The sequence below is a fragment of the Streptomyces stoeckheimensis genome, assembly GCF_045822005.1.
GTDB classification, from domain to species: domain Bacteria; phylum Actinomycetota; class Actinomycetes; order Streptomycetales; family Streptomycetaceae; genus Streptomyces; species Streptomyces stoeckheimensis.
In genome coordinates, this window is sequence record NZ_CP169550.1 from 2,552,247 (window position 1) to 2,782,932 (window position 230,686).

Sequence of the window (230,686 nt, forward strand, 5' to 3'; positions counted from 1 at the left end):
CTGGACCCCGCGCGGCAGGACGCGTACCCGCCGGTCCCCGGCCGCGCGCCGGACGAGCACCTGTACCCGTACGACTTCGCCCGCCGCCCGGAGTCCCTCGCCCGCGGCTGGTTCACGGACGCGGAGCTGTACGGCTCGCTGCGCTTCCTGGCCGGCCTGCAGCAGCCGGACGGCGGCTGGCCGGTGCACCGCGGCGCGTGGGCGCCGGGCAGCTCGCTGGAGCGGCGCCCGATCGCCACGCTGGAGGCGCTGCTGACCCTGCGCGCGTACGGCCGGCTCCCCGGCCCTAGCCTCCCAGGGCCCGCAGCCCCGCGGTGACGGCGACGGCCGCCGCGACCACGACGAGGAACGGGGCCCGCAACACCAGCGCGACCGCGGCGGCCGCGAGCCCGGCCGCGCGTGCGTCGAGCACGAGTTCCTGGCCGGTGGCGAAGGTCTGCTGCGCGGTGAGCGCGGCGAGCAGCGCGACCGGCAGGAGCGCGGCGAGCTTGCGCACCGCGGGCCGCTCCAGGGCTCCGGCGGGGACGAGCAGTCCGGCGAGCTTCACGCCGTAGCAGCCGACGACGGTGATCCCGATGGCGATCCAGACGTTCACGGCCGGCGTCCCTTCATCCACAGCACGATCGGCGCGGCCAGCGCCGCGATCAGCACGGGCACCCCGGCGGGCAGTACGGGCAGCAGGCCCAGCCCGAGGACGAGGGCGAGCCCGGCGACGGCCCGCTCGGTGCCGGTCTTCAGCATCGGCGCGAGCAGCGCGAGGAACACGGCGGGCCCGGCGGCGTCCAGCCCCCACGCCCTGGTGTCCCCGATGGCCTCGGCGCCGAGCGCGCCGAGCAGGGTGGTGAGGTTCCACAGGGCGTAGAGGCTCAGCCCGGTCACGGTGAACCCGAGCCGCGCGGACTTCCGGTCGGGCTGGGCCAGGGCCACGGCGGTGGTCTCGTCGATCACCCAGTGCGCGGCGAACGGGCGCACGCCCTTGGGCAGCGCGAGCAGCTGGGACAGCCGCAGCCCGTAGAAGGCGTTGCGGGTCCCGAGGAAGAAGGCCCCGGCGGCGGCCGTGAACGGATTCCCGCCGGCGGCCAGGGCTCCGACCAGCGCGAACTGCGAGGCCCCGGTGAACACCAGCAGGCTCAGCACGCACGCCTGGAGGGTGCTGACCCCGGACCCGGCGGCGGTCACCCCGAAGGCGAACCCCGACAGACCGACCGCCACTCCGACACCGAGCGCGTCCCGGACCACGGCGGCGCGCGGCTTGTCCACCGCGGGCGCCCCGCCGGGTACCTCCCGATCGGGTCCTTCTCGTATGACCATCCTCTGTTCTCCCACGCCCCGAAAATTACGTGGCCCCGCCATCCCGGTCTTGTACGTTCTTGCACCCGCGCCGGGCACGCCGGCCGGCCGGCAGCTCACCCGTGTCCATGATCCGGACCCTAACCGGCCGCCCGCCCCCGCCGGTACGCCCCCGGGGGCACCCCCACGATGCGGGTGAAGTGCCGGTTCAGGTGCGGCTGGTCGGTGAAGCCGACGGTGGCGGCCGCCTCCGCCGGGGGGATCCCCGCGTCGAGCAGCCGGCGTGCCCGCCGGACCCGGGCGTCGGTCAGCCAGGTGTGCGGGGGCATGCCGTACCGGTCCCGGAAGGCGCGCAGCAGGGCGAAGGGGCTGGTCCCCAGCTCCGCCGCGAGCTGCTCCAGGGACGGGGGCTCCCCCATCCGGTCCTCCAGTACGGCCCGGGCCCGCTCCGCGTCGGCGGCGCCCGCGCGGCCCGCCGTACGGACGGGCAGCGGCCCGGCGTGCCGGGTCAGCATCCGGGCCACCACCCCGCGCAGCAGGGTGTCGGCGGCCAGCGCGTTCCCGGCCTCGGCGGCGCGGTGGACCTCGGCGATGGCCCGCGAGGCCTGCGGGTCGGCGACCATGGCGGCGGTGAAGCCGGGGGTCCCGCGCAGGGTCCCGATCTCGGTGGCGACCTCGGTGATCAGCGCACGGGAGGGGTAGAGGGTGGCGTAGGCCCAGCCCTCGGGGACCCCGGCGCGGGCGGTGTGCGGGACCTCGGGGTTGATCAGGACCACGCTGCCGGGCCCGGCGCGCAGCGTGTCTCCGGGCAGGCCGATCTCCTCGATGCCGCCGGTGACGGCCGCGATGACGTACCCGTCGTGGGCGTGGCGCGGGAAGGTGTGGCGCACGTAGTGGGCACGCAGCAGGTCCAGCCCGGGCAGTTCCGCGTACTGCCAGTGCCGCGCCCACTCCCGGCGGCCCTCGTCCGCTCCGGTCCCGGTCCCCATCCCCCCATTCTGCGCCCGGCCCGTCCAGGGTGTTTCCACAGGTCCGGCCGGTTGTCAGTGGGCGGGTGCACGATGGGGGCATGTCCGGTACTGCGCTCGACTCGTTCTCCCCCGCGACCCGTTCCTGGTTCACGGGGGCCTTCGTCTCGCCCACCGCCGCCCAGGAGGGCGCCTGGCGGGCCATCGGTGCGGGCTCGGACGTGCTGGTGGTGGCCCCCACCGGCTCCGGCAAGACGCTGGCCGCCTTCCTCGCCGCCCTCGACCAGCTCGCCTCGACCCCGCCCCCGGCGGATCCGAAGAAGCGCTGCCGGGTGCTGTACATCTCGCCCCTGAAGGCCCTGGCGGTGGACGTGGAGCGCAACCTCCGCAGCCCGCTGACCGGTATCCGGCAGGAATCGGTGCGCCTCGGCCTGCCCGAGCCCGAGATCCGGGTCGGGATCCGCTCCGGCGACACCCCGCCGGCCGAGCGGCGCGCGTTGGTGACCCGGCCGCCGGACATCCTGATCACCACGCCCGAGTCGCTGTTCCTGATGCTGACCTCGGCCGCCCGCGAGGCCCTGTCCGGGATCGAGACGGTGATCCTGGACGAGGTGCACGCGGTCGCCGGCACCAAGCGCGGCGCCCATCTCGCGCTGTCCCTGGAGCGGTTGGACGAGCTGCTGCCCCGCCCCGCGCGCCGGATCGGCCTGTCGGCGACGGTCCGCCCGGTGGAGGAGGTGGCCCGCTACCTCGCTCCGCGCGGCAAGGTGGAGATCGTCCAGCCGCCCTCGACCAAGGAGTTCGACCTGTCGGTGGTCGTCCCGGTCGAGGACATGGGCGAGTTGGGCGGCTCCCCCGCCACCGAGGGCAAGGAGGGCGGCGACAAGCCCTCCATCTGGCCGCACGTGGAGGAGCGGATCGCCGATCTGGTCCAGGCCCACCGGTCCACCATCGTGTTCGCCAACTCCCGCCGCCTCGCCGAGCGCCTGTGCAACCGGCTCAACGAGATCGCGTACGAGCGTGCCGTGGGCGGCCCGCTGCCCGAGGGCCCGCCCCCGGCCGAGATCATGGCCCAGTCGGGCGCCGCCCAGGGTGCCCCGCCGCTGATGGCCCGCGCCCACCACGGCTCGGTGTCCAAGGAGCAGCGGGCACTGGTGGAGGAGGACTTGAAGGCGGGGCGGCTGCCCGCCGTGGTCGCCACCTCCAGCCTGGAGCTCGGCATCGACATGGGCGCCGTGGACCTCGTCATCCAGGTGGAGTCCCCGCCGTCGGTGGCCTCCGGGCTGCAGCGGGTGGGCCGGGCCGGGCACCAGGTGGGCGCGGTCTCCACCGGGGTCGTCTTCCCCAAGTACCGGGGCGACCTCGTCCAGGCGGCCGTGGTCACCGAGCGGATGCGCACGGGCTCGATCGAGTCCCTGCGGATCCCCTCCAACCCGCTGGACGTCCTGGCCCAGCAGCTCGTCGCGATGACCGCGATGGACACCTGGCAGCTCGACGACCTGCTCGCCCTGGTGCGCCGGGCGGCCCCCTTCGCGGCGCTGCCCGACTCGGCCTTCACGGCGGTGCTGGACATGCTGGCCGGCCGCTATCCCTCGGACGCGTTCGCCGAGCTCAGGCCCCGGGTGGTGTGGGACCGCGTCGCCGGTACGATCACCGGCCGGCCCGGCGCCCAGCGGCTCGCGGTCACCTCCGGCGGGACCATCCCGGACCGCGGGCTCTTCGGCGTGTTCCTGGCCGGGTCGGACCCGAAGAAGGGCGGCGGCCGGGTCGGCGAGCTCGACGAGGAGATGGTCTACGAGTCCCGCGTCGGCGACGTCTTCACCCTCGGCACCACCTCGTGGCGGATCGTGGACATCACCCGCGACCGCGTCCTGGTCACGCCCGCCCCCGGGGTCCCGGGCCGCCTCCCGTTCTGGAAGGGCGACCAGCTGGGCCGTCCGCTGGAACTGGGCCGCGCGGTCGGCGCGTTCCTGCGCGAGCTCGGCGGCCTGACCGCCGAGGACGCCCGACTGCGCCTGCTGGCGGCGGGCCTGGACGCCTGGGCCGCCGAGAACGTCCTGTCCTACCTCGCCGAACAGCGCGAGGCCTGCGGCCACGTACCGGACGACCGGACCATCGTCGTCGAGCGGTTCCGCGACGAGCTCGGCGACTGGCGGGTCGTCGTCCACTCCCCGTTCGGCGCCCAGGTACACGCCCCCTGGGCGCTGGCGCTCGGCGCCCGCCTCTCCGAGCGGTACGGGATGGACGCGCAGGTCATGCACGCCGACGACGGCATCGTGCTCCGCCTCCCGGACGCGGACCTGCTGAACATGGACCTGGACCTACTGGACCACGACCCGGCAGGGAACAACTCCTCCTTCGACTTCGACGACGACAAACCCCCGCTGGGCGCGGCGGACGTCGCCTTCGACCACGGGGACGTCCAGCAGATCGTCACCGACCAGGTGGGCGGCTCCGCCCTGTTCGCCTCCCGCTTCCGCGAGTGCGCGGCCCGCGCCCTGCTCCTCCCGCGCCGCAATCCCGGCAAGCGCACCCCCCTGTGGCAGCAGCGCCAGCGCGCCTCGCAACTGCTCCAGGTGGCCTCCGAGTTCGGTTCGTTCCCGATCGTGCTGGAAGCCGTCCGGGAATGCCTGCAGGACGTCTTCGACGTGCCGGGCCTGACCGAGCTGATGGGAGACATCGAGGCACGCCGGGTCCGCCTCGTCGAGGTCACGACGCCCGAGCCCTCCCCCTTCGCCCGCTCCCTCCTCTTCGGGTACGTCGCCCAGTTCCTCTACGAGGGCGACTCGCCCCTCGCCGAGCGCAGGGCGGCCGCGCTGTCGCTGGACTCCCGGCTGCTGGCCGAGCTGCTCGGCCAGGCCGAGCTCCGCGAACTGCTCGACGCGGAGGTGCTGACGGAGCTGGAGCGGGAGCTCCAGTGGCTGACCCAGGACCGGCGGGCCAAGGACGCCGAGTCGGTGGCCGACCTGCTGCGCCTGCTGGGCCCGCTCACCCCGGCGGACCTGGCCGCCCGCGGGGCGGAGGCGGAGTGGGCGCCGTCCCTCGCCGCCTCCCGCCGGGCGATCCGGGTCCGGATCGCCGGCGAGGACCACTGGGCTGCCATCGAGGACGCCGGCCGGCTGCGCGACGCGCTGGGCACGGCGCTCCCGGTGGGCGTCCCGGAGGCGTTCACCGAGCCGGTGCAGGACCCCCTCGGCGACCTCCTGGCCCGGTACGCCCGCACCCACGGCCCCTTCACCACGGTCACCGCCGCCGCCCGCTTCGGGCTGGGCACGGCCGTGACGGACGGTGCGCTGCACCGGCTCGCGGCGGCCGGGCGGGTGGTGCAGGGCGAGTTCCACCCGGCGGGCATCGGCCAGGAATGGTGCGACGCCACGGTTCTGCGACGGCTGCGGCGCCGCTCCCTCGCCGCCCTGCGCCAGGAACTGGAACCGGTCCCGCCCGCCTCCCTGGCCACCTTCCTCCCCCAGTGGCAGCACGTCGGCAAAGCCCTGCGCGGCATCGACGGCCTGGCCCGCGCGATCGAACAGCTCCAGGGCGCCGCGGTTCCCGCCTCCGCCCTCGAACGCCTGATCCTCCCTTCCCGCGTGGCGGACTACTCCCCGACCCTGCTGGACGAGCTCACCACCACCGGCGAGGTCGTCTGGGCCGGCGCGGGCGCCCTGCCGGGCAAGGACGGCTGGATCTCCCTCTACCTCGCGGAGGCGGCCCCCCTCCTCGTCCCCCAGCCCCACCCCCTGGAGCTCACCCCGCTCCACGAAGCGGTCCTCTCCGCCCTCTCCGGCGGCTACGGCCTGTTCTTCCGCCAGCTCGCGGACCGGGCCCGCTCCCTGCACCCGGATGCCTCGGACGCGGACCTCTCCTCCGCCGTCTGGGACCTGGCCTGGTCGGGCCGCCTGACCAACGACACCCTGGCCCCCCTGCGCTCCCTCCTCGGCTCGGGCCGCACGGCGGGCGCCACCGCCCACCGTGCCCGCCGTACGATCCCCCGCGGCCGCTACGGCACCCTCACCGGCCCCGCCTCCCGTACGGGCCCGCCCACGGTGTCGGGCCGCTGGTCCCTGCTCCCGGTCCACGCCCCCGACCCGACGCACCGCGCACACGCCCTGGCCCGCACCCTGCTGGACCGCCACGGGGTGGTGACCCGGGGCGCGGTGGCCGCCGAAGGCGTGGAAGGCGGCTTCAGCGCGGTCTACCGCGTCCTCTCGGCCTTCGAGGACAGCGGCCAGGCCCGCAGGGGCTACGTGGTCGAAGGTCTGGGCGCGGCCCAGTTCGCCATGGACGGCGCGGTCGACCGCCTCCGCGCGGCCGAGCGCACCCCGCCCCCACTCGCCGCAGTGGTCCTGGCAGCCGCCGACCCGGCGAACGCCTACGGCGCGGCCCTCCCCTGGCCGGAGCCCCCGACCGGAGCCACCCACAAGCCGGGCCGCAAGGCGGGTTCCCTGGTCGTCCTGGTCGACGGCGAACTCACCCTCTACCTGGAGCGCGGCGGCAAAACCCTCCTCGCCTGGCCCGACCCGGAAGACCCCCGCCTCACAGCAGCCCTGACGGCCCTCACCACGGCCTCCCGCAACGGCACCCTCCCCACCCTCACGGTGGAACGCATCAACGCCGCCCCGTCCCTCACCTCCCCCTACGCCCCACCCACAGAAGCCACCGGCTTCCACGCCACCCCCCAAGGCCTCCGCCTCCGCCACTAACCCCCAACCAACCCGCCCCACGGCCCGAGCCCCCTTCCCCGCCCCAGAAGCAAGGCCCCACGACACACCCCCGAAGCCCCACCTCCCGCCCAGCCCGAGACGCCCCCGCAAGCAGATCCAAGGACGGACGCGGGAACGGGGGCCCCGGGAGAGATCCAGTACAGGCCCAGGGCGGCTCTGAGCGCAGGCCCGGGGCGGGTCTGGACGCAGGCCCAGGGCCGGACCGGCCGCAGGCCCAGGAACGGACCGGCCGCAGGCCCAGGAACGGGCCCGGACACGGACCAGAGGCGGGTCCAGGGCAGGCCCGGAAACGGGCCCGGCCGCAGCCCCGGCAAGTGGTCCGCACGCAGACCCGGGCGGGCCTCGGGACAGGCCCGCAGGGAGGCGGGGGGCGGGGGGCGGGGGCAGATCCGGCAACTGGTCCGGGCGCAGCCCCGGCAACGGGCCCCGGGGGCAGATCCGGCAACGCATCAGACCGCAGGCCCAGAACCGCTCCGGGCACAGCCCAGAGCGGACCCGGGGGCAGGCCCGGGAACGGGGCCCAGCCCCAGGGCGAGTCCAGAGGCAGGCCCGGGTCCGGGGCACAGCCGCAGGGCGGTCCAGGGCGCAGCCCCAAGGCACGGGCCCGGGGCACAACTCCAAGGCAGCCCCAAGGCGGATCCGGGGCACAGCCCCAAGGCGGGTCCGAGGCGCAGCCCCAGGGCGGGTCCGGGGCGCAGCCCCAGGGCGGGTCCGGGGCACAGCCCCAGGGCGGGTCCGGGGCACAGCCCCAGGGCGGGTCCGGGGCGCAGCCCCAGGGCGGGTCCGGGGCACAGCCCCAGGGCGGGTCCGGGGCACAGCCCCAGGGCGGGTCCGGGGCGCAGCCCCGGGGAACGGAGGAAGGGCGGGGCGGGGAGCAAGCACCGCGCAGCGGAGCCCCGGCCGCACGCCGCGAGCCCGACTCCGCAGGAGAATGAACGCATGCCCGAAGGCGACACCGTCTACCGCACCGCGGCCCGGCTCCGCGAAGCCCTAGCGGGCAAGCAACTCACCCGCTCCGACCTCCGCGTCCCCCGCTTCGCCACCGCAGACCTCACGGGCTTCACCACCCTGGAAGTCGTCCCCCGCGGCAAGCACCTCCTCATCCGCTTCGGCCCCTCGGCGGCACCCGCCACGGAGGCAGGACCCGGCACCGCCCCAGGAGCCACCCCCCACCCCCGCCTCACCCTGCACACCCACCTCCGCATGGACGGCACCTGGCGCATCCTCCCCACCAGGGGCACCACCGCCACCACGGGCACCACCGGCACCGGCACCACCACCGCCGCCACCACCCCACCCCGCCCACCCGGCCCCGCCCACGAAATCCGCGTCATCCTCGCCACCGCCGACCACACCGCCGTCGGCTACCGCCTCCCCGTCGTCGAACTGCTCCGCACCGCCGACGAGCGCCGCGCCGTCGGCCACCTCGGCCCCGACCTCCTCGGTCCCGACTGGGACGAGGCCACCGCCGCCGCGAACCTCCTCACCGCCCCCGCCCGCCCTCTGGGCGAAGCCCTCCTCGACCAGCGCAACCTGGCCGGCATCGGCAACGTCTACAAGGCCGAGCTCTGCTTCCTCGCCCAGGTCACCCCCTGGACCCCGGTGGGCGATCTGCCACCCAGCACGCTCCCCCGCCTCGCCGCCGCCGCGCACCGGCTCCTGGACGCGAACAAGGCCCGCCGCCGCAACACCACCGGCAGCCTCCGCCCCGGCCAGGACCTGTTCGTCTACGGCCGCGCCCACCGCCCCTGCCTGCGCTGCGGCACCCCCGTCCGCGAGGCTCCGCAGGACGACCGCCCCACGTACTGGTGTCCCCGTTGCCAATCCGGCCCGACGCCTTAGTTGACGCCCCGTCAGATCCGGTCGTACCGTCCCCGCATGCCTACACCCAGCGCGTACGAACTCACCGGCCGCACCGCTCTGATCACCGGCGCCGCCAGCGGCATCGGCCGGGCCACCGCCGTACTCCTCGCCGAGGCCGGAGCCGCCGTGCACTGCGCGGACCGCGATGCCCACGGCCTCCAGGAGACGGTCGAACTGATCACCAAGGCCGGCGGCCGGGCCACAGCCCACCCCCTGGACGTGACCGACCGCGCCGCGATCAAGGCGGCGATCGCACAGGCCGGCCCGCTCGACATCACCGCCGCGATCGCCGGGGTCATGCACAGCAGCAGCGTCCTGGAGACGTCCGACGAGGACCTCGACCGGGTCCTGGACATCAACTTCAAGGGGGTGCTGCACACCTGCCAGGAGGCGGCCCGCGCCATGATCGCGGCCGGCCGGCCCGGTTCGATCATCACCATGGCCTCCGGCGCCGTGGACGCCGCCCAGCCCGGTCTGCTCTGCTACAGCGCCGCCAAGGCCGCCGTCGTCCAGCTGACCAAGACCCTCGCCACCGAGGCCGGCCCGCACGGCATCCGCGTCAACGCGGTCGCGCCCGGCTGGATCCGCACCCCGATGACCGGCCGGCACAGCCCCGAGGTCCAGGAGCAGACGGAAGCGATGATGACGCGGATGTCCCCGCTACGCCGCGTGGGCGAGCCCGAGGACATAGCCCAGGCAGTGCTCTACCTCGCCTCGGACGCCTCTTCCTTCATGACGGGCCAGATCCTTCGCCCGAACGGAGGAGTCTCCATGCCTTGGTAATGAACCACCCGCCGCCCGTCACCCGACGGTCAGGCCCAAGATCACCAAGCCCCGGACGACCCGCCACCCGGCTCCCCACCCCCGGACGGCACCGCCCCCGGCTCCCCGACCGCCACCGATCCGGCACCGGCCCGCTCCCCGCCGTTGCCCGCGGCTCCGCCGCCGCCCCCGGCTCCCCCGTCGCGAAGACCACCTGCCGCACCACGACCACCTGCCGCACCACGACCATCCGCCGACCCACGACCACCCGCCGCCCCACGGCGACGACGTCCGCCCACCGGCCCCGGCACACAGTGCACCGGCAGCAGCCCCAGCCCCCACCCCCCGACGGCGACCGCACCCTCCACCGGCCCGACCTCGCCCGGCGCCAGCACGAGCCGCAGCACGGCCCACCACCACAGGACGCCCACCGACAGCGCGAGGGCCAGACCCACGGGTATACCCAGCAACCGCCGCACGGCCACCTCCAGGGGCCGGAGACCCGAACGGGCCCATCCTCCCGCACCCCGCCCCCACCCGCACCCCCTCGCGCCGCCACGGGAACGGCACCCTGCACCCACCGGAACGGCACCCGCGCCCGCGCCCGTGCCCGCACCGGAACCACCCGCACCCGGAACGGCAAGAAGCCCCGCCCGGCACCCAAGGGCACCGGCCGGGGCTCCGGCCACACTCATACGCTCAGCACGCACGCACACGCACACGCACACTCACGGACACGCACGCAGGCATTCGCTCACGCACGCATCACGCGGCTACGACATTCACCGCTTCCACGGGTGCCTTGATGGTCACCCGTTCCGGGCCACCCGTGACCGAGGCCACGGATACCGAATTGAGCATCGGGCGGACCGGTGCGGACACTGGTTCGCTCGCCGCGGCGGACTGAGCCAGCTCGGCGAGCGAAAGCTCGTCGCTGACTTCCCGCATCAGCTCTGACATCCGTACGTCAAGCGCGTCGCAGATCGCGGAGAGCAGCTCGGAAGATGCCTCCTTCTGCCCCCGCTCCACCTCGGAGAGATAGCCGAGCGAAACTCGGGCGGACGAGGAGACTTCGCGCAGAGTACGGCCCTGGCGCTGGCGCTGCCGACGCAGCACGTCACCCAGCAGGCGACGGAGCAGAATCATCGGTGGCTCCCTCCTCTGACCGTGTAGCCGTAACCTTCACGCCCCACCGTACCGCCTCGCGCGGCGGCCGTGCGGGGAGCGATGTCGTGTTCACTCAGGGCTGCAAACATCAAATCCCCCCGTCCTGTTCCGTATCCTGCCCCCGCAGATTCTCGCGGAGTTCGCTCGCGAGCAGCTCGAGCACTGTCCGTGCACTCTCCCTACGGATTTCCGCGCGGGAGCCTTTCAACCTCAGCCGGGCCGTTTTCCTGCCCCCGGGACCCGCGACGGCGATGAAAACGGTGCCCACCGGCTGCCCGTCCTGCGGTTCCGGACCGGCCACCCCGGTGGTCGCGATGCCCCAGGAGGCGCCGAGCACACGACGCACTCCGGCCGCCATCTCCTCCGCGACCTGCGGGTTCACCGCACCTTCGGCCTCGAGCAGCCCGGCGTCCACGCCCAGCACCCGGTGCTTCAGCTCGGTCGCGTACGCCGTGACCGACCCGCGGAAAGACTTGGAGGCGCCGGGGACGGCCGTGAGCTCCGCGGCGACCATGCCGCCGGTCAGTGACTCCGCGACCGCAACCGTATCGTTACTCTCCGCAAGGAGTCTCAGTACCTCGGCCGCAACCACCCCACCGGCCCCGGCGGACCCGGCCGCATTCCGCAGCGCTTCACCGGTCACCGAAGATCCACCCGTCTCTTGCGGCCCCGCGCCATCCCCCGGCAGGTTCACCGCGCGGCACGCTCCGCGGCGAGCCCCTTGCGCCGGAGCACGACGGCCTGCCGGATGTAGTCCAATCCGGTGACGACGGTCAGGACGACGGCGACCGCCATCACCCAGAACCGCAGGGTCGCCAGCGGCCCGGTCAGCGCGAGCACGTACATGCCCACGGCCGTGCCCTGGGCCAGGGTCTTCAGCTTCCCGCCCCGGCTCGCCGGAATCACTCCGTACCTGATGACCCAGAAACGCATGAGCGTGATCCCGAGTTCCCGGCCCAGGATCACCCCGGTGACCCACCAGGGCAGATCGCCGAGCCAGGACAGACACACCAATGCCGACCCCATGATCGCCTTGTCGGCGATGGGGTCGGCGATCTTGCCGAAGTCGGTGACCAGGTTGTACGTACGGGCCAGATGCCCGTCGAAGATGTCGGTGATCATGGCGACGGCGAACGCCGCCCACGCCAGCGCCCGCCAGACGGGGTCGTAGCCCCCGTCGGCGAGCAGCAGCATCACGAATCCCGGCACCAGGACCAGCCGGATCATCGTCAGGATGTTGGCGATGTTCCACAGGCTGGCCTGATTGACCGCCGCGGCGCCCAGCTTCGCGCCGGGCGCGGGCCGGCGGCCGGTCCCGCCCGCCGCAGATGCCGGGGCTCCGGTCATCCGGCCGCCTCCTCAAGATCCACGCCCAGGGGCTCCGCCACGAGGTCCACACCCAGGGTGCCGACCACCTTCGCGGTGACGATACGCCCCGGGACCAGGCCCGCGCCGTCGGTGAAGACGACCTGGCCGTCGGTCTCGGGCGCCTGGTGGGCCGCTCGCCCGTAGGCGCCCTCGCCGTCCTCCGCCTCGTCGATCGGGACGACCGTCTCGACGAGTACCTCCAGCGTCTCTCCGATCCGCTCCTCCGCGCGCTGCGAGGTGAGCTCCTCGGCGAGGCGCTGCATGTGGGCGAGGCGCTCGGCGATGGTGTCGGCGTCCAGCTTGTTCTCGTAGGTGACGGCCTCGGTGCCGTCCTCGTCGGAGTAGCCGAAGACGCCGATGGCGTCGAGCCGCGCGCTGGTGAGGAAGCGCTCCAGCTCGGCGAAGTCGGACTCCTTCTCGCCGGGGAAGCCGACGATGAAGTTGGACCGGACGCCGGCCGTCGGGGCCTTGCTGCGGATGGTGTCCAGCAGCTCCAGGAAGCGGTCGGTGTCACCGAAGCGGCGCATGGCGCGCAGCACGTCGGGGGCCGAGTGCTGGAAGGAGAGGTCGAAGTACGGGACGACCTTGGGGGTCGAGGTGAGTACGTCGATCAGGCCGGGCCGCATCTCGGCGGGCTGGAGGTAGCTGACGCGGACGCGCTCGATGCCGTCCACCTCGGCCAGCTCGGGCAGCAGGGTCTCCAGCAGGCGGATGTCGCCCAGGTCCTTGCCGTACGAGGTGTTGTTCTCGGAGACCAGCATGATCTCCTTGACGCCCTGCTCCGCGAGCCAGCGCGTCTCGCCCAGCACGTCGCTGGGGCGGCGGGAGATGAAGGAGCCGCGGAAGGACGGGATGGCGCAGAAGGAGCAGCGCCGGTCGCAGCCGGAGGCGAGCTTGACCGAGGCGACCGGGCTCTTGTCCAGGCGGCGGCGCAGCGGCGCACGCGGACCGGAGGCGGGCGCGACGCCCTCAGGCAGGTCCGCGGGGGCGGCTGCCGGCTCCTCGACGGGCGTCGACTGGGCGTGGCCGGGGAGCGCCACGTCGGCGTCCTGGCGCTGGGCCGGGCTGATCGGCAGCAGCTTGCGCCGGTCGCGCGGGGTGTGGGAGGCGTGGATGCCGCCGTTGAGGATGGTCTGGAGGCGGTCGGAGATGTCGGCGTAGTCGTCGAAGCCGAGTACTCCGTCGGCCTCGGGGAGCGCTTCGGCGAGTTCCTTGCCGTAGCGCTCGGCCATACAGCCGACGGCTACGACGGCCTGCGTGCGGCCGTGATCCTTGAGATCGTTGGCCTCCAGCAGGGCGTCTACGGAGTCCTTTTTGGCGGCTTCGACAAAGCCGCAGGTGTTGACGACGGCTACGTCCGCATCGGCGGCGTCCTCGACGAGCTCCCAGCCATCCGCCGCCAAGCGGCCTGCGAGCTCCTCCGAGTCCACCTCGTTACGGGCGCAGCCAAGAGTGACAAGGGCGACGGTACGGCGTTCGGGCATGGACTCAAGACTACTTCGTCCCGGCACCGGCCCCCGCCTCCCGTCCCGGACGACAAGATCCCCGGGGTGCGGCGCGCCACCCCGAGGATCCGGAACGTTCTATTCCCTGCTGGTCAGCCCTGCTGGTCAGCCCGCCTGGGCCTGGCCCTGACGGGGGTCGTCCTTGGTGTATGTGAGACGTTCCACCTGTCCGGGCTGGAACTCGTCCTTGATCTCCTTGCCGTTCACGAAGAGCTTCACGACCCCGGCATCGCCGAGCACCAGGTCGATGGACTCCTTGTCCGTGAACGTCTTCGACTGACCCTGTTCGAGGGTGCCGTCGAAGAGGAGCCGGCCGCTGTGGTCCTTGGCCGAGATCCAGCTCTCGCCGTCGTTGGCCGTCAGGACGACCGTGACGAGGTCCTTGGGCGCGGCGGCGATGGCGCTGTCCGAGGGCTCCGGCTTGGGAGCCGTGGGCGCCGGCGGCGCCTGGACCGACGGCTTGGACGCGTTGGGGGTGGGTGCGGGCTTCGGGGCGGCGGAACCTTCCGCCACCGGCCGCTTGGTCTTCTCGTCGGCGCCGCCGAAGGCCGTGAAGCCGACGAAGCCGATCACGGCGACGATGGCGGCGACCATGGCGGCGGTCCAATTGGGCCGCTGCCGTTCGGGGCGGATCCGCTCGGCTTCGAACATCGGCGCGGCGGGGGTGGGTGCCGGCCGGCCGCCGTGGGCCGCGTCGTAGCTGTCGATCAGGGGTTCCGGATCGAGTCGTACGGCACGGGCGAGCGTACGGATGTGGCCGCGGGCATAGACGTCGCCGCCGCAGCGCGTGAAATCGTCGGATTCGATCGCGTGCACGATCGGAATGCGCACGCGGGTGGTGGAACTGACCTCGTCGACAGTCAGCCCGGCGGCGATCCGGGCCTTCTTGAGGGCCGTCCCGATGGACGGCTCTTCGACGGAACGTTCGACGAGGCGGTCCTCGGACCGGTCGTCGGTCGAAGGCCGCTCTTCTTCGGGGGAGTTGGCGTTGCCGATGGACACGAGGGCGCCTTTCGAGCGTGTAGCCACCTGCTGGAAGTCCAGTCTAGGGGGGTGACGAAAGGGTGGAGCAACCGGAGGGGCACCTCCCTACGCCATACGAATGGCCAAGGGGCTCCCGCCCGGTGCGGCGGCCCGGAACGGACCGCCACTCCCTCAACTAGACACACGACCGGGGGAAACGGTTGCCCCCGATCCTTTGCCCGTTACTCGGAAGTCTCCCCGCGGATCACGGCGAGCACGCCGTCGAGCTCGTCGGCCTTCAGCAGCACGTCGCGCGCCTTCGACCCCTCGCTCGGTCCGACGATCCCCCGGGACTCCATCAGGTCCATCAGTCGCCCGGCCTTCGCGAACCCGACCCGCAGCTTGCGCTGGAGCATCGAGGTGGACCCGAACTGCGTGGAGACCACCAGCTCGGCCGCCTGGCACAGCAGGTCGAGGTCGTCGCCGATCTCCTCGTCGATCTCCTTCTTCTGCTTCTGCCCGACGGTGACGTCGTTGCGGAAGACCGGGGCCATCTGGTCCTTGCAGTGCTGCACGATCCCGGCGATCTCGTCCTCGGTGACGAAGGCGCCCTGGAGCCGCACCGGCTTGTTCGCACCCATGGGCAGGAACAGCCCGTCGCCTTTGCCGATGAGCTTCTCCGCACCCGGCTGGTCGAGGATGACCCGGCTGTCGGCGAGCGAGGAGGTCGCGAAGGCGAGCCGCGAGGGCACGTTCGCCTTGATCAGACCGGTCACCACGTCCACCGAGGGCCGCTGGGTCGCGAGCACCAGGTGGATGCCGGCCGCGCGGGCCAGCTGGGTGATGCGGACGATCGAGTCCTCCACGTCGCGCGGGGCCACCATCATCAGGTCGGCGAGCTCGTCGACGATCACCAGCAGGTACGGGTACGGGCTGAGCTCCCGCTCGCTGCCCGGCGGCAGTTTGATCTTGCCGTCGCGGATCGCCTGGTTGAAGTCGTCGATGTGCCGGTAGCCGAAGGCGGCCAGGTCGTCGTAGCGCAGGTCCATCTCGCGCACGACCCACTGCAGCGCCTCGGCGGCCCGCTTGGGGTTGGTGATGATCGGCGTGATCAGGTGCGGGATGCCCTCGTACGCCGTCAGCTCCACCCGCTTGGGGTCCACGAGCACCATCCGGACGTCCTCCGGCGTGGCCCGCACCATCACCGAGGTGATCAGGCAGTTGATGCAGGAGGACTTTCCGGAACCGGTGGCTCCGGCGACCAGGACGTGCGGCATCTTCGCCAGGTTGGCCATGACGTAGCCGCCCTCGACGTCCTTGCCGAGCGCCACCAGCATCGGGTGGTCGTCCTCGGCGGCGTCCGCCAGCCGCAGGACGTCCCCCAGGTTGACCATCTCGCGGTCGGTGTTCGGGATCTCGATGCCGACCGCCGACTTGCCCGGAATCGGACTGATGATGCGCACGTCGGGCGAGGCCACGGCGTAGGCGATGTTCTTCGCCAGCGCCGTGATCCGCTCGACCTTCACGGCCGGGCCGAGCTCCACCTCGTAGCGGGTCACCGTCGGGCCCCGGGTGAAACCGGTGACCTTCGCGTCGACCTTGAACTCCATGAACACGTTCGTCAGCGAGGCCACGACCGCGTCGTTCGCGGCGCTGCGGGTCTTGCCCGGGCCGCCCTTCTCCAGCAGGTCCAGCGAGGGCAGGGAGTACGTGATGTCCCCGCGCAGCTGGAGCTGCTCCGCGCGGGGCGGCAGCGCCTGGGTCGGGGGCGGGGTCTTGGTCAGGTCGGGAACGGACAGCGTCCCGGAGGCCGCCGCCGTGGTGTCGTGCGGCGGGGCCGCGGCATCGACGGGCTTCTCCTCGCGGGCGGCCTTCTCCTCGCGGGACGGCCCCTCCTCCCGGGCCGCCGGAACCGGAGCGGTGATCTCCGAACCTTCGCGACCTTCGCGCTCCACCGAGATGCCCTGGGTGAGGTCGGCGACCAGCGGGGAGGGCGGCATCCCGCCGTACACCACCCCGTCCAGCGCGGCGGCCGCCGCCGCGGCCACGTCGACGGCGTCCATCCCGCGGTCCATGGGCCGGCCCGCGGCCCGCCGGGGGCGCCGCCGCCGGGCGAGCGCCTCCTCCTCGGCGGCCTCCGCCGGGTCTCCCGGCCCGCCGGCGCCGGAGCGGGCCCGCCACTGCTCGGCATCGTGCCGGTCCGCGGCGGCCGAGGCCGCGCTCGCGGAGTCCCCGTACTCGGCGTACTCGGCGTCGTGTTCGTTCGGAGCGATGACCCCGAGGCGGATCCCCGCGCTCCGCAGCCGCTGCGGGATCGCGTTGACGGGGGTCGCGGTCACCACCAGCAGCCCGAACACGGTGAGCAGCACCAGCATCGGCACGGCCAGCGGCGCACCCATGGTGAAGATCAGCGGCTTCGAGGCGCCCCAGCCGATCAGCCCTCCGGCGTTCTGCATGGCGGTGGTGCCCTCGTCCCGCCCGGGGGCTCCGCAGGCGATGTGCACGAGCCCCAGGACTCCGACGACCAGCGCCGACAGCCCGATGCCGATGCGGCCGTTGGCGTCGGCCTGTTCGGGATGGCGGATGAAACGTACCGCCATGACGCCGAGCAGGACCGGCACGAGCAGGTCGAGCCGCCCGAAGGCGCCGGTGACCAGCATGGTCACCAGGTCCCCGACGGGCCCGCTCAGGTTCGACCAGGTCCCGGCGGCGACGATCAGCGCGAGCGCGAGCAGCAGCAGGGCGAGGCCGTCCTTGCGGTGGGCCGGGTCGAGGTTCTTCGCCCCCTGCCCGATGCCGCGGAAGATCGCGCCGACCGCGTGCGCGATGCCGAGCCAGAAGGCCCGCACCAGCCGCAGGACTCCCCCGGTGGGGGACGGCGCGGGCTTCGGCGCGACCTTCTTGACGGGGCCGCGCTTGGCGGCGGGCGCCGCCTTCTTGGCGGGCGGCTTGCGGGCTGGGGCAGCCTTCTTCGCCGGCGCCGTCGTACGGCCGGTGCGGCCCTTCGCGGTGCCCGCCGTGCTCTGGGAACCCTTACCGGACGTACTTGAGGCCATGCGACCGAGGTTACCGGTGCGCGCGCCGGTGGACACGCGTGCCCACCCCTTCACCCGTTCGTGTCGTTCCGGGTCTCGGGTGGGAGACGCCCGCGGGCTCGGCCCGTACCGACGGCCCGCCCTGACGTTCCGCCAGACCTGACGGCCCGCCAAACGGGCCCGCACGCGTCCCTCCCGGGTCACGAGCGGGCTCGGCAGCCTCACCCAGCCGCGAACCTCAGCCGTGAGCGGGCAGCACGGGAGCCCCGCCGCCCGTCCCCGGCTCCAGCGCGTCGAGCGCCCGCCGCAGCCCGGTGAGCTTGCGCTCCAGGTGCGCCGCGGTGGCCACCACTGAGGGATCGGCCGCTTCTTCGCCGAGCTGCTTGGTCAGCGCCTCCGCCTGCTCCTCCACCGCGGCGAGCCGCGCGGAGAGCTCGGCCAGCAGGCCGGCCGTCTCCTTGGAGCCGTCCACCGCGCCGGTGGAGCCGCCGCCCTCCAGCTGGAGCCTCAGCAGCGCCGCCTGCTCGCGCAGTTGGCAGTTCTTCGTATACAGCTCGACGAACACCGAGACCTTGGCCCGCAGCACCCACGGGTCGAAGGGCTTGGAGATGTAGTCCACCGCGCCCGCCGCGTACCCGCGGAAGGTGTGGTGCGGACCGTGGTTGATCGCCGTGAGGAAGATGATCGGGATGTCCCGGGTCCGCTCCCGCCGCTTGATGTGCGCGGCCGTCTCGAACCCGTCCATGCCCGGCATCTGCACGTCGAGCAGGATGACCGCGAAGTCGTCCGTCAGCAGCGCCTTGAGCGCTTCCTCCCCTGACGACGCCCGGACCAGTGTCTGATCGAGCGCGGAGAGGATGGCCTCCAGCGCCAGCAGATTCTCCGGCCGGTCGTCGACCAGGAGGATCTTGGCCTTCTGCACCATGCCCTGTCCTCCTCGCCCCGGCATGGGGCCTCCCCGGCTCCTGGCTCCGGCCTGTGCGCCGGGCCCCGCCCCAGAGGACGGCATCCTTGCGCCGTCCGTCCTTGTGCCGGTCATCGTAGCCCCAGTCCCGAGATCGCCACACCCTGTCACCAAGATGTCACAGCGCACGAAGCGGAAACGTGGTGGAAGGGCAGAAGGTTCCCTCGGGAGTCCCCCTCCGCCCGACCGATCACGCCCCGGCCCCGCGCATGTGCCCTTCCATGACCGACAGTAGATAGTCGGGCTCCACCGGCTTGGTCACGTAGTCCGAGGCACCGGACTCGATCGCCTTCTCCCGGTCGCCCTTCATGGCCTTCGCCGTCAGCGCGATGATCGGCAGCCCCTCGAACTGGGGCATCCGCCGGATCGCCGAGGTCGTCGCGTACCCGTCCATCTCCGGCATCATGATGTCCATCAGCACGAGCGCCACGTCGTCGTGCTGTTCCAGGACCTCGATGCCCTCCCGGCCGTTCTCCGCGTACAGCACCGCCAGACCGTGCTGTTCCAGCACGCTGGTCAGCGCGAAGACGTTGCGCACGTCGTCGTCCACGATCAGCACCCGCTCGCCGTGGAAGTCGTACGTCCGCGGCGCCGTGGGCAGCGGCTCCTCGACGGACCACGCCTCCGCGTCGCCCTGCCCGGGCACTTCCGCCCGCAGTGGCGGCTCGGCCATCGCCTTGCGGCGCCGCCGGAACAGCGCCGAAGACCCCTGCCCGACCGGTTCCCCGGCCCGCGGCAGTGCCATCGGCCCCATGGACGCTACGGGGCCCTGCGCCACCGGCGCCGCCGGCAGTTCGGGCCGCGCCTCCTCGGCGGCAGGGCGGCGGTACAGCTCCCCGCGCGCCCCGCCGGGCGTCGGCGGCGCGTACCCCTGCGGGGGCAGCTCGCTCGGGTGCAGCGGCAGGTACAGCGTGAAGGTCGACCCGCGCCCGGGCTCGCTCGCCGCGTGGATCTCCCCGCCCAACAGCCGGGCGATCTCCCGGCTGATGGACAGTCCGAGGCCGGTGCCGCCGTACTTGCGGCTGGTGGTCCCGTCGGCCTGCTTGAACGCCTCGAAGATCACCAGCATCTTGCTCGCGGCGATCCCGATCCCGGTGTCGGTCACCGAGAAGGCGATCAGGTCGGCGTCGGCCTCCCGCAGCGAACCGGCCTCGAGGAGCTGCTCGCGGATCGCGATGGGCACATCGGCCCCGGCGGGCCGGATCACCAGCTCCACCGCCCCGGTGTCGGTGAACTTCACCGCGTTCGACAGCAGGTTGCGCAGCACCTGGAGCAGCCGCTGCTCGTCGGTGTGCAGGGTGGCGGGGAGCTCCGGGGAGACCCGTACCGAGAAGTCGAGCCCCTTCTCCGCGGTCAGCGGCCGGAAGGTGGCCTCCACGTAGTCGACGAGCTGGACCAGCGCGATCCGCGTCGGGGAGACGTCCATCTTCCCGGCCTCGACCTTCGACAGGTCGAGGATGTCGTTGATCAGCTGGAGCAGGTCGGAGCCGGCCCCGTGGATGGTCTCGGCGAACTCCACCTGCTTCGGCGAGAGGTTCTCGTCCGCGTTGTCGGCGAGCAGCTTGGCCAGGATCAGCAGGGAGTTGAGCGGGGTCCGCAGCTCGTGGGACATGTTCGCCAGGAACTCGCTCTTGTACCGCATCGAGACCGCGAGCTGCTCGGCGCGCTCCTCCAGGACCTGCCGGGCCTCCTCGATCTCGGTGTTCTTCACCTCGATGTCCCGGTTCTGCTGGGCCAGCAGCTCGGCCTTCTCCTCCAGCTCGGCGTTGGCCGCCTGCAGGGCCTTCTGCCGGTTCTCCAGCTCGTCGGAGCGCTCGCGCAGCTGCTCGGTCATCTCCTGCGACTGCTTGAGCAGCATCTCCGTCTTGGAGTTGACGGAGATGGTGTTGACGCTCGTACCGATCATCTCGGCGATCTGGCTGAGGAAATCCTTCTGGATCTGCGTGAAGGGCTGGAAGGAGGCCAGCTCGATGACGCCGAGCACCTTCCCCTCGAAGAGCACCGGCAGCACGATCACGTGCGCGGGCGGTGCCTCGCCGAGCCCTGAGGAGATCTTCAGGTAGCCGGGCGGGGTGTTCTCGATGAGCACCATCCGCTTCTCCTCGGCGACCATCCCGATCAGCCCCTCGCCCGGCCGGAAGGAGATGGGCATCTGCCCGCCGGCGTACGCGTAACTCCCTCGCATCCGCAGCTCGTACGAGCCGTCCGCGCCCCCGTCGGTCCCGATCTCGGTGGTCCCCCCGGTCGGCAGCGCCAGGAAGAACGCCCCGTGCTGCGCGGAGACCACCGGCGTCAGCTCGCTCATGATCAGCGAGGCCACGTCGTCCAGCTCGCGGCGGCCCTGCATCAGGGCGGAGATGCGGGCGAGGTTGCCCTTGAGCCAGTCCTGCTCCTTGTTGGCCAAGGTGGTGTCGCGCAGGTTGGCGATCATCGTGTTGAGGTTGTCCTGGAGGACCTGGATCTCGCCGGCGGCGTCCACGTCGATCTTCAGGTTGAGGTCGCCCCGGGTCACCGCGGTGGCCACGGCCGCGATGGCGCGCACCTGCCGGGTGAGGTTCCCGGCCATCTCGTTCACGGACTCGGTCAGGTCCCGCCAGGTGCCGTCCACGTCCCGGACCCGCGCCTGGCCGCCGAGGATGCCCTCCGTACCCACCTCGCGGGCCACACGGGTCACCTGGTCGGCGAAGGAGGACAGCTGGTCGACCATCGTGTTGATCGTGGTCTTGAGCTCCAGGATCTCCCCGCGCGCATCGATGTCGATCTTCTTGGTCATGTCGCCCTTGGCGATGGCGGTCGTGACCATGGCGATCTGCCGCACCTGGCCGGTGAGGTTGGAGGCCATGAAGTTCACCGAGTCGGTGAGGTCCTTCCAGGTCCCGGAGACCCCGGGCACGTGCGCCTGGCCGCCGAGCCGGCCTTCCGTGCCCACCTCGCGGGCCACGCGCGTGACCTCGTCGGCGAAGGAGGACAGGGTCTTGACCATCGTGTTGACGGTGTCGGCGAGCTGCGCGACCTCGCCGCGCGCCTCGACGGTGACCGTCTTGGTCAGGTCGCCGTTGGCCACCGCGGTCGACACCTGCGCGATCCCGCGCACCTGGGCCGTCAGATTGCCGGCCATCGTGTTGACGTTGTCGCTGAGGTCCTTCCAGATGCCGGTGACCCCGCGCACCCGGGCCTGGCCGCCGAGGATGCCCTCGGTACCCACCTCGCGGGCCACCCGCGTCACCTGCTCGGCGAAGGAGGACAGCTGGTCCACCATCGTGTTCACCGTGGTGACGAGCTCCAGGATCTCGCCCTTGGCATCGACGGTGATCTTCTTGGAGAGGTCGCCCATGGCGACCGCCGTGGTCACCTCGGCGATGTTGCGCACCTGCGAGGTCAGGTTGTTCGCCATGAAATTGACGGACTGCGTGAGGTCCTTCCAGGTACCGGAGACCCCCTTCACCTCCGCCTGGCCGCCCAGGATGCCCTCGGTGCCCACCTCCCGGGCCACCCGGGTTACCTGCTCCGCGAAGTTCGAGAGCTGGTCCACCATCGTGTTGAGGGTGTTCTTCAGCTCCAGGATCTCGCCCCGGGCATCGACCTCGATCTTCTGCGACAGGTCGCCGCGCGCCACCGCGGTGGCCACCTGCGCGATGTTGCGGACCTGCGAGGTCAGGTTCCCGGCCATGCCGTTCACGGAGTCCGTCAGGTCGCGCCACACACCGGCCACACCGGGCACCTGCGCCTGACCGCCGAGCCGGCCCTCCGTACCCACGTCCCGGGCCACCCGGGTCACCTGCTCGGCGAAGGCCGAGAGCTGGTCGACCATCGTGTTGATGGTGTTCTTCAGCTCCAGGATCTCGCCTCGGGCGTCCACGTCGATCTTCTGGGAGAGGTCGCCGCGGGCCACCGCCGTGGTCACCTGGGCGATCTGGCGCACCTGGGAGGTCAGGTTCCCGGCCATGAAGTTGACGGAGTCGGTGAGCTCCTTCCAGGTGCCGGACACCCCCTCGACCCGCGCCTGGCCGCCGAGCCGGCCCTCCGTGCCCACGTCCCGCGCCATCCGCGTGACCTGGTCGGCGAAGGAGGACAGCTGGTCCACCATCGTGTTCACGGTGTTCTTCAGCTGCAGCATCTCGCCGGAGACGTCGACCGTGACCTTCTGCGACAGGTCGCCGTTGGCCACCGCCGTGGTCACCTGGGCGATGTTGCGGACCTGCCCGGTGAGGTTGCGGAAGGCGGTGTTCACCGAGTCGGTGAGGTCCTTCCACGTCCCGGCCGCGCCCGGCACCTGCGCCTGCCCGCCCAGCTCGCCCTCGACGCCGACCTCACGGGCCACCCGCGTCACTTCGGCACCAAAGGACTGGAGCTGGTCCACCATCGTGTTGACGGTGTTCTTCAACTCCAGCATTTCGCCGGCCACGTTCACGGTGACCTTCTGCGACAGATCGCCGTTGGCCACCGCCGTCGTCACGGTCGCGATGTCCCGCACCTGCGTGGTGAGGTTGCGGAAGACCGTGTTCACCGAGTCGGTGAGGTCCTTCCACGTACCCGCCGCGCCCGGCACCTGCGCCTGGCCACCGAGCGTTCCCTTGGCCCCGACCTCGCTGGCCACGCGCGTGACCTCGTCCGCGAAGGTCCGTAGCGTCTCGGTCATCTGGTTGATCGTTTCGGCCAGTTGCGCGACCTCGCCGCGCGCGCTGACCCGGACCTTCTGCGACAGGTCGCCGTTGGCCACCGCCGTGGTCACCTGCGCGATGCCGCGCACCTGGGCCGTCAGGTTGCCGGCCATGGTGTTGACGGAGTCGGTCAGGTCCTTCCACACGCCCGCGACCCCGGGCACCTTCGCCTGGCCGCCGAGCTCACCCTCCGTACCCACCTCGCGGGCCACGCGGGTCACCTCGGAGGAGAACGAGGACAGCTGGTCCACCATCGTGTTCACGGTGTTCTTCAGCTGGAGCATCTCGCCGGCCACGTGCACCGTGACCTTGCGCGACAGATCGCCCTTGGCCACCGCCGTCGTCACGAGAGCAATGTCACGCACCTGGGCGGTGAGCCGGTACGCCATCGTGTTGACGGAGTCGGTCAGATCCTTCCAGGATCCGGACATTCCGCGCACCTGCGCCTGGCCGCCGAGCTTGCCCTCGGTACCGACCTCCAGCGCCACCCGCGTCACCTCGTCGGTGAACGCGGAGAGCTGGTCGACCAGGTTGTTGACCGTCCGCCCGACCTTCAGGAACTCCCCGCGCAGCGGGTGCCCGGCACCCTCCGCGGCCTGGGTCCGCAGGTCCATGCGCTGGTCGAGATCGCCCTCGGCGACCGCCGACAGCACCCGGCCCACCTCGGACACCGGCCGGGCCAGGTCGTCCACCAGCTGGTTCGAGGCGTCGATCGCGGCCGCCCAGGAGCCCTCGCAGGCGCCTGTTTCCAGCCGTTCGCTGAGCTTGCCCTCGCGACCGACCATGCGCCGCACGCGGGACAGCTCCCCGGTCAGGTGGAGATTGCGGTCGGCGACCTCGTTGTATACGGCGGCGATCTCCGCCATCACCCCGTCGCCGGACACCGTCAGCCGCTTGCGGAAGTTACCGTCCCGCATCGACACCAAGGCCGTGAGCAGCCTGTTCAGGGCCGCGGTATCGACTTCCGTCGTCACGCCCCGCCGGGAGCGTCCTCCCTTCGGGCGCGTTCCCGTACGCCGCACCGCCGCGCCAGCCTCCACCGTGTCCCTCCCGAAGGGGTCGACCACTGTTCCACCGGGCATCTTGTTCATCAGACTGCGTCCACTTACGCCGTGCCCATCAACTGCGTGACTCCAAGCCTGCCCAGTGTTTCACCCCGGCCGAACCCGGCCATAACACTCCGGCACCATCGCACACCGGCCGCACCCTGCGGGTGGATTCCCAGACGACGGCACCATGGCGACCGTGAAGGTAAGTAACCTGGCATCCGTTGTCCACCGCGTCGAAGGAGACTTGTGATCACGGCACGGGCGGCTGCCAGTTTCGATCCACAGGGGCGTTCAGTCGCTGCTGCCCGCGCATTCGTCCGCGACACCCTCCAGGGCTGGGGTTTCTCGGACATCGTCGACGACGCGGTGGTCCTCACCAGCGAGCTCGTCACCAACGCCGTGGTCCACGCCGGCACCCGCGCCGAGGTCCTGTGCCTGCGCACCGAGGACGGCGTACGGGTCGAGGTCGCCGACCGCTACCCGGAGCGCGAGCTCCCGCTCCAGCACCCCGGCGAGCGCCCGTACGCCGATCCCGACCGCGAGAACGGCCGCGGGCTCATGCTCTGCGCCGCCCTCGCCACCCGCTGGGGCGTCGAGTACACGGCCACGCACAAGCACGTGTGGTTTCGGCTCGACATGCCGGACCGTCCGGTCGGTACCCGCTCCGCGGGGCCCGTCGTCCCCGACCAGCTCCTCCCCCTGGCCGACAGCCGGGTCCGCGTAGCCGTCCTCCAGATCGACTCCGCCGGCACCGTCTCCGCCTGGAACGAGGACGCCGAGATCATCTTCGGCCACCTCGCCTCGAAGGCGGTCGGCCGCCCGCTCGCCGAGCTCGCCGCCTGGCCGCAGACCCCCGGCACCGGTACCGGCATCGCCGAGGCCCTGCGCCTGTCCCGCTGGGAGGGCAGCTACGGCATCCGCGGCGCCGACGGCCGCGTCATCCCCATCTACGCCTCCCACCTGCGGGTCCGCGATGCCCACGGCGAGCCCTCCATCGTCTGCCTGCTCGTGCACGACGACGAGCGGGCCCTGCTGCAGAGCCCCGTACGGGTCCCCATGGACGGTGGCCAGCTCACCGAGTCCCGCCCCACGGACCCCTTCGAGATCTTCATCGGCTCCCCCGCCCCCGACGACCTCGACGGCCTCCTCCAGCGCACCGTGGAACGCGCCCGCGACCTCCTCGACGCCGACTCCGCCTTCCTCCTCCTCGCCACCGACGACGAGACCGAGCTCGAAGTCCGCGCCACCACCGGCCTGCCCTCCACCCGCCAGCGCTTCGCCCGCGTCCCCGTCGAAGCCGGCACCAACCGGTACGGCAGCGCCCGCATGCCCGCCGTCCACGAGGACCTCGTCGTCGTCCCCGGTGCGGTACCCCTGCTGGAAGCCACCGGCATGCGCTCCGCCATCACCGTCCCCCTCAAGGTCGAAGGCCGCCTGACCGGCTCCCTCGGGGTCGCCGCCGAAGTCCCCGGCCGCTACTCCAACGACGACGCCCTGCGCTTGCAATTCGCCGCGGACCGGATCGCCCTCGCCGTGGAATCGGCCCGCCTCGGCGAGCTCGAACGACTGCGCCGCGGCTCCCTGTCCTTCCTCGTCGAGGCCTCCGACCTCCTCGCCGGCACCCTCGACCGGGACCAGACCCTGGCCCTCATGGCCCAGATGACCGTCCCCACCCTCGCCACCTGGTGCGCCGTCTACACCATCGCCGACCCGGCCTCCGACCCGTTCCTCTCCTACGTCCTGCACGAGGACGAGGAACGCATCGACGGCCTCAAGGCCCTGCTCGCCCAGGTCAGCCCGCCCGAACCGGTCCGCGAGTCCGGCGCCCGTCCCTGGCCCGAGACCTCCCTCGCGGTCGGCGGCGAGACGGTGGTCCTCCCGCTCCTCGCCCGCAACCGCGTCATCGGCATGCTGACCCTCGGCAAGCCCTCCGAGGAGCACTTCCGGCAGGAGATCCTCGAACTCGCCGAGGACCTCTCCCGCCGCGCCGCCCTCGCCCTGGACAACGCCCGCCTGTACTCCGAGCGCACCGCCATCAGCCGCTCGCTCCAGCGCAGCCTGCTGCCGCCCGGCTCCCCGACCATCCCCGGCATCGAGGTCGAGGTCATCTACCGCGCGGCCGGCGAGGGCAACGAGGTGGGCGGCGACTTCTACGACGTCTTCCCGATCCGCCCCGGCGTCTACGGGTTCGCCATCGGCGACGTCTGCGGTACCGGCCCGGAGGCGGCCGCCGTCACGGGCCTGGCCCGCCACGCCCTGCGCCTCCTGGCCCGCGAGGGCCTCGGCGGCCCGGCCGTCCTGGAACGCCTCAACGCGGCGATCCTCGACGAGGGCGACCGCAGCCGCTTCCTCACCCTCCTGTACGGCGAGCTGCACCCGCAGCCCGACGGCGGCGCCCACATGAAGGTCGTCTGCGCGGGTCACCCGCTGCCGCTGCGCCTGCGCCCGAACGGCGAGGTGACCTCCGCCGCCGACCCGCAGCCCCTCCTCGGCGTCCTCGACGACCTGGACCTCTACGAGCAGACCCTCACCCTGGATCCCGGCGACGTGCTCCTCTGCGTCACCGACGGCGTCACCGAACGCCGCGAGGGCACGCGCATGCTCGGCGACGACGGCCTCGCAGAGGTCCTCACCACCTGTACGGGCCTCACCGCCGGCGCCGTCGCCTCCCGCGTCCTGCGCGCGGTGGAACGCTTCGCCGCCGAACCGGCCTCCGACGACATGGCCATCCTCGCCTTCCGCATGCCCCGGCAGCGCGACGGCGACTGAGCACCGTCGCGCCCTTCGCCTCAGCGGCGGGGCCCCGGCACCAGGATCATGAACGACGGGGCCGCCATTTCCCCGGTCCAGGGGGCACTGCCCGTCTCGACGAAGGAATCACGGCCGGCGGCGGACCGGGAAGGGGACACGGACGGGGGCGTGGACGGGGAGGCGCCCTCGGCGGCCAGGGCCGTCCTGAACGTGTGGGCGAGGTGTCGGATCCGGTCGGTGTTCATGAGCGTTCCTCCCGTGGATCGAGGGCCTGGGAACTCCTGCTGATCCCATTGCGCCCCGAGCCCCGCCCCTGGTCACGGCCCGAAGATTCGGGGCTTGACGGGAAGCCCCGGACCCCCCTCACGCACAAAAGGGCCCCCGCCACCAGGCAGAGGCCCTTCCACGCCGTCCCTCAGACGTCGTCCCGACGCGTCAGCGCGATCCCGAGCACGTCCTGAACGTAGCGCTCGACGAACTCGGGCAGCCAAGGGTCACCGGCCATCCGGTCGAAGACCTCCACCAGCCGGTCATCCGGCTGATCGGTCAGCAGCACGATCCGCCAGGTGTTGAGCGGCTGCTCGTCCGTACCCGCGACCCCGTGCTGTACGTGGAACAGCGGCTGGCGGTCGTCCGCGTGCAGGGGCACGCCCTGCACGTCGGAGAAGGTCTCCCGGCCGAGGAAGGTGACCACCTGCTTCTCGTGGTTCAGGTACGTCTCTTCGAGCACGAGTCCGTACACGTCCGGCTCGAGCCACAGCCTCTGCTGCGACTGCCTGACGAACTCTGCTCCCAGCTCCGCACCGGCCCGGCCCGGCACCCAGGCGGAGGCAGAACCCTCCTTGATGACGTACGGAATGAAGGCACCCGGATTGCCGGCCTTCCGGACCTCCATGTCCCAGATCCCCGCCCGGTCCAGGGCCACCGGCTCGGCGACGACGTACCGCTCCCCCAGGATCCGGTTCACGTCCACGTCCGGCAGAACCGCCCGGGTATACCTCTCGTCGGCCCAGGCCTGCTCGAACTCGGCCTCGGCCGGAGTCTGATCCGACATCACGCATTCCTCCCCATGAACAACATCCTCAAGATCAAACCGAAGGATATGCAGGGAGGACTCGGGGAACGCAAAAAGGCCCCCGCCAATGGCGGGGGCCTTCTCGTTTTGGAGCCCTTTAACGGAATCGAACCGTTGACCTTCTCCTTACCATGGAGACGCTCTACCGACTGAGCTAAAAGGGCGGGTTGTTCGGCGGCGTCCTACTCTCCCACAGGGTCCCCCCTGCAGTACCATCGGCGCTGAAAGGCTTAGCTTCCGGGTTCGGAATGTAAACCGGGCGTTTCCCTAACGCTATGACCACCGAAACACTATGAAGTTAACCAACCGGATATGAACACAGTTCGTTACTTCAGAACTAACACAGTGGACGCGAGCAACTGAGGACAAGCCCTCGGCCTATTAGTACCAGTCAGCTCCACCCGTTACCGGGCTTCCACATCTGGCCTATCAACCCAGTCGTCTACTGGGAGCCTTACCCTCTCAAGGAGGTGGGAATACTCATCTTGAAGCAGGCTTCCCGCTTAGATGCTTTCAGCGGTTATCCCTCCCGAACGTAGCCAACCAGCCATGCCCTTGGCAGGACAACTGGCACACCAGAGGTTCGTCCGTCCCGGTCCTCTCGTACTAGGGACAGCCCTTCTCAATATTCCTACGCGCACAGCGGATAGGGACCGAACTGTCTCACGACGTTCTAAACCCAGCTCGCGTACCGCTTTAATGGGCGAACAGCCCAACCCTTGGGACCGACTCCAGCCCCAGGATGCGACGAGCCGACATCGAGGTGCCAAACCATCCCGTCGATATGGACTCTTGGGGAAGATCAGCCTGTTATCCCCGGGGTACCTTTTATCCGTTGAGCGACGGCGCTTCCACAAGCCACCGCCGGATCACTAGTCCCGACTTTCGTCCCTGCTCGACCCGTCGGTCTCACAGTCAAGCTCCCTTGTGCACTTACACTCAACACCTGATTGCCAACCAGGCTGAGGGAACCTTTGGGCGCCTCCGTTACTTTTTGGGAGGCAACCGCCCCAGTTAAACTACCCATCAGACACTGTCCCTGATCCGGATCACGGACCGAGGTTAGACATCCAGCACGACCAGAGTGGTATTTCAACGACGACTCCACAACCACTGGCGTGGCCGCTTCAAAGTCTCCCACCTATCCTACACAAGCCGAACCGAACACCAATATCAAACTATAGTAAAGGTCCCGGGGTCTTTCCGTCCTGCTGCGCGAAACGAGCATCTTTACTCGTAGTGCAATTTCACCGGGCCTATGGTTGAGACAGTCGAGAAGTCGTTACGCCATTCGTGCAGGTCGGAACTTACCCGACAAGGAATTTCGCTACCTTAGGATGGTTATAGTTACCACCGCCGTTTACTGGCGCTTAAGTTCTCAGCTTCGCCACACCGAAATGTGACTAACCGGTCCCCTTAACGTTCCAGCACCGGGCAGGCGTCAGTCCGTATACATCGCCTTACGGCTTCGCACGGACCTGTGTTTTTAGTAAACAGTCGCTTCTCGCTGGTCTCTGCGGCCACCCCCAGCTCACGGAGTAAATCCGATCACCAGGACTGGCCCCCCTTCTCCCGAAGTTACGGGGGCATTTTGCCGAGTTCCTTAACCATAGTTCACCCGAACGCCTCGGTATTCTCTACCTGACCACCTGAGTCGGTTTAGGGTACGGGCCGCCATGAAACTCGCTAGAGGCTTTTCTCGACAGCATAGGATCATCCACTTCACCACAATCGGCTCGGCATCAGGTCTCAGCCTTATATGAGGGACGGATTTGCCTACCCCTCGGCCTACACCCTTACCCCGGGACTACCACCGCCCGGGCTGGACTACCTTCCTGCGTCACCCCATCGCTTACCTACTACAAGTCTGGTTCGCCGGCTCCACCACTTTCCTTTCCCCGAAGGGTCCGGAACGGCTTCACGGGCTTAGCATCGCCTGATTCGATATTGGGCGTTTCAAAGCGGGTACCGGAATATCAACCGGTTGTCCATCGACTACGCCTGTCGGCCTCGCCTTAGGTCCCGACTTACCCTGGGCAGATCAGCTTGACCCAGGAACCCTTAGTCAATCGGCGCACACGTTTCTCACGTGTGTATCGCTACTCATGCCTGCATTCTCACTCGTGAACCGTCCACAACTAGCTTCCGCTGCTGCTTCACCCGGCACACGACGCTCCCCTACCCATCACAGCAGGCGTTGGCCCTATTGCTGCAATGACACGACTTCGGCGGTACGCTTGAGCCCCGCTACATTGTCGGCGCGGAATCACTTGACCAGTGAGCTATTACGCACTCTTTCAAGGGTGGCTGCTTCTAAGCCAACCTCCTGGTTGTCTCTGCGACTCCACATCCTTTCCCACTTAGCGTACGCTTAGGGGCCTTAGTCGATGCTCTGGGCTGTTTCCCTCTCGACCATGGAGCTTATCCCCCACAGTCTCACTGCCACGCTCTCACTTACCGGCATTCGGAGTTTGGCTAAGGTCAGTAACCCGGTAGGGCCCATCGCCTATCCAGTGCTCTACCTCCGGCAAGAAACACGTGACGCTGCACCTAAATGCATTTCGGGGAGAACCAGCTATCACGGAGTTTGATTGGCCTTTCACCCCTAACCACAGGTCATCCCCCAGGTTTTCAACCCTGGTGGGTTCGGTCCTCCACGAAGTCTTACCTCCGCTTCAACCTGCCCATGGCTAGATCACTCCGCTTCGGGTCTAGAGCGTGCAACTCAATCGCCCTATTCGGACTCGCTTTCGCTACGGCTTCCCCACACGGGTTAACCTCGCTACACACCGCTAACTCGCAGGCTCATTCTTCAAAAGGCACGCAGTCACGACCGTTATTCCGAAGAATAACGGCGACGCTCCCACGGCTTGTAGGCACACGGTTTCAGGTACTATTTCACTCCGCTCCCGCGGTACTTTTCACCATTCCCTCACGGTACTATCCGCTATCGGTCACCAGGGAATATTTAGGCTTAGCGGGTGGTCCCGCCAGATTCACACGGGATTTCTCGGGCCCCGTGCTACTTGGGAGATTCTTAAGCAAGCCGCTGATGTTTCGTCTACGGGGGTCTTACCCTCTACGCCGGACCTTTCGCATGTCCTTCGACTACATCAACGGTTTCTGACTCGCCGACCGGCCGGCAGACCGATCAAAAGAATTCCCACAACCCCGCATGCGCAACCCCTGCCGGGTATCACACGCATACGGTTTGGCCTCATCCGGTTTCGCTCGCCACTACTCCCGGAATCACGGTTGTTTTCTCTTCCTGCGGGTACTGAGATGTTTCACTTCCCCGCGTTCCCTCCACACTGCCTATGTGTTCAGCAGTGGGTGACAGCCCATGACGACTGCCGGGTTTCCCCATTCGGACACCCCCGGATCAAAGCTCAGTTGGCAGCTCCCCGGGGCCTATCGCGGCCTCTCACGTCCTTCATCGGTTCCTGGTGCCAAGGCATCCACCGTGCGCCCTTAAAAACTTGGCCTACAGATGCTCGCGTCCACTGTGTAGTTCTCAAGCAACGACCAGCCACCCATCACCCCACCAGACAAGCTGGCGAGTTCACTGGGGCCGGCATCGCGAAGATAAAGCCTTACGGCCGTACCCTCAGATACCCAACAACGTGCCAAGCACGATCCCCCGTCAGTGAGTCACTTTCCACGCCGAAGCAGTACTTGTGATCCATCCAGGAAACCGTGCCAACTAATCAACGTTCCACCCTGAGCTGACCGTGCAGAACGTTTGTCTGCAATCGGTACTGTGCTCCTTAGAAAGGAGGTGATCCAGCCGCACCTTCCGGTACGGCTACCTTGTTACGACTTCGTCCCAATCGCCAGTCCCACCTTCGACAGCTCCCTCCCTTACGGGTTGGGCCACCGGCTTCGGGTGTTACCGACTTTCGTGACGTGACGGGCGGTGTGTACAAGGCCCGGGAACGTATTCACCGCAGCAATGCTGATCTGCGATTACTAGCAACTCCGACTTCATGGGGTCGAGTTGCAGACCCCAATCCGAACTGAGACCGGCTTTTTGAGATTCGCTCCACCTCACGGTATCGCAGCTCATTGTACCGGCCATTGTAGCACGTGTGCAGCCCAAGACATAAGGGGCATGATGACTTGACGTCGTCCCCACCTTCCTCCGAGTTGACCCCGGCGGTCTCCTGTGAGTCCCCATCACCCCGAAGGGCATGCTGGCAACACAGGACAAGGGTTGCGCTCGTTGCGGGACTTAACCCAACATCTCACGACACGAGCTGACGACAGCCATGCACCACCTGTATACCGACCACAAGGGGGGCACTATCTCTAATGCTTTCCGGTATATGTCAAGCCTTGGTAAGGTTCTTCGCGTTGCGTCGAATTAAGCCACATGCTCCGCTGCTTGTGCGGGCCCCCGTCAATTCCTTTGAGTTTTAGCCTTGCGGCCGTACTCCCCAGGCGGGGAACTTAATGCGTTAGCTGCGGCACCGACGACGTGGAATGTCGCCAACACCTAGTTCCCAACGTTTACGGCGTGGACTACCAGGGTATCTAATCCTGTTCGCTCCCCACGCTTTCGCTCCTCAGCGTCAGTAATGGCCCAGAGATCCGCCTTCGCCACCGGTGTTCCTCCTGATATCTGCGCATTTCACCGCTACACCAGGAATTCCGATCTCCCCTACCACACTCTAGCTAGCCCGTATCGAATGCAGACCCGAGGTTAAGCCTCGGGCTTTCACATCCGACGTGACAAGCCGCCTACGAGCTCTTTACGCCCAATAATTCCGGACAACGCTTGCGCCCTACGTATTACCGCGGCTGCTGGCACGTAGTTAGCCGGCGCTTCTTCTGCAGGTACCGTCACTTTCGCTTCTTCCCTGCTGAAAGAGGTTTACAACCCGAAGGCCGTCATCCCTCACGCGGCGTCGCTGCATCAGGCTTTCGCCCATTGTGCAATATTCCCCACTGCTGCCTCCCGTAGGAGTCTGGGCCGTGTCTCAGTCCCAGTGTGGCCGGTCGCCCTCTCAGGCCGGCTACCCGTCGTCGCCTTGGTGGGCCATTACCCCACCAACAAGCTGATAGGCCGCGGGCTCATCCTTCACCGCCGGAGCTTTTAACCCCCGCCCATGCAGGCAGGAGTGTTATCCGGTATTAGACCCCGTTTCCAGGGCTTGTCCCAGAGTGAAGGGCAGATTGCCCACGTGTTACTCACCCGTTCGCCACTAATCCACCCCGAAGGGCTTCATCGTTCGACTTGCATGTGTTAAGCACGCCGCCAGCGTTCGTCCTGAGCCAGGATCAAACTCTCCATGAATGTTTACCCGTAATCGGGTGCACACGCACTTAGAGCGGGACAGTCATGTCGGAATAAGACCGACCGTCCACTGCGTCCTCGCTGTGTAATTGCCTGCAAGCACCACAGCCGAAGCTGCGACCTCACAGGTCTTTTTCAAAGGAACCTCATCCACCGAAATGGACGGGGTATCAACTTTTTGGCGTTGATTTTTGGCACGCTGTTGAGTTCTCAAGGAACGGACGCTTCCTTTGTACTCACCCTCTCGGGCTTTCCTCCGGGCTTTCGTTCTGTTCTGTTCTTGCGTTTCAGACTCTATCAGAGTCTGTCTCGCTTGTTTTCCGCCTTCCAGTTCTTCGCTTTCGCGTTTCCCTTTCCGGCGATTCCAACTCTACCAGATCATTTCCGTGCCCTGCTTCTCGAAAGTCGCAGTCGGCTTGGATTTGAATTGGACGGCCATTGGAGAGCCATTCCCTTTCGGGCGAGCCAGACTTTATCAGGTTTCCCTGCTCTGGAATCCCACCCGCCCGCATCGACACGGCCGGGCACACGTGTGTGCCGGGGGGTCGTGCGAGGTGGAGACGTAAACGTACTGGAGCGGGGCCCCCGGATGCAAATCCGGTTGCCCCGCTCCGGTGTGGTCGCTACGGCGAGGGTCAGACCTCGACGACGACCGGGAGGATCATCGGGCGGCGGCGGTAGCCGTCCGAGACCCACTTGCCCATCGTGCGACGGATGAGCTGCTGGATCTGGTGCGGCTCGGCGACGCCGTCGGCCGCGGCGCGGGCGATGGCTTCCTCGATCTTCGGCAGGACGGACGCGAACGCCGAGTCCTCGATGCCGGAGCCGCGGGCCTGGATGTTCGGGCCGCTGACGATCTTGCCCGTGGTGCTGTCCACCACGACGTAGACCGAGATGATGCCCTCGTCACCGAGGATCTTGCGGTCCTTGAGGTGGGCTTCGGTGACGTCGCCGACCGAGAGGCCGTCCACGTAGACGTAGCCGGCCTGGACCTTGCCCGAGATGCGGGCCTTGCCGTCGATGAGGTCGACGACGACGCCGTCCTCGGCGATGACGATGCGGTCCTTCGGTACGCCCGTCAGGGCTCCGAGCTCTGCGTTGGCGCGCAGGTGGCGCCATTCGCCGTGGACCGGCATCAGGTTCCGCGGCTTGCAGATGTTGTAGAAGTACAGCAGCTCGCCCGCGGAGGCGTGGCCGGAGACGTGCACCTTGGCGTTGCCCTTGTGCACGACGTTGGCGCCCCAGCGGGTCAGGCCGTTGATCACGCGGTAGACCGCGTTCTCGTTGCCCGGGATGAGCGACGAGGCCAGGATGACCGTGTCGCCCGGGACGATCCGGATCTGGTGGTCGCGGTTCGCCATGCGGGACAGGGCCGCCATCGGCTCGCCCTGCGAACCCGTGCAGACCAGGACGACCTCGTGGGGCGGCAGGTCGTCGAGGGTCTTGACGTCCACGACCAGGCCGGCCGGAACCTTCAGGTAGCCCAGGTCGCGCGCGATGCCCATGTTGCGGACCATCGAGCGGCCGACGAAGGCGACCCTGCGGCCGTACTCGTGAGCGGCGTCGAGGATCTGCTGGATGCGGTGCACGTGGCTCGCGAAGCTCGCCACGATGATCCGGTTGTTGGCGTTGGCGAACACCGTGCGCAGGACGTTGGAGATCTCGCGCTCGGGCGGGACGAAGCCCGGCACCTCGGCGTTCGTCGAGTCCGAGAGGAGAAGGTCGATGCCCTCTTCGCTCAGACGCGCGAAGGCGTGCAGGTCGGTGAGGCGGTTGTCCAGCGGGAGCTGGTCCATCTTGAAGTCGCCGGTGCACACGACCATGCCGGCGCCGGTGCGGATGGCCACGGCCAGGGCGTCCGGGATGGAGTGGTTGACCGCGACGAACTCGCAGTCGAAGGGGCCGAGGTTCTCGCGCTCGCCTTCCTTCACCTCGAGGGTGTAGGGGCGGATGCGGTGCTCCTGGAGCTTGGCCTCGATGAGCGCCAGCGTCAGCTTGGAGCCGATCAGCGGGATGTCCGGCTTCTCCCGGAGGAGGTAGGGGACGGCGCCGATGTGGTCTTCGTGGCCGTGCGTGAGGACGATGCCCTCGATGTCGTCGAGGCGATCCCGGATGGACGAGAAGTCCGGCAGGATCAGGTCGATGCCCGGCTGCTCCTCTTCGGGGAAGAGGACACCGCAGTCGACGATGAGCAGGCGGCCGTCGAACTCGAAGACGGTCATGTTGCGGCCGATCTCACCGAGCCCGCCCAGGGGGGTGACCCGAAGGCCGCCCTTGGGGAGCTTCGGCGGCGGACCGAGTTCAGGATGCGGATGGCTCAAAAGGTTCTCCTTCACCACGCGCGGCCACGTACCCGTCGAGGCACGTGGCGCGCATGTCATTCGTGCACTTGCTGTTGTCTTGTGTGGTTCTGCTTATTCAGTTGTGAAGTCTGATGTCAGAGCTGTACCCCGCCGGCGGCAAGATCGATCTTGAGCTGCGCCGTCTCTTCGGCGGTCAGCTCGACCAGCGGGAGCCGCAGCGGGCCCGCGGGCAGGCCCTGCAGGTTCAGCGCGCCCTTGGTGGTGATCACACCCTGGGTGCGGAACATGCCGGTGAAGACGGGGAGCAGCTTCTGGTGGATCTCGGTGGCCTTCTGGACGTCGCCGCCCAGGTGGGCCTCGAGCATCTCGCGGAGCTCGGGGGTGACCACGTGACCGACCACGGAGACGAAGCCGCACGCGCCGACCGACAGGAGCGGCAGGTTCAGCATGTCGTCACCGGAGTACCAGGCCAGGCCGCTCTGTGCGATGGCCCAGCTGGCGCGTCCGAGGTCGCCCTTGGCGTCCTTGTTGGCAACGATACGGGGGTGCTCGGCCAGCCGGACGAGTGTTTCCGTATTGATCGGGACACCGCTGCGGCCCGGGATGTCGTAGAGCATGACCGGGAGCTCGGTGGCGTCGGCGATCGCCGTGAAGTGCCGGAAGAGGCCCTCCTGCGGCGGCTTGCTGTAGTACGGGGTGACCGCGAGCAGGCCGTGAGCGCCGGTGCGCTCGGCCTGGCGGGCCAGCTCGAGGGTGTGACGGGTGTCATTGGTGCCGATGCCGGCGACCACGTGGGCCCGGTCTCCGACCGCTTCGAGTACGGCTCGTACGAGGTCGTTTTTCTCCGCGTCAGTGGTGGTCGGCGACTCACCGGTGGTTCCGTTGATGATCAGGCCGTCGTTGCCTGCGTCCACCAAGTGGACGGCGAGCTGCTGCGCGCCGTCGAGGTCAAGTGCGCCATCCGCCGTAAACGGCGTGATCATGGCGGTGAGGACCCGCCCGAAGGGGGTCTGCGGAGTCGAGATCGGAGCCATGGGTAACACGCTACTCGCTGCCATGCTCGCGGTGTCCCCTCGGGGGACGTGATGAGGGTGTTGGAGCCCGGCACTGCCTGCTCGGGGGTTCAAGCAGTGCCGGGTCCGTTTGATCAGCCTAGATGAACTTTACGAAACGTGGCAATACGGACACTTCAGACTTGTTCCGTACATCCGTGCGGACCCGGAAGATCCACACATACGGGGCACTGCGGGCGGCGGGGCCGAACGGGCGGTCGGGGGTCCACCGCGCTCCCGGGCTGCCGAGCCGCTGCATGAGCTGACGCAGCGCCATAAAATTTGGTTAATGTCCCGAAAATCGGCACCGATCGGGCCTTTCGCACGTCCTACTTCGTAGAACGTCCGCCCGTCCCGCCACTCACGCCCCAAGGGCCCTGACCCCGAGGAGAGTCGTTCCCCATGTTCCGCCGGCGCGAACCCGTCCCGTTCGCCTTCGTCGCCGAGGCCGACCGATTCCGCAGCAACGTCACTCCTCCGCCGCGCGAGAGTTTGAGCAAGACCCAGATCGCCGCCCGTAGTCTGGTCGGACTGACCGTCGTCGCGGGGCTCGTCGGGTCCCTGCTCTTCGGCATCCCCGCACTGCAGCCGAGCCACGCACCGGCGAAGTCGCAGCAGTCGGAGGCCTCCGAGGGGCGGTAGCCTCACGGGCACAGCCCAACCGAACGTGCATGTGAGTGAGGTCCTGCCGTGCCCCTGCCCTTCCTGACGGCCGACGGCGCATTCGACGCGCACGACACCGGGGAGACGCTCCCCTACGAAGACCCCGACCGCTGGCGTCGCCCCTACCGTCCGGGGCCCTGGCGGGTGGCCATCGCCGCCGTGCTGCTCCTGCTCGGCTCGTTCATGCTGTTCGCCACCGTGATCATCGTGGCGGCCGGCACCTGGACCGGCGCCCTGGGCGGTCTGCTCGCCTCGCTCGCCGTGGTCGGCTCCGCCCTGCGGCTGCTGCGCACGGGCGTCTGGGTGAGCCCCAAGGGGCTGCGCGTGGCGGGGTTCTTCACGACCCGCTCGATCCCCTGGAGCCAGGTCGGCGAGGTCCGCACCGTGCAGCAGCCCGTGCGCTGGCTCGGACTGCCGAGGACCGTGCAGGGCCAGGCCCTGACGGTCGCCGCGCGCGGCGGAGCCGAGCTGCCGGTGCTGCTGACCGACCACAACGCCGATTTCCTGTCGCGGACCGAGGCCTTCGACCGGGCCGCCGGCTCGGTCGAGGCCTGGGCCGACGAGTACCGGGCCGTACCGGTCTGAGGCAGTCCGCCCCAGCGCCCCCGAGAGGGCGTCACACCCGCACGGGAAGCCCGTACAGGCTCAGGCTTGTACGGGCTTTCCGTCGTGCAGGGAGATGGCCCGCTGCATGGCCTTGCGGGCCCGCGGGGTGTCGCGGGCGTCGTGGTAGGCGATGGCGAGGCGGAACCAGCTGCGCCAGTCCCCCGGCGCGTCCTCCGTCTCGGCCCTGCGGCGCGCGAAGACCTCGTCGGCCGAGTCCCGCAGGATCCGGCCGTACTTGTCCCGCTCCAGCTCGTCCACGGGCAGTCCGCCCTCGGCCTCCAGCTCGGCTCCGAGCTGGTTGGCCTTGGTGACGAACTGGGTGTTCTTCCAGAGGAACCAGACGCCGATGACCGGCAGGATCAGAACCGCCACCCCGAAGGTGACGGTGAGCCAGGTCCCGTGCCGGATCAGCATCAGGCCCCGGCTGCCGACCAGGACGAAGTACACGACCAGGACCGCGGCCGTGATGAAGTAGAGGATCTTCGCGCGCATGGGTGCAGCCGCCTGCTCGTCAGCCGAGTTCGAGGAAGTTTTCCAGGCCGAAGGTGAGGCCCGGGGTCTGCGTCACGCGGCGTGCGCCGAGCAGGATGCCCGGCATGAAGCTGCTGTGGTGCAGGGAGTCGTGACGGATGGTCAGGGTCTCGCCCTCGCCGCCGAGGAGCACCTCCTGGTGGGCCAGCAGCCCGCGGAGGCGGATCGCGTGCACCGGGACCCCGTCGACGTCCGCGCCGCGCGCGCCGTCGAGGGCGGTGGCGGTGGCGTCGGGCTGCGCGCCGAGGCCGGCCTCGGCGCGGGCGGCCGCGATGAGCTGCGCCGTACGGGTCGCTGTGCCGGAGGGGGCGTCGACCTTGTTCGGGTGGTGCAGCTCGACGACCTCGACGGACTCGAAGTACCGGGCCGCCTGAGCGGCGAACTTCATCGTGAGGACGGCGCCGATGGAGAAGTTCGGCGCGATGAGCACACCGGTCGCCGGGGAAGCGGCGAGCCAGGTGTTCAGCCGGGCGAGGCGGTCCTCGGTCCAGCCGGTGGTGCCGACCACTCCGTGGATGCCGTGGCGGACGAGGAACTCCAGGTTCTCCATCACCGAGGCGGGGGTGGTCAGCTCGACCGCGACCTGGGCGCCGGCCTCGGCCAGCGTCTCCAGCTTGTCTCCGCGGCCGAGGGCGGCCACCAGTTCCATGTCCTCGGCGGCCTCGACGGCCTTGACCGCCTCGGAGCCGATGCGGCCCTGGGCGCCGAGAACTGCCACGCGCAGCTTGCTCATGTCATTCCTTAAAGTGCGTACGGACCCGGGCCCTGTCCCGGGGCCCGGGCAACGTGCTCCTGAGGGTTCGCCCGGCTAGGCGACGGCCTCGTCCAGACGGGCCGCCTGCTTCTCCTTCAGCGGGCCGATCACCGCGAGCGAGGGCCGCTGGGCCAGGACGTCCTGCGCGACCGAGCGCACTTCGTCCGGGGTGACGGCCGCGATCCGGGCCAGCAGGTCGTCGACCGACATCTGGTCGCCCCAGCACAGCTCGCTCTTGCCGATGCGGTTCATGATCGCGCCGGTGTCCTCCAGGCCGAGGACGGTGGAGCCGGACAGCTGGCCGACGGCCCGCCGGATCTCCTCGTCGGTGAGCCCGTCGGCGGCGACCTTGTCCAGCTCGTCCCGGCAGATCCGCAGTACGTCGTGGACCTGGTTGGGGCGGCAGCCGGCGTAGACGCCGAAGAGGCCGGTGTCGGCGAAGCCCGAGGTGTACGAGTACACGCTGTAGGCGAGGCCGCGCTTCTCCCGGACCTCCTGGAAGAGGCGGGAGGACATGCCGCCGCCGAGCGCGGTGTTCAGTACGCCCAGCGCCCAGCGGCGCTCGTCGGTGCGGGCCAGGGCCGGCATGCCGAGGACCACGTGGGCCTGCTCGGTCTTGCGGTTGACCAGCTCGACGCGGCCGGAGGTGCGGATCCGCTTGGTGCCCGAGCGGGGACCGACCGGTTCGGCGTCGGTGCGGGTCAGGGCACCGGCCTTCTCGAAGGCCGCGCGGACCTGGCGTACGACCTTGTTGTGGTCGACGTTGCCCGCGGCCGCCACGACCAGGTGGGTGGGGTCGTAGTGCTTCTTGTAGAAGCGGCGGATCCGGTCGGCGGTGAGCGCGTTGATCGTGTCGACGGTGCCGAGGACGGGGCGCCCGAGCGGGGTGTCCCCGTACATCGTCTGGGCGAACAGGTCGTGGACCATGTCGCCCGGGTCGTCCTCGGTCATCGCGATCTCTTCGAGGATGACTCCGCGCTCGGCGTCGACATCGGATTCGAGGATCAGCGAGCCGGTGAGCATGTCGCACACGACGTCGATGGCCAGCGGCAGGTCGGTGTCGAGCACCCGCGCGTAGTAGCAGGTGTACTCCTTCGCCGTGAAGGCGTTCATCTCGCCGCCGACCGCGTCGATCGCGGAGGAGATGTCGAGGGCACTGCGCTTCTCGGTGCCCTTGAAGAGGAGGTGCTCCAGGTAGTGCGTGGCGCCGTTGAGCGTGGGCGTCTCGTCCCGGGAGCCGACGTGCGCCCAGATCCCGAAGGTGGCGGAGCGGACGGACGGCAGGGTCTCGGTGACGACGCGCAGGCCGCCGGGGAGGACCGTGCGGCGGACGGTGCCGATGCCGCCTGCGCCCTTGAGCAGTGTTTGGGTACGGGCGACGGCCCGCCCCTCCGAAGAGGGGCGGGCCGTCACACGGGAACTACGCGACGTCACTTGTCGGAGTCGTCCTTGCCTGCGTCATCGGAGGCATCACCGGCTGCCTCGCCGTCGATGACGGGGACCAGCGAGAGCTTGCCGCGGGAGTCGATCTCCGCGATCTCGACCTGGACCTTGGTGCCGACCGCGAGCACGTCCTCGACGTTCTCCACGCGCTTGCCACCGGCGAGCTTGCGGATCTGCGAGATGTGCAGCAGGCCGTCCTTGCCGGGCATGAGGGAGACGAAGGCACCGAAGGTGGTGGTCTTGACGACCGTACCCAGGTAACGCTCGCCGACCTCCGGCATGGTCGGGTTGGCGATCTGGTTGATCGTGGCGCGCGCGGCCTCGGCGGCCGGGCCGTCGGCGGCACCGATGTAGATGGTGCCGTCGTCCTCGATCGTGATCTCGGCGCCGGTGTCCTCCTGGATCTGGTTGATCATCTTGCCCTTGGGGCCGATGACCTCACCGATCTTGTCCACCGGGATCTTGACGGTGATGATCCGGGGGGCGAACGGGGACATGGCGTCCGGCGTGTCGATCGCTTCCATCATCACGTCGAGGATGTGGAGGCGGGCGTCGCGGGCCTGCTTGAGGGCGGCGGCCAGAACCGAGGCCGGGATGCCGTCGAGCTTGGTGTCCAGCTGGAGCGCGGTGACGAACTCCTTGGTGCCGGCGACCTTGAAGTCCATGTCGCCGAAGGCGTCCTCCGCACCGAGGATGTCGGTGAGGGCGACGTAGTGGGTCTTGCCGTCGATCTCCTGCGAGATCAGGCCCATGGCGATACCGGCGACGGGGGCCTTGAGGGGCACACCGGCGTTCAGCAGCGACATGGTGGAGGCGCAGACCGAGCCCATGGACGTCGAGCCGTTGGAGCCGAGAGCCTCGGACACCTGGCGGATCGCGTAGGGGAACTCCTCGCGCGTCGGCAGGACCGGCACGATCGCGCGCTCGGCGAGCGCGCCGTGGCCGATCTCACGGCGCTTCGGCGAACCGACACGGCCGGTCTCGCCGACCGAGTACGGCGGGAAGTTGTAGTTGTGCATGTAGCGCTTGCGGGTCACCGGGGAGAGGGTGTCCAGCTGCTGCTCCATGCGGAGCATGTTGAGGGTGGTGACGCCCAGGATCTGGGTCTCGCCACGCTCGAACAGCGCCGAGCCGTGCACGCGCGGGATGGCCTCGACCTCGGCGGCGAGGGTACGGATGTCCGTGATCCCGCGGCCGTCGATGCGGACCTTGTCCTTGATGACGCGCTCGCGGACCAGAGCCTTGGTGAGGCTGCGGTACGCGGCGGAGATCTCCTTCTCGCGGCCTTCGAAGGCCGGGAGGAGCTTCTCGGCGGCGATCTCCTTGACGCGGTCCAGCTCGGTCTCGCGGTCCTGCTTGCCCGCGATGGTCAGCGCCTGGGAGAGCTCGCCCTTCACCGCGGCCGAGAGGGCCTCGTAGACGTCGTCCTGGTAGTCCAGGAAGACCGGGAACTCGCCCTCGGGCTTGGCGGCCTTGGCGGCCAGGTCGGCCTGGGCCTTGCAGAGGACCTTGATGAAGGGCTTCGAGGCGTCGAGGCCGGCGGCCACGACCTCCTCGGTCGGCGCCTCGGCGCCGCCCTTGACCAGGGCGATGGTCTTCTCGGTGGCCTCGGCCTCGACCATCATGATCGCGACGTCGCCGTCCTCGAGCACGCGGCCCGCGACGACCATGTCGAAGACGGCGTCCTCGAGCTCGGTGTGCGTCGGGAAGGCGACCCACTGACCGCGGATCAGCGCGACGCGGACGCCGCCGATCGGGCCGGAGAAGGGCAGGCCGGCCAGCTGGGTGGACGCGGAGGCGGCGTTGATCGCCACGACGTCGTACAGGTGGTCGGGGTTGAGCGCCATGATCGTCGCGACGACCTGGATCTCGTTGCGCAGGCCCTTCTTGAAGGACGGGCGCAGCGGGCGGTCGATCAGGCGACAGGTGAGGATCGCGTCCTCGGAGGGGCGACCCTCGCGGCGGAAGAAGGAGCCGGGGATCTTGCCGGCCGCGTACTGCCGCTCCTCGACGTCCACCGTCAGGGGGAAGAAGTCGAGCTGGTCCTTGGGCTTCTTCGACGCGGTGGTGGCGGAAAGCACCATCGTGTCGTCGTCCAGGTAGGCAACGGCGGAGCCGGCGGCCTGGCGGGCCAGACGGCCCGTCTCGAAGCGGATGGTGCGGGTGCCGAAGGAACCGTTGTCAATGACGGCCTCGGCGTAGTGGGTCTCGTTCTCCACTAGCGTTTTCTCCATTTTCGTCGTCTCCGTCCGCCACCCGTGTGGTGGTGGACGGTTGCGGAGAAGCGCGCCTTGGGTGCGGGCCGGTCTTCGATCGAAGCAGCCGGGCGAAGCCGCGTGCGGGCTTTCCGGATGCCACTACCGAGGACCGGCGGCGTAGGGAGGGCGCTCCTCCTCTTCGGTTGTGCGCGTCTTACGACGTGGACGCCTCCAGACTACAAAGCGTCCGGTACGTCGCGCACGTACAGCAAAGGGAGCGGCCCACTCAATGTGGGAACCGCTCCCTTCACAGCGTCTTTACTTGGCGCCGGCCGCACCGCGGCGGATGCCGAGGCGCTCGACCAGCGTACGGAAGCGCTGGATGTCCTTCTTGGCCAGGTACTGCAGCAGGCGGCGACGCTGGCCGACCAGGATCAGCAGACCACGACGGGAGTGGTGGTCGTGCTTGTGCGACTTCAGGTGCTCGGTCAGGTCCGAGATGCGGCGGGACAGCATCGCGACCTGGACCTCGGGGGAGCCGGTGTCGCCCTCCTTGGCACCAAACTCTGCGATGATCTGCTTCTTGACTGCGGCGTCGAGCGGCACGCGTACTCCTCGTAATAGGTCTTCGTAGCCACCGAGTGCCCCAGGTCGAATTCTCTGGGGATCTTCCGTAACTCGGGAGGCGGGGTCCGCTGAGCGCAGCCTCCAGATGATTCCGGGGGCGCGTACACAAACGGCCGTCACACAGCGTACCAGGCTGCCGCAGCCCCTCGTCTCAGCTGGTGAGAGCGCGGGCCCGGGCGTAGACGTCGAGCACGGCCAGGGCCAGCGGGACCAGGCTGAGGAGGACCGCCGCCTCGGTGAGGTCGAGCAGCCGCCCCCAGAAGGGTGACAGACCCTTGCGGGGAATGACCAATGCAATTCCGGCGAAGAGGGCCGCACCGGCGGCGACGGCGGCGGAGAGCCAGAGCGTACGGATCTCCAGGCCGCTGTGGTCCCCGTACAGGGCGAGCTCCCGGAGCAGGGCGGCCGGCGGGTGCATGGCGAGGCCCAGGACGAGCAGGCCCAGGGCGGCGAAGCCGGCCACGAGGGTGCAGGCGACCTGCGAGGTGTAGCGGAAGAGGCGCGCGCGCAGCAGCATGGCGAGGCCCGTCGCCAGGGCCAGGAGCCGGGCCCAGGTGTTGTCCGAGAAGCCGAGGACGGCGGCCGAGCCGACGGCGACGGCGGCGCAGCCGCCGACGAGGCCGAGGAGCATCTCGTGGCCGCGGCGGGCCTGGGCGGCGATGGCCTCGGCGTCGAGGGGGGCTCCGGAGTCGTGCCCGTCGGCGGCGGAGCGCTCACCGTACGGCTCGCTCTCGTAGCGGTCCGGAGCCTCGTACTCGGCGGTCGCGCTCTGCGGGGCGGCGTAGCCGATGGGGAGGCGGGCGAAGCGGGCGGAGAAGCCGGGGAGGAAGGCGACGAGGCCGATGGCCGCGGGGGCGCAGACGGCCGCGGCGGAGGTCGCGCCGGCGTCGGCGGCGATGGCGGCGAACGTGGCCAGGGTCCCGGTGGCGGCGAGGAAGGTCGTCGCGACGAAGGGGGCGTCGCCGTCGGGGGTGAGCGCGACGAGGGCGACGGAGGCGACGAGCACGCAGACGCAGCCGAGGAGGAACTGGAGCCGGCCGGGGCCCTGGCCCGCGGCGGGGGCGATGATGCCGGCGCCGGCGAGCAGCAGGTGCGGTACGGCGGCGAGCCCGAGGGCGACGGCGGAGCCGCGGTCGCGGTAGACCCGGGCGCGGACGCCCGCGGCGGCGGTGAGGAGCACGCCGACGGAGCCGGCGATGATGCCGGGCAGTCCGTGCATGTCGTGCAGGACGGGGTCGGCGTACCAGAGGACGAAGCCGAGGAGGACGAAGAGGACGGCCGCGCCGGTCAGGCCCGCGCCGCGCAGCATGTCGTCGCTCCAGCGGTGGCGGTCGCGCACCACGGCGGCGGCGACGGCGTCGGAGACGTCGTCGAAGACGGCGGGGGGCAGGGATTCCGCGAAGGGGCGCAGGCTCAGCACTTCGCCGTCGAGGACCTGCTGGGCCGCGAGGGTGCGGGCGCCGTCGAGGACGGTGCCGGAGCGCAGGACCAGGTGGAAGCCGGTGGGTGCGCCGACGGGCTGGGTCTGGCCGGTGAGGCGCAGCAGCTCGGGGTAGATGTCGGCGACGGCGATGTCCTCGGGGAGGGCGACGTCTATGCGGCTGTCGGGAGCCACGACGGTGACCCTGCGGAAGCCGGTCGCCTCGGCGGTGTTCACCTGATGCCCCCCGGTGGGTGTGTGCGTTGGTGTGCGTGCGGGTGCGCCGGTGACGGTGGTCCGCCCGCCGGTGCGCAGCCGATTCGCGGATGCGCATGCCGCGCGCGCCACCCTACCGGGAGGCCGGGTGACTGTCGGCAAGTAGGATCACCTCTCTGCGGAGGAGACCCCCTTCGCGCCCGGGACTTGAGGGCGCCGGTTGCGACGTCCCGTCTGTTTTCGAGGGATTGATGCTCCGGTGAGCCAGATCGTCGTCAAACGTCCGCCCCGGTCGCTGCCGCCCGAAGTGCCTTCGGACGAACTGAGGCTCGAGGCACCGCCGGAACTTCCCCGGGGGCAGCAGGAGGGCGTGCTGATGCAGCTCCTCCCGATGCTCGGGATGGGCTCGTCCGCCGTGTTCTTCTTCATGCCGGGTGCCGCGCCGTTCATGCGCATCATGGGCGTGCTGATGATGGTGTCGACGGTGGGCATGCTCGTGGCCCAGCTGGTGCGCCACCGGCGCGGTACGCAAGGGCAAATGGCGGATATCCGGCGGGACTACCTCAAGTACCTGGCGCAAACCCGCCGTCAGGTACGGAGGACCGCGCGGGCCCAGCGTGACGCGCAGCTGTATCTGCACCCTGCTCCGGAGCAGTTGTGGTCGGTGGTGGCCGAGGGCTCGCGCTTGTGGGAGCGGCGGGTCGGCGACGCGGACTTCGGGCAGGCCCGGCTGGGGCTGGGCGCGCAGCGCCTGGCGACCCCGCTGGTGGCTCCGGAGACGGCGCCGGTGGACGAACTGGAGCCGCTGACGGCGGGTGCCATGCAGCAGTTCCTGAGGGTGCACTCCTCGCTGGACGGGCTGCCGATGGCGGTGTCGCTGCGGGCGTTCTACCACGTGACGGTGTCCGGGGAGCCGGAGTCGGCGCGGGGCACCGCGCGGGCGCTGGTGGCGCAACTGGCGACGCTGCACTCCCCCGAGGACCTGATGGTGGCCGTGGTGGCCGCACCCGGCGCGGTGGCGGAGTGGGACTGGGTGAAGTGGCTGCCGCACACCCAGCTCCCGGGTCAGATCGACGGGGCGGGCACGAAGCGGCTGTTCGGCGACGACCTCGCCGAGCTGGAGGGGCTGCTCGGTTCCCGGCTGGAGGGGCGGCCCCGGTTCAGCCGGGAGGGCTCCCCGGTGCTGGACCAGCCGCACGTGGTCCTCGTACTGGACTCGGGTTCCCGCGGGGGTCTGGTGCCGCAGGACTCGGTGTTCGCGGCGGCCGAGGGTCTGCAGGGGGTCACCGTCGTCGAGGTGGTGGCGGGCGAGCTGGACGAGGCGCGCGGCGGGCTGTCGGTCGTGGTGCGGCCGGGACGGCTGCGGCTGGAGTCCGGTGCGGGCTTCGCCTACGAGGGTCTGCCGGACACCCTGTCGCTGACGGCGGCCGAGGCGCTGGCCCGGCAGCTGGCGCCGCTGCGGACGGGCGGCGGGGACGAGGACGAGCCGCTGCTGGCCAATCTCGACTTCACCGACCTGCTGAACCTGGGCGACGCGGCCGCGGTGGACGTGGCCCGGACCTGGCGGCCGCGCTCGGCCGGCGAGCGGCTGCGGGTGCCGATCGGGGTGGGCGAGGACGGCTCCCCCGTGATGCTGGACCTGAAGGAGGCCGCGCAGGAGGGCATGGGCCCGCACGGGCTGTGCGTGGGCGCGACCGGTTCGGGCAAGTCGGAGCTGCTGCGCACGCTGGTGCTGGGGCTGGCGGTCACGCACACCTCGGAGACGCTGAACTTCGTGCTCGCCGACTTCAAGGGCGGTGCGACCTTCACCGGGATGGGGCAGATGCCGCACGTCGCGGCGGTCATCACCAACCTGGCGGACGACCTCACGCTCGTGGACCGCATGGGCGACTCGATCCGGGGCGAACTGCAGCGCCGCCAGGAGCTGCTGCGCTCGGCGGGCAATTACGCGAACGTCCACGACTACGAGAAGGCCCGCGCGGCGGGTGCTCCGCTGGAGCCGCTGGCCTCGCTGGTGCTGGTCATCGACGAGTTCTCCGAGCTGCTGACCGCGAAGCCGGACTTCATCGACATGTTCATCCAGATCGGCCGCATCGGCCGGTCGCTGGGCGTACACCTGCTGCTGGCCTCGCAGCGGCTGGAGGAGGGCAAGCTGCGCGGGCTGGACACGTACCTGTCGTACCGGATCGGTCTGCGGACCTTCTCGGCGGCGGAGTCGCGGACCGCGATCGGCGTGCCGGACGCCTACCACCTGCCGTCGGTGCCCGGTTCGGGCTACCTGAAGTTCGGTACGGACGAGATGACGCGCTTCAAGGCCGCGTACGTCTCGGGCACCTACCGCTCGGGCGGGCCCGACCTCTCGGTGGGGCTGTTCCCGGTGGAGCGGCGGCCCGTGCTGTTCACGGCGGCGCCGGTGCCCGTGGTGTACGCGGCTCCGGACCCGGCGTACCTGTCGGCGCGGGCGGCGGAGGCCGAGCGGGCCGGGCAGGGCGACGACGCGCTGGCGGACACGGTGCTGGACGTGATCGTGGGACGGCTGGAGGGGCAGGGGGTGCCGGCGCACCAGGTGTGGCTGCCGCCGCTGGACCAGGCTCCGCCGCTGGACCAGTTGCTGCCGGCGCTGGCGCCGTCGGCGGAGCGCGGGCTGCACGCGGAGGGGTACACGCGGCCGGGCGGTCTGGTCGTACCGCTCGGGCTCATCGACAAGCCGTTCGAGCAGCGGCGCGAGGTGCTGTACCGGGACTTCTCGGGTGCGGCGGGCCACATGATGGTGGTCGGCGGTCCGCAGTCGGGCAAATCCACGCTGATGCGGACGCTGATCTCCTCGTTCGCGCTGACGCACACCCCGCGCGAGGTGCAGTTCTACGGGCTGGACTTCGGCGGCGGCGGTCTGTCCTCGCTGGCCGAACTGCCGCACGTGGGCGGGATCGCGTCCCGGCTGGACCCGGAGCGGGTGCGGCGTACGGTCGCGGAGGTGGCCGGGGTGCTGCGCCGGCGCGAGGAGTTCTTCCGCGCGAACGGCATCGACTCGATCGGCACCTACCGGCGCCGGCGGGCCGTGGGCGAGCTGCCCGGGGAGGCCTGGGGCGACGTGTTCCTGGTCATCGACGGCTGGGGCGGCTTCCGGGGCGAGTACGAGGCCCTGGAGCAGGTCGTCACGGACATCGCGTCCCGCGGCCTGGGATACGGCATCCACGTGGTGATCACGGTCGCCCGGTACATGGAGGTCCGGGCCGCGCTGAAGGACCAGATCCTCAGCCGGCTGGAGCTGCGCCTCGGCGATGTCATGGACTCCGAGTTCGACCGCAAGGTGGCGGCGAACGTCCCGACGGGGATGCCGGGCCGCGGCCAGGTCGCGGAGAAGCTGCACTTCCTGGGCGCGCTGCCGCGGGTCGACGGCTCGCACGCTGCGGATGACCTGTCGGAGGCGACGGCCGCCTTCGTGGACGCCGTGAAGCAGAACTGGACGGGCCAGGCGGCCCCCGGCGTACGGCTGCTGCCGCGGCTGCTCCACGCGGACCAGCTCCCCAAGGGCGGGGAGTACCCGGAGCGCGGGATCGCGATCGGCATCGACGAGACCGAGCTGGAGCCGGTGTTCGTCGACTTCGAGACCGACCCCTTCCTCCTCGTGTTCGGCGAGAGCGAGTCGGGCAAGACGAACCTGCTGCGGCTCATCGCGCAGCGGATCTCGGAGCGCTACGGCCCGGACCGGGCGCGGCTGGTGGTCGGCGACTACCGGCGCAGCCTGCTCGGTGCGCTGCCGGAGGAGCACCTGCTGGAGTACGCGCCGATGGCGAGCTCCCTGCAGATGCACATGGAGGCGCTGGCCGGGGTGTTCGCCCGCCGGCAGCCCCCGCAGGACGTCACTCCGCAGCAGTTGCGCGACCGCAGCTGGTGGACGGGCCCCGACGTGTTCATCATCATCGACGATTTCGACCTGGTGGCCACGAGCCAGGGCAATCCGCTGGCGCAGCTGGTGGAGTTCCTGCCGTTCGCGCGCGACACGGGGGTCCGCTTCATCATCGCGCGCAGTTCGGCGGGTGCCTCGCGGGCGCTGTACGAGCCGTTCATGCAGCGGATCAAGGAGCTGGGCGCGCAGGGCGTGGTGCTGTCCGGCGATCCGTCCGAGGGGGATCTGGTCGGCAACGTGCGGCCGCGTCCCATGCCTGCGGGCCGGGCCTCCTTCGCCTCGCGCAAGCGCGGGACCTCGCTGATCCAGATCGGGCGGATGCCGGGGATGTAGGGCGGTGCGCGGGGGCCAGGGGCCCGGGAGGGTTCTGCAAAGCTCCCCCGCGCGCGGCTGGTCAGCGTCGATAATCGGCAGGATCGCACCACCGAAGGAGAGGCCGCGCATGGGCACTCAGCAGGAGAAGGACGAGCTGTACGGGCTCGACATCAGCGGCGTCGAGTGGGAGGGCCCGCCCGGTACCTCTCCCGACGAGGAGCGGGTCGAGATCGCCCGGCTGCCCGAGGGCGCGGTGGCGATGCGGTCCTCGCTGGACCGGGACACGGTGCTGCGCTACACCGCGGCCGAGTGGGAGGCGTTCGTACTCGGGGCCAGGGACGGGGAGTTCGATCTCGACCGGGAGCCGCCCCGGGAGCCGTAGGGCGCCCCGAGACGGAGGAAGGGGCGCGCCCGGTGCGGGCGCGCCCCTTCTCCTCGTGCTCCTCCGGGTCACCGCGGCGGCGCTGGGCCGTTCCCGGCGGCGCTCCGCGGTGCCGAGGGCCTAGTAGGCCTCGGTGAACAGGCGCGAGGCCTTCACGTCGGTGGCGCGGTAGTCGTTCTTGCCGCGCTCGATCAGGTCCGCGACCAGGCGCAGCTGGGCGCGCATGTGGTCGGCCTTGGCGTTGTACTTGCGCTGCAGCTCGACGTACTGGGCGTGCGCCTCGCCGTCCCAGGTGTCGGTGACGACCGTCAGGGCCGCACCCATCTCGTCGAGGTCCTTCTTGATGTTGTCCGAGACGATGCGGATGCGGTCCGCCATCACCTGGACGCTCTCGTACTGGACCTTGGTGTGCCCGTCGTTCGCGGTCATGCTCTTCTCCTTCGCACGGGGCGGGGCAGGTGGGTGAGGAAGTGGGTCAGATCCCGTTCAGCGCGGAGGTGTTGCCGCCGCCGCTGGACGCCTTGACCGTCTGGAACGCCGAGACCACGTCGTCGTCCTGCGCGTTGCTCAGGTTCTTGGTCTGCCCGACCGCGTTGTGCAGGACGCCGAGCAGCCGGCGGATCTCGTCGTGGTCCTCGTTGACGACGGTCTGCGCGGAGGTGAACCCCGACGCACCCACACCGGTCCAGCCCGCACTGACGGTGGCGAGGATGTCCGCCAGCTCCCGGGACTGCCGGGTGACGCTGTCGGCGGTCTCCGAAATCTTGTTCAGTGCCTGCTTTACCGGGTCATCAGCGAGTCCGAAATTGTTGGTCATCCGAAGCTCCTCATCTCTCAATTCGCCAGACAGAACCGGCGGATCGCGCGGCGGAGCGGTGCTTCGAGGAGGCGGTTTTCAGCCACGCGCCCCCGGATCCCCTCCGCTTCACACACCATCCCCGATCACAGTCGTGAAGCCTCCGATCACTGTAGTCAGTTGATCGGCCTTACCCAACACAGCCCTTTGGGATCTGTTGATGAACCGTGACACCGTTCACAGCAAACGGCGCCGTCGGTTCCGGGCGTCCCGGACCACCGTGGCGGTACCGGCGATCACGGCGATGAGCACGCCGCCGATCCCCAGCGCGTACGTGCCGAGCCGCTCGTCGCGTTCGCGCGCCGTCTCGCTCGTGGGCATCGCGGCCGGTTCCGGGGCCGCCGCGCGGGGCGGTCCGGGGTCCGGTACGGGCGCCTTGGGGGGCTCCGCCCCCGCGGCGGACTGGGTGAGCGCGCGGACCGGGTCGACCACGCCCCAGCCCACGTAGTCGTCGTGGCCGTTGACGGAGCGCTCCGCGGTGTTCTGGAGCTGCCAGACCACTTCCTGCGCCGTCCACTGCGGGTGCTTGGCGCGCAGCAGGGCGGCGACCCCTGCCACGTAGGGAGCGGAGAAGCTGGTGCCGTTGTCCACGCACTGGCCGAAACCGGGGACGGTGGAGACCATGTCGACCCCGGGCGCCGCGATGCCGACGAAGGAGCCGGGCTGGGAGAAGGCGGCGCGCTCGTTGTTGCGGTCCGAGGAGCCCACGGCCAGGACTCCCGGGAAGGCCGCCGGGTAGGTGGGGCGCTTCTTCCCGGTCAGGCCGTCGTTGCCCGCCGAGGCGACGACGACCACGTTGGCCTCCACGGCCTTCTTGATGGCCTGGCCGAGCTTGGAGTCCTGGGTCATCGGCACCTCGGTGTCCTGCGAGATGTTGATGACCTGCGCACCCTTGGCCACCGCGTGCGTGATGGCCTCGCTCAGGGTCTCGGCGTTGCCGTTGCCCTGCCCGTCGTTCTGCCGGATCGGGATGATCGTGGCCTCGGGAGCGAGCCCGACGAAGCCGGTACCGGGCTTCGGGCGGGCCGCGATCAGCCCGGCGACCTTGGTGCCGTGCCCGACGGTGTCCTCGGTGCCGTCCCCCTTGGCGTCGAGGAAGTCCCGGCCGGCCCCGATGTCGAGGGCATCGCTGAGCTGCGGGTTGACCCGGTCGACGCCGGTGTCGATGACGGCCACGCGGACGCTCTTGCCGTCCTTGGAGCGGCCCTTGGTCTCCGCCCAGAGCTCGTCGAGCAGCAGGCGCTGGAGCGCCCAGGGCCGGTCCTCTATCTGCTTCCTCATCGGGAAGGTGCACTCGCCGGCGCCCGCGAGGCGCAGGGGGTACGGGGTCTCGCGGGCGCTCCCGTACGAGGGCTGCGGCGCGGCCCCCAGGGTGAGGGCGGCCGCCGCCAGCAGGGCGGCGAGGGCGGGCTTCGCTGTGCTCGGCATCACGAACCCTGGGGCTGGCGGGCGGAGTTGCTGTCGAGTCGGGGCCCCTTGGAGAGGAACTCCGACCAGGCGATGGGCACCGACACCGGGACCACGTTCGCGTATCCGAGCCGGGCCTGCGCCTGGCTCGGCGCGGGGCGGCCGTCGGAGGTGGCGGGCCCGCCCTGGCCGGAACTCGCGCTCGGTCCGGGTGAGGGCTGGGCCGCGTCGCTGTCGCCGTTGGCCTGGACGGCGTACCGCAGGCCGGTGTCGGTGACCAGGAAGAGCGCCCCGCCCGCGGTGGTCTGGCGGCCCTGCGTCTGGGTGTAGAGGAGGCCGGTGCCCGGGGTGACGTAGGCGCTCGTGCCGGTGGCGGTGATGTCGACCGGGAATCCGGTGCCGGCCCAGGTGCTCAGCGTCTGACGGCCCTGGGCGTCGACCGAGCGCAGCACGCTGCAGACGGTGTCGCGGGCGCCGTCCGCGGGGGTGGCGCCGGTGGCGCGGACCTCGTTGATCCGGTCGGTCTTCTTCAGCGGCCACTTCGCGTCGCCCTTGAAGGGCGTGCGGTCCGGGTTGATGGACTGGAGGTCCACCTCGTGGGGCTTGCCGTGCATGTCCAGCCGGTCGGTCGCGGGCGAGGAGATCATCAGCCAGGCGACGAAGTCGGAGACGGGGACGACCTTGCCGGGCACCACCAGGTAGTGCTGCGCACCCGCACCGGTCACGGCCTTCAGCACCATGCCGACCTTGTCGTCGGCGCTGGCCAGCCCCTTGACCCCGGCGGCCGTCCCGGCCTTGGCGCCCGGCAGTTCGGGGAAAGCCAGGTCGTCGCCGGAGCCGAGGGTGGCCAGCCACTCCTCCGTGACCGGCTGCGGGACGGAGCTGCCGCCGACGAGGGCGTTGGTCATGGTGCGCGCGTCCGCGGTGCCCTCGGGGAACTTGTACTTCATGCCCGCCGCGTCGACGAGGTAGCGGGCCCTGCCCGTGCCGGTGCTCTGGACGTACAGGGCCTGGGAGTCGGAGAGCCGGCGCCCGTCGTCCATCAGCTTCGCCTCGCGGTCGGCCAGGACGAAGGCGGCCGTCTGCACGCCCTTGCCGTTGCCGCCGGGCTGCTGGCAGACGGCCCAGCGCTTGGCCTTGCCCGCCTCCGCGGGGGCGGGCAGCCGGTCGGGGGCGTACGGGATGCCGATGATGGGGCCGCGCGGGAGCTTGCCCGCGTCCAGCACCTTGTCCTCGACCTGGACGACCTTGGCCTTGGACGGGTCGAGCAGAAGCCGGGCGGAGGCGAGGTTGAGCACCGGGTGCAGGCGGGTCTGGTCCTTGCCGTCGACCTTGGTGGTCAGGACGACGTAGCGGGTCGTCGAATCCTTGCCGACGATGACGTGGTCACCGGGAGTGTCCCAGCCCTTGGGAGCCGTCGGCTTGAACATCCCCCAGGCCCCGAAGGCGGCGAGGACGAGCGCCGCGGTGATCACACCGGGCAGAACGGCGCGCAACGGTCGCGGAGCGCCCTCCTCCGACCCGCTCGCGGAAGGCTGAAGGAACGCGGCCACCGTGCGTCGCTTCGCAAAGGTGTACGCGTTGAGCTCGTCACGTCGTGAGGCCATGGCCGCCTGATTCTCCCCGCACGGCCCGGTCGGTGGGTACGGTCTCCGGGCCTCTATTGTCCGACCGGCCACCTACTATGCCTCTTGACGGAGGGTGGGTGGGGGCCGGGTAGGGTGAGGCAGCCGCCCCACGCCTTCCGGGCCGGGGGAAACAGGGGTGTTGGGGCGGATTGGGGAGATTCCGGGGGCGAGCGGCCGGCTGTCGCGCGTGCTGCCGGGGCTCAGGGGTACGAACCCCGGAAAGGTGAGGTGCGCGAGTGATGGCCACTGCCGTGAGGCCGCGGACCGGGGCGCCCGCACCCGCGCCCGCCGGAGTGACGCCGCATCCGAAGTCCGGCCCGGGGCGTTTCGGGCCGTTCCGATTGCAACAACTCGTGCTCCTCCAGGTCGCCGCGGCGGCCCTGTTGGCCGCCTGGGTGGTGGAGCCGCTGCTGCTGGCGCCGGCCGGTGTGCTCGCCCTGATCCTCGTCCTGCTCGCCGTCGTCCGCAGGCACCGGCGCTCGCTGCCCGAGTGGATCGGCGGCGCGCTGGCGCTGCGCGCACGGCGCCGCCGGGCCGCCGCCACCGCGGTGCCGGCCGGCACGGAGCCGGGGCTGGCCCCGCTCGTCGAGGCCGAACCGGCGTTGCGGACGCTCACGTTCAGCGAGCGGGAACGCGAGCGGGAGCGGGGGCGTGACCGGCGGCCCGTCGGAATGGTCGGCGACGGCACCTTCCTGACCGCGGTGGTCCAGGTCGACATGGACGCCACCGCGCTGCGGCCCGACCGGGCGGCGCGGCCGCTGCCGCTGGCCCTCGTACGGGGCGTCCTCGAAGTGGACGGCATCCGGCTGGAGTCCGCGCAGGTCGTGCAGCACACCCAGCCGGCGCCCGCGCCCCACCTGCCGGCCCAGTCGATGGCCACGCGCAACTACGCCCCGCTCCAGGCCCTGACCGGGAGTCCGGCGGTGCGCCTCACCTGGATCGCGCTCAAACTGGATCCGGAGCTCTGCCCCGACGCCGTCACCGCGCGCGGCGGCGGGCTGCCGGGTGCGCAGCGGTGTCTGGTGCGGGTCGCGGACCAGTTGGCGAGCAGGCTCGCGGGGGCCGGTTTCCACGCGACGGTGCTCACGGAGCAGGAGCTGACGGGCGCGCTGGCCACGTCCTCCTGCGCGAACCCGATGGCGATCACCCAGGCCGGGCGGTCGGCGGCCACGGGGCGGCGCACCGAGGAGACCCCGCGGACCTGGCGCTGCGACGACCGGCGGCACACCACGTACTGGATCAGCCGCTGGCCCCAGTTGGGCGGGAGCGGGGCGGGACTTCCGCAGTTCGTCGCGCTGTTGACCTCACTGCCGGCGCTGGCGACGAACTTCAGCCTGACGATGACCCCGGCGGCTCGGCACGAGGTCACGCTGACCGGGCACGTACGGGTCACCGGACGCAGCGACGAGGAACTGGTCGCGGCGCGGCGCGGACTGGAACAGACGGCTCGGGGAGTCAAGGCCGGACTGGTGCGGCTGGACCGGGAGCAGGTGCCGGGGCTGCTGGCGTCGCTGCCGCTGGGAGGAGCGCGATGAGGGGCGTTGGCTCTACGAGGCGTTCGGCGCGGGGTTCGGCTGCGCCTTCCGCAGCGGCGTCCGCCGCGGTGCCGGCGCCGAGCCCGGGGGCCCGGACATCGGTGCGGGGCGGCTTCGGGCTGGTCGGCCCGCGCCGGGAGCGGCACGTGCTCCAGGCGGCGGAGCTGGACGCGCTCGCCCTGCCCATCGGGGACGACGGGGTCGTCATCGGCGTGGACTCGGGGGGCCGCCCGGCGGTCCTCGGCGTCAACCGGCCGACACCGTACGAGGTCACGCTGATCGGCGGCCTGTGGACGGCGCAGGTCCTGGCCCTGCGGGCGGCCGCCACGGGGGCGCGGGTGACGGTGGAGACCGGGCGCGGCCAGGTGTGGTCCGGGCTCGCGCAGGCCGCGGGCGGCGGTCAGCAGTGCGTGACCCTGCACGACGTGGGCCGGGTGCCGCCGCAGGGCGCGTCGGCGGGCAGTCCGGTCCTGGTGATCCGCGACTGCGGCATGCGGCCGCCGCGGGGCCGTGTGGCGGCCGGGCCCTGGCAGTCGGTCCTGACCCTGCTCCCGTACCTGAGCCCGGCGGCTCCCCGCCTGGTGCGCAACGCCTCCCTGGTCGGCATCCAGCGGGTCTCCCCGGACGAGGCGGAGCAACTCGGCCGCCTGATGCGGCTGCCCGCGGCGGCGGTGGAGTCCCTGCCGACGCTGGGCGACGGGGTCACGCTGTGGTGCACCGAGCGGGACCGCCAGTTCGTGATGACCCAGCCGACGGACGCCGAAACGGGCCTGCTGGGCCCGGCCCGACGCATCGACTGAGCCCTGGGGGCCGGCTGGCCGGGGGTCGCGCATGCCGCGCAGCCCCGCCCGTGCGGACAGGCTGAAACCGGGGTGTCGCGGGGTTCATCCTCACGGGGGACCCGGGGTCGCGGGGCGGGCACTCGGGAGGTACCGGTTCGAGGGATACGACTCGGGGGTCCCGGCCGGGTGATCTGCGCGGACGGGCACTCGGGAACTCCACGGCCCGGCAGTCCGCCAGACAGGCGGTCCGGGAACCAGTCGCCGTGGTGAGCGACCCAGATCGGGCGGAGTCGGCACGACCGTGGAAGCGACCGGCCGACGGACCGTCAACGTGCGGGCCGCTGAGCAGCGGGCCTGGAACCGGCAGACCGGCGCTCTGAAAGGCAAGCCTGGAACCCGTAGGCCGATCCGAACGGGCCCGGGTGCCGACAGGCCAAGGGCAGGCAGGACCGGATCCGGCAGGCCCGGAAGCACCAGCGCCCGTACGGGCAGAGCAAGAACGACAGGCCGAACCGAACAAGCCCCGAGAGCGACGGGCCAAGGCGAGGCAAGCCCCGCACTGGCAGCGCCGGGATCGGCAGGCCCGGACCAGGCAGCGCTGGCATAGGCAGACCAGGAACCTGCTGGCCGAGCCGAACTGGCCCAGGGCGGACGAGCCAAGAGCAGGTAGGCACCCGAACTGGCCCGGGGTGGGCGAGCCAAGAGCGGGTAGGCACCCGCACCGGCGGGACCCGAACCGGCTGCGCCGGGACGGGCAGGCCGGAGGCCCGTGGCGCTGGGGCGGGCAAGGTCTCAAGGGCGCGCCGGGAAGTGCGGACGGGTTGGGGACCCACAGGGCGGGAACAGGTGAGCTGGGGACCGACACGCGAGCGGCGGCCGGGTAAGGGCCGGCACGCAACGGCCGTGCTCCTCCAGCGGCAGGGCGCGACGGGCAGGCCGGGAGCGGGGTGCCATGGCGGTGCACCGGGCCGGAGGGCGCGGTCGTCGCGGTCCGCCGGGCCCGAGGGCGCAGCCGTCGCGGTGCACCGAGCCCGAGGGCGCAGCCGTCGCGGTGCACCGGGCCCGAGGGCGCGGTCGTCGCGGTCCGCCGGGCCCGAGGGCGCGGTCGTCGCGGTGCACCGGGCCCGAGGGCGCGGTCGTCGCGGTGCACCGGGCCCGAGGGCGCAGCCGTGGCGGTGCACCGGGCCGGAGGGCGCGGCCATGGCGGTGCACCGGGCCCGAGGGCGCGGTCGTCGTGGTGTGCCCGGCCGGAGGGGGATGGGATTGGCCGGGGATGCGGCCGTACGGGCAGGATGGGGGCGGCTCGCAGCCCGCGGTCGGCCTCGGGTACGGGCAGGCGGGGGCGGATACCGGCTGCGGGACCCGATTAGGCTGGGCGGCGGCGTGGCGCGGTGGGACGCCAAACCAGTGTTCGACATACCAGGAGGACCAGTGAGCGGCGATCGGAACGAGAGGCGCGGCGGGACGTGGGACGTCCCGACGGACGATCAGTCCGACGCGGAGCCCGAGCTGACGGGCGAGTTCACCATCGACTACACCCCGCCGGCCTGGTACACGCAGGGCGCGGCTCCGGCCGCCGCCGCGATCCCGGGCCTGCCCGAGGGCAGCGGCTTCGAGCCCCATCGGCCGCCGTCGGACCTGGAGACCCCTCCGACGATGCGCATCGCTCCGCCGGCTGCGGCTCCGGCTCCGGCTCCGCACGCGGCGCCGAACGCACAGGCGCCTGTCTCGGCCGTGCCGTACCCGGGCACCCCCGACGCACCCACGGCCCTGACCGCGGACTCCGCGGCCGCACCGTACGCTCCGGCCGCCGGCACTTCCGCCCCGCCGTACCCCTCGGTCCCGGGCACTGCTGTTCCGCCCTACCCGCCTGCCCCGGGCACCGGACTGCCGTCGTACCCGTCCGCCCCGGACGCCGCCGGGCCGTCGTACCCGTCCGCCCCGGACGGTCCCGCACCCGACGCCGCCCGACCGCCCTACCCGTCCGCCCCGGACAGTCCCGCACCCGACGCCGCCCGACCGGCGCACCCGTCCGCTCCGGACGGCCCCGCCTCGCCCCAGACACCGGCCCCCGGCACCGGATTGCCGTGGCGCCCGGCGGACGCGGGTGCCGAACTGCCGTCGAGGCCGTCGGCTCCCGACAGCGCCGCCCCGGCCTACGAGCCGGCCCGGGACTCGGCGGCTCCGGAGACTTCCGCACCGACCCCGGACACCACCCTGCCGCCGGTCGCGCCGGCCCACGCCCCGAGCCCGGACAGCGAGCTGCCGCCGTACCCGGGTGCGCCGGTCCCCTCGCACGCACCGGCCTCGCACGCACCGGCCTCGGACGGGCCCGCTCCGCAGTCCGCCGCGCCCGCCGACCAGGTGTGGGGCCCGCAGGCCCCGGTCGGTCCGGGTTCCGGGGGTGCCGCCGGTCCGGCGGGCGAGCAGGCCTCGCCGGGCGAGCCGTTCGCAGCGGAGGCGCAGTCGGGCGGGGGTCTGCCCGATGGGGACCCGTACGCATCCCGGCCGGACGCACCGGCTCCGCACGCCGCCCAGCCGCCGTACGAGAACCCCGCGCCGCCCGCCGTCGTGCGGACGCCCACTCCCCCCGAGGGGACGGTCATTCCGGCGCCGCGCGCGGCGGACACGTTCGAGGGATCCGCCGGAGCCGACCCGGCGTCCGGCACCGAACTCCCGCGGTGGCCTTCGGAATTGACCTCGCCCCCGAGGGCTCAGGGGTCCCCCGATCCTCAAGCCGGGTACGACATCCCGCCGCCGGCCCAGGCCCGGCCTCGGCCCCAGACGCCCGATGCCGGGTACGGATTCCCGCCCGCGCAGCCCCACCAGCCCCAGCCCCAGCAGCCGCAACAGCCGCAACAGCCCCAGCAGTACGCCGACCCCCTCGGCGGCCAGTGGCAGCAAGGCCCCCCCGGGCCGCAGGGCCCGCACGGGCACGATCCCCGCTACGGCGCCCCCCAGCCCTCCGGCGGAGCCCCCCTCGGGTACACCGCGGCCGTCGAGCTGTCCTCCGACCGCCTGCTCCGCGGCAAGCAGAAGGCCAAGAGCGGCAACAACGCCTCCGGAGGCGGCGGCCTGTTCCGCTTCGGCGGCAAGGCGGCCGAAGCGGAGCGGCGCCGCAAGCTGGAGCTGATCCGCACGCCGGTCATGTCCTGCTACCGCATCGCCGTCATCAGCCTCAAGGGCGGCGTCGGCAAGACCACGACCACCACCGCCCTCGGCGCGACCCTCGCCACGGAGCGCCAGGACAAGATCCTGGCCATCGACGCGAACCCCGACGCCGGCACCCTCGGCCGTCGCGTGCGCCGCGAGACCGGGGCCACGATCCGGGACCTGGTCCAGGCGATCCCGTACCTGAACTCGTACATGGACATCCGCCGGTTCACCTCCCAGGCCCCCTCCGGGCTGGAGATCATCGCCAACGACGTGGATCCGGCCGTCTCCACGGCCTTCAACGACGAGGACTACCGGCGGGTCATCGAGACCCTCGGGCGCCAGTACCCGATCATCCTCACCGACTCGGGCACCGGTCTCCTCTACTCCGCCATGCGCGGGGTCCTGGACCTGGCCGATCAGCTGATCATCATCTCGACCCCGTCGGTGGACGGCGCGAGCAGCGCCAGCACCACCCTCGACTGGCTCTCCGCGCACGGGTACGCCGACCTCGTCTCGCGCTCCCTCACGGTGATCTCCGGGGTCCGCGAGACCGCCAAGATGATCAAGGTCGAGGACATCGTGCGGCACTTCGAGACCCGCTGCCGCGGCGTCGTCGTCGTCCCGTTCGACGACCACCTCGCGGCCGGCGCCGAGGTCGACCTCGACATGCTCCGGCCCAAGACGCGCGAGGCCTACTTCAACCTCTCCGCCCTGGTCGCCGAGGACTTCATCCGCGCCCAGCAGCAAGCGCCCCCGAACCACTGGGGCCAGCCCCAGCCGCCCCAGCAGCCCCACCCGCAGCAGCAGCCGCCGCCGCATCCTCACCAGCACCAGCACCAGCAGCCGCAGCCCACGTACGGGCAGCAGCCCTACCCCACCTCCGGCCAGCCCTGGCCCCAGCAGCCCGGTCAGCCCCAGCCCGGCGGGCCCCCGCGCGACCCGCGGCTGGGCTGACGCAGCCGGGACACGCACGAGGGCCCGTACCGCCCCGGAATCCCCGGGACGGTACGGGCCCTCGCCCGTCGTTCAGCCGCTCGTCGGCGCGTCAGCGCTCCGCGTCGTACGAGTCCGTCAGGACCCGCGCGCGCTTCACGTCGTCGGCGATGGCCTCCAGCAGCCCGTCCAGCGACTCGAACTTCGCCATCCCGCGCACGTAGGCGAGGAAGTCCACGGCCACGTGCATGCCGTACAGGTCCAGCCCGACCCGGTCGATCGCGTACGCCTCCACGGTCCGCTCGGTCGCGTCGAACTGCACGTTCGTGCCGACCGAGATCGCCGCCGGCATCCGCTCGCCGTCCGCCGTCAGCCAGCCCGCGTACACCCCGTCGGCCGGGATCGCGGTGTGCGGCTGCGTCTCCACGTTCGCCGTCGGGTAGCCGAGCTCGCGCCCGCGCTGCGCACCGCGCACCACGACGCCTTCGACCCGGTGCGGGCGGCCCAGGATCTCGGCCGCACCGTCCATGTCGCCCTGCGCCACGAGCTTGCGCGCCAGCGTGGAGGAGAACGGCACGCCGCCGCCCGCCTCGCCGCGCTCGACCAGGTCCACGACCTCGACCTCGTAGTCGTAGGTGGCGCCGAGCCGCCGCAGGAACTCGACGTTGCCGGCGGCCTTGTGGCCGAAGCGGAAGTTCGGTCCCTCGATCACCGCCACCGCGTGCAGCTTGTCGACGAGCACCTTCACGATGAAGTCGGCCGGGGACAGCTGCGAGAACTCCGCCGTGAAGGGCAGGATCAGCAGCGCGTCCACGCCCAGCCCGGCCATCAGCTCGGCGCGCCGGTCGTACGGGGCCAGGATCGGCGGGTGGCTGCCGGGGCGGACGACCTCGCTCGGGTGCGGGCTGAAGGTGACGACGACGGAGGGGACGCCGAGCTCGCGGGCCTTGGCGACGGCCCGTCCGATGATCAGCTGATGACCCCGGTGGACGCCGTCGTAGGAGCCGATGGTGACGACACCGCGCCCCCAGTCCTGGGGGATGTCCTCCAAGCCACGCCAGCGCTGCACTGTGACCGCTCCTCGCCCGAACCCTGTAGGCCCTGTCCTGGTTGCCGATTGCAGGTCTAAGACTGCCATGCCGGTGGCCGCTGCCCATCATCGGCGTCGTCCCGCGGGGACGCACCGTGAGCGAGGGTCTCGACGGTCCGGCGTGCGCTCGGCCCCAACAGCGCCGCCGCCTCCTGCGGCGCCCGCTCCAGCCAGCGGGCCACGAGTGCGCCGAAGGCCGGTTCGGCCCGCGCCAGCTCGACCGTGCGCCGCTCGAAGACCGCCGGCCCGCCCGGTGCCCGCAGCAGTTGCCGGCCGGTGCGCCGCAGCAGGTCCCGGGTACGGTCGGGCGCGCCCGTGGCCGCCCCCGCGGCCAGTGCGCCGAGGAAGGCGTCGAGCACCGACGGGTCGAGCTCCTCGCGGAGCAGCGCCTCGGCGAGCTCGCCGCGCAGGGTGTACGAGGACTCCGTGCCCGGGGCGGCCAGTACGCCGGCCAGCGCGGCCCGTACCGGGGGCGGACCGGAGCCCAGCAGCTCCCGTACGAGCGGGCGGAGCACGGGGGCGGCGGCCAGACCCTGTTCGAGCCGCCGGTCCACGAACTCGGCGGCGTGCGCGGCGTCCTGCGGGTGGAGCGCCAGGTGGTCCCGTACGAGGTCGGCCGCGCGCCGCGCCAGGCCCGGGGTGGTCAGCACGGCCAGCGCGCGCACCACCTCGCCGTCGGCCCGCTCCCGCAGGACGGCGAACACCGCGTCCGGGTCGGGCAGCACGGGGAGCGCGGCGACCAGCGCTGCTGCGGGCAGCCGCAGGCCGCGCCCGGGGTCGCGGAAGCAGGCGAGGGCGTCGGGGAGGTAGCGGGCCCGTACCTGGGGATCGCGGAGCAGGATCCCGAGGGCGCTGCCGTGCAGGGAGGCGTCGCCGGGGCGGGCGAGGAGGGCCTGCGCGGCGTAGCGCAGCAGCTCACGGTCGGCGGGGGTCCGTACGTGCGGGGCGGTGAGCGGCCCGTACGCGGCGGCCGCGACCCGGCGGCCGGGCCGCTCGTCGTGGGCCCAGCGGTCCACGGCACGGCTGAGGGCGGAGGGCTCGTCCTCGGCGAGTACGGAGAGCAGCTCGTCGGCGCGGGGGTGCGCGGCGGTGACCAGCGCCTCGGCGAGGTCGTCGACGGCGAGGTGGCGATGGGTGTGCAGCAAGGCCTGCGCGGCGGTGGCGACGGTGGCCCCGGGCCGCCCGAGCAGCCGCCGCTCGTCGCGGAGCCAGCCGCAGAGCAACGGCTGCACGAGGCGCGGCGCGCGGACCAGCCGCCGGGCGGCGGCATCGAGGAGGCGGTGGTCGTGGGGCAGCATCCGCCGCAGCAGCTCGAAGCGGTCCTCCTCGGCGAGACGCAGCCGGGTCCAGAACCACGCCCCGAACTCCCCCTCGTCCTCCCGGCCCTGACCGGGCCCGGGCGGGCCGCCGGATGCGGTGGTCCCGCCGGTCCCCGTCCCGCCGACGCGGGCGGCATCCCCGGCAGCGGCCCCGGGGCGGAGGTGCCCCGGAGCTCCACCTTGGGCGGGGATCCGCGGGTGCCCGGTGGTACCGGGTCCCGCCCACGGGGTGGTGGCCGTCGGGCCCGGGGTCCCCAGGGCGCCCGCGTACGCCGCGGAACCGGCCGGTGTCGGATCCGCCGGTGTCAGGTCCGCCGGTGTCAGGTCCCCCGACGTCGCGGGCACCTGCGTCGGGCCGGCTTCGTGCGTCCCGCCCGGCGCGGACCCGGTCAGGTGGGTGGTGAGGGCGTACAGGACCGGAAGGTACGGCGTCGCGTCCGGGACGCGGAGCAGGGTTTCGCCGACGAGGCGGGCGGCCCACCACCGCGCCTCGGGGCCGGGCGCTGCGTCGAGCAGGGCCACGAGCCGCTCCAGTGCCGCCGCCCGCTCCCCGGGCGGAAGCAGGCCCAGGGCCTCCAGTACGGGACCGATGCGGTGGCGGGGAACGTCCCGGCCCAGGGTGTCCAGGGCGGCGGGGAGATCCAGGTGCGCGGCCTGCACCCAGTCGGCGAGCTCCTCGTGGGCGAAGCGGTACCCCTCTCCGGCGGGCACCAGCAGCCCCTCGGTGAGCACGGCGGAGGCCCACCCCGACCGCCAGGGGAACAGTTCCTCGAAGGAGGCCCGGTCCACCTGGCCCCGGCCCGGCCCCAGACACCGCCGGGCGGCTTCGTGCACCCGCCCGGCCACCCGCGCGGCCAGCCGGCCCACCCCTGGCCCGTACACCCCGGCCGTGTCGGGCCCGTCGGCGCCGACCGGGTCCGCGGCCCCGCCGACGCCGGGTCTACGGGGCTGCGGCAGCGCGGCGGACACCCGGACGGCCACGCGCAGGCACAGCAGGTCCAGGTGTGCGGCGAACACCTCGTCACGGGACGGACGGCCGGCGGTGACCCCGGCCGCGCGGACCTCCGCGAGCAGCCGCAGGGTCAGCGGGTGCCGGGCGTCGGCTCCCGCGACGGCGTCGGCCGGGATCCCCAGCCGGGCCCCGGCGAGCGCCGCCTCCTCGGGGGTGAGGTCGCCGACCGGGACGGCGGGCGGCAGCCGGCGGGCCGACCGGGCCGGGGTCCGGAGCATCCGCGACGGGTAGAGCCGCCCGGCCGATTCCCAGTACTCGGGGCGCGCGGCCACGACGAGCCGGGCTCCGGTCGCGTCCAGCCAGGCGGCGGTGGCCGCGGTCCACGGCCCGGCCAGCGCCGCGAGCCGCGGCGGCATCTCCTCCGGCCCGTCCAGGACGACTAGCAGGCCCGCCCTGCCGAAGCCACGAGCGCGGCCAGTGCCGACGCCGGGTCCGGGCCCGGAGCGGCGACCGGCAGCTCCAGGATCCGCCCCGCCTCCACGAGCGCCCGGGTCACCGCGTCGGCCAGGGAGGCGTCCCCGGCCTGCAGGTCGGCGCCGCGCAGCCAGAGGGTCGGTGCCGGGCGCGGGCCGCGGGCGCGGCGGACCGCGAGGGCGGCGAGGGCGGTCGTGCGGCCGGTGCCGGGGCGCCCGACCAGCGCGAGGACCGGGCGGTCCCCGGTGGTGAAGCGGTCCCCGGCGGTGAAGGCGTCCAGTTCGGCCGCGATCTCCGGGCGGTCCACCGGCTCCGGTCCACCGGCGGCGAGGGCCGCGCCCAGGGTGGTCCCGGTGAGCTGCAGGGCTCCGGCGAGGTTCAGATCGGTGCCGTGGCCCGGCACGGTGGCGGCGTTGCGTTCCAGCAGCGCGGCAAGCGGTCCGCCCGGATCGGCGGCGGCCGCGGCCGTGAGGGGCACCGCGAAGCCGCCGGAGCGGTGCTCCGCCCGCAGAGCGGTGCACAGGACCGCGAGCACCGCTCCGGTTCCCGCGTCCAGCACCGGGCCCCCGCAGGCTTCGCCGCCGAGCCGCAGCGCGTCGCGGCCGTCGGTCCCGATGGCCAGCTCCAGCGCGGCCGGGAGCCGGTGGAGCCGGTCCGCCGCCGTCGCCGCCGTCGTCCCCGTCCCCGCCGTCACCGTGGAGGCCGCCGCGTAGGTGGCCTCGGCCCCGCCGAGCACCCGCGCCTGACGCCAGCCCCGCGCGGACAGCCGTACGTACGTCCCGGGAGCGATCACCCCCCGCGGAGCGACCGGCAGCGGCCGTACCCCGAGCCCGTCGCTCCGTACGAGCGCCAGCCCCAGCTCCGGCAGGGCGGTCACGTCCGAGGCCCCCGCCACCCAGGTCCGCTCCCCCGGCGACGGCCCGTGCAGGACCACCCGGGCCAGTCCGTCGACGGCCTCGTGGCTGGTGAGCACCGTCCCCCGGTCGTCCGCGACGAACCCGCTCCCCCGCGGCCTCCCGGCGAGATCGCAGATCCTGATCAGTTCCGCCGTCACCGCACCACTCCCCGCCGCGCGTGCCCCGTAGCCACGACGGTAGGCAGGTGAAGATCAGCGGGAACAGCACGCGAGGCGAAAGCGCCCCCTTACGCTCCCTCCATTCACTCCGAGCGCCTGCTCGGACGGGTGAATAAGGGGCTCCGGGTGGATAGAGACCTACCCGAGGGGGGTCGTGGAGCGGTGAGCAGCAGTCCGTGTGCGCTCACCGCTCCACGTCAAACAGAACCGGCCGGCCCGAAGGCCGGCCGGGGAACTGCATCGGGGACCGCGCGGGGCGCAGGACCCGTCAGGCGAAGACGGCGAGCGACTTCGCCTTGCCGTTCTTGCTCTCGACGAGCCCGAGCAGCTGCCCGTCCGGCCCGTAGACCGCGACCGCCTTGCCGGGCTCGTACTCGTCCGGCATGTCGATCCGCACGCCGTTCGCCAGCAGCGACGCCCGCCGGGCGTCGAGCTCCCAGCGCGGGAACGCGGCAGCCGCCGCGTCGCCGATCGGCATGACGGTCAGCTCCTCCTGGAGCTGGTCGAGCGTGCGCGCCCGGTCGATCTTGTACGGGCCCACCCGCGTGCGCCGCAGCGCCGTGAGGTGCCCGCCGACGCCGAGGTCGGCGCCCAGGTCCCGCGCGAGCGCGCGGATGTACGTACCGCTGGAGCAGACCACGGAGACGACGAGGTCGACGACCTTGGTGCCGTCCTCGGCCTCCGCATCCCGCATGTCGTACACCTGGAACGAGGACACGGTCACCGGGCGGGCCGGGATCTCGAAGTCCTCGCCGTCGCGTGCGCGCTTGTAGGAGCGCACGCCCTTGATCTTGATGGCGCTGACCTTGGACGGGACCTGCATGATCTCGCCGGACAGCTTGGCGATGCCCGCGTCCACGCCCTCCCGGGTGACCCCGGAGGCGTCCGTGGACGAGATGATCTCGCCCTCGGCGTCGTCCGTCAGGGTGTTCTGGCCCAGCCGGATGGTGCCGAGGTACTCCTTCTCCGTGAGCGCGAGGTGGCCGAGGAGCTTGGTGGCCTTCTCGACGCCCAGGACCAGCACGCCCGTCGCCATCGGGTCGAGCGTGCCGGCGTGGCCGACGCGGCGGGTCTTGGCGATCCCGCGCATCTTGGCGACCACGTCGTGCGAAGTGAAACCGGACGGCTTGTCGACGATGACCAGGCCGTCCGGCGTCTTCCCTGCGTTGGTGCTCATTACGCGGATGCGTCCCCGTCTTCGTCGGCGTCGTCGGCGTCGGCGTCGTCCTCGTCCGGCTTCTTGTACGGGTCGGCGTCGCCGGCGTACTTCGCGCCCGAGGAGACCTCGCGCACCTGGGCGTCGGAGGTCCGCGCCTTCTCCAGGAGGTCCTCGATGCTCTTGGCGGTCTCCGGAAGGGCGTCCGCCACGAACGTCAGGGTCGGCGTGAACTTGGTCTGCGCCGCCCGGCCGACCGCGGAGCGCAGAACGCCCTTGGCGCTCTCCAGACCCGCTGCCGCACTGACCCGCGCCTCGTCGTCACCGTAGACCGTGTAGAAGACCGTGGCCTCCCGCAGGTCGCCGGTGACCCTGGTGTCCGTGATGGTCACGTGCGTACCGAGGCGGGGGTCCTTGACGCCGCGCTGCAGCTTCTCGGCCACCACCTCCCGGATGAGGTCCGCCAGCTTCTTCGCCCGCGCATTGTCGGCCACTGGTCCGTCTCCTTCTTCGTCTTGCGGTCAGTCTTCATCACCGTGGAGCCGCCGTCGTACCGACAGCAGCTCCACTTCCGGACGTGCCGCGACCAGCCGCTCGCAGCGGTCCAGTACATCCGAGAGGAACCCCGTGTCCCCACTCACCAGAGCGACCCCTATACGGGCCCTGCGGTGCAGGTCCTGGTCGCCCACTTCGGCCGCGCTCACAGAGAACTTGCGCTGGAGCTCGGCCACGATGGGCCGGACGACGGAGCGTTTCTCCTTCAGCGAGTGAACGTCGCCGAGGAGCAGATCGAAGGACAGAGTCCCCACGTACATGCAGGTCCGGATATCCCGCCGGTGCGGGTTCGGTGGCCTGCCGGCCGTCGCGCGGCAGGGTCATCAGAACCGTACACGCAACGGCCGGGGCCGATCGACGGATATTCCGCCGACCGGCCCCGGTGTTACAGCTACCTACGACACGGTGCGAACCGCCTCGCGCTTACGCGCGGGGCTTCTCGCGCATCTCGTACGTCGCGATGACGTCGTCGATCTTGATGTCGTTGAAGTTACCGAGGTTGATACCACCCTCGAAGCCTTCGCGGATCTCGGTGACGTCGTCCTTGAAGCGGCGCAGACCGGAGATGGTGAGGCTCTCGGCGATGACCTTGCCATCGCGCAGGAGCCGCGCCTTGGTGTTGCGCTTGACCTCGCCGGACCGGATGAGGACACCGGCGATGTTGCCCAGCTTGGACGAGCGGAAGACCTCGCGGACCTCCGCAGTACCGAGCTCGACCTCTTCGTACTCCGGCTTGAGGAGACCCTTGAGAGCCGCCTCGATCTCCTCGATGGCCTGGTAGATCACCGAGTAGTAGCGAACGTCGACACCCTCGCGCTCCGCCATCTGCGCGGCACGGCCGGCCGCACGGACGTTGTAGCCGATGACGATGGCGTCGGAGCCCATCGCCAGGTTGATGTCGGACTCGGTGACCGCACCCACACCGCGGTGCAGGATGCGGATGTCGACCTCTTCGCCGACGTCGAGCTGGAGCAGCGAGGACTCGAGAGCCTCGACCGCACCGGACGCGTCGCCCTTGATGATGAGGTTGAGTTCCTGGACCAGACCGGCCTTGAGGACCGAGTCGAGGTCTTCCAGGGACACCCGGCGGACGCGCTTGGCGAAGTTGGCGTTGCGCTCACGCGCAGCACGCTTCTCGGCGATCTGACGGGCGGTGCGGTCCTCGTCGACGACGAGGAAGTTGTCGCCGGCGCCGGGGACGTTGGTGAGACCCAGGACCAGGACGGGGGTCGCGGGACCCGCTTCCTCGACGTTGTTGCCCTTGTCGTCGAGCATGGCGCGCACACGGCCGTAGGCGTCGCCCACGACCATCGTGTCGCCGACGCGGAGGGTACCGCGCTGGACGAGGACGGTGGCAACGGCACCGCGGCCGCGGTCGAGGTGGGACTCGATCGCAATACCCTGAGCGTCCTGCTCCGGGTTGGCGCGCAGGTCGAGCGAGGCGTCGGCGGTGAGGACGACGGCCTCGAGCAGGGAGTCGATGTGCAGACCCTGCTTGGCGGAGATGTCGACGAACATCGTGTCGCCGCCGTACTCCTCGGCGACCAGACCGAACTCGGTGAGCTGACCGCGCACCTTGACCGGGTCGGCACCCTCGACGTCGATCTTGTTGACCGCGACGACGATCGGGACGCCGGCGGCCTGGGCGTGGTTGAGCGCCTCGATCGTCTGCGGCATGACGCCGTCGTTGGCCGCGACCACGAGGATCGCGATGTCGGTCGACTTCGCACCACGGGCACGCATGGCGGTGAACGCCTCGTGACCCGGGGTGTCGATGAAGGTGATCTTGCGGTCTTCGTCGTTGACCTGGGTGGTGACCTGGTACGCACCGATGTGCTGCGTGATGCCACCGGCCTCGCCCGCAACGACGTTCGTCTTGCGGATGGCGTCGAGCAGTCGGGTCTTACCGTGGTCGACGTGACCCATGACGGTCACGACCGGCGGACGCGGCATGAGGAATTCCTCGCCGCCCTCGTCCTCGCCGAACTCGATGTCGAAGCCCTCGAGGAGCTCGCGGTCCTCTTCCTCCGGGCTGACGATCTGAACGACGTAGTTCATCTCGCCGGCCAGCATTTCGAGGGTCTCGTCGGAGACGGACTGCGTGGCAGTGACCATCTCGCCGAGGTTCATCATCACGGCGACGAGCGACGCCGGGTTGGCGTTGATCTTCTCCGCGAAGTCGGTGAGGGACGCACCGCGCGACAGGCGAACGGTCTCGCCGTGACCACGCGGCAGCATGACGCCGCCGACCGACGGGGCCTGCATGGCCTCGTACTCCTGGCGACGCTGGCGCTTGGACTTGCGACCACGACGCGCGGGACCACCGGGACGACCGAAGGCACCCTGCGTGCCACCACGGGCACCGGGACCACCGGGACGACCGCCGAAGCCGGGACGACCGCCGCCACCGGCACCGGCCGGACCGCCGCCGAAGCCGCCGCCACCGGGACGGGGACCGCCGAAGCCGCCACCGCCGCCGGGACGCGAGCCCGGACCGGCCGGACGACCGGCGAAGCCGCCGCCCGCGGGACGACCCGCGCCACCGGCGCCGCCGGGACGGGGACCGCCCGCACCGGGACCACGGCCACCGGGGCCGCCACCGGGACGGGGACCGGGACCACCGGCAGCGGGACGCTGCGGCATCATGCCCGGGTTGGGACGGTTACCACCGGGAGCACCACCGGGACGCGGGGCGCCGCCCTGCGGACGCGGCATGCCGCCCGGGGTCGGACGACCGGCACCGGCACCCTGGGGACGCGGAGCGCCGCCGGGGCCGCCCTGCGGACGGGGAGCGCCACCCTGGCGGTCACCGGCGCCGGGGGCGCCGGGACGGGGAGCGCCGGCCGGACGGGGCGCCTGCGGGCGCGCCATGCCGGTGGAGCCACCAGAGGTGAAGGGGTTGTTGCCCGGACGGGGACCGGCCGGACGGGCGCCCTGCGGACGCGGGGCCGAGGCACCGGGACCGGCGGGACGCTCGGTGCGCGCCGGAGCGGCACCGGCCGGACGCGGGGCGCCGGGACGGGCGCCGGACTGGCCGCCCTGGGCCGCCGGACGCTCGGGGCGCTGCTGCGCCGGACGCGGACCGGGGGTCGCGCCGGGACCGGCGGGACGGTCGGTGCGCGCCGGAGCCGCGGCGGCCGGAGCCGCCGGAGGCGCCGAGAACTCGGTCGCCACGGGAGCCGCCGGAGCGGGCTTCGGGGCGGCCGGAGCCTTGGGACCGGGACGCGGACCACCGGGGGCGGCGGTCGGGGTCACCGGGGCGGGGGCGCTGACGGCCGGGGCCTCGGCAACGACCGGCTTGGGGGCCGGGGCGCCGGGCTTCGGGGCAGCGGGACGTGCAACAGCACCCGGGGTGGGAACCCCGGGCTTGGCGGGGGCGGCCTTGCGGGGCTCACCCGGCTTCGCAGCGGACTTGCCGGCGTTGCCGCCGGGGCCCTGCAAAGCATCGGTCAACTTGCGTACGACCGGCGCCTCGATCGTCGAGGACGCCGAACGGACGAACTCACCGAGTTCCTGGAGCTTGGCCATGACGACCTTGCTCTCAACTCCGAACTCCTTGGCGAGTTCGTATACCCGGACCTTAGCCACTTCGCTCCTTTTAGGTCCGGGTTACGCCGGACCGTGTCTACTTCATGCTCGTACTCATCGCGTACTCATCGAGGGGTGCTCATCGCAATCTCGACCTACTTCCAACTCGCGAGGTACCTGACCGCACGGTGATCCGTGCCGTACTACGTGCTTACGGTGTCGCCTCGGCCTCATCGGCCACGGCTTTGTGCAGTTCCGCCGTGTCGAACGGTCCTGCGGACTTGAAGGCCCGGGAGAACGCCCTGCGGCGGACAGCCTGGTCGAGGCAGACCACGGCGGGGTGCACGTAGGCACCCCGGCCGGGCAGCGTACCGCGAGGATCGGAGACACATTTGTCACCGACCGCCACGATGCGCAGCAGATCGCTCTTGGCCGCTCGCTCCCGACACCCCACACAGGTGCGTTCGGGGCATGCGCGGGCTTGCGTCCGGCCAGACACGCTTAAGTCTACCTCCCCGCACCGACCTCACCCCTTCGGGCGAAAAATCGAACGGATGTTGTCGTGATCACTAGTGCCGGGTCCGGCCGCCGAAACCTCGGCGGCGGACGGCCGTGCACGTCGAGCAGGGCTCTTGTCGCCCCTGCTGTTCTTGTGTACCGCCCGAACAGCTCCGGGCGGTAGCGGTTTTATTCCCCGCGGCGGTCGTCGCGCCGGTCGTCCCGGCGGTCGTCGCCCCGGTCGTCGCGGCGCTCGTCGCGGTCGCGGTCGTCCCCGTCCGAGGGCTGCTCGGTGTCGGGACGGATGTCGATGCGCCAGCCGGTCAGGCGGGCGGCGAGGCGGGCGTTCTGGCCCTCCTTGCCGATGGCCAGCGACAGCTGGTAGTCGGGAACGGTCACCCGCGCGGACCGGGTGTCCCAGTCCACGACCTCGACCTTGCTCACCCGGGCGGGTGACAGGGCGTTGGCGACCATCTCCGCCGGGTCGTCCGACCAGTCGACGATGTCGATCTTCTCGCCGTGCAGTTCGGCCATCACGTTGCGCACGCGGCTGCCCATCGGGCCGATGCAGGCGCCCTTCGGGTTGAGGCCGGAGCGGTTGGCGCGGACGGCGATCTTGGTGCGGTGACCGGCCTCACGGGCGATCGCGCAGATCTCGACGCTGCCGTCGGCGATCTCCGGGACCTCCAGCGCGAACAGCTTCTTCACCAGGTTCGGGTGGGTGCGCGACAGGGTCACGGACGGACCGCGGACACCCTTCGCCACCCGCACGACGTACGACTTCAGGCGCAGTCCGTGCGTGTACTCCTCGCCCGGGACCTGCTCCTGCACCGGCAGCATGGCCTCCATCTTGCCGATGTCGACGAGGACGTTCTTCGGGTCCTTGCCCTGCTGCACCACGCCGGTGATGACATCACCCTCGCGGCCCAGGAACTCGCCGAAGGTCAGGTCGTCCTCGGCGTCGCGCAGACGCTGGAGGATCACCTGCTTGGCGGTCGTCGCGGCGATGCGGCCGAAGTCCGACGGGGTGTCGTCGAACTCCTTGGCCTCCTGGCCCTCTTCCAGGTCCCTCGGGTCCTCGGTCGCCCACACGATCACGTGACCGTTGGTGCGGTCGAGCACGACGCGTGCGCGCCGGAAGCTTCCCTCGGTGCGGTGGTACGCGATGAGGAGGGCCGACTCGATCGCTTCGACGAGCAGGTCGAAGGAAATCTCCTTCTCCCGGACCAGACCCCGTAGGGCACTCATGTCGATGTCCACGACTACGCCTCCTCTTCCTTCTTGTCCTTGCGGTTGAACTCGATCTCGACACGCGCCTTGGCGATGTCGGTGAAAACGATGCGGCGGGCGGTCGCCTTGCGGCCCTTCACGCCCGGGACCTCGAGGTCCATGCCCTCGTCGTCGACGTCGAGGATGCGGGCGATCACTTCCCCGCCGTCCGACGTCTGGAACTTCACGAGCCGGCCGATCGCCCGGATGTAGTGACGGTGCTCGGTCAGCGGGCGGTCCGCGCCCGGCGAGCTCACTTCGAGGACGTACTCGTCCTCACCCATCGCGTCGGTCTCGTCCAGCAGGTCCGAGACCTCGCGGCTCAGCTCGGCGCACGCGTCCAGCTCCACGCCGTCGTCGGAGTCCACGATGATGCGCAGCATCCGGCGCTTGCCCGCCTTGGACGTCTCGATCTCCTCGAGGTCCAGGCCCTTGGCGGCGACGAGCGGCTCCAGCAATGCGCGCAGCCTGTCGCTCTGGGTGGTGCTCATCCGGGTGACTCCTCGGCCGCGTGTGCTGTTGTGATTTCCGTCGTGCGTCAGGTCAAAGGGTATCCGGTCGCGGAGGGTGTTGCCGTCCGCGCTGCGGCGGGGGCCCCGGGTACCGTGATCACACCCTGCCCGCCTTCACCCCTAGGATGTATGCGTGCCCCCGATCCTGCCGTCGCGAAGAGGCCTGCTCGCCGGTGCCGCGGGCATCGCCGGAGCCGCGCTGCTCAGCGGTTGCTCCGACGACGGGCCGCCCGCCGCGGACCCCGAGGTTCCACTCGAACGGCGGATGCGCGAGACGGCCGTTCGTGAGAGCGAGCGGCTGCTGGAACGTTACGACGCGACGAGCGCGGCCCATCCGGCCCTCGCGCAGCGCCTCGCACCGCTGCGCGCCTCGGTCGCGGCGCACGCGGCGGGCCTCGCCGAGGGGTCCCCGGCATCCTCGCCGTCCCGTTCCGCCTCCGCCGCCTCTCCCGTCCCGTCCGGCGGCGCGGCCGCCGCTCCCCCCGCTCCGGGAGCCGCGCCGGTGCCCGCCGCGCCCGCCGACGCGCTGACCGCGCTCGCGGACGCCGAGCGGAGCCTTGCCGAGGCCCGGACGATCTCCCTGGCCGAGGCCCCCGGGGAGCTGGCCAGGATGCTCGCCTCGGTGGCGGCGTGCGGCCACGTGCACGCGTACCTGCTGACCTCGACCCCGGGAGCCTCCTCGTGACGCCCACCCCCTCCCCCGCCGGACAGGTCCTGGAGGCCGCGCAGGCCGCGCTCGCCGCCGAGCACGCGGCCGCGTACGGCTACGGCGTGATCGGGGCCCGGGCCGCGGCCGCCCGCTCCGCCGAGGCCCGCGAGGCGCACGGCGGGCACCTCGCGCGCCGCGACGCGCTCGCCCGCACCGTGCGTGAGCTGGGCGGTTCCCCCCGCCCCTCGGAGGCCGCGTACGCCCTGCCGTTCACCGTGCGCACGCCCGCCGACGCCGAGCGGCTGGCCGCCGGGATCGAGGACCGGGTGGCGGGCGCGTACTCCGATCTGGTGCGCGCCGCCGAGGGCCGGTTGCGCCGCGAGGCGGCTGACGCGCTGAGCGCCGCGGCCGTGCGGGCGGCACGGTGGCGTGGTGGCGGCGTAGCCTTCCCAGGGCTCACGGAACGCGCGGACACACCGCCGACCTAGCGCGCAAGCATGCGCGACGAGCCCGGGCACAGCTGAAAGGGACCACGCACGCATGGCTTTCGAACCGCCGCAGCGGCTCGTACGGGCGCTCGGCGAGCTGCCGGAATCGGCGCACGTCTCGGACTGGCTGGGGCAGCTCCCCGGGCTGGCGGAGGCCGCGCTGGCCCGGCGCGGAGTACAGGCCCAGCGGGTGCAGGCCCCCGGCGGCCGCAGCAGCCTGGTCGTCCTCGTCCGGTACGCCGACGGGACCCCGGCCGCGCTGAAGCTGGCCCCGCCGGGGCTCCGGCCCGACCGGGAGCTGGCCGCGCTGGCGCACTGGGGCGGCTTCGGGTCGGTACGGGTCCTCGACACGCGCCATCACGAGGAGGACGGGGCGCTACTGCTGGAGCGGCTGCACCCCGAGGTCTCGCTGCGGTCGCTGCCGGAGGCGAAGGCGCTGCTGGAGGCCTGCGGCACGCTGCGCAGGCTGTGGGTGGCCCCGGCGCCGGGGCACGGCTGGGAGACGGTCGCCGAGCGGACCTCCGAGCAGGCCGAGGTGCTCCGCAAGGCTCCCCCGGAGGCGGCGGAGCTGGCCTCGGCGGCGCTGGCGGCCCGCGAGGAGCTGACGGCGGCGCCGGCCGAGGAGCTGCTGCTGCACGGCAACTTCCGGCAGGGCAAGGTCCTGGCCGGCGAGCGCGCTCCGTGGCTGGCGGTGGGTCCGGACCCGATGGTCGGCGAGCGGGCCTACGACCTGGCCCGGCTGGTACGGGACCGGCTGGAGGACCAGATGGCCTCCTCGGCGGGGGCCGCGGGCGCCCGGCGCCGGGTGAACAAGCTGGCCGACGCGCTGGAGGTGGACCGGGACCGGCTGCGGGGCTGGACGCTGTTCCGGGCGGTCGAATCGGGCAACCGGGCGCTGGCCGCCGGGCGGCGGCGGGACGCGGAGCTGCTGCTGGAGTTCGCGGGCTGGTTGTAGGGCATAAGCCCTGTGGGGAGAGTGCCGCCCGGCAGGAGCAGGAGGCCGTCATGGTCGAGGAACTGCTGACAGCCGGCGCCGTCGCGGGCGTCGGGATCGTGGCCTACCTGGGCGCCGCCGCCCGCGTGGTGAAGCAGTACGAGCGGGGCGTGGTCTTCCGCCTGGGCCGTCTGCGGGGCGGCGTCCGCGGGCCCGGCTTCACTTTCGTGGTCCCGGTCGTGGACCGGCTGCGCAAGGTCAACATGCAGATCGTGACGATGCCGGTGCCCGCGCAGGAGGGGATCACGCGGGACAACGTCACGGTGCGGGTGGACGCGGTCGTGTACTTCAAGGTGGTGGACGCGGCCAACGCGATCATCGAGGTCGAGGACTACCGGTTCGCCGTCTCCCAGATGGCGCAGACCTCGCTGCGGTCGATCATCGGCAAGTCGGACCTGGACGATCTGCTCTCCAACCGGGAGCAGCTCAACCAGGGCCTGGAGCTGATGATCGACAGTCCGGCGGTGGGCTGGGGCGTCCAGATCGACCGGGTGGAGATCAAGGACGTGTCGCTCCCGGAGACGATGAAGCGGTCGATGGCCCGGCAGGCGGAGGCCGACCGGGAGCGGCGGGCGCGGATCATCAACGCGGATGCGGAGCTCCAGGCGTCGAAGAAGCTGGCCGAGGCGGCGGAGGTCATGTCGGAGCAGCCCGCGGCGCTGCAGCTGCGGCTGCTCCAGACGGTCGTGGCGGTGGCGGCGGAGAAGAACTCCACCCTCGTCCTCCCGTTCCCGGTGGAACTCCTCCGCTTCCTGGAACGCGCGGCCCCAGCCCCTGCGGCCCCAGTCCCTGCGGCGCCCGCCGCTGCGGCCCCTGCCCCGTCGGCGGCGTCTCCGACCATCGCGGCCCCCGCCCCGGTGGCGCCGTCTGCGGGCATCGCGGCCCCCGCCCCGGTGGCGGCATCTGAGGACACCGCTGCGGGGCTCGGCCCCGGGGCGGTTGTGGAGCCCTGCCTCGACGGATCCCCGCCGCCGGCGGAGCCGGACGTGCGCGGGTAGGCGCTGCGCGGAGCGTCCCCTACCCGCCCTTCGCCCGTTCCCCGGGCTCCGCCCCGGACCCGGTCCTCAAACGCCGGACGGGCTGAAAGCGGGCCCCGGGCTGCGCCCGGACCCCCTGGGGCTCCGCCCCGGACCCCGCGCCTCAAACGCCGGCGAGGCTGGATTTTCCAGCCCGTCCGGCGTTTGAGGACCGGGTCCGGGGCGGAGCCCGGGGAACGGGCGAAGGGTGGGTCGGGGACCGGCCCCGCAGGGCTACGCGCCCGCGGTCGCGGTCAGGCGGGACAGGGCTTCCTCCAGGGGGAGTTCCTCGCGGGTGCCGGAGCGGCGGTCCTGGAGTTCCACCACGTTGTCCGCGGAGCGGCGGCCCGCGACCAGGATCCACGGGACCCCGATCAGCTCCGCGTCGGTGAGCTTCACCCCGGGTGACAGGCCCGGCCGGTCGTCCAGGAGGATCCGGAGACCCGCCCCGGCCAGGGACTCCGCCGCCGACTCCGCGAGCGCGAGCGGCACCGCCTTGCCCGCCGCCACGACGTGCACGTCGGCCGGGGCCACCGCCGCCGGCCAGCACAGGCCCCGCTCGTCGGCCGTCTGCTCGGCCAGCGCGGCCACCGCGCGGGACACGCCGATGCCGTAGGAGCCCATCGTGACCCGGACCGGCTTGCCCTGCGCCCCGAGGACGTCGAGCCCGAAGGCGTCCGCGTACTTCCGGCCGAGCTGGAAGATGTGCCCGATCTCGATGGCCCGGTCCAGCCGCAGCCCGGCGCCGCAGGCGGGGCAGGGGTCGCCCTCCTCGACGACGACCACGTCCAGGTACTGGTCCACCTCGAAGTCCCGCCCGCAGACCACGTTCCGGGCGTGCGTGTCGGGCTTGTTGGCCCCCGTCACCCAGGAGGTGCCCGGCGCGACGCGCGGGTCGGCGAGGTAGCGGACCTTTTCCAGGCCCTGCGGGCCCACGTAGCCCCGTACGAGGTCGGGCCGGTCGGCGAAGTCCTCCGCCGTCACCAGCTCCACGACCGCCGGGGCCAGGTGCTCCCCGAGCTTGCCGAGGTCGACCTCCCGGTCGCCCGGTACGCCGACGGCGGTGATCTCGCCGTCGACCTTGACCAGGAGGTTCTTCAGGGTCGCCGACGCGGGCACGCCCAGGTGCGCCGCCAGGGTCTCGATGGTGGGGGTGTCGGGGGTCGGGATCTCCTCCAGCGCGCCGTGCTCCCCCGGGGCCGGGGTCAGGGCGAAGGTGACCGCCTCCGTGTTGGCCGCGTAGCCGCAGGAGGGGCAGTCCGCGAAGGTGTCCTCGCCGGCCGGGGCCGGTGCCAGGAACTCCTCCGACGCCGAGCCGCCCATCGCGCCCGACACCGCCGACACCACCCGGTGGTCGAGGCCGAGCCGCTCGAAGATGCGTACGTAGGCCTCGCGGTGGAGCCGGTAGGACTCCGCCAGGCCCTCATCGGAGACGTCGAAGGAGTACGAGTCCTTCATCTGGAACTCGCGGCCGCGCAGGACGCCCGAGCGGGGCCGCGCCTCGTCCCGGTACTTGGTCTGGATCTGGTAGAGCATGACCGGCAGGTCCTTGTAGGACGTGCACTGGTCCTTGACCACCAGGGTGAAGATCTCCTCGTGGGTGGGGCCGAGCAGGTAGTCCGCGCCCTTGCGGTCCTTGAGCCGGAAGAGCAGGTCCCCGTACTCCGACCAGCGGCCGCTGACCTCGTACGGCTCCTTCGGCAGCAGCGCCGGGAGCAGCACTTCCTGCGCCCCGATCCCGTCCATCTCCTCGCGGACGATGCGCGAGACGTTGTCCAGGACCTTCTTGCCGAGCGGCAGCCAGCTCCACACCCCGGCGGAGCTGCGCCGGACGTAGCCGGCCCGGACGAGGAGGCGGTGGCTGAGGGTCTCCGCGTCGGCGGGGTCCTCGCGGAGGGTCTTGGCCATGAGGCGGGACATGCGCTGCACATGTTGCGTTGACATGACGGGAGGCTATCGGGGGCTCCGGGGCGCGCGGAAACGGATTGAGCACCTCCGGGGTCGGGGCCGTACGGGGTCAGGGCCTGCGCAGCGGTAGCGGGGCGCCCATGACGGCGTACGGGAGGCTCGCGCTCGGGAAGAGGACCTGTCGGGCCAGGTCCGTGTAGCCGAGGGAGCCGTAGAGGCCGCGGGCGGGGCTGTCGGTGTCGATCGCGGAGAGGATCGAGCGGTCCTCGGCGGCGGTGTCGGTGATCAGGGTGATGAGGGCGCGGCCGACGCCCTTGCCCTGGAAGCCGGGGTGGACGTGGAGCTCGGTGATCACGAAGGACCCGTCGAGCCATTCCTCGTGGCCGCCGGCCCGCAGATAGGGTTCGACGACTCCGGACCACCAGTGCGTGCGGTCGTTGGGCATGCCGTAGACGAACCCGGCGAGCCCCCCGTCCTCGGTGAACGCGCCGAGCGCGCGGGCGCCGCGGCAGGTCATGTGGCGCTGGACGATGTAGCGCCGGATGCCGACCTCCTCCTCGCTGAGCCCGAAGGCCAAGGCCTGGACGCGCAGGGCCTCGTCGACCCGGGCGGCGAGGTCGAGGGGCCCGATCCGCAGTCCGGCGGGCCGGACGGGGTCTTCTCCCGCGGGGGTTGGCGTCATGCGGCGACCTTACTGGCCGACCGCGCGGTCGAACAGGAAGATCGGAACGGGACGCTCAGAACAGCACGCTCATGAACGCTCCGACCTCGCGGAAGCCGACCCGGCGGTAGGAGGCCCGTGCGGCGGTGTTGAAGTCGTTGACGTAGAGGCTGACCACGGGGGCCACGTCCCGGAGCGCGTACGCGACGACGGCGGCCATCCCGGTCTCGGAGTGTCCGCGGCCGCGGAACTCGGGGGCCACCCAGACGCCCTGGATCTGGCAGGCGCGGGAGGTCGCGGCGCCGATCTCGGCCTTGAAGACGACCTTGCCGTCCTCGATGCGGGCGAAGGAACGCCCACTGGCGACCAGCTCGGCGACCCGGGCCTGGTAGAGCAGGCCGCCGTCGCCCGTCATCGGGGAGATGCCGACCTCCTCGGTGAACATGGCCACGCAGGCGGGCATGATCAGGTCCATCTCGTCCTTGCGGATCCGGCGCACCCGGGGGTCGGCGGTCACCGCGGTGGACGGCTGCTCCATGACCATGAGGGGCTGGTGGGAGCGGACGTCGCGGGCCGGGCCCCAGCTCGGCTCCAGGAGCTGCCAGAGCAGGCCCGTGGCCTCGGCGGGGCCGACGATGGAGGAACAGCGGCGGCCGGTGCGCCGGGCGCGGTCGGCGAAGGCCCGTACCGCGTCGGGACCGGCGCCGACGGGCACCAGGTTGGCGCCGGCGTAGCAGAGCGAGCGGAGCTCGCCGTCTGCGTACCAGCCCCACATCTCGCCGCCCAGGCGCCACGGGTCGAGCCCGGCGACCTGGACCCGGGAGGTGACGAACGCGTTCTCGACCGGCTCGCGGCCGAGGATGTCGAGCGCGGCGTCGAGATCACTGGGCTCAAGGACCCGGGTGGTGGTCTGCGTCAACACTGGGGCCTCACCATGCAAGTCTGCTGATCTCCGCACTGTACCCGGAGCGGCTCCGAGATGCCCCCGAGGGCCCTCGGGGCGCCTCCGGGGCGGTCGTCGCCTCCGGGGCGGCCGTGGCGCCCGGAGGCCCGCATGCGGACGGGCCCGGAGCCGCACCTGCGGCTCCGGGCCCGTCACTCGAGACCAGCGGGAAATACCGGCGGGAGACTAGACGCCGATCGCGACGGTCGGCTCGCCCGACATCACGCCGTCCTTCTCCATCTGCTCGGCGATCTTCATCGCCTCTTCGATGAGCGTCTCGACGATCTTCGACTCGGGAACGGTCTTGATGACCTCGCCCTTGACGAAGATCTGGCCCTTGCCGTTGCCGGAGGCGACGCCAAGGTCGGCCTCACGGGCCTCGCCGGGGCCGTTGACGACGCAGCCCATGACCGCGACGCGCAGCGGGACCTCCATGCCCTCCAGGCCCGCCGTGACCTCCTCGGCCAGCTTGTAGACGTCCACCTGGGCGCGCCCGCAGGACGGGCAGGAGACGATCTCCAGGCGGCGCGGCTTGAGGTTCAGCGACTCCAGGATCTGGATGCCGACCTTGATCTCCTCCACCGGCGGGGCCGACAGGGAGACGCGGATCGTGTCGCCGATGCCCTCGGAGAGCAGCGCGCCGAAGGCGACGGCGGACTTGATCGTGCCCTGGAACGCCGGGCCGGCCTCGGTGACGCCGAGGTGCAGCGGGTAGGTGCACTGGGCGGCGAGCTGGCGGTAGGCGTTGACCATGACCACCGGGTCGTTGTGCTTGACCGAGATCTTGATGTCGCTGAAGCCGTGCTCCTCGAAGAGGGAGGCCTCCCACAGCGCGGACTCGACCAGCGCCTCGGGCGTGGCCTTGCCGTACTTCTTCAGCAGTCGCGCGTCGAGCGAGCCGGCGTTGACGCCGATCCGGATGGGAGTGCCGGCGTCCTTGGCGGCCCGCGCGATCTCCTTGACCTTGTCGTCGAACTGCTTGATGTTGCCCGGGTTCACGCGGACGGCGGCGCAGCCCGCGTCGATCGCGGCGAACACGTACTTCGGCTGGAAGTGGATGTCGGCGATGACCGGGATGTTCGACTTCTTCGCGATCACCGCGAGCGCGTCGGCGTCGTCCTGCGTCGGGCAGGCCACGCGGACGATGTCACAGCCGGACGCGGTCAGCTCCGCGATCTGCTGGAGCGTGGCCCCGATGTCGGAGGTCCTGGTGGTGGTCATCGACTGCACGGAGATCTGGGCGTCCCCGCCGACGGCGACCGAGCCGACCTGGATCTTGCGGCTGAACCTGCGCTCGGCCAGCTTCGTCGGTACGGCGGGCATTCCGAGAGAGATGGCAGTCATCTGCTGTGCAACCCCAAGGTGTGGATTAGGTGCCGGGGATCGGCGGGCTCCAACCCCCGAGATTACGCCAACCGGCACGCCTCTCGTGCATCACCGGTCGCGTGCCACTCGAACGTAGGGAGCCGGGCACGAAGAGTGCCCGGCTCCGGTTCGCGTGGAGTACGGATGGCCCGTACGAGGCCGCGCCGATCTTTCGATCAGGTGATTTTAATGGGATTGACCACGTCTGCGGCCAGTACCAGCAAGGTGAAACAGAGGAAAACTCCGGCCACCACGTACGCGGCGGGCATCAGCTTCGCCACGTCGAACGGGCCCGGGTCGGCGCGCCGGAAGATCCGGGCGAAGGCCCTGCGCACCGACTCCCACAGGGCGCCCGCGATGTGCCCGCCGTCCAGGGGCAGCAGGGGCAGCATGTTGAACAGGAAGAGGGAGAGGTTGAACATGCCCAGGACGTTCAGCATGATCGACATCCGCTGCTCGCTCGGAATGTCCAGGGCCGCGATCTCCCCGTTGATCCGGGCCGCGCCGACGATGCCCATCGGGGAGTCGGGCTCGCGCTCGGCTCCGTTGAAGACCGAGTTCCACAGGGCCGGGATCTTGCCGGGGAGCTGGGCCAGACCCTGCACGCTGCTCTGGACGACCTCGCCGACCCGGTCCGCGGACTGGGCGAAGGTGAGCGGGGCGATCACGGACTTCGGGCCGACGCCGAGGTAGCCGGCCGAGACGTACTCGCCCTTGACGTAGCCGCCGTGGCCGTCGGTCTTGCCCACGCGGTTCTCCACGAGGTTCGCGTGGAGGGTGACCTTCTGCCCGTCGCGCAGGACGGTGAGGGTGGCGGGTCCGATGGTGCCCCGGATGTTCTTCTGGAGGGTGTCCCAGTCCTCGACCGGCTTGCCCTGGAAGGCCACGATCTTGTCGCCGACCTCCAGGCCGGCGGCCTTGCCCGGGGCCGCCGGGTCGCCCGCCCGGCAGGCGTCGCGGTTCTCGCTCTGCTTGATCACGCAGTCGGTGACGGTCTGGACCTGGGTGGTCGTCTGCTGGACCCCGAAGGTCATCCACACGCCGAAGAAGATCGCCATCGCCAGGACCAGGTTCATGAACGGTCCCGCGAACATCACGATCACGCGCTTCCACGGCTTGCGCGTGTAGAAGAGCCGCGATTCGTCGCCCGGCTGCAGTTCCTCGTACGCCGCCGAGCGCGCGTCCTCGATCATCGAGCGGAACGGCGACGTGGAGCGGGCGGTGACCTTTCCGTCCTCGCCCGGCGGGAACATCCCGATCATGCGGATGTAGCCGCCCATCGGGATGGCCTTGAGCCCGTACTCGGTGTCGCCCTTCTTGCGCGACCAGATGGTCCGCCCGAAACCGACCATGTACTGGGGCACGCGGATGCCGAAGAGCTTGGCCGTGGAGAGGTGGCCGAGCTCGTGCCAGGCGATGGAGAAGAGCAGCCCCACCACGAAGACGAGCACGCCGATCAAGGTCAGCAGTACGGTCATGCGCGCGCCTCCAGGGCGGCCCGTGCCGCCATCTCCTGTGCCCGGGCCCTGGCCCAGGTCTCCGCTTCAAGGACGTCCGCGACCGTGAGGGAAGTTCCCTTGGCCGGGGTCCCGTGTTCATCGACCACGGCAGAGACCGTATCCATGATTGCTGTGAACGGGAGCCGACCGGCCAGGAACGCCTCTACGCACTCCTCGTTCGCCGCATTGAACACGGCGGGCACGGTACCGCCCAGGGTGCCGACGTGCCGGGCCAGGCCCACCGACGGGAAGGCCTCGGTGTCCAGCGGGAAGAACTCCCAGGTGGAGGCCTTGGTCCAGTCGAAGGCGGTGGACGCGTCCGGGACCCGCTGGGGCCAGCCGAGGCCGATCGCGATCGGGCCGCGCATGTCCGGCGGGGTGGCCTGGGCCAGCGTGGAGCCGTCCGTGAACTCCACCATGGAGTGCACGTACGACTGCGGGTGGACCACGACCTCGATCCGCTCGAAGGGGATGTCGTAGAGCAGGTGCGCCTCGATGACCTCCAGGCCCTTGTTGACCAGGGTCGCCGAGTTGACGGTGATCACCGGGCCCATCGCCCAGGTCGGGTGGGCCAGGGCGTCCTCCACCGTGACCGAGGCCAGCTCGGCGCGGGTGCGGCCGCGGAAGGGCCCGCCGGAGGCGGTGACCACGAGCTTGCGCACCTCGGCGCGGGTGCCCGCGGCCAGGGCCTGGAAGAGCGCCGCGTGCTCGGAGTCGACCGGAATGATCTGGCCCGGCTTCGCCAGGGCCTTCACCAGCGGGCCGCCGACGATCAGCGATTCCTTGTTCGCGAGGGCCAGGGTCCGCCCGGCGCGCAGCGCGGCGAGGGTGGGAGCGAGGCCGATGGAACCGGTGATGCCGTTGAGCACGGTGTGGCACTCGGAGGCGGCGAGTTCGGTGGCGGCGTCCGGGCCGACGAGGATCTCGGGCAGCGGCTCACCGGCGCCGTACTCGGCGTCCAGCGCCTCCTTGAGGGCCGGTACGACGTCTTCGCGCGCGACGGCCACGGTGTTCACCCGCAGCAGCCTGGCCTGCTCGGCCAGCAGCGCGACCCGGCCGCCGGCGGCGGACAGGGCCGTGACCCGGAACCGGTCCGGGTGGCGCACGGCGAGGTCGATGGCCTGGGTCCCGATGGACCCGGTGGAGCCGAGGATGACGATGTCCCGACGGCCGGCCGCGGGGTCGAAGAGGACGTGCGGATCGGCAAGGGGGGATGGGCGGTCGCTCATGGACCCATTGTTGCCGCAACTCAGGGGCGCCCGGACACGGAGCCCCCCTCCGTTACCCGAAGGAGAAGGTGCGGGAGCGTCCCGGCGAAGTCCGGGAGGGCATGGGCCACCCGCCACCAGGCGTCCGGATCGGAGCCGAGGGCCAGCGCGAACAGCCGGTCTGCCTCGGCCCGTGCGGCGAGCACCGGGGCGGGCGGCTCGTGGCGGTCGGGGTGGTCGACCTCACCCAGCCAGTGGTCCTCGTCCAGGGCCCAGCAGGCGGGCGCCTTGTGCCGGATCACGTCCTCGCCGGTGAGGAGCCCGCGGGCGAGGCAGTCGCGCACCCACCGGATGTCCTCCTGGCCGGACTCCATGGGCACGGCGAGGCTGGCCAGGGCCAGTTCGCGGTCCACGCCCGCGACGGGCTCGGCGGGCCCGGGCGCCACGGAGCGCACCGCCTCGGCGAGCCCGGGGACCGGTGGTCCCGCGGCCGGCTCCGGCAGGGTGCCGCGCACGATCCGGGCCACCAGGACCGGCAGGGTGCCGGAGAAGGCGGGGGCGTGGCGCAGCAGTTCCGCCCAGAGCCGGGGGTCGTCGCGCAGGGGGCGCAGCGCCCGGGCGACGGCCGTGCGCATGCCCGTCCGCTCGGGCAGGGTCCAGCGCAGGCCGCGGGCCCCGGTCAGGTCGGTGAGCAGCAGGGTGCGGTGCGCGGGGGCCACGTGGGCGACGAGCTCCTCGTGCGTGACCCGGCCCATCCGCACGGCACGGACGGCGGGCCGGTGCCAGGAGGGCTCGTCCGCCGCCGCGGTGGTGAGCAGGCCGTGGACGGTCTCCCGGGGCAGGTCCTCGACGAGCAGCAGGGCTTCGACGGAGCCGGCCGGCAGCGGCCGGCGGAGGTGTTCGGCGAGCAGCAGCTCCGGGTCCGGGTGGTGGCGGAGCGTCAGGATGTCCAGCGGGACCCGCGGCCCGCGCCGGCCGTGCCGGCGGAGCAGGCCTATGAGCTCGGGCGCGGTGAGCGGCCCCTCGCCGGGATCGCGGCCGAGCTCGGTGCGGAGCACCGGCAGGAGTTCCGGCGGGGTCCGGCGGCGGGCGTACCGGGCGGGCCCGGGCAGGCCGGGCAGCGGCCTGCCGACGACGCGGGGGTTGCGGGCGACGTAGGTCCGGTCGGCCGCGCTTCCGTGGCGGAGCAGCAGGGTGACGGTCGAGGCCGACAGCCATTCGTCCCGGCACAGGTACTTGAAGGCGGGCTCGTCGAGCCGGCCGATCATGTCGGTGACGACGTGGTCCGGTGCGTGGCGCAGCAGGTGCGCCACGCACCAGGCCAGCCGTCGGCTGGTGCGGTCTTCCTCGGCCGTCGGCATCGTTCTCGTCCGCCTCGCGCTGTGCTCGGTACGCGTACCCGTACTCATGCCCGTGCTCGTACCCGTACTCGTACTCATCCTCGTACGTCTCTCCGACGTCCGGCGATGATTGCAGGTCAGCGCAGCGGCCGGTGGACGTTTTCGCGGGTTGAGGGGCCGGGGGCGGCGTCGGCGATCCACGGGCCGTCGCCGGAGGGGTCGAGGATGCCCTCCTCCAGCCAGGTGTAGGTGCCGGACAGGACGCCGGCCACGACCTTGCGGTCCAGGTCGTCGGTGTTGTCCCAGAGCCGCCCGAAGAGCTCCTCCACGCGGAGCCGGGACTGCCGGCAGAAGGCGTCGGCCAGCTGGTAGGCCTCGCGGCCGTGCTCGCCGGAGGCCCGCAGGTGCTCGGCGCGGACGCAGGCCGCGCTCATCGCGAAGAGCTCGGCGCCGATGTCGACGATCCGGCCGAGGAACCCCTGCTTGGTCTCCATCCGGCCCTGCCAGCGGGACATCGCGTAGAAGGTCGAGCGGGCCAGTTTGCGCGACCCGCGTTCGACGTAGCGCAGATGGGTGGCGAGGTCGGGGTGGCCGCTCGGGTGGAAGGCCCGGTAGGTGCCGGGGACCTGGCCGGCGCCGGTGGCGAGCTGCGGCAGCCAGCGGGCGTAGAACCCGGCGGCGCGGGCGCCCGCCTTCGCCTTGTCGCCCAGGGCCTTCTCCGGGTCGATGAGGTCGCCGGCCACCGACAGGTGGGCGTCCACGGCCTCGCGGGCGATCAGCAGGTGCATGATCTCGGTGGATCCCTCGAAGATCCGGTTGATGCGCAGGTCGCGGAGCATCTGCTCGGCCGGGACGGCCCGCTCGCCGCGGGCCGCGAGGGACTCGGCGGTCTCGAAGCCGCGTCCGCCGCGGATCTGGACCAGCTCGTCGGCCATCAGGCAGGCCATCTCGGAGCCGTAGAGCTTGGCGAGGGCGGCTTCGATGCGGATGTCGTTGCGGTCCTCGTCGGCCATCTGGGAGGCCAGGTCGACCACGGCCTCCAGGGCGAAGGTGGTGGCCGCGATGAAGGAGATCTTCGCGCCGACGGCCTCGTGCTTGGCGACGGGCCGCCCCCACTGTTCGCGTACGCCGGACCATTCGCGGGCGATCTTCAGGCACCATTTCCCCGCGCCCACGCACATGGCGGGCAGCGACAGCCGGCCGGTGTTCAGCGTGGTCAGCGCGATCTTCAGCCCGGCGCCCTCGGCGCCGATGCGCTGGGCGGCGGGGACTCTGACCTGATGGAAGCGGGTGACGCCGTTCTCCAGTCCGCGCAGGCCCATGAAGGCGTTGCGGTGCTCGACGGTGATGCCCGGCGAGTCGGCCTCGACGACGAAGGCGGTGATCCCGCCGCGGTGGTTCTCGCTCTTGGGGACCCGGGCCATGACGACGAGCAGATCGGCGACGACCCCGTTGGTGGTCCAGAGCTTCACGCCGTCCAGGACGTACGCGTCCTCCCCGTCCGGGACCGCCGTGGTGGCCAGGCGCGCCGGGTCGGAGCCGACGTCCGGCTCGGTGAGGAGGAAGGCGCTGATGGCGGTGGTCGCGCAGCGCGGCAGGTAGGCGTCCTTCTGCTCCTGGGTGCCGAACATCTTCAGCGGCTGGGGCACGCCGATCGACTGGTGGGCGGAGAGCAGGGCGCCGATCGCCGGGCTGACGGAGCCGACGAGGGCGAGCGCCTTGTTGTAGTACACCTGGGTGAGGCCCAGGCCCCCGTACTTCGGGTCGATCTTCATGCCGAGCGCGCCGAGCTCCTTGAGCCCGCGCACGGTCTCGTCGGGGATCTTCGCCTCGCGCTCGATGCGCGCTCCGTCGACGGAGGTCTCGCAGAACTCCCGCATCCGGGCCAGGAAGGCCTCTCCGCGCCGGACGTCCTCCTCGGCGGGGAGCGGGTGGGGGTGGATCAGGTCCAGCCGGAACCGCCCGAGGAACAGCTCCTTGGCGAAGCTCGGCCGCTGCCAGTTCTGTTCCCGGGCCGCTTCCGCGACCTGCCGTGCCTCGCGCTCGGTCACCTTGGGCTGTGCGGGCTGTGCGGGCGGGACGGGCTGTGCGGGCTGTGTTGCGGACATGAGCGGGCTCACCTCGCCGCCGAGAGAGGGGGTGCTTACCGGTCGGTGCTACCAGTGAGTCGTACCCGTTCGGGGCGGCGGGGAAGCTCTCTCGGGATCTCAGGCATCCTGACGGGCCACGGCCAGACGGACGACCTGCTCCGCATGGGGGACGAGGTAGAAGTGGTCTCCCTCGAAGACGTGGGAAGAGAAGGCGCCCGTGGTGACCGTCGACCATTCCCGTGCCCCTGCGGTGACACGGGGGTCGCGGTCACCCGTGAGGGCCATGACGCCCGCGCGCAGCAGCGGAGACTCCTCGCGGCGACGGTAGGTGTCGATCAGGTGGAAGTCGTTGCGCACGATCGGCAGGAACAGCTCGCGCAGGTCCGGGTCCTGCCAGATCTGCACGTGGGGTCCGCCCAGCGAGGTGACGGCCCGGATCAGGTCCTCGTCCGTGCGCGGCGCGGCCGGGGCGGCGGGCCGCGCGAGCGCGCGGCCCGAGACGCACAGGCGCGTGACGTGGTCCGCCCCCGCGGCTTCGAGGCGCAGGAGGGTCTCGTACGCCACGGCCGCTCCCATGCTGTGGCCGAAGAGCACCGTGGGCACGGGAGATTCGGCCAGGAGTTCCTCGGCGATCCGCGGCGACAGCGCGTCCATCGTCGGGATCAGCGGTCGTCGATGCGGTTCTCGCGCCCCGGGTACCGCACGGCCACGACGTCGACCGAAGGCTCCAGGTGCCGGTGCCAGTCACGGAAGAAGTTCGCGCCGCCGCCCGCGTGGGGGAAGCACACGAGGCGCAGGGAGGGGGCGGCGATGGGGCGGTGGCGGACCAGGTAGGACACGTGCGACTCGATTCGTCGGCCGAGGATCGTCTCGCCCAGCGTTGCGCAGCCGCTGACCTGGGCGCTCACGACCCTGCCACACGGGGGCCGCGGCCGGTGGGCCCGGGGGCCCCACGGCAAAAGGAGACGGCCGGAGCCCCCGCACAGTAGGCTCCGGCCGTCGGCTTGGTGGCCGTACGAGTTCGGTCAGATGTCGAGGCCGCTGAGGACCAGGACCCGCTCGTAGGTGTAGTCGTCCATGGCGTAGCGCACGCCCTCGCGGCCCACACCGGACTGCTTGACGCCGCCGTACGGCATCTGGTCGGCACGGTAGGACGGGACGTCGCCGACGATCACGCCGCCGACCTCCAGCTCGCGGTGGGCGCGGAACGCGGTCTGGATGTTCCGCGTGAAGACGCCGGCCTGCAGACCGAACTTCGAGTCGTTGACGGCGGCGAAGGCCTCGTCGGTGTTCTCGACCCGGCGCAGGGTGAGGACCGGTCCGAAGACCTCCTCGGTGGCGAGGGTGACGCCCTCGGGCACCTCCGCGACGACGGTGGGCTCGTACGAGGCACCCTCGCGCTTGCCGCCCGTGAGCAGCTTGGCTCCGGCGGACACGGCCTCGTCGACCCAGGACTCGACCCGCTTGGCGGCGTCCTCGGAGACGAGGGGGCCGACGTCGGTGGCGGAGTCGTTCGGGTCGCCGGTGACCTGCTCGCGGACCTTGGCGACGACCTTCTCGACGAGGCGGTCGTAGACCGTCGCGTCGGCGATCACGCGCTGCACGCCGATGCAGGACTGGCCGGCCTGGTAGTTCGAGAAGGTCGCGATGCGGGTCGCGGCCCAGTCGAGGTCGGCCTCGGAGGACCAGTCCTCCAGGACCACGGCCGCGGCGTTGCCGCCGAGCTCCAGGGTGCAGTGCTTGTGGGGCACGGCCTGCTGGATGGCGTAGCCGACCTTGTCGGAACCGGTGAAGGAGATGACGGGCAGGCGCTCGTCCTTGACCAGCTCCGGCATCTTGTCGTTGGCGACGGGGAGCACGGACCAGGAACCGGCCGGCAGGTCGGTCTCGGCGAGCAGCTCGCCGAGGATCAGACCCGAGAGCGGGGTGGCCGGGGCCGGCTTCAGGATGATCGGCGCGCCGACGGCGATGGCGGGGGCCACCTTGTGGGCGCACAGGTTCAGCGGGAAGTTGAAGGGCGCGATGCCGAGGACCGGACCCTTGACGAAGCGGCGGGTCAGGGCCAGGCGGCCGACGCCGCCGGCGTCGGTGTCCAGGCGCTGGGCCTCTCCGCCGTTGAAGCGGCGGGCCTCTTCGGAGGCGAAGCGGAACACGGACACCGCACGGCCGACCTCACCGCGGGCCCACTTGATCGGCTTGCCGTTCTCGGCGGAGATCAGCAGGGCGATCTCCTCGGTGCGCTCGGCGAGCCGGCGGGCGACATGGGCCAGGGCCTCGGCGCGTACGTGGGCCGGGGTGGCGGAGAACTCCGCGGTCACGGCGTACGCGGCGGCCACGGCCTCTTCGACCTGGGCGTCGGTCGGGACGCTCACGGTACCGACGAGGCGGCCGTCCCACGGGGAGTGGACGTCGAAGCTGTCGTCGCCCGTGGCCTGGCGGCCGGCGAGCCAGAAGGCGTGGGTGGAAGTCATGCTGATCCCGGCCCTTCGGAGTGTGTGCGGTGGGTCCTTGTCCCCTCCACCGTAGGACTCCGGCGGGGTTTCGGCGTTTGTCCGGGGTGGAGTACGTGCGTGGCGCGGCGCGCCGCTTTGTCAGTGTCGGGGCGGCCGCCGCCCGTGCGGGGCCCCGCCGGGGGCTCGTACGGGGCCCCGGGCGGCCCCGGCTGCGCCATGGGTGGCCCCCCTGCGCCGGAGGGTGGGCTCGGCTGCGCCGTGGGCGGGTCCGGCTGCGCCGGAGGGGGCCGCTGCGCGGGGCGGAGTCCCCTACCCGCCCTTCGCCCGTTCCCCGGGCTGCGCCCGGAACCCTCCTGGGGCTCCGCCCCAGACCCCGCGCCTCAAACGCCGGCGAGGCTGGTCTATCCAGCCCCTCCGGCGTTTGAGGAGCAGGGGCCCGGGGACTGGTCCCCGGCAACGGGTCCGGGCGCAGCCCGGGGAACGGTGGAAGGGCGGGTAGGGGACCCCGCCCCGCAGGGCTGACCCACCCGCACCCGCCCACCGGGCCCACGCCACCGCCGGACGGAGTCCGGCGCAGCGCGACGAAGCCCGCGCAGCGGTGCGAGGAGTGCGTCAAGAAGGCGCGGTGGCCTTCAGGGCGAGCCACAGCTCCATGCGGACGTCCGGGTCGTCCAGGGAGCGGCCGAGGATCTCCTCCACGCGGCGCATGCGGTAGCGCAGGGTGTGCCGGTGGACGCCCAGGTCTGCGGCGGCCGCGTCCCACTGGCCGTGGCGGGAGAGCCAGGCCTGGAGGGAGGCCACCAGGTCGCCCCGGCCCTTCTCGTCGTGCTCGCGCAGCGCCCGCAGCGTGCCGTCCGCGAAGGCCCGTACCGCGTCGTCGGCGAGGAGGGGGAGGACCGAGCCCGCGGCCAGGTCCTCGTGCTCGACCAGGGGGCGGCCGCGCCGCCGGGCCACGGCCAGGGCCTGGTCGGCCTGTTTGAAGGCCGCCGCCACGCCGGAGGCCGCCGCGGGCGCCGACAGGCCGAGGACCAGCTCGTCGGGCTCCGGTTCGGCCGACTCCCGGCCGCGGCGCGATTCCAGGACCTCCGCGTGTTCCACGCAGGCCTGCACCGCCGAGCCCCCGTCGGCCGCCAGGACCACGAGCCGGCCGGGCTCCGGCACCACCAGCAGGGTCTCCCCCGTGCGCGCCGCCGCCGATTCCACGGCGTCGGCGAGCAGCGCCAGTCCCTCCGGCTGGGCCGTGCCCGCCAGGGCGGGTTCCGCCACGAGGATCCGGAACGGGGCGTCGAGCAGGGCCCCGTACAGGTCCCCGGCCACGGCCTGGGCGTGCTCCGCCTGGCCGGCGAGCAGCATGCGCAGCACGGCGGCGCCGAGCCGGGACTCCGCGTCGTGCAGGGAGCGGGAGCGTTCGGTGGTGAGGGTCAGCAGGGCCACCGCGGAGTGGACGGCGTACCGCTCCGCCGTGCCGAGCGGGGCCCCGGTACCGACGGCGAGGGCTCCGCGCGCCCGCCGCCCCGTGCCCAGCGACTGGAGTTCCACCCGGTCCTCGGAGCCGCCGACCACGGCGCTGGCCGGGGCCGGCCGCTCCCGCAGCCGTTCCACGTCGGGGGTGAGCCGGGCGGCCCGGCGCGCGGCCCAGTCGGGGGCGGCCGCGACGACGGCGCCCGAGGTGTCGTACAGGGCGGCCCAGCCGTGCACGTGCGCCGCGAGCTTCGTCAGCAGTTCGGCGGGCCCGTCGGCGGACAGCGCGGCCCGGGTCAGCTCGCGCTGCGCCTCGAAGCCCGCGGTCACGGCCCGGTACTGGTCGGCGGCGAGGGCGGCGGAGACGGCCTTGCTGATGGCGAGGAACGGGGTGCGCCGGGGCACCTCCAGCAGCGGCAGGTCCTCGGCGGTGGCGGCTTCCACGAGCGCCTCGGGCACGGCGTCGTAGTTCACGCCGATGGCGAAGCCGATGCCGACGACCCCGGCCGCCGCGAGCCTGCGTACGTAGCGCCGCATCTCCTCGGGGTCCTCCGCGTCCAGCTTCATCGCGGTGATGAGGAGGAGCTCCCCGCCCTCCATGTACGGCACGGGGTCGGCGAGCTCACTGACGTGGGCCCAGCGCACGGGGGTGTCGAGGCGGCCCTCCCCGGCCCGGACGCTGAGTTTGAGCGCCGAGTGCTGGACGAGCGAGGCGAGGGTGAGCGGCATGGGTACCGGGGCGCCTTAGGGAGAGGAGGGGGTGCGGCGGCGAGGTGCCGACGGAGGATTCTCGCCGTGGACCACCCCCGCGGTTTTCGCCGTGTCGTACGAACGGCTCCCTTGATTCTGCCACCCCGTACGGATTCGCTCCCTCCGGTCGCCGTCCCCCTCCCGACCCCCTCCCGGCCCTCAGCCCTGCCCCTGCCCCCCGAGCCGCACCAGCAGCGGGGCGGCCCGCTCGCCGCGGACGGAGGTCAGGGAGAGCACGGCGTGGCCGGGGGGCACGGTGTTGGCGAGGGCGGAGGCCGACCAGCGCTCCCGCTCCACCTGCCGCACGGTGACCGCGTCCGTGGTGACCGCCTTGCCGGTGATCACCTTGCGTACCGCGTGCACGGCGCGGGTGAAGGGCTGGTCGGCGTAGACCGTGCGGCTCGTGACGTCCCGCGTCTCGACCAGCTCGGTTCCCCAGGCGTCGGCGAACCACTTGCCGTCCCACGTGGTGACCCCGGAGAAGGCCATCCGGCAGCCGACCGTTCCGAGGAGCGGGGTGCGCAGCCCTTCGGGCACGTCGTCCAGGGAGCGCAGCGCCAGGAGAACGCCCGCGTTGGCCGATCGGAGCCCCTGCATGCTTCGTACGGCCTCGGCGGTGAGGGTGTGCGAGGCGTCGTCGAGGGCCAGGAAGGCGAACAGGGAGCGGTCCGCGCGGGCCGCGGCCGCCGCGTTGAACTGGGCGAGGAGCAGCCGGGCCAGCAGCCGGGAGGCGTCCGGATGGCCGCGCTCGGGGAGGTCCACGCGCACCCGGACCGGGTGTCCCAGGGCGCGGAGGGAGAAGGGCCGCCCGCCGCCGGTGGTGTCGAAGAAGCCGTGGAACGCCGGCCGGTCGAGCAGCGCCGCCCGGTCGGCGAGAACCGGTCCCGGGTCGCCGTGGACGGCGTGCTGCCGCGCCCGGGCATCGAGCTCGCGCAGCATGCCCTGTTGCCCGGAGCCCTCGAGCTCGTGGCGCAGCGCCGCGAGCGCCGCAGGCAGCTGCTCGAGCAGGGCGCGCAGCTCGGGCACGGTCGGGAAGCGGCCGTACGCGGCACGGAACGGGCCGAGGATCTGGGCGAGCGCCGTGGCCGCCCGGCGTACGTCGACGCCCGGCAGGTCGCCCACGAATGCTTCGGCGAGGAAGGAAGCCGCCTCGTCGGAGTCGCCGGTTCCGCCGTAGAGGTCGAGATCGTGCACGGATGCCGGGTCACCCGGGCGCACCACGATGTCGTAGGCGTCGTCGGGTCCGAGCCGGGATCCGGCGGCGCCGACGGCGATCACGGCCGCCTGCCCGGCCAGCGCCTGGAGGGCGAGCGACTCCACGACCGGCCTGACCAGCCCGTGCGTCTTGCCCGAGCCCGAGGGGCCGACGGCGAGGACCGACGTGCCCAGCACGCCGGGGTCGAGGGCCAGCCCGGTCCCGCGGCGTTCGTGGGGGTTCGGCTCGGCACCGGTGACCTTGCCGAGCCAGACCTGCCCGACGGTCAGGTCGTGGGAGGCGGTACGGACGGGCAGGTCACGGGCGCCCGAGGGGTGGCCGCAGGCAGCCGCACCCTTGTCCCGTACGGCTTCCACGAAGGCGGGGCGCCGCGAGGGGTCGGCCTTCACGGTCTCCCAGGCCCGCCGGATCCGTGCGTGGTCGACGTCGTTCATCCGGCCCTGCCGGGCTTCTGCCGCCAGCCGGTCCGCGGTCTCCGCCAGCCCGGCGGCACGCAGGTGCGGCCAGCCGGCCGGCGAGTCCGGGCCGTCCGGGCTCACGGCCTGCGGGGCATCGGCGGGAAGGGCCGAGGACCGGAGGCCGGCCAGCAGGGTGGTCCAGCCGCCGAGGCGGGCGAAGAGGACGACGACGGGGGCGTAGATCAGCACGTAGAGGGCGTTGGTGACCACCGAGCCACCCGTTTCGCCGAGCTCCGCGTACGGCAGGTGCCCGAAGACGAGGGGGTAGACGACCAGGGTCTGGGTCTGGATCAGCAGGACCACGGCGAAGGCTCCCACCGCGGCGCCCAGCGCGCGGTACCAGGGGCCGCGGGCCGCGATCAGCTGGTCGAAGGCGGTCCGCCAGCCGCCCATCCTGGCGAATGCGATGCACAGACCCACGGTGACCAGCAGCACGTAGACCTCGAGGGCCGCCTGGCCCCGGTGGTCGATCGGGCCGTTGATCAGGCCGCCCTCCCACCAGCTGTCGGGGGTGAAGTAGTAGAGCGGAGCCCCGAGGAAGGGGAGGTTCCCGTCGAGGAAGGCCTGCCAGCACACGAAGAAGACGAGGAAGGAGATCACGACCCGCGTGATCAGCGACCGGCCGTTGGCATCCGGCTTCGGTGCGGCCGGGGTGTAGGCGTAGCGCCAGATGCCGGGCTTGGCCTCCGGTCGCGGGGCGTTCAGCCACGCGGTGAAGGGCGTCGCCGCGGGAGCCGTGGTCACGCCCGCGACGGGGCTCCCCGGCGCGTACGCGGGCGGCGGCGGGGCCTGGACCGGACGCGGCGGCGTGGGCGGCGGGCCGGCCGGCCGGGGGATGTGGGGACCGCCGGACCCCACATCGGGCGAGCCGCCGTAACTGCCGCGGTCCCCGCCGTGCGTGCCGTCGGTGTCCATGAAACCTCTGCCCCCTGCCCGTTACCGCACTGCGTGCACTGCGCTGCGCGCTCAATCTAGTGGCCGTCGCCGCCCCGCGGCCCGTACCCGGTCATGATCCACAAGACAGGCGCGGATTCCTTCCTATGGCCGTCACGGACAAGGACACGCGGGCACCACTCCCGAACGGAGCATGCAGGACCCCACCTCCCGGGCCTAGCCTGCGGACAAAGACACAAGTGCGTCCGAAAACACCCCCCAGGAGCCCCCTATGACCGCTGTCCCGCAGGAGCGCCGCATCGTCACCGCGATCCCCGGCCCCAAGTCGCAGGAGCTGCAGGCCCGCCGTCTGTCGACGGTGGCCGGCGGCGTGGGCTCCGTGCTCCCCGTCTTCACGGCCCGCGCGGGCGGCGGCATCATCGAGGACGTCGACGGCAACCGCATGATCGACTTCGGTTCCGGCATCGCCGTGACCTCGGTCGGCGCCTCCGCCGAGGCCGTCGTGCGCCGCGCCGCCGCGCAGCTCGCCGACTTCACCCACACCTGTTTCATGGTCACCCCCTACGAGGGCTACGTGGAGGTCTGCGAGGCCCTCGCCGAGCTCACCCCGGGTGACCACGCGAAGAAGTCGGCGCTGTTCAACTCCGGCGCCGAGGCCGTCGAGAACGCCGTCAAGATCGCCCGTTCGTACACCAAGCGCCAGGCCGTCGTCGTCTTCGACCACGGCTACCACGGCCGTACGAACCTCACGATGGCCCTGACCTCGAAGAACATGCCGTACAAGCAGGGCTTCGGCCCGTTCGCCCCCGAGGTCTACCGCGTCCCGGTCGCCTACGGCTACCGCTGGCCGACCGGCGCCGAGAACTGCGGCCCCGAGGCCGCCGCGCAGGCGATCGACAACATCGTGAAGCAGATCGGCGCCGAGAACGTCGCCGCGATCATCATCGAGCCGGTCCTCGGCGAGGGCGGCTTCATCGAGCCGGCCAAGGGCTTCCTCCCGGCGATCGTGAAGTTCGCCAACGACAACGGCATCGTCTTCGTCGCCGACGAGATCCAGTCCGGCTTCTGCCGCACCGGCCAGTGGTTCGCGTGCGAGGACGAGGGCATCGTCCCCGACCTCATCACGACCGCCAAGGGCATCGCGGGCGGCCTGCCGCTCGCCGCGGTGACCGGCCGCGCCGAGATGATGGACTCCGTGCACGGCGGTGGCCTGGGCGGCACCTACGGCGGCAACCCGGTGGCCTGCGCCGGTGCGCTCGGCTCCATCGAGACCATGAAGGAGCTCGACCTCAACGCCGCGGCGAAGAAGATCGAGTCCATCATGAAGGCCCGTCTGACGGCCATCCAGGAGAAGTACGACATCGTCGGCGACATCCGCGGCCGCGGCGCCATGATCGCGATCGAGCTCGTCAAGGACCCCTCGTCCAAGACCCCGAACCCGGAGGCGGCCGCCGCGCTCGCCAAGGCCTGCCACGCCGAGGGCGTCCTCGTCCTCACCTGCGGCACCTACGGCAACGTGCTCCGCTTCCTGCCGCCGCTCGTCATCGGCGAGGACCTGCTGAACGAGGGCCTGGACGTCATCGAGGCCGCGTTCGCCACCCTCTGATCGAACGTCTGACACAGGTGCTAGAACGCGGGGACGCGATCCTCGATCACCGCGCGGTCACTACCGCGGGTAACGGTCGGGCACTGTGAAGAAGGTGTGGGGGGCCGATGGCGGGAGCGTTTTCCCGCTGTCGGTCCCCCTTCCGCTGCCGTACGGTTTCTGCAGATGAGTGAGACACCCCGCTCCCGGGAAACCGGAAGCGACACCAGTACCGGGCTTCCCCAGCGCCGCACTGGGCATGCGTTCGCGCACACTCCTCACCGATCGGACGGCCGCACGCCCCAAACCCCCCGGGGCGCCCGGCAACCCGATCCGGGCGGCCGCCCCGGAACCACCCCCCCTGTTCCGGGGCGGCCGGCCACTCTCCGTCCGGGGATCTCCCCGGGCCGCGCGGCCTGCGCGATCTCCGCACTCTGCGTAGCGCTCTTCGCCCTGACCACCTGGCAGGTCCTCGTGTCCGGGCCCCTGCTGGTCCCGGACGCCGCCCTCAGCCGGGCGCTCGTGCGCACCGTCCCCGACGCGGTCACCCAGCGTCTCTCCGACTTCGGCAACGTCCCGGTCGCGGTCCCCGTCCTGCTCCTCGCGGTGCTCTACGCCGCCCGGCGCGGCAACCGACGGGGCGCGGCGGCGGCAGCCCTGGCCATGGTCCTGGTGCCGGCCCTGATCGTCCCGCTGAAGGAGTGGACCGCCCGGCCGGGCCCCCTGGAGCCCTGGGCCTCGGGCTACTTCCCCTCGGGCCACACGGCCACCGCCTACGTGGCGTACGTGGGCGCCGCCCTCCTCGTGCGCCCGTACACCCGGGGCCGCTGGCCCTTCCTCCTCGCGGCCGCCCTCACCGCCCTGACGGCGACGGGGCTGATCCTGCGCGGCTACCACTGGCCCCTGGACGTCCTGGCCAGCTTCCTGATGTGCACGCCCCTGCTGCTCGGGGTGAAGCGGGCCACCGGACGCCGCCGCCCCCGCTAAGGTCGGCGACATGGCGCAGGAACGGCTGAAGTACTCCGTCACGTACGGCGGACGGGCCCACGAACTGACCCCGTCGGGGGGCGAGGTGATCCTCCCCCGCAGCGGCGTCAAGATCCACCACAGCAGGTCCTGCTGGCACCTCACCGACTCCGGTGACCTGCCGACGCATCCCGACCCCGACGGGGTGCTGTGGCGCCGGCTCCTCGACGCCTCCGATCCCGCCTCGTTCGCCGCCTCCCGGGGGCTGGTCAACGGCGTGGGCAAGCCGCTCACCGGCGTGTGCTCGTGCGCGTTGCGGGCGGTCACCGACGACCACGCGGACAGCCTCCCCTACTGGCCCCTCGACTCCGCGTTCGCCGCCTTCGACCCCGACGCGCACGGCGCCGCGGTGGAAGCCGCCGACCGCGAGGCCGCGCGGTTCCGCGAGCGGTTCCCGTGGGAGGAGTGGCCGACGCTGTCCCTGGACCGGTACGCACTGGGGCAGCAGCCCGGGCTCCCCGGGCCCTTCTACAGCCGGGACCTGGAGTACGGCAGCAAACCGCTCGGCAGCATCACCGGCGGTTCGGCGTACAAGCACTTCGTCTTCCGCCGCAGGGACGGCGTCTGGTGGCACGACACGAAGTACCCCGATGCCGCGACGGCGTGGGAGGCGGTCCGGGCCGGCATCGTCGAGGCGGTCGAGGCGGCGCGGGCGGGCCGGGTGGCGGAGATCGACGACATCGCGGCCATCGCCTCCGGCGTCACGGTCGTCGCCAAGACGCTGCGGATCTACGCGCCGGACGCCATCCTGCCGGTGTACGCCGACCACCTCACCCGTCACTACCTGTCGCTCGCGGGCGGCGACGCGTACGGCGGGCTCAGGCCGTTCGCCCGCAAGGAGGCCCTGCGCCGGCTGTTCCTGGAGCAGGAGGGCTCCAAGGACTGGCCGCCCCAGCTGGTTCTGCGGTTCCTGCTCTGGTGGGCGCCCCTGCGCGTGGCTCCCCGCATCGTCCGCGTCGGGATCGAGGACGGCGTCCGGGTGTGGCCGCAGTGCCTGGAGGGCGGCTATCTGGCCGTCCGCCACGAGGCGATCGGCGATCTGCACGCCTTCGCCGGCCCGGAGGAGACCGCCGAGGCCCCCGGCTCCGACGGCGTCCCCGGATCCGGCCTCTCCCCCGACGACCTCGGGCTGTGGGATCTGATCGGGCTGCGCGCGGGTGACCGGGTCGTGGCCATGGCCGGCCGCGACACCGTGCTCGGAGTCGGCCAGGTCACCGGCGAGGGGTACCGCTGGCGCCCCGACCTCACCGGTCACCGGCACACCGTCTCCGTGGACTGGGCCGGCACCTACGGCGGAGTGCTCGACCCTTCGGTCGGTGACTGGGGTCCGTGGCTCGTCACCGATGTCCGGCCCAAGCTCTGGACGCAGATCCAGGCCCTGCGCACCACGAGCGCCCCGGAGGCCGTGGAGGCGGAAACCGAGCTGCTCCCGCCCCTCGACGCCGGGCTCCGGCGGATCTCCGACGCCCTGGACCGGCGCGGCCAGGCGGTCCTCTACGGTCCGCCCGGGACCGGCAAGACCCGCCAGGCCCTGCGCTTCGCGGTCCGTCGGCTCGGCGAGCTGTCCGACGACCTGCCCGGTCTGCATCCGGCCGCCGAGCCGGGTGACGAGCTCTTCGGGCACACCGTGCGCGCCCTCACCGCCGCGGGCCGGCTGACCCTGGTCACCTTCCACCCCGGCTACGGGTACGAGGACTTCATCGAGGGCCTGCGCCCGCGGCCGGGCAGCGCCGGCCTCTCGCTGGAAACGACCGCCGGCGTGTTCAAGGAGGTGTGCGCCAGGGCGGCCGCCGACCCCGGCCATCCGTACCTGGTCGTCGTGGACGAACTCAACCGGGCCGACCTCCCCAAGGTCCTCGGGGAGCTGATCACGGTGATCGAGAAGGACAAGCGGGGCATGGCCGTCACCCTCCCCCTGTCCAAGGAGGCGTTCTGCGTCCCGCGCAACGTGCAGCTGCTCGGCACCATGAACACCGCCGACCGGTCGATCCGGCAGCTCGACTCGGCCGTCCGGCGCCGCTTCGCCTTCCTCGAACTACTGCCCGACGCGGGGCCGTTGCGCGGTTCCTCGGTGGAGGAACTCGACCTCGGGGTGTTCCTCGACGCGCTCAACCACCGGATCAGGCGGGAGCTGGACCGGGAGAAGCAGATAGGCCAGGCCTTCTTCCTGCCCGGCGGCAAGCCCGTCGCGACCGCCGCGGAGCTGGCCTCCGTGATCAGGGACGAGATCCTGCCGCTCCTCCAGGAGTACGCCTACGACGACTACGGGCTGCTCACGGCCTTCCTCGGCGAGGACCTCGTCGACCCCGTCTCGCACACCCTGCGGGAGCTGCCCGACGAGAAGCTGGTGGCCTGCCTGTACGAGGAGTTCCAGGTCGGCGCCGGTGCTCTGTCTGCGTGAGTACGACCGGGCGGTCCTGCCCGGCGTCCGGCTGAGCGACGCCGACCGCCGGACGCTCGCGGACGGCGCGCTGGACCCGGTGCTGCGGATCCGGGAGCTGGCCGGCGACCGCCTGGAGGTCGAGGCGAGGGCGTACGTGGGGGTCGTGCGGCTCGACGCGTGCGAGATCCGGGTCCTGCCGAAGCACCTCGGCGGCAGCCTGGACGTGCTGCGGATGCTGGAGTACTCGGCGGGCGGCCGGGTGCGGACGCTGGAGGCCGGCCGGTGGTTCGCGGAGGGCGACGCGGACCTGCGCGACCTCGTCGCGCTGATGGTCACCGAGCACTGCGAGCGGCTGCTGCGGCACGGGGTCCGCAAGGACTACGTCACCCGCGAGGAGGATCTGCCGGTCGTCCGGGGCCGGCTGCTGCCCGACCGGCAGGTGCTGCACCATCACGGGCGCCTGGACCGGCTGGCGTGCCGCTTCGACGAGCACGACACGGACGTCGTCGACAACCGGCTGTGCGCCGCGGCCGTGGAACGGGCCGCGCGCACGGCCGGGTCCGCCCAGGTGCGTGCCCGGGCCCGGCGGGCCGCCGCGCAGTTCGGGCCGCTGGCGCCGACCCCGCTCGGGGATCTGCGGCAGGCCGTTTCCACGCTGGCCTACCACCGGCACAACGAGCACTACCGGCCCGCTCACCGGTGGGCCCGGCTCCTGCTGTCCGGCGGCGGGATCGACGGGCTGTTCACCACCGGTCCGCTGGCCTCCCGCGCCTTCCTCGTCGACATGAACGGGCTGTTCGAGGACTTCGTGACACGGCTGCTCGAGGACGGCGCGGCGGGCAGCGGGCTGATGGTGACCCGCCAGTCGGCGCAGCGGCGGGTGCTCGTCGACGAGGCCACGGAGAAGCACTACAGCGAGGTGCGGCCGGACGTGCTGGTCCGCGGGGTGCGCGGCGGGGTGCCGTTCCGGCTGCCGGTGGACGCGAAGTACAAGCTGTACGAGGGGAAGAAGCTCTCGACGCAGGACATCTACCAGGCCTTCCTCTACGCGCACGCGCTGGGGAGCCCGGCCGAGTGCGTGCTGGTGCATCCCGCCGGACCGGGTGCCTCGGGCGTGCGCGTGGCCGTGCGGGACCGCGCGGGCGCCACCTCGGCACGCGTCCGGTCCGTACCGCTGGACCTGGGGTCCGTACTGGACGAACTGGCTGGGCCGCAGCCCCTGGAAGCTGCGGCCCGGGTGTGGAACGAGGTCGTCGGTCAGCCGCCGAAGTAGGCGTCGAAGTTCTTCGAGAACTCCCAGCTGCCGAAGCGGTCCCAGTTGATCGACCAGGTCATCAGGCCGCGCAGGGCGGGCCAGGTGCCGTGGGTCTGGTACGAGCCGCAGCTCACCTTCTTCGTCAGGCAGTCCAGGGCCTTGTTGACCTCCGCCGGGGAGGTGTGGCCGTTGCCCGCGTTGGTGGTGGCCGGCAGGCCGATGGCGACCTGGTCGGCGCGCAGCGCGGGGAAGACGCGGGAGGTGTTGCCGGCCACGGGGAAGCCGGTGAGCAGCATGTCCGTCATGGCGATGTGGAAGTCGGCTCCGCCCATGGAGTGGTACTGGTTGTCGAGGCCCATGATCGAGCCCGAGTTGTAGTCCTGGACGTGGAGCAGGGTGAGGTCGTCGCGCAGGGCGTGGATGACCGGGAGGTAGGCGCCGGCGCGCGGGTCCTGGCCGCCCCAGGGGCCGGATCCGTAGTACTGGTAGCCGAGCTGGACGAAGAAGGTCTCGGGGGCCATCGTCAGGATGAACTCCGGGCCGTACTTGGCCTTCAGGGTCTTCACGGCCGAGATCAGGTTGACGATCACCGGGGTGGTGGGGGCGCGGAAGTCGGTGTCGCCCGTGGCCAGGGAGAGGGAGTGGCCCTCGAAGTCGATGTCGAGGCCGTTGAGCCCGTACTCGTCGATGATCTTGCCGACCGAGGAGACGAAGGTGTCACGGGCGGCCGTGGTGCCCAGCTGGACCTGGCCGTTCTGGCCGCCGATCGAGATCAGGACCTTCTTGCCGGCGGCCTGCTTGGCCTTGATGGCCGCCTTGAACTCCGCGGCCGATTCGACGGTCGGGCACTCGCTGACCGGGCAGAGCTGGAAGCGGATGTCGCCCGAGGTCACCGAGGTGGGTTCGCCGAAGGCCAGGTTGATGACGTCCCACGAGGCGGGTACGTCGGCCATCCGGACGTAGCCGGAGCCGTTGGCGAAGCTGGCGTGCAGGTAGCCGACGAGTGCGTGGGCGGGCAGGCCGGGGTTGCCCGGGCCGCTCGGCGTGGTCACCGGGACGGCGGCGCTCTTCGGGGATTCGCCGGCCGCGTTCACCGCGCTGACCTGGAAGGAGTACGTCGTCGCGGCGGTGAGCCCGGTGACCGTCGCCGACGTGCCGCTGACGGTGGTCGGGTTCGCGCCGTCCCGGTAGACCTTGTACGAGGTGGCCCCGGTCGCGGCCGTCCAGGAGAGGCCGACGGTGGTGGCGGAGGTGGCGGACGCGGTGAGCCCGGCGGGGGCGGCAGGGACCTGGGGGCCGGGGCCGGAGCCGCCGGGGTCCGGGCCGACGAGGGTCACGTCGTCGGTGAACTGCGGCGGCTGGCCGTACCAGCCCTGCGTGTACACGGTCACCGAGGTGGTGGCCGCGCCGGTACGGAAGCTCGTGCTCAGCTGCTTCCACGCACCCGGGGTCTGGGTCCAGGTCTGGGGGTCCGTGGTCCCGGTGCCGGTCGCGCCGAGGTAGACGTACGCGCCCTGCACCCAGGCGCTCAGCGTGTAGGCGGAGTCGGGCTTGACGGTGACGGTCTGGGAGCAGCGGGCGTTGTCCTGCCCGGCCGGGGTGCCCTTGAGGGCCGAAGTGCCTCCGTGGACCGGGGTGCTGACGACGGCTCCGCTGCCGGCCGAGCAGCTCCAGCCGTCGAGGCCGGCTTCGAAGCCGCCGTTGCGGATGAGGTCGGCGTCGGCGGCAGCGGCGGGCTGGCCGGTGGCGAGGAGGCCGGCCGCCGCGAGGGCGGCGGCGGTAAGGAGGGACAGGACGGAGCGCATGACGGTGGGTCTGGCGGGGCGGGTGGGGCCGCCAGGACGGGTGGGGCGCACAACTGCCTCCGGTACATGGGGGGATGGAGCCGGGCCGCGCGCGGGGAAGCGGTGGGGGAAGGCGCAGCGGCGCCCAAGATGGTCCAGACCAATGCCCTTGTCAAGACTTCCGGCCTCCCCGCCCCACGACGCGGGCCGCCGCCTCGTGCATCGCGAGCTCCAGTACCGCCGGATCGGTGAGCGTGCCCCGCCCGTCCGGGACCACGAGCCAGCGGACCCCGCCCGTGGCCCGCCCTGGATACGGGACCACGATCCAGGTCCCGTGCCCGGCTCCCCGTACGCCCGTCCCGATCCAGCGGGACGCCGTGCCCGGAGGCACGAAGAAGCCCAGCCGGGAGTCGCCGAAATCGGCGAGCACCGGGCCGGGCCGGTCGAGCAGCGCGTTCAGTACGTCGAGGGTGGTGTGTCCCAGCTCCCCCGGCATGATCAGCACGTCCCAGCGTCGGCCGGCGGGCAGCAGGGCGACCCCGAGGGGGTTGCGCTCCCACTCCCACCGGCAGGCGTCCGGATCGGGCGCCACCGAGACCAGCCATTCCACTGCCGTCTTGTCCCCCGGGATCGTCATCGCCCGGCCTCCGCTCTCTGTGGGTGAGGTGAAGCGTTCTCACAGGAGAGAGCGGGGCCGGGCGCAGGTATGACGCGGGTTTCGTTACTCCATGGTAGTGAAGCAGGTCACACCGCCGGGGGCGATGTGCGCCCGGGGCGCGCGGAGGTCGCTTACCCGATCAGCTGCCCGATCAGCTGCCCGATCAGCTGTCGAAGCCGAGACCGAAACGGTCCAGCGTCTTCAGCCACAGGTTGCGGTGCCCGCCCAGCCGGTCCGCCCGGGCCAGCGACCACTTCGTCATCGTGATGCCGGTCCACGCGAAGGGCTCCGGCGGGAAGGGCATCGGCTTGGAGCGGACCATCTCCAGCTCCGTGCGCTCGGTCTTCTCCCCCGCCAGGAGGTCGAGCATCACGTCGGCGCCGAAGCGGGTGGCTCCGACGCCCAGTCCGGTGTAGCCGGCCGCGTAGGCCACCTTGCCCGCGTGCGCGGTGCCGAAGAAGGCGGAGAAGCGCGAGCAGGTGTCGATCGCACCGCCCCAGGCGTGGCTGAATTTCACTCCTTCCAGCTGCGGGAAGCAGGTGAAGAAGTGCTCGGCCAGCTTGAGGTAGGTCTCGGGCCGGTGGTCGTGCTCGGCGTCGAGCTTGCCGCCGTACGGGTAGATCGCGTCGTAGCCGCCCCACAGGATCCGCCGGTCGGGGGTGATCCGGAAGTAGTGGAACTGGTTGGCGCTGTCGCCGAGGCCCTGCCGGTTCTTCCAGCCGATCGAGGCGAGCTGCTCCTCGGTGAGCCGCTCGGTCATCAGCGCGTAGTCGTAGACCGGGACGGTGAGCGGGCGCACCCGCTTGACCAGGGACGGGAAGATGTTGGTGCCCAGCGCCACCCGGCGGGCGAAGACCCGCCCGTACGGGGTCCGCACGGCCATCCCGGCTCCCGAGCCGACCAGGTCGAGCCCGCGCGTGTTCTCGTAGATCCGTACGCCCAGCTCCAGGCAGGCGCGTTTCAGGCCCCAGGCGAGCTTCGCCGGGTTGAGCATGGCGACGCCGTCGCGGTCCCAGATCCCGCCGAGGAAGGTCGGGGAGTCGACCTCGGCGCGCACGGCGTCCGCATCCAGCCATTCGGAGCGGCCTGCGAGGCCGAGCCGCTCGGCCTCCGCGTGGAACTCGCGGAGCTCGGCGACCTGGTGCGGTTCGGTGGCCACGTCGATCTCGCCGCTGCGCTCGAAGTCGCAGTCGATGCCGTAGCGGGCGACCGCCTCCTCGATGGCGTCGAGGTTGCGGGCGCCGAGGTCTTCGAGCTTGGCGAGCTCGTCCGGCCAGCGGGCCATCCCGTTGGCGAGACCGTGGGTGAGGGAGGCGGCGCAGAAGCCGCCGTTGCGGCCCGAGGCGGCCCAGCCCGCCTCGTGGCCCTCGATCAGTACGACGTCCCGGGCGGGGTCGCGCTCCTTGGCGAGCAGCGCGGTCCACAGGCCGCTGTAGCCGCCGCCGATGACGAGCAGGTCGCAGTGCTCGTCCCCGGTGAGGGCGGGCTCGGCGGCGGGCTTGCCGGGGTCGTCCAGCCAGTACGAGACCGGCTTCGCTTCGGAAAGAGATCGTGCAGCGGTGCGCATGGCGTCTGGGGCCATGTCTTCCAACTCCCTACAGGTGTTACTTGGGCTGTGCTTTCTTGCGGCGGTTGGCGACCATCTGGCCGCCCAGCACCACCAGGACCGCGATGACGAACATCGCGGTGCCGATGACGTTGATCTGTACAGGCGTACCGCGCTGGGCCGATCCCCACACGAACATGGGGAAGGTGACGGTGTTGCCCGAGTTGAAGTTGGTGATGATGAAGTCGTCGAAGGAGAGCGCGAAGGAGAGCAGCGCGCCCGCCGCGATACCGGGGGCCGCGATCGGCAGGGTGACGCGCAGGAAGGTCTGCGCGGGCCCGGCGTAGAGATCGCGGGCCGCTTCCTCGAGGCGGGGGTCCATGGAGAGCACCCGGGCCTTGACGGCGGCGACGACGAAGCTGAGGCAGAACATGACGTGGGCGATCAGGATCGTCCAGAAGCCGAGCTGGATGCCCATGTTGAGGAAGAGGGCGAGCAGCGAGGCCGCCATCACGATCTCGGGCATGGCCATCGGCAGGAAGATCAGCGAGTTGACCGCGCCGCGCCCCCGGAACCGGTAGCGGACCATCGCGAAGGCGATCGCGGTGCCCAGCACCGTCGCGCCGATGGTGGCCCACAGGGCGATCTGGAGCGAGAGGGACAGGGACTCGCACATGTCGGCGACCCCGCAGGGGTCCTTCCACGCGTCGAGGGAGAACTCCTGCCAGGCGTAGTTGAAGCGCCCGGTGGGGTTGTTGAAGGAGAAGACCGTGACGACGACGTTCGGCAGGATCAGGTACGCGAGCGTGCCGAGCCCCGCGATCACGACGAGATTCCGGCGCAGCCAGGTGGTGGCGCTCTTCATCAGACCAGGTCCTCCGTCCCCGCTCGGCGGATGTAGATGGTGACCATGACGAGCACGATGGCCATGAGGATGAAGGACAGCGCGGCCGCCGTCGGGTAGTCGAGGATGCGCAGGTACTGCGACTGGATGACGTTGCCGATCATGCGGGTGTCCGTGGAGCCGAGCAGTTCGGCGTTGACGTAGTCGCCGCTCGCCGGGATGAAGGTGAGCAGGGTCCCGGAGACCACGCCCGGCATGGACAGCGGGAAGGTCACCTTGCGGAAGACCGTGGCGGGACGGGCGTACAGGTCCCCGGCCGCCTCGTGGAGGCGGGTGTCGATGCGCTCCAGCGAGGTGTAGAGCGGCAGGATCATGAAGGGGAGGAAGTTGTACGTCAGACCGCAGACGACCGCGAGCGGCGTGGCGAGGACGCGGTCGCCCTCGGTCATGCCGAGCCAGCTGGTGACGTCCAGGAAGCCGATCGTGTTGAGGACGCCGACCACCGGGCCGCCGTCGGCCAGGATCGTCTTCCAGGCGAGGGTGCGGATCAGGAAGCTGGTGAAGAACGGGGCGATGACCAGCACCAGGAGCAGATTGCGCCAGCGGCCCGCCTTGAAGGCGATCAGGTAGGCCAGCGGATAGCCCAGCAGCAGGCACAGCGCGGTCGCGGTGCCGGCGTAGAGCAGGGAGCGCAGGAACTGCGGGTAGTACTCGGTGAAGGCGTCCCAGTACGTCTGGAAGTGCCAGGTGACCTTGAACCCCTCTTCGAGGGAGCCGGTCTGCACCGAGGTCGAGGCCTGGTAGATCATCGGCAGCACGAAGAAGACGAACAGCCACAGGATGCCCGGGAGCAGCAGCCAGTACGGGACCAGGCGCTTCTTCAGGGACGGCTTGTGCACCGGGGGCTCGGCGGAAACGGCGACCTCGGGCAGGGTCGCGGGGGCGGTCACGCGCCCTCCTCGACCGTCTCGATGCCGGCGTCGATGTCCTGTGCGGCGTCCAGGCCGAAGGTGTGGTCCGGGTTCCAGTGCAGTATCACGTCGGCGCCGGGGACGAGGCGGGCGTCGCGCTCGATGTTCTGCACGTACACCTCCAGCTCCGGGCAGACCGGGCTGTCGATGACGAACTGGGTGGAGACTCCGATGAAGGAGGTGGCCGCGATCTTGCCGGCGACCTTGTTGCGGCCCGCCTCCACGGTGTCCGCCGCGTCCGCGTGGACCAGGGAGATCTTCTCCGGGCGCACCCCGACCAGCAGCTTGCCGCCGGTGCGGGGCGTGGTCGAACATCGCGCCGCCGGGACGCGCAGCTTCGTACCGGCCGAGGAGACGACGACGTCGGACGCGCCGGCTTCCAGGACCTCGGCCTCGATGAGGTTGGAGGTGCCGAGGAAGTTCGCCACGAAGGTCGTCTTCGGGTTCTCGTAGAGGTCGGCGGGGGCGCCGAGCTGCTCGACGCGGCCGCCGTTCATCACGGCGACCGTGTCGGCCATGGTCATGGCCTCTTCCTGGTCGTGCGTGACGTGCACGAAGGTGATGCCGACCTCGGTCTGGATCCGCTTGAGCTCCAGCTGCATCTGGCGGCGCAGCTTGAGGTCGAGGGCGCCGAGCGGCTCGTCGAGGAGCAGTACCTGCGGGTGGTTGATGAGCGCGCGGGCGACGGCGACGCGCTGCTGCTGGCCGCCGGAGAGCTGGTGCGGCTTGCGGCCGGCGAACTGGCCGAGCTGGACCAGCTCCAGCATGTCGTCGACCTGCTTCTTGACCGACTTGATGCCGCGGCGGCGCAGCCCGAAGGCGATGTTCTCCGAGACGTCGAGGTGCGGGAAGAGGGCGTAGCTCTGGAAGACGGTGTTGACCGGGCGCTTGTACGGCGGCAGGTGCGTGACCTCTCGGTCGCCGAGGCTGACGGTGCCGGTGGAGGGCTCCTCCAGGCCGGCGATCATGCGCAGGGTGGTGGTCTTCCCGCAGCCGGAGGCGCCGAGCAGGGCGAAGAAGGAGCCCTGGGGGATGGTGAGGTCCAGCGGGTGCACGGCGGTGAAGGAGCCGTAGTGCTTGCTGATCCCGGCGAGGCGGACGTCGCCGCCTTCGGTCTTGTCAGTCATGGGCCTGGGCCTTCGGTGGTGTGTCGTGGAAGGGGCAGGTGCCGGTACGGGTGTCCGTGCCGCGGGGAGGGCGGCGGGACCCGTCAGGCTCCGATGAGCTTGGCGAACTTCTCCTCGTACGCCGTCTCTTCCTCGCTGGTGAGGGAGCGGAAGGCGTGCGACTTGGCGGCCATTTCCTTGTCCGGGATGATCAGGACGTTGTCCGCGAGCTCCGGGTCGATCTTGGCCAGCTCGTCCTTGACGCCCTCGACGGGGCAGACGTAGCTGATGTAGGCGGCCAGCTGCGCCGCCACCTCGGGCTCGTAGTAGTAGTCGATGAGCCGCTCCGCGTTGGCCTTGTGCCGGGCCTTCACGGGGACCAGCAGGTTGTCGCTGGAGGTGATGTAGCCGGGCGCCGGGATCGCGTACTGGATGTCCGGGTTGCCGGCCTGGAGCTGGATGACGTCGCCGGCCCAGGCCAGGCAGGCTGCGAGGTCGCCCTTGTCGAGGTCCGCGGTGTAGTCGTTGCCGGTGAAGCGGCGGATCTGCTTCTTGTCCACGCCCTTCTGGAGCCGGCCGATCGCCTCGTCGTAGTCGGCGTCGGTGAAGTTCCCCGGGTCCTTGCCCTGGTCGAGCAGGGTCATGCCGACGCTGTCGCGCATCTCGGTGAGGAAGCCGACGCGGCCCTTGAGGGAGGGGTCGTCGAGCATCTGCGTGACGGAGTCGACCTTCTTCCCGCCGGTCGCCTTGGTGTTGTAGGCGATCACGGTGTTGATGCCGGTCCAGGGGTAGCTGTACGCGCGGCCCGGGTCCCAGTCGGGGCTGCGGAACTGCGGGATCAGGTTGGCGTAGGCGTGCGGGAGGTGCGAGGGGTCCAGCTTCTGGGCCCAGCCGAGCCGGATGATGCGCGAAGCGAGCCAGTCGGTGACGACGATCAGGTCACGGCCGGTGTCCTGGCCGGCCGCGAGCTGGGGCTTGATCTTGCCGAAGAACTCGACGTTGTCGTTGATGTCCTCGGTGTACTTGACCTTGATTCCGGTCCGCTTGGTGAACTCCTCCAGCGTGGGACGCGACTTCTCGTCCTCGCTGGTGTCCATGTACTCGGTCCAGTTGGAGAAGTTGATCTCCTTCTCCTGCTCCGAGTGGTCGTCGGAGGCCGCGGCGGTGCCCTCCGCGCGCTTGGCCGGCGGAATGCCGCAGCCGGCCAGCGCGGACAGGCCGCCGAGGGTGAGCGCTCCGACTCCGGAGGCGCGCAGCACGGAGCGGCGGGTGAGGGCGCCGCGCCCGGTGGTGAGGCTGCGCCGCATAGCGGCGAATTGCGCCGCCGAGAGGCGGTCGGGCTCGAACTGCTCCATGGGAGGTGCCCTTTCGGGTGGGTGCGGGCCGCTGGTCGGGCGGCGACGTGGCTATCGGTCCCCGAAGATCGTGCGGTGCCAGTCCTTCGCGGCGACCGCGGTGTTGTCGTACATCACGTGCTTGACCTGCGTGTACTCCTCGAAGGAGTAGGTGCTCATGTCCTTTCCGAAGCCACTGGCCTTGTAGCCCCCGTGCGGCATCTCGCTGATGATCGGAATGTGGTCGTTGACCCAGACGCAGCCCGCCTGGATCTCACGGGTGGCGCGGTTCGCCCGGTACACATCACGGCTCCATGCGGAGGCCGCGAGACCGTACGGGGTGTCGTTGGCCAGCGCGATGCCCTCGTCGTCGGTGTCGAAGGGCAGGACCACGAGGACCGGCCCGAAGATCTCGGACTGGACCACCTCGCTGTCCTGGGCGGCGCCGGAGATGAGCGTGGGCCGGTAGTACGCGCCCTCGGCCAAGTCGCCACCCGGAATCTCACCGCCGGTGACGACGGTGGCGTACGCGCGGGCCCGCTCGACGAAACCGGCGACCCGGTCGCGCTGGGCGTGCGAGACCAGCGGGCCGAGGTCGGTGGCCGGGTCGAAGGGGTCGCCGACGCGGACGGTCTCCATCAGCTCGGCGACCCGGGCGACGAAGGCGTCGTGCAGGGGGCGCTGGACGTAGGCGCGGGTGGCGGCCGTGCAGTCCTGGCCGGTGTTGATCAGGGAGGCGGCGACGGCGCCGTTGGCGGCGGCCTCCAGGTCGGCGTCGTCGAAGACGAGGAAGGGGGCCTTGCCGCCCAGCTCCAGGTGGAGCCGCTTGACGGTGGCGGTGGCGATCTCGGCGACCCGCTTGCCGATGGCGGTGGACCCGGTGAAGGAGGTCATGACCACGTCCGGGTGGCCGACCAGGTGCTCGCCCGCGTCCCGTCCGGCGCCGGTGACGATGTTGACGACGCCGTCGGGCAGGCCCGCTTCCTTGGCCGCCTGGGCGAACATCAGGGAGGTCAGCGGGGTGAGCTCGGCGGGCTTGAGGACGATGGTGTTGCCCGCGGCGATCGCCGGAAGGATCTTCCAGGCGGCCATCTGCAGCGGATAGTTCCACGGTGCGATGGAGCCCACGACCCCGATCGCCTCGCGGCGCACGTACGAGGTGTGGTCCCCGGAGTACTCCCCGGCGGCCTGCCCCTGGAGGTGGCGCGCGGCGCCCGCGAAGAAGGCGGTGTTGTCGATGGTCCCCGGCACGTCGAACTCGGTCGACAGCTTGACCGGCTTGCCGCACTGCAGGGACTCCGCGTACGCGAACTCCTCGGCCCGCTCGGACAGGACGCCGGCCAGCCGGTGCAGCGCGTCGGAGCGCTCCCCGGGGGTGGCCCCGGACCAGCCCGGGAAGGCCCGCTTGGCGGCGGCGACGGCGGCGTCCACGTCCGCGGTGGAGGCCAGCTCGTAGGTGAGCACCTCCTCGCCGGTGGCCGGGTCGACCACGGTGTGTGACCGGCCCGAGGTGCCGGGCCGCAGCTGCCCGTCGATGTACTGCGCGCCTTCGGCGAATCGGTCCTTGACCTGGACCTTGACCTGGAAGCGGTTGCCCATCACGCTCTCACGCTCTCCGTAGCTACAGTTCGAGCTACAGCTCGAATTGAGTGCCGATCCTGGCAGAGGTACACCCCTCGGCCAAGTGATTCCGTTGTTGCCTTTTGATTACGCGACGGAATCGGTCGACCATGTGTCTAGGCGCGCCCGAAATCCCGTACGAAGTGTTCGGTGCTCCTGCGAGACTCGCATGCATGGAGAAGATCGAGGAACTGATCGGGCAGGTCAGCCGGGGTGAGCGGCCGAAGTTCCTGCCGTTCTGGGGACACCGTCCGCGGGCCGACGGAACGCTCGGACCGAGCTGCCTCAGTCAGTGGTGGCCGTCCGAGTTCACCGTGGGTGACGTGCGGTACGCCACCGCCGAGCACTGGATGATGGCCGGAAAGGCGCGCCTGTTCGAGGACGCCGAGGCGGAGCGCGCGGCCCTGGATGCGACGAGTCCGGCCGCGGCGAAGAAGGCCGGGCGGCTGGTGCGCGGCTTCGACGACACGGTGTGGGAGCGGGAGCGGTTCGCGCTGGTGGTGGAGGGCAGCGTGCACAAGTTCGGCTCGGATCCGGCGCTGACCTCGTACCTGCTCTCGACCGGCAAGCGGGTCCTGGTGGAGGCCAGCCCGATGGACCGGATCTGGGGCATCGGCCTGGCCGCCGACGACGAGCGCGCGCTGGACCCGGCGCGCTGGCGCGGCCTGAACCTGCTGGGCTTCGCGCTCATGGAGGCGCGCGAGCGGCTGCGGGCGGAGCTTTAATCGCTCGCAGCGGATGAGGGTGTGCGTCTAGCGTGATCCTTGTCCAGGTGCGCAGGTGAGACCTACTTCCACTGTTAATGGGGTGGCCGCGGGTTCGAGTCCCGTCACCGGCTTCGGGCCGGTGTAGCTCAGTTGGCAGAGCACCTTTGGTTTCGCCGACCTCGATCTCTGGACACCACGTCGCACCTCCCGGTGCGCCGGCCACGGCTACTTCCTCCACGAAATCACGCCGCGGCCACTTCTTTCTCGGGAGGCGCACGTGCGGAGTGCCCGGTGCGCAGGCAGCGGTTACTTCCGGATCAACGGGTCGCGGGTTCGAGTCCCGCCCGGCTCCGGCCGGTAGCTCAGTTGGATAGAGCAGTCGACACAGTCCGTCGCCGACTTCGATCTCGGGCATTCCGCACGTCACGCCTCCTCCGTTTTCCACTGAATTCGGGGGGATTCTCATGGCTCGTTTCAACCTGCTCCGCTCCAAGGCGGCGCCCACCTCACCCGCTGCACCCACCTCACCCGCCTCACCGGTCCGCTCGACCGGCCGCCGCGCCGCCAACGCGCACGGCAGCACCGGCTTCCTGCGCGATCCGCGCTCGGAGCTGTTCCTGCTCGCCGTCGCCAACTTCGTGACGCAGCAGACCGCCTACGAGTCCGGCGAGGCCCGCGACGGCCGGTTCGGCGCGCTCGTGCGCACCCTTGCCGTGGAGGATCCCGAGTGGACCGCCGGCCTGCTCGGCTGGCTGCGGCGGGACGGCAACATGCGGACGGCCTCGCTCGTCGGAGCCGTCGAGTACGTCAAGGCGCGGCTCGACGCCGGAGCGACCGGGGGGCCGTCGAACCGGCAGGTCGTGGACTCCGTCCTGCTGCGCGCGGACGAGCCCGGCGAGCTGCTCGCCTACTGGACGGCCGCCTACGGTCGGAACGTGCCCAAGCCCGTCAAGCGCGGGATCGCCGACGCCGTGCGCCGCCTCTACTCCGCCGGCTCGCTGCTGAAGTACGACACGGCTTCCCGGGGATACCGCTTCGGTGACGTCCTCAACCTGGTGCACGCCTCCCCCGACCCCGCCAAGCCCTGGCAGGGCGAGCTGTTCCGGCACGCCCTCGACCGCCGGCACAACCCGGAGACCGCCGAGGTCCCGCCGGGCAACCGCACCCTGCTCGCGCACCGGACCCTGATGGAGCTGCCCGTGGCGGAGCGCCGGGCCGTGGTCACCGCGGCGGACGGCCCCGAGCGGCTCGCCGCGGCGGGCATGACCTGGGAGGCGCTGGCCGGCTGGCTGCAGGGACCGATGGACGCGGCCGCCTGGGAGGCGGTCATCCCGTCCATGGGCGCGATGGCCCTGCTGCGCAACCTGCGCAACTTCGACCAGGCCGGAGTCTCGGACGAGGTCGCCGCGCGGGTCGCGGCGAAGATCTCCGACCCGGAGACCGTCGCCCGGGCCCGGCAGTTCCCCTTCCGCTACCTCGCCGCCTACCAGCACGCGCCCTCGCTGCGCTGGGCGTACCCGCTGGAGCGGGCGCTGGGTCACTCCCTGGCCCACGTACCGGCACTGCCCGGGCGGACGCTGGTCCTGGTGGACCGGTCCGGGTCGATGTGGTCGCCGCTGTCGGACCGCTCGCAGCTCAACAGGGCGGACGCGGCGGCCGTCTTCGGGACGGCGCTGGCGCTGCGCGCCGGGGACGCGGACCTGGTGCAGTTCGGCTCCACCAGCAAGGCGGTCGACCACCGGCACGGTGAGTCGGTACTGAAGATCCTGGAGCGGTTCGAGAACCTCGGCGGCACCTACACGGCGGAGGCGGTGCGCACGCACTACGCGGGGCACGACCGGGTCCTGATCGTCACCGACGAGCAGGCCACGTACGCCTACGGCGGCGATCCCACGGCGCTGGTACCGGACACGGTCCCCGTGTACACGTGGAACCTCGCCGGATACCGGGTGGGCCACGCGCCCTCCGGGTCCGCGCACCGGCACACCTTCGGCGGGCTCACCGACGCGGCCTTCCGCATGGTGTCCCTGATCGAGGACGGCCGGGACGCCGGGTGGCCCTGGGAGACCGGGCGGGCGGACACCGCCGCCTGACGGAACGGCGGAAGGGCCGGGCGGGGACAGTGAATGTCCCCGCCCGGCCCTTCCGCCGTTCCCTCCGCGCGGATCAACCGCGGTGGAGGACCTGCGTGTTCTCGAAGGGAGACGAGTAGTCCGAGTCGTAGTCGGAGTCGGATCCCTCGTCCCCGAGCATGACGCCGAAGATCATCAGGGCGATGAACAGGCAGCTGATCACGATGCCGACCGCGCCGGTGATGATGCCGGCCAGCGCCATGCCCCCGTTGTCCGCCTCGCCGCGCTTGGCCTTGCCGCGGGCCAGTACGCCGAAGATGACGGCCGGGACGCCGAACAGCAGACCCAGGTAGCAGCTGACCACGGCGATGATCCCGAGGACGAGCGCGGTGACTCCGAAGCCGTTGCTCATGGGCCGGTAACCCGGGTATCCGGGGTATCCCTGATACCCCGGATAGCCCGGCTGACCGCCGTAGGACGGCTGCGGAACACCCTGGTGGGCGGGGTACCCGCCGTACGGGGCCTGCGGCGCGCCCGGCTGGGCCGGGTATCCGTACCCGGCCGGATCCGGCTGCGCCGGGTAGCCGTAGGCGGGCGTCGCCGCGGGCGCCTGCCCGGGCTGGGGTGCGGGCACGGGCGTGCCCGCGGGTATGCCTCCGGCGCCGGGCATCCCCGCCACGGTCTGCTGGTCGTGCACCCCCGGCGCACCCGGTGCACCCGTCCCGCCCTGCTGTTTGCCCAGATCGACCGCGGGCTGCTCCGGCGGCGCCCAGGGGTCTCGCGACTCGGGGCTCTGATCGGTCATACGGCGCCCCCCTCTCGTACGGCCATGCTAAGCGCTCCCTCCGACAGGCCCCTTCGGCGGTGCGGATCCTGCCTACGATGAAGCCCGTTCCATCCGCACGCGCCCTTCGGAGGCACCCTCATGCCCGACCTGCACCCCTTCATCGCGGGGCTGCCCAAGGCCGAACTGCACGTCCACCACGTCGGCTCGGCCTCCCCCCGCATCGTCGCCGAACTCGCCTCCCGGCACCCCGACTCCAAGGTCCCCACGGACCCCGAGGCCATCGCCGACTACTTCACCTTCACCGACTTCGCGCACTTCATCGAGGTCTACCTCTCCGTCGTCGACCTGGTCCGCACCCCCGACGACGTGCGCCACCTCACCTTCGAGATCGCCCGCGACATGGCCCGGCAGAACATCCGGTACGCCGAGCTCACGATCACCCCGTACTCCTCCACCCGCCGCGGGATCGACGAGAAGGCCTTCATGGAGGCCATCGAGGACGCCCGCAAGGCCGCCGAGAGCGAGCTCGGCGTGATCCTGCGCTGGTGCTTCGACATCCCCGGAGAAGCCGGCCTCGAAGCCGCCGCCGAGACCGCCCGCCTCGCCGTCGACCTGCGCCCCGAGGGCCTGGTCTCCTTCGGCCTGGGCGGCCCCGAGGTCGGGGTCCCGCGCCCGCAGTTCAAGCCGTACTTCGACGCCGCCCGCGCCGCCGGACTGCACAGCGTGCCGCACGCCGGCGAGACCACCGGTCCCGAGACCGTCTGGGACGCGATCCGCGAGCTGGGCGCCGAGCGCATCGGCCACGGCACCAGCGTCACCCGGGACCCGGAGCTGCTCGCCTACCTCGCCGAGCACCGCATCGCGCTGGAGGTCTGCCCCACCTCCAACATCGCCACCCGCGCCGTCGCCACCCTCGACGAGCACCCGGTCAAGGAGATGGTGGCGGCCGGCGTGCTCGTCACCATCAACAGCGACGACCCGCCGATGTTCGGCTCCGACCTCAACAACGAGTACGCGGTGGCCGCCCGCCTGCTGGACCTCGACGAGCGCGGCCTGGCCCAACTCGCGAAGAACGCCGTCGAGGCCTCTTTCCTCGACCCGGCCGGCAAGGCGAAGCTCACCGCGGAGATCGACACGTACACCTCCGCCTGGCTGGCTTCCTGACGGTTGCGCAGAATGGGTGCATGCGCACCCTGACTGCCGTAGGCCACCGCGGGGATCCCTACCGCGTCCGCGAGAACACCCTGCCCTCGATCCGCTCCGCCTTCGACCGGGGCGCGGACGCGGTGGAGATCGACGTACGGATGACCCGCGACGGGGTCCCCGTACTGCTCCACGACGAGGACCTCCAGCGGCTGTGGGGCCATGACGTACGGCTCGCAGACGTCACGGCCCCGCAGCTGAAGGAGCTGACGGACGGCGGGATCCCGACCCTGCGCGACGCCCTGATGGCCGCGGGCGCGGGCCGGGTCATGGTCGACCTGCCTGGTGCGACCGCCGAGACCGTGCGGACCGTAGTCGGCCAGGTCCGCGAGTGCGGGGCCCGTGACCGCACGTACTACTGCGCGGGTCCGGCCACCATGCTGGCGGTGCGCGCCGCCGATCCGGGCGCCGAGATCGCGCTGACGTGGACCACCCTGGCTCCCCCGCGCCGGGTGCTGATCGACGCGGTGGCCCCGACCTGGCTCAACTACCGCTTCGGGCTGGTCGGCCCGGAGCTGGTGGACGCCCTGCACCGGGACGGCCTGCTGGTGTCGGCCTGGACCCCGGACACCAAGCGGGCGATGCGCGCGCTGATCAGGGCCGGCGTGGACTCCGTCACGACGAACCGGGTGGACGCGCTGGGAGCCGTACGGGCCGAGCTCGGCCGGTGATACGGGCCTGGGGGGAGCTCGGGGCGTGGATCCGGCGGGCCGGTCCGCGCCGGCAGGACCTGGGGCTGACGCTGCTGGTGCAACTGGCCGTCACGATGCCCTTCGTGGTGCCCCGGTCGACCGAACTGCCGCCCGCGGACTGGGCCTCGTACGCGCTGACCACGCTCGGAGTGCTGCCGCTGGTGTGGCGGCGACGGGCTCCGGTGGCGGTGCTGGTCGCGATCCTGGCGGCCGGCGGCGTGTACAACCTGGCGGGTGACGGCCCGGGGCAGCCGCTTCCGTACGCGGGGCTGATCGCCTTCTACACGGTCGCCCTGCAGTGCACGGCCCGGGTGCGGCTGACGGTGGGCGGGCTGACGGTCCTCACGGTCGTCCTGTCGGTGTACTGGAACACCGGGACCGCGCGCGAACTGCTCTTCACCTTCTTCGTCTCCGGCGCCGCGTACGCGCTGGGGCGCCTGCAGCACACCCGGCAGGCGTACACGGCCGCCCTCCTGGACCGGGCCGCCCAGCTGGAGCGGGCCAACCGGATCGAGGCGGAGCAGGCGGCCGCCCGCGAACGGGCCCGGATCGCACGGGAGATGCACGACATCCTCTCGCACGCGGTCAGCATCATGATCGTGCAGGCGGAGGCCGGTCCGGTGGCCGTGCGCAGGGCCCCCGAGCGGGCCGAGGCCGCGTTCGAGGCGATCGCGGAGACCGGCCGGGAGGCGATGGCCCAGCTGCGCACGATGCTGGGGGTGCTGCGCACGGACGAGGCGGCGCCGCGCTCCCCGCAGCCCGGAATCGGGGAGCTGGCGGGGCTGCTGGAGCGGGTCCGGGGCAGCGGGCCGGAGGTGCTCTACGAGCGCACGGGCTCGGTGCGCGCCCTGCCGGCGGCGCTGGAGGCGACCGTGCACCGGGTGGTGCAGGAGGCCCTGACCAACGTGGTCAAGCACGCCGGGGCATCGGCGGTGGCCGTGCGCCTGGAGTACGGGGAGCGGGACCTCACGGTGACGGTCACGGACGACGGGCGGGGTCCGGGGGCGGATGCGGGCGCGGGTGCGGGCGCGGGTGCGGGCGCGGGTTCCCTGCCGCGGGCTCGACCGGGTGGGCACGGCCTGATCGGGATCCGGGAGCGGGCCGCCGCTCACGGGGGCACGGCCCGGACCGGGCCCGGGCCGGACGGCACCGGCTTCGAGGTGCGGGTGGTGCTTGTAACGTCGGGCGCGGAGGTGGGGAAGTGACGATCCGTGTGGTGGTGGCCGACGACCAGGAACTGGTGCGCAGCGGCTTCGCGATGATCCTGGACGTGCAGGAGGACATCGAGGTGGTGGCCGAGGTCGGGGACGGGGCGGCGGCGGTCGCGGCGGTACGGTCCCTCGCGCCCGACGTGGCGCTGCTGGACATCCGGATGCCGGTGCTGGACGGGATCGAGGCGTGCCGGGAGATATCGGGGACGAGCGCCTGCCGGACGGTGATGCTGACGACCTTCGACTCGGACGAGTACGTGTACGAGGCGCTGCACGCGGGGGCCAGCGGGTTCCTGCTCAAGGACGTGCGGCGGGACGATCTGGTGCACGCCGTACGGGTGGTGGCGGCGGGCGAGTCCCTGCTGGCGCCTTCGGTGGCCCGGCGGCTGATCGCGGAGTACACGGCGGCGACGGCCCGGCCCGCGGCCGCGGAGGCGCTGTCCGCGCAGCGGTTGGAGGTGCTGACGGCCCGGGAGCGGGAGACGCTGCTGCACCTGGGGCGGGGGCTGTCGAACGCGGAGCTGGCGGTGGAGCTGATGGTGAGCGAGCACACGGTCAAATCGCACGTGGGCAACGTGCTCTCGAAGCTGGGGCTGCGGGACCGGATCCAGGCCGTGATCTGCGCGTACGAGACGGGTCTGATCGCGGCTGGCTCTCCGGTATCTCCCTCTGGGGAGTGAGACGACGGGGATCTCCTCGCTCTCGGTGGTGAGTTGTCGTACCGGCAAAGACCCCTCTCGGTGGTGATCCGCAACTACCCCTGTAACCAGCAGCATTGAGGCCATCGGGGCGGAAGTCGCCCGGAGAGCCGACAGGGGGATCCCACCATGAACCGAGCGACCCGCACACTGATCGCCACCGCCCTGGTCCTGGGCGTCGCGGCCGGCCCGGCCGCCGCCGCACAGGCCGGACCGGCGGGGACGCCGGTCTCGGCCTCGGCCTCGGCGCAGAAGCCCGCGCCGCTGATCTCGACCCCGCCGAACGCGGTGGCTCTGGAGCAGTCGATCGCGGGCCTCGGCGCCGACCACAAGTACGCCACCGCGGCGGCGGTCCGGGTGAGCGGCCCGGCGGGCGACTGGCGGGGCAGCTCGGGCGTCTCGGACGTCCGCACCGGGGCGGCGGCGATCGCAGACGGCCGGTTCCGGGCCGGTTCGGTGACCAAGACCTTCACGGCGGCGACGGTGCTCCAGCTGGCGGCCGAGCGCCGGGTCGATCTCGACCGCTCGATCCAGGAGTACCTGCCGGGCACCTTCCCCGACGCCTTCGAGCCGATCTCGGTGCGCCAGCTGCTGAACTACACGAGCGGCATCCGTTCCGCGGACGGGCCGGGCGACACCTTCCAGGCCCAGTGGGACCACCGCTTCGACGTGACCGACCCGCGCGCGCAGATCGCGAACGCCCTGGCGAAGGGGCCGGAGTCCCGGCCCGGCGAGTTCCAGCACTACCAGAACATCAACTACACCCTGCTGGGCGTCCTGATCGAGAAGGTGACCGGCACGACGTACGAGAAGGCGGTCGGGCAGCGGATCCTGCGGCCGCTGGGCCTGCGCCAGACTTCCTTCCCGGGCCGGACGCAGACACGGATCCCCGGTCGGCACAACACCGGTTACCAGGCCGTGCCGTTGGCCGACGGAACCACCGAACTGCGCGACGTCACCGTGTGGAACCAGTCCGACCGCTGGGCCGCGGGCGACATCATCTCCTCGACCGCGGACCTGGAGCGGTTCACCCAGGCTTTGTTCGCGGGGCGGATCGTGCCCAGGCAGCAGCTGGAGGAGATGTTCACCGTCCCCGAGATCTTCGACTTCGGCACGACCCGGCCCGCTTCGCGCACGGCGGGAATGCAGCGGCTGGTCCTCCCGGACGGCACCGAGGTCTACGGCAAGACGGGCGCCCGCCCCGGCTTCAGCGCCGGAATCGGCGGAGCCAAGGACGGGTCGCGGCTCGTGGTCTACACGATCAACTCCAAGGACGCCAAGAGTGAGGAGCCGAACCGGGTGGCGGGCGCGATAGTCGCCGCGGCCATGGCTAAGTAGCCGGTACGGGCACGACGCCGGGCGCGGCCCCTGGTTCGGCGTCGGGCATGGCCTCCAGCCGCTTGATCATGCGGCGCAGCACCAGCAGCGGAATCACCCCGAAGACGCCGAACGACATGTCGATCACCGACCACCAGACCGGGATGCCCCGGATGGGCCCGCAGATCAGGGCCAGCGGAATGATGCCGGCACAGGCGATCGTGCCGGCCTCGACGATCCAGACGTTGCGCACCGGGTCCCGGTGGACTCCGTAGAAGAAGACGGCGATCACCAGGTGGGCGAAGGCGAGCCAGTCGGTGCCGTAGAGGAGGAAGGGGTACTCGGAGTCCGCCCGTTCGAGCCCGTCGCCCACGCGTCGCAACCACTCGTTGTCCACGAGGGCGTTGGCCCAGTGGAGTTCGCTCACCAGCGGGAAGGCGGTGAGTCCGCTCAGCACGAGGCAGACGAGGAACAGGGCAAGCCAGGCACGGATCCGCCGCAGAAGGGCGCTTCTCTCGCTCATGGAAGGGAGCCTACCCAGCTTTCTGAACATGTTCAGCACAATTCCTGAACATGTTCAGTTCCGTCGCGGGATCGTGATCAGGCCGCCCTGACCCTCAAAGACCGACGATGCCGTTCCAGCGCTTCGCGAAGGAGGAGCGCTCGGCGGAGGAGATGTCGCGGGCCACGACGAGCCGCTTGCGCATGTCCTCGTCGGGGAAGATCAGCGGGTTCTCTGCCAGTTCGGCGGTCTCCTGATCGTCCGAGGCGGCCAGCACCTCGCGGGCGGCCGGGACCGGGCAGACGTAGTTGACGGAGGCGGCGAGCAGCGCGGCCATCTCCGGGTCGTAGTAGAAGTCGATCAGTGCTTCGGCGTTGGCCTTGCGCGGAGCCAGGTTGGGGATGAGCAGGCTCTCCGCCCAGAGTTCGCCCCCTTCCTCGGGGACCACGAACTCGATGTCGGGGTTGTCGGCTTGCAGCTGGATCGCGTCCCCGGAGTAGGCCTGGCAGGCCAGCACGTCGCCCTTGCTCAGGTCGGAGGTGTAGTCGTTGCCGGTGAAGCGGCGGATGTGCTTCTTCTTCACCATGCTCTCCACCTGGTCGCACATCCGGTGGAAGTCGGTTTCGGTCCACTTGGTCACGTCGGCCCCGTTGCCCTGCATCAGCAGGGAGAAGGACTCGTCCAGACCGGAGAAGAGCGTGACCTTGCCGGCCAGGTCCGGGTGCCACAGGTCCTGGACGGACTTGATCTCCCGGCCGAGCGCCTTGCGGTTGTAGGCGATGCCGGTGATCCCCGACTGCCAGGGGACGGTGTGCAGCCGGCCCTCGTCGAAGGCGGGCGAGCGCAACTGCGGGTCCAGGTACTTCGACACGTTCGCCTGCGCCGAGCGGTCCATCTTCTGGGCCCAGCCCAGGTGGACGAAGCGGGCGGCCATCCAGTCGCTGACCACGACCACGTCGTGGCCGGTCTGCTGGTGGTTCATCAGCGCCGGACTGATCTTGCCGAAGAACTCGTCGTTGTCGTTGATCTCCTCGGTGTACCGGACCTCGATGCCGGTCTTCTCCGCGAAGGCGTCCAGTGTCGGACGCCTGCTCTCGTCCTCTTCGTCGGTGTCGATGTAGAGGGGCCAGTTGGAGAAGGAGACGCTCCGGTCGCTCTCGGACCGGTCCCGCCCCTCCCGCCGGCTCTCGGGGACGTACGCGGCCGGGACACCACAGCCGGTGAGGCCGGCCAGCAGGCCCGCGGCACCGAGGCCGCGCAGCGCCGCGCGGCGGGAAAAGGCGAGTTCAGGCATGGAAAGAGCCTGGTGGAACGCCAAAGGGCGGGCAATAGACATGTTGTCTACTACCCGCCCCTTCAAGGCTGTGACCTGGTCGATGCGGCGGCCGCCCGGCCGCCCGCCCGGCCTACGGTCAGCTGTCGAGCGAGGTCATGACGTGCTTGATGCGCGTGTAGTCCTCGAAGCCGTAGGCGGAGAGGTCCTTGCCGTAGCCGGACTTCTTGTATCCGCCGTGGGGCATCTCGGCGACGAGCGGGATGTGGGTGTTGATCCACACGCAGCCGAAGTCGAGGTTCTTGGACATCCGCATCGCGCGGCCGTGGTCCTTGGTCCACACGGACGAGGCGAGGGCGAACTCGACGTCGTTCGCGTACGCCAGGGCCTGGTCCTCGTCCGTGAAGGACTGGACCGTGATGACGGGGCCGAAGACCTCGTTCTGGATGATCTCGTCGTCCTGCTTGAGGCCGGAGACCACGGTCGGGGCGTAGAAGTAGCCCTTCTCGCCGACCTGGTGGCCGCCCGCCTCGACCTTGGCGTGGGCGGGGAGCCGCTCGATGAAGCCCGCGACCTGCTTCAGCTGGTTCGGGTTGTTCAGCGGACCGTAGAGCACGTCCTCGTCGTCCGGCTGCCCGGTCTTGGTGTCGGCCGCGTTCTTGGCCAGCGCCGCGACGAACTCGTCGTGGATCGACTCGTGGACCAGTACGCGACAGGCCGCGGTGCAGTCCTGGCCGGCGTTGAAGAAGCCCGCGACCGCGATGTCCTCGGCGGCCTTGGCGATGTCGGCGTCCTCGAAGACCACGACGGGGGCCTTGCCACCGAGCTCCAGGTGGACGCGCTTGACGTCCTTGGAGGCGCTCTCGGCGACCTGCATGCCCGCGCGCACCGAGCCGGTGATGGACGCCATCGCCGGGGTGGAGTGCTCGACCATGGCCCGGCCGGTGTCGCGGTCGCCGCAGACGACGTTGAAGACGCCCTTGGGCAGGATCTCGCCGATGATCTCCGCCATCAGGATGGTGGAGGCCGGGGTGGTGTCCGAGGGCTTGAGGACCACGGTGTTGCCCGCGGCCAGGGCCGGGGCGAACTTCCAGACGGCCATCATCATCGGGTAGTTCCACGGCGCGACCTGGGCGCAGACGCCGACCGGCTCACGGCGGACGATCGAGGTCATCCCCTCCATGTACTCGCCGGCCGAACGGCCCTCCAGCAGACGCGCGGCGCCCGCGAAGAAGCGGATCTGGTCCACCATCGGCGGCAGCTCCTCGCTGGCCGTGAGGCCCAGCGGCTTGCCGGTGTTCTCCGACTCGGTGGCGACCAGCTCCTCCGCGCGCGCCTCGAAGGCGTCCGCGATCTTCAGCAGCGCCTTCTGGCGCTCGGAGGGGGTCGCGTCGCGCCAGGCCGGGAAGGCGGCCGCGGCGGCGGCCATGGCGGCGTCGACGTCCGCCTGGCCGGAGAGGGGAGCAGTCGCGTACGCCTCGCCCGTGGCGGGGTTGACCACCTCGGTGGTCCGCCCGTCGGCGGCGTCCTTGAACTCCCCGCCGATGTAGTTGCGCAGACGACGCAGTTCGGTGGTCACTACAGCCACACTCCTGTGATCACATGTCCAATGGTTGAGACAGCTACCAAGACTAGCCTCTCAGACGCCGTTTTCGACAGGCCCACACATCACGAACTACGGAATCGGTGAGATCCGGCTCCCGAAACAACGAATTACATCGTTCTCGCCTTGCGGAACAGACGACTCCTCGTGCACAGTGAGGTCGTGGTCAGTCGAAGCGCAGATTCCAGGAACAGACAACCGTCCCCTTCGGTCGATGCTGTGTCCCTGGCGATCATCGAGCAACTGCAAGAGGACGGTCGTCGTCCTTACGCGGCGATCGGCAAGGCCGTAGGCCTGTCCGAGGCAGCGGTGCGCCAGCGAGTACAGAAGCTGCTCGACCAGGGCGTCATGCAGATCGTCGCCGTCACCGACCCGCTCACCGTGGGGCTCCGGCGCCAGGCGATGGTCGGCATCAACGTCGAGGGAGACCTCGACCCGGTGGCCGACGCCCTGACCGCGATGGCCGAGTGCGAGTACGTGGTGATGACCGCGGGCTCGTTCGACCTGATGGTGGAGATCGTCTGCGAGGACGACGACCACCTGCTGGAAACGATCAACAAGAAGATCCGCGCGCTCCCCGGCGTGCGATCAACCGAAAGCTTCGTTTACCTGAAGCTGAAGAAGCAGACCTACATGTGGGGAACGCGATAGCCGTGAGCCAGGACCTCTCCAAGACCGCCTACGACCACCTGTGGATGCACTTCACCCGCATGTCGTCGTACGAGAACTCGCCCGTACCCACCATCGTGCGCGGCGAGGGCACCTACATCTTCGACGACAAGGGCAAGCGCTACCTCGACGGTCTCGCCGGACTGTTCGTGGTCAACGCCGGTCACGGCCGCAAGGAACTGGCCGAGGTCGCGTACAAGCAGGCCCAGGAACTCGCCTTCTTCCCCATCTGGTCGTACGCGCACCCCAAGGCCGTCGAGCTCGCCGAGCGCCTCGCGCACTACGCCCCGGGCGACCTGAACAAGGTCTTCTTCACCACCGGTGGCGGCGAGGCCGTCGAGACCGCCTGGAAGCTCGCCAAGCAGTACTTCAAGCTTCAGGGCAAGCACACCAAGTACAAGGTCATCTCGCGTGCGGTCGCCTACCACGGCACCCCGCAGGGCGCCCTGTCGATCACCGGTCTGCCGGCCCTCAAGGCCCCCTTCGAGCCGCTGGTCCCCGGCGCGCACAAGGTGGTCAACACCAACATCTACCGCGCCCCGATCTACGGCGACGACCCCGAGGCCTACGGCCGCTGGTGCGCCGACCAGATCGAGCAGGAGATCCTGTTCGAGGGCGCCGACACCGTCGCCGCCGTCTTCCTGGAGCCGGTGCAGAACGCCGGTGGCTGCTTCCCGCCGCCGCCCGGGTACTTCCAGCGGGTCCGCGAGATCTGCGACGAGTACGACGTGCTCCTCGTCTCCGACGAGACGATCTGCGCCTTCGGCCGTCTGGGCACGATGTTCGCCTGTGACAAGTTCGACTACATCCCGGACATGATCACCTGTGCGAAGGGCATGACCTCGGGCTACTCCCCGATCGGTGCCTGCATCATCTCGGACCGGCTCGCCGAGCCGTTCTACAAGGGTGACAACACCTTCCTGCACGGCTACACCTTCGGCGGACACCCGGTGTCCTCCGCGGTGGCGCTCGCCAACCTCGACATCTTCGACAAGGAAGGCCTCAACCAGCACGTGCTGGACAACGAGGACGCCTTCCGCGCGACGCTGGAGAAGCTGCACGACCTGCCGATCGTCGGCGACGTCCGCGGCAACGGCTACTTCTACGGCATCGAGCTCGTCAAGGACAAGGTCACCAAGGAGTCCTTCACGGACGAGGAGACCGAGCGCGTGCTCTACGGCTTCCTCTCGAAGGCGCTCTTCGAGAACGGCCTGTACTGCCGCGCCGACGACCGTGGCGACCCGGTCATCCAGCTGGCCCCGCCGCTGACCGCCGACCAGGGCACCTTCGACGAGATCGAGGGCATCCTGCGCCGCGTGCTCACCGAGGCCTGGACCAAGCTCTAACCAGCCCGCGTCCTCCCACCGTCCTGCAGGCGGCAAACTGCCGGACCACACGGCCCGGATCCTCCGTTCGAGTGAGAACGCGGGGGTCCGGGCCGTGTGCTGTCACCATCCAAGACGTTCATCTCTTTACATCTCATTGCGGCGCCAGTGACCAAGCGGGCTCCGCTTCGTTCCCCCGGACGGAGGTGTACGCCATGGTGGCTCCACGGGACAACGCTCCGCCGGACAACGCTCCGTCGGACAAGGTCCTGCCCCAGGACGATCTGCTCTGGGCACGGTCCCTTCACTACTCCCACAGCGGATCGCCGGGCCTCATCGGGGTCTCGGTCGGCGTCCGCGCGGGAGAGATCCTCGCCCTGACCGGCCCCCGGGGCAGCGGCAAGACCACGCTCCTGCGCTGCCTGTCGGGACAGCTGCGGCCCGAACAGGGCGAGGTCTGGTTCAACAGCGTCCCCGTGCACACCATGGGGACCCTGGCCCGCGAACGGCTGCGCCGCGACCGCTTCGGCTGGATCGGCCCCGAGCCGCTGCTGCTGCCCGAACTGCGGGTCTGGGAGAACGCCGCCCTGCCGCTGCTGATGGCGGGCGCCGGACACCGCACCGCCAAACGGGCCGCCTGCGAATGGCTGGACCGCCTCGACATCGGATCCTTCGCCCGCAAGCACCCCGGCTCCCTCAACCGGGCCGAGTCCCAGCGCGTCGCCCTCGCCCGCGCCCTCGCGCACCTGCCCGCCGTGGTCTTCGCCGACGAGCCCACGGCCCCGCTGCACCGCACCGAGCGCTCCCTGCTGCTGCGCACCCTCACCACGGCCGCCCGCTCCCACGGCATCACCGTGCTGCTGGCCACCCACGACGAGGAGACCGCAGCCGTCGCCGACCGCCGGTTCTCCCTGCTCGACGGCCGGCCGGCCGCCGCGGCAGCCGCGGCCGGGCTCTCCCCGACCTCCTTCCCCCAGCCCCCGGAGGACCAGGCCGCGTGCTCGCTCTCCGCCTAGCCCGCGGCTCCCGGCCGCTGGTACAGCTGCGCCGGCTGCTCGTCGCCGCCGCCTCGGCCGGCAGCGGCTTCCTGCTGCTGTACGTGCTCGCGCAGGCCACCGCCCGGCCCGCCGGATCGTTCCCTCAGCTGCTGTGGGCCCTGGTCCCCCTCGCCGTCACCGTCCAGTTCGCCGTCGCCGTGGCCCGTACCGACCCCGCGACCCGGCCCCTGGAAGGACTCGACGCCGCCGGGCTGGGACCCGTACGGCTCACCCTGGTCGCGACGATCTCCACCGCCGTGGCCTGCACTCTCGGCAGCGCCATCGCCCTGGCCGTCTTCCTCCACCTGCGCGGGGACGTGACCGGGCTGCCCTTCGACGGCGCCGGGGCCGGGCTGCTCCACGCCGACCAGCCCCTGCCCGTCGCGGCCGCCCTCACCCTGTTGGCCATGCTTCCGTTGACCGCCTCGATCGCCACCGCCCTCGCCCTGCGCCCGCACCCCCGGCCCGCACCGCAGACCGCACTGCCCTGGGGCATCGCCCTCACCGCCTGCGGACTCGCCGTGCTGGCCTACGCCCGCCCCGGCGGAGCCGGCATGCCCGCGGGCTGGGCGCTGACCGCCCTCGGGCTCGCCCTCGCCGGACCGGGCCTGGCCTACGCCTGCGGGGCACTGGTCCAGTCCGTCCGCCCGGGCGCGCTCAGGCTGCTGGCCGGGCGGGCCCTCCAGGAGGAGGCCCCCCGCCTCGGCGCACCCCTCGGTGTCCTGTGCGCCGTCGGGGCGGGCGCCCTCAGCGCCATGGCCCTGCGCGATCACGGCGGGCTCCAGGTCCCGCTCGGCCCGCTGACCGCGCCCGCCGCCGCTCTGGTGGCCCTGTGCGCGGCCGCCACCCTGCTCACCTCCGCGGTCGAGGTCCACCAGGCACGGGCCGCCACCCGCGAGACCCTGACCGGGCTCGGAGCCCCGGGCAAGGTCCTCCGTACGGCCGCGACCGTACGGGCCACCGCGCTGGTGGCGGTGTGCCTGCCGCTCAGCTGGGGTGTGTCACAGCTGACGTCGCTGGCATTGACCCGCTGAGACGGGCAGCCCTTAGGGTGGGCCGAATGGTCAACCCACACATCGAGACCGATAACGAGATCGAGACCCTCGCCGAATTCGACCGGGTCGTGGCACGCGGCTCGCTCAGCGGGTACCGGATCCAGTCGGTCAACCTGCTGGAGCGGACCTTCGCCCTGCTGTCCGCCGACACCTCGTCGGCGGTCTTCCTGGGCTGCCCGATGGAACCGGACGCCTCGGTCAAGGTGCGCGCGGACGGCGCCCTGGTCTTCCCGCCCGTCCCCGACCTGCCGTTCAACCCGTACCGGGGCCTGCTCTACACGGCCGAGGAGCTCTTCACCGGGCTGTCCGACGGCTACGAGACCACCCCGGACGCCGAGGCGTACGCCTGGTTCCAGGAGACCAAGGCGGACGGGGACATCTACTCCTCGATGCTGCGCTCCATCCACGACGACACCATCTCCGACGCCCTCGACGAACACCTCGCCGGCGCCCGCGTGGTCGGTGTGATGGGCGGCCACGCCATGGCCCGCGGCGGCGACGCCTACCGGGGCGCGGCCGAACTCGGCCGGACGCTGACCCGCTCCGGGCTGACCGTGGCCACCGGCGGCGGCCCCGGCGCGATGGAGGCGGCCAACCTCGGCGCGTACCTCGCCCCGGCCCCCGACGAGGCCCTCCCCGAAGCCCTGCGGATGCTGGCCAAGGCCCCGTCCTTCACCCCGTCCGTCTCCGACTGGGCGCGCGCGGCCTTCGCCGTACGGGAACGCTGGCCGGCGGTCACGGGCGGCGACTCGGTGGGCATCCCGACCTGGTTCTACGGACACGAGCCGCCGAACCCGTTCGCCGGGCACATCGCGAAGTACTTCGCGAACGCCACCCGGGAGGACGGGCTGCTCGCCCGGTCCAACGCGGGCGTGGTGTTCCTGCCGGGCGCGGCGGGCACGGTCCAGGAGATCTTCGACAACGCAACGCCCAACTACTACGCGTCCCGGGGCGAGCCCACGCCGATGGTCCTCGTCGACCGCGCCCACTGGACCGAACGGCTGCCGGCCTGGCCGCTGCTCCAGGCGCTGGCCCGGGGCCGGTCGATGGAGTCCCGGATCGCCCTGGTCGACTCGGTGTCCGAGGTCCCGGCGGCCCTCGCCGCGATGAACTGACCTCGACGACCTGACCGGGGCAGGCAACTTCTCTCGCCTTTTCCACGTCTGGAAGAGGTACGCACTACGTAAAACCTGCCAGACGTGAACGGAGCCCTCGGGTGCTCATAGGCCTGCTCACCGCCATCGCGGCGTCCATCTGCTACGGCACGGGATCCGTCCTGCAAGCCGTGGGCTCACGGCGGGCGGCCCGGATGTCGCCGGCCGCCGCGGGGGTCACCCAGCACGGCGGCCCGAACCTCACTTCCACGGCGAAGGCCGCGATGACCTGGGAGTTCATCGTCGGCACGATCCTGGACTTCGTGGGCTTCGGCCTGGGAGCCCTGGCCGCGCGTCTCCTCCCCCTCTTCCTCTCCCAGACGGTCATCAGCGCCAACCTGGTGATCACGGCCGTGCTGAGCGTGAAGATGCTCGGCATCCGGCTGACCCGGAAGGAATGGACCTCCATCGGGGTCGTCTGCGCGGCCCTGGTCCTGCTGGCGACGGCCGCGGGCCACGAGGGCGGCCACTACGCGCCGGCCGCCACGCACTGGTGGCTCCTGGCGGTGACCGCGCTGATCATCGTGGGCGGCACGGTGGCGGTACGTTTCCTCGGCGCCCGGGCCGCGATCCTGGCGGGCCTGCTGTCGGGTCTGGCGTTCGGCGCGCTGGGCGTCGGGGTCCGCATCCTGAACGGCGTGGAGCCGTTCTCGTTCTCCTCGCTCCTCGCCGACCCGGCCCTCTACGCCATCGTCCTGGCGGGGGTCGGCGGCATGTACCTGCACACCGTGGCGCTCCAGATCGGCTCGGTGAACGGCGCCACCGCCGCCCTGGTGGTCGGCGAAACCGTGCTCCCCGGAGCGATCGGCGTCCTCTGGCTGGGCGACGCGTCCCGCCCCGGCATGGCCTGGCTGGCTGTCCTCGGCTTCGTCCTGGCGGTGACGGGCGCAGTGGCAGTCGCCTGGTACGGCAACCACGAGGGCACGGAAACCCCATCGGAACCGGAGCCCGACACATCCACCTTGGCCGGCGTCTGAGCCCTTTTCAGCCGTCCGGCGTTTGAGGACCGGGTCCGGGCCGAGCCCGGGGAACGGGCGAAGGGCGGGTAGGTGACTTACCCCGCGCAGCGGCGAAGGTCGCTGCAGGGACTTGCCCCGCGCAGCGGCGAAGGTCGCTGCGGGGATTTGCCCCGCGCAGCGGCCCCCTACTCCCCCGGCAGCACGACCACCTCGGCCGGGGCGAAGCCCACCGAGACCCGGTCCCCGACCGCCGGCGCCCCCTCCAGCCCACACTCGGCCTCCAGCACGGGCCCGACCTCGGGCCGCAGCAGCAGCGCGACGTGCGTCCCCCGGAAGGTCCGCGACACCACCTCGCACCCCAGCCCCACGGCCGACAGCACGACCCCGGCGGGCCGGATCAGCACCTGGTGCTCCCCCGCCGGCGACCCGGCCGGAACCGGGACCTTCCCCCACGGAGTCGCCGCCACCCCGGCGGAAAGCTCCGCCGGGACCACGTTCTCGAAGCCCAGGAACCGCGCCACGAACTCCGACGCCGGCCGCTGCCACACCTCCAGCGGGGTCCCCGCCTGCGCGATCCGCCCGTCCCGCATGACGACCACCCGGTCGGCCAGCGCGAACGCCTCGCCCTGGTCGTGCGTGACGGCCAGCACGGTCGTGCCCAGCCGCGAGAACAGCCCCTGGAGCTCCACCACGAGCCGCTCCCGCAGCCCGCGGTCCAGCTGCCCGAGCGGCTCGTCCAGCATCAGCAGCCGCGGCGAAGGAGCGAGCGCCCGCGCCAGCGCGACCCGCTGCTGCTCGCCGCCGGACAGCGAGGCCACCGCCCGGCCCTGCGCCCCGGGGAGCCCGACCAGCTCCAGGAGTTCGGTGACCCGGGCCTCGGAGGACCGCTTCGAGGCACCCCGCATCCGCAGGCCGAAGGCGACGTTCCCGCCCACGTCCCGGTGCGGGAACAGCTGGTGGTCCTGGAACATCAGGCCCACCCCCCGCCGGTGTACGGGAACCGCGGCCTGGTCGGCGCCGCCCAGCAGCACCCTCCCGTCGGCGACGGGCTGGAGCCCGGCCACCACTCGGAGCAGGGTGGACTTGCCGCTTCCGCTCGGCCCGAGCACGCACACGATCTCGTGCTCGGCGACCGCCAGGTCCACACCGTCCAGGGCGGACGCGACCGCACGCTCGCCGAAGCGGACCGACACCCCTTCCAGTTGAAGCAGGGTCATCAGAATTCTCCGGAGGTCTTGTCGGGTCGCAGTCGCTCCAGCGCCAGCAGGGACACCGCGCACACCAGCATCAGGATCGTGCTCAGGGCCATCGCCTGCCCGTAGTTCATCTCCCCGGCCCGCCCCAGCAGCCGCGCCACGGCGACCGGCAGCGTCGGATGGTCGGGCCGCGCGATGAAGACGGTGGCCCCGAACTCCCCGAGGGACACGGCGAAGGCGAAGCCCGCCGCGATCAGCAGGGCCCGCCGCACCATCGGCAGGTCCACCTCCCGCCAGGCCCGCAGCGGTGAGGCGCCGAGCACGGCGGCGGCCTCCCGCAGCCGTCCGTCCACCGCGCGCAGGACCGGCAGCATGGTCCGTACGACGAAGGGAACGCCCACCAGCGCCTGCGCCAGCGGCACCAGGATCCACGAGGTCCGCAGGTCCAGCGGCGGCTTGTCGAGGGTGATGAGGAAGCCGAAGCCGACGGTCACGGCCGACACCCCCAGCGGGAGCATCAGCAGCGCGTCGAAGCCCCGTACGAAACGGCCCGCGCGGCGGGTCAGTGCCGCGGCGGCGAGCCCGCCGACGACCAGCGCGATGGCGGTGGCGGCGAGCGCGTACTGCAGGGAGTTCCAGATCGCCTCCAGCGGCGGCACCAGGAAGGTTCCGCCACCGGCGCCGACTTCCTGGAGCGCCCGGTAGAAGCCGAACCCGTACCCGCCGGGGGCGTCGAGGGAACGTTCCACGAGCACGGCGAGCGGCGCCACGATCAGCAGTGCCACGGTCAGCAGCACCCCGCCGAGCAGGGTGCGCTGGGCCCAGCCGCGCGGCCGGTGCGTGGTCCGCCCCGGGTCGACCAGCCGCAGTGCGGTCTCCCGCTTGCGCACGGTCCAGGCGTGCACGCCGAGGATCGCTCCGATGGCCGCGAACTGCACCATCGTCAGCACGGCGGCAGTCGGCAGGTCCAGGAGCTGCGCGGTCTGCCGGTAGACCTCCACCTCCAGGGTGGAGTACGCGGGCCCGCCCAGGATCTGCACGACACCGAAGGAGGAGAACGTGAACAGGAACACCATCAGCGAGGCGGCCGCGACGGCCGGCCCCAGCGCGGGCAGCGTCACGCGCCGCCAGGCGGCGAACCGCCCGGCGCCCAGCACCCGGGCGGCCTCCTCCTGGCGCGGGTCCAGCTGCGCCCACAGCCCGCCCACCGTGCGGATGACCACGGCGTAGTTGAAGAAGACGTGCGCGAGCAGGATCGCCCAGACGGTCGTGTCGAGGCGGATCCCCCACACCTCGTCCAACAGACCGTTGCGTCCTACGAGCGCCAGGAACGCGGTGCCGACCACGACGGTCGGCAGCACGAACGGCACCGTCACGAGCGCCCGCAGTAGCTGTTTGCCGGGGAACTCGAAGCGGGCGAAGACGTACGCGCCGGGGAGCGCGATCAGGAGCGTGAGCGCCGTGGACGCGAGCGCCTGCCAGGTGGTGAACCAGAGCACGTCGCCGATGTCGGGCCGGGCCAGCACCTCGCCGATCCGGCCGAACTGCCAGCCGGCGTCCGACTTGAGCCCGCGCCCCACGATCGCGGCCACGGGGTACGCGAAGAACAGCCCGAAGAAGACGAGCGGCACGGCCATCAGACCGAGCCTGACGGCCGTGGCCCGCCCGCTCTCCTTCGCAGCCTCGCTCACTCGTCCTACTTCACGACGAGGGTGGACCAGGTCTTGATCCACTGGTCACGGTTCTTGGCGATGGCCTCCGGGGCGACCGTCTCGGGCTTCTCGATGACCACGCCGTGCTTGGTGAACAGCTCCGGCAGCACCGCGTCCTTGGTCACCGGGTTCACGAACATCTGGAGCGGCATGTCTTCCTGGAACTTCTTGGAGATCAGGAAGTCCAGGAGCGCCTTGCCGCCCTCCTCGTTCTTCGCGCCCTTGAGCAGACCCGCGAACTCGGTCTGGCGGAAGCACGTGCCCGTCGCGACGCCCGTCGGGGCCTCGGCCGGCTGCGGCTCGCCGTAGAGGACCTCGACCGGCGGGCTGGAGGCGTAGGAGACGACCAGCGGGCGGTCGCCCTTGGCCTTCTTGCCGCCGGCCGAGCCGGAGAAGCGCTCGTTGTAGGCCTGCTCCCAGCCGTCGACGACCTCGACGCCGTTGGCCTTGAGCTTGCTCCAGTAGTCCTTCCAGCCCTCGTTCCCGTACTTGCCGACGGAGGCGAGGAGGAAGCCGAGGCCGGGCGAGGAGGTCGCGGCGTTCTCGGTGACCAGCAGGTTCTTGTACTCCGGCTTGATCAGGTCGTCCAGCGTCTGCGGCGGGGCGAGCTTCTTGTCGGCGAAGTAGGCCTTGTCGTAGTTCACGCAGATGTCGCCGGAGTCCACGGGGGTGACCCGGTGCTCCTTGTCGAGCACGAACTCGGGCTTCACGTCGGCCAGCCCCTTGGCCTCGTACGGCGTGAAGATGCCCTGGTCGAGGGCCCGGGAGAGGAGCGTGTTGTCCACGCCGAAGAAGACGTCGCCGCGCGGAGAGCCCTTGGTGAGGATCTCCTGGTTCAGTGCCGCGCCCGCGTCTCCGGACTTCAGGACCTTGACGGTGTAGCCGCTCTGCTGCTCGAACTCCTTGAGGACCGTGTCGGTCACGTTGAAGGAGTCGTGCGAGACGAGGGTGATCGTCTTGGACTTCGGGGCGTCGCTCGCCCCGGCGGACTTGTCCTTGGCGTCGCCGCCGCAGGCGCTGAGCGTGGTGACGCCGAGCGCGGCCGCGAGCGCGACGCCCGCCATCTTCTTGGTGGTGCTCATTGGTGCATTCCTCCTGGGATGTCCAGGAGAAGACGCGGCCCTGCCCGGCGCTCTGTGGAGCGGACGCCGGGCAGGGCGCAACAGCTTGAGTGATGACCGAACTTCCTACCCCGAATGACCGGGGCGAGGTTCAGAGGGTCTGCGGTGACGGATACCGCACTCTCAGCGCTGTGGCGCTCCCCTGTCGGAATATGAAATTGGTTTCGGCCACAGTACCCCGCGGCCGAAAGCAAACCTTAACTGGCGGAAATCAGCGCTCCGAGGCGGCGAGCTGACCGCACGCGCCGTCGATCTCCTGACCGCGGGTGTCGCGGACGGTCACCGGCACGCCGTGGCGGGCGATGGCCTCCACGAACGCCTTCTCGTCCTCGGGCCGCGAGGCGGTCCACTTCGAACCCGGCGTCGGGTTCAGCGGGATCAGGTTGACGTGCACGCGCTTGCCCTTGAGCAGCCTGCCGAGCAGGTCGCCGCGCCAGGCCTGGTCGTTGATGTCGCGGATCAGGGCGTACTCGATGGAGATCCGGCGGCCGGACTTCTCCGCGTACTCCCAGGCCGCGTCGAGCACCTCGCGGACGTTCCAGCGGGTGTTCACGGGGACCAGGGTGTCGCGCAGCTCGTCGTCCGGCGCGTGCAGGGAGACGGCCAGGCGGCACTTGAAGCCCTCGTCGGCGAAGCGGTGCATCGCCGGGACCAGGCCCACGGTGGAGACGGTGATCCCGCGCTGGGACAGGCCCAGGCCGTCGGGCTCCGGGTCGGTGAGGCGGCGGATGGCGCCGACGACGCGGTTGTAGTTGGCGAGCGGCTCGCCCATGCCCATGAAGACGATGTTCGACAGCCGGGCGGGCCCGCCGGGGACCTCGCCGTCGCGCAGGGCGCGCATGCCGTCGACGATCTGGTGCACGATCTCGGCCGTCGACAGGTTGCGGTCGAGACCGGCCTGGCCGGTGGCGCAGAACGGGCAGTTCATGCCGCAGCCGGCCTGCGAGGAGATGCACATGGTGACCCGGTCCGGGTAGCGCATCAGCACGGACTCGACGAGCGTGCCGTCGTGCAGCTTCCACAGGGTCTTGCGGGTGGTGTCGTCATCGCACGAGATGTGGCGGATGACGTTCATCAGGTCCGGCAGCAGCTCCTGCTGGAGCTTCTCGCGGGACGCCGCGGGGATGTCGGTCCACTCGGCCGGGTCGTGCGCGTACCGGGCGAAGTAGTGCTGGGAGAGCTGCTTGGCCCGGAAGGGCTTCTCACCGATCGCGGCGACCGCCTCCCGGCGCTCCTCGGGGGTGAGGTCGGCGAGGTGCCGGGGCGGCTTCTTCGCTCCACGAGGGGCGACGAAAGTGAGCTCTCCCGGGACTGGGCGGGCCATGGCAGGTACTCCTTGTAAGACGAAAGGCGCGCCGCAGAAGCAGCGCGCCTTCCAAGAGTAACCGCCCCGCCTGGACGGGCGTCTTTTCGCAGGTCAGCCGGTGCCGACGAACAGCGCCAGCAGCAGCCAGACCACCGGGGCCGTCGGAAGCAGGGAGTCCAGCCGGTCCATGATGCCGCCGTGGCCCGGCAGCAGGGTGCCCATGTCCTTGATCCCGAGATCCCGCTTGATCATGGATTCCCCGAGGTCGCCGAGCGTGGCGCTGACCGCGACGGCGAGGCCGAGCACCAGGCCCTGCCACCAGACGCCCCCGTCGATCAGGAACTCCATGCACAGCGCGCCGGCCGCCATCGCGAAGGCCACCGCTCCGAAGAGCCCCTCGCGGGTCTTTCCGGGGCTGATGCGCGGGGCGAGCTTGGTCTTGCCGAAGCGCCAGCCGACCGCGTAGGCCCCGGTGTCGCTGACCACCGTCAGGAGCAGGAAGGTGATCACCCGCTGCGGCCCGTCGTCGGCGGTGAGCAGCATCGCGACGAAGGTGGCCAGGAACGGCACGTAGAACGCCGCGAAGGCACCCGCCGTGACGTCCTTGAGGTAGTCCTCGGGCGGCTCGGTCATCCTCCAGACGAGGACGGCCAGCACCGTCAGCGCCATGGCCACCCAGGCACCCTCGGCACCGCGGACGTATCCGGCGATGACCATGGCCGCGCCGCCGATGGCGAGCGGGACCAGCGGGGCCTTGATGCCCTTCTTCTCCTGGAGCCGGGAGGTGAGCTCCCACAGGCCGACGACGACCGCCACGACGACGACGCCGACGAAGACGGCCTTGACGATGAGCAGCGAGGCGAAGATCACCGCGCCGAGGCCCACTCCGACCCCTATGGCGGCACGCAGGTCCCGCCCGGCCCGCTTCTTCTGAGGCGGGGGCGAGGCGTCCTGCGGTGCCGGCGAAGGCGGGGGGCTGGGCATGGGCTCCTGCGGCGGCGTCTCGGCGCGGAAGAGGGAGCCGCCGTCAGCGGCGGCCCCCCGATCGCGTGCTTCCCGGTCGTCGAAGTCACGGCCGGCGGCATCGGGCACGATGGGCATGGGCCGAGTGTGCGGGCCCACCAGCGCATCGTAGGCGGGACCCGCCGGAACCGGCTCCGGCTGCCAGGAAGTGTCGTTCATCAGACTTCGAGGAGCTCGGCTTCCTTGTGCTTCAGGAGCTCGTCCACCTGCGCGACGTACTTCGCGGTGGTGTCGTCGAGCTCCTTCTCGGCGCGGCGCACCTCGTCCTCGCCGGCTTCCTTGTCCTTGACCAGCTTGTCGAGGGCGTCCTTCGCCTTGCGGCGAATGGCGCGGATCGACACCTTGGAGTCCTCGGCCTTGGTGCGCGCGACCTTGATGTACTCCTTGCGGCGGTCCTGCGTCAGCTCGGGGAAGGTCACCCGGATGATGCTGCCGTCGTTGCTGGGGTTGACGCCCAGGTCGGAGTCGCGGATGGCCGTCTCGATGTTGCGCAGGGCGCTCTTGTCGAACGGGGTCACGATCGCCATGCGCGGCTCGGGGACCGAGAAGGAGGCGAGCTGGTTGATGGGCGTGATGGCGCCGTAGTACTCCGCCACGATCTTGTTGAACATCGCCGGGTGCGCACGACCGGTGCGAATCGCGGCGAAGTCTTCCTTGGCGACGACGACGGCCTTTTCCATCTTCTCCTCGGCCTCGAGGAGGATCTCTTCGGTCACCACGTGCTCCTGCATGTCAGAAATGGATGGTTCAGGCGGACGGGGCCTGCTCAGGCCCGGGTGCCCTGGTCGCTCACGAGCGTGCCGATCTTCTCACCCTTGACGGCTCGCGCGATATTGCCCTCGGCGAGCAGCTCGAAGACCAGGATCGGCAGCTTGTTGTCGCGGCACAGCGTGATGGCGGTGGCATCGGCGACCTTGAGGTCGCGCGACAGCACCTCGCTGTACTCCAGCGCGTCGAACTTCACCGCGTCCGGGTTCTTCTTGGGGTCGGAGTCGTAGACCCCGTCGACGCCGTTCTTGCCCATGAGAAGGGCTTCCGCGTCGATTTCCAGGGCTCGCTGGGCGGCCGTGGTGTCGGTGGAGAAGTAGGGCATGCCCATGCCGGCGCCGAAGATGACGACGCGGCCCTTCTCCAGGTGCCGAACGGCACGGAGCGGGATGTACGGCTCGGCGACCTGGCCCATGGTGATGGCCGTCTGGACGCGGGAGTCGATGCCTTCCTTCTCCAGGAAGTCCTGGAGGGCAAGGCAGTTCATGACCGTACCGAGCATGCCCATGTAGTCGGACCGGGCCCGGTCCATGCCGCGCTGCTGGAGTTCGGCGCCGCGGAAGAAGTTGCCGCCGCCGATCACCACGGCGATCTCCGCGCCGTCGCGGACCACCGCGGCGATCTCGCGGGCGATGGCGTGGACTACGTCGGGGTCGACGCCCAGTCCTCCGCCACCGGAGAAGGCCTCGCCCGACAGCTTCAGCATGAAGCGGCGGCCCTTCTTGTCCTGGTCGCTCTTGTCGTCGGAAGCGGTGTGGGTGTCCACGCCCTGATTCATGGAGATCTCCTCGTGCACATACGAAGAAGGCCATTGCCGGTGGGTCCTCGCGGTTCCCTCTACGGCAATGGCCTCCTCGTCAGATCTGCGGTCGCCCTGCGCGAACGCGGGCGACTGCTTCAGACCCTACCGGGGTCCGGTGTCCGTCGCGTACGGACGGACTCAGATGCCGACCTTGATGCGCGAGAAGCGCACCAGGGTGACACCGGCCTCGTCCAGAACCTTCTGGACCGACTTCTTGTTGTCCAGGGCGTAGTCCTGGCCGAGCAGCGTGTTGTCGCGGAAGAAGCCGTTGACACGACCCTCGACGATCTTCGGCAGCGCGGCTTCGGGCTTGCCCTCGGCGCGGGTGACCTCTTCGGCCACGCGACGCTCGGACTCGACCACGTCGGCCGGCACGTCTTCCTTGGAGAGCCACTTCGGCGCGAACGCGGCGATGTGCTGCGCGACGCCGCGGGCGACCTCGGCGTTCTCCTTGTCCAGCTCGACGAGGACGCCGATCTGGAACGGCAGGTCGGGCATGGTGCGGTGCATGTACGCCGAGACGTAACCGCCGGTGAACTGCGCGAAGCGGTCCAGGACGATCTTCTCGCCGAGGTTGGCGTTGGCCTCGTCCACGAACGCCTGCACGGTCTTGCCGGGCTCGATCTCGGACGCCAGCAGCGCCTCGACGTCGGCCGGGGAGGTCGCGGCGATGTGGGCGGCCAGCTGGTTGGTGACGGCCTGGAACTTCTCGCCCTTGGCGACGAAGTCCGTCTCGCACTTCAGCTCGACGATGACACCGGAGGTGTTGTCGTCGGAGATGATCGAGGCAACGGCACCGTTCTCGGCAGAACGGCCTTCGCGCTTGGCGACGCCCTTCTGACCCTTGATGCGGAGGGCCTCGATGGCCTTGTCGACGTCACCGTCGGACTCGACCAGCGCGTTCTTGCAGTCCATCATGCCGACGCCGGTGAGCTCGCGGAGCTTCTTGACGTCAGCGGCGGTGTAGTTCGCCATGAGTCTGGGATTCTCTCTCGAAGTCGTAGATCTACGGGTGAACGGCGGAGGAGACGCGCTCGTGGCGCGGCTCCCCCGCCGTCATCGTCCGTGCTGCGAGTGCCCGGCGCATGAACGCCGGGCGCTCTCAGTGGGTCAGGCCTGCTCGGCGTCGGCGGCCGGAGCCTCGACGACGGCCTCGGCGGCGACCTCGGCCTCGGCGGCCGGAGCGGCCTCAGCCTCGACGGCGGGGGCGTCGACAACAGCCTCGGCGGCCGGAGCGGCCTCGGCGTCGTCGGCCTTCTTCTCACCCTCGAGCAGGTCGCGCTCCCACTCGGCGAGCGGCTCGGCGGCGGCCTTCTCGCCCGGCTTCGAGTCGCCAGTGGCGGCACCGGAACGGGCGATGAGGCCCTCGGCGACGGCGTCGGCGATCACGCGGGTGAGCAGGGTGACGGAGCGGATCGCGTCGTCGTTGCCCGGGATCTTGTAGTCGACCTCGTCGGGGTCGCAGTTGGTGTCGAGGATCGCGACGACCGGGATGTGGAGCTTGCGCGCCTCACCGACGGCGATGTGCTCCTTCTTGGTGTCGACGATCCAGACGGCGCTGGGGACCTTCGACATCTCGCGGATACCACCGAGGGTCTTCTCCAGCTTGATCTTCTCGCGAGAGAGGACCAGGAGCTCCTTCTTGGTGAGACCCGAGGCGGCGACGTCCTCGAAGTCGATCGCCTCAAGCTCCTTCAGACGCTGAAGGCGCTTGTAGACGGTGGAGAAGTTGGTGAGCATGCCACCCAGCCACCGCTGGTTGACGTACGGCATACCAACGCGCGTCGCCTGCTCGGCGATGGCCTCCTGGGCCTGCTTCTTGGTACCGACGAACATGATGGAACCGCCGTGGGCGACGGTCTCCTTCACGAACTCGTAGGCGCGGTCGATGTACGACAGCGACTGCAGCAGGTCGATGATGTAGATGCCGTTGCGCTCCGTGAAGATGAAACGCTTCATCTTCGGGTTCCAACGGCGGGTCTGGTGACCGAAGTGGACGCCGCTTTCCAGCAGCTCCCGCATCGTTACGACGGCCATGGCCATCTCCTTGTTTTCTCGGTTTGGTTCCTGACGCCCCTGTCGCGCCCTGCCCCCGTAGAGGGGACCGAGAGACGCTGTCACCTGGCCCTGAGGGGCCGGTGCTGGGGCGTGCGAAGTCGACCCGGTGACCCGGATCGCCACAAGAAGTGTACGGGACCCGGTGGTATGCCGGATGACGCGGTTGTCCACAGCCGCCCGCCCGTCCACAGGCCCGGGCGGGACCGGCCCCGGGAGCGGAACCCTGGCCCCCATGACAAAGCTGCTGCTCACCCTGCTGCTGCCCCTGAGCCTCACCCTGGGCCTCGCCTCGGCCCCGCCTCCGGCCGCACCGATGCCGCCGCGCGCTCCGGCGGGCGGGCGCCCGCTCCCGTCCCCCCTGACGGTGGTCCGCTGGTGGGACCCGCCCCCGACCCCGTACGCGGCGGGCCACCGCGGGGTGGACCTGGCGGCCCCGGTGGGCGCGGAGCTACGCGCGGTGGGCCCGGGCCGGGTCCACTACGCCGGTCAGGTCGCGGGCCGCGGGGTCCTCTCCCTGACCCTCCCGAACGGCCTGCGCACGACCTACGAACCGGTCCGCCCCCTGGTGGCGGAGGGCGCCGAGGTCACGGCGGGCCAGGTGGTGGCCGTCCTCACGGACGGCCACCACTGCTCCCGCCCCTGCCTCCACTGGGGCCTCCTCCACACGACCACCTACCTCAACCCCCTGACCCTCCTCCCCCGCCCAACCCCCCGCCTGCTGCCCCTGCTCAGCCATGCACCGCCCGAGGACCGGGCACAGCCAATCCAGCCGTCCGGCGCTCGAGGACCGGGCCCTGCTTCTCAGCCGTCCGGCGCTCGAGGACCGATCCCTGCTTCTCAGCCGTCCGGCGTTTGAGGACCGGGGTCTGGGGCGGAGCCCCAGGGGGTCCGGGCGCAGCCCGGTACCCCCTCAGCCCGTCCGGCGTTTGAGGACCGGGGTCCGGGCAGCGCCCGGGGAACGGTGGAAGGGCGGGTCGGGGACAGCCCCGCAGGGCAGCCGGCCACCCGCACCGGGCCGCGCCCGACGCAAAACCGGGGCCGGGGCCGGGGGCCGGGGCCGGCCCCGGGGCCGCATCGGGGCCGGGGCCGGTCAGCCCCCGACGCCCCGCAGGGCCATGGCCACCGCCGCGTCCGTGACCACGACGGGATCTTCCCCCGCGCCCGCCTCGATCCGCCGGACGGCAGCATCCACCACACCCTGGAGCAGCATCGCCGCAAGCCTCGGCTCCGCCTGCCCCAGCGCGCCCAACGCCTCCACGATCATCGCGATCAGACTCCCGTGCGCCGCACGGATCTTCTCCCGCGCCCCGGCGTCCAGCTCGCTCGCCGAGATCGCCACGACCGCCCGGTGCCTCTTGTCACCCACCAGCCCCAGCTGGCTGCGCACGTACGCCTCGATCTTCGCCTCCGGCGCCTCCGCCTCGGACATCGCGGCCTCGATCTCGGCCGCCCACACGGGGAAGTCCACCGCGCACAGCTCTTCTACGACGGCCGCGCGGGACCGGAAGTACTCGTACACGGAGGACCGGGCGAGACCGGTCCTCTCGGCGAGGGCGGGGAAGGTCAGCGCTTCCGTCCCCCCTTCGGACAGCAGGGAACGCGCGGCGTCCAACAGGGCGCCGCGCTGCATCGACCGGTGCTCGGCCACGGAGGCCGCTCGAATCCTGGGCACGCATCCACTCTACGGACGTACCGCAAGGCCGTCGCACGCTCTCGGCCCCGCTCGCGACGCCACCCGCGACCCCGCCCTCGCGCGCCGGCACCCCCGCCCCCGGCTCAGCGCCCGACGTCCGCCAGCTTCGCCCGCAGCTGCAGGACCGACTTGGTGTGGATCTGGCTGACGCGGCTCTCGGTGACCCCGAGGACGTTGCCGATCTCGGCGAGGGTGAGGCCCTCGTAGTAGTAGAGGGTCACCACCGTCTTCTCCCGCTCGGGCAGCGTGTTGATGGCCCGCGCCAGCAGCCGCCGCAACTCCCGGTCCTCCGCGACCTCCACCGGGTTGTCCGCGGCGGTGTCCTCCAGGGTGTCCATCAGGGAGAGACGGTCCCCCTCCCCGCCCACGTGCAGCAGCTCTTCGAGGGCGACCACGTTGGCGAGCGACAACTGGCTGAAAACGGCGTGGAGATCCTCCACCCCGATGCCCATCTCCCCGGCGACCTCGTGCTCGGTCGGGGTACGCCGCAGCTGGGCCTCCAGCGTGGCGTAGGCCCGCTCCACGGCGCGCGCCTTCTGCCGCACCGAGCGCGGGATCCAGTCCAGCGCCCGCAACTCGTCGATCATCGCGCCGCGGATGCGGGTGATCGCGTACGTCTCGAACTTGATGGACCGTTCGATGTCGAACTTCTCGATGGCGTCGATCAGCCCGAAGACTCCGGAGGAGACGAAATCGGCCTGTTCCACATTGGGCGGCAGGCCGACGCTGACCCGGCCCGCCACGTACTTCACGAGGGGCGAGTAGTGCAGGATCAGCTGCTCCCGCAGCCGCTCGTCACCCGAGTCCTTGTACGAGCGCCACAGCACCTCCAGCGACGAGGGCGCGGTGGACCGCTCGCTGCCGCGCGCAGCGGGGGGCACCGCAGCGCGGTCGGACCCTGAGGTGTGCTGGGGCATGCTTCGCCTTTGCCGGAGCCGGATTCCTTGGGAGCGTAGCGTGACGGAAGTGTCGCGGTGCGCGAAGAGTACGGGATCGCGCGGGCCCGCAAGGGCGCCCCGACTCGCGCGGGCGACCCGGGACCGGCGCCTGGCGCACGGTCCCGGCGGGTGCCACCGGGAGGACCGCGTCTCTCATCGGCTTCACTCTTTCACCGGAACGCCCCAGGTCAACGACCGCCTCGCCGGGGAACTCCGCCGTATGCGCCTCCTCTCGGCCGCTTCGAGGTCAACTGCCAGCCGTCGCCCTGCCGTTCGACGAACCCCAGAGAGTGAAGTTCGTACAGTCTGCCGATGACTTCATCGGTGCCGGTGCCCGCCGCGAGGGCCAGTTCCCCCAAGTCGGCCGGGCGCCCCGCCGGCAGGGCTTCGAGCACCCTGACCGCGTCGGGACCCAGCAGGTCACGGGCGATCACGGGGCCCCGCCGCTCGGGGGCCAGCTCCCCCATCCCCCCGACCAGCTCGACGACCTCCGCCGCGTCCGTGACCAGCGCGGCCTCGCCGCGCAGCAGTTCGTGCACACCGGCCGAGAGCCCGCTGGTGGCCGGGCCCGGGATGCCCATGGTGATCCTCCCCAGCGCCTGGGCCCGCCGGGCGGTGACCAGCGATCCGCTGCGGTGGGCCGCCTCCACGACGACCGTCCCCCGGGTCAGGGCTGCGATGACGCGGTTGCGCAGGACGAACCGGCTCGGCGTGGGGTGGCTGCCCGGCGGCAGTTCTCCGAGGAGCAGCCCCTGGGAGGCGATCCGGCCGAGCAGTCCGGCGTGCCCGCGCGGGTAGGGCACGTCCACCCCGCAGGCCAGCACGGCGACTGTGGCTCCGCCGGCGGCGAGAGCGCCGCGGTGGGCGGCGCCGTCGATCCCGTAGGCGGCACCCGAGACCACCACCCAGCCTCGCTCGGCGAGTTCACCGGCCAGGCTCTGGGCCATGTGTGCCCCGTACGGGGTGCACGCGCGGGCCCCGACCACCGCCACGGAGCGCAGGGCCCAGGCCCGCAGGCTCGGCCTGCCCCGCACCCACAGCCCGACGGGCCGGGCGTCGCCGAGGTCGTCCAGCTGGCTCGGCCACTCCGCCGACCCGGGGCAGACGAACCGGCCCCCGGTCTCGGCGGCGAGCGCCAGGTCCCGCCGGGGATCGGCCGCCGCGGCCCGGCGGCGGTATCCGGCGAGCCGCTCGGCGCCTACCCCGCTCAGCACCCCGGGCTCCGGTTCGGGGCCGGTCAGCAGCCGTATCAGCCCGACGGCCCCGTACGCCCGCAGCCAGCGCCCGCCGTGCTCCTCCCCGGGCTCCAGGACCCGGGTGAGCGCGGCCCGTGCGAGCACCTCGTCGCCGGGCTCGGCCCGCGGCTCCGGGCCGGCTGCCGGTGGCGCCTGTACGGGTCCCCGTCCGGGTGCCCGGCCCGCTCCCGGGGCCGACGCCGCGGCGGTCATGAGGCGGCGTCCAGGTGCGCCGTGGCTCCGCGGGCGATTCCGGTGCGCAGTTCGAGGGCGACCGCCACGTCCAGGGCGTCGGGGCGGTCCCGGCTCCTCAGGTCGGCCACCGTCCAGGCGACCCGGAGCACCCGGTCGAGCCCCCGCGCGGTCAACAGCCCGCGCTCCAGGTCCCGCTCTGCCTGGGCCAGTGCTCCGGGGGCGGCCGGCCAGCGCGTCCGCAGCTCGTGGCCCGGGACCTCCGCGTTGAGCCGCCAGGGCGTGCCGTCGAGCCGGGCCGCCGCCCGGTCGCGGGCCTCGCGGACCCGGTCGGCGACCACCGCCGTGGCTTCGCCGCGGCCGCCCCGTCCCAGCAGATCGGAGCGGGTGACCGGCTCGACCTCGACGCGCAGGTCCACCCGGTCCAGCAGCGGCCCCGACAGCCGGGCCTGGTAGCGGCGGACGACCGAGGCCGGGCAGTCGCAGCCGGTCCCGTGCAGGGTGTGCCGCCCGCAGGGGCAGGGGTTGGCGGCCAGCACCATCAGGAACCGGGCCGGCAGGCGTACCACCCCGGCCGCCCGGGCGATGACCACGTGCCCCGCTTCGAGGGGCTGCCTCAGGGCGTCCAGGGCCTTGGTGCTGAACTCCGCGGCTTCGTCGGATTTAGCGACCACCGATGTGTCCGGGTGGGCTCTGAGCTGCGGGAATACGTCACGGATGAGTCCGTGACGTGCTGGGATAGTTGAGGAAGACGGCCAAGGGTGCCGGAACACTGAATGCCCGGCGTGACGATCCGGCCCCGGAGACTGGCCGGGGCCGGGCAGCGCGTCTATCGCTACTTGATGTCGATGTCGGCCACGTTGTAGAGGTGAATCCCCACCTTGGAGAAGTACGCGCTCGCGATGATCACGTGCGGGCCCTTTCGGTCTGCGGGCAAGTCAACGGTGTGCGTCACCGCTTCGCCATCGACCTCTGGGTTGTGCTCGACCCGTGCGAACCCCTTTGCGATCCCCTTGATGTCGAAGGCGCTGCGGGTGAGGGGCTGGGCCGGGTCGTAGCCCGCGTGGGTGATGTAGTAGCAAAACACCGTCTCCTCCGGTTCCCTCTCGATCACCCACTTCATGGTGAGGGGCTTGCCGGCCTCAACGGAAGTGCGGACCCACCTGTCCGTGCCGTACTCGTCGAGGGCCTTAAATTGCGGGTGGCCGACGCTGGCGAGGGCACCGCCGGTTTCCTCGTCCTGGATAAGGAAGTCAATGGGCCCCGTGAGCATCTGAATGTCCATGCTGGACGGCGTCCAACCAAGGTCGTGATAGCCGCCATGTGCGAAGAAGGCGCGGCTTCGCGGCTTCGTCAGGTATCCGGTCAACTGGCTCATGCTGGTCCTCCACTGAGTTGTGCTGCCGTGCGTCGTTCGCCGTGGACCCTAGCCAAGCGGGCACCTTGGGAGCGGATGCGAAGCGCCCTAGGCTCAATTCCGCTGGTCAGGTTGGCGTGAAGGCGCCTCAACGCTGGCGGTCGAGAGGGGGAAGTGCCTGCTCCAGGACTTGGGCTTCGAGGGCGGCGATGCGCTTGTCGGAGAATCGGAGGTTGGAGCGTGCGCCTTCGAGTCGTTCCTGGAGTTTGCGATGTTCTTGGGTCAGTTGCTGGACTCGGTGCTTGAGGGTGGTGTTCTCGCTGATCAGGTGCTGGACCGATTCGCCGGGGACCATCTGGTCGAAGTCGCGGATCTGTCCCATGAGCTCGCCGATCCGTTGCCGCTGGACCAGGACCTCTTTCTGGGTGCGGGTGAGTTCTGCTTCGGCGTTCAGGGCCCGCTCGCGCCAGGTTGCTTCGATGCGTTCGTGTTCGGCCTGGCCGGCGGCAGCATGTCGGCTGCGGCTGTCGGTGACGGCGTTTTGGACGAGTGCGCGAGCGTCCTTGTTCTCGTAGAGGAACGTGGAGGACACGTCGGCGCGTTCAGCGATCGCGCGGATGGTCAGGCGGCCGCGGTCGCGGCGGAGCTGGCCGATGGCGGTGGTGACGCGGTCCAGTTTCTCTTTGGTCTGGGTGCGGCGGGCGGCGATGGCGGCCGCGGTGTTCGAGGGCCTCATTCGGCCTGTTCCTCGTCTTGATGGCGGGCGAGTTCCTGTGCTCGGAACGCTGTGGCCCAGACCCGGCCGAAGTAGTCCTGGGGCCGGCGGAGGTCCAGCTCGAGGGCCTCGTCGAGGAGACCGACGGCGGCCAGGGCCTTCTCCAGGCCGCTGATCGCGAGGGCGGTGGGCTCGAAGAGGTCGTGGAGGTAGTCCGCGGTCTTCGGGTCGGGTGCCCCTTCGGCGATCATGCGCCATTGCTCTCGTTTGCGGTGCCAGTAGACGAGGTCGGCGCCGGAGAGGACGAACTTGTCGCAGTTGTGGCAGTCCATGTTCCAGGGGCAGGCGTTGCCGTCGACGACGGGCTGGAAGGTGCAGAAGCCGCCCTCGGCCGGGGTGGACCGGCGGGTGAGGTCGATGGCCAGGGCCTCGGCCTGTTCGCGGGTCATGGGTTCGCCAGAGGACAGGAGGAGACCTGGCTCGGCGGCGCCGGGTCCGGCGACCCAGAGTGTGTTGAGGGCCTCGTTCAGTCTGGGGTCGGTGTTGGCGATGTGGGCGTAGTGCTCGGCCATGGCCTCGGAGACCTGCCCGAGGTAGCGCTTGACGTGGGAGAGGTTCGCGCCGGCCTTGAGGAGTTTGGTGGCCAGAGTGTGGCGAGCCTGGTGAGGGACCCCTTGGATGTCGAGTTCGTCGACCCAGGCGGAAAAGCCGCTCTGGAAGAAGCCGTAGCTGACGCTCCGCAGGGCGGCGCGGTTGGTCGAGCGCCGGGGAAAGAGCGCGATAAGGGTTCGCTCTTCCGGGGTGGGCTTGCGGCCGAACCGTTCGACGAACCGGTCGACGGTCTTGGCCTGGCGGACCTCGAGGCGGTCGACGAGCCGTTCGGGGATGCGGATTCCCTCGTCGAGATTCCCGACTTTGGTCTGGTCGTGCCAGAGCACGGGCAGGCCGTTGATCCGCCCGAGGCACTCGAGCCGGAGTTTGATGACCTCGTTCGCGCGGCGGCCGGTGAAGACCAGGGCCTCCCAGATGTCCCGCAGGCCGCGGTCCTCGGCGTCGTGCTGGTCGAGGAGTTTGAGGTTGTCGTCGGTGGCGAGTGCCCGGGCGACCTCGTCGGAGAACGGCTGGCGCCGGCCGCCGCGCGATGTTCCGCCGTTCGGAACGGCGGTGACGAAGCGGCGGTCGAGGCCGACTGTGGTGGTGAGGCCCTCGTCCATGCCGAACCTGAGCAGTCGCCGGACGCCTGTGAAGTTCCGGGCGACCGCGTCCGGGGTCACGCGGGGCTGTGTGCGGCCGCGGCCTCCGGGGTCGGTGTGCAGGCCGAGGGGCTCCAGTCCGTTGCGGCCCCGATGGCGCTGGTCGGCGATGAAGTCCAGCATGTGCTGTTCGGTCAGCCGGCGGGGGTCGTTGCCGCCCGCCGGCGCTTGCGCGTTCAGGTAGGCGCTGAGTTCGGTGCAGGCCCGGCGGATGGCCTTGAAGGTGGTCTGGGAACGGGGCGGTTTGTTCCGCATCAGGTTGTCGTAGAAGTCCCAGAGGATGTCCCGTAGCCAGGTCTGGGAGATGCCGGTCAGGTCGAAGTGACTGCTGCAGTTGGGGAAGATCACGCCGTAGTGGGCGGTCTCGAAGAACCCGGACTGTTTGGTGTCCTGGCGGGTGAAGTAGACGAGTCGCAGTTCGCCGAGCATCGCCTTGACGATCTTCTGGTGGTGGTCCGTGAGGCCGTCGAGGTCGAGATCGGTGAGGGAACTCGCATCGTGGTCCCGGCAGTACTGGGCGATGCTCTGGATGAATCGCAGCGGCCAGTAGGCGCCTTCGATCACGGTCTGGGAATGGTGGGACAAGATCCACTGGAGCTCTGCCTTCACCAGCGGCCGCAGGCCGAGCAGGGAGAGGGTGCCTGTCATCCGGACGATGGCCGGAGCGGTTCGGCACCACTGGTTGAACGCTGCCTCGTTGCCGTAGGTGATGGGTCCGTGGCCGTTCGGGCCGGAACGCAGGGAGCCGTGCCGGCGGTCGGGGACCTGGGCGTCACCCGGCCGGCCCTGGCGGTTGTAGAGGGTGCTGTGCCGGGAACACAGGCGGAGCGGGTGGGGGTCGGCGAGTTCGCTGCAGGCCAGCACCCGGCACTTGCCCATGCCGGGCAGCGATCTCTGGCGGGGCAGCCAGTTCTCGAGCTGCGGTTGCAGCCCCTTTTTGCGTTCGTAGCGTTCCCAGCCGGTCCACCGTTTCGCGTGGACGGTGCAGAACCCCATGTGGCCGACGGCCGGCAGGTCCGGGCAGATCAGGCAGGGTCGGGGGTCGGACCAGCTGCGGGTCTGGAGCGGTTCCGCGATGTCGAGGAACGAGGTGTAGGTGGAGCCGTCCGCGCGGTGGGCTGCCCACTGGTCCTGGTGGCTGTGGCAGAGGTCCCAGTTGCCTTCCTTGCTCCGCTGGCAGTCCTCGACCTTGCATCGCCATCCGTAGGCGGGGTGGTCCGCGGGGATCTGGAGCACGTCCCCGCGGAAGACGGGGTCGAAGGTGGGGCCGGCGATGAGCGCGTGGAGGACTTCCAGGCGGTCGCTGACCGTGCGGGTGGCCGCGTGCTGGTTGACCAGCAGCGAGAGGACTGCGTGGGTGGTGGTCCTCATTCGGTGTCCCCCCAGACCGCGGTCAGGGCAGCGGAGAACTCTGGGGAGTGCAGGTCTGGGTGGCCGTAGACCTCGTCGACCATGGCGGCGGATGCCCAGTTGCCGACGGTCTTGGCCACGAGCGGGTCGCCTTTCGCTGCTGCCAGGACCTTGGACGTGGTCGTGTGCCGGAACGCGTGCGGCTTGATCCGGCCGGGGAGCTCGGCCCGCCGTCCCGCCCGCCGCAGCATTCCGCGGGCCGCGTCCGCGGTCCACGGTTCGCCGATGGCCGGGCCGGCCAGCTGGATGAGGAGCATGCCGTGGCCCGTGGCGTGCTTCGCGTACTCGGTGGTCATGTACTTGAAGTAGGAGCTGACCATGGCCGGGCTCGCCCGGTAGATCTCACCGCCGCAGATCACGCCGTCGGTCATGCGCCAGTCTTCCTTCCGCTTTGCCCTGGCCCGGTTGGGGTTGTCGTTGCGGTGGCAGACGTGGACGTGCGGGCTTTTGCACTCGCCGCAGGCCGCGTCCTCCCGCAGGTGCAGGTCGACCAGGTGGAAGCCGGTCAGGCCGCCGATCCGCAAGGTCGAGTCGGAGAGCCAGGTCACGACCATCGCGTCGCGGGCCGTGTTCACCGAGGCCAGCAGCTCGGGCCGGGCCCCGTCGGGCAGCATCTTCGGATGCCGGCGCCCCGGGCCCTTCCCCGGTGCCAGCGGATTCGACGGCATAGAGGTCTTCACGTGCCCCAGGAAGGCCCTCCGGCGGTCCGCCGTGGTGGGCAGTCGTGTGACGTCCAGAGCCTCGCGCAGGGCCTGGTTGACGCCTCGCTTCACGCATTGGTGCAGGTAGAAGTTCTTCAGGACCGTCGCCGAGATCGACAGGGCAGAGGTGCCGTACGGACGCTTCGGGGGCAACCGCCACGGCTGCCCGTACGGCATCGGCACCTGTGCACCCACCGCCCCCTGGTACCGCTGGAGGTCCTGGAGCGTGATCGTCTCCGTGGTCAGACTCTCGCGGAGGCGCCACCGCAGGTGATCGACGAGGTAGTACGCGTACGGCTCCTGGGAACCCGAGCCCTCGTAGAGACGCAGGTAACTCTCGGCCTCCTCGTCGGGCGTGTAGTCCGGCCAGAGAATCGAGAACGACCAGATGCCGTCAGCCCGTCTGATCTTCTGAACACGCAGGTCCTCCAGCACCAGATTGCTTCTCACCATGGCTTCCCTCCGAGTCGTCCCGTATGGCACGAAGAGAAACAGACCGGTAGCTAAAGGCTGACGTGAAGCAGTCACCCTTCACCTAAACGGGTGACACGGACGCGCAGCCGGTGGTCGCTAAAGTCGAGGAACAGCACCCCCCTGTGGGCCAGGGACACCGCCCCGGGCCTGGCCACACCGGCTCCGCCTCCGACGAGGGACTGCATGGTCGCCGAGTGGTGCGGGGCGCAGTACGGGGGCCGGGCGACGAGCGGTTCGCCCGGGGGCAGGATTCCCGCGACCGAGTGGACGGCCGTGACCTCCAGGGAATCCTGTCGGGTGAGCGGGGGCAGGATCCAGGGGATCCGCTCGGCCAGCATCGTCTTGCCCGCGCCCGGCGGTCCGCTGAGGAAGAGGTGGTGTCCCCCGGCAGCGGCCACCTCCAGGGCCCGGCGCGCCGCGTGCTGTCCGGCGACGTCGGCGAGATCGGGGAAGTCCCGCCCGTCGCGGTCGCGGGCCACGCCCGTGCCGAGTCCGGCGCCCGGGACGACCAGCCCGGCGAGCATGGGGTCCGGGCGCCCGGACGGATCCGGCGGATCCTCCTCGGGTACCTCCCCCTCGGTGAGCACCGCGATCAGTTGCCGCAGGCTGCGCACCCCGAGCACCGAGACGTCGGGGACGAGCATGGCCTCGGCCGCGCACTGCTGCGGGACCACGACCTGCCGGTATCCGGCCTCGGCGGCGGCGAGCACCGCCGGGAGGATCCCGCGGACGGGACGCACCCGGCCGTCGAGCCCCAGTTCCCCGATGAGGACGAGATCGGCGATCACCTTCGGGTCGACCACCTCGGCGGCGCCCAGCACGGCGGCCGCAACGGCGAGGTCGAAGCCGGCGCCCGATTTCGGGACCGACGCCGGGCTGAGGCCGACGGTGAGCTTCTTCTGCGGCCAGGCCGCACCCGAGTTCACCACGGCCGCCCTGACCCGGTCCCGGCTCTCGACCAGCGTCTTGTCGGGCAGCCCCACCAGGGCGAAGGTGGCGACCCCGGGCTCGAGGTCGGCCTGGACCTCCACCACCACGCCGTCGACGCCCACGAGGGCGACCGAGCAGGCCCGTGCGAACCCCATCAGGCCGCCCCCCTGACGTGCTCGACCACGGGCCCGCCGCGCCGCGGCAGCACGACGCCGACGAGGTCGATGCGCACCCCGCCCGGGGGTGGTCCCCCGTGGTCGGCCAGCCAGCGCCCGGCGAGCCTGCGCAAGCGCTCGGCCTTGGCGGGCCGGAGCGCGGCCATGGGGTGCTCGAACTCCCCCGCCCGCCGGGTCTTGACCTCGCACACGACGAGGGCCTCCCCGTCCCGGGCGACGATGTCGATCTCGCCGCCGCGACACCGCCAGTTCCGCGCGATCACGGTCATCCCGGCCTCGGTGAGCCGCCGCGTCGCGAGGTCCTCGCCGTACCGCCCCAATGCCTGCTGTGCCACGCCCTTCGCGTTCATCCGGCACCACCTCCGGCACCGACGATCCCGCGTCCCCGCCCACCTAGTGGATCTTGGTGGACAACCGGGGCCATGTGGACAACCCCGTCACCCCGGCGAGGGAGTCGGGCGAGGGCCAGGGCCAGGGCCAGGCCGGGGAATCAGCTGCCCGGAAGTTCGAGGTCGCTCTTGTTGAGCTCCTCGATGTTCACGTCCTTGAAGGTCAGCACCCGCACCTGCTTGACGAAGCGAGCCGGTCTGTACATGTCCCAGACCCACGCGTCGGCCATCGAGACCTCGAAGAAAACCTCCCCCTGCACCGAGTGCACCTGCATCTCGTAGTCGTTGGTGAGGTAGAAACGGCGTTCGGTCTCGATCACATACTTGAACAGCCCGACGACGTCGCGGTACTCGCGATAGAGCTTCAGCTCCATCTCGGTCTCGTACTTCTCGAGGTCCTCGGCACTCATGGCATGTTCCCCTTCAGCCGTGCGTCCCCCTATTGTGCGCCAGGCCCGTGCGCCCCTAAACGATTTCCGGGGCCAGGTTCACGGGCGCACCCGGGGGACCGTCGTCGAGCAGCCTGCGGAGCAGCTCTGCGAGTCTGGTCGGGTACACCGTCTCATGGGCCGCAAGCAGTTCCTCGGAGGTCCACCACCTGGTGCCCGAGACGCTGCGGCGCTCCAGCTCGGTGAGGCCTCCCAGCACCGTCGCCGTCTGGCTGGTGCGGGCCAGGAAGTACCACTCGTCCTGCTCCCAGCGGCGCCCGTCGAAGGGGAACGAGCAGTAGCGGTGCCACAGCACGGGCCCCAGCTCCACGTCGGTGATCCCGGTCTCCTCCGCGAGCTCGCGCAGCGCGGCCTGCTCCCGGGTCTCGGACCCTTCCAGACCGCCGCCCGGGGTGAACCACCAGTCGTCCGCCGGGTCTCCCGGCTCGAAGCCGTGCAGCAGCAGGATCCTGTCCTCCGGGTCCAGCAGGATCACCCGGGCCACCTTGCGCGGCCCGTCCGACCCGGAAGCAGCCCCCGGCCCCGGCGTCGCGTCAGCGGACATCGGCCCGCTCCCTCCTCCGCCCGCGCCCGAGAACCCGTACGACCGGCCCGTACGCGGCTCCGAGCACCACCAGGGCGGCTCCGGCCACCACCGCGGTCACCTGGAGCAGCAGCGGCCCCGCCGTCGAGGTCCCGCCGGGCAGGGCGGCGTAGGTCGTGGGCCGCTCCAGCATCGACATGGCGGGCCAGGCGAGGGCGTCCACGCGGGCCTTCACCGCCGAGCGGGCCACCGTCCCCTGCCCGGCCTCCTGCAGGTGCGCCCGGGAGTCCAGCGAGGCTCCGCGCCGGTCGCCGAGCAGGAAGAGATTGCCCTCCGGCACCGTCACCTCGAACGGCGTCCCGGAGGCGGAGCCGCCCGGAGCGCCCTCCAGGTCGAGCTTCTCCACCTCGATGTACGGCTCGTCCAGCTCCTTGCCGTTCACCACGAGGCGGCCGCCCGCACCGCAGCACTTGACCGTGTCCCCGCCGACGCCGACGACCCGCTTGACCATCGGCGAATCGCTCCACTGTTCGTCCTTGAAGACCACCACGTCCCCGCGGCGCACCTCGCCTCCGCCGATGCGCTGCGCCAGCACCCGGTCGCCGGGCTTCACCGTGGGCACCATCGAGTCGGTCGGCACCGTGTACGGCTGGTACACGACGGCTCCCCACACGAAGCCGCCCAGGAAGAGCACAAAGCCGATGGCCACGGCGATTCCCGACAGCGTGCTGCCGAGAGCACCGCGGCCATCGCCGTCACCTGCTCGTATTGCTCGTGTTCCGCCCATTGCAAGCGCCCCCACACTCGGAGATCGTCGACCTGGGCGGCACCCTACCTGTCGGTACGCCCTGCGGTCAGCCTCCGCCTGCGCCACAGCACGACCGGCACCGCGCCGGCGAACCCGAGTGCGGCCGGGCCGAGCCCGACCGGCGCCAGTCCGGCGGCGTCCAGGCCGAGCGCGGTGGCCTTGGTCTGCGTGCCGATGCCCGGCTGATCGTAGGTGTCCGGAATCGGCAGGGTGGACCAGCGGGTGATCGGCCAAGCCACCACCACGGCGCGTCCGACGACATCGCTGACGGGCACGAAGCCCTGCGTGGAGTCCTGCTGGTGGTAGCGGGAGTCCTGCGAGTTCTGCCGGTGGTCGCCCATCACCCAGATCTTGCCCTTGGGCACGGTGAGCGGGCCGAAGGGGAAGTCGTCGCACGGGGTGTTGCCCGGGAAGATGTACGGCTCGTCGAGCTCCTTGCCGTTGACGATGACCGGTCCCCCCTTCTTGCACTCGACCGTGTCACCGCCGATGGCGATCGTCCGCTTGATCAGGTCCTTCTCCTCGGCGGACGGCATGAGGCCGATCCAGCTGAGGGCCTTCTGCGCGATGTTGGGCTCCGGGGTGGCCTCACCGCTGAGCCAGTTCGACGGGTCGTGGAAGACCACGACCTCGCCCCGCTCGGGCTCCGATCCGAACCACGGCGTCAGCTTGTCCACGAGCACCCGGTCGCCGCGCTGCAGGGTGTTCTGCATCGAGTCGGAGGGGATCGAGAAAGCCTGCACCAGGAAGGTCTTGATCAGCAGAGCGAGCAGCAGGGCGATGCCGACCAGGAGCGGCAGCTCCTTCCAGAACGACCGGTGCGGGCGTGCCTCGGCACCGTCCTTCGCGTCGCCGTCGTTCTCTACGGCATCGGGCCCGGAGGAGTCATTCGGCTCCTCGCCGCCCTCGTCGCGTCCGGACCGTGCGCCAACCGCCACGTCCCCCACATCCACTCCTCGTTCGGAAATCGACGCCCGGACCTGATGAGGCACGGGCCCTCCCCTCCCCTAACGAGCGGGAGTTCCCGAAGGCGCGGGAGACCAAGGACACACTATGCGAACGCGGAGCCGCCCCGGCGCCTACGGGGCGCGCGGCGACCGCCGCGCGCCTGGTCGGGAACCATGCGGAAGGTGGCGGGCTGTTCCAGCCGGTGCCAGTGCCCGAAGGGCCAGGCGATCACCACGGCCTGGCCGACCACGTCCTTCTCGTCGATCGTGCCGTGGAAGGCCTCGTCGAGGTGGTAGCGGGAGTCGGCGGAATTCGCCCGGTGGTCGCCCATGACGAAGATCCGCCCGGCGGGCACCTGCACCTCGAAGCGGATCTCCGAGGCCGCGTTGCCCGGGTTCACGTACGGCTCGTCGAGCGGCGAACCGTTGACGGTGACCCGGCCCCGGGCGTCGCAGCACTTCACGCTGTCCCCGCCGACGCCGATGACCCGCTTGATCAGGTCCTGTTCGTTCGCCGAGGGCAGCAGGCCGATGAAGGTGAGGGTCTGCTTGATCTGCTTGATGCCCACCGGGTCCTCGGCGGGCTGGACGCTGTCGGCGCCCAGCCAGCCTCCGGGGTCCTTGAACACGACCACGTCTCCGCGCTCGACCTCGGAGCCGAACCACGGGGTGAGCTTGTCCACCAGGACCCGGTCGCCGATCCGGATCGTCTGCTCCATGGAGCCCGACGGGATGAAGAAGGCCTGGACGAGGAAGGTCTTGAGGATCAGGGCGATGCACAGCGCGACGACCACGAGCAGGGGCAGCTCCCCCACCCGTCGGGTACGCCGTCTGCGCCGGACGCGGCGGGCGAGGCGACGCCGTTCGGCCCGGCCGCCGGGCTCCGCGGGCTCTGCCCCCGGCTCGCGCTCCCGCTCCGCGCCGGCGTCCCCGGACTCGTCCCGGTCGCCCCTGGGGCGCCCTCGGTTACCCACGGCCCCCGCCCACGGATCCCGCGTCACCCCAGCGCGACACCGGCCAGCCGATCCAGTCGGCCCGCCCGATCACCTTCTCCACCGGCACCATCCCCCCGCCCGGCTCCCCGAGGTGGTCCCGGGAGTCCCGGGACTGGGAACGATGATCACCCATGACCCACAGGCTCCCAAGGGGCACGACGATGCGGAACGGCACTTTCGATCCCGAGTCGCCCGGGAAGAGGTACGGCTCGTCCAGCAGGACCCCGTTGACCTTGATCCGGCCCTCGTCGTCGCACACCACGTCGTCGCCGCCGACGCCCACGACCCGCTTCACGAAATCGGTGTCCGAGGGCTCGGCCAGCCCGAGTGCCGAGGCCGCCCCGTGCAGGGCTTCGCCGAGGGGATTGCCGTCCGGGTCCTCCCGTACGAAGGAGCCCTTGCCGTCGAAGACCACGACGTCCCCGCGCTCCGGACGGTCGCCGAAACGGTACGCCAGCTTGTTGACCAGCACCCGGTCCCCGACGGCGAGCGTGGGCTCCATCGAGCGGCTCGGGATCAGGAAGGGCTGGAGCACGAAATTGCTGAACAGCAGCAGGAAGACGGTGCAGACCACGCCGAGCAGCCCGGCGCGCGGCCAGGTCAGCCAGCCGGCCTTCCCGGGATCCTGGTCCTGGTCCGGTTCCGAGTCCAGGTCCGGGGCCGTGCCTGCGCCCGCGCCTGCGTCCGGGGCCGGCCCCGCTCCGGAAACCGCTCCCGGATCCGCTCCGGAAAGCACGAAACGCGACCGCCCCTCCCCCTCGTCGGGGGAAGAGTGGCCGCGCTGCGTGTGAGGTGCTTCGGTGTCCATCGGGGGCGAGCCTATCCGGCCGACCCCTCAACCCCGAGAGCAGATCAGCGGTCGCGCTTCTCCTTGATCTTCGCGGCCTTGCCGCGGAGCTCACGGAGGAAGTACAGCTTGGCGCGACGCACGTCACCGCGGGTGACGAGCTCGATCTTCTCGAAGATCGGGGAGTGGACCGGGAAGGTACGCTCCACGCCGACGCTGAAGGAGACCTTGCGGACCGTGAAGGTCTCGGAGACGCCAGCGCCCTGGCGGCGGATGACGACACCCTTGAACTGCTGGATACGGGAGCGGTTGCCCTCGATCACGCGGACGTGCACGTTGACGGTGTCACCCGGGCGGAAGGCCGGGAGGTCCGAGCGCAGGGTGGCGGCGTTGACGCCATCGAGCAGGTGAGACATGAGATTCGTCTGCTTTCTTCGCATGACGCCACAGGTCGCCGATGCGGGGTTTCCGGAGAGAATTCGGGAGCTGCGGGGCTCGGCGGACGACGGTCCCCCTGTGGCAGGGGCGTACGCGAGCACACAGCAGCCGCCTATTCTTCCACGGTCTGGGGCCTGCGCCAAAATCGGCCGTCGGGGGACGGCTTCCAGCCGAGGATGCTCAGCAGCTCGCGGTCCTTCTTGTCGAAGGCGGAGGCCTCGCAGCGCTCGATCAGGTCCGGGCGGTTGGCCGCCGTGCGGCGGAAGGCCTCGTCGCGGCGCCACCGGGCGATCTTGCCGTGGTGGCCGCTGACCAGCACGTCGGGGATCCCGTGGCCGCGCCACTCCGGGGGCTTGGTGTAGACGGGCCCCTCCAGCAGGTTGGCCATGTCCCCGGGCGCGAAGGAGTCGTCGCGGTGCGATTCGGCGTTGCCGAGCACCCCGGGCAGCAGCCGGGCCACGGCCTCGGTGACGACCAGGACGGCCGCCTCGCCGCCGGCCAGGACGTAGTCCCCGATGGACACCTCGTAGACCGGGAGGCGCGTGGCGTACTCGTCCATGACCCGGCGGTCGATGCCCTCGTACCGGGCCGGGGTGAAGATCAGCCAGGGGCGTTCGGAGAGTTCGACGGCCAGTTCCTGGGTGAACGGCCGGCCGCTGGGGGTCGGGACGACGATGACGGGCCCGTGCGCGCCCGCCTCGTAGCCGTCGGCCAGGGCCGCGTCCAGGGCCTCGCCCCACGGCTCGGTCTTCATGACCATGCCGGGGCCGCCGCCGTAGGGGGTGTCGTCCACCGTGTTGTGCCGGTCGTACGTCCAGTCCCGCAGGTCGTGGACGTGTACGTCGAGCTGGCCGCGCGCCCGCGCCTTGCCGACCAGGGAGACGTTGAGCGGTTCCAGGTACTCGGGGAAGATCGTGACGACGTCGAGACGCATCAGGCGTCTTCCCCGTCCCGGACCTCGGCCTCGACCTCGTCGGCGTCCTCGCCGGTCTCGGCGTCCTCGCCGGTCTTGGCGTCCTCGCCGGTCTTGGCGTCCTCGTCCCGGGTGGAGACGACGATCGCCTCGCGCTCGTCGATGAGACCGGGCGGCGGGGTGATGACGCAGCGCTGCTCTTCGAGGTCGATCTCGGCGACGATCTCCTCGACGAAGGGGATCATCACCTCGGTGCCGTCCGGGCGCTCGACGATGAACAGGTCCTGCGAGGGCAGGTGGGAGATCTCGGTGATCCGGCCGATCACCGTGCCGTCCTCGAGGACCACGTCGAGGTCCATCAGCTGGTGGTCGTAGTACTCGTCGTCCTCGGCCGGCAGCTCCGCCGGGTCCACGTCGGCGATGAGCAGGATGTTGCGCAGCGCCTCGGCGCCGGTGCGGTCCTTGACCCCGGCGAAGCGCAGCATCAGCCTGCCGCTGTGCACCCGGCCCGCCTCGACCGTCAGCGGTCCCGCCGACGCCGGGTCGGTCCGGAGCACGGCGCCGGGCCCGAGCCGCAGCTCGGGCTCGTCGGTGCGCACCTCGACGGTGACCTCACCCTTGATCCCGTGGGCGCGGCCGATCCGCGCGACTACCAGCTCCACTGTCCATCTCTCCTGTTCAGACGACGACGGGCCGGGGTGGGCGCAATCGCCCTCCCCGGCCCGTGCCGGTGTATCAACTTCTCAGCGGACCTGGTCCACGTCGACGAGGTCGACGCGGATCCCCCGGCCGCCGATGGCGCCCACGACGGTACGCAGAGCACGTGCGGTGCGGCCGTTGCGGCCGATCACCTTGCCGAGGTCGTCGGGGTGGACCCGGACCTCCAGCACCTGCCCGCGGCGCAGGTTGCGCGAGGCGACCTGCACTTCGTCGGGGTTGTCCACGATGCCCTTCACGAGGTGCTCAAGAGCCTCCTCGAGCATGCTCAGGCCTCGGTCGACTCGGCGGTCTCGGCCTCAGCCTCGTCCGCCTTCTTGTCGGCCTTCTTCGCCTTCTGGGTAATGGCTTCGCCCTTGCCCTCGCCGATGCCCTCGAGGGCCTTGGCGAACTCGTCGAAGGAGCGACGCTTGTTCTCCTTCGTCGCCGGCTGCAGCAGCGGCGCGGGGGCCGGAAGGCCCTTGTGCGCCTGCCAGTCACCGGTGAGCTTCAGGATGGCGAGCACAGCCTCGGTGGGCTGGGCGCCGACCGACAGCCAGTACTGCGCACGCTCGGCGTTGACCTCGATGCGCGACGGGTTGTACGTCGGGTGGTAGATACCGATCTCTTCGATCGCGCGACCGTCCCGACGGGTACGGGCGTCGGCGACGACGATGCGGTAGTGCGGCTGGCGAATCTTGCCGAGGCGCTTGAGCTTGATCTTGACTGCCACTGGAGTGGTGTCTCCTGAACTTGACGTGGTTGGGCACATGAGATGCCACGTGGGGTTGCGGTACTCGGGTGCCCGATGGACGCGTCAGCCGGAGGAGAGAGGGGTCCTATGCGACTGTCGAGTACAGCTGTCCATTGTGCCACACGCCCGCGGCACGCTCCGCCGGGAGGTCGCGGAGCGGGCCCGCCGGGTCAGGAGGCCACCGCGATGGCCACGTCCGGGATGCGGAAGGGCTTCATGCAGCCTCCGCACACGATCGGGGCCTGAGCCAGTACGGACGGGACCACGCGCACGTTGCGCCCGCAGTCGCAGACCGCCTTGACGCGGACTCCGCCGCCGGACGACCCGTGCCGGGCGGCCGGACCGCGGAAGCTGCGCTTGGTGTCGGCGGCCGTGGCGACCGTGTGGGCCTTCAGTGCGCGCTGAAGGCGCTCCATGGTGGGGCGGTAGCGCTTCTTCGCCTCGGGATTGAGCGAGACCAGGGAGAAGCCGCTGCTCGCGTGCGGCTCTTCGGTGTGGTCCAGCCCCATCTCCTCGGCGATCGCGAGGAACCTGCGGTTGTGGTAGCGGCCGGCGCGCGAAGTGTCACGCACTCCGCGGGCTGCGGCGATGCCGTGGACTGCCTCGTGGAGCAGTCGCTCGAAGGAGAGCTCGGCGCCGCAGGCGGACGAGGACTCTCCGATCAGGGACTCGGGCGCGGCAAGGTCAGGCAGCTCGGAGTGGTACCGCTGAATATCGGCCCACGCCTGTGCCAGCTCTGCGGCGAGAACAGGTGGTGTCGTGCTCACGTCGTGACAACGAGCCGGGGTGCCCAGGTGTTCCGATTCCGGGCCATTCCAAATTTTTTGCACGTACCAGTCAGTTCAGTCTCATGCGTCCCGACGAGGACGGGTGCGCATATCTCCGGAGGAGTCGGTACGTAACGAGGCCCACGGACGGGCGGCGACGGACACAGCCCCGGCGTGCGGCGGGTGCCGCACGCCGGGGCGTGAGAGCCGTCAGGCGGACCGCCTAGTACGAGCGCGCGACGATCGCGAGGTTACCGGGGGCGTCGTCCGCCTGCGGCACCGACCCGTCCTCGGCGATCAGGCAGCGTACGGAGACGGCCTGTTCGGCCAGCTTCGCTTCGCCCTCGGGTCCGAGGTCGGCCCACGGGATCCGCGCCCAGCCACCGGCGATGGCGGCCTCGGCGGCCTCCTCGATGGTCGAGACGTCGGAGGTGCGGGCGATGCGCCGGTCGCGGGACTCGCGCAGCAGCTGCGCCTGGTCCTCCTCGAGCACCTTGGGCAGCAGGGCGGCGAGGTCGGAGATCTGCACGGACTCCTTGCCGCCCGGGATCCGGCGGGCCAGCATCGCGGTGCCGGCCTCCAGGTCGCGGGGGCCGATCTCGACGCGGACCGGTACGCCCTTGAGCTCCCAGTCCACGGCGCGGCGGCCGAAGGGGGTGTCGACGCGGTCGTCGACGAACACCCGCAGGCCCGCGGCCTTGAGCTGGGCGCCCAGCTCGCGGACCTTCGCCACGGCCTCGTCGCCCTTGATCGCCATGAGGACGACCTGGACGTGCGCGAGGCGCGGCGGGACCCGCAGGCCGTTGTCGTCGCCGTGCGACATGATCAGGCCACCGACCATGCGGGTCGAAACGCCCCACGAGGTCTGCCAGACGAGCTCCTGCTTGCCTTCCTTCGACAGGTACTGCGTGTTGAAGGCCTTGGCGAAGTTGGTGCCGAGCTCGTGGCTGGTGCCGAGCTGCAGGGCCTTGCCGTCGCCCATCATGCCCTCGAGGGTGAGGGTGTTGATGGCGCCGGCGAAGCGCTCCTTGGCGGTCTTGCGGCCGAGCACGACGTCGATGCCGAGCACGTTGGTCATGAAGTCGCCGTACACGTCCGTGTGGATGCGGGCGGCGTAGTCGCGGGCGTCCTCGTACGAGACGTGGGCGGTGTGGCCCTCCTGCCAGAGGAACTCGCTCGTACGGAGGAACACGCGCGGGCGCATCTCCCAGCGGACCACGTTCGCCCACTGGTTGATCAGCAGGGGCAGGTCGCGGTAGCTCTGGACCCACTTGGAGAAGTAGTCGTTGATGATCGTCTCGGAGGTGGGGCGGACCACGATGGGCTCGTCCAGCTCCTTGCCGCCGCCGTGCGTGACGACCGCGAGCTCGGGGGCGAAGCCCTCGACGTGCTCCGCTTCCTTCGTCAGGTACGACTGCGGGATGAACAGCGGGAAGTACGCGTTCTGGGCGCCCGCGTCCTTGATGCGCGCGTCCATCTCCTGCTGCATCCGCTCCCACAGGCCGTAGCCGTACGGCCGGATGACCATCGTGCCGCGGACCGGACCGTTGTCGGCCAGCTCGGCCTTGTTGATCAGATCCTGGTACCAGCGGGGAAAATCCTCCGCCTGGGGGGTGAGAACGGGTGCCTTTGCCATGGCGCGAATGGTACGGCGCCCGGAGTGCCGAACGTGAATCGGGTGCGAATCGGGTGGCGCGCTCCTCTGGACGCGGGGGCGAATCGGGAGTTCTCTGGCAACGGGGGCAAGGGGGCGACACGGAATCAGGAGCGCTCTTTCGATGACACCGACGCCGACGGCGACGCTTGTCGCGCGGGACTGGGCGGAGATCCAGGAACGGATGCTGGTACCGCTGTACGAGGCGGTCTACGACCGACTGGAGGTCGGGCCGGGAGACCGGCTGCTGGGCCTCGACTGCGGGGCCGGACTGGCCCTTCTGCTGGCCTCGGGCCGGGGAGCCCTGGCCACGGGTGTGGAGACGGATCCGGCACGCCGCACGCTGGCCCGGGAGCGCCTCCTGGAGGTCCTCGCGGCCCCTCCGGTGCCCGCGGTGCCCTACGACGTCCTGCTGGCCTTCTCGCCCTCCCCGGGCGCCCTGGCCGCGGCCCTGCCGGCGCTGCGCCGGCCCGGCGCCGCGGTGGTGCTGGCCGACTGGGGTCCGGCGGAGCGGTGCACGGTGCCCTCCGTCCTGGGCGGCGGGCCGGCCGCGCGGGACCTGGACGCCATGGCGGCCGAGGCCGGGCTGGTGCCGGACGGGTCGGGGCGGGTGTTCTGCCCGTTCGGGTACGCCGACGTGGACAGCGCGGTGCGCGGGCTGCTGTCGACCGGGCTGTACGAATGCTCCGACCCGGTGCAGGTGGAGAAGGAACTGGCGGAGGCGCTTCACCCGTACGAACGGGGTGACGGGGCCGTCTGGCTGCCGAACATCTTCCGCTACGTCATCGCCCGTACGGCGTAACCGGCGTAAGCCGCGCAACCGCTGTGCGGGGCCGCGTACGGCCCCGCACGGCGCTCACTCGTGCGGCGGTCCCTTGTGGAGGCGGGGGATGCCCGCGGCCGCGTAGGCCGCCGGTTCGTCCAGGGTCTCGTTGGCCATCAGGGCTTCCGCGAGGGCGTCCAGCTTGTCGCGGTTCTCGCGCAGCAGGAAGCAGGCCCTCTCGTAGCACTCGTCGACGATCCGGCGCATCTCGTGGTCCACCGCGTCGAGGGTGGCGGGGGCCGCGGAGAGGCCGTAGGGGCTCTGTCCGTCGGAGGGGATGGCGGTGAGGCGGCCGATGCGTTCGCTCATGCCCCAGCGGCCGACCATGCCCCGGGCGATGTTGGTGACCTGTTCGAGGTCGTTCTCCGCGCCGGTGGTGATGACCTCGTACACCACCTGCTCGGCTGCCATGCCTCCCAGCGCCCCGATGATGCGGCCGCGCAGGTACTCCTCCGTGTAGGCGTACCGGTCCGCCTCCGGGGTGGAGAGGGTGACGCCGAGTGCCCGCCCGCGCGGGACGATGGTGATCTTGCGGACGGGGTCGGCGCCGGGCTGGAGCATGCCCAGCAGGGCGTGTCCGCTCTCGTGGTACGCGGTACGGCGGCGCTCCTCGTCCGGCATGACCAGCGGGCGTTCCGCGCCGAGCTGGACCTTCTCCAGGGCGTCGGAGAGGTCCGACTGGGTGACCTCCTTCTGCTGGCGCTTCACGGCGAGCAGGGCTGCCTCGTTGGCGAGGTTGGCCAGTTCGGCTCCGGTCATGCCCGGGGTCGTACGGGCCATCTGCGCGAGGTCGACCCCGGCGGCCAGCGGGATGTCCCGGGTGTGGATGCGCAGGATGGCTTCCCGGCCGGCCTTGTCGGGCGGGGAGACCATGACGGTGCGGTCGAAGCGGCCGGGCCGGGTCAGCGCAGGGTCCAGGACGTCGGCCCGGTTGGTCGCGGCCAGGACGACCACGCCTTCGGAGCCGGAGAAGCCGTCCATCTCGGTGAGGATCTGGTTCAGGGTCTGCTCGCGCTCGTCGTGGCCGCCCATGGCCGCGCCGCCGCCGCGGGCCCGCCCGATGGTGTCGATCTCGTCGATGAAGATGATGGCGGGGGCGACCTTGCGGGCCTCGGAGAAGAGTTCGCGCACCCGGGAGGCGCCGACACCGACGATCATCTCGATGAACTCGGAGGCGGAGGCGGAGAAGAAGGGCACCCCGGCCTCGCCGGCCACCGCGCGGGCGAGCAGGGTCTTGCCGGTGCCGGGCGGGCCGGCGAGCAGGACGCCCCCGGGCATGCGGGCGCCCATCTTGCGGTACTCGTCGGGGTTCTTGAGGAAGTCCACGACGTCGTTGAGCTCGCCCTCGACCTCGTCGATGCCGGCCACGTCCTCGAAGGTCGTGCGCTTGGCGCCCTCCAGCTCGACCGGCTTGGGCGGCGTCTTGCGCCCGAGCCCGCCCATGCCGCCGCCCATGGCCGATCCCATCCGGCGGGCGATGACCACCCACAGGAGGACCAGCAGCAGCATCGGGGCCAGGGAGATCAGCAGGTTGGCCAGGAAGCTGCGCTGCACGACGACCGGGGAGGCGGTGACGACGACGTTCTGCTTGGTGAGGTTGGCCCACAGGTCGTCGTCGGCGAAGGCGGGGCGCTGGGAGACGAACTTCTTGTAGTCGCCCTTGTCCCCGTCCGGCTTGGGCTGTCCGGTCTTCAGCTCGCCCTGGATGGCGTCGCCCTTGGCGTAGATCTTCGAGACGTTGCCGTTCGCGACCTGCTTGCTGAACTCGGTGTAGGAGATGGTCGGCTCGTCGCCCTCGTTGAAGAAGGACAGCACCAGGTTGGCGATCAGGTAGACGATCAGGGCGGTGAGGATCAGGCCGCGCCAGCCGCCGGGCATCCGCTTCTTCGGCGGCGGGGCGGGGGGTGCGCCTTCGGAGCGCCAGGGCGTATCGGCCCGGTCGCGGGGCGGTACGGGGGTGGGGCTGGGCACGTGGCCTCCTTCTGCCGTCCTCCCGGCCGACCATAAGCGACAAACCGGACCGTCGCCCCTGGCGGGAGGCCACACGGCGAAGCCCCGGCCGGAGTGATCCGGCCGGGGCTCGTGCGGCTCCGTACTGCTGCTTCGCGAGCTGCTACTTCATGAACTTCTTGAACTCGTCCGGCAGGTCGAAGTCCTGACCCGGCTGGGCACCCCCGGCCGGAAGGCCGAACGGGTTGCCGCCGGCGGCGGGCTCGATCGCCTGCGGTCCGGCCTCGCGGCGCGCGGCGGCCGCGGCCTCTTCTTCCTTGCGCTTCATCGGGTTGCCGCTCTTGCGCTTGCCCTTGGCCTGCTTGATCTGCTTCTTCTGCCGGCCGGGGCCGCCGCCCATCCCGGGCATGCCGGGCATGCCCGGCATGCCGCCGCCCTGGGCCATGCGGGACATCATCTTGCGGGCCTCGAAGAACCGCTCGACGAGCGACTTGACGGCGCTGACCTCGGTGCCGGAGCCCTTGGCGATACGGGCGCGGCGCGAGCCGTTGATGAGGTGCGGGTCCTGGCGCTCGGCCGGGGTCATCGACTTGATGATCGCGGCGGTGCGGTCCACGTCGCGCTCGTCGATGTTGTTGATCTGGTCCTTGATCTGCCCCATGCCCGGGAGCATGCCGAGCAGCTTGGAGATGGAGCCCATCTTGCGGACCTGCTCCATCTGGGACAGGAAGTCGTCGAGCGTGAACTCCTTGGGCCCCTTCTGCAGCTTGGCCGCCATCTTCTCGGCCTCGGCCTGCGAGAAGGTCTTCTCGGCCTGCTCGATCAGGGTGAGCATGTCACCCATGTCGAGGATCCGGCCCGCCATGCGGTCCGGGTGGAACGCGTCGAACTCGTCGAGCTTCTCGCCGTTCGAGGCGAACATGATCTGCTTGCCGGTGACGTGCGCGATGGAGAGCGCGGCACCACCGCGGGCGTCGCCGTCGAGCTTCGAGAGCACGACGCCGTCGAAGCCGACGCCGTCGCGGAAGGCCTCGGCGGTGTTGACCGCGTCCTGGCCGATCATGGCGTCGACGACGAAGAGGATCTCGTCCGGGCTGACGGCGTCGCGGATGTCCGCGGCCTGCTGCATCAGCTCCTGGTCGATGCCGAGGCGGCCGGCGGTGTCGACGACGACGACGTCGTACTGCTTGGTGCGCGCGTACTCGATGGAGTCCTTGGCGACCTGGACCGGGTCGCCGACGCCGTTGCCCGGCGCGGGGGCGTAGACGGCCACGCCGGCCCGCTCGGCCACGACCGAGAGCTGGTTGACGGCGTTGGGGCGCTGGAGGTCACAGGCGACGAGGAGCGGGGTGTGACCCTGCCCCTTCAGCCACAGGCCGAGCTTTCCGGCGAGGGTGGTCTTACCGGCACCCTGGAGGCCCGCGAGCATGATCACGGTGGGCGCGGTCTTGGCGAAGCGCAGCCGCCGGGTCTCGCCACCGAGGATGGAGACCAGCTCGTCGTTGACGATCTTGAGGACCTGCTGGCCCGGGTTCAGGGCCTTGGAGACCTCTTCGCCGCGGGCGCGCTCCTTGACGTTCGCGATGAAGGAGCGGACGACCGGGAGGGCGACGTCGGCCTCGAGGAGGGCGATACGGATTTCCCGCGCCGCAGCGTCGATGTCCTGCTCGGAGAGGCGGCCTTTGCCCCGGAGGGACTTGAAGGTCGCGCTGAGGCGGTCGGAAAGCGTATCGAACACGATGGTCGCGATTCCTCGGGTCAGGGGGCGTGTGGTCGTCCCCCAGGGTATCGGGCCGCGCCACCCCTCCGGCCCTGCGGGCGGCTTTCCCCTCCCGGGAGCCCGGCCGGTGCGGGAGCCGCTGCGCGGGCGGGGTCCCCTACCCGCCCTTCCGCCGTTCCCCGGGCGCTGCCCGGACCCGTCAAAGATTCGCCTCAAACGCCGGCGGGGCTGCAATGGCAGCCCCGCCGGCCGCCCCCGCTACGCCAGGGCCGCCTGGACGGCCCCCGCCAGGGCTGTCGCCGCCGGGCCGGCGAGGGGTTTGCCGTCGGCGTCGACCACGTACACCGTGTCCACGGCGTTCGCGCCGAGCGTCGAGACGTGCGCGCTGCGGACCCTGACCCCGGAGGACTCCAGGGCGCGCCCGATCCGGTGCAGCAGCCCGACCGCGTCGGGGGCCCGCACCTCCAGGACCGTGGCCAGGGAGGAGACCTCGGGCACCACCGTGACCCGGGGCGGCGGCGGGACCACCCCGCGCCGGCGCGGGTACGCCGCCTCGCGGTCCGCCAGCTTCGCCGGGACGTCCAGCGAGCCGTCCAGGGCCCGCACCAGGTCGGTGCGCAGCCGGGCGGCCTGCGGCAGGGCTCCGTACTCCGCGGCCACCCGCCAGCGCAGGACCAGTACCTCGCCCAGCTGGTCGGGAAGCTCCATCGAGCGCAGGTCGGCCGCCCGCACGGTGAGCCGGTGCAGGGCCAGTACGCCGGCCACCGCGGGCAGTACCCCCGGCTGGTCGGGGACGGCCACCACCAGTTCCACGCCGACCGCGTCCTCCTCCTGGCGGGCGTGCAGGGCCAGCACCGGCTCCCCCGTGCGCAGCGCCTCCACCGCCAGCCGCTCCTGCTCCGTGGTCGGGATCTCCAGCTCGGTCACCGCCGGGGCGGCGCCGCGCAGCACGGCGGCGACCCGGGCGACCAGGTCGGCCACGAGCGAGCCGCGCCACGCGCTCCACGCCGCCGGGCCGGTGGCCAGCGCATCGGCCTCGGTCAGCGCGTGCAGGATCTCCAGCGTTCCGGGCGACCCGACCGCCTCCGCGACGGCCTTGACGGTCGCCGGGTCGTCCAGGTCCCGCCGCGTGGCGGTGTCGATCAGCAGCAGGTGGTGGCGTACGAGCACGCCCAGCACGGCGACGTCCTCCGCGTCGAAGCCCACCCGCAGCGCCATGTCGCGGGCGATCGTCTCGCCGGCCACCGAGTGGTCGCCGGGCCAGCCCTTGCCGATGTCGTGCAGCAGCGCCGCCATCAGGAGGAGGTCGGGGCGGCCCACCCGGCGGGTCAGCTCCGAGGCCCGGACCGCCGTCTCGACCAGGTGCCGGTCCACGGTCCAGGTGTGCACCGGGTTGCGCTGCGGCCGGCACCGCACCCGCTCCCAGTCGGGCAGCAGCTTCGTGATGATCCCCTCGGCCTCCAGCGCCTCCCACACGGCCACCGTCGGCTCCCCCGCGCCCAGCAGGGTCAGCAGCTGCTCCCGGGCCTCGGCCGGCCACGGCACCGGCAGCGGCTTCGCCTGCGCCGCGAGCCGGCGTACGGCGTGCAGCGAGACGGGCAGCCCCGCCTGGGCGGCGGCCGCGCCGAAGCGCAGGGGCAGCACCGGGTCCCGGTCGGGCCGCGCGGCCAGGGCCAGTACGGCCTCGCCGTCGGACTCGACGACGCCTTCGGCGAGCGGGGCCCGCTCGGGTACGGAGCCGCGGGTGCCGAGCAGCCCGCGGAGCCGGGGGCGGGCGGACCGCGCCCGGAGCACGCGCCCGACCTCGCGCCAGGTCACGTCACCGGCGTACGAGACCACCCGCGCGGCCTCGTACACCTCCCGGAGCAGGGCGTCGGCGTCGAGCAGACCGAGCTGCGCCGCGACCGGCGTCTGTTCCTGGAGGGAGAGCCGCTCGGTGGCCCGGCCGGTCACCAGGTGCAGCGCGTCCCGGGCGTCGAGCAGCCGGCGCCGGGCTTCGGCGAGGCCCTCGCGCGGGGCGTCGGCCAGCCAGGACGCGGCGACGGCCCGCAGCGCGGTGACGTCGCGCAGCCCCCCGCGGGCCTCCTTGAGGTCGGGTTCCAGCAGGAAGCGGAGCTCCCCGGCACGCTCGGCCCGCTCGCGGCACAGGGAGTGCAGCTGGGGCAGCCGCTTGGCCGCTTGGTTCCGCCAGTCCGCCAGGACGGAGGTGCGCAGTCCCGCGAGGAGCCCGGCGTCGCCCGCGACGGGCCGGGCGTCGAGCAGTCCGAGGTGCACCTTGAGGTCTTCGGCGGCGGTCTTGCGGGCTTCGCCGGGGGTGCGCACCGAGTGGTCGAGGGCGAGGCCGAGGTCCCAGACGGGGTACCAGAGCCGGTCGGCCAGGGCGGCCAGGGCGCGCGCTTCGGCCTTTCCGTCGTGGAGCAGGACCAGGTCCAGGTCGCTGCGGGGGGAGAGTTCGGCGCGGCCGTAGCCGCCGACGGCGACGAGGGCGGCGCCCCGCACGCCCGTCTCCTTCACCGCGGTGGCGAACAGCGCCTTCAGCCAGTCGTCGGTCAGGGCCGCCAGGGCGGAACGCCGGGAAGGCCCGGACCGCGACTCCTCCTGGAGGAGTCGCAGCCGGGCCGCGGCGTAACCGCTGGGTCCCGAGTCGGGCGTGCTGTCCGTGGTCTCTTCGACACTCGTCACCCAGGGGTTCCCATCACCTAGAGCGCGTCCGCGCCACGTTCGCCGGTGCGGACCCGGATGACCGAGTCCACGGGGATGCTCCACACCTTGCCGTCGCCGATCTTGCCGGTCTGGGCGGCGTCGACGACGATCCGCATCACGTCTTCCGCGTCGCCGTCCTCGACGAGCACCTCTATGCGGATCTTCGGTACGAGGTCCACGGTGTACTCGGCGCCCCGGTAGACCTCGGTGTGTCCGCGCTGGCGGCCGTAGCCGCTGGCCTCGGAGACGGTCAGGCCCTGGACTCCGAAGCGGTGCAGGGCTTCCTTGATCTCGTCAAGCCGGTGCGGCTTCACGATCGCGGTGATGAGCTTCATGCGTCAACCTTCTTGCTCGCGGCGGCAACGGGGGCGGGGACGGCGGTGCTCCGGGAGGAGGAGCCGCCGCCGGCTCCGCTGAAGTCGTAGGCGGTCTCGGCGTGTTCGACCTGGTCGATGCCGGAGACCTCGTCGTCCTCGGTGACCCGCATCCCCATCGTCTTGTCGAGGAGGAAGGCGAGTACCGCGGATGCCACGAGAGAGTAGGCGAGGACGGCGAAGACTCCGATCGCCTGCTTGCCGAGCTGCTCCAGGCCGCCGCCGTAGAAGAGGCCGGCCACGTCGGACTGGACCCCTCCGGTGGCGAAGAGACCGACGAGGAGGGAGCCGAGGACACCGCCGACGAGGTGGACGCCGATGACGTCGAGGGAGTCGTCGTAGCCGAACTTGTACTTCAGGCCGACGGCCATGGCGCACACGACACCGGCGATGACGCCGATGGCGATCGCGCCGAGCGGGGAGACGGCGCCGCCGGAGGGGGTGATGGCGACGAGGCCCGCGACCGCGCCGGAGGCGGCGCCGAGGGTGGTGAAGGAGCCGTGGCGCAGCTTCTCGTAGCCGAGCCAGGCGAGCATGGCGGCGGCGGTGGCGACCTGCGTGTTGACGAACATGACCGCGCCGACGCCGTCGTCGTTGCCGAGCCAGGAGCCCGCGTTGAAGCCGAACCAGCCGAACCACAGCAGGCCCGCGCCGAGCATCACGAGCGGCAGGCTGTGCGGGCGCATCGGGTCCTTCTTGAAGCCCACGCGCTTGCCGATGACCAGGATCACGCCGAGGGCCGCGGCGCCCGCGTTGATGTGGACGGCGGTGCCGCCGGCGAAGTCGATGACCCCGAGCTCGAAGAGCCAGCCGCCGGCGCCCCACACCCAGTGGGCGACGGGGAAGTAGACGATCGTGACCCAGAGGGTGATGAAGAGCGCCCACGCGCTGAACTTGACGCGGTCGGCCAGGGCGCCGCTTATCAGCGCCGGGGTGATGATCGCGAACATCAGCTGGAAGACGGCGAAGACGTAGACGGGGATGGTGTAGCCGTCCCACAGCTCGGTGATGCCGATGCCGCTGAGTCCGACGTAGTCGGAGGTCCAGCCGATCAGCGAGCCGGAGTCGGCGCCGAAGGCGAGGCTGAATCCGTAGAGGACCCAGAGGATCGTGACGATCCCGAGGCTGATGAAGCTCATCATCAGCATGTTGAGGCTGCTCTTGACGCGGACCATGCCTCCGTAGAAGAAGGCGAGTCCCGGGGTCATCAGCATGACCAGGGCGGAGCAGATGAGCATGAACCCGGTGTTCGCGGAAGACAGCGTGGGGGCGTCTGCCGCGAGGGTCGTGATGGCTGATGCCATCGGCGTCTCCTCGTCGTCGGTACGTTCGCGTGCGGGCGATCGTGAAAACCTGAGCGGCGCTGCGTGAATCAGGCCTGAGGGTGTTCCGGCCCGGGGGCTGGCCGGTTATTGGCCCTGAGATTCGCGCAGGCCGGTTTCCGGCGGCGCCGCCAGGTGTTTCGCGTCGATGACGAAGACGTCCGGCCTGTTACAGCCCGATGAACAGCCGCAACCATCAATTGAGCAACCACGACGGCGAGCAACCACGTCCGCGAGAGCGGCCGCGGTTTAGCGGCAAGGAACAGCCCGGCCGCGGCGATGACCCGGGGAACCTGGCTGGGGGAGCCTGATCGGGCTTCACGGGGTGACTGCCGCGGCCGGGGGCCTTGGGGCGGCCGGGTGGCCGTCAGACGGCCTCCGCGGCCTCGGGGAGGCGGGAGGCGAGGTGGTCGGTCATCCGCACCACGTCCGCGACGTCCCCGTACTCACGCGCGGCGGTGTCGACGGTCTTGCGCAGCCGGGTGTTGACCCGTTCGGACCGCACCTTTCCCGCCACGTCGAGGGCGCGGCCGACGAGGACGGTGGCCTGCTCGGGCTCGCGCTGGAGCAGGTGCACGGTGGCCATGCCGATGAGGTTGAGGGCGTAGGAGCGCTGGTGCTCCTCGTCCTTCTCGAAGAGCGCGACGGCGCGTTCCATGACCGGTTCGGCGAGGGAGGCGTACATGGGGCTGCGGCCCGCCACGTAGGCCAGGTCCCGGTAGGAGTGGGAGTTCTCGCCGTTGAGCTCGGCCTCGGAGAAGAAGCGGATCCAGTCGGGCTCGGGCTCGGCGTCGAAGGCGGCGTCGGAGAAGGTGTCCTCGGCCATCCGCACGGCCCGCTTGCAGCGGCTGGGCTGGCCCATGTTGGCGTAGGCGCGGGCCTCCATCGCATACAGCATCGCCTGGGTACGGGGCCCTGCGCAGTCGCGGCTGCCGTACTGGGCGAGGTGGATGAGCTCCAGGGCGTCCTCGGGGCGGCCCAGGTGGATCATCTGGCGGCTCATGCTGGAGAGGATGTACGAGCCCAGGGGCTTGTCCCCGCCCTCCTTGGCGGCGTGCAGCGCGAGGACGAAGTACTTCTGCGCGGTGGGGTGCAGGCCGATGTCGTAGCTCATCCAGCCGGCGAGTTCGGCGAGTTCGGCGGCGACCTTGAAGAGCCGCTTCATGACCGGGGCCGGGTGGTTCTCCTGGAGGAGGTCGGTGACCTCGTGGAGCTGGCCCACGACGGCCTTGCGGCGCAGTCCGCCGCCGCACTGGGCGTCCCACTGGCGGAACATCACGGTGGTGGCTTCGAGCAGGTCCACCTCGGGCTCGGAGAGCCGGGGCGGCCGGTGGCCGCTCAGGGCGCCCGTCGGCCCCGCCTCCCGGGGGCCCGGGTCGGCGGCCGGGACCGGTACGAGCCAGCGCTGCATGGGCTCGATGAGGGCGGGGCCGGCGGACAGGGCGAGCGAGGTCCCGAGGAAGCCGCGGCGGGCCAGCATCAGGTCGCTGCGGGAGAACTCGCCGAGCAGCTCGATGGTCTGCGGGCCGGCCCAGGGCAGGTCGACGCCGGAGACGGAGGGGGTCTGGTGGGCGGTGCGCAGGCCGAGGTGCTCGATGGCGACGACGGAGCCGAAGCGTTCGGAGAAGAGCTCGGACAGGATGCGCGGGACGGGCTCGCGGGGCTGTTCGCCGTCGAGCCAGCGGCGGACCCGCGAGGTGTCGGTGCTGATGTGGTGGGCGCCCATCTGGCGGGCGCGGCGGTTGACCTGGCGGGCGAGCTCGCCCTTGGACCAGCCGCTGCGGACGAACCACGACGTCAGCTGTTCGTTGCGGACGGTGGCGTCCTGCGGGGAGTCCTGTGCGCCGTCCCGCGCGGAGTCCCGGTCCGGCATCCCGGCGGACGACACGTCGGACTCCGCACTCGTTCCGCTTGCGCCGTTGCCGCTCACTGGAACGCCCCCATCCGTCAGCCTTTTCCACACGAAACCCTGCCGGGAGACGGTCTTCACAGATCCTTCACGCATGCCTCCGGCATACCCGCGAACCCGTCTCCTCTTCGCGCTTCGTGCACCGAAAGTAATCCTACGATCACCCCTTCGGCGAGGTCGATCCCGGAAACGCCACCATTCGCCACCCCTTCGAATGAACTCGCCACCCGCCAGGCGCGATTCACTTGACACGAAGGCGAGACCGATCGGTTGGACAGGAGTGCGCCGGGGCGTGCGCGGCGAGGAACGCGCCGGGTATCGGGGCGGCGAACGCCGTAACCAGCCGATGTCGTAACCACCGGCACGTCCGACCCGTTGGAGGGGGCATGGGCATGGGCTTCACGATCGGCGGCAGCCGCGGCACCAAGGAGTTCCGTTCCGGCGCTCGGCGCCGCGGCCGGACGTCGGAGTGCACGGCGGTGGCGGAGTACACCGGACTGTGGGGCTGGGACGTGGTCCCCGGCGCCCGGGCCGCGGGGCCCGCCCGCGACTGCTCCTGCGGTCATACGAATTGCGGTGCGCCGGGGGCGCATCCCCTGGCCCTCGCTCCGACGGTCCCGGCCGGCGCCACCCTCGACGATGTCACCGAAACCTGGAGCGGATACCCGGGAGCCGCGGTGCTGCTCCCCGCCGGACGCTCCTTCGACGTCATCGAGGTCTCCGAGGAGGCCGGGCGGCGGGCGCTGGTCCGGCTGGAGCGGATGGGCCTGCCGCTCGGCCCGGTGACCGCGACCCCGGACGGCCGGGCCCAGTTCTTCGTCGCCCCCGGGGCGGCGGCCGGGCTGCCGCAGCTGCTGTACCGAATGGGCTGGGACGACGCCGGTCTCGACCTGCGCGCGCTGGGCCAGGGCTCCTACGTCACCGCCCCGCCCTCGGACTTCGCCGGCCTCGGCCCGGTGAGCTGGCTGCGCCCGCCGGCCCTGGACTCGGCCGGGGACCCCCCGCAGGCCCGCCTCCTGCTGGGCACCCTCGCCTACCTGTGCCACCGGCTGCGCCGCGCATAGCTCCGCCCACGGCAGTGCCCCCGAGTCCCGTGGACTCGGGGGCACTGGCCGGCGTAGGAGCGTCGGGTGCGTTCAGTCGCCGATCAGGGCGTCGACGAAGGCCTCCGGCTCGAAGGGCGCCAGGTCGTCCGCGCCCTCACCGAGTCCGATGAGCTTGACCGGTACGCCGAGCTCGCGCTGGACGGCGATGACGATGCCGCCCTTGGCGGTGCCGTCGAGCTTGGTCAGCACGATGCCCGTGATGTCCACGACCTCGGCGAAGACGCGGGCCTGGGTCAGGCCGTTCTGCCCGGTGGTCGCGTCCAGGACCAGCAGGATCTCGTCGAGCGGGCCGTGCTTCTCCACGACGCGCTTGACCTTGCCGAGCTCGTCCATCAGACCGGTCTTGGTGTGCAGCCGGCCCGCCGTGTCGATGAGCACCACGTCGGCGCCCTCGGCGATGCCCTCCTTGACCGCGTCGTAGGCGATCGAGGCCGGGTCACCGCCCTCGGGTCCGCGCACGGTGCGCGCCCCGACCCGCTCGCCCCAGGTCTGGAGCTGGTCGGCGGCGGCGGCGCGGAAGGTGTCCGCCGCGCCGAGCACGACGCTGCGGCCGTCGGCGACGAGCACGCGGGCGAGCTTGCCGGTGGTGGTGGTCTTGCCGGTGCCGTTCACGCCGACGACCATGATCACGGCGGGGGTGTCCACGCCGCTCTCGGTCTTCACCGCGCGGTCGAAGTCGGTGCCGAGGAGCGTGACCAGCTCCTCCTTCAGCAGCGCGCGCAGATCGGCGGGGGTGCGGGTGCCGAGCACCTTGACCCGCTCGCGGAGCCGGTCCACCAGCTCCTGGGTCGGAGCGACACCGACGTCGGCGATGAGGAGGGTCTCCTCGATCTCCTCCCAGGTGTCCTCGTCGAGGTGCTCGCGGGAGAGCAGCGTGAGCAGCCCCTTGCCGAGCGTGTTCTGCGACCGGGCGAGGCGGGCGCGCAGCCGGACCAGGCGGCCGGCGGTGGGCTCGGGCACCTCGATCTCGGGGGCGGGCGGAGCCTCGACGACCGGGGCTTCGGGCTCCGCGACCGGGGCCTCGGCCTCGGGCAGCGCGACCTCTTCGATCGTGCGGCGCGGCTCTTCCGCCGTCGGTGCGGCGTCCTCCCCCACCTGCGGTTCGGCGGGCGGGGCAGTGATGGTCGGCGTGCTGGGCGGGGCCGTGGGGGGCAGCTGCTTCTTCTTGCGGCTGCTGACCACGAGCCCGCTGATCGCACCGACCGCGACCAGGGCGATGACTACGGCAAGGATGAGGATTTCCATAACGCTCCCCAGTATCGGCCACGCACGCCCCGAGCCGGGGACCCTGGAGGTTCATACCGGGACGTAAGCCTCTGTTTGTACTTTTTGTTGCGAATCTACGATGATGAGCAGTCCCCCACGCCCCACCTCCCCCACGGAGTACACCTATGTCTGCCGAGACCGCCGTCGAGTCGCGCGGCCTGGAGCCCGTCCCCGACGCCGAGCGCCGCGGCCGGGTCCGCGAGCTCGTCCCGACCTGGGTGGCCGCCAACATCAGCGTGCTGCTGCTGACCATGGGCGCCGGTCTCGTCATCTTCAACAAGCTGAACATCTGGCAGGTGCTCGTCGTCGCGATCGCCGCCCCCGTCGTCTCCTACGGCATCGTCGGACTCATATCCATCGCGGGCAAGCGCGGCGGCGCCCCCGGCATGGCGCTCTCGCGGGCCGTCTTCGGCCAGCGCGGCAACCTGTTCCCCGGCGCCCTGATCTGGGTCGCCCGCTGGGGCTGGGAGACCATCAACGCGGTCAGCGGCGCCTATGCCGTCCTGACCGTCCTCGACCTGGTCTTCGGCATCAAGAAGAACACCGCGCTGATCGTCGTCACCCTGCTCTTCTTCGTCGGCTGCACCTTCCTCGTCTCCGGTCTGGGCATCAACGCGCTGCGCGTCTGCTCCAAGTGGTCCACGTACCTCTTCGGCGCCTTCAGCGTGCTCGTGCTGGGCTACCTGATCGCCGAGACCGACTGGTCCGCCGTCTTCGCCAAGCCCGCCGGCTCCACCGCGATGATGATCGCGGGCATCGGAACCATCGCGGCCGGCGGCATCAGCTGGGTCCCGTCCGGCCCGGACTTCACCCGCTACCTGCCCCGTACCGCCTCCGCCCGGGGCATGGTCGGCGCGACCATCGGCGGCGCGGCCGTCGTCGTGATCCCGATGGTGCTCATGGGCGCGGTGATGGCGGTCGCCACACCCGACCTGGCCACCGCGCAGGACCCGGTGTCCTTCATCGGCGAACTGCTGCCGACCTGGATCGCGGTCCCGTACCTGCTGATCGCGCTCGTCGGCATGCTGCTCATCAACTCGATGTCCATGTACTCGGCGGGCTTCACCGCCCAGACCCTCGGCATCAAGGTCCCGCGCGCGGCGGCGGTCAGCGTCAACGCCGTCATCAGCCTGGTCTTCGGCTTCCTGCTGATGGTGGTCGCGACCAGCTTCTTCGGTTCGTTCATCTCCTTCCTGACCCTGCTGGCCGTGGCCTTCTCCGCCTGGATCGGCGTCTTCGGCGTGGACATGCTGCGCCGCACCTCCTACGACGGGGCCGCACTGCTGGACACCACGCGGAGCAGCGCCTACTGGTACCGGGGCGGATTCGCCTGGCAGGCCATGACCGCCTGGGGCCTGGCCCTGGTGGTGGGCCTGCTGTTCACGAAGGTCGACTGGTTCGGCGGACCGCTGGCCACCACGTGGATCGGGCAGAACGGCTTGGGCTGGGCGGCGGGCATCGTCACCTCGGCCGTCCTGTACGCGGTCCTGCCCCGCACGCCGGCGGCCCCGAAGGCGCCGGATGCCGTCGCAGGCGCCCCGGCCGACGAGCGGGTCCCCGCCGGATCCCTGTCCAACTGACGCCACGTCAGCTAACGTCCCCCTTCGCCCGCCCACCCACCTCCGGCGAAGGGGGACTTCTCCATGCCCATCACCGTGGCCCGGTTCAACCTCATCGACCCGAACGGCACCCCGGAAACCCTCTCCGCCCGCTACAAGGCCGCGCTGGAGATGGCGAAGTACGCGGACGACCGCGGGATCGACACCATCCAGACCGAGGAGCACCACGGCACCGAGAACAACTGGCTGCCCTCCCCCTTCGCCTTCGCGGGCGCGGTCTTCGGCGCCACCCGCCGGATCGCCGTCACCGTTTCGGCGATCATCGGCCCGCTCTACGACCCGTTGAAGGTCGCCGAGGACATCGCGGTACTGGACCTGCTCAGCGGCGGCCGTCTCGTCACGGTGGCCGGCATCGGCTACCGGCCCGAGGAGTACGAGCAGCACGGCGTGGAGTGGGGCCGGCGCGGCAAGCTCCAGGACGAGCTGCTGGAGACCCTGCTGAAGGCGTGGACCGGCGAGCCGTTCGAGTTCCGCGGCCGTACCGTACGGGTCACCCCCCGGCCCTTCACCCAGCCGCACCCGCTGCTCCTGGTCGGCGGCAGCTCGGAGGCGGCGGCCCGCCGGGCGGCCCGCCTGGGGCTGCCGTTCTTCCCGAGCGCGCACCTGCCCGAGCTGGAGGCGTACTACAACGCGAAGCTCGCGGAGTACGGCACGGAGGGCTTCTGCATGATGCCGGCGGCCGAGACCCCGCTGCTGCACATCGCCGAGGACCCCGACCGGGCCTGGGACCAGTACGGCGAGCGGTTCCTGCACGAGGCCGGGATGTACGCCTCCTGGCAGTCCAAGGACATCCGCAGCGCCGTACGGTCGGGCGCGCACACGGTGGCGGAGCTGCGCGCCGAGGGCGTGTACCGCATCCTCACCCCGGACGAGGCGGTCGCGTACGCCCGCGGCGCCGGCGAGGCCGGGAACCTGGTGCTGCACCCGCTGTGCGGCGGGATGCCCGTGGACGAGGGGTGGCGGAGCCTGCAGCTCCTGTGCGAACAGGTACTGCCCCGCCTCAAGGACTGAGACGGGGCAGTACCTGCTCTGGGAGGAGAGGGGCTGTTGGCGGGGTGGTCAGCCCATCTCCTCCAACGCCTTGCCCTTGGTCTCCGGCACCCACTTGAGGATGAACGGGATCGAGAGCACGGCGAAGACCGTGTAGATGACGTAGGCGCCGGACAGGTTCCAGTCCGACAGGGTCGGGAACGACACCGTGATGACCCAGTTGGCGATCCACTGGGCGGCGGCGGCCACACCGAGCGCGGCGGCGCGGATCCGGCCGGGGAACATCTCCCCGAGCAGCACCCAGACGACCACGCCCCAGGACAGCGCGAAGAAGAGGACGAAGAAGTTCGCCGCGACCAGGGCCACGATGCCCTGGGCGTGCGGCAGCGCGATGTCGTCGCCGGCCCCGGACTTGTACGAGAAGGCCCAGGCCGCCAGGCCCAGCGAGATCGCCATGCCGACGGAGCCGATGAGGGCGAGCGGCTTGCGGCCGATCCGGTCCACGAAGATCATCGCGATCACCGTGCCGATGATGTTCACGACCGAGGTCTCGAAGGAGTACAGGAACGAGGCGCTCGGGTCGATGCCGACCGACTGCCACAGCGAGGAGCTGTAGTAGAAGATCACGTTGATGCCGACGAGCTGCTGGAAGACGGACAGCCCGATGCCGATCCAGACGATGGGCAGGAAGCCGGCCCTCCCGCCGAGCAGGTCCTTGAAGGTGGACTTGTGCTCGGAGCGCATGGCGTGCTCGATGTCGGCCACGCGTCCGTCGAGGTCGATGTGCGTGCCCTCGACCTCGGAGAGCACCTTGCGGGCCTCGGCGTTGCGGCCCACCGAGATCAGGAAGCGCGGGGATTCCGGGATCACGAAGGACATCAGCCCGTAGAGCACGGCCGGGACGACCATCACGCCGAGCATCCACTGCCAGGCTTCCAGGCCGCCGATCTTGCCGCGCTGGTCGCCGTCGGCGAGGTTGAGGATCCCCCAGTTGACGAGCTGGGAGATGGCGATGCCGATGACGATCGCCGCCTGCTGGAAGGAGGCGAGCCGGCCGCGGTAGGCGGGCGGGGAGACCTCGGCGATGTAGGCCGGGCCGATGACCGAGGCCATGCCGATGCCGAAGCCGCCGATGACCCGCCACACCGCCAGGTCCCAGAGCGCGAAGGGCAGGGCCGAGCCGATGGCGCTGGCCGTGAAGAGGACGGCCGCGATCTGCATGCAGCGGATGCGGCCGATCCGGTCGGCGATGCGACCGGCCGTGGCGGCGCCGAGGGCGCAGCCGATCAGCGCGGCCGCGATCACCTGGGCGAGGGTGGCGGGCCCGACGTCGAAGCGGTCCCGGATCGCGACGACCGCGCCGTTGATGACGGAGCTGTCGTAGCCGAAGAGGAACCCGCCCATGGCGGCTGCCGCGGTGATGAAGATGACGTGCCCGAGGTGGTCGGGCTGCGATGCCGGCGGGCCACCGCCTGAGGCCGAGCCCCGCGTGGTGCTGCTGCTGGTCAAGGTCTGCTCCTGCGTGCCCGGCTGCGGGACGGGCGGGTGGGGGTAATTCCTTCCAGTGGCGCACAGGTCAAGATCGGGCACCACCCGGAGGAGTACAGCGGGAGCGAGCCTATGTGTTCATTTCTTGAAGTCAAGAGGAGGGGTAGGCCTACCTCTTGCCGCCATTGGCGTGAACTGAGCGGGATTTGAGCTTCACTTCTTGAAGAGACTGCGACTGACGCGTGTCAGCGGGAGACGTCACCGGAGCCGCTGGCTGATGACCTTCGACACCCCGTCGCCCTGCATCGAGACCCCGTAGAGCGCGTCGGCGACCTCCATGGTCCGCTTCTGATGCGTGATCACGATCAGCTGGGAGCTCTCCTGCAGCTCCTCCATGATCCGGATCAGCCGCTGCAGGTTGGTGTCGTCGAGCGCGGCCTCGACCTCGTCCATCACGTAGAACGGGCTGGGCCGCGCCTTGAAGATGGAGACCAGCAGGGCCACGGCGGTCAGCGAGCGCTCGCCGCCCGAGAGCAGGGACAGCCGCTTGACCTTCTTGCCCGGCGGCCGGGCCTCGACGTCGACGCCCGTGGTGAGCATGTTGTCCGGATCCGTCAGGATCAGCCGGCCTTCGCCGCCGGGGAACAGCCGCGAGAACACCCCCTCGAACTGACGGGCCGTATCCCGGTAGGCCTCCGTGAAGACCTGCTCGACCCGCTCGTCGACCTCCTTCACGACCTGAAGGAGGTCGGCTCTGGTCTTTCGCAGGTCCTCCAGCTGCTCGCTGAGGAACTTGTGCCGCTCCTCCAGCGCCGCGAACTCCTCCAGCGCCAGCGGATTGACCTTGCCGAGCTGCTGGTGGGCCCGCTCGGCCGCCTTCAGCCGCTTCTCCTGCCGGGCGCGCACGAAGGGCTCCGGCCCGGCCTCCGGATCCGGGGCCTCCCCGTCGGCGGACGGGCTCGGCGGCACCGGCTGGTCGGGCCCGTACTCGGCGACGAGCCCCTGCGCCGCCATGCCGAACTCCTCCAGCGCGCGGCTCTCCACCTGCTCGATCCGCAGGCGCTTCTCGGCGCCGAGCACCTCGCCGCGGTGCACGGAGTCCGTGAGCTTGTCGAGCTCGCCCTTCAGACCGCGTCCCAGACCCCGGGCCTCGTCGAGCTCCCGCTCCCGCACGCCCTTCGCGTGCTCGGCGGACGTCCGCTCCCCCACCGCGCGGGTCAGCGACACCTCGATGTGCGCCAGCAGCTGGCGGGCTCCGTCGGCGACGGCCGCGGCCACCCGCGCCTCGTGGCGCAGCCGTTCCCGGCGGCGCTCGGCCCGGGCCCTGGCCTCCCGCTCGGCCCTGGCCCCGCGGTCGAGGGAATCGGCCCGGCCGGCGAGCCCCTTCACCCGTTCCTCATGGGTCCTGAGCTGCAGCCGTGCCTCCATCTCGGTCTGCCGGGCGTTCGCCCCGTCGGCCGCGAGCCGGTCCCTGCGGGAGGTGTCCGGCTCCTCTTCCGCCGGCATCTCCTCGGCAACGGCGAGCCGTTCCGCACACTCCTCTACGTCGGCCAGCGCCTGCTCCAGCGCATCCTGCGCCCTGGCCGCGGCCGCGGCGGCGCGCTCGGCTTCGCCCAGCGCCCCCTTCGCCTGCCCGGCGAGCCGCCCGAGCTGCTGCGCGACCCCGGCCCGGGCCCGCTCGGCGGCCCGCCGGAGCTCCCCGAGCTCCTCGACCCGGGCCCCGGCCGCCACCCTGCGGGTATCCGCGGCCTCCTTCTCCTCCGTCAGCACCAGACACCGGCCGTCCAGCCGGGCCAGCTCCGCCGCGGCCTCGTCGACGGCGGCCTGCACCTCGATCAGGCTGGGCACTCCGGCGGACCCGCCGTGCGCGAGGTGCGCACCGAGCACGTCCCCCTCGGCGGTCACGGCCACCAGCTCGGGCCGCGCGGCGACGAGCGCCTCGGCCTCATCGAGCCCCCCGACCACCACGAAGTCCCGCAACACCCACGCCACGGCCCGCACCACCTCGGCGTCCCCCTGCACCAGCCCGGCAGCGGACACCACACCCGCGACACCCTCCACCACCAGGGCCGCGTCGACCCCCACGGGCGTGCGGGGCGCTTCCGGCCCCGCCGGCGTTTGAGGCACGAGGTCCGGGGCGGAGCCCCGGTTTCCCACACCCAGCCCCGCCGGCGTTTGAGGCGCGGGGTCCGAGGCGGAGCCCCGGTTTCGGGAAGGGGCGGGGTGGGGGAAGACCGCCCCCGGCCCGAGCCCGCCGGCCGACCCGGCCCCGGGCATCTGGCCCAGGCTCTCGAAGCCAACCCGAACTCCCGGGCCCTGAGCCGGAGCCGGGACCGAAGCCGGGGTCTGGGTCTGGGTCTGGGCCTGGCCCTGGCCCTGGCCGGGGACACCCGGCCCGGCCGCCGAACCGCCGGAGGCCACCGCGCCCGGGGTGATCAGGAAAGCCGCCCTCCCCGCATCCCCCTCCCGCAAGTACCGGATCGCCCCGGCCGCCGCCGCCGTCGACGTGACGGCCACCGCGTCCGCCGCCGCACCCAGCGCCGCCGCCACCGCGACCTCGTACCCCGGGGTCACGGACAACCGCTGCGCCGCCGGCCCCAACAGCCCCTCCAGTCGCGCCGCGAGCAGCTCCGCCGTGCCGTCCTTGCGGCGCAGCCCCATCGCCAGGGCATCCCGTCGCGCCGACACCGCCGCCCGCGAACGCTCCGCCGCCGCCAACGCGTCCCGGGTCTCGCCGAGTCCGGCCTCCGCCGCCGCCAGCTCGGCCCGCGCCTCCTCGTACTCCCCCTGCCCGGAGCCGGAGCCGGAGCCAGAGCCCGAACCGGAAACAGCACCCTCACCCGCCCCCGGGGACTCCTCCCCGACCTCCTCCGCCAGCGCCTCGTACTCCTCGCGCGCTTCCTCCGCACGCACCCGCGCCCCGTCCCGCGCCACGACCAGCCGGTCGATCTCCGCCTGGGCCGCGCCCGCACGGGAGCGGGCCGCGCCGAGTCCGCCCCGCAGCCGCGCCAGCGCCTCGCGCCGGTCGGCGATGGCCCGCGCCACGTCCCGTAGCCGCCGTTCCTCGTCGGCCAGCGCACGCTCCAGCTCGGCCCGGTGGGCGACGGTGTCCTCCAGTGCCCGCGCGGCCGCCTCCATCGAGGCCGTCAGTTCCGCCTCCTGCTCGCGGATCCGCGCGGCCTCCTTCTCCATCTCGTCCGGGTCCCGGCCCGTCCGCTCCTCCCCGGCCGGCGCCGAGGCCGAGGTGACCCGGGCGTCCGCCAGCGACACCGTCCCGCGCACCCGTTCGGCCAGCTGCGACAGCTCGTACCAGGTCTGCTGCGCCCGCTGGAGCCGTGGCGCGAGTTCCCGTACGGCCTCCTCCAGTTCGGATTCCCGCCGCACCGCCGCCGCGAGCTGCGCCTCGGCGGCCTCCTTGCGTTCCTTCAGGGCCGCCTCGTCCGCGATCTCCGCGTCGAGCGCGCCCTTCAGCGTGACGAGGTCGTCGGCGAGCAGCCGCAGCCGTGCGTCCCGCAGGTCGGCCTGGATCACGGCCGCCCGCCGGGCCACCGCCGCCTGCCGTCCCAGGGGTTTCAGCTGCCGCTGCAGCTCGTTGCCCAGGTCCTGCACGCGCGCGAGATTGGCCTGCATCGCGTCCAGCTTCCGCAGCGCCTTCTCCTTGCGCTTGCGGTGCTTGAGCACCCCGGCCGCCTCCTCGATGAAGGCGCGGCGGCCCATGGGATCGGCGTGCAGTACGGAGTCCAGCTGGCCCTGTCCGACGATGACGTGCATCTCGCGGCCGATGCCGGAGTCGGAGAGGAGCTCCTGGATGTCGAGGAGGCGGCAGGTGTCGCCGTTGATCTGGTACTCGCTGCTGCCGCCGCGGAACATGATCCGCGTGATGGTGACCTCGGCGTACTCGATGGGCAGCGCGCCGTCGGAGTTGTCGATGGTGAGCGAGACCTCGGCGCGGCCGAGCGGAGGGCGGCCGGTCGTGCCGGCGAAGATGACGTCTTCCATCTTCCCGCCGCGCAGGGACTTGGCCCCTTGTTCTCCCATGACCCAGGAGAGCGCGTCCACCACATTGGACTTGCCGGAGCCATTGGGGCCCACGACACAGGTGATGCCGGGCTCGAAGCGCAGGGTGGTCGCGGAGGCAAAGGATTTGAAGCCGCGCAGGGTCAGGGACTTGAGGTGCACGCCGCCGGACTCTACCTTTCACGTTCGGTTTCGCCCATGAAGGTGCAGGGCACATCAGACGTTAAAGGAATGGGCCCCCCACCTGGCGCAACGCCGCCCGGCGGCATTGTCCGAGGTGGGAAAGGCGGAAGGTAGAACGGCACGGAACGGAAAGAAAGAAGGGACGCCGAAGCGTCCCTTGCAGATCATGCAGTTCCGTTGATCGAGCAACGAGGGAGCGCGGATCAGGTGAGCGCAGGCTCCGCCTGGGGTACGTCGAGGTCGATGCCGTCGAGCAACGAGTCTCCGTGCTGTGCGGCGGCCGCGTTCAGAGCGTCGTTTTCGGACTGGATTCGTCCGAGCTCGGACTCGAGGTCCTGGACGCGCTGCTGAAGCCGTCGCATCTCGGCGAGGAGTCGCGGGTCGGAACCGCCGACGTAACCGAGAAGCGCCTTTGCCATGATGGATGGTCCTCCACACTGAGTGACCGACCGAAGCGGTGTGGGTCGTGAGGGAATCGCACCCGCGGATGTCCGGCAGCGACTGTCAGTCACTGCATCGATCTTTGGCTGACACTGTGTACTGCCAGCACTGCCAAACAGCTCAGGTGCGCGGGGCTTCCAGCGTCTCACCAAAAAGTTTGACGGTCAACACGATCACGCCCCGTATCGGCGGGCATCCCGGCCCCCGCAAGGGGCGTGGAGATCATCCTCGTCTCCGAGCCTTCCACGGATCCTCCGCTTCGGCAACGCGTCGACGACGAATGCGCAGTTCCGACCGCATGCGGACCATCCGGCGATGTGTTCAGTGCATGATCAGTCGATCGCTCACCGGATCGCGAACCCGTCGTAGCCGCCGCGCGGTGTGCCCCAGATCTCTGTCACCCCGTCCACATTCCCGGGCGTGTCGGCGCTGTGCAGCCATTCCAGGAGCCGGTGGCAATTCTCACGTTGACCTTCGGCCACCACCTGTACTCGCCCGTCGTCCAGGTTGAGCGCGAAGCCGATCAGTCCGCCGATCTCCATGGCGTTCGCCCTGGTGAACCAGCGGAAGCCCACTCCCTGTACATGGCCGCGCACCCAGGCGGTCATCCGCACATCTTCGTTCATGCCTGAACGCTAACCGGGCAAACAAATCCGGGTCACCGCACCCCCTCTCGCCATGGCGTACAGTCGCGCAGCAATGAGCTCACCCATTTGGGTGAGTAAAGGTTGATCTTGAAGTGCTTTGACGTGCTGCGAAGTGCCGTGAAGTGCTGATCCCGAACCCCAGGAAGGTGAGCCGCGATGGGACGCCACCGCCTCCACGCCGCGCCGCGCCCCGGCGGCAAGCGCCGCGCCGCCCTGCGAGGGGGTCTGCTCGGCGCATCCGTGGCCGTGGTCCTCGGTACGGCGGCCGTCACCACGGGCTTCGTCCCGGTCGGCTCCTCCTTCCCCTACGTAGGGGTCAAGACCGCGGGCTCCGACGCGAAGACCTCGGAGGCCGGGGCCAAGGCCTCGCCGAGCCCCGGGAGCGCGCTGGAGCAGCAGGGCGGCCTCGCCAACCTGTCCGGCCGGGCTCCCTCGGGAGCGAGCACCCCGTCCTCCCCGGCCCCTTCCGCTCCGCCCTCCCCGTCGGCCAGCCCTTCCCCTTCCCCGTCTCCCTCCACGGAGCCGACGAAGACCCCGGCGGCGAGCCCGACCCCGACCCCGGTGAAGCCGAAGCCTTCCGCGCCGAAGACCTCCGCCCCCGCGGCCCCGGCCGCCCCGCCCGCGTCGGCCGGCCACTCCGCCGAGGAGGCTGCCGTACTGACCCTGGTGAACCAGGAGCGCGCGCAGGCGGGCTGCGGTCCGGTCCGGGCGAACCCGCCGCTGGCGGCGCTGGCCGGAGCCTTCAGCAAGGACATGGCCGTCCGGGGCTTCTTCGACCACACGGACCCCGACGGCAACACCCCCTGGGACCGCGCCACCAAGGCCGGCATATCGGGGATGGGCGGCGAGAACATCGCCCGCGGCCAGGGCGACGCGGCGGCCGTGATGAAGGCCTGGATGAACAGCCCGGGCCACAAGGCGAACATCCTCAACTGCGAGTTCCGCACCCTGGGCGTCGGCGTGTACAACGCCGCCGGCGGCCCCTGGTGGACCCAGGACTTCGGCTTCTAGCAGCCCGAAACGGGCGGGGGCACGGTCGCGCGCGGCGGATATCGCCGCGCCCGACCGTGCCCCCGCCCGTTTCTGCGCACCGCCCCGTGCCGGGCGGGCAGCGCCCGGCACCCGCGGCGTACGTCGGCCGGTCAGCCCGTCAGACCGCTGCCAGGGCGGCGCGGCCCGCGAGCAGGACGCGGGTCTGCTCGGTGACGCGGCTGCCGAGGTGCTCGGCGGTGGCGATGTCGGCCTTGTGGACGAACTCGGGACCCTGGTCGCTGTTGGACTGGGCGGTGGCGCCGTCGAAGAAGCCGAGGCGGTTGAGGTCGTTCTCGGAACCGGTGCTGGAGTTCCAGCCCGGCTTCAGGCCCAGGTTGACCCAGCTCATGCCGTGCTGCGAGGCCAGCGTCTGGAAGTAGTCGAGGGTGTTGCCCTTGTCGCCGGACTTGGACCCGGAGTTGGTGAAGCCCGCGGCGACCTTGTCCTGCCAGCCGGCGACGAACCAGATCTTCGAGGAGGCCTCGGCGAAGACGTGGAAGGCACCGGAGGCGGTGCCCATGTAGGTCGGCGAGCCGAAGATGATCGCGTCGGACGCGGTCAGGAGCTCCCACTTCGCCTCGTCGATCTCGTCGACCTTGATCATGTGCACGGTCGCACCGGCGTCGATGGCGCCGGCCTTGACGGCCTCGGCGATCACGGCGGTGTGGCCGTAGCCGGAGTGGTAAGCGATCGAGACGACGGGGGTGTACGTGATTCCGGACAAGACGGTCTCCCTCGGAAAACACCGTGGGGTACACGGCGTTGTGCGGCTGTGCGGCGTGATGCAACGACAACGAGGTAACCACTAACTTTTCGAAAGCGCAACCTGGATGGCCGGCGCTGTGTAGTAGTAGGCTGAAACCATGCAGACTCAAGGGTGTGGCGAGACCGAGGGCGACGGCGTGCCCGAACAGGCCTCCGAAGCGTTCGGCGCTTTCGACGTGTTCGCACGCACGTGCCCCTCCCGCGAGACGCTGGAACACGTCACGGGTCGCTGGGGCAGCCTCACGGTCGGTGCCCTGTCCAAGGGGCCGTGCCGCTTCAACGAGCTGCGCCGCCGCGTGGACGGCATCAGCGAAAAGATGCTCTCCCAGACCCTGCACGCGCTGGAGCGCGACGGCATCGTCAACCGGGAGGCCCAGCCGACGAACCCGCCGCGCGTCGACTACGAGCTGACCCCGTTCGGCGTGGCGGTCGCGGAGCGCGTGGACGCGCTCATAGGACTGCTGGAGGGCAGCATGCCCTCGGTGCTCTCTTCCAGGTCCGCCTACGACGCCGCGCGCGAAGGCCGCTGGCAGCGCGGGCAGAAGTAGCTCGACCGGTTCATCCAGGGGCGGCGGCGCATCGGAGTGCCGCAGCGCCGGCAGGGCTCGTCCTCCCGCCCGTAGGCGTCGAGGGAGCGGTCGAAGTAGCCGGACTCCCCGTTCACGTTGACGTAGAGGCTGTCGAAGCTGGTGCCGCCGACGGCGAGCGCCTCGTTCATGACGTCACGGACATGGCCGAGAAGCTCCGTGCTCCGGGGGCGCGTGAGGGTGGCCGTGGGGCGCTCGTAGTGCAGCTTGGCGCGCCAGAGCGATTCGTCCGCGTAGATGTTTCCGACCCCGCTGATCAGCGACTGGTCGAGGAGCGCCCGCTTCACGGTGGTGCGCTTGGCGCGCAGCGCCAGGTGGTAGGCCGTCTCGTCGAACAGCGGGTCCAGGGGGTCGCGCGCGATGTGCGCGATGACGTCGGGCAGCCCGTCCGCGCTGCCGGGGACGCAGGGGTGCAGCGACAGCCCGCCGAAGGTCCGCTGGTCGACGAAGCGCAGCTCCGTCCCGGCCCCGTCCCCGAACCGCACCCGGATGCGCAGGTGCTTCTCGTCGGGCGCCCCCTCGGGCTGCACGAGGAGCTGCCCGCTCATTCCGAGGTGCCCGAGCACGGAGTGCTCCCGGTCCTCCAGCGGCAGCCACAGGTACTTGCCGCGCCGCCTCGGCACCCCGAAGGTCTCCCCCGTGAGCCGCGCCGCGAAATCGGCGCCGCCGCCCTCGTGCCGGCGTACGGCGCGCGGATGCAGGACCTCGACGGCCGCCACGGTCCGCCCGGCCACCCAGCGCTCCAGCCCGCGCCGCACCACTTCGACCTCGGGCAGCTCGGGCACGGTGTTCCTCCGGAAGGTTCGGATCGGGCTCTCTCCCGCGAGCGTACCGACTTGCCCTGCGGGGCTCGTCCCCCACCCGGATGTCCGGGGCGGAGCGGTGCCCTCCGGCTCCCGGAAACGGGTCCGCCCCGCCACCTGCCGGAGCAGATGACGGGGCGGGGAGTTCCCGGAAGAACGGGTCAGGCGTCCGGCGCCGGGTCGGCGGGGGTCGTCGCCCCGTCGTCCTCGGCCGGAGTGGCCGCGGTCCCGGCCGGAGCCGCGATCCGCTTGTCCGCCGCGGTGCTGATACCGCGCCACGCGGACTCGGCCGCCTGCTGTTCCGCTTCCTTCTTGCTGCGCCCGACACCGGTGCCGTAAGAGGTCCCACCGACGCGCGCGGCGGCGGTGAAGGTCTTCTCGTGGTCCGGGCCGGTCTCGGTGACCAGGTATTCGGGCACCCCGAGACCTTCGGCGGCCGTGAGCTCCTGGAGACTGGTCTTCCAGTCCAGGCCGGCGCCGAGGTTCGAGGACCTGTCGATGAGCGGGTCGAAGAGCCGGTGAACCAGCTCCGAGGCCGCGTCGAGACCCTGATCGAGGTAGACCGCGCCGATCACCGCTTCAAGGGTGTCGGCGAGGATGGAGGCCTTGTCCCGGCCACCCGTGCCCTCTTCACCCCGGCCGAGCCGGATGAAGGAGCCGAGTTCGAGGCCACGGCTGACCTCCGCCAGTGCACGCGAGTTGACTACCGCGGCCCGCAGTTTGGCCAGTTGGCCTTCAGGCAGGTCGGGGTGGGTCGTGTACAGCGTGTCCGTGACCACCAGGCCCAGCACGGAGTCCCCGAGGAACTCCAGGCGTTCGTTGGTGGGCAGACCGCCGTTCTCGTACGCGTACGAGCGGTGGGTCAGCGCACGCACCAGAAGGGCGGACTCGAGTCGATACCCGAGCCGCCCTTCCAGAAGCACGTGGGACGAGGCCGCGTTGTTACTGACTGCCTGCTTCTCAGCGTTGGACAGCTCAGACATTGCGCCTCTCACCAGCCGCTCAGACCTCGAGGACCTGGCGCTTGTTGTAGGTGCCGCAGCTCGGGCACGCAATGTGCTGGAGCTTCGGCTCCTGGCAACGCTCACACGAAACCAGGGTGGGGACCGCAGCCTTCCACTGCGACCGGCGGTGGCGCGTGTTGCTGCGCGACATCTTCCGCTTCGGAACAGCCACGGCTACTTCTCCTGCTTCTCGGCGGCGCTCTGAACTCCGTCGGAGGCAGTGCCGCTCATATTGTCCTTCTCGACGCCCTGATCGGTGACGAGTCCCTGCAATGCCGCCCAACGGATGTCGACGGCGTCATGGTGGTGGTCCGGGTCGTCGTTCAGGCTGAGCCCGCAATCGGGGCACAGTCCGAGACAGTCCTCCCGGCACACCGGCTGCAGCGGCAGTGCGAGCACCACCACGTCGCGCAGCACGGATTCGAGGTCGAACAAACCGTCCTCGAGAAAGAGCGTGTCCTCGTCGTCCTCGGCGTCGTCGGCCGGCTCCGCCTTGGAGCGGATCCGGTCGTCGGCGTCAGGGTACGAGAACATCTCCTGGAACTCCGCCTTGAGCTCGCGCTCGACGGCCTCCAGACACCTTACGCACTCCCCGGTCGCCCAGCCACGGACGGTGCCTGTGACAAGCACCCCTTCCATGACCGACTCCAGGCGGAGCTTGAGGTTCAGCGGGTTGCCCTGGGGCACTCCGATGACACCGGCGAGACCGAGGTCCGCCGGTGCAGCGATCTCACGGGACAGCCGCAGCATGGCACCAGGACGCCGACCCAGCTCGTGCGTGTCGAACACGAGGGGGTTGCGGTGGTCGAGGTGGGTGTTCAGGGCTGTTCCCGCTTTCACAAAATCACTGGAGACTGCTGAAAATCAAGGTTTCCGCCACTCAGGGGCAGCATGGATCGCGGTGCATACGCGCGACCGAAGAGCCAGGATACCCGCCGCTTCGCTCTGAGCCCAATCCAGGTCCGCGGCGAGCTCAGCGGCCCTGTTCGTACTGGCGCAGCTGGTCCAGATTGATCATGCTCGTGTCGAAGAAGCTGGTCTCGTCGAGCGCCGCCTGCTGGTCGTGCGTGCCCTGCTGGGGCTGCTGGTAGCCGCCGTACGGGTCGGGCTGCTGCTGCTCGTACGAGACCGCGTACGGGTCGGGCTGCTGCTGGACCTGCTGGTAGCCCGCGTAGGGGTCCTGGTAGGCGTAGGCGTCCTGCTGGACGGGCTGCTGGTAGGCATAGGCGTCGTACGAGGGCTGCGGCTCCTGCTGGGCCTGGGCCTGTGCGGGGATCAGCGGCGCCTGCGGCTCGGCCAGCCCCGCCAGGAAGTCCGCGTCGCTCGAGGAGCGCGACTGCTGGTGGCCCGCCGCGTCCTGGGCCGCCATGTGCGCGCCGAGGTCGTCCGTGGCCACACGGCCGAGGAGCTTCTGGCGGCCCCGGCCGACGGCCTCCAGGGTCTTGGAGAGCACTGCTTCGAAGGTCGCCAGCTTGGTGTCCACGTAGGCGTCGGCCTGCTCCCGCTGCGTCTGCGGGTCGTGGCTGCGCTCGGGCGCCTCGGCGTCCGGGTAGCCCTGGTCGTCCAGCCCGGGCCCGCGGCCGAGCAGCTTCTCGCGGCCCCGGTCCACCGAGCCGATGGTCTTGGTGAGCACGACCTCGAAGTTCGCGAGCTTGCTGTCGACGTAGTCGTCGGCCTCGGCCTTGACCTCGTCCGCCTCGCGGCGGGCCTCCGCCAGGATCCGGTCCGCCTCGTCCTGGGAGCGCCGCGCGACCTCGGTGTCGGAGATCAGCGAACCGCGCTGGGCGTGCGCCGACTCGATGATCCGGTCGGCCTCGCGGCGGGCCTCCTCGACCATCTGCTCCCGGCCGCCGATGAGCTCCTGGGCCTGTGCGAGCGAGCCCGGCAGTGCCTTGCGGACCTCTTCGAGCTGGGCGAGCAGCTCGGCGCGGTTGATCACGCACGAGGCCGACATGGGCATGGACCGGGCGCTGCCGACGGCCGCGACGATCTCGTCGAGCTTCTTCTGCACGTCCATGGGTGCTCGCACTCTCTCGGCCCCGGGCGGTTCCCGAGACGGACGGGACGACTGTAAGGCCACCGGCCCGGGAGCCGACACCGGCTGACTCCCGGTCAGCGGGCGCCGGCGGGCGGGGTCAGCGCTCGGCCAGGCGCTCCAGCAGCGCGGCGTGCACGTGCGCGGGCAGCAGGTGGGCGACGTCGCCGCCCCAGGCCGCCACCTCCTTGACCAGGGAGGAGGACAGGAAGCTGTAGGTGGGGTTGGTCGGGACGAAGAGCGTCTCGACGCCCGACAGGCCCATGTTCATCTGGGCCATCTGCAACTCGTAGTCGAAGTCGCTGACGGCGCGCAGGCCCTTGACGATGGCCGGGATCTCCCGCTGCTTGCAGAAGTCCACGAGGAGCCCGTGGAAGGACTCGACCACGATGTTGCCGTAGCCGGCGGTCGCCTCGCGGATCAGCTCGATCCGCTCCTCGACGGTGAAGAGCCCCTGCTTGGACTGGTTGATCATCACGGCGACGTGGACCACGTCGTAGAGCCGGGAGGCCCTGCCGATGATGTCGAGGTGTCCGTTGGTGATGGGGTCGAACGACCCCGGACAGACGGCGCGGCGCAACTGCATTCCCTCGTTCCCGGGTGCGGGCTTCATGACTCTTCGCTGATGGAAGCGGCGCGACCGTACCAAAGGGTGCCCTCGCCGTACTTCCTGGAGCGCAGCGGCTCGAAGCCGTCCGGCCACGGGAAGGCCCCGCTGCGGGTCCTGCGCTCCACGGTGACGAGCGCGTCGTCGGTGAGCCAGCCATTGGACCGGAGTGTGAGGAGGATCTCGCACAGGTGGGCGTGCTCCACCTCGTACGGCGGGTCCAGGAAGACCACGTCGTACGGGTCCCCGTGCGCGGCGCCGGCCGCGATCTGCTCGGCCTTGCCGGACCGGAATTCGGCGCCGGGCAGGCCGACCGACGCGATGTTTTCCTTGATCGCCTTGGCGGCCTTGGCGTCGGGCTCGACCAGCAGTGCGTGGCCCGCGCCGCGGGAGAGCGCCTCCAGGCCGACGGCGCCGGAACCGGCGTAGAGGTCGAGGACACGGGCGCCCTCGACTCCGTGCAGCGACTCCCAGGTGGAGAAGAGGCCTTCGCGCATCCGGTCCGAGGTCGGGCGGGTGCCGGTGCCGGGCGGTACGACGAGGCGTCGCCCGCCTGCGCTTCCGGCGATCACGCGGGTCATCTGGGGTCCTTCGGTGAGCGGGGCGGAGGATGGTGCAGGCCTCCAACGATAGGTCGTGCCCGTCACCCCTTCTCCAGGTACTGCTCCCGCTCGGTGTCCAGCAGGGCGTCCAGGGCGGTCCGCAGGCCCGGCAGCTCCGCGAGCTCGGGATCGGCGGCGACCACGCGGGTGGCCTCCTCCCGGGCCTGGGTGATGACCTCCTCGTCCTCGATCACCGCGAGCATCCGCAGCGAGGAGCGGACACCGGACTGGGCCTGGCCGAGCACATCGCCCTCGCGGCGCTGCTCCAGGTCGATGCGGGAGAGCTCGAAGCCGTCCAGGGTGGCGGCGACGGCCGCGAGCCGGGCGCGGGCGGGGCTGGCTTCGTGCATCTCGCTGACCAGCAGGCACAGTCCGGGGGCGGAGCCGCGGCCGACGCGGCCGCGGAGCTGGTGGAGCTGGGAGACGCCGAAGCGGTCCGCGTCCATGATGACCATGACGGTGGAGTTGGGGACGTTCACGCCGACCTCGATGACGGTGGTGGCGACCAGCACCTTGACCTCGCCCGCGGTGAAGCGGCGCATCACGTCGTCCTTGTCGGCGGGGTCCATCCGCCCGTGCAGCACCTCGACGGACAGTCCGGCGAGGGGGCCCCGGGTGAGCTGCTCTGCGATCTCCAGCACCGCGAGCGGGGGCCGCCTGTCACCGTCCTCCTCGGCCGCCGCCTTCTTCTTGGCGCCCTTGGCTCCCTTGCCGTTCTCGTCCTCCCCGTCGCCGATGCGCGGGCAGACCACGTACGCCTGGTGTCCGTTCTCCACTTCCTCGCGGACCCGCTCCCAGGCCCGGGCCAGGAAGTGCGGCTTGTCCTTGGCGGGCACCACGTGGGTGGCGATCGGGGAGCGGCCGGCGGGGAGCTGGTCCAGTACGGAGGTCTCCAGATCGCCGAAGACGGTCATGGCGACCGTGCGCGGGATCGGGGTGGCGGTCATGACGAGCAGGTGCGGGGGCTGCTTGCCCTTGGAGCGCAGGGCGTCGCGCTGTTCCACGCCGAAGCGGTGCTGCTCGTCGACGACGACCAGGCCGAGGTCGTGGAACTGCACCTTGTCCTCGATCAGCGCGTGCGTGCCGATCACGAGGCCGGCCTCGCCGGTGATCAGGTCGAGCAGCGCCTGACGGCGGGCGGGCACCCCCATCGAGCCGGTGAGCAGGACCACTTTGGTCCCCCGGTCGGAGCCGCCGAGCATGCCGCCCTCGGCGAGCTCGCCCATCATCTCGGTGATGGACCGGTGGTGCTGCTGCGCGAGCACCTCGGTGGGGGCGAGCATGGCGGCCTGCCCGCCGGAGTCGACGACGGCGAGCATGGCCCGCAGGGCGACCATGGTCTTCCCGCTTCCGACCTCGCCCTGGAGGAGGCGGTGCATGGGGTGGTCGGTGGCGAGGTCGTCGAAGATCTCCTTGGAGACGGTCTGCTGGCCTTCGGTGAGGGTGAAGGGGAGCTTGGCGTCGAAGGATTCGAGGAGGCCGCCGGGCGTGGGGCGGCGGGGTACGGCCGGGAGCTGGGAGTCGGCGTGCCGGCGGCGGGCCAGGGCGACCTGGAGGACGAAGGCCTCGTCCCATTTGAGGCGGCCGCGGGCGTCCTCGATGTCGGCCTTGGTGACCGGGCGGTGGATCTTCAGCAGGGCCTCGGTGAGCGGGACCAGTCCGCGGTCCTCGCGCAGGGCCGGCGGCAGCGGATCGACGACCTCCTGGGCCGTGGGGAGCACCGCGTCCACGCACTTGGCGATCTTCCAGGACTCCAGCTTCGCGCAGGCCGGGTAGATCGGGATGAGCTGGCTCGCGAACGCGGCGGCCGCGTCCCGGTCGGAGGCGTCCGCGCCGAGGGGCTCGTAGGCGGGGTGGGAGAGCTGGAGCTTGTGGTTGAACATGCCGACCTTGCCCGCGAACATCGCGCGGCTGCCGGGCAGCAGTTCCTTGTGCGGTTTGTGGACGCCGGAGCCGAAGAAGACGAGCTGGAGCCGTCCGCTGCCGTCGGTGATGGTGACTTCGAGGCGCTTTCCGCCGCCCCGGCTGCCCTGGTACGTCAGCAGCCGCGCGTCGGCGACCTGGGCGACCACCGTGACATGTTCGTCGATCTGGTCGGCGAGTTCGGCCAGCGAGGTCAGCTCGCCCCGCTCCGCGTACCGCCGGGGGTAGTGGTGGAGCAGGTCCAGGGCCGTGTGCAGGCCGAGCTGCTCGGCCAGCACCTTCGCGGTGGCGGGGCCGAGGGTCTTCTTGAGGTCTTCGTCGAGCGCGGGCACGTGTTCCATTGCACACCATGGGGCCGACAACCCGGCTATTCCACCCCGATGAGCAGTGGGGCGGACCAGCGGCCGCCCTGGTAGGTGACGGTGTCCACGGCGAGGTGGCCGTGCTGGACGTACGCCTCCAGGCGCTCGGCCAGCTCGTCCGGCACCTCGGGGCCCAGGACGAGGGTGACCAGTTCGCCGCCCGATCCGAGCATGCGGGCCAGGACGGCCTCGGCGGTCTCGGCCAGGCCCGTGCCGATGACGGCCACGTCGCCGTCGATGAGCCCGAGCACGTCGCCGGCCTGGCAGATGCCGGCCGAGGTGAAGGACTGCCGTTCGGCGACGGCGAGTTCGCCGTAGCGGGTGGCTCCGGCGGCCGCCGTCATGGCGACCACGTCCTCGTCGAAGGTGCCTTCCGGGTCGTGCACGGCGAGCGCGGCCAGGCCCTGGACCTCGGAACGGGTGGGGATCACTGCGACCCGTACGCCTTCGGCGCGCGCCTGCCGGGCGGCGGCCGCGGCGACCGCGCGCAGTTCGGCGCCGTTCGGGAGCAGGACGACCTCGCGGGCGTGCGCCTCGCGGATGGCGTCGGCCAGTTCGGCGACGGCCGGCGGTTCCCCGGGCCGGGCGAGCAGGGTGGTGGCGCCCGCCTCTCCGCAGAGCCCGGCCAGCCCCTCGCCCTGGACCACGGCGACGACCGCGCGCTGGGAGCGCTCGCCGCGGGCCCGGCGGCGTTCGTCGCCGAAGTGCGTGATGCGGATCCGGTACGGCCGCCCGGCGACCACGGCGGCCTCCACGGCCGCGCCGGGGTCGTCGACGTGGACGTGGACGTTCCACAGCCCGTCGCCGCCGACCACCACGAGGGAGTCACCGAGGGCGTCGAGCCGGGTGCGCAGCCGGTCGACCTCCGTCTCGGCGGCCTCCAGCAGGTAGATCACCTCGTAGGCGGGTCCGCCGTCCCGCTCCTCCTCGGCGCAGGGCTCCGGCGGCCTCGGTACGGGCACGGCCCGGCCGCGTACCGGTTCGGGCGCGGGCTCCCGCCCGGACAGCGCCTGCCACAGGGCCCCGAGTACGGCGACCAGTCCGCAGCCCCCGGCGTCGACCACTCCGGCCCGCCCGAGCGCGGCCAGCTGCCCCGGGGTTTCGGCGAGGGCCGCGCGGGCTCCGTCGTAGGCGGCCCCGGCCACGTCGGCGGCGGTCCCGGCGGCCCGGGCGGCAGTTTCGGCGGCCCGGGCGGCGGCGGTGGCGACGGTGAGCATGGTGCCCTCCACCGGGTGCGCGACGGCCCGGTAGGCCTCCTCGGCGGCCCGGGTCAGCGCCTGCGCGAGCAGCCGCGCGGGGTCGCGCCCCTCGGGCCCGCCGGGTCCGTCGGGCTCCTCGCCGAGTACGTCGGCCACTCCGCGCAGCAGCTGCGCGAGGATCGTCCCGGAGTTGCCCCGGGCGCCTATCAGGGCGCCGTGCGCGAAGGCCCGTACGGCCTCGGGGAGGGAGGTTCCGGCTGTGCCGTCGGTCACTCCGGCGAGGAGGTCCCCGAGCTCGCGGTCGGCCGATTCGGCGGTCAGGTAGAGGTTGGTGCCGGTGTCCGCGTCGGCGACGGGATAGACGTTGATCGCGTCGATGTCCTCGCGGGCCCGGCCCAGTGCGGCCAGGGCCAGCGAGCTCCAGGTGCGTACCGCTTCGGCGGTCAGGGGGTACGGCTGAGGCTGGTGCGCCACCGGGCGTTCCTCCTTGTGCGGGCCAGGGTTCACCGCAGGGTAACGAAGGACTGCCGGGCCGACGGGACCCCGGGGCGGGGGCGGCCGTGGACATGGTAGTTTTCTTGGACCGAGGCAGGCGTTGTATGCTGCTCCGGTTGCCCGATGAGAGTCGGGCCATTCCCCCCGGCAAACCACTTCAGATCCCTGATACCGGTGCGCCGGGATTCACTGTAAGTGCATCTGAAGTCTTTGGAGTGACCTGTGGCTGCCAACTGCGACGTTTGCGCCAAGGGGCCGAGCTTCGGCAACAGCATTTCCCACTCGCACCGCCGCACCTCGCGTCGCTGGAACCCGAACATCCAGCGCGTCCGTGCCGTGGTCAATGGGACGCCGAAGCGCCTCAACGCCTGCACCTCGTGCATCAAGGCCGGCAAGGTCTCGCGCTGACGCCTTCCGTCGTAGCGCAGCCCTTTCCGGTTGCTGAGAAGGCCGGTCCACCTGGTGGACCGGCCTCTTGCTTTGCCTGATCGAACAAGATCAAACCTGTAGGGCCTGCTCCGTCCCGTGAATCCGCGGGACGGAGCAGGCCCTACAGGCGTTTCGGCCCGGGCGCTTCGGGCCGGGCGCTTCGGCGCGCGCGTTTCAGCGCCACCGCCACGCGTGGTCCACCGGTCCGATGCCCGCGCCCAGGGCGAACCCGGCGGCGATGGCGCCGGTGACGTACTCCTTGGCCTCGGTGACGGCCTCCGGGACGGTCCTACCCTTGGCCAGGCCCGCCGCGATCGCGCTGGCGAGCGTGCAGCCGGTGCCGTGGGTGTGCCGGTTGTCGTGGCGGGGGGCGCGCAGCCAGCGTTCGTCGGTGCCGTCCGTCAGGAGGTCCACGGCCTCGTCCCCGTGGGCGGCGAGGTGGCCGCCCTTGATCAGCGCCCAGGCGGGCCCGTACGCGAGGACCGCGTCGGCGGCCCGGCGCATGTCGTCCTCGGTCTCCACGACGACTCCGGTGAGCTGGGTCACCTCGTCCAGGTTCGGGGTGGCGACCGTGGCCCGGGGCAGCAGTTCTCCCCGTACGGCGTCCAGCGCGGTGGCGGCGAGGAGCGCGTCCCCGTGCTTGGAGACGCCGACCGGGTCCACGACGGCCGGGGCGGCGGTGGCGGCGAGCAGCTCGGCCACGGTCTCCACGAGGGCGGCGGAGGACAGCATTCCCGTTTTCACGGCCTGGACGCCGATATCGTCCACCACGGCCCTGTACTGGCCCTTCACGGCCTCCGCGGGCAGTTCCCAGACGCCTTTGACGCCCAGCGAGTTCTGCGCGGTCACAGCGGTCACCACGCTCATCCCGTGGACCCCGAGCGCCAGCATGGTCTTGAGGTCGGCCTGGATGCCGGCGCCGCCGCCGGAGTCGGATCCGGCGACGGTCAGGCACAGCGGCGGATGCGCGCGGGGTATGTGGGGTCCGCTCATCGCGGGACGTCCTCCGCGGCCGTGTCGCCGCCGAAGTGGTCCCATCCGCCGGTGGAGGCCCAGGGGGCGCCGTCGACGGTCACCTGGGGCAGCGCGGAGCGGTTCTGGACCTCGCCGATGACCTTCCAGCGGGCCGGGAGCTTCACGTCCGGCGGGAAGGTGGCGACGATCGCGTGGTCCTCTCCCCCGGTGAGGACCCACTGGAGCGGGTCCACGCCGACGGCCTGGCCGATGTCGTGCATCTGCGTCGGGATGTCGACGGCCGCCGAGCGCAGGTCGATCCGTACCTTGCTGGCCTCGGCGATGTGCCCGAGGTCGGCGATCAGGCCGTCGCTGACGTCGGTCATGGCGGTGGCGCCGAGTCCGGCGGCCGCGGGGCCCGCGTGGTAGGGCGGCTCGGGGCGCCGGTGGGCCTCGACGAAGGCCCGCGGCGAGCGGAAGCCCCGCGAGAGCACGGCGAAGCCCGCCGCGGACCAGCCGAGCCAGCCGGTCACGGCCACGACGTCGCCGGGCTGGGCGCCGGAGCGCAGCACGGGTTCGTGGTTGCGCAGGTCGCCGAGGGCCGTGATGGCCACGGTGATGATGTCGCCGCGGACCACGTCGCCGCCGACCACGGCCGCACCGGCGACCTGGCATTCGTCGCGGATGCCGTCCATCAGCTCGGTGGGCCAGGTGGCCGGCAGCTCCGCCGGGACGACGAGGCCGAGCAGCAGCGCCGTCGGCACCGCGCCCATGGCGGCGATGTCCGCGAGGTTCTGTGCGGCGGCCTTGCGGCCGACGTCGTAGGCCGTGGACCAGTCGCGCCGGAAGTGCCTGCCCTCCAGCAGGATGTCCGTGCTCGCCACGACCCGCCGGTCGGGGGCCGACACCACCGCGGCGTCGTCGCCGGGGCCGACCCGGACCGCCGGGGTGGTGGTGAGCCGTGAGGTGAGCTCCCGAATGAGCCCGAACTCCCCCAGCTCGCCCACAGTGCCCTTCATCGCTGTGCCCCTTCTTGCCCAGTCCGCTTGCGGTCGCGAGCCGTCACAGCTCTGGGTACCGTCAACAGATACGTCAACTTCTGCTCTCCGTACGCCCCGATCTGCGCGCCGCCGGACCCGCGGGTCTCCCCGCGGCGCTCGGCAACGCGGTACCGTGGCGTCCCTTCTTCCCCGGGCCCACCCGTCATCCCCGGGCCCACCCGAAGGGTAGGGGAAATGATCCTCGTGGCCGCCCTGGAGGTTCCGTGGTACAGGCGTACATCCTCATCCAGACCGAGGTGGGCAAGGCGTCGTTCGTCGCCGAGTCCATCGCGCAGATCGCGGGGGTGATCCAGGCCGAGGACGTGACCGGCCCGTACGACGTGATCGTGCGCGCCCAGGCCGACACCGTGGACGAGCTCGGCCGCATGGTCGTGGCCAAGGTCCAGCAGGTGGAGGGGATCACCCGCACCTTGACCTGCCCGGTCGTCCATCTGTAGCCCCCGTCTACTCTTGGCCGGTGATGTCACGACACCGCCGGCCCTTCTCTCTGCTCGCCGCACTGACCGCGCTGGCCGCCTCGGCGGCCCTCGTGGGCTGTTCCCCGGGTGATTCCGAGGCACGGGTTGATCCGCCGTCCGCTCCGCCCGCCGACGTCGCGGGTCTCTGTGCGGCGCTGCACAAAGAGCTCCCGGAAACGGTGGCCTCGCTGGCCCGGACCCCGGCGCTGCCGGAGTCGGACCTGACCGCCGCGTGGGGTGGCTCGGCGATCGTACTGCGGTGCGGTATCCCCAGGCCCGCCAAGATGCTGGACGACAAGGCGGAGGGCGTCGACGTGAACGGTGTCGGCTGGCTCCTGGAAAAGCTGGACGACGGCGGCTTCCGGTTCACCACCGGGAGTCGGCTGGCGTACACGGAGGTCCGGGTCGACAAGGAGCATGCCACGGATGCGGGGATGCTGGTGGGCCTGTCCGCCTCGATCGCCAAGACCGTTCCGGTGGGCGTCTCCTCGTACTGACCCCCGTACCGGCCCTCTCGTCGGCCTCCCCGGCCCGCCCGCGCGGAAGAGGACCGCCCGCCGCCCTCCTCGTGCGAGGGGCGGCGGGCGGTCCTCTTCCGCGTACGGAGCTTCGTGGCGGGGTTCGCTACGGGGTCAGCGCAGTCCGGTGGAGCGGCGCAGGGCGGCCTGGATCAGGCGGTCCACCAGCTCCGGGTACTCGATGCCCGACTCCTGCCACATCCGCGGGTACATGGAGATCGGGGTGAAGCCCGGCATCGTGTTGATCTCGTTGATGACGAACTCGCCGTTCTCGGTGAGGAAGAAGTCGGCGCGCACCAGGCCCTCGCAGGACGCGGCGTCGAAGGCCTCGATCGCGAGCTTCCGGACTTCGGCGGTCTGCTCCGGGGTGAGCGGGGCGGGCACGAGTCCGGAGGCGGAGTCGATGTACTTGGCCTCGAAGTCGTAGAAGTCGTGGCTGGAGACCGGCGGGATCTCGGCGGGCACGCTCGCGCGCGGACCGTCCTCGAACTCCAGGACCCCGACCTCGATCTCGCGGCCGCGCAGCAGCGCCTCCACGATGATCTTCGGGTCGTGGCGGCGGGCCTCGCGGATCGCGGCGTCCAGGGCGGAGGGCTCGTCGACCTTGGTGATGCCGATCGAGGATCCGGCGCGGGCGGGCTTGATGAACAGCGGCCAGCCGTGCTCGCCGGCGAAGTCCGCGATCCGGGCGAGGGCGCCCTCGCGGTCGTTCTCCCACTCGCGGGGGCGGATGGTCACGTACGGGCCGACGCGCAGCCCGAAGGACGTGAAGACCCGCTTCATGTAGTCCTTGTCCTGGCCGACGGCCGAGGCGAGGACGCCCGAGCCGACGTACGGGATGCCGGAGAGCTCCAGGAGGCCCTGGAGGGTGCCGTCCTCGCCGTACGGGCCGTGCAGGACGGGGAAGACCACGTCGACCTCGCCCAGCGCCTTGGGGACGGCGCCCGGCTCGGTGTAGACGACCTCGCGGCTGGCCGGGTCGACGGAGAGCACGACGGCGCCGTCCTCGGATTCGGCGAGCTGCCCCACGTTGGGGAGCTCGCCGCCGGAGATGGCCATCCGGGCGGGCTCGTCGGCGGTCAGCGCCCACCGGCCGTCCGTGGTGATGCCGATGGGCAGCACCTCGTACTTGGAGCGGTCGATGGAGCGCAGGACGGCGCCCGCGGTGACGACCGAAATGGCGTGTTCCGAGCTGCGGCCGCCGAACACGACGGCCACGCGGGGCTTGCGGCCCTGCTGCTCAGGGGTCTGGGGGAGGTTCTCGCTGCTCATATCGCCACGAGGGTACCCGCTCACGCGTCCGGAAAGCAGTCAGCGCCGTTCCGGTTTGGCGCTGCGTCCCATGAGTTCCTTGAGCGCGACCAGGGTGGGCTTGCCGTGGTGGACGATGTCGACGACCGTGTCGGTGATCGGCATGTCCACTCCGTGGCGGCGGGCCAGATCGGCCACGGACTGGCAGGACTTGACGCCTTCGGCGGTCTGCTTGGTGACCGCGATGGTCTCCTCCAGGGTCATCCCGCGGCCCAGGTTGGTGCCGAAGGTGTGGTTCCTGGAGAGCGGCGAGGAGCAGGTGGCGACGAGGTCGCCGAGGCCCGCGAGGCCGGAGAAGGTGAGCGGATCGGCGCCCATCGCCAGGCCCAGGCGGGTGGCTTCGGCGAGGCCGCGGGTGATGAGCGAGCCCTTGGTGTTGTCGCCGAGGCCCATGCCGTCCGCGATGCCGACGGCGAGGCCGATGACGTTCTTGACGGCGCCGCCGAGCTCGCAGCCGATGACGTCGGTGCTCGTGTACGGGCGGAAGTACGGGGTGTGGCAGGCGGCCTGGAGGCGCTGGGCGGCGGCCTCGTCCACGCAGGCGACCACGGAGGCGGCGGGCTGCCGGGCCGCGATCTCGGCGGCCAGGTTGGGGCCGGTGACGATCGCGATGCGCTCGGCGGGGACCTTGGCCACCTCTTCGATGACCTCGCTCATCCGCTTGGCGGTGCCGAGTTCGACGCCCTTCATCAGGGAGACGAGCACGGTCTCGGGTGCCAGCAGCGGGGCCCAGGCGGCGAGGTTGCCGCGCAGGGTCTGCGAGGGGACGGCGAGGACCGTGAAGTCGGCGCCGGCCGCGGCCTCGGCCGGGTCGGTGGTGGCGCGGATGTTCGCGGGGAGTTCGACGTCGGGGAAATAGTCCGGGTTGGTCCGGCCGCTGTTGATGGCGTCGACGAGCTCTTGGCGGCGGCCCCAGAGGACCACCTCGCAGCCGGCGTCGGCGAGGACCATGGCGAAGGCCGTGCCCCAGGAGCCGGTTCCGAATACGGCTGCCTTCACGGGACGTGTCACTTGTTGCCCTCCCCTGCGGCCTTGCGCCGCTGCTGAGCCCTGGCGTTGCGATGGTCGTACGGCTGCGCGGGCGCGCTCTCGCCCCGCAGTTCCTCCAGCAGCCCGGTGATGGCCGCCATGATGACCTCGGTGACCTCCCTGAGCACGTCCGGGGTGGGTTCCCGGTCGTAGTACGCGGAGAGGTCCACGGGCGGTCCGGCGAGGACCTGGAGGGTTTTGCGCGGGAACAGGTTGACCTTGTTCTCCTTGGCGTAGGGCGGCATCGCGAGATTCGCGCCCCACTGGGCCACCGGAATGACGGGGGCCCTCGTCATCAGTGCCACGCGGGCGGCGCCGGTCTTGCCGGCCATCGGCCACATGTCGGGGTCCCGCGTGAGGGTGCCTTCCGGGTAAAAGGCCACGCATTCGCCGCGCTCGATCGCGTCCACGGCGGCCCGGAATGCGTCCAGGGCGTTGGTGGACTCCCGGTAGACCGGGATCTGGCCGGAGCCGCGCAGGATCGCTCCGACAATCGGGACCTCGAAGAGGGCCGCCTTGCCGAGCAATCGGGGCACCCTGCCGGTGTTGTACTGGAAGTGCGCGTAGGACAGCGGGTCCAGATACGAGTTGTGATTGACGGCGGTGATAAATCCGCCCTCGGTCGGAATGTGTTCCATTCCCCGCCAGTCCCGCCTGAAGAGCACTACCAGCGGCGGTTTCGCGATGGCCGCCGCAAGGCGGTACCAGAAGCCGATTCTGCGGCGGGACACTCGGACACCTTCCTCTAGGACCGGTGTGCGGCTGGGGCACCTCGGGGCCGGACAAGTGTGGCCCCGGGTCCGGTCTCTGTCGAGAACACCGTACGCCCCGGACACCCGGACCAGGCCCCGGGTGGCCCGGCATGAGGTGACAATGGGGCTCCGCATGACCTGGTCATGACCCGCACATGGTCTGAGCGGCGCGCGAGCGTGCCGGAGGGAAGGGGTCCGTCACGAACGCCGTCTGGAGTCTGGTCGTCCCGCTGAAGCCGCTCGCGGTGGCCAAGAGCCGCCTCGCGCCGGCCGTCGGAGGGTCCCGGCCGGGGCTCGCCCTGGCGTTCGCGCTGGACACCGTCGCAGGGGCGCTGGCCTGCGCGGCGGTCGCGGATGTGGTGGTCGTCACGGACGATCCGGCGGCCGGTGCGGAACTGGCGCGACTGGGGGCCCGGATCGTGCCGGACTCCCCGGCGGCCGGGCTCAACGCGGCGCTGGCCCACGGGGCGCGGGAGATACGGGCGGGCAGGCCCGGGGCGGCGGTGGCCGCGATGAACGCGGATCTGCCGGCGCTGCGGCCACCCGAATTGCTACGCGTGCTCGAAACCGCTTCGGCATTTCCCCGGGCATTTCTGGCGGATGCGGCGGGAATCGGGACGACCCTGCTTTCCGCTGCTCCGGACGTGGAATTGGCGCCCTCGTTCGGTGGTCCCTCACGGGCCCGGCATTCGGCCTCGGGCGCGGTGGAAATGGCCCTCGCCGGCGTCGAGAGCATCCGCCGGGACGTGGACACGGGGGCGGATCTGCGCAGGGTCCTGGCCCTTGGCGTGGGGCGCCATACAGCCCGATACAGTGCCCGTATGCAGGCGACCGCGTACACGTACGACACCCAGACCCGCAGCGGCAGTGTGCTGCTGGACGACGGCACCCCGGTGCCCTTCGAGGCCCCGGCGTTCGACGCGGGCGGCCTGCGGCTGCTGCGTCCCGGGCAGCGGGTCCGGATCGAGACGGACGGCGAGGGCGCGGGCCTGCGGATCACCCTGGTCACGCTGCAGACCTTCTGACGACGGGCACCCCACCAGGGCGTTCCCACGCACCGCGGGCCGGTTTCCCCACCGTGGGGAAACCGGCCCGGCGTGTGTGACTCGTTGCCCTACTTGGTCTTGCGGGCGGTGGTCTTCTTCGCGGTGGCCTTGCGCGTCGCCGTCTTCTTGGCGGGCGCCTTCGTCGCCGCGGTGGCCTTCTTGGCCGCCGGGGCGGTCTTCTTCGCGGTGGCGGTGGTCTTCTTCGCCGTCGCCGCGGCCTTCTTGACCGTGGCCTTCTTCGCCGCGGGTGCCGCCTTCTTCGCCACGGCGGTCTTGGCGACCGTCTTCTTGGCGGTGGCGGTGACCTTCTTGGCCGTGGTCTTCTTCGCGACCGTGGTCTTGGCGGCGGCAGCGGCCTTCTTGGCGGGTGCGGCCTTCTTCGCGGCGGCCTTCTTGACCGTCGCCGAAGCGCCACCGGTGAGGCTGCCCTTGGGCGCCTTCTTCACCGATACCTCGCCGCCCTTGGGGAGCTTCTTGGTGCCGCTGACCAGGTCCTTGAAGCCCTGACCCGCACGGAAGCGGGGAACAGAGGTCTTCTTGACCCGGACGCGCTCACCCGTCTGGGGGTTACGGGCATAGCGGGCCGGGCGGTCGACCTTCTCGAACGAGCCGAAGCCCGTGACCGAGACCCGGTCGCCCCCGACGGTCGCGCGGACGATGGCGTCCAGTACCGCGTCGACGGCGTCCGCGGCCTGCTGACGGCCGCCCAGCTTGTCGGCAATCGCTTCTACGAGCTGCGCCTTGTTCAACGTCTTCCCCTTCGGAGACTTCGCCAGAACGAATGTGTTCAAGCTTATTTCGCACGTTAGGCGGATATATACCGCAAATCAAACACGAAACGGGCTTATCACCCTAGTGCCGCAACGTTGTAGGCCGTTACGGAGTTCCTTCGCATCAGTCGCCTTCAGGGAATCGACCCTCGTCGAGGTCCTTCATCAACCTGTCCAGGCGCCTTGCCGCGTCGGCGAGATCGTGCTTCGCCACGGCGGTGACGACCAACAGCTTCCGGGACAGCGCCATCCTTACGCCCTCCGGGACTTGCAGTGTGCGCACCCTTGTGTGTGCTTCTTTCAATCGGTCGGCGACAAGTCCGTAGAGCTCAAGTTGACTGTCGCGTTCCATGCACAGATTGTGCCATCTGGGGCGAGTTGTCGCCTCACGGGGCCTCAACACACGACTGTGCCCCCTGCCGGATGGCAGGGGGCACAGTGTTGCCTATGTGATCACCCTAAGGCGAATAAGCGCTGCTCAGGCCGGAATCACGCCTGAATCGTGCGCGGCTTGAAGGCCGGTCGGACGCTTTCGTACGTGGCGATGTCCGCTTCGTTCTGAAGGGTGAGCGAGATGTCGTCCAGCCCCTCCAGCAGCCGCCAGCGGGCGTTGTCGTCGAGTTCGAACTCCGCGACGACGCCTTCCGCTCGGACCTGGCGGTCGACCAGGTCGACCGTGATCTCGGCGGTGGGGTCGGCCTCGGTCAGCTTCCACAGCTGCTCGACGGTCTCCTGCGGCAGGACCACGGTCAGCAGACCGTTCTTCAGCGAGTTGCCGCGGAAGATGTCGGCGAAGCGGGAGGAGATGACCGTCTTGAAGCCGAAGTTCTGCAGGGCCCAGACGGCGTGCTCGCGCGAGGAACCGGTGCCGAAGTCGGGACCGGCGACCAGGACGGTCGCACCGGCGCGCTCGGGGCGGTTGGTGATGAACTCCGGGTCCTTGCGCCAGGCCTCGAAGAGCCCGTCCTCGAAACCGTCGCGCGTGATCTTCTTCAGCCAGTGGGCCGGGATGATCTGGTCGGTGTCGACGTTGCTGCGGCGCAGCGGGACGGCCCGGCCGGTGTGGGTGGTGAAGGCTTCCATCGTTCTCAGACTCCGGCGGTCGCGTTGGCGTCGGACAGGTCGGCGGGCGAGGCCAGGTGGCCCAGCACGGCGGTGGCGGCAGCCACCTGCGGGGAGACCAGGTGGGTGCGCCCGCCCTTGCCCTGCCGGCCCTCGAAGTTGCGGTTGGAGGTGGACGCGGAGCGCTCACCGGGCGCCAGTTGGTCGGGGTTCATGCCCAGACACATCGAGCAGCCCGCGTGCCGCCATTCGGCGCCGGCCTCCTTGAAGACCTTGTCCAGGCCCTCCGACACGGCCTGCAGGGCGACGCGGACCGAGCCCGGGACGACCAGCATCCGTACGCCTTCGGCGACTTTGCGGCCCTCGATGATCCCGGCGACGGCGCGCAGGTCCTCGATGCGGCCGTTGGTGCAGGAACCTACGAAGACGGTGTCGACCTTGATGTCGCGCAGCGGCTGTCCGGCGGTCAACCCCATGTACTCCAGGGCCTTTTCGGCGGCGTTGCGCTCCGAAGCGTCCTCGTACGAAGCCGGGTCGGGGACGTTCGCCGACAGGGGCGCGCCCTGGCCGGGGTTGGTGCCCCAGGTGACGAACGGCGACAGCGTGGTGCCGTCGATGACCACCTCGGCGTCGAAGACGGCGTCGTCGTCGGTGCGCAGGGTCTTCCAGTACGCGACCGCCGCGTCCCAGTCCTCGCCCGCAGGGGCGTGGTCGCGGCCCTCGAGGTAGTCGAAGGTGGTCTGGTCGGGGGCGATCATGCCCGCGCGGGCGCCGGCCTCGATCGACATGTTGCAGATGGTCATGCGGGCTTCCATCGACAGCTGCTCGACGGCCTCGCCGCGGTACTCCAGGATGTAGCCCTGGCCGCCGCCGGTGCCGATCTTGGCGATGATCGCCAGGATCAGGTCCTTGGCGGTGACGCCCTCGGCCAGCGCGCCGGTGACGGTGATCGCCATCGTCTTGGGGCGGGCCAGCGGCAGCGTCTGGGTCGCCAGCACGTGCTCGACCTGGCTGGTGCCGATGCCGAACGCCAGCGCGCCGAAGGCGCCGTGCGTGGAGGTGTGCGAGTCACCACAGACCACCGTGGTGCCCGGCTGGGTCAGACCCAGCTGCGGTCCCACGACGTGGACGACACCCTGCTCGACGTCGCCCAGCGAGTGCAGGCGCACGCCGAACTCGGCGCAGTTCGCCCGCAGCGTCTCCAGCTGGGCCCGGGAGACCGGGTCCGCGATCGGCTTGTCGATGTCGATGGTGGGGGTGTTGTGGTCCTCGGTCGCGATGGTGAGGTCGAGGCGTCGGACCTTGCGGCCGGCCTGGCGCAGCCCTTCGAAGGCCTGCGGGCTGGTCACCTCGTGCAGCAGGTGCAGATCGATGAAGAGGAGGTCGGGCTCGCCTTCGGCGCGCCGGACGACATGGTCGTCCCAGACCTTCTCCGCGAGTGTCCTACCCATCGCTTTCCCTCCGGCCGGCCGGTTGTGCCGGCGCTTGATAGAGATCTTGTGCGCCTGATCGCCCGTACCCCACGTCCCGGACGACGGCTCGGACCCAGTGGTTCGTGGACCCGCACATACAGACTCGCTGGTTCTTGGAAAAATTGAACTTGCGTTTCACAGTGTGAGACGCGAATATCGTTTCATGGACAACTCTAGCGGCGTCGGCGTTCTCGACAAGGCAGCTCTGGTATTGAGCGCACTGGAGTCCGGTCCGGCCACCCTCGCCGGGCTGGTCGCGGCGACAGGGCTCGCACGACCCACGGCACATCGCCTTGCCGTGGCACTGGAACACCACCGGATGGTGGCGAGGGACATGCAGGGCCGGTTCATCCTCGGACCGCGGCTGGCGGAGCTCGCCGCCGCGGCCGGCGAGGACCGCCTGCTGGCCACGGCCGGACCGGTGCTCACCCACCTCCGGGACGTGACGGGAGAGAGCGCGCAGCTCTACCGGCGTCAGGGCGACATGCGTATCTGCGTGGCAGCCGCCGAGCGGCTGTCGGGCCTGCGGGACACCGTCCCGGTGGGCTCCACGCTCCCGATGAAGGCCGGCTCGGCCGCGCAGATCCTGATGGCCTGGGAGGAGCCCGAGCGGCTCCACCGCGGCCTGCAGGGCGCGCGCTTCACGGCGACGGCGCTCTCGGGCGTACGGCGTCGCGGCTGGGCGCAGTCGATCGGCGAGCGGGAGCCCGGCGTGGCCTCCGTCTCGGCGCCGGTGCGCGGCCCCTCGAACCGCGTGGTGGCCTCCGTATCGGTCTCCGGGCCGATCGAGCGCCTGACCCGTCACCCGGGGCGCATGCACGCCCAGGCCGTCATCGACGCGGCCGCCCGACTGACCGAGGCCCTGCGCCGCTCCAGCTGATCCCTTACCCCCGTCCCTCCGGGCCCGGAGGCGCGTGAGACGCCGCACACGTCCACACACGCGCCGCCGGGCCCGTACTTCTCGGCCCGGCGTCCACCAAGTCCGGAAACAGCGAAGAGGCCCTCCGCGATGAACGCGGAGGGCCTCTTCTGTGCGTACCCCCGACCGGATTCGAACCGGCGCTACCGCCTTGAGAGGGCGGCGTGCTAGGCCGCTACACAACGGGGGCTAGCTGTTACTGCGGTACTGCGCTGGGCTACCAGGACTCGAACCTAGAATAAGAGAACCAGAAACTCTCGTGTTGCCAATTACACTATAGCCCAAAGGTCTAGACCAGCTAGACACCGTACCCCCGACCGGATTCGAACCGGCGCTACCGCCTTGAGAGGGCGGCGTGCTAGGCCGCTACACAACGGGGGCCCTAGCGATCCTGCATCAAAACATCCGGGTGCGACCCTGGAGATCTCGCGGGAAGGATCTGTACCCCCGACCGGATTCGAACCGGCGCTACCGCCTTGAGAGGGCGGCGTGCTAGGCCGCTACACAACGGGGGCAAGCACTGCGTCACTGCTGAACTGCGCTGGGCTACCAGGACTCGAACCTAGAATAAGGGAACCAGAAACCCTCGTGTTGCCAATTACACTATAGCCCACCAAAACTCAAGACCCTGAGGGACTTTCGTTCGGTTAGCGCCTCCGGCCCGGCCTTTCGGCCCGCTCGGGCGGCGCAGAAAGAACATTACCGGATGCCTGACCGTGCTCCAAAACGGGTATCCCCGGCCAGCACCTGCGGGAGCCGGTCGAGTCCGGCGATCCGGTGCACGCCCTCCGGTCCGGGGCCGCGCGATCCGTCACGGTCGAGCCACACGGCCGTCAGACCGGCGTCACGGGCACCCCGCGCGTCGATCTCGGGCTGGTCTCCGACGTAGACCACTTCCCCCGGCTCCAGCCCCATCTCGGCGCACGCGGCGAGGAAGGCGCCGGCCTCGGGCTTGCTGACGCCCAGCTCCACGGCGCACACCAGGACCTCGAAGCGGTCGCGCAGGCCGAGGTGGCGCAGCTTGGGGTCCTGGTTGGCCACGGAGGAGTTGGAGAGCACCCCGTGGCGGTAGTCGCCGGCCAGGACGTCCAGGACGGGCACCACGTCGGGGAACAGCTCCCAGGCGGCCCTGTAGTGCTCCACGTACCGCTCGAACCAGTCGTCGGCCTGTGCGTCGGTCATGGCGGGCCGCCCGAGGAACTCCCGCACCCGGTCCCGGCGCTGCCCCTGGAAGGTGCCCCCACCTGCCGCGAACCGCTCCCAGTGCCGGTCGGTGATCCGCCGCCACAGCGCGAGCGCCTCGGCCGGAGCCCCGTACCGCTCCGCGAGCCCCTCGGCGACCAGGTGCGCCGCGAGCCCGGCCCGGTCGGCCCCGGTGTAGTCGAAAAGGGTGTCGTCGATGTCCCACAGCACCGCACGGATCGCCATACGGCCGACCCTACGCGGAACGCCCCGGGGGCGGCAGCCCTTTGCAGAGCTGCCGCCCCCGGGGGACGTACGGACGGTTCTCAGGCGGCGCCCAGCTTCGCCAGGGTCGCGTCGATGCGGGACAGGGAGCGGTCCTTGCCCAGGATTTCGAGGGACTCGAAGAGCGGGAGGCCGATCGTGCGGCCGGTGACGGCCACGCGGACCGGGGCCTGGGCCTTGCCGAGCTTGAGGCCGTGGGCCTCGCCGGCGGTCAGGACGGCCTGCTTGAGGGACTCGGGGTCCGACCAGTCGGCGGCGGCCAGGTTCTCGCGGGCCGTGGTGAGCAGGGCCGCGGGCTCGCCCTTCATCGCCTTGTCCCACGAGGCCTGGTCCTCGACCGGCTCCTTCAGGAACAGGAAGTCGACGTTGGCCGTGATGTCCGAGAGGACCGTGAGCCGGGTCTGGGCGTACGGCGCGATGCGCTCCCAGGCGGCGGTGTCGAAGTCCTCGGGCGCCCAGTTGGCGTGCGGGGCCTGGAGCCACGGGGCGCAGCGGTCCGCGAAGACCTTCGGGTCGAGCAGCCGGATGTGGTCGGCGTTGATCGACTCGGCCTTCTTGAGGTCGAAGCGCGCCGGGTTGGCGTTGACGTCCGGGATGTCGAACTTCTCCACCATCTCCTCGATCGAGAAGATGTCCTGGTCCTTGGAGAAGGACCAGCCGAGCAGCGAGAGGTAGTTCAGCAGGCCCTCGGGGAGGAAGCCGCGCTCGCGGTACAGGTTGAGCGAGGCCTCGGGGTCGCGCTTGGAGAGCTTCTTGTTGCCCTCGCCCATCACGTACGGCAGGTGGCCGAAGGCCGGCACCGCCTTGGCGATGCCGAGCTCGATCAGGGCCCCGTAGAGCGCGATCTGGCGCGGGGTGGAGGACAGCAGGTCCTCGCCGCGCAGGACGTGGGTGATCTCCATCAGCGCGTCGTCGACCGGGTTGACGAGCGTGTAGAGCGGGGCGCCGTTGGCCCGGACGATGCCGAAGTCCGGCACGTTGTCGGGCGTGAAGGTCAGCTCGCCGCGGACCAGGTCCGTGAAGGTGATCGGCTCGTCGGGCATCCGGAAGCGGACGATCGAAGTGCGGCCCTCGGCCTCGTACGCGGCCTTCTGCTCGTCCGAGAGCTCGCGGCAGGTGCCGTCGTAGCCGGAGGGCTTGCCGGCCGCGCGGGCCGCGTCGCGGCGGGCGTCCAGCTCCTCGGTGGTGCAGTAGCAGTGGTAGGCGTAGCCGCCGTCCTGGAGCTTCTGCGCGACGTCCTTGTAGATGTCCATGCGCTCGGACTGGCGGTACGGGGCGTGCGGGCCGCCGACCTCGGGACCCTCGTCCCAGGTGAAGCCGAGCCAGCGCAGCGAGTCGAGCAGCTGGCCGTAGGACTCCTCGGAGTCGCGGGCCGCGTCGGTGTCCTCGATGCGGAAGACGAACGTACCGCCGTGGTGGCGGGCGAACGCCCAGTTGAAGAGGGCCGTGCGGACCAGACCCACGTGGGGGTTGCCGGTCGGGGACGGACAGAAACGTACGCGGGGGGTCGCGTTAGCCACGCTTGATCACCTTGTTGGTGAGAGTGCCGATGCCTTCGATGGTGACGGCGACCTCGTCGCCGACGTTCAGGGGGCCGACTCCGGCCGGGGTCCCCGTGAGGATGACGTCGCCCGGGAGCAGCGTCATGGCCTCGGTGATGTGCACGATGAGGTCCTCGATGGAGCGGACCATCTCGCTGGTGCGGCCGAGCTGGCGCTGTTCGCCGTTGACGGTGCACTGGATGGTCAGGTCGCTCGGGTCCAGATCGGTCTCGATCCACGGGCCGAGGGGGCAGGAGCTGTCGAAGCCCTTGGCGCGGGCCCACTGCTTCTCACGCTGCTGGACGTCGCGCGCGGTGACGTCGTTGGCGCAGGTGTAGCCGAGGATGACGTCCTTGACGCGCTCGCGCGGGACCTCGCGGCACATGCGGCCGATGACCACGGCGAGCTCCGCCTCGTGGTGGAGGTCCTGGGAGAAGGACGGGTACGCGATCGGGTCGCCCGAGCCGATCACCGAGGTGGAGGGCTTGAAGAAGGTGATCGGGGCGTCCGGGACCTCATGGCCGAGCTCCGCCGCGTGCTCCGCGTAGTTGCGGCCGATGGCCACGACCTTGTTCGGGAGCACGGGCGGCAGCAGCCGGACCTTGTTCAGCGGGACCTTCGTGCCCGAGAGCTCGAAGTCCGCGAACGGGATGCCCTTGATGATGTCGAGGACGAGCTCACCTTCGGCGCCGAGGGCAGTACTGCCCTCGACCGCGCCGAACGCGACATTGCCGTCGATGGAGAACCTGGCGATGCGCACGTGTTGCGTCTGCCCCTCTGTATTTCCGCTGGCTGGAGTCTGCGGACTCCAGGCTAACGCGGTGGGGGCCGACGCCTCGCGCGGCTTTCGCCGGACACTCCCGTTGCCGGGCCCCTCTTACTGGGCGGCGGCGACCGGTGCGTCCATGAGGACGGTGCGGCGCGGGTTCGCGGTCTGGCCCGGCAGCTCGACGGTGTGCTCCGGGACCGGCGCGGTCTGCAGCTCCTCGGCGTCCTTGAGGTGCGCGAGGGTGGTGCGGCGCGGGTTGGCTATGTTGCGGAACATCATCGTCGTCTTCATCGGAGTGCGAAGCCCTCGGCTCACTAGGTCGGATGGTGGCGGCGGGTGCCGCCGGGATGCCTTCGGAGTGCCGCTTGTCGCTCGCGGCAAGCCTGTAAAGCTCAAGGCTAAACATCTGAATCCCCCGCCGAACCGGGAAGTAATGGCCACGGCTATGTGAGTTTGCTCACCAGTGACCAGGCATTACGGGCATAACGGGCAGTCGATTCCGTCCCACAAAGCGGACATTGCGCCACTGAATGCGCCATTCCGCTCCTGATCATCGCGACTGGGACAGCTTGCCAGGCGCGGGGTTTGGGCGGCGTAAGTCCGATTCCATATGAATTGGCCCGCACGTCGGGTAGTGCATGCGTCACCCGACGTGACCGACTGTCCAGGCGGGGACTCGCACCTTGTTGGAGATCCGCCTCTGTGCTGGAATTCGCGGGACCGCCGCGGGAATCAGCCGGCGCGCAGGTGGCGCGACACAGCGCCGAGCGCGGCGGCAACGGAGAGGGAGACGCGCCGGTCACCGACGACCACCATGGGGCGCATTGCCCCACGACTCGACACCGTCCCACCGGTCGCCCGGCGGGACGCCTGGTCCAGAGGTTGCGACGCTAGTGCAGGGACGATTCAAGAGGGATGACAAGGGGTCTCCCCAGGCCCGTCAGGGCCGTGGGGACGCCGCGCCGGAGCAGGACCCGCGCGGCGGGACCGACCGTGGCTCCTCGCCCCAGCACGCCCAGAACCGCGGGCCGGCTGTCGAGAGCGGGGGCCCCGACGGCTCCGCCGCGGTGAAGCCGAAGGGCCGCGCCAAGCCCAAGGGCGGCTCCAAGGCCGACGACGAGTCGGGCAGCCGCGACGTCGCGATACCCCAGGCCCCCCGTGGCTCCGGTTCCCGTCTGGCCATGCAGAACTGGCGCATCAGCACGCGACTGGTGTCGCTGCTGACCCTGCCGGTCGTCGCCGCCACCACCCTCGGTGGCTTCCGCATCAACGACTCGCTCAACGACATCGCGCAGCTGGAGCACATGCAGCTGCTGACGACGATGACGCGTCAGGCCACCAACCTGGCCGCCATGCTCCAGGCCGAGCGCGACAACTCCGCCGGTCCGCTGTCCGTCGACAAGTCGGGCAAGCCCAGCACCCTCGTCCAGGGCGTCCGCGACTCGACCGACTCCGCCGTCCGCGCCTTCGCCGCCGCGACCGACAAGGTCGACGTCGCGGAGGGCAACGACGAGACGCTCCGGTCGATCCGCAACAACATCCTGCAGATCGCACACGGGCTCAACAACCTCGAAGAGATCCGCAAGAACGCGTACCAGAACGGTGCCCAGCAGACCGTCACCGAGTACAACGCGCTGGTCGTCTCGCTGCTCTCGCTCTCGCAGGACATGGCCCAGGCCACCTCGAACCCCGAGATGATCAAGCGCACCCGCGCGCTGGCCGCGTTCTCCTCCGCCAAGGAGTACGCCTCGATCCAGCGCGCGATCATCGCGGCCGCGCTCCCCGCGGACCCGGCCCTGGCCGGCAACCTCACCGAGAACGACCGCCTCTACGCCCGCTCCGCCCAGAGCAGCGAGGAGCAGGCGCGCAAGACCTTCGAGCTCGTCTACCAGGGCAAGCCCGAGGAGCTCCTCGCGGCGCTCGGCGACGGCAACCAGGAAATCGCCACCGCCGACCACTACGCCCGCCGCGTCCTGGGCAACAAGGACCAGTTCGCCAAGGAGAAGAACCGGTCCTGGATGGACTGGTACGACGCGGACGACACCAAGCTCCAGGCCATGAAGGTCATCGAGCTCACCCTGCTCGAGGACATGGAGCAGAAGGCCCGCGAGCTCAAGAACGAGTCGCAGCGCGACGCCCTCATCAACGGTGCGCTGATCCTCCTCGTCCTCGGTGTCTCCCTCGTCGGCGCCTTCGTCATGGCCCGCTCGATGATCCGCTCCCTGCGCCGCCTCCAGGACACCGCGACCCGCGTCGCCCAGGACCGGCTGCCCGAGCTCGTCAAGCAGCTGTCGGAGTCCGACCCGCAGGACGTGGACACGACGGTGGAGTCCGTCGGTCTGCACACCCGCGACGAGATCGGCCAGGTGGCCGCGGCCTTCGACGACGTGCACCGCGAGGCCGTCCGCCTCGCCGCCGAGCAGGCCCTCCTGCGAGGCAACGTCAACGCGATGTTCACCAACCTCTCGCGCCGTTCGCAGGGCCTCATCCAGCGCCAGCTCTCGCTCATCTCCGAGCTGGAGTCGCGCGAGGCCGACCCGGACCAGCTGTCCTCGCTCTTCAAGCTCGACCACCTCGCGACCCGCATGCGCCGTAACGGCGAAAACCTCCTCGTCCTCGCGGGCGAGGAGCCGGGCCGCCGGTGGACCCGCCCCGTCCCGCTCGTCGACGTGCTCCGCGCCGCCGCGTCCGAGGTGGAGCAGTACGAGCGCATCGAACTCTCGTCGGTGCCCGGCACCGACGTGGCCGGCCGCGTCGTCAACGACCTCGTGCACCTGCTCGCCGAGCTGCTGGAGAACGCCACCTCGTTCTCCTCCCCGCAGACCAAGGTCAAGGTCACCGGTCACGCGCTGCCCGACGGCCGCGTGCTCGTCGAGATCCACGACACCGGCATCGGCCTCTCCCCCGAGGACCTCGCCGCGATCAACGAGCGGCTCGCTTCGCCGCCCACCGTGGACGTCTCGGTCTCCCGCCGCATGGGTCTGTTCGTGGTCGGCCGCCTGTCCCTGCGACACGGCATCCGCATCCAGCTCCGCCCCTCCGACTCGGGCGGTACGACGGCCCTCGTCATGCTCCCGGTGGACGTCGCCCAGGGCGGCAAGAAGCCGGCTCCGATGCCCGGTCAGGGCGGTCAGGGTTCTCCCGGCGCCCCCGGTCAGGGCGGTCCCGGCGCGCAGGCGCAGGGCTCGATCCCCGCTCCCGGCGCGCGTCCCCCCGTGGGCGCCGCCCCGCAGCGCGGCCAGGTTTCCGCCGCCAACCAGCGCGCGGCCCTGCCGGGCCGCGACGGTGGCCCCGCCGGCCAGCCCCAGGGCCCCGGCCCGCAGGGCGGACGGCCGCAGCAGCAGGGTCCCGGCGGCCAGACGCAGAGCGCCTTCGGTTCGGGTGCTCCGCTGCCGGGCCGCGGCCCGGTCTCGGGTCCCGGCGGCCCGGGCGGGTTCGGCGGTCCGCAGGCCCGTCCGGTCGGCGCCCCCACGGCGTCCGGTCCCGGCGGCTTCCCGCAGGGCAACGGCTTCGAGCGCCCGCAGCAGCCCCAGCAGGCGCAGCCCCAGCAGCCGGCCCCCCAGCAGCCGGCCCCGCAGCAGCAGGGTCAGCCGCAGGCCGGCGGCCCGGCCGCGCGCGGCCCCAGGCCGCAGCTTCCGCCGCGCGGTGGCGCACCCCGTCCGGAGCTTCCGGGCACGGGCGGCGGACCCGCCGCGATACCCCAGACCACCACGTGGGGCGCGGACCAGCGCGGGCACGACGTACCGCGCGGCCACGACGAGCTGTCGGGCCCCGGTTCCACGTCCGAGTTCCCCCGCCCCGACTTCAACGCCCCGGCCCCGCAGGCCGGCGGCCGCGACAACGGCACCACGGGCCAGTTCGCCCGCCCCGAGTACGGTGACCCGGCCTCCACCGGCCAGTTCGCCCGCCAGGACTTCGGCGACCCGGCCTCCACGGGGCAGTTCGCCCGCCAGGACTTCCAGGCCCAGCGGCCCGGCGGCCCCGGTGTCGGCGGCTACGTCCCGCCCGGCCAGGCTCCGCAGCCCCAGGGCAACTACGCCCCCGTACCGACTCCGCGCGCGGAGGCTCCGCGGCTGCCGCAGGCGTCCCGTCCGGAGGCGCTGCCCCCGGCCGGTCCGGGCACCGGCGAGGCCCGCAGCCCGATCTTCGACACGCTGGAGTCGAACTGGTTCCGCCAGGAAGCCGGCCAGCCCCCGGCGCAGGCACCGGCGGTGCCCCAGCAGGCGCAGCAGTCCGCCCCGGCGGCTCCGGCTCCGGCCGCCCCGCAGCGCCCGCAGCAGCACCAGCTGCCGCAGCGCGGCCAGGAGCAGGCTCCGGCCGAGTCCGCGCAGACGGCCACCGGCGCCGTGCCGACCGTGAGCTGGCGCTCCTCGCCGAACGACGAGCTGATGCGGCAGGCCGAGCGCGTGCGCCAGCCCGCCGCCGGCGGCATCACCACGTCGGGTCTGCCCCGCCGGGTCCCGCGGGCAAACCTCGTGGCCGGCACCGCGCAGCAGCAGGCCGAAGCGCAGGCCGGCCCCCAGGTCTCGCGATCCCCGGACGACGTCCGCGGCCGTCTCACCAACCTCCGACGCGGTATCCAGCAGGGTCGGCAGGCCGGCACCACCGGCCCGGCCACCGGCAATTACCACATCGACCCCACTTACCAGCAGGAGCGATAGTTGAGTTCGATGAGCCAGGCGGCACAAAACCTGAACTGGTTGATCACGAACTTCGTGGACAACACCCCCGGGGTGTCCCACACCGTGGTGGTCTCCGCCGACGGCCTCCTTCTGGCGATGTCCGAAGGTTTCCCCCGCGACCGGGCCGACCAGCTCGCCGCGGTGGCCTCCGGGCTGACCTCCCTCACCGCGGGCGCGTCCCGCATCTTCGAGGGCGGCGCCGTCAACCAGACGGTGGTGGAGATGGACCGCGGGTTCCTCTTCCTGATGTCCGTCTCCGACGGATCCTCGCTGGCCGTACTGGCGCACCCCGAGTGCGACATCGGCCTGGTGGGTTACGAGATGGCCCTCCTCGTGGACCGCGCCGGCAGCGTCCTCACCCCGGACCTGCGCGCGGAACTGCAGGGAAGCCTGCTCATCTGACTGCCGCTCTCCCGGCCGGACGGTACTGCCGGCCGGGGGACCGGGGCCACCGCCCCGGAACCCAGTACCACCGCCAGGCCGTCATACCGTCCCCCCACCGGCCGCCCCGTCAGACGGCACGCTGACCATTGCTGTCCAGCCCGGAGGATCAATGACCCCGCCCCCCGCCTATTCCGATCAGTACGGAGACTCGTACTCGGAAGGCGACCAGCCGCTGGTTCGTCCGTACGCGATGACCGGCGGCCGGACCCGACCGCGCTACCAGCTCGCCATCGAGGCCCTGGTCAGCACCACGGCCGATCCGATGCACCTGTCCGGGCTGCTCCCGGAGCACCAGCGCATCTGCACCCTCTGCCGTGAGGTCAAGTCGGTCGCGGAGGTCTCCGCGCTGCTGAACATGCCGCTCGGCGTCGCACGAATCCTCGTCGCCGACCTGGCGGAGGCCGGCATGGTGGCCATCCACCAGCCGGGCAATGGAGAGGCCGGCGGAACGCCGGATGTAACGCTGCTCGAGAGGGTTCTCAGTGGACTTCGCAAGCTCTAACGGCGGAGCGGCTCCTCGCTCCACCACCTCCGCGAAGATCGTGGTGGCGGGTGGCTTCGGCGTGGGCAAGACCACGTTCGTGGGCGCCGTCTCCGAGATCAACCCGCTGCGCACCGAGGCCGTCATGACGTCCGCCTCCGCCGGCATCGACGACCTGACCCACACCGGGGACAAGACGACCACCACGGTCGCCATGGACTTCGGCCGCATCACCCTGGACCAGGACCTGATCCTGTACCTCTTCGGTACCCCCGGTCAGGACCGCTTCTGGTTCATGTGGGACGACCTCGTGCGCGGCGCCATCGGGGCGATCGTCCTGGTCGACACGCGTCGCCTGGCCGACTGCTTCCCGGCCGTGGACTACTTCGAGAACAGCGGCCTGCCGTTCGTCGTGGCCCTCAACGGCTTCGAGGGGCACCAGCCGTACACTCCGGAGGAAGTCCGCGAAGCCCTGCAGATCGGCCCGGACGCCCCCATCATCACCACCGACGCCCGCCACCGCGCGGACGCCAAGAGCGCGCTCATCACGCTCGTCGAGCACGCGCTCATGGCGCGGCTCAAGTAAGACTCCGCGCAACGAGGGCTTCACCGGCTGGTTTTGGGGGGCGGGCTGTGTCATGCGACACGGCCCGCCCCCTTCGTTCATAACGTTTCGACAGAGAATTGCCGGTAGTTGGCGACACGGTGCGTTCGGCCGGTGTCACTGCGCTCACAACTGGCCCCGCTTTTGCCGCAGGACGCTCTTTATGTCCGGTTTATGTGGGACATAGGTCTCTAGGAACGGCCGATTTCAACTGTTTGGAACACGGCCGTTAACCGTGCTGGAATTCAACGAACTAGCTAGTAGCACCGCCGAGAGGTTGTTGGTCGAGTGAGGCGAAGCAACTCGAGCCCCGCGGATGAACCCGCGCGCGGCAACTTCACCCCGCCGCCGCGCGCGGCCGCGTCATCCTTTGACGTACCCGTGGAACCATCCGTGAGCGGTGGAAGCACCAGCAGGTTCTCGCCCCGCAACTGGCGTGTGCCGACCCGTCTGAACGCCATCCTGCTCGTCCCGGTCCTCGTCGGACTGGTGATGGGCGGCTTCCAGGTGAAGGGCTCCATCGACACCTGGAACGAGGCCAAGGACGCCGAGAAGACCGCCGTCATCGTCCAGGCCGCCGCCGAGTACGGCCAGGCGCTCCTGAACGAGCGCGACCTGACGGCCGATGCCCTGCTCAGGGGCCAGCGCGAGTCCGAGCCCGTCCTGAAGGCCTACTCCGCCACCGATGCCGCCAAGGCGAAGTTCGCCGAGGCCGCGAAGGACCTGCCCGCGGGCCAGGGTCTGGAACGCCGCCTGGAGCTCTTCCGCCAGGAGGAGCCAAAGCTGGAGCAGGTCCGCAAGACGGCTTACCTGCCGCAGATGGAGACGCCGAAGAAGGCCCTCCCGAAGGCACTGGGCCCGATCCCGACCGAAGAGGGGTACGTGCTGGTCCAGCACTACCTCATGCAGTTCTCCAACGAGCTCGGCCTCGGCACCGGCAACGTGACCTCGTACGGCCGCATGGTCTACGCGCTCGAACTGTCCAAGGCCGCGAACTCGCTGCAGCGCTCGGTGGGCACGCACCTGCTGGTCCGGCCGAGCACCAACGAGGACATCCGCAAGGCCCAGCTCGTCGCCTTCTCCTCGTACGCGTACCTCGAAGAGATCGCCATCGGCGAGTACGTCGCCGCCGGCACCGACGAGGACGTCGCCCGCCTGCGCGAGATCATGGGCAAGAAGTCCGAGGAAGGCGCCCAGAAGCTCGCCGCCGCCAAGCAGGCGGCCGAGCAGGCCGGCACCGTCTTCCACGCACCGCCCGTGGTCAACGACTCCGCGCTCACCGGTATGACCGAGGCGATAGCCAGCGGCGAGAAGCCCGCCAAGCTCGCCGTGGACGGCACCACCCCGCAGGCCTGGCAGGCCGCGGCCACCGCCAAGTTCGACGGCTACGCCGAGCTCGAGAAGGAACTGCTCGCCAAGGCCCTCAAGGACTCCGGCGCCGTCTCCGACGAGGCCCGCAACGACGCCATCCTGACCGGCGCCATCGTGGTCGTGGCCCTGCTCGCCGCCTTCATCCTGGCCGGCATGATGGCCCGCCAGATGGGCAAGGCGATGCGCCGTCTGCGCGGCGCCGCCTTCGACATCGCCGAGCAGCGCCTGCCGATGCTCGTCGACCAGCTCTCGCGCACCGACCCGGGCAAGGTCGACACCCGCGTGGTGCCGATCCCGATCGACTCCCAGGACGAGATCGGCGAGGTCGCCCGCGCCTTCGACCAGGTCCACCGCGAGGCCGTCCGGCTCGCCGCCGAGCAGGCCCTCCTCCGGGGCAACGTCAACGCGATCTTCACGAACCTCTCCATGCGCAACCAGTCGCTGATCGAGGGCCAGCTGACCCTGATCACCGAGCTGGAGAACAACGAGGCCGACCCGGACCAGCTGGAGAACCTCTTCCGCCTGGACCACCTGGCCACCCGCATGCGCCGCAACGGCGAGAACCTCCTCATCCTCGCCGGCGAGGAGCCGGGCCGCCGCTGGGACCAGCCGGTCCCCCTCGTCGACGTCCTGCGCGCCGCCTCCTCCGAGGTGGAGCAGTACGAGCGCGTCGAGCTGTCGGGCGTCTCCGAGGCCGAGATCCACGGCCAGGCCGTGACCGACCTCGTGCACCTGCTCGCCGAGCTGCTGGAGAACGCCACCACCTTCTCCTCCCCCCAGACCAAGGTCCGGGTCAACGCGACGCGTCTGCCCGACGGCCGCGTGATGGTCGAGATCCACGACAAGGGAATCGGCCTGACCGCCGAGGACTTCGCGGACATCAACCACAAGCTGGCCAACCCGCCGACCGTGGACGCCGCGATCTCGCAGCGCATGGGTCTGTTCGTGGTCGGCCGGCTGGCCGACCGGCACGGCATCCGCGTCCAGCTGCGCCCCTCGGGCGAAGCGGCCGGCACCACCTCGCTGGTCATGCTCCCCGACGCCATCACCCACGGTGGCGGTGGCGAGGAGATCCCCGCGGACGACTTCACGGTCTCCCAGATGATCCCGCGCCAGCAGGCCCAGCAGCCGGCCGCGCTGCGCACGGCCGCCGAGCTCGGCTTCGACGACTCCCGCTACGAGGTCCACCGGGCCGACCAGCCGGGCTTCGAGGAGCCCGCCGCCGACCCGGTCGGCCGGTCCCTGGGCCGTGAGGAGCGCCGGGCCGCGCTGGAGGCTCAGGTCGGCTACCCGCAGGTACAGGCCCAGTACGACGAGCCCGCGGCGGAGTATCCGGAACCGCAGCCGGAGCACGCGTACCAGCCGTACCAGGGCTACGAGCAGCAGCCCGCGCAGGGCTACGACTCCGGTTACGAGTCCGCTCAGGCCGGGCAGGGATACGACGCGTACACCCAGCAGGATTACGCCTATCCGGAACCCGAGTACACGGATCAGCGACAGGAACTCCCGGCCTACGACGGCGGGTACGATTCCCGTTCCACGGCTGCGGAGTGGCCCCAGCAGAACACCTACTCGGGCTCCTACCAGCAGGATTACGGGACCGAATCGGAATCACCGGCCGCTCCCGAACCGGCCCCGGAGCGCGTAGGCTTCGACCGTCCGGGCGCCACTGCGGACGCCGGCCACCAGGTGACCGGGGCGGGTCTGCCGCGACGCGGCAGCCAGCCGCAGCAGCGGCCGGGTCAGCAGGAAACGGAGTCCTCCGGATCCCTCTTCGAGCAGCGGCCGCAGCGTCAGCAGCAGCCCGCGGCGCCGGAGAAGGCCACCGGGGAAACGGACGGCACTGCCGACTGGCGCTCGAACAACGACGAGCGCTGGCAGCAGGCCGCCAAGCTCCGCGAGCCGAAGGCCGGCGGGGTCACCCCCTCCGGTCTCCCCCGGCGGGTGCCCAAGGCCAACCTGGTCGAGGGCGCTGCGGAGACGACGCCGCAGGGAGGCCCCGAGGTCTCCCGAGCCCCGGAGGACATCCGTGGCAGGTTGAGCAACCTGCGACGTGGTGTCCAGCAGGGCCGCAACGCGGGATCCGAGCAGTCAAGTAACAGCTATGACCAGGAGCGTTAGTGTGAGCGCGATGAGCCAGGCGGCGCAGAACCTGAACTGGTTGATCACCAACTTCGTGGACAACACCCCAGGGGTGTCCCACACGGTTGTGGTATCCGCCGACGGCCTCCTTCTGGCCATGTCCGAGGGTTTCCCCCGCGACCGGGCCGACCAGCTCGCCGCGGTGGCCTCCGGGCTGACCTCCCTCACCGCGGGCGCGTCCCGCATCTTCGAGGGCGGCGCCGTCAACCAGACGGTGGTGGAGATGGACCGCGGGTTCCTCTTCCTGATGTCCGTCTCCGACGGATCCTCGCTGGCCGTACTGGCGCACCCCGAGTGCGACATCGGCCTGGTGGGTTACGAGATGGCCCTCCTCGTGGACCGCGCCGGCAGCGTCCTCACCCCGGACCTGCGCGCGGAACTGCAGGGCGGACTTCTCAACTAGCAGACAGGCAGTGCGTTTCGCGTCACCGCACCATAGGGTGCGGTGGCGCGGTTCCACAGGGAGTACTGCGTACTTGGAGTCGGAGGAGGAAACGTGACAACACCCGGAGGACATCCCTATGGCGGCGCGCAGCAGCCGCAGGGTGGGCACGACCAGAACCGCTTCAACTTCCCTTCCGCTCCCAGCAACCGGCCCGCGCCGGAGCACGACCCCGCCTCGGGGCAGCCGTACCAGCGGCAGCCCTACCAGCAGCCGTACAGCCGGCCGCAGCAGCCCGGGCAGTCCTACCGGCCCCCGCAGCAGCCTCCGCGCGGCGGGCGCCCGCAGGCTCCGCAGGCGCACAACCCGCTGGTGCGTCCGTACGCGATGACCGGCGGCCGGACCCGGCCGCGCTACCAGCTCGCCATCGAGGCGCTGGTCAGCACCACGGCCGATCCCGCGCGTCTGCAAGGGCAGTTGCCCGAGCACCAGCGCATCTGCCTCCTGTGCCAGGAGATCAAATCCGTCGCGGAGATCTCGGCACTTCTTTCCATTCCTCTTGGCGTAGCCCGGATCCTCGTCGCCGACCTGGCGGAGGCCGGCCTCGTAGCCATCCACCAGCCCGGCGGCGACGAGTCCGCCGGCGGCCAGCCAGATGTGACACTGCTCGAAAGGGTGCTCAGTGGACTTCGCAAGCTCTAACGGCGGAGCGGCTCCTCGCTCCACCACCTCCGCGAAGATCGTGGTGGCGGGTGGCTTCGGCGTGGGCAAGACCACGTTCGTGGGCGCCGTCTCCGAGATCAACCCCCTGCGCACCGAGGCCGTCATGACGTCCGCCTCCGCCGGCATCGACGACCTGACCCACACCGGGGACAAGACGACCACCACGGTCGCCATGGACTTCGGCCGCATCACCCTGGACCAGGACCTGATCCTGTACCTCTTCGGTACCCCCGGTCAGGACCGCTTCTGGTTCATGTGGGACGACCTCGTGCGCGGCGCCATCGGCGCCGTCGTGCTGGTCGACACCCGCCGTCTCGCCGACTGCTTCCCCGCCGTCGACTACTTCGAGAACAGCGGCCTCCCCTTCGTCATCGCCCTCAACGGCTTCGACGGGCACCAGCCGTACACCCCGGAGGAAGTCCGCGAGGCCCTGCAGATCGGCCCGGACGCCCCCATCATCACCACCGACGCCCGCCACCGCGCGGACGCCAAGAGCGCGCTCATCACCCTGGTCGAGCACGCGCTCATGGCCCGCCTGCGATAGCCGTCCGGTCGTACGCGAAAGCCCCCCGCACTCCGAGGAGTGCGGGGGGCTTTTCACGTGGTGCCCGCGGGGCTTCGCGTACTAGCCCTGCCAGCTGCGCGGGCCGCGGAAGCCGGGGGTGCGCTCCAGGCGGCGCCAGCCGGCCTGGGAGCTGGCGGCGGCGGTGGCGGTGTCCTCGGGGGCGGCGGCGGCGCGGGCGAGCAGGATCGCGGTGATCGCGGCCAGCTCCTCGGGCTCGGCGTTGCCCTTCTCGACCTTCAGCAGGGTGGCGGTGGCGTTGCTCATCGGTGGCAGTTCTCCTTCGACGTCTACTGGGGCGGGTTGCCGTGCTTGCGCGACGGCAGGTCCGCGTGCTTGTTGCGGAGCATCGCGAGGGCGGCGACGAGGACTTCGCGGGTCTCCGCGGGGTCGATCACGTCGTCCACGAGGCCTCGCTCGGCCGCGTAGTAAGGGTGCATCAGCTCGGCCTTGTACTCCTTGACCATGCGCGCACGCATTGCCTCGGGGTCTTCGGCGTCCGCGATCTGCTTGCGGAAGATGACGTTGGCGGCGCCCTCGGCGCCCATCACGGCGATCTCGTTGGTCGGCCAGGCGTAGGTGAGGTCGGCGCCGATGGACTGGGAGTCCATGACGATGTACGCACCGCCGTAGGCCTTGCGCAGGATCAGCGAGATCCGCGGCACGGTCGCGTTGCAGTACGCGTACAGCAGCTTCGCGCCGTGGCGGATGATGCCGCCGTGCTCCTGGTCGACGCCCGGCAGGAAGCCGGGGACGTCCAGGAGGGTGATGATCGGGATGTTGAAGGCGTCGCAGAGCTGGACGAAGCGCGCCGCCTTCTCGGAGGCGTGGATGTCCAGGACGCCGGCGAGGTGGCCGGGCTGGTTGGCGACGATGCCGACGACCTGGCCGTCCATCCGCGCCAGGGCGCAGATGATGTTGCGGGCCCAGCGCTCGTGGATCTCCAGGACGTCGCCCTCGTCGACGAGCTCCTCGATGACCTTGAGCATGTCGTACGGGCGGTTGCCGTCGGCGGGCACGAGGTCCAGCAGGACGTCGGACCGGCGGTCGGCCGGGTCGCTGGTCTCGTGGACCGGGGGGTTCTCGCGGTTGTTGGAGGGCAGCATCGTGATGAGGTAGCGGACCTCGGAGATGCAGGTCTCCTCGTCGTCGTACGCGAAGTGCGCCACGCCCGAGGTCTCGGCGTGCACGTCCGCGCCGCCGAGGCCGTTCTGGGTGATCTCCTCGCCGGTCACCGCGCGGACCACGTCCGGGCCGGTGATGAACATCTGCGAGGTCTCCCGGACCATGAACACGAAGTCCGTCAGTGCCGGGGAGTAGGCCGCGCCGCCGGCGCAGGGGCCCAGCATCACCGAGATCTGCGGGATGACGCCCGAGGCCTTGGTGTTGCGCTGGAAGATGCCGCCGTACCCGGCGAGCGCGGAGACGCCCTCCTGGATGCGGGCGCCGGCGCCGTCGTTGAGGGAGACCAGCGGGGCACCGGCCGCGATGGCCATGTCCATGATCTTGTGGATCTTCGTGGCGTGGGCCTCGCCCAGGGCGCCGCCGAAGATGCGGAAGTCGTGTGCGTAGACGAAGACCGTGCGGCCCTCGACCGTGCCCCAACCGGTGATGACACCGTCGGTGTAGGGCTTCTTGGCCTCCAGGCCGAACCCCGTCGCGCGGTGGCGACGCAGCTGCTCGACCTCCTTGAAGGAACCCGCGTCGAGCAGCAACGCGATCCGCTCGCGGGCGGTGAGCTTGCCCTTGGCATGCTGCGCTTCGGTCGCCCGGTCGCTCGGGCCGCGCCGCGCCTGCTCGCGCAGGTCGTGCAGCTCGGCCACGCGCCCGCGGGCGTCCGTCGGCTCGCTCGGAATCTGGTCCACAACGGTCATGTAATGACCTTACGAAGCCGGACCGGAAAAACCCTCCGTCGAATCCACACAGTGTCGGGTGTCATCCGCTGTCCGGGCCGGACAGAACCACTCGGGGAGCAGCCCGTCCCACCAGGCAGGACGTTGGTCCTTTGTGGGCATCCGACAAAACTCCCGCCAAGCGGACGCCAAGGCGCAGCCAAGGCGGCAGCAAGACATCCAAGCCACGCGCAAGAACCTGAGAGGTTGAAATTTGAACGGAATGGGTCTAGCGTCGTTGTTGTTGAAAGTTCAACGAGTGCCGGACATCGAGCGGCACCCCTACTTAGGAGAAGCAGCCATGGGTCTCTTCACCCGCCGCGCCCAGGACACCGCCACCGCCGTCGCCACCCTCGACGTGGACCCGGCCCTCGCCGCGCTCACCGGCGACTACGTCATCGACGCGTCCCACAGCAGCATCGGATTCACCGTCCGCCACGCGATGGTCACCAACGTCCGCGGCACCTTCGCCGAGCACGAGGGCTCCCTGCACCTGGACGGCAGCGACCCGTCCCGCTCCACCGCCACCATCGCCGTGAAGATCGCCTCCGTCGACACCGGCATCGCCGACCGGGACGGACACCTGCGCTCCGGGGACTTCTTCGACGCCGAGACCTTCCCGCTGATGACCTTCCGCTCCACCGAGGCGCAGCAGCTCGGCGGCGACAAGTACCGCATCACCGGCGAGCTGACCATCAAGGACGTCACGCGCCCGCTCTCCATCGACCTGGAGTTCGGCGGCTCGGCCACCGACGTCTACGGCAACGAGCGCGTCGGGTTCGAGGGATCGGCCGAGATCCTGCGCTCCGACTGGGGCCTGACCTGGAACGCGGCGCTGGAGACCGGCGGCGTGATGGTCAGCGACAAGGTGAAGCTGACCTTCGACATCTCGGCGATCAAGCAGGCGTGAGCCCGGTTCCACGCTGCGGGGACGGGGGCGGCTAGAAGTCGCCCCCGCCGAACCCTCCGCCGTCGAAGCCGCCTCCGCCGCCGAAGTCCCCGCCGCCGAAGTCGGACGGGTTGAAGTCGGCCCCGGAGACGTCGCCGCCGTCGAAGCCTCCGCCCCCTCCGTCGAATCCGTTGCCGCCTCCGAAGTCGGAGGCGTAGGCCGGACTGGACATCATCGAACCGAGCATCGTGCCCATGAGCAGGCCGGGCAGGATGCCGCCGCCGAAGTAGCCGCCGGCCCAGGGACCGTACGCCGGGCCGGCGTCGTAGTAGGGGCGCCGACCGTGCTCGGTGTCGACGGTGCGGACCGCCGGGTCCTGGCCGTCGCGCAGCCGGACGGCGTCCGCCGCGCAGACCGGGACCGTACGGGCGGCCCCGCCCGCCGGGGCCCAGGCCGCGTCCTCGGTGCTCGGCCCGTGGCGCGGGTCGAAGAAGCAGGGAGCGCGGCGCTCGGGCAGCGGCCGGCCCTGCCGGCGCGCGTCGAGGCGGGCCAGGGCGTACCGGCCGTCTTCGAGGGCCTGCGTGACTCCCTTGACCTCCTCCGGGTGCTGCACGGAGGCCATGATCTGCTTGGCCTTCTCGTACGAGTCGAGGCCCTGCTCGTAGTCCGCGCGCATGGCGTCGTCGGCGCCGGGCTCGCCGGGGTGGAAGTCGAGGCGCTCCAGCTCCTCGCCGAAGGCCGTGATGTCCTCGTCGACGACCACGCTCAGCCGGGCGATGGACTCCCGGCGGAGCTCTTCCTTCTTCTTGCGGTTGCGCTTGACCAGCGCGTACGCCCCGCCACCGCCGACGGCGGCCACCACGCCGAGTCCGATCAAGGCGCCCACCGGGGCGCCGCCGCCGTCGGTGCTCGCGGTGCCCCAGGAGGCCGGGGCCTTGCCCTTGGCCTGGGCGAGCGCCTGGTCCACGAAGGTGTTGAGCTCGGTGTTCGCGTCCGCGGTCCCGTCCGCCTTGACGGCGTCGACCAGGTTGCGGACGGCGTTGTTCGGCATGACGGACCGGTCGGCGCCGGCGTTGAAGCCCTCCCCGAGCCGGATCGCGTAGAGCCCGGTGATGCCGGTCTCGGTACGGATCGTCTTGAGCACGCTGGCGGCGGGGAACTCGGCGGTGGCCGGCAGCACCGCCACGAACACCGGCTTCCCGGCGTCCTTGATCTTCTGCGCGAGCGCCTGGGCCTGCGCGGGCGGCAGCTGCGCCTCGGCGCGGGGATCCACGTAGACCGGGCCCTTCTTGAGGGCCTCCGCCACGGTGGTGGTCCCGTCGGCCGCCGACGCCTGCGGGGCGACCAGCAGCGCGGTCGCGGACAGCGCCAGCAGCAGAGCGGCCAGCAGCGATCCCGTACGTACGGATATAAGCCTGGTCCTCATAGTCACGACGCTACCCGAACGGGTGCAATCCTGTGTGAGCTGGACATAAGGTCCATCGGCCCTCGCCGGTCAGCCGTTCGACCTACACTCCCCGACCGGGGGTGGGGCGATGCACGGGATACGGACGGCCGGACGGCCGGCGCTCGGGATCGCGATCGGGATCGGGCTCGTGCTGCTGAACTCGTGCGGCGGGCATCCCGTGCTCGACCTGGCCGCGGTCTACCGGGACGGCTCGGGCCGGATCATGGTGGAGCTCGGGCAGTGCGGCAAGAAGGTCGACGCCCGGGGACCGACCCTCACGGTCACACCGGACGAGGGTGACACCACCTATTGGGGCACCGGCCGCGACCCCGGCCGCCCCGGCCCCTTCCTCCTCTTCGCCCCGCCCGGGGCATGGGCCGTGAAAGGGAAACCGGGCGGACCCCGGGCCCTGGAGCCGCGCCACGGCTACAACCTCCACTTCACGGTCCTGGAGGACGGACACCGGGTCCGGTACACCTCATCCAGCGATTTCCGCCGCGAGGACATCGACTCGCTCCGCCCGGGGCAGCTCTGGGCGAACGGCGAGGCCATGAGCCGCGAGCGCTTCCGCGCGCACGTGACATCGGAGTGCTGACGCGGAAGCACCCGCGGCCGCGGTCACGATCACGGCCGCGGTCACGGTCCGGGACTACTCCGCCGGCTCCACGCCCGCGTGCAGGAGGCCGTAGGTGAAGGCGTCTTCCAGGGCCTGCCAGGAGGCCGCGATGACGTTCGGGGCGACGCCGACGGTGTTCCATTCGCGGGAGCCGTCCGTCGTCGTGACCAGGACCCGGGTCGTGGAGGACGTGCCGTGTGCACCCTCCAGGATGCGGACCTTGTAGTCGATCAGCTCGAACTTCGCGAGCTGGGGGTAGAAGCGTTCGAGGGCGACCCGCAGCGCGCGGTCCAGCGCGTTGACCGGGCCGTTGCCCTCCGCCGTCGCGACGATCCGCTCGCCCTTGGCCCACAGCTTCACCGTGGCCTCGTTGGCGTGCGTTCCGTCGGGGCGGTCCTCGACGATGGCCCGCCAGGACTCGATGCGGAAGTACTTGCGCGCCCGGCCCTCGGCCTCGGCGCGCAGCAGCAGTTCGAAGGAGGCGTCGGCGGCCTCGTACGTGTAGCCCTGGAGCTCCCGCTCCTTGACCCGCTCCACCACCCGGGAGACCAGTGCGCGGTCCCCGCCGAGGTCGACGCCGAGCTCCTTGCCCTTGAGCTCGATGGAGGCCCGGCCGGCCATGTCGGAGACGAGCATCCGCATGGTGTTGCCGACCCGCGCCGGGTCGATGTGCTGGTACAGGTCCGGGTCGACCTTGATGGCCGAGGCGTGCAGGCCCGCCTTGTGCGCGAAGGCGGAGACGCCGACGTAGGGCTGGTGCGTGGAGGGGGTGAGGTTGACGACCTCGGCGATGGCGTGCGAGATCCGGGTCATCTCGGCCAGCGCGCCCGCCGGCAGGACCGTACGGCCGTACTTGATCTCCAGCGCGGCGACGACCGGGAAGAGGTTGGCGTTGCCGACCCGCTCGCCGTAGCCGTTCGCGGTGCACTGCACGTGGGTGGCGCCGGCGTCCACGGCGGCCAGCGTGTTGGCGACGGCGCAGCCGGTGTCGTCCTGGGCGTGGATGCCCAGGCGGGCGCCGGTGTCGGCCAGCACGGTCGCCACGGTCGCGGTGATCTGCGCGGGCAGCATGCCGCCGTTGGTGTCGCAGAGGACCACGACGTCGGCGCCGGCCTCGTGGGCGGCGCGCACGACGGACTTCGCGTACTCGGCGTTGGCCCGGTAGCCGTCGAAGAAGTGCTCGCAGTCGACGAAGACCCGGCGGCCCTGGGAGACCAGGTGGGCGACGGTGTCGCGGACCATCTCCAGGTTCTCTTCGAGGGTGGTGCGCAGGGCGAGCTCGACGTGCCGGTCGTGGGACTTGGCGACCAGGGTGATCACCGGGGCGCCGGACTCCAGCAGGGCGCGGACCTGCGGGTCGGTGGCGGCCGAGCCGCCCGCCCGGCGGGTCGCGCCGAAGGCGACGAGCTGGGCGTGCTTGAAGTCGATCTCCGCGCGGGCGCGCGAGAAGAACTCCGTGTCGCGCGGGTTGGCGCCGGGCCAGCCGCCCTCGATGAACCCCACCCCGAAGTCGTCCAGGTGCCGGGCGATCGTCAGCTTGTCCGCGACCGTGAGGTTGATGCCCTCACGCTGGGCACCGTCGCGCAGGGTCGTGTCGAAGACGTGGAACCCGTCATCGGTGCCGGGGCCCGAAGCCGGCGCAGTCGGCTCGGTCGCCTCTGTCGTCGTCATGCTGATCTGACTCCTGTCGGATGGGTGGTTCCGGATGCCGCCCGCGGGGCAGGCCGACGCCACTGCCCCCATCATCGCGCGCTGCCCGTTTCCGGCACGTTCGGGCCGGAAAACGAAAAAACCTCTCGCGGGTGCGAGAGGTCTGCGCGCGGGTCTGGGGCACGGTGGCCGCCTCCGCGAAGTTCTTTCGCGGCTCAGCGGCCACTGGGGACCGGCGCGCTGCTGTCCATAATCATGAGCTGAGCAGGCACGTCGGCAGTCTGCCATACCGCATGCCGCGCATGGACGGGGATCTCAGCATGCGGGCAGGCCCGTCCGATGGCTGGAGGGGCGGGGCGGCACCGCGGGCCGGGCGGGGCACCGGCTCAGGCTCCGGCCCCCGGGGTCAGCGCCTCGCTGAGGAACTCGCCGACGTGCTCCAGGATGTCGCCCCGCCCTATCCCGGGCAGACCGACGGCGACCTGGATGCTGAACCCGTCGAGGAGGGCCCGCAGCCGGGCCGCGAAGCGGTCCGGGTCGACCGGGCGGAACTCTCCGCGCGAGATGCCCTCGGCGAGCAGGGCCACCAGGTCGCGGTGCCAGGCGCCCTCGATGGCCCCCTGGCGGTCCCGCTCCCCCGGTCCCGCGTTCTGCGAGCGGTTCCAGACCTCCAGCCACAGCGTCCAGTGCGGATCCCGGGCGCCCTCGGGCACGTACAGGTCCACGTACGCCTGCAGGCGCTCGCGCGCCGGGCCGCGGCGGGACAGCAGGGCGCGGCGGCGGGTGCCGAGCGCCGCCTCGCTCCACTCCAGGGTCTGCAGCAGGAGCTCGTCCTTGGTGCGGAAGTAATAGAGGAGGTGGCCGCTGCTCATGCCGACCTGGCGGCCCAGGCCGGCCATGGTCAGACCGTCCAGGCCGCGTTCGGCGATGGTGGCCATGGCGGCGACCAGTACGTCCTCGCGCGGCGGCGCGTTCTTGCGCGCGGCACGTACCTCACCCGCCACCATGGCCCACTCCTCGTCCCGGCCGCCCTCTCGGGGTCAGACCTTCGGCTGCTGCTGGGTGATGCAGTGGATACCGCCACCCCCGGCGAAAATCGTACGTGCGTCGACGAGCGTCACGGTCCGCTCGGGGAAGAGACCTCGGAAGATCTCCGCCGCTTCCTCGTCGCGCGGGTCGTCGAAGGCGCACAGGACCACGCCGCCGTTGCACAGGTAGTGGTTGATGTAGGAGTAATCGACCCATTCCCCGTCCTCTTCCAGCACGGTCGGCGCCGGGATCTCCACGACCTGGAGCTGACGCCCCTGGGCGTCGGTGGCCGCGCGCAGGAGGGCGGCGATGGTCTTGCCGCGCTCGTGGTCCGGGTGGGCCGGGTCGGGCTGGCTGTGGACCATGACCACGCCGGGGCGGGCGAAGGCGGCGACGATGTCCACGTGGCCCTGGGTGCCGTAGGTGCCGTAGTCGCCGGCCAGGCCGTACGGGAGCCAGATCGCCTTGGTGGTACCGAGGTGGGCGTGGATCTCTGCCTCGACCTGCTCGCGGGTCCAGTCGGGGTTGCGGCCCTTGCCGAGCTGCACGGTGTCGGTGAGGAGCACGGTGCCCTCGCCGTCCACGTGGATGGCGCCGCCCTCGTTGACCAGCGCGGTGCTGTAGGTGCGGGTCCCGACGATGCCGGAGATCTCCCGGGCGATCTTCGAGTCGTGGTCCCAGCGGGCCCAGTCCTGGGCGCCCCAGCCGTTGAAGGTCCAGTCGACGGCGGCCAGCTCGCCCGCGTCGTTGGTGACGAAGGTCGGGCCGATGTCGCGCATCCAGGCGTCGTCGAGCTCACGCTCGACCAGCTCGATGTCATCGCCCACGATAGAGCGTGCGCTCTCGGCGTCACCGGGCGAGACCACCAGGGTCACCGGCTCGTACGAGCGCACCGCGCGGGCGACGGCGCCCCAGGCCTCGCGGGCCTCGGCGAGCTCCTGCTCGTTGGTGAAGGTGGGGTTGGGGCTGGGCCAGGCCATCCAGGTGCGCTCGTGGGGCGTCCACTCGGCGGGCATCCGGAATCCGGCGTTCACGGGCGTGGTGTCGGTCATGGCAGGAAGGTCCTTAGAGACTGTGCTGACTTACAGACTGTGCTGTTCACAGGAAGTACAGGCGGTTGAGGGAGACCGATTCGGCGGCTTCGGAGCGCAGCGGTTCCCCGTCTAGGGAGACGAGTCCGCTGCGCGCGTCCACATCGACCGCGCCCACCCGGGAGTTGAGGAGCAGGTTCCCGGGGCCGATGCCCCGGGTGCCGCGGACGGCGACCCGGCGCCTGCGGGTCGGCATCTCGTCGCCGCCCAGGGCCGCCGCGGCGGCCGAGACGAAGGCTACGGAGATATCGGCAGCGGTGGCCCCGTACGAGCCGAACTGCGGTCCGAGGACCAGCGGTTCGCAGGTGTCGGTGGCGGCGTTGGGGTCACCGGTGACCCCGTAGGCCGGGAAGCCGGACTTGAGGACCAGCTGCGGCTTGGCGCCGAAGAACTGGGGGCGCCACAGCACGATGTCGGCGAGCTTGCCGACCTCGATGGAGCCGATCTCGTGGGCCAGGCCGTGGGCGATGGCCGGGTTGATGGTCAGCTTGGCCATGTAGCGCAGGACGCGGGCGTTGTCGTCGCCCTCGCCGTCGCCTTCCAGCGGGCCGAGCTCGCCCTTCATCTTGGCGGCCATGGCGAAGGTGCGGCGGATGGTCTCGCCCGCGCGGCCCATGCCCTGGGCGTCGGAGGAGGTGATGCCGATCGCGCCGAGGTCGTGCAGGACGTCCTCGGCCCCCATCGTGCCCGCGCGGATCCGGTCGCGGGCCATGGCGGCGTCGCCGGGCAGGTCCGGCTTGAGGTCGTGGACGGAGACGATCATGCCGTAGTGCTCGGCGACCGCGTCCCGGCCGAAGGGCAGGGTCGGGTTGGTGGAGGAGCCGATGACGTTCGGCACGCCCGCCATCTTCAGGACGTTGGGGACGTGGCCGCCGCCGCAGCCCTCGATGTGGAAGGCGTGGATCGTCCGGCCGTCCAGCACCCGCAGGGTGTCCTCGACGGACAGGCACTCGTTGAGGCCGTCGCTGTGCAGGGCGACCTGGACGTCGTGCTCCTCGGCCACGCGCAGGGCGGTGTCCAGGGCGCGGGTGTGCGCGCCCATGTCCTCGTGGACCTTGAAGCCGCTCGCCCCGCCCTCGGCGAGGGCCTCGATCAGCGGCGCCGGGTCCGAGGAGGAACCGCGGGCCAGGAAGCCGATGTTGACGGGCCAGGCGTCGAAGGCGTTGAAGGCGTGCTTCAGCGCCCACGGCGAGTTGACCCCGACGCCCCAGACCGGGCCGAACTCCTGCCCGATGATCGTGGTGACGCCCGCGGCGAGCGAGGCCTCCATGATGCGCGGGGAGAGCAGGTGCACGTGGGTGTCGACGGCGCCTGCGGTGGCGATCATGCCCTCGCCGGAGACGATGCTCGTCCCCGTGCCGACGACCACGTCCACCCCGTCGAGGGTGTCGGGGTTGCCGGCCCGGCCGATCGCGTGGATGCGGCCCTCGCGGATGCCGATGGAGACCTTGCGGATGCCGAGGACGGCGTCGATGACCAGCACGTTGCTGATCACCACGTCGCAGGTGTCGCGGACGGCGGCGGCCTTCAGGTGCAGCCCGTCGCGGGCCGTCTTGCCGAAGCCGGCCAGGAACTCGTCCCCGGGCTTCTGCGCGTCGGACTCCACCCGGACGGTCAGC

General features: G+C 71.2%; 181 protein-coding genes, 7 tRNA genes, 3 rRNA genes, 5 pseudogenes and 1 riboswitch (2 of these 197 only partly in view). Of the genes and pseudogenes, 56 read left to right on the forward strand and 140 right to left on the reverse strand.

The genetic code is table 11. The annotated features are described in order from the left end of the window. Window positions 1-318, forward strand: the 3' portion of a protein-coding gene (locus ACE1OC_RS11505; protein ID WP_407836956.1) for a hypothetical protein. Its footprint begins 681 nt before the window's first position; 318 of the gene's 999 nt are visible here — the last part of the coding sequence; the start codon falls outside the window, past its left edge; its stop codon occupies window positions 316-318. Here the strand turns inward: ACE1OC_RS11505 and ACE1OC_RS11510 are convergent. The 3 genes from ACE1OC_RS11510 to ACE1OC_RS11520 all read right to left on the reverse strand — a co-directional run bounded on the left by ACE1OC_RS11510 (window position 287) and on the right by ACE1OC_RS11520 (window position 2,279). Beyond that, complete coding sequence (locus tag ACE1OC_RS11510) at window positions 287-595, reverse strand: AzlD domain-containing protein (RefSeq protein ID WP_407836957.1); 309 nt, start codon at window positions 593-595, stop codon at window positions 287-289. The two genes, ACE1OC_RS11505 and ACE1OC_RS11510, sit on opposite strands and share 32 nt — an antisense overlap. Then, window positions 592-1,311 (reverse strand): AzlC family ABC transporter permease, encoded by a 720-nt coding sequence (locus ACE1OC_RS11515; protein WP_351383885.1) that lies wholly within the window; start codon window positions 1,309-1,311, stop codon window positions 592-594. The genes ACE1OC_RS11510 and ACE1OC_RS11515 overlap by 4 nt, the downstream gene beginning before the upstream one ends. 119 nt (window positions 1,312-1,430) lie before the next feature. Next, the gene (locus ACE1OC_RS11520; RefSeq protein ID WP_407836958.1) at window positions 1,431-2,279 is read right to left on the reverse strand and encodes an AraC family transcriptional regulator; all 849 of its coding nucleotides are present in this window, start codon (window positions 2,277-2,279) and stop codon (window positions 1,431-1,433) included. 80 nt (window positions 2,280-2,359) lie between these two features. Here ACE1OC_RS11520 and ACE1OC_RS11525 point away from each other — a divergent pair, with 80 nt between their 5' ends. From ACE1OC_RS11525 to ACE1OC_RS11535, 3 genes are all read left to right on the forward strand, one after another. Then, complete coding sequence (locus ACE1OC_RS11525; protein ID WP_407836959.1) at window positions 2,360-6,958, forward strand: ATP-dependent helicase; 4,599 nt, start codon at window positions 2,360-2,362, stop codon at window positions 6,956-6,958. A gap of 960 nt (window positions 6,959-7,918) precedes the next feature. Continuing rightward, window positions 7,919-8,821 carry a DNA-formamidopyrimidine glycosylase family protein gene (locus ACE1OC_RS11530; protein WP_407836960.1) on the forward strand — a complete coding sequence of 301 codons (903 nt, stop codon included), beginning with the start codon at window positions 7,919-7,921 and terminating at the stop codon, window positions 8,819-8,821. Window positions 8,822-8,857: 36 nt separating this feature from the next. Further along, the gene (locus ACE1OC_RS11535) at window positions 8,858-9,625 is read left to right on the forward strand and encodes an SDR family NAD(P)-dependent oxidoreductase (RefSeq protein ID WP_407836961.1); all 768 of its coding nucleotides are present in this window, start codon (window positions 8,858-8,860) and stop codon (window positions 9,623-9,625) included. 744 nt (window positions 9,626-10,369) lie between these two features. Here ACE1OC_RS11535 and ACE1OC_RS11540 read toward each other — a convergent pair. From ACE1OC_RS11540 to ACE1OC_RS11575, 8 genes are all read right to left on the reverse strand, one after another. Next, complete coding sequence (locus ACE1OC_RS11540) at window positions 10,370-10,750, reverse strand: helix-turn-helix domain-containing protein (RefSeq protein ID WP_112451800.1); 381 nt, start codon at window positions 10,748-10,750, stop codon at window positions 10,370-10,372. A 109-nt stretch (window positions 10,751-10,859) separates the two neighbouring features. Further along, entirely contained in the window at window positions 10,860-11,414 is a 555-nt protein-coding gene (locus ACE1OC_RS11545) for a CinA family protein (RefSeq protein ID WP_407836962.1), read from the reverse strand. Between the two features lie 47 nt (window positions 11,415-11,461). Then, on the reverse strand, window positions 11,462-12,118 hold the full coding sequence (pgsA, locus tag ACE1OC_RS11550) for a CDP-diacylglycerol--glycerol-3-phosphate 3-phosphatidyltransferase (RefSeq protein ID WP_250751772.1): 657 nt from the start codon (window positions 12,116-12,118) through the stop codon (window positions 11,462-11,464). Beyond that, on the reverse strand, window positions 12,115-13,623 hold the full coding sequence (gene rimO, locus ACE1OC_RS11555) for a 30S ribosomal protein S12 methylthiotransferase RimO (RefSeq protein WP_407836963.1): 1,509 nt from the start codon (window positions 13,621-13,623) through the stop codon (window positions 12,115-12,117). Before rimO ends, pgsA begins: the two co-directional genes overlap by 4 nt. Window positions 13,624-13,749: 126 nt before the next feature. Then, window positions 13,750-14,646 (reverse strand): helix-turn-helix domain-containing protein, encoded by an 897-nt coding sequence (locus ACE1OC_RS11560; RefSeq protein WP_250751758.1) that lies wholly within the window; start codon window positions 14,644-14,646, stop codon window positions 13,750-13,752. A gap of 203 nt (window positions 14,647-14,849) precedes the next feature. Then, the gene (locus ACE1OC_RS11565; RefSeq protein ID WP_407836964.1) at window positions 14,850-17,663 is read right to left on the reverse strand and encodes an FtsK/SpoIIIE family DNA translocase; all 2,814 of its coding nucleotides are present in this window, start codon (window positions 17,661-17,663) and stop codon (window positions 14,850-14,852) included. A 217-nt stretch (window positions 17,664-17,880) separates the two neighbouring features. Next, window positions 17,881-18,567: a response regulator gene (locus ACE1OC_RS11570; RefSeq protein ID WP_407836965.1), complete on the reverse strand. Its 687-nt coding sequence runs from the start codon at window positions 18,565-18,567 to the stop codon at window positions 17,881-17,883. A gap of 229 nt (window positions 18,568-18,796) precedes the next feature. Then, a complete protein-coding gene (locus ACE1OC_RS11575; protein WP_407841536.1) occupies window positions 18,797-24,307 on the reverse strand; it encodes a HAMP domain-containing protein in 5,511 nt (1,836 codons plus the stop codon). Window positions 24,308-24,562: 255 nt separating this feature from the next. On the opposite strand from ACE1OC_RS11575, the gene ACE1OC_RS11580 reads away from it, so the two are divergent. After that, window positions 24,563-27,085: a SpoIIE family protein phosphatase gene (locus ACE1OC_RS11580; protein ID WP_407836966.1), complete on the forward strand. Its 2,523-nt coding sequence runs from the start codon at window positions 24,563-24,565 to the stop codon at window positions 27,083-27,085. Between the two features lie 20 nt (window positions 27,086-27,105). On the opposite strand, the gene ACE1OC_RS11585 is transcribed toward ACE1OC_RS11580, so the two are convergent. The 8 genes from ACE1OC_RS11585 to dapA form a co-directional block, all read right to left on the reverse strand. Next, the gene (locus ACE1OC_RS11585) at window positions 27,106-27,312 is read right to left on the reverse strand and encodes a hypothetical protein (protein ID WP_407836967.1); all 207 of its coding nucleotides are present in this window, start codon (window positions 27,310-27,312) and stop codon (window positions 27,106-27,108) included. Between the two features lie 170 nt (window positions 27,313-27,482). Then, window positions 27,483-28,121: a hypothetical protein gene (locus ACE1OC_RS11590; protein ID WP_407836968.1), complete on the reverse strand. Its 639-nt coding sequence runs from the start codon at window positions 28,119-28,121 to the stop codon at window positions 27,483-27,485. Between the two features lie 109 nt (window positions 28,122-28,230). Continuing rightward, window positions 28,231-28,306: transfer RNA gene (locus tag ACE1OC_RS11595), tRNA-Thr, on the reverse strand. 5 nt (window positions 28,307-28,311) lie between these two features. Then, window positions 28,312-28,429, reverse strand: a 5S ribosomal RNA gene (gene rrf / locus ACE1OC_RS11600). 74 nt (window positions 28,430-28,503) lie between these two features. After that, window positions 28,504-31,627 (reverse strand): 23S ribosomal RNA (locus ACE1OC_RS11605). A 286-nt stretch (window positions 31,628-31,913) separates the two neighbouring features. Continuing rightward, window positions 31,914-33,438, reverse strand: a 16S ribosomal RNA gene (locus ACE1OC_RS11610). Together the 16S, 23S and 5S rRNA genes with 1 tRNA gene alongside form the textbook arrangement of a ribosomal RNA operon. Window positions 33,439-34,073: 635 nt before the next feature. Beyond that, complete coding sequence (locus ACE1OC_RS11615; RefSeq protein ID WP_399380031.1) at window positions 34,074-35,759, reverse strand: ribonuclease J; 1,686 nt, start codon at window positions 35,757-35,759, stop codon at window positions 34,074-34,076. Between the two features lie 116 nt (window positions 35,760-35,875). Then, the gene (gene dapA / locus ACE1OC_RS11620) at window positions 35,876-36,775 is read right to left on the reverse strand and encodes a 4-hydroxy-tetrahydrodipicolinate synthase (protein WP_250749196.1); all 900 of its coding nucleotides are present in this window, start codon (window positions 36,773-36,775) and stop codon (window positions 35,876-35,878) included. 420 nt (window positions 36,776-37,195) lie between these two features. On the opposite strand from dapA, the gene ACE1OC_RS11625 reads away from it, so the two are divergent. Next, window positions 37,196-37,435, forward strand: a complete 240-nt coding sequence (locus tag ACE1OC_RS11625; RefSeq protein ID WP_243337485.1) for a hypothetical protein — start codon at window positions 37,196-37,198, stop codon at window positions 37,433-37,435. Window positions 37,436-37,483: 48 nt separating this feature from the next. After that, complete coding sequence (locus ACE1OC_RS11630) at window positions 37,484-38,041, forward strand: PH domain-containing protein (RefSeq protein ID WP_407836969.1); 558 nt, start codon at window positions 37,484-37,486, stop codon at window positions 38,039-38,041. A 60-nt stretch (window positions 38,042-38,101) separates the two neighbouring features. On the opposite strand, the gene ACE1OC_RS11635 is transcribed toward ACE1OC_RS11630, so the two are convergent. The 6 genes from ACE1OC_RS11635 to eccD form a co-directional block, all read right to left on the reverse strand. Then, window positions 38,102-38,554 carry a hypothetical protein gene (locus ACE1OC_RS11635; RefSeq protein ID WP_266954845.1) on the reverse strand — a complete coding sequence of 151 codons (453 nt, stop codon included), beginning with the start codon at window positions 38,552-38,554 and terminating at the stop codon, window positions 38,102-38,104. A 19-nt stretch (window positions 38,555-38,573) separates the two neighbouring features. After that, window positions 38,574-39,326, reverse strand: coding sequence for a 4-hydroxy-tetrahydrodipicolinate reductase (dapB, locus tag ACE1OC_RS11640; protein WP_250749206.1), 753 nt, complete (start codon window positions 39,324-39,326; stop codon window positions 38,574-38,576). A gap of 75 nt (window positions 39,327-39,401) precedes the next feature. Further along, window positions 39,402-40,781 (reverse strand): M16 family metallopeptidase, encoded by a 1,380-nt coding sequence (locus ACE1OC_RS11645; protein WP_250749209.1) that lies wholly within the window; start codon window positions 40,779-40,781, stop codon window positions 39,402-39,404. Further along, entirely contained in the window at window positions 40,778-43,009 is a 2,232-nt protein-coding gene (locus ACE1OC_RS11650) for a polyribonucleotide nucleotidyltransferase (protein ID WP_407841537.1), read from the reverse strand. The genes ACE1OC_RS11645 and ACE1OC_RS11650 overlap by 4 nt, the downstream gene beginning before the upstream one ends. Before the next feature lie 297 nt (window positions 43,010-43,306). After that, window positions 43,307-43,594 carry a 30S ribosomal protein S15 gene (gene rpsO, locus ACE1OC_RS11655; RefSeq protein WP_254385843.1) on the reverse strand — a complete coding sequence of 96 codons (288 nt, stop codon included), beginning with the start codon at window positions 43,592-43,594 and terminating at the stop codon, window positions 43,307-43,309. Window positions 43,595-43,766: 172 nt separating this feature from the next. Continuing rightward, window positions 43,767-45,272, reverse strand: a complete 1,506-nt coding sequence (gene eccD, locus ACE1OC_RS11660; RefSeq protein ID WP_407836970.1) for a type VII secretion integral membrane protein EccD — start codon at window positions 45,270-45,272, stop codon at window positions 43,767-43,769. Window positions 45,273-45,510: 238 nt separating this feature from the next. Between eccD and eccCa the strand changes: the two genes are divergently transcribed. Together eccCa and ACE1OC_RS11670 are read left to right on the forward strand one after the other, a co-directional pair. Next, window positions 45,511-49,494: a type VII secretion protein EccCa gene (eccCa, locus tag ACE1OC_RS11665; protein ID WP_407836971.1), complete on the forward strand. Its 3,984-nt coding sequence runs from the start codon at window positions 45,511-45,513 to the stop codon at window positions 49,492-49,494. A gap of 109 nt (window positions 49,495-49,603) precedes the next feature. Next, complete coding sequence (locus tag ACE1OC_RS11670; protein WP_407836972.1) at window positions 49,604-49,858, forward strand: DUF397 domain-containing protein; 255 nt, start codon at window positions 49,604-49,606, stop codon at window positions 49,856-49,858. A gap of 120 nt (window positions 49,859-49,978) precedes the next feature. Here the strand turns inward: ACE1OC_RS11670 and ACE1OC_RS11675 are convergent, their stop codons facing one another. The 4 genes from ACE1OC_RS11675 to eccB all read right to left on the reverse strand — a co-directional run bounded on the left by ACE1OC_RS11675 (window position 49,979) and on the right by eccB (window position 53,728). Beyond that, the gene (locus ACE1OC_RS11675; protein ID WP_407836973.1) at window positions 49,979-50,287 is read right to left on the reverse strand and encodes a WXG100 family type VII secretion target; all 309 of its coding nucleotides are present in this window, start codon (window positions 50,285-50,287) and stop codon (window positions 49,979-49,981) included. Window positions 50,288-50,333: 46 nt separating this feature from the next. Further along, the gene (locus tag ACE1OC_RS11680; RefSeq protein ID WP_250749227.1) at window positions 50,334-50,675 is read right to left on the reverse strand and encodes a WXG100 family type VII secretion target; all 342 of its coding nucleotides are present in this window, start codon (window positions 50,673-50,675) and stop codon (window positions 50,334-50,336) included. Window positions 50,676-50,891: 216 nt separating this feature from the next. Continuing rightward, a complete protein-coding gene (mycP, locus tag ACE1OC_RS11685) occupies window positions 50,892-52,142 on the reverse strand; it encodes a type VII secretion-associated serine protease mycosin (protein ID WP_407836974.1) in 1,251 nt (416 codons plus the stop codon). Further along, on the reverse strand, window positions 52,142-53,728 hold the full coding sequence (gene eccB, locus ACE1OC_RS11690) for a type VII secretion protein EccB (protein ID WP_407836975.1): 1,587 nt from the start codon (window positions 53,726-53,728) through the stop codon (window positions 52,142-52,144). The genes mycP and eccB overlap by 1 nt, the downstream gene beginning before the upstream one ends. 260 nt (window positions 53,729-53,988) lie before the next feature. Between eccB and eccE the strand changes: the two genes are divergently transcribed. From eccE to ACE1OC_RS11705, 3 genes are all read left to right on the forward strand, one after another. After that, on the forward strand, window positions 53,989-55,284 hold the full coding sequence (gene eccE / locus ACE1OC_RS11695) for a type VII secretion protein EccE (protein WP_407836976.1): 1,296 nt from the start codon (window positions 53,989-53,991) through the stop codon (window positions 55,282-55,284). Beyond that, a complete protein-coding gene (locus ACE1OC_RS11700; RefSeq protein ID WP_407836977.1) occupies window positions 55,281-56,084 on the forward strand; it encodes a hypothetical protein in 804 nt (267 codons plus the stop codon). Before eccE ends, ACE1OC_RS11700 begins: the two co-directional genes overlap by 4 nt. A 1,413-nt stretch (window positions 56,085-57,497) precedes the next feature. Then, window positions 57,498-60,176, forward strand: coding sequence for an SCO5717 family growth-regulating ATPase (locus ACE1OC_RS11705; RefSeq protein WP_407836978.1), 2,679 nt, complete (start codon window positions 57,498-57,500; stop codon window positions 60,174-60,176). A gap of 91 nt (window positions 60,177-60,267) precedes the next feature. On the opposite strand, the gene ACE1OC_RS11710 is transcribed toward ACE1OC_RS11705, so the two are convergent. The 9 genes and pseudogenes from ACE1OC_RS11710 to rimP form a co-directional block, all read right to left on the reverse strand. Continuing rightward, window positions 60,268-61,224, reverse strand: a complete 957-nt coding sequence (locus ACE1OC_RS11710) for a bifunctional riboflavin kinase/FAD synthetase (protein WP_407836979.1) — start codon at window positions 61,222-61,224, stop codon at window positions 60,268-60,270. A 56-nt stretch (window positions 61,225-61,280) separates the two neighbouring features. Further along, window positions 61,281-65,044 (reverse strand): annotated as a pseudogene (locus ACE1OC_RS11715) (serine protease). A gap of 289 nt (window positions 65,045-65,333) precedes the next feature. After that, window positions 65,334-66,242: a tRNA pseudouridine(55) synthase TruB gene (gene truB, locus ACE1OC_RS11720; protein ID WP_407836980.1), complete on the reverse strand. Its 909-nt coding sequence runs from the start codon at window positions 66,240-66,242 to the stop codon at window positions 65,334-65,336. Then, a complete protein-coding gene (gene rbfA / locus ACE1OC_RS11725; protein ID WP_407836981.1) occupies window positions 66,242-66,715 on the reverse strand; it encodes a 30S ribosome-binding factor RbfA in 474 nt (157 codons plus the stop codon). The genes truB and rbfA overlap by 1 nt, the downstream gene beginning before the upstream one ends. 27 nt (window positions 66,716-66,742) lie before the next feature. After that, a complete protein-coding gene (locus ACE1OC_RS11730) occupies window positions 66,743-67,036 on the reverse strand; it encodes a DUF503 domain-containing protein (RefSeq protein ID WP_030161467.1) in 294 nt (97 codons plus the stop codon). A 163-nt stretch (window positions 67,037-67,199) separates the two neighbouring features. Then, entirely contained in the window at window positions 67,200-70,364 is a 3,165-nt protein-coding gene (infB, locus tag ACE1OC_RS11735; RefSeq protein WP_250749258.1) for a translation initiation factor IF-2, read from the reverse strand. Window positions 70,365-70,515: 151 nt separating this feature from the next. Then, complete coding sequence (locus ACE1OC_RS11740; protein WP_407836982.1) at window positions 70,516-70,803, reverse strand: YlxR family protein; 288 nt, start codon at window positions 70,801-70,803, stop codon at window positions 70,516-70,518. Between the two features lie 188 nt (window positions 70,804-70,991). Continuing rightward, window positions 70,992-72,062, reverse strand: a complete 1,071-nt coding sequence (gene nusA, locus ACE1OC_RS11745; protein ID WP_407836983.1) for a transcription termination factor NusA — start codon at window positions 72,060-72,062, stop codon at window positions 70,992-70,994. A 2-nt stretch (window positions 72,063-72,064) separates the two neighbouring features. Then, complete coding sequence (gene rimP / locus ACE1OC_RS11750) at window positions 72,065-72,562, reverse strand: ribosome maturation factor RimP (RefSeq protein WP_243337559.1); 498 nt, start codon at window positions 72,560-72,562, stop codon at window positions 72,065-72,067. 154 nt (window positions 72,563-72,716) lie between these two features. Between rimP and ACE1OC_RS11755 the strand changes: the two genes are divergently transcribed. From ACE1OC_RS11755 to ACE1OC_RS11770, 4 genes are read left to right on the forward strand one after another with little or no spacing between them, the layout of a single operon-like run. Beyond that, window positions 72,717-73,268 carry a hypothetical protein gene (locus ACE1OC_RS11755; protein WP_407836984.1) on the forward strand — a complete coding sequence of 184 codons (552 nt, stop codon included), beginning with the start codon at window positions 72,717-72,719 and terminating at the stop codon, window positions 73,266-73,268. After that, window positions 73,265-73,720 carry a ferritin-like domain-containing protein gene (locus tag ACE1OC_RS11760; protein WP_407836985.1) on the forward strand — a complete coding sequence of 152 codons (456 nt, stop codon included), beginning with the start codon at window positions 73,265-73,267 and terminating at the stop codon, window positions 73,718-73,720. The genes ACE1OC_RS11755 and ACE1OC_RS11760 overlap by 4 nt, the downstream gene beginning before the upstream one ends. 52 nt (window positions 73,721-73,772) lie before the next feature. After that, window positions 73,773-74,675 carry an aminoglycoside phosphotransferase family protein gene (locus tag ACE1OC_RS11765; RefSeq protein WP_250749271.1) on the forward strand — a complete coding sequence of 301 codons (903 nt, stop codon included), beginning with the start codon at window positions 73,773-73,775 and terminating at the stop codon, window positions 74,673-74,675. Window positions 74,676-74,725: 50 nt separating this feature from the next. Beyond that, window positions 74,726-75,712, forward strand: a complete 987-nt coding sequence (locus ACE1OC_RS11770) for a slipin family protein (RefSeq protein ID WP_407836986.1) — start codon at window positions 74,726-74,728, stop codon at window positions 75,710-75,712. A gap of 252 nt (window positions 75,713-75,964) precedes the next feature. Here the strand turns inward: ACE1OC_RS11770 and ACE1OC_RS11775 are convergent, their stop codons facing one another. The 12 genes and pseudogenes from ACE1OC_RS11775 to ACE1OC_RS11830 form a co-directional block, all read right to left on the reverse strand. Continuing rightward, window positions 75,965-77,674, reverse strand: a complete 1,710-nt coding sequence (locus tag ACE1OC_RS11775) for a proline--tRNA ligase (protein WP_407836987.1) — start codon at window positions 77,672-77,674, stop codon at window positions 75,965-75,967. 73 nt (window positions 77,675-77,747) lie between these two features. Then, window positions 77,748-78,320 carry a GNAT family N-acetyltransferase gene (locus ACE1OC_RS11780; protein WP_407836988.1) on the reverse strand — a complete coding sequence of 191 codons (573 nt, stop codon included), beginning with the start codon at window positions 78,318-78,320 and terminating at the stop codon, window positions 77,748-77,750. Between the two features lie 55 nt (window positions 78,321-78,375). Next, window positions 78,376-79,221 (reverse strand): GNAT family N-acetyltransferase, encoded by an 846-nt coding sequence (locus ACE1OC_RS11785; protein ID WP_407836989.1) that lies wholly within the window; start codon window positions 79,219-79,221, stop codon window positions 78,376-78,378. A gap of 207 nt (window positions 79,222-79,428) precedes the next feature. Beyond that, window positions 79,429-80,586: a flavodoxin-dependent (E)-4-hydroxy-3-methylbut-2-enyl-diphosphate synthase gene (ispG, locus tag ACE1OC_RS11790; protein WP_250749283.1), complete on the reverse strand. Its 1,158-nt coding sequence runs from the start codon at window positions 80,584-80,586 to the stop codon at window positions 79,429-79,431. A gap of 197 nt (window positions 80,587-80,783) precedes the next feature. After that, window positions 80,784-82,085 carry a M50 family metallopeptidase gene (locus ACE1OC_RS11795; RefSeq protein WP_407836990.1) on the reverse strand — a complete coding sequence of 434 codons (1,302 nt, stop codon included), beginning with the start codon at window positions 82,083-82,085 and terminating at the stop codon, window positions 80,784-80,786. After that, complete coding sequence (dxr, locus tag ACE1OC_RS11800; RefSeq protein WP_407836991.1) at window positions 82,082-83,335, reverse strand: 1-deoxy-D-xylulose-5-phosphate reductoisomerase; 1,254 nt, start codon at window positions 83,333-83,335, stop codon at window positions 82,082-82,084. Before dxr ends, ACE1OC_RS11795 begins: the two co-directional genes overlap by 4 nt. Window positions 83,336-83,355: 20 nt before the next feature. Beyond that, a complete protein-coding gene (locus ACE1OC_RS11805) occupies window positions 83,356-84,723 on the reverse strand; it encodes a hypothetical protein (RefSeq protein ID WP_407836992.1) in 1,368 nt (455 codons plus the stop codon). 68 nt (window positions 84,724-84,791) lie between these two features. Beyond that, on the reverse strand, window positions 84,792-86,762 hold the full coding sequence (locus ACE1OC_RS11810) for an acyl-CoA dehydrogenase family protein (protein ID WP_407836993.1): 1,971 nt from the start codon (window positions 86,760-86,762) through the stop codon (window positions 84,792-84,794). A 99-nt stretch (window positions 86,763-86,861) separates the two neighbouring features. Further along, window positions 86,862-87,652: pseudogene (locus ACE1OC_RS11815) on the reverse strand (thioesterase II family protein). Window positions 87,653-87,769: 117 nt separating this feature from the next. Next, window positions 87,770-89,215 carry an aldehyde dehydrogenase family protein gene (locus ACE1OC_RS11820; RefSeq protein ID WP_266904043.1) on the reverse strand — a complete coding sequence of 482 codons (1,446 nt, stop codon included), beginning with the start codon at window positions 89,213-89,215 and terminating at the stop codon, window positions 87,770-87,772. A gap of 594 nt (window positions 89,216-89,809) precedes the next feature. Next, on the reverse strand, window positions 89,810-91,387 hold the full coding sequence (locus ACE1OC_RS11825; RefSeq protein WP_407836994.1) for a PucR family transcriptional regulator: 1,578 nt from the start codon (window positions 91,385-91,387) through the stop codon (window positions 89,810-89,812). A gap of 180 nt (window positions 91,388-91,567) precedes the next feature. Next, entirely contained in the window at window positions 91,568-93,997 is a 2,430-nt protein-coding gene (locus tag ACE1OC_RS11830; protein ID WP_407836995.1) for an ATP/GTP-binding protein, read from the reverse strand. A 250-nt stretch (window positions 93,998-94,247) separates the two neighbouring features. On the opposite strand from ACE1OC_RS11830, the gene gabT reads away from it, so the two are divergent. The 4 genes from gabT (at window position 94,248) to ACE1OC_RS11850 (ending at window position 100,243) form a co-directional block, all read left to right on the forward strand. After that, window positions 94,248-95,582, forward strand: a complete 1,335-nt coding sequence (gene gabT, locus ACE1OC_RS11835; RefSeq protein WP_407836996.1) for a 4-aminobutyrate--2-oxoglutarate transaminase — start codon at window positions 94,248-94,250, stop codon at window positions 95,580-95,582. A 453-nt stretch (window positions 95,583-96,035) separates the two neighbouring features. Beyond that, window positions 96,036-96,548, forward strand: coding sequence for a phosphatase PAP2 family protein (locus tag ACE1OC_RS11840; RefSeq protein WP_407836997.1), 513 nt, complete (start codon window positions 96,036-96,038; stop codon window positions 96,546-96,548). Window positions 96,549-96,558: 10 nt separating this feature from the next. Then, window positions 96,559-98,988 carry an AAA family ATPase gene (locus ACE1OC_RS11845; RefSeq protein ID WP_407836998.1) on the forward strand — a complete coding sequence of 810 codons (2,430 nt, stop codon included), beginning with the start codon at window positions 96,559-96,561 and terminating at the stop codon, window positions 98,986-98,988. After that, entirely contained in the window at window positions 98,972-100,243 is a 1,272-nt protein-coding gene (locus ACE1OC_RS11850) for an McrC family protein (RefSeq protein ID WP_407836999.1), read from the forward strand. The genes ACE1OC_RS11845 and ACE1OC_RS11850 overlap by 17 nt, the downstream gene beginning before the upstream one ends. Here the strand turns inward: ACE1OC_RS11850 and ACE1OC_RS11855 are convergent. The 8 genes from ACE1OC_RS11855 to ACE1OC_RS11890 form a co-directional block, all read right to left on the reverse strand. Then, window positions 100,228-102,030 (reverse strand): chitinase, encoded by a 1,803-nt coding sequence (locus tag ACE1OC_RS11855; RefSeq protein ID WP_407837000.1) that lies wholly within the window; start codon window positions 102,028-102,030, stop codon window positions 100,228-100,230. The genes ACE1OC_RS11850 and ACE1OC_RS11855 overlap by 16 nt on opposite strands. Before the next feature lie 151 nt (window positions 102,031-102,181). After that, window positions 102,182-102,646, reverse strand: a complete 465-nt coding sequence (locus ACE1OC_RS11860) for a hypothetical protein (RefSeq protein ID WP_407837001.1) — start codon at window positions 102,644-102,646, stop codon at window positions 102,182-102,184. Window positions 102,647-102,830: 184 nt separating this feature from the next. Next, entirely contained in the window at window positions 102,831-104,249 is a 1,419-nt protein-coding gene (locus tag ACE1OC_RS11865; protein ID WP_407837002.1) for an NAD(P)/FAD-dependent oxidoreductase, read from the reverse strand. Window positions 104,250-104,271: 22 nt separating this feature from the next. Further along, a complete protein-coding gene (locus ACE1OC_RS11870) occupies window positions 104,272-105,078 on the reverse strand; it encodes an ABC transporter permease (protein WP_407837003.1) in 807 nt (268 codons plus the stop codon). Next, window positions 105,078-106,007 carry an ABC transporter permease gene (locus tag ACE1OC_RS11875; RefSeq protein WP_407837004.1) on the reverse strand — a complete coding sequence of 310 codons (930 nt, stop codon included), beginning with the start codon at window positions 106,005-106,007 and terminating at the stop codon, window positions 105,078-105,080. Before ACE1OC_RS11875 ends, ACE1OC_RS11870 begins: the two co-directional genes overlap by 1 nt. Further along, window positions 106,004-107,155: an ABC transporter ATP-binding protein gene (locus ACE1OC_RS11880; protein WP_407837005.1), complete on the reverse strand. Its 1,152-nt coding sequence runs from the start codon at window positions 107,153-107,155 to the stop codon at window positions 106,004-106,006. The genes ACE1OC_RS11875 and ACE1OC_RS11880 overlap by 4 nt, the downstream gene beginning before the upstream one ends. Before the next feature lie 83 nt (window positions 107,156-107,238). After that, window positions 107,239-108,489: an ABC transporter substrate-binding protein gene (locus tag ACE1OC_RS11885; RefSeq protein ID WP_407837006.1), complete on the reverse strand. Its 1,251-nt coding sequence runs from the start codon at window positions 108,487-108,489 to the stop codon at window positions 107,239-107,241. A gap of 51 nt (window positions 108,490-108,540) precedes the next feature. Next, a complete protein-coding gene (locus tag ACE1OC_RS11890) occupies window positions 108,541-110,067 on the reverse strand; it encodes a gamma-aminobutyraldehyde dehydrogenase (RefSeq protein ID WP_407841538.1) in 1,527 nt (508 codons plus the stop codon). A gap of 194 nt (window positions 110,068-110,261) precedes the next feature. Here ACE1OC_RS11890 and ACE1OC_RS11895 point away from each other — a divergent pair, with 194 nt between their 5' ends. The 3 genes from ACE1OC_RS11895 (at window position 110,262) to ACE1OC_RS11905 (ending at window position 112,888) form a co-directional block, all read left to right on the forward strand. After that, window positions 110,262-110,813, forward strand: a complete 552-nt coding sequence (locus ACE1OC_RS11895) for an NADAR family protein (protein ID WP_407837007.1) — start codon at window positions 110,262-110,264, stop codon at window positions 110,811-110,813. Between the two features lie 51 nt (window positions 110,814-110,864). Continuing rightward, window positions 110,865-110,926, forward strand: a tRNA-Ser gene (locus ACE1OC_RS11900). 333 nt (window positions 110,927-111,259) lie between these two features. Next, a complete protein-coding gene (locus ACE1OC_RS11905) occupies window positions 111,260-112,888 on the forward strand; it encodes a TROVE domain-containing protein (protein ID WP_407837008.1) in 1,629 nt (542 codons plus the stop codon). 73 nt (window positions 112,889-112,961) lie between these two features. Here the strand turns inward: ACE1OC_RS11905 and ACE1OC_RS11910 are convergent, their stop codons facing one another. Continuing rightward, entirely contained in the window at window positions 112,962-113,672 is a 711-nt protein-coding gene (locus tag ACE1OC_RS11910; protein ID WP_407837009.1) for a DUF4190 domain-containing protein, read from the reverse strand. A 120-nt stretch (window positions 113,673-113,792) separates the two neighbouring features. On the opposite strand from ACE1OC_RS11910, the gene ACE1OC_RS11915 reads away from it, so the two are divergent. The 5 genes from ACE1OC_RS11915 to ACE1OC_RS11935 all read left to right on the forward strand — a co-directional run bounded on the left by ACE1OC_RS11915 (window position 113,793) and on the right by ACE1OC_RS11935 (window position 118,796). Continuing rightward, window positions 113,793-114,818, forward strand: a complete 1,026-nt coding sequence (locus ACE1OC_RS11915; protein WP_407837010.1) for an adenosine deaminase — start codon at window positions 113,793-113,795, stop codon at window positions 114,816-114,818. A gap of 20 nt (window positions 114,819-114,838) precedes the next feature. Further along, entirely contained in the window at window positions 114,839-115,528 is a 690-nt protein-coding gene (locus tag ACE1OC_RS11920; protein ID WP_407837011.1) for a glycerophosphodiester phosphodiesterase, read from the forward strand. Next, window positions 115,525-116,754, forward strand: coding sequence for a sensor histidine kinase (locus tag ACE1OC_RS11925; protein WP_420497894.1), 1,230 nt, complete (start codon window positions 115,525-115,527; stop codon window positions 116,752-116,754). Before ACE1OC_RS11920 ends, ACE1OC_RS11925 begins: the two co-directional genes overlap by 4 nt. Continuing rightward, window positions 116,751-117,440: a response regulator transcription factor gene (locus ACE1OC_RS11930; RefSeq protein ID WP_266954901.1), complete on the forward strand. Its 690-nt coding sequence runs from the start codon at window positions 116,751-116,753 to the stop codon at window positions 117,438-117,440. The genes ACE1OC_RS11925 and ACE1OC_RS11930 overlap by 4 nt, the downstream gene beginning before the upstream one ends. Before the next feature lie 147 nt (window positions 117,441-117,587). Further along, entirely contained in the window at window positions 117,588-118,796 is a 1,209-nt protein-coding gene (locus tag ACE1OC_RS11935) for a serine hydrolase domain-containing protein (protein WP_407837012.1), read from the forward strand. Here the strand turns inward: ACE1OC_RS11935 and ACE1OC_RS11940 are convergent. The 3 genes from ACE1OC_RS11940 to ACE1OC_RS11950 all read right to left on the reverse strand — a co-directional run bounded on the left by ACE1OC_RS11940 (window position 118,789) and on the right by ACE1OC_RS11950 (window position 122,129). Beyond that, window positions 118,789-119,298: a hypothetical protein gene (locus tag ACE1OC_RS11940; protein WP_407837013.1), complete on the reverse strand. Its 510-nt coding sequence runs from the start codon at window positions 119,296-119,298 to the stop codon at window positions 118,789-118,791. The genes ACE1OC_RS11935 and ACE1OC_RS11940 overlap by 8 nt on opposite strands. Window positions 119,299-119,392: 94 nt before the next feature. Then, on the reverse strand, window positions 119,393-120,571 hold the full coding sequence (locus tag ACE1OC_RS11945) for a polyamine ABC transporter substrate-binding protein (RefSeq protein WP_407837014.1): 1,179 nt from the start codon (window positions 120,569-120,571) through the stop codon (window positions 119,393-119,395). A 118-nt stretch (window positions 120,572-120,689) separates the two neighbouring features. After that, window positions 120,690-122,129: a gamma-aminobutyraldehyde dehydrogenase gene (locus ACE1OC_RS11950; protein WP_407837015.1), complete on the reverse strand. Its 1,440-nt coding sequence runs from the start codon at window positions 122,127-122,129 to the stop codon at window positions 120,690-120,692. Between the two features lie 171 nt (window positions 122,130-122,300). Between ACE1OC_RS11950 and ACE1OC_RS11955 the strand changes: the two genes are divergently transcribed. The 6 genes from ACE1OC_RS11955 (at window position 122,301) to ACE1OC_RS11980 (ending at window position 128,370) form a co-directional block, all read left to right on the forward strand. Then, the gene (locus ACE1OC_RS11955) at window positions 122,301-122,804 is read left to right on the forward strand and encodes an Lrp/AsnC family transcriptional regulator (RefSeq protein ID WP_073910973.1); all 504 of its coding nucleotides are present in this window, start codon (window positions 122,301-122,303) and stop codon (window positions 122,802-122,804) included. Next, complete coding sequence (locus ACE1OC_RS11960; protein ID WP_266904063.1) at window positions 122,789-124,168, forward strand: aspartate aminotransferase family protein; 1,380 nt, start codon at window positions 122,789-122,791, stop codon at window positions 124,166-124,168. The genes ACE1OC_RS11955 and ACE1OC_RS11960 overlap by 16 nt, the downstream gene beginning before the upstream one ends. Window positions 124,169-124,362: 194 nt before the next feature. Beyond that, window positions 124,363-125,163 carry an ABC transporter ATP-binding protein gene (locus ACE1OC_RS11965; protein ID WP_407837016.1) on the forward strand — a complete coding sequence of 267 codons (801 nt, stop codon included), beginning with the start codon at window positions 124,363-124,365 and terminating at the stop codon, window positions 125,161-125,163. Then, the gene (locus tag ACE1OC_RS11970) at window positions 125,145-126,218 is read left to right on the forward strand and encodes a hypothetical protein (RefSeq protein ID WP_407837017.1); all 1,074 of its coding nucleotides are present in this window, start codon (window positions 125,145-125,147) and stop codon (window positions 126,216-126,218) included. Before ACE1OC_RS11965 ends, ACE1OC_RS11970 begins: the two co-directional genes overlap by 19 nt. Window positions 126,219-126,244: 26 nt before the next feature. Beyond that, a complete protein-coding gene (locus ACE1OC_RS11975; RefSeq protein ID WP_407837018.1) occupies window positions 126,245-127,354 on the forward strand; it encodes an LOG family protein in 1,110 nt (369 codons plus the stop codon). 101 nt (window positions 127,355-127,455) lie between these two features. Then, window positions 127,456-128,370: a hypothetical protein gene (locus ACE1OC_RS11980; protein ID WP_407837019.1), complete on the forward strand. Its 915-nt coding sequence runs from the start codon at window positions 127,456-127,458 to the stop codon at window positions 128,368-128,370. A 167-nt stretch (window positions 128,371-128,537) separates the two neighbouring features. On the opposite strand, the gene ACE1OC_RS11985 is transcribed toward ACE1OC_RS11980, so the two are convergent. From ACE1OC_RS11985 to rpsB, 9 genes are all read right to left on the reverse strand, one after another. After that, window positions 128,538-129,569, reverse strand: a complete 1,032-nt coding sequence (locus ACE1OC_RS11985) for an ABC transporter ATP-binding protein (RefSeq protein WP_407837020.1) — start codon at window positions 129,567-129,569, stop codon at window positions 128,538-128,540. Beyond that, the gene (locus tag ACE1OC_RS11990) at window positions 129,569-131,185 is read right to left on the reverse strand and encodes an ABC transporter permease (protein WP_407841540.1); all 1,617 of its coding nucleotides are present in this window, start codon (window positions 131,183-131,185) and stop codon (window positions 129,569-129,571) included. The genes ACE1OC_RS11985 and ACE1OC_RS11990 overlap by 1 nt, the downstream gene beginning before the upstream one ends. A 59-nt stretch (window positions 131,186-131,244) precedes the next feature. After that, the gene (locus tag ACE1OC_RS11995; RefSeq protein WP_407837021.1) at window positions 131,245-132,342 is read right to left on the reverse strand and encodes a thiamine ABC transporter substrate-binding protein; all 1,098 of its coding nucleotides are present in this window, start codon (window positions 132,340-132,342) and stop codon (window positions 131,245-131,247) included. Window positions 132,343-132,426: 84 nt separating this feature from the next. Then, window positions 132,427-132,535: riboswitch (TPP riboswitch) on the reverse strand. Window positions 132,536-132,592: 57 nt separating this feature from the next. After that, a complete protein-coding gene (gene rlmN / locus ACE1OC_RS12000) occupies window positions 132,593-133,705 on the reverse strand; it encodes a 23S rRNA (adenine(2503)-C(2))-methyltransferase RlmN (RefSeq protein ID WP_274549767.1) in 1,113 nt (370 codons plus the stop codon). A 93-nt stretch (window positions 133,706-133,798) separates the two neighbouring features. Then, complete coding sequence (locus tag ACE1OC_RS12005) at window positions 133,799-134,869, reverse strand: phosphatidate cytidylyltransferase (RefSeq protein ID WP_407837022.1); 1,071 nt, start codon at window positions 134,867-134,869, stop codon at window positions 133,799-133,801. Next, window positions 134,869-135,426: a ribosome recycling factor gene (frr, locus tag ACE1OC_RS12010; protein ID WP_112453867.1), complete on the reverse strand. Its 558-nt coding sequence runs from the start codon at window positions 135,424-135,426 to the stop codon at window positions 134,869-134,871. The genes ACE1OC_RS12005 and frr overlap by 1 nt, the downstream gene beginning before the upstream one ends. Before the next feature lie 50 nt (window positions 135,427-135,476). After that, the gene (pyrH, locus tag ACE1OC_RS12015) at window positions 135,477-136,256 is read right to left on the reverse strand and encodes a UMP kinase (protein ID WP_250743872.1); all 780 of its coding nucleotides are present in this window, start codon (window positions 136,254-136,256) and stop codon (window positions 135,477-135,479) included. Window positions 136,257-136,418: 162 nt separating this feature from the next. Then, window positions 136,419-137,255 (reverse strand): translation elongation factor Ts, encoded by an 837-nt coding sequence (tsf, locus tag ACE1OC_RS12020; RefSeq protein WP_407837023.1) that lies wholly within the window; start codon window positions 137,253-137,255, stop codon window positions 136,419-136,421. 135 nt (window positions 137,256-137,390) lie between these two features. After that, window positions 137,391-138,317, reverse strand: coding sequence for a 30S ribosomal protein S2 (rpsB, locus tag ACE1OC_RS12025; RefSeq protein ID WP_407837024.1), 927 nt, complete (start codon window positions 138,315-138,317; stop codon window positions 137,391-137,393). A gap of 253 nt (window positions 138,318-138,570) precedes the next feature. On the opposite strand from rpsB, the gene ACE1OC_RS12030 reads away from it, so the two are divergent. Continuing rightward, window positions 138,571-139,194 carry a M23 family metallopeptidase gene (locus ACE1OC_RS12030; RefSeq protein WP_407837025.1) on the forward strand — a complete coding sequence of 208 codons (624 nt, stop codon included), beginning with the start codon at window positions 138,571-138,573 and terminating at the stop codon, window positions 139,192-139,194. Window positions 139,195-139,428: 234 nt separating this feature from the next. Here the strand turns inward: ACE1OC_RS12030 and ACE1OC_RS12035 are convergent, their stop codons facing one another. From ACE1OC_RS12035 to proS, 23 genes and pseudogenes are all read right to left on the reverse strand, one after another. Next, a complete protein-coding gene (locus ACE1OC_RS12035; RefSeq protein WP_250743946.1) occupies window positions 139,429-139,986 on the reverse strand; it encodes a TetR/AcrR family transcriptional regulator in 558 nt (185 codons plus the stop codon). Window positions 139,987-140,114: 128 nt separating this feature from the next. Continuing rightward, the gene (gene whiG, locus ACE1OC_RS12040) at window positions 140,115-140,948 is read right to left on the reverse strand and encodes an RNA polymerase sigma factor WhiG (RefSeq protein ID WP_250743879.1); all 834 of its coding nucleotides are present in this window, start codon (window positions 140,946-140,948) and stop codon (window positions 140,115-140,117) included. Window positions 140,949-141,157: 209 nt separating this feature from the next. Further along, window positions 141,158-142,417, reverse strand: coding sequence for a DNA-processing protein DprA (dprA, locus tag ACE1OC_RS12045; protein ID WP_407837026.1), 1,260 nt, complete (start codon window positions 142,415-142,417; stop codon window positions 141,158-141,160). Further along, a pseudogene (locus ACE1OC_RS12050) lies at window positions 142,414-143,055 on the reverse strand (ATP-binding protein); the annotation flags it as partial. The gene dprA and the pseudogene ACE1OC_RS12050, both read right to left, overlap by 4 nt. 176 nt (window positions 143,056-143,231) lie before the next feature. Then, window positions 143,232-143,774: a lytic polysaccharide monooxygenase gene (locus ACE1OC_RS12055; RefSeq protein WP_407837027.1), complete on the reverse strand. Its 543-nt coding sequence runs from the start codon at window positions 143,772-143,774 to the stop codon at window positions 143,232-143,234. A gap of 127 nt (window positions 143,775-143,901) precedes the next feature. Further along, the gene (locus ACE1OC_RS12060) at window positions 143,902-144,489 is read right to left on the reverse strand and encodes a DUF6262 family protein (RefSeq protein ID WP_407837028.1); all 588 of its coding nucleotides are present in this window, start codon (window positions 144,487-144,489) and stop codon (window positions 143,902-143,904) included. Continuing rightward, complete coding sequence (locus tag ACE1OC_RS12065; protein WP_407837029.1) at window positions 144,486-147,092, reverse strand: tyrosine-type recombinase/integrase; 2,607 nt, start codon at window positions 147,090-147,092, stop codon at window positions 144,486-144,488. Before ACE1OC_RS12065 ends, ACE1OC_RS12060 begins: the two co-directional genes overlap by 4 nt. After that, complete coding sequence (locus tag ACE1OC_RS12070; protein ID WP_407837030.1) at window positions 147,089-148,285, reverse strand: tyrosine-type recombinase/integrase; 1,197 nt, start codon at window positions 148,283-148,285, stop codon at window positions 147,089-147,091. Before ACE1OC_RS12070 ends, ACE1OC_RS12065 begins: the two co-directional genes overlap by 4 nt. Before the next feature lie 122 nt (window positions 148,286-148,407). Then, window positions 148,408-149,391 (reverse strand): annotated as a pseudogene (locus ACE1OC_RS12075) (ATP-binding protein); the annotation flags it as partial. After that, window positions 149,391-149,762: a YraN family protein gene (locus ACE1OC_RS12080; protein WP_407837031.1), complete on the reverse strand. Its 372-nt coding sequence runs from the start codon at window positions 149,760-149,762 to the stop codon at window positions 149,391-149,393. The pseudogene ACE1OC_RS12075 and the gene ACE1OC_RS12080, both read right to left, overlap by 1 nt. Window positions 149,763-149,902: 140 nt before the next feature. Beyond that, window positions 149,903-150,211, reverse strand: coding sequence for a DUF2469 domain-containing protein (locus ACE1OC_RS12085; RefSeq protein WP_005311352.1), 309 nt, complete (start codon window positions 150,209-150,211; stop codon window positions 149,903-149,905). Window positions 150,212-150,266: 55 nt separating this feature from the next. Continuing rightward, window positions 150,267-150,794 (reverse strand): NUDIX hydrolase, encoded by a 528-nt coding sequence (locus ACE1OC_RS12090; RefSeq protein ID WP_407837032.1) that lies wholly within the window; start codon window positions 150,792-150,794, stop codon window positions 150,267-150,269. Next, the gene (lepB, locus tag ACE1OC_RS12095; protein ID WP_407837033.1) at window positions 150,784-151,560 is read right to left on the reverse strand and encodes a signal peptidase I; all 777 of its coding nucleotides are present in this window, start codon (window positions 151,558-151,560) and stop codon (window positions 150,784-150,786) included. The genes ACE1OC_RS12090 and lepB (ACE1OC_RS12095) overlap by 11 nt, the downstream gene beginning before the upstream one ends. Window positions 151,561-151,604: 44 nt before the next feature. Next, on the reverse strand, window positions 151,605-152,519 hold the full coding sequence (gene lepB / locus ACE1OC_RS12100; RefSeq protein WP_374213481.1) for a signal peptidase I: 915 nt from the start codon (window positions 152,517-152,519) through the stop codon (window positions 151,605-151,607). 113 nt (window positions 152,520-152,632) lie between these two features. After that, entirely contained in the window at window positions 152,633-153,502 is an 870-nt protein-coding gene (gene lepB, locus ACE1OC_RS12105) for a signal peptidase I (RefSeq protein ID WP_407837034.1), read from the reverse strand. Beyond that, a complete protein-coding gene (lepB, locus tag ACE1OC_RS12110) occupies window positions 153,495-154,331 on the reverse strand; it encodes a signal peptidase I (protein WP_407837035.1) in 837 nt (278 codons plus the stop codon). Before lepB (ACE1OC_RS12110) ends, lepB (ACE1OC_RS12105) begins: the two co-directional genes overlap by 8 nt. Before the next feature lie 44 nt (window positions 154,332-154,375). Then, window positions 154,376-154,726, reverse strand: a complete 351-nt coding sequence (rplS, locus tag ACE1OC_RS12115) for a 50S ribosomal protein L19 (RefSeq protein WP_112450506.1) — start codon at window positions 154,724-154,726, stop codon at window positions 154,376-154,378. Between the two features lie 134 nt (window positions 154,727-154,860). Continuing rightward, a complete protein-coding gene (gene trmD / locus ACE1OC_RS12120) occupies window positions 154,861-155,682 on the reverse strand; it encodes a tRNA (guanosine(37)-N1)-methyltransferase TrmD (RefSeq protein WP_250743888.1) in 822 nt (273 codons plus the stop codon). Further along, complete coding sequence (rimM, locus tag ACE1OC_RS12125) at window positions 155,682-156,323, reverse strand: ribosome maturation factor RimM (RefSeq protein ID WP_407837036.1); 642 nt, start codon at window positions 156,321-156,323, stop codon at window positions 155,682-155,684. The genes trmD and rimM overlap by 1 nt, the downstream gene beginning before the upstream one ends. An 81-nt stretch (window positions 156,324-156,404) precedes the next feature. Next, window positions 156,405-156,644 (reverse strand): RNA-binding protein, encoded by a 240-nt coding sequence (locus ACE1OC_RS12130; protein WP_030011889.1) that lies wholly within the window; start codon window positions 156,642-156,644, stop codon window positions 156,405-156,407. 2 nt (window positions 156,645-156,646) lie between these two features. Continuing rightward, window positions 156,647-157,090, reverse strand: coding sequence for a 30S ribosomal protein S16 (rpsP, locus tag ACE1OC_RS12135; RefSeq protein WP_243337676.1), 444 nt, complete (start codon window positions 157,088-157,090; stop codon window positions 156,647-156,649). 191 nt (window positions 157,091-157,281) lie between these two features. Beyond that, window positions 157,282-157,878 (reverse strand): hypothetical protein, encoded by a 597-nt coding sequence (locus ACE1OC_RS12140; protein ID WP_382980496.1) that lies wholly within the window; start codon window positions 157,876-157,878, stop codon window positions 157,282-157,284. A 223-nt stretch (window positions 157,879-158,101) separates the two neighbouring features. Next, on the reverse strand, window positions 158,102-159,514 hold the full coding sequence (gene proS / locus ACE1OC_RS12145) for a proline--tRNA ligase (RefSeq protein ID WP_407837037.1): 1,413 nt from the start codon (window positions 159,512-159,514) through the stop codon (window positions 158,102-158,104). Window positions 159,515-159,656: 142 nt separating this feature from the next. Here proS and ACE1OC_RS12150 point away from each other — a divergent pair, with 142 nt between their 5' ends. Further along, window positions 159,657-160,334: a methyltransferase type 11 gene (locus ACE1OC_RS12150; protein ID WP_407837038.1), complete on the forward strand. Its 678-nt coding sequence runs from the start codon at window positions 159,657-159,659 to the stop codon at window positions 160,332-160,334. A gap of 54 nt (window positions 160,335-160,388) precedes the next feature. Here the strand turns inward: ACE1OC_RS12150 and ftsH are convergent, their stop codons facing one another. The 6 genes from ftsH to ACE1OC_RS12180 form a co-directional block, all read right to left on the reverse strand. Then, window positions 160,389-162,326 (reverse strand): ATP-dependent zinc metalloprotease FtsH, encoded by a 1,938-nt coding sequence (gene ftsH / locus ACE1OC_RS12155; RefSeq protein ID WP_407837039.1) that lies wholly within the window; start codon window positions 162,324-162,326, stop codon window positions 160,389-160,391. A 142-nt stretch (window positions 162,327-162,468) separates the two neighbouring features. After that, a complete protein-coding gene (gene ffh, locus ACE1OC_RS12160; protein ID WP_250743894.1) occupies window positions 162,469-164,043 on the reverse strand; it encodes a signal recognition particle protein in 1,575 nt (524 codons plus the stop codon). Window positions 164,044-164,283: 240 nt separating this feature from the next. Next, window positions 164,284-166,707 (reverse strand): [protein-PII] uridylyltransferase, encoded by a 2,424-nt coding sequence (locus tag ACE1OC_RS12165; RefSeq protein ID WP_407837040.1) that lies wholly within the window; start codon window positions 166,705-166,707, stop codon window positions 164,284-164,286. 17 nt (window positions 166,708-166,724) lie between these two features. Next, window positions 166,725-167,063 carry a P-II family nitrogen regulator gene (locus tag ACE1OC_RS12170; protein ID WP_112451060.1) on the reverse strand — a complete coding sequence of 113 codons (339 nt, stop codon included), beginning with the start codon at window positions 167,061-167,063 and terminating at the stop codon, window positions 166,725-166,727. After that, window positions 167,060-168,406, reverse strand: a complete 1,347-nt coding sequence (locus ACE1OC_RS12175) for an ammonium transporter (protein ID WP_407837041.1) — start codon at window positions 168,404-168,406, stop codon at window positions 167,060-167,062. The genes ACE1OC_RS12170 and ACE1OC_RS12175 overlap by 4 nt, the downstream gene beginning before the upstream one ends. Before the next feature lie 385 nt (window positions 168,407-168,791). Continuing rightward, complete coding sequence (locus ACE1OC_RS12180) at window positions 168,792-170,297, reverse strand: hypothetical protein (RefSeq protein ID WP_407841541.1); 1,506 nt, start codon at window positions 170,295-170,297, stop codon at window positions 168,792-168,794. Between the two features lie 428 nt (window positions 170,298-170,725). Between ACE1OC_RS12180 and ACE1OC_RS12185 the strand changes: the two genes are divergently transcribed. Continuing rightward, window positions 170,726-171,397, forward strand: a complete 672-nt coding sequence (locus tag ACE1OC_RS12185; protein WP_407837042.1) for a bifunctional DNA primase/polymerase — start codon at window positions 170,726-170,728, stop codon at window positions 171,395-171,397. A gap of 72 nt (window positions 171,398-171,469) precedes the next feature. On the opposite strand, the gene ftsY is transcribed toward ACE1OC_RS12185, so the two are convergent. Beyond that, on the reverse strand, window positions 171,470-172,684 hold the full coding sequence (gene ftsY / locus ACE1OC_RS12190; protein WP_407837043.1) for a signal recognition particle-docking protein FtsY: 1,215 nt from the start codon (window positions 172,682-172,684) through the stop codon (window positions 171,470-171,472). A 146-nt stretch (window positions 172,685-172,830) separates the two neighbouring features. Here ftsY and ACE1OC_RS12195 point away from each other — a divergent pair, with 146 nt between their 5' ends. Both ACE1OC_RS12195 and ACE1OC_RS12200 read left to right on the forward strand, forming a co-directional pair. Then, entirely contained in the window at window positions 172,831-174,285 is a 1,455-nt protein-coding gene (locus ACE1OC_RS12195; protein WP_407837044.1) for a cytosine permease, read from the forward strand. Window positions 174,286-174,348: 63 nt separating this feature from the next. After that, complete coding sequence (locus ACE1OC_RS12200) at window positions 174,349-175,335, forward strand: LLM class flavin-dependent oxidoreductase (RefSeq protein ID WP_382980479.1); 987 nt, start codon at window positions 174,349-174,351, stop codon at window positions 175,333-175,335. 48 nt (window positions 175,336-175,383) lie between these two features. Here the strand turns inward: ACE1OC_RS12200 and ACE1OC_RS12205 are convergent, their stop codons facing one another. The 4 genes from ACE1OC_RS12205 to ACE1OC_RS12220 form a co-directional block, all read right to left on the reverse strand. Next, window positions 175,384-176,823, reverse strand: a complete 1,440-nt coding sequence (locus ACE1OC_RS12205; protein ID WP_351384732.1) for a sugar porter family MFS transporter — start codon at window positions 176,821-176,823, stop codon at window positions 175,384-175,386. A gap of 237 nt (window positions 176,824-177,060) precedes the next feature. Further along, window positions 177,061-180,981, reverse strand: coding sequence for an AAA family ATPase (locus ACE1OC_RS12210; RefSeq protein ID WP_407837045.1), 3,921 nt, complete (start codon window positions 180,979-180,981; stop codon window positions 177,061-177,063). Between the two features lie 224 nt (window positions 180,982-181,205). Next, entirely contained in the window at window positions 181,206-181,421 is a 216-nt protein-coding gene (locus tag ACE1OC_RS12215; protein ID WP_214947849.1) for a hypothetical protein, read from the reverse strand. Window positions 181,422-181,787: 366 nt separating this feature from the next. Then, window positions 181,788-182,069, reverse strand: coding sequence for an acylphosphatase (locus ACE1OC_RS12220; RefSeq protein ID WP_407837046.1), 282 nt, complete (start codon window positions 182,067-182,069; stop codon window positions 181,788-181,790). A gap of 177 nt (window positions 182,070-182,246) precedes the next feature. Between ACE1OC_RS12220 and ACE1OC_RS12225 the strand changes: the two genes are divergently transcribed. Beyond that, window positions 182,247-183,101, forward strand: a complete 855-nt coding sequence (locus ACE1OC_RS12225) for a CAP domain-containing protein (RefSeq protein WP_407837047.1) — start codon at window positions 182,247-182,249, stop codon at window positions 183,099-183,101. 139 nt (window positions 183,102-183,240) lie between these two features. Here the strand turns inward: ACE1OC_RS12225 and ACE1OC_RS12230 are convergent, their stop codons facing one another. Next, window positions 183,241-183,846: a flavodoxin family protein gene (locus ACE1OC_RS12230; RefSeq protein WP_407837048.1), complete on the reverse strand. Its 606-nt coding sequence runs from the start codon at window positions 183,844-183,846 to the stop codon at window positions 183,241-183,243. Between the two features lie 139 nt (window positions 183,847-183,985). On the opposite strand from ACE1OC_RS12230, the gene ACE1OC_RS12235 reads away from it, so the two are divergent. Further along, the gene (locus ACE1OC_RS12235; RefSeq protein ID WP_407837049.1) at window positions 183,986-184,435 is read left to right on the forward strand and encodes a winged helix-turn-helix transcriptional regulator; all 450 of its coding nucleotides are present in this window, start codon (window positions 183,986-183,988) and stop codon (window positions 184,433-184,435) included. Here ACE1OC_RS12235 and mutM read toward each other — a convergent pair. From mutM to ACE1OC_RS12280, 9 genes are all read right to left on the reverse strand, one after another. Further along, entirely contained in the window at window positions 184,390-185,259 is an 870-nt protein-coding gene (gene mutM / locus ACE1OC_RS12240; RefSeq protein ID WP_407837050.1) for a bifunctional DNA-formamidopyrimidine glycosylase/DNA-(apurinic or apyrimidinic site) lyase, read from the reverse strand. The genes ACE1OC_RS12235 and mutM overlap by 46 nt on opposite strands. A gap of 179 nt (window positions 185,260-185,438) precedes the next feature. Continuing rightward, entirely contained in the window at window positions 185,439-186,260 is an 822-nt protein-coding gene (gene rnc / locus ACE1OC_RS12245; RefSeq protein WP_250743914.1) for a ribonuclease III, read from the reverse strand. A 19-nt stretch (window positions 186,261-186,279) separates the two neighbouring features. Continuing rightward, window positions 186,280-186,453 carry a 50S ribosomal protein L32 gene (gene rpmF / locus ACE1OC_RS12250; protein ID WP_003965982.1) on the reverse strand — a complete coding sequence of 58 codons (174 nt, stop codon included), beginning with the start codon at window positions 186,451-186,453 and terminating at the stop codon, window positions 186,280-186,282. A 2-nt stretch (window positions 186,454-186,455) separates the two neighbouring features. Continuing rightward, window positions 186,456-187,121 carry a YceD family protein gene (locus tag ACE1OC_RS12255; RefSeq protein ID WP_267038267.1) on the reverse strand — a complete coding sequence of 222 codons (666 nt, stop codon included), beginning with the start codon at window positions 187,119-187,121 and terminating at the stop codon, window positions 186,456-186,458. A 133-nt stretch (window positions 187,122-187,254) separates the two neighbouring features. Continuing rightward, window positions 187,255-188,298: a cell division initiation protein gene (locus tag ACE1OC_RS12260; protein WP_407837051.1), complete on the reverse strand. Its 1,044-nt coding sequence runs from the start codon at window positions 188,296-188,298 to the stop codon at window positions 187,255-187,257. Between the two features lie 118 nt (window positions 188,299-188,416). Then, entirely contained in the window at window positions 188,417-188,896 is a 480-nt protein-coding gene (gene coaD, locus ACE1OC_RS12265; RefSeq protein ID WP_266960063.1) for a pantetheine-phosphate adenylyltransferase, read from the reverse strand. Between the two features lie 29 nt (window positions 188,897-188,925). Then, window positions 188,926-189,504, reverse strand: coding sequence for a 16S rRNA (guanine(966)-N(2))-methyltransferase RsmD (rsmD, locus tag ACE1OC_RS12270; protein ID WP_407837052.1), 579 nt, complete (start codon window positions 189,502-189,504; stop codon window positions 188,926-188,928). A gap of 62 nt (window positions 189,505-189,566) precedes the next feature. After that, the gene (recG, locus tag ACE1OC_RS12275; RefSeq protein WP_407837053.1) at window positions 189,567-191,789 is read right to left on the reverse strand and encodes an ATP-dependent DNA helicase RecG; all 2,223 of its coding nucleotides are present in this window, start codon (window positions 191,787-191,789) and stop codon (window positions 189,567-189,569) included. 26 nt (window positions 191,790-191,815) lie between these two features. Then, complete coding sequence (locus ACE1OC_RS12280; protein ID WP_407837054.1) at window positions 191,816-193,483, reverse strand: DAK2 domain-containing protein; 1,668 nt, start codon at window positions 193,481-193,483, stop codon at window positions 191,816-191,818. A gap of 243 nt (window positions 193,484-193,726) precedes the next feature. On the opposite strand from ACE1OC_RS12280, the gene rpmB reads away from it, so the two are divergent. After that, a complete protein-coding gene (rpmB, locus tag ACE1OC_RS12285) occupies window positions 193,727-193,912 on the forward strand; it encodes a 50S ribosomal protein L28 (RefSeq protein ID WP_073911113.1) in 186 nt (61 codons plus the stop codon). Between the two features lie 195 nt (window positions 193,913-194,107). On the opposite strand, the gene thiD is transcribed toward rpmB, so the two are convergent. Continuing rightward, entirely contained in the window at window positions 194,108-194,926 is an 819-nt protein-coding gene (gene thiD, locus ACE1OC_RS12290; protein ID WP_407837055.1) for a bifunctional hydroxymethylpyrimidine kinase/phosphomethylpyrimidine kinase, read from the reverse strand. Beyond that, window positions 194,923-195,906: a thiamine-phosphate kinase gene (locus ACE1OC_RS12295; protein ID WP_407837056.1), complete on the reverse strand. Its 984-nt coding sequence runs from the start codon at window positions 195,904-195,906 to the stop codon at window positions 194,923-194,925. Before ACE1OC_RS12295 ends, thiD begins: the two co-directional genes overlap by 4 nt. A 245-nt stretch (window positions 195,907-196,151) precedes the next feature. Between ACE1OC_RS12295 and ACE1OC_RS12300 the strand changes: the two genes are divergently transcribed. Together ACE1OC_RS12300 and ACE1OC_RS12305 are read left to right on the forward strand one after the other, a co-directional pair. Then, window positions 196,152-196,385 (forward strand): Lrp/AsnC ligand binding domain-containing protein, encoded by a 234-nt coding sequence (locus ACE1OC_RS12300; protein WP_214947835.1) that lies wholly within the window; start codon window positions 196,152-196,154, stop codon window positions 196,383-196,385. 23 nt (window positions 196,386-196,408) lie between these two features. Then, window positions 196,409-196,903, forward strand: coding sequence for a DUF3515 domain-containing protein (locus ACE1OC_RS12305; protein ID WP_407837057.1), 495 nt, complete (start codon window positions 196,409-196,411; stop codon window positions 196,901-196,903). Between the two features lie 135 nt (window positions 196,904-197,038). Here the strand turns inward: ACE1OC_RS12305 and ACE1OC_RS12310 are convergent, their stop codons facing one another. The 3 genes from ACE1OC_RS12310 to ACE1OC_RS12320 are packed head-to-tail and all read right to left on the reverse strand — an operon-like array spanning window position 197,039 to window position 199,995. Beyond that, entirely contained in the window at window positions 197,039-198,196 is a 1,158-nt protein-coding gene (locus ACE1OC_RS12310; protein WP_407837058.1) for a D-alanine--D-alanine ligase family protein, read from the reverse strand. A 39-nt stretch (window positions 198,197-198,235) separates the two neighbouring features. Continuing rightward, entirely contained in the window at window positions 198,236-199,246 is a 1,011-nt protein-coding gene (locus ACE1OC_RS12315; protein ID WP_250743928.1) for an NAD(P)H-dependent glycerol-3-phosphate dehydrogenase, read from the reverse strand. Continuing rightward, the gene (locus ACE1OC_RS12320) at window positions 199,243-199,995 is read right to left on the reverse strand and encodes a lysophospholipid acyltransferase family protein (protein WP_407837059.1); all 753 of its coding nucleotides are present in this window, start codon (window positions 199,993-199,995) and stop codon (window positions 199,243-199,245) included. The genes ACE1OC_RS12315 and ACE1OC_RS12320 overlap by 4 nt, the downstream gene beginning before the upstream one ends. A gap of 239 nt (window positions 199,996-200,234) precedes the next feature. Here ACE1OC_RS12320 and cofC point away from each other — a divergent pair. After that, window positions 200,235-200,840, forward strand: a pseudogene (gene cofC, locus ACE1OC_RS12325) (2-phospho-L-lactate guanylyltransferase); the annotation flags it as partial. A 290-nt stretch (window positions 200,841-201,130) separates the two neighbouring features. Here cofC and ACE1OC_RS12330 read toward each other — a convergent pair. From ACE1OC_RS12330 to leuC, 4 genes are all read right to left on the reverse strand, one after another. Then, the gene (locus tag ACE1OC_RS12330; RefSeq protein ID WP_266881319.1) at window positions 201,131-201,811 is read right to left on the reverse strand and encodes an HU family DNA-binding protein; all 681 of its coding nucleotides are present in this window, start codon (window positions 201,809-201,811) and stop codon (window positions 201,131-201,133) included. Window positions 201,812-201,956: 145 nt separating this feature from the next. Then, window positions 201,957-202,184 carry a hypothetical protein gene (locus ACE1OC_RS12335; RefSeq protein WP_243337737.1) on the reverse strand — a complete coding sequence of 76 codons (228 nt, stop codon included), beginning with the start codon at window positions 202,182-202,184 and terminating at the stop codon, window positions 201,957-201,959. Between the two features lie 137 nt (window positions 202,185-202,321). After that, the gene (gene leuD, locus ACE1OC_RS12340; RefSeq protein ID WP_243337738.1) at window positions 202,322-202,915 is read right to left on the reverse strand and encodes a 3-isopropylmalate dehydratase small subunit; all 594 of its coding nucleotides are present in this window, start codon (window positions 202,913-202,915) and stop codon (window positions 202,322-202,324) included. 5 nt (window positions 202,916-202,920) lie between these two features. Continuing rightward, window positions 202,921-204,345 carry a 3-isopropylmalate dehydratase large subunit gene (leuC, locus tag ACE1OC_RS12345; RefSeq protein WP_407837060.1) on the reverse strand — a complete coding sequence of 475 codons (1,425 nt, stop codon included), beginning with the start codon at window positions 204,343-204,345 and terminating at the stop codon, window positions 202,921-202,923. Between the two features lie 184 nt (window positions 204,346-204,529). Between leuC and ndgR the strand changes: the two genes are divergently transcribed. After that, window positions 204,530-205,246 (forward strand): IclR family transcriptional regulator NdgR, encoded by a 717-nt coding sequence (ndgR, locus tag ACE1OC_RS12350; protein ID WP_112450208.1) that lies wholly within the window; start codon window positions 204,530-204,532, stop codon window positions 205,244-205,246. 156 nt (window positions 205,247-205,402) lie between these two features. Here ndgR and ACE1OC_RS12355 read toward each other — a convergent pair. From ACE1OC_RS12355 to ACE1OC_RS12395, 9 genes are all read right to left on the reverse strand, one after another. Further along, window positions 205,403-205,475, reverse strand: a tRNA-Glu gene (locus ACE1OC_RS12355). Between the two features lie 22 nt (window positions 205,476-205,497). Further along, window positions 205,498-205,569 (reverse strand) — tRNA-Gln (locus ACE1OC_RS12360). A 24-nt stretch (window positions 205,570-205,593) separates the two neighbouring features. Beyond that, window positions 205,594-205,666: transfer RNA gene (locus ACE1OC_RS12365), tRNA-Glu, on the reverse strand. Window positions 205,667-205,727: 61 nt separating this feature from the next. Then, window positions 205,728-205,800: transfer RNA gene (locus ACE1OC_RS12370), tRNA-Glu, on the reverse strand. 26 nt (window positions 205,801-205,826) lie between these two features. Beyond that, window positions 205,827-205,898: transfer RNA gene (locus tag ACE1OC_RS12375), tRNA-Gln, on the reverse strand. 86 nt (window positions 205,899-205,984) lie between these two features. Beyond that, window positions 205,985-206,713, reverse strand: a complete 729-nt coding sequence (locus ACE1OC_RS12380) for an HAD family hydrolase (RefSeq protein ID WP_407837061.1) — start codon at window positions 206,711-206,713, stop codon at window positions 205,985-205,987. 80 nt (window positions 206,714-206,793) lie between these two features. Continuing rightward, the gene (gene gltX, locus ACE1OC_RS12385) at window positions 206,794-208,272 is read right to left on the reverse strand and encodes a glutamate--tRNA ligase (RefSeq protein ID WP_407837062.1); all 1,479 of its coding nucleotides are present in this window, start codon (window positions 208,270-208,272) and stop codon (window positions 206,794-206,796) included. Next, complete coding sequence (locus tag ACE1OC_RS12390; protein ID WP_407837063.1) at window positions 208,265-209,053, reverse strand: fumarylacetoacetate hydrolase family protein; 789 nt, start codon at window positions 209,051-209,053, stop codon at window positions 208,265-208,267. Before ACE1OC_RS12390 ends, gltX begins: the two co-directional genes overlap by 8 nt. Window positions 209,054-209,170: 117 nt before the next feature. Continuing rightward, window positions 209,171-209,353, reverse strand: coding sequence for a hypothetical protein (locus ACE1OC_RS12395; RefSeq protein ID WP_250743937.1), 183 nt, complete (start codon window positions 209,351-209,353; stop codon window positions 209,171-209,173). Window positions 209,354-209,955: 602 nt separating this feature from the next. On the opposite strand from ACE1OC_RS12395, the gene ACE1OC_RS12400 reads away from it, so the two are divergent. The 8 genes from ACE1OC_RS12400 to ACE1OC_RS12435 all read left to right on the forward strand — a co-directional run bounded on the left by ACE1OC_RS12400 (window position 209,956) and on the right by ACE1OC_RS12435 (window position 220,435). Continuing rightward, window positions 209,956-213,723, forward strand: a complete 3,768-nt coding sequence (locus ACE1OC_RS12400; RefSeq protein ID WP_407837064.1) for a nitrate- and nitrite sensing domain-containing protein — start codon at window positions 209,956-209,958, stop codon at window positions 213,721-213,723. A gap of 9 nt (window positions 213,724-213,732) precedes the next feature. Further along, the gene (locus ACE1OC_RS12405; protein ID WP_008739864.1) at window positions 213,733-214,146 is read left to right on the forward strand and encodes a roadblock/LC7 domain-containing protein; all 414 of its coding nucleotides are present in this window, start codon (window positions 213,733-213,735) and stop codon (window positions 214,144-214,146) included. Window positions 214,147-214,297: 151 nt separating this feature from the next. Next, the gene (locus tag ACE1OC_RS12410; RefSeq protein WP_243337752.1) at window positions 214,298-214,690 is read left to right on the forward strand and encodes a DUF742 domain-containing protein; all 393 of its coding nucleotides are present in this window, start codon (window positions 214,298-214,300) and stop codon (window positions 214,688-214,690) included. Beyond that, complete coding sequence (locus ACE1OC_RS12415; RefSeq protein ID WP_243337754.1) at window positions 214,671-215,255, forward strand: GTP-binding protein; 585 nt, start codon at window positions 214,671-214,673, stop codon at window positions 215,253-215,255. Before ACE1OC_RS12410 ends, ACE1OC_RS12415 begins: the two co-directional genes overlap by 20 nt. Window positions 215,256-215,561: 306 nt before the next feature. Next, entirely contained in the window at window positions 215,562-218,765 is a 3,204-nt protein-coding gene (locus tag ACE1OC_RS12420) for a nitrate- and nitrite sensing domain-containing protein (protein ID WP_407837065.1), read from the forward strand. Between the two features lie 10 nt (window positions 218,766-218,775). Continuing rightward, the gene (locus ACE1OC_RS12425) at window positions 218,776-219,189 is read left to right on the forward strand and encodes a roadblock/LC7 domain-containing protein (protein ID WP_243337850.1); all 414 of its coding nucleotides are present in this window, start codon (window positions 218,776-218,778) and stop codon (window positions 219,187-219,189) included. Window positions 219,190-219,282: 93 nt separating this feature from the next. After that, the gene (locus tag ACE1OC_RS12430) at window positions 219,283-219,870 is read left to right on the forward strand and encodes a DUF742 domain-containing protein (RefSeq protein WP_250742432.1); all 588 of its coding nucleotides are present in this window, start codon (window positions 219,283-219,285) and stop codon (window positions 219,868-219,870) included. After that, on the forward strand, window positions 219,851-220,435 hold the full coding sequence (locus ACE1OC_RS12435; RefSeq protein WP_007266770.1) for a GTP-binding protein: 585 nt from the start codon (window positions 219,851-219,853) through the stop codon (window positions 220,433-220,435). The genes ACE1OC_RS12430 and ACE1OC_RS12435 overlap by 20 nt, the downstream gene beginning before the upstream one ends. Before the next feature lie 81 nt (window positions 220,436-220,516). Here the strand turns inward: ACE1OC_RS12435 and ACE1OC_RS12440 are convergent, their stop codons facing one another. Together ACE1OC_RS12440 and ACE1OC_RS12445 are read right to left on the reverse strand one after the other, a co-directional pair. Then, window positions 220,517-220,720: an acyl-CoA carboxylase subunit epsilon gene (locus ACE1OC_RS12440; RefSeq protein ID WP_250742433.1), complete on the reverse strand. Its 204-nt coding sequence runs from the start codon at window positions 220,718-220,720 to the stop codon at window positions 220,517-220,519. Window positions 220,721-220,743: 23 nt separating this feature from the next. Continuing rightward, entirely contained in the window at window positions 220,744-222,327 is a 1,584-nt protein-coding gene (locus ACE1OC_RS12445) for an acyl-CoA carboxylase subunit beta (RefSeq protein WP_274549727.1), read from the reverse strand. 319 nt (window positions 222,328-222,646) lie between these two features. Here ACE1OC_RS12445 and ACE1OC_RS12450 point away from each other — a divergent pair, with 319 nt between their 5' ends. Further along, window positions 222,647-223,255 (forward strand): YceI family protein, encoded by a 609-nt coding sequence (locus ACE1OC_RS12450; protein ID WP_407837066.1) that lies wholly within the window; start codon window positions 222,647-222,649, stop codon window positions 223,253-223,255. Window positions 223,256-223,286: 31 nt separating this feature from the next. Here ACE1OC_RS12450 and ACE1OC_RS12455 read toward each other — a convergent pair whose 3' ends face one another. Further along, window positions 223,287-224,660, reverse strand: a complete 1,374-nt coding sequence (locus ACE1OC_RS12455; RefSeq protein WP_407837067.1) for a hypothetical protein — start codon at window positions 224,658-224,660, stop codon at window positions 223,287-223,289. A gap of 109 nt (window positions 224,661-224,769) precedes the next feature. Here ACE1OC_RS12455 and ACE1OC_RS12460 point away from each other — a divergent pair, with 109 nt between their 5' ends. After that, window positions 224,770-225,276 carry a hypothetical protein gene (locus ACE1OC_RS12460; protein ID WP_407837068.1) on the forward strand — a complete coding sequence of 169 codons (507 nt, stop codon included), beginning with the start codon at window positions 224,770-224,772 and terminating at the stop codon, window positions 225,274-225,276. A gap of 54 nt (window positions 225,277-225,330) precedes the next feature. Here ACE1OC_RS12460 and cimA read toward each other — a convergent pair whose 3' ends face one another. From cimA to ACE1OC_RS12480, 4 genes are all read right to left on the reverse strand, one after another. Beyond that, window positions 225,331-226,968, reverse strand: a complete 1,638-nt coding sequence (gene cimA, locus ACE1OC_RS12465) for a citramalate synthase (protein WP_407837069.1) — start codon at window positions 226,966-226,968, stop codon at window positions 225,331-225,333. A 365-nt stretch (window positions 226,969-227,333) separates the two neighbouring features. Then, complete coding sequence (locus tag ACE1OC_RS12470) at window positions 227,334-227,954, reverse strand: TetR/AcrR family transcriptional regulator (RefSeq protein ID WP_250742438.1); 621 nt, start codon at window positions 227,952-227,954, stop codon at window positions 227,334-227,336. A 33-nt stretch (window positions 227,955-227,987) separates the two neighbouring features. Further along, a complete protein-coding gene (locus tag ACE1OC_RS12475) occupies window positions 227,988-229,028 on the reverse strand; it encodes an agmatine deiminase family protein (protein WP_407837070.1) in 1,041 nt (346 codons plus the stop codon). Window positions 229,029-229,074: 46 nt separating this feature from the next. Further along, window positions 229,075-230,686, reverse strand: the 3' portion of a protein-coding gene (locus ACE1OC_RS12480; protein ID WP_407837071.1) for an urease subunit alpha. 122 nt of this gene lie beyond the right edge of the window; 1,612 of the gene's 1,734 nt are visible here — the last part of the coding sequence; the start codon falls outside the window, past its right edge; the stop codon is at window positions 229,075-229,077.

Bases quoted from the DNA above. Each gene is read 5' to 3' on its own strand.
- ACE1OC_RS11730 (WP_030161467.1), bottom strand. From the start codon at position 67,036: ATGTACGTGGGGACTCTGTCCTTCGATCTGCTCCTCGGCGACGTTCAC.
- truB (WP_407836980.1), bottom strand. From the start codon at position 66,242: ATGAGCACCAACGCAGGGAAGACGCCGGACGGCCTGGTCATCGTCGAC.
- ACE1OC_RS12060 (WP_407837028.1), bottom strand. From the start codon at position 144,489: ATGAGGCCCTCGAACACCGCGGCCGCCATCGCCGCCCGCCGCACCCAG.
- ACE1OC_RS12180 (WP_407841541.1), bottom strand. From the start codon at position 170,297: ATGCCGGACCGGGACTCCGCGCGGGACGGCGCACAGGACTCCCCGCAG.
- ACE1OC_RS12410 (WP_243337752.1), top strand. From the start codon at position 214,298: ATGACCCCGCCCCCCGCCTATTCCGATCAGTACGGAGACTCGTACTCG.
- dxr (WP_407836991.1), bottom strand. From the start codon at position 83,335: ATGAGCGACCGCCCATCCCCCCTTGCCGATCCGCACGTCCTCTTCGAC.
- ACE1OC_RS11810 (WP_407836993.1), bottom strand. From the start codon at position 86,762: ATGTCCGCAACACAGCCCGCACAGCCCGTCCCGCCCGCACAGCCCGCA.
- dapB (WP_250749206.1), bottom strand. From the start codon at position 39,326: ATGAGCAAGCTGCGCGTGGCAGTTCTCGGCGCCCAGGGCCGCATCGGC.
- ACE1OC_RS11520 (WP_407836958.1), bottom strand. From the start codon at position 2,279: ATGGGGACCGGGACCGGAGCGGACGAGGGCCGCCGGGAGTGGGCGCGG.
- ACE1OC_RS11965 (WP_407837016.1), top strand. From the start codon at position 124,363: ATGGTGGCTCCACGGGACAACGCTCCGCCGGACAACGCTCCGTCGGAC.
- ACE1OC_RS11885 (WP_407837006.1), bottom strand. From the start codon at position 108,489: ATGGAGCAGTTCGAGCCCGACCGCCTCTCGGCGGCGCAATTCGCCGCT.
- pyrH (WP_250743872.1), bottom strand. From the start codon at position 136,256: ATGAATCAGGGCGTGGACACCCACACCGCTTCCGACGACAAGAGCGAC.
- ACE1OC_RS12055 (WP_407837027.1), bottom strand. From the start codon at position 143,774: ATGAGCCAGTTGACCGGATACCTGACGAAGCCGCGAAGCCGCGCCTTC.
- rsmD (WP_407837052.1), bottom strand. From the start codon at position 189,504: ATGACCCGCGTGATCGCCGGAAGCGCAGGCGGGCGACGCCTCGTCGTA.
- ACE1OC_RS11845 (WP_407836998.1), top strand. From the start codon at position 96,559: ATGGCGCAGGAACGGCTGAAGTACTCCGTCACGTACGGCGGACGGGCC.
- leuD (WP_243337738.1), bottom strand. From the start codon at position 202,915: ATGGAAGCCTTCACCACCCACACCGGCCGGGCCGTCCCGCTGCGCCGC.
- proS (WP_407837037.1), bottom strand. From the start codon at position 159,514: ATGGCAAAGGCACCCGTTCTCACCCCCCAGGCGGAGGATTTTCCCCGC.
- ACE1OC_RS11675 (WP_407836973.1), bottom strand. From the start codon at position 50,287: ATGACCGCGAACGACGGGCACACCAAGGTCCAGTACGAGAGCGTCCAG.
- ACE1OC_RS11945 (WP_407837014.1), bottom strand. From the start codon at position 120,571: ATGCCTGAACTCGCCTTTTCCCGCCGCGCGGCGCTGCGCGGCCTCGGT.
- ACE1OC_RS11570 (WP_407836965.1), bottom strand. From the start codon at position 18,567: ATGGTGCAGAAGGCCAAGATCCTCCTGGTCGACGACCGGCCGGAGAAT.
- ACE1OC_RS12380 (WP_407837061.1), bottom strand. From the start codon at position 206,713: ATGGCGATCCGTGCGGTGCTGTGGGACATCGACGACACCCTTTTCGAC.
- ACE1OC_RS12295 (WP_407837056.1), bottom strand. From the start codon at position 195,906: ATGAAGGGCACTGTGGGCGAGCTGGGGGAGTTCGGGCTCATTCGGGAG.
- ACE1OC_RS12445 (WP_274549727.1), bottom strand. From the start codon at position 222,327: ATGACCGTTGTGGACCAGATTCCGAGCGAGCCGACGGACGCCCGCGGG.
- ACE1OC_RS11880 (WP_407837005.1), bottom strand. From the start codon at position 107,155: ATGACTGACAAGACCGAAGGCGGCGACGTCCGCCTCGCCGGGATCAGC.
- lepB (WP_407837033.1), bottom strand. From the start codon at position 151,560: ATGGGCGGAACACGAGCAATACGAGCAGGTGACGGCGATGGCCGCGGT.
- ACE1OC_RS12335 (WP_243337737.1), bottom strand. From the start codon at position 202,184: ATGGAACGCGACAGTCAACTTGAGCTCTACGGACTTGTCGCCGACCGA.
- ACE1OC_RS12200 (WP_382980479.1), top strand. From the start codon at position 174,349: ATGCCCATCACCGTGGCCCGGTTCAACCTCATCGACCCGAACGGCACC.
- ndgR (WP_112450208.1), top strand. From the start codon at position 204,530: ATGGACAACTCTAGCGGCGTCGGCGTTCTCGACAAGGCAGCTCTGGTA.
- rplS (WP_112450506.1), bottom strand. From the start codon at position 154,726: ATGTCTCACCTGCTCGATGGCGTCAACGCCGCCACCCTGCGCTCGGAC.
- ACE1OC_RS12170 (WP_112451060.1), bottom strand. From the start codon at position 167,063: ATGAAGCTCATCACCGCGATCGTGAAGCCGCACCGGCTTGACGAGATC.
- ACE1OC_RS11940 (WP_407837013.1), bottom strand. From the start codon at position 119,298: ATGAGCGAGAGAAGCGCCCTTCTGCGGCGGATCCGTGCCTGGCTTGCC.
- rnc (WP_250743914.1), bottom strand. From the start codon at position 186,260: ATGTCTGAGCTGTCCAACGCTGAGAAGCAGGCAGTCAGTAACAACGCG.
- ACE1OC_RS11990 (WP_407841540.1), bottom strand. From the start codon at position 131,185: ATGGCCGTGCCGCTCGTCTTCTTCGGGCTGTTCTTCGCGTACCCCGTG.
- ACE1OC_RS12090 (WP_407837032.1), bottom strand. From the start codon at position 150,794: ATGTCCGCTGACGCGACGCCGGGGCCGGGGGCTGCTTCCGGGTCGGAC.
- ACE1OC_RS12260 (WP_407837051.1), bottom strand. From the start codon at position 188,298: ATGGACGTGCAGAAGAAGCTCGACGAGATCGTCGCGGCCGTCGGCAGC.
- ACE1OC_RS11915 (WP_407837010.1), top strand. From the start codon at position 113,793: ATGCCCGACCTGCACCCCTTCATCGCGGGGCTGCCCAAGGCCGAACTG.
- ACE1OC_RS11765 (WP_250749271.1), top strand. From the start codon at position 73,773: ATGGCTTTCGAACCGCCGCAGCGGCTCGTACGGGCGCTCGGCGAGCTG.
- pgsA (WP_250751772.1), bottom strand. From the start codon at position 12,118: ATGACCGGAGCCCCGGCATCTGCGGCGGGCGGGACCGGCCGCCGGCCC.
- ACE1OC_RS11795 (WP_407836990.1), bottom strand. From the start codon at position 82,085: ATGACCGTACTGCTGACCTTGATCGGCGTGCTCGTCTTCGTGGTGGGG.
- thiD (WP_407837055.1), bottom strand. From the start codon at position 194,926: ATGAGCGGACCCCACATACCCCGCGCGCATCCGCCGCTGTGCCTGACC.
- rimO (WP_407836963.1), bottom strand. From the start codon at position 13,623: ATGCCCGAACGCCGTACCGTCGCCCTTGTCACTCTTGGCTGCGCCCGT.
- leuC (WP_407837060.1), bottom strand. From the start codon at position 204,345: ATGGGTAGGACACTCGCGGAGAAGGTCTGGGACGACCATGTCGTCCGG.
- ACE1OC_RS11820 (WP_266904043.1), bottom strand. From the start codon at position 89,215: ATGACTTCCACCCACGCCTTCTGGCTCGCCGGCCGCCAGGCCACGGGC.
- ACE1OC_RS12450 (WP_407837066.1), top strand. From the start codon at position 222,647: ATGGGTCTCTTCACCCGCCGCGCCCAGGACACCGCCACCGCCGTCGCC.
- ACE1OC_RS12220 (WP_407837046.1), bottom strand. From the start codon at position 182,069: ATGAACGAAGATGTGCGGATGACCGCCTGGGTGCGCGGCCATGTACAG.
- gabT (WP_407836996.1), top strand. From the start codon at position 94,248: ATGACCGCTGTCCCGCAGGAGCGCCGCATCGTCACCGCGATCCCCGGC.
- ACE1OC_RS11935 (WP_407837012.1), top strand. From the start codon at position 117,588: ATGAACCGAGCGACCCGCACACTGATCGCCACCGCCCTGGTCCTGGGC.
- ACE1OC_RS12475 (WP_407837070.1), bottom strand. From the start codon at position 229,028: ATGACCGACACCACGCCCGTGAACGCCGGATTCCGGATGCCCGCCGAG.
- ACE1OC_RS11540 (WP_112451800.1), bottom strand. From the start codon at position 10,750: ATGATTCTGCTCCGTCGCCTGCTGGGTGACGTGCTGCGTCGGCAGCGC.
- ACE1OC_RS11780 (WP_407836988.1), bottom strand. From the start codon at position 78,320: ATGACGCCAACCCCCGCGGGAGAAGACCCCGTCCGGCCCGCCGGACTG.
- ACE1OC_RS11920 (WP_407837011.1), top strand. From the start codon at position 114,839: ATGCGCACCCTGACTGCCGTAGGCCACCGCGGGGATCCCTACCGCGTC.
- ACE1OC_RS12425 (WP_243337850.1), top strand. From the start codon at position 218,776: ATGAGCCAGGCGGCGCAGAACCTGAACTGGTTGATCACCAACTTCGTG.
- ACE1OC_RS12085 (WP_005311352.1), bottom strand. From the start codon at position 150,211: ATGAGTGCCGAGGACCTCGAGAAGTACGAGACCGAGATGGAGCTGAAG.
- ACE1OC_RS11530 (WP_407836960.1), top strand. From the start codon at position 7,919: ATGCCCGAAGGCGACACCGTCTACCGCACCGCGGCCCGGCTCCGCGAA.
- ACE1OC_RS12185 (WP_407837042.1), top strand. From the start codon at position 170,726: ATGGGCTTCACGATCGGCGGCAGCCGCGGCACCAAGGAGTTCCGTTCC.
- ACE1OC_RS11635 (WP_266954845.1), bottom strand. From the start codon at position 38,554: ATGCGCGCGAAGATCCTCTACTTCATCACGGCCGCGGTCCTGGTCGTG.
- ACE1OC_RS12440 (WP_250742433.1), bottom strand. From the start codon at position 220,720: ATGAGCAACGCCACCGCCACCCTGCTGAAGGTCGAGAAGGGCAACGCC.
- mycP (WP_407836974.1), bottom strand. From the start codon at position 52,142: ATGCCGAGCACAGCGAAGCCCGCCCTCGCCGCCCTGCTGGCGGCGGCC.
- ACE1OC_RS11890 (WP_407841538.1), bottom strand. From the start codon at position 110,067: ATGGGCAACCGCTTCCAGGTCAAGGTCCAGGTCAAGGACCGATTCGCC.
- eccE (WP_407836976.1), top strand. From the start codon at position 53,989: ATGGCCACTGCCGTGAGGCCGCGGACCGGGGCGCCCGCACCCGCGCCC.
- ACE1OC_RS11830 (WP_407836995.1), bottom strand. From the start codon at position 93,997: ATGGACACCGACGGCACGCACGGCGGGGACCGCGGCAGTTACGGCGGC.
- rlmN (WP_274549767.1), bottom strand. From the start codon at position 133,705: ATGGCCCGCCCAGTCCCGGGAGAGCTCACTTTCGTCGCCCCTCGTGGA.
- whiG (WP_250743879.1), bottom strand. From the start codon at position 140,948: ATGCCCCAGCACACCTCAGGGTCCGACCGCGCTGCGGTGCCCCCCGCT.
- ACE1OC_RS12225 (WP_407837047.1), top strand. From the start codon at position 182,247: ATGGGACGCCACCGCCTCCACGCCGCGCCGCGCCCCGGCGGCAAGCGC.
- ACE1OC_RS11680 (WP_250749227.1), bottom strand. From the start codon at position 50,675: ATGACCAACAATTTCGGACTCGCTGATGACCCGGTAAAGCAGGCACTG.
- ACE1OC_RS11865 (WP_407837002.1), bottom strand. From the start codon at position 104,249: ATGGCCCCAGACGCCATGCGCACCGCTGCACGATCTCTTTCCGAAGCG.
- ACE1OC_RS12030 (WP_407837025.1), top strand. From the start codon at position 138,571: ATGACAAAGCTGCTGCTCACCCTGCTGCTGCCCCTGAGCCTCACCCTG.
- ACE1OC_RS11525 (WP_407836959.1), top strand. From the start codon at position 2,360: ATGTCCGGTACTGCGCTCGACTCGTTCTCCCCCGCGACCCGTTCCTGG.
- ACE1OC_RS11995 (WP_407837021.1), bottom strand. From the start codon at position 132,342: ATGAGCACCACCAAGAAGATGGCGGGCGTCGCGCTCGCGGCCGCGCTC.
- ACE1OC_RS11535 (WP_407836961.1), top strand. From the start codon at position 8,858: ATGCCTACACCCAGCGCGTACGAACTCACCGGCCGCACCGCTCTGATC.
- dapA (WP_250749196.1), bottom strand. From the start codon at position 36,775: ATGGCTCCGATCTCGACTCCGCAGACCCCCTTCGGGCGGGTCCTCACC.
- ACE1OC_RS11855 (WP_407837000.1), bottom strand. From the start codon at position 102,030: ATGCGCTCCGTCCTGTCCCTCCTTACCGCCGCCGCCCTCGCGGCGGCC.
- ACE1OC_RS11870 (WP_407837003.1), bottom strand. From the start codon at position 105,078: ATGAAGAGCGCCACCACCTGGCTGCGCCGGAATCTCGTCGTGATCGCG.
- ACE1OC_RS11895 (WP_407837007.1), top strand. From the start codon at position 110,262: ATGGAGAAGATCGAGGAACTGATCGGGCAGGTCAGCCGGGGTGAGCGG.
- ACE1OC_RS12005 (WP_407837022.1), bottom strand. From the start codon at position 134,869: ATGAACGACACTTCCTGGCAGCCGGAGCCGGTTCCGGCGGGTCCCGCC.
- ACE1OC_RS12215 (WP_214947849.1), bottom strand. From the start codon at position 181,421: ATGGCAAAGGCGCTTCTCGGTTACGTCGGCGGTTCCGACCCGCGACTC.
- ACE1OC_RS12080 (WP_407837031.1), bottom strand. From the start codon at position 149,762: ATGAACGCGAAGGGCGTGGCACAGCAGGCATTGGGGCGGTACGGCGAG.
- cimA (WP_407837069.1), bottom strand. From the start codon at position 226,968: ATGACGACGACAGAGGCGACCGAGCCGACTGCGCCGGCTTCGGGCCCC.
- rpsB (WP_407837024.1), bottom strand. From the start codon at position 138,317: ATGGCCGTCGTAACGATGCGGGAGCTGCTGGAAAGCGGCGTCCACTTC.
- ACE1OC_RS12310 (WP_407837058.1), bottom strand. From the start codon at position 198,196: ATGAGCAGCGAGAACCTCCCCCAGACCCCTGAGCAGCAGGGCCGCAAG.
- ACE1OC_RS11985 (WP_407837020.1), bottom strand. From the start codon at position 129,569: ATGACCCTGCTTCAACTGGAAGGGGTGTCGGTCCGCTTCGGCGAGCGT.
- ftsY (WP_407837043.1), bottom strand. From the start codon at position 172,684: ATGGAAATCCTCATCCTTGCCGTAGTCATCGCCCTGGTCGCGGTCGGT.
- ACE1OC_RS12405 (WP_008739864.1), top strand. From the start codon at position 213,733: ATGAGCCAGGCGGCACAAAACCTGAACTGGTTGATCACGAACTTCGTG.
- ACE1OC_RS11775 (WP_407836987.1), bottom strand. From the start codon at position 77,674: ATGTCAACGCAACATGTGCAGCGCATGTCCCGCCTCATGGCCAAGACC.
- ACE1OC_RS12460 (WP_407837068.1), top strand. From the start codon at position 224,770: ATGCACGGGATACGGACGGCCGGACGGCCGGCGCTCGGGATCGCGATC.
- ACE1OC_RS12195 (WP_407837044.1), top strand. From the start codon at position 172,831: ATGTCTGCCGAGACCGCCGTCGAGTCGCGCGGCCTGGAGCCCGTCCCC.
- dprA (WP_407837026.1), bottom strand. From the start codon at position 142,417: ATGACCGCCGCGGCGTCGGCCCCGGGAGCGGGCCGGGCACCCGGACGG.
- ACE1OC_RS11585 (WP_407836967.1), bottom strand. From the start codon at position 27,312: ATGAACACCGACCGGATCCGACACCTCGCCCACACGTTCAGGACGGCC.
- tsf (WP_407837023.1), bottom strand. From the start codon at position 137,255: ATGGCGAACTACACCGCCGCTGACGTCAAGAAGCTCCGCGAGCTCACC.
- ACE1OC_RS12150 (WP_407837038.1), top strand. From the start codon at position 159,657: ATGACACCGACGCCGACGGCGACGCTTGTCGCGCGGGACTGGGCGGAG.
- ACE1OC_RS11590 (WP_407836968.1), bottom strand. From the start codon at position 28,121: ATGTCGGATCAGACTCCGGCCGAGGCCGAGTTCGAGCAGGCCTGGGCC.
- ACE1OC_RS11910 (WP_407837009.1), bottom strand. From the start codon at position 113,672: ATGACCGATCAGAGCCCCGAGTCGCGAGACCCCTGGGCGCCGCCGGAG.
- ACE1OC_RS12395 (WP_250743937.1), bottom strand. From the start codon at position 209,353: ATGAAGACGACGATGATGTTCCGCAACATAGCCAACCCGCGCCGCACC.
- ACE1OC_RS11770 (WP_407836986.1), top strand. From the start codon at position 74,726: ATGGTCGAGGAACTGCTGACAGCCGGCGCCGTCGCGGGCGTCGGGATC.
- ACE1OC_RS12070 (WP_407837030.1), bottom strand. From the start codon at position 148,285: ATGGTGAGAAGCAATCTGGTGCTGGAGGACCTGCGTGTTCAGAAGATC.
- ACE1OC_RS12305 (WP_407837057.1), top strand. From the start codon at position 196,409: ATGTCACGACACCGCCGGCCCTTCTCTCTGCTCGCCGCACTGACCGCG.
- ACE1OC_RS12470 (WP_250742438.1), bottom strand. From the start codon at position 227,954: ATGGTGGCGGGTGAGGTACGTGCCGCGCGCAAGAACGCGCCGCCGCGC.
- ACE1OC_RS11700 (WP_407836977.1), top strand. From the start codon at position 55,281: ATGAGGGGCGTTGGCTCTACGAGGCGTTCGGCGCGGGGTTCGGCTGCG.
- ACE1OC_RS11515 (WP_351383885.1), bottom strand. From the start codon at position 1,311: ATGGTCATACGAGAAGGACCCGATCGGGAGGTACCCGGCGGGGCGCCC.
- ACE1OC_RS12130 (WP_030011889.1), bottom strand. From the start codon at position 156,644: ATGCTCGAGGAGGCTCTTGAGCACCTCGTGAAGGGCATCGTGGACAAC.
- ACE1OC_RS11625 (WP_243337485.1), top strand. From the start codon at position 37,196: ATGTTCCGCCGGCGCGAACCCGTCCCGTTCGCCTTCGTCGCCGAGGCC.
- ACE1OC_RS11565 (WP_407836964.1), bottom strand. From the start codon at position 17,663: ATGGCCTCAAGTACGTCCGGTAAGGGTTCCCAGAGCACGGCGGGCACC.
- rimP (WP_243337559.1), bottom strand. From the start codon at position 72,562: ATGAGCACCACCCAGAGCGACAGGCTGCGCGCATTGCTGGAGCCGCTC.
- ACE1OC_RS12175 (WP_407837041.1), bottom strand. From the start codon at position 168,406: ATGGCATCAGCCATCACGACCCTCGCGGCAGACGCCCCCACGCTGTCT.
- ACE1OC_RS12455 (WP_407837067.1), bottom strand. From the start codon at position 224,660: ATGAGGACCAGGCTTATATCCGTACGTACGGGATCGCTGCTGGCCGCT.
- ACE1OC_RS11670 (WP_407836972.1), top strand. From the start codon at position 49,604: ATGGGCACTCAGCAGGAGAAGGACGAGCTGTACGGGCTCGACATCAGC.
- ACE1OC_RS11905 (WP_407837008.1), top strand. From the start codon at position 111,260: ATGGCTCGTTTCAACCTGCTCCGCTCCAAGGCGGCGCCCACCTCACCC.
- ACE1OC_RS12065 (WP_407837029.1), bottom strand. From the start codon at position 147,092: ATGAGGACCACCACCCACGCAGTCCTCTCGCTGCTGGTCAACCAGCAC.
- ACE1OC_RS11825 (WP_407836994.1), bottom strand. From the start codon at position 91,387: ATGCCGCTCACCCTCGCCTCGCTCGTCCAGCACTCGGCGCTCAAACTC.
- lepB (WP_407837035.1), bottom strand. From the start codon at position 154,331: ATGGACACCGAAGCACCTCACACGCAGCGCGGCCACTCTTCCCCCGAC.
- eccB (WP_407836975.1), bottom strand. From the start codon at position 53,728: ATGGCCTCACGACGTGACGAGCTCAACGCGTACACCTTTGCGAAGCGA.
- ACE1OC_RS11975 (WP_407837018.1), top strand. From the start codon at position 126,245: ATGGTCAACCCACACATCGAGACCGATAACGAGATCGAGACCCTCGCC.
- ACE1OC_RS11860 (WP_407837001.1), bottom strand. From the start codon at position 102,646: ATGACGATCCCGGGGGACAAGACGGCAGTGGAATGGCTGGTCTCGGTG.
- recG (WP_407837053.1), bottom strand. From the start codon at position 191,789: ATGGAACACGTGCCCGCGCTCGACGAAGACCTCAAGAAGACCCTCGGC.
- trmD (WP_250743888.1), bottom strand. From the start codon at position 155,682: ATGCGTCTCGACGTCGTCACGATCTTCCCCGAGTACCTGGAACCGCTC.
- ACE1OC_RS12235 (WP_407837049.1), top strand. From the start codon at position 183,986: ATGCAGACTCAAGGGTGTGGCGAGACCGAGGGCGACGGCGTGCCCGAA.
- ispG (WP_250749283.1), bottom strand. From the start codon at position 80,586: ATGACTGCCATCTCTCTCGGAATGCCCGCCGTACCGACGAAGCTGGCC.
- ACE1OC_RS11805 (WP_407836992.1), bottom strand. From the start codon at position 84,723: ATGAGTACGGGTACGCGTACCGAGCACAGCGCGAGGCGGACGAGAACG.